At 63.4% G+C, this 230686-nt stretch carries 208 protein-coding genes, 2 tRNA genes and 6 pseudogenes (1 of these 216 cut by a window edge); 112 read left to right on the top strand and 104 right to left on the bottom strand.

Going from position 1 to position 230686, the window contains the following annotated elements; all coding sequences use genetic code 11:
• Positions 1-12 precede the first annotated feature (12 nt).
• Positions 13-843 (top strand): AraC family transcriptional regulator, encoded by an 831-nt coding sequence (locus tag EN808_RS02250; protein ID WP_127278506.1) that lies wholly within the window; start codon positions 13-15, stop codon positions 841-843.
• A 12-nt stretch (positions 844-855) separates the two neighbouring features.
• Here EN808_RS02250 and hisN read toward each other — a convergent pair whose 3' ends face one another.
• Complete coding sequence (hisN, locus tag EN808_RS02245) at positions 856-1629, bottom strand: histidinol-phosphatase (protein WP_127869909.1); 774 nt, start codon at positions 1627-1629, stop codon at positions 856-858.
• 369 nt (positions 1630-1998) lie between these two features.
• Positions 1999-2940: an N-formylglutamate amidohydrolase gene (locus tag EN808_RS02240; protein ID WP_127869910.1), complete on the bottom strand. Its 942-nt coding sequence runs from the start codon at positions 2938-2940 to the stop codon at positions 1999-2001.
• 161 nt (positions 2941-3101) lie between these two features.
• On the opposite strand from EN808_RS02240, the gene EN808_RS02235 reads away from it, so the two are divergent.
• Positions 3102-3464, top strand: a complete 363-nt coding sequence (locus tag EN808_RS02235) for a response regulator (RefSeq protein ID WP_010911372.1) — start codon at positions 3102-3104, stop codon at positions 3462-3464.
• A gap of 114 nt (positions 3465-3578) precedes the next feature.
• Positions 3579-3653 (top strand) — tRNA-Val (locus EN808_RS02230).
• A 199-nt stretch (positions 3654-3852) separates the two neighbouring features.
• Here EN808_RS02230 and EN808_RS02225 read toward each other — a convergent pair.
• Positions 3853-5007: a dihydrodipicolinate synthase family protein gene (locus EN808_RS02225; RefSeq protein WP_135915030.1), complete on the bottom strand. Its 1155-nt coding sequence runs from the start codon at positions 5005-5007 to the stop codon at positions 3853-3855.
• A gap of 241 nt (positions 5008-5248) precedes the next feature.
• Between EN808_RS02225 and EN808_RS02220 the strand changes: the two genes are divergently transcribed.
• The 14 genes from EN808_RS02220 (at position 5249) to EN808_RS02150 (ending at position 21508) form a co-directional block, all read left to right on the top strand.
• Positions 5249-6307: a LacI family DNA-binding transcriptional regulator gene (locus tag EN808_RS02220; protein ID WP_127869911.1), complete on the top strand. Its 1059-nt coding sequence runs from the start codon at positions 5249-5251 to the stop codon at positions 6305-6307.
• Complete coding sequence (locus tag EN808_RS02215) at positions 6304-7320, top strand: Gfo/Idh/MocA family oxidoreductase (protein ID WP_127279787.1); 1017 nt, start codon at positions 6304-6306, stop codon at positions 7318-7320. Before EN808_RS02220 ends, EN808_RS02215 begins: the two co-directional genes overlap by 4 nt.
• Complete coding sequence (locus EN808_RS02210; RefSeq protein WP_127279786.1) at positions 7317-8918, top strand: acyl CoA:acetate/3-ketoacid CoA transferase; 1602 nt, start codon at positions 7317-7319, stop codon at positions 8916-8918. The genes EN808_RS02215 and EN808_RS02210 overlap by 4 nt, the downstream gene beginning before the upstream one ends.
• A complete protein-coding gene (locus tag EN808_RS02205; RefSeq protein ID WP_127279785.1) occupies positions 8911-9687 on the top strand; it encodes an enoyl-CoA hydratase/isomerase family protein in 777 nt (258 codons plus the stop codon). Before EN808_RS02210 ends, EN808_RS02205 begins: the two co-directional genes overlap by 8 nt.
• A 17-nt stretch (positions 9688-9704) precedes the next feature.
• Complete coding sequence (locus EN808_RS02200; protein WP_135915029.1) at positions 9705-11216, top strand: aldehyde dehydrogenase family protein; 1512 nt, start codon at positions 9705-9707, stop codon at positions 11214-11216.
• A 58-nt stretch (positions 11217-11274) separates the two neighbouring features.
• The gene (locus EN808_RS02195; RefSeq protein WP_135915028.1) at positions 11275-12528 is read left to right on the top strand and encodes an ABC transporter substrate-binding protein; all 1254 of its coding nucleotides are present in this window, start codon (positions 11275-11277) and stop codon (positions 12526-12528) included.
• A 90-nt stretch (positions 12529-12618) separates the two neighbouring features.
• Positions 12619-13575, top strand: coding sequence for a sugar ABC transporter permease (locus EN808_RS02190; protein ID WP_135881339.1), 957 nt, complete (start codon positions 12619-12621; stop codon positions 13573-13575).
• Positions 13572-14516, top strand: a complete 945-nt coding sequence (locus EN808_RS02185) for a carbohydrate ABC transporter permease (RefSeq protein WP_135915027.1) — start codon at positions 13572-13574, stop codon at positions 14514-14516. Before EN808_RS02190 ends, EN808_RS02185 begins: the two co-directional genes overlap by 4 nt.
• 4 nt (positions 14517-14520) lie before the next feature.
• Positions 14521-15636 carry an ABC transporter ATP-binding protein gene (locus EN808_RS02180; protein ID WP_135915026.1) on the top strand — a complete coding sequence of 372 codons (1116 nt, stop codon included), beginning with the start codon at positions 14521-14523 and terminating at the stop codon, positions 15634-15636.
• Between the two features lie 106 nt (positions 15637-15742).
• Entirely contained in the window at positions 15743-17257 is a 1515-nt protein-coding gene (locus EN808_RS02175) for a GMC family oxidoreductase (RefSeq protein ID WP_127279213.1), read from the top strand.
• A 211-nt stretch (positions 17258-17468) separates the two neighbouring features.
• A complete protein-coding gene (locus tag EN808_RS02165) occupies positions 17469-18230 on the top strand; it encodes a 3-ketoacyl-ACP reductase (protein ID WP_127279214.1) in 762 nt (253 codons plus the stop codon).
• A 12-nt stretch (positions 18231-18242) separates the two neighbouring features.
• Positions 18243-19871 carry a GMC family oxidoreductase N-terminal domain-containing protein gene (locus EN808_RS02160; protein ID WP_127869917.1) on the top strand — a complete coding sequence of 543 codons (1629 nt, stop codon included), beginning with the start codon at positions 18243-18245 and terminating at the stop codon, positions 19869-19871.
• An 11-nt stretch (positions 19872-19882) separates the two neighbouring features.
• Positions 19883-20200: a Dabb family protein gene (locus EN808_RS02155; protein ID WP_127281047.1), complete on the top strand. Its 318-nt coding sequence runs from the start codon at positions 19883-19885 to the stop codon at positions 20198-20200.
• Between the two features lie 90 nt (positions 20201-20290).
• Entirely contained in the window at positions 20291-21508 is a 1218-nt protein-coding gene (locus EN808_RS02150) for an MFS transporter (RefSeq protein ID WP_189343705.1), read from the top strand.
• Between the two features lie 6 nt (positions 21509-21514).
• Here EN808_RS02150 and EN808_RS02145 read toward each other — a convergent pair whose 3' ends face one another.
• The 3 genes from EN808_RS02145 to EN808_RS02135 all read right to left on the bottom strand — a co-directional run bounded on the left by EN808_RS02145 (position 21515) and on the right by EN808_RS02135 (position 24943).
• A complete protein-coding gene (locus EN808_RS02145) occupies positions 21515-22360 on the bottom strand; it encodes an EamA family transporter (RefSeq protein ID WP_127869919.1) in 846 nt (281 codons plus the stop codon).
• Positions 22361-22367: 7 nt separating this feature from the next.
• The gene (locus tag EN808_RS02140; protein WP_127280172.1) at positions 22368-23276 is read right to left on the bottom strand and encodes an endonuclease/exonuclease/phosphatase family protein; all 909 of its coding nucleotides are present in this window, start codon (positions 23274-23276) and stop codon (positions 22368-22370) included.
• Positions 23277-23389: 113 nt separating this feature from the next.
• Positions 23390-24943, bottom strand: coding sequence for a sodium:proton antiporter (locus EN808_RS02135; RefSeq protein ID WP_127280171.1), 1554 nt, complete (start codon positions 24941-24943; stop codon positions 23390-23392).
• 403 nt (positions 24944-25346) lie between these two features.
• Here EN808_RS02135 and EN808_RS02130 point away from each other — a divergent pair, with 403 nt between their 5' ends.
• Positions 25347-26021: a TetR/AcrR family transcriptional regulator gene (locus EN808_RS02130; RefSeq protein WP_135915025.1), complete on the top strand. Its 675-nt coding sequence runs from the start codon at positions 25347-25349 to the stop codon at positions 26019-26021.
• On the opposite strand, the gene EN808_RS02125 is transcribed toward EN808_RS02130, so the two are convergent.
• From EN808_RS02125 to EN808_RS02070, 12 genes and pseudogenes are all read right to left on the bottom strand, one after another.
• Positions 26015-26866: an SDR family oxidoreductase gene (locus EN808_RS02125; protein ID WP_127280169.1), complete on the bottom strand. Its 852-nt coding sequence runs from the start codon at positions 26864-26866 to the stop codon at positions 26015-26017. The two genes, EN808_RS02130 and EN808_RS02125, sit on opposite strands and share 7 nt — an antisense overlap.
• A complete protein-coding gene (locus EN808_RS02120; RefSeq protein WP_127869921.1) occupies positions 26863-27696 on the bottom strand; it encodes an SGNH/GDSL hydrolase family protein in 834 nt (277 codons plus the stop codon). Before EN808_RS02120 ends, EN808_RS02125 begins: the two co-directional genes overlap by 4 nt.
• A 272-nt stretch (positions 27697-27968) precedes the next feature.
• Positions 27969-28147, bottom strand: a pseudogene (locus EN808_RS02115) (transposase); the annotation flags it as partial.
• A gap of 82 nt (positions 28148-28229) precedes the next feature.
• Positions 28230-29294, bottom strand: coding sequence for an ABC transporter ATP-binding protein (locus EN808_RS02110; protein WP_135915024.1), 1065 nt, complete (start codon positions 29292-29294; stop codon positions 28230-28232).
• A gap of 15 nt (positions 29295-29309) precedes the next feature.
• Positions 29310-30101: an ABC transporter permease gene (locus EN808_RS02105; protein WP_127280625.1), complete on the bottom strand. Its 792-nt coding sequence runs from the start codon at positions 30099-30101 to the stop codon at positions 29310-29312.
• On the bottom strand, positions 30098-31087 hold the full coding sequence (locus EN808_RS02100) for an ABC transporter permease subunit (protein ID WP_127280624.1): 990 nt from the start codon (positions 31085-31087) through the stop codon (positions 30098-30100). Before EN808_RS02100 ends, EN808_RS02105 begins: the two co-directional genes overlap by 4 nt.
• A 64-nt stretch (positions 31088-31151) precedes the next feature.
• The gene (locus EN808_RS02095) at positions 31152-32258 is read right to left on the bottom strand and encodes an ABC transporter substrate-binding protein (protein ID WP_135915023.1); all 1107 of its coding nucleotides are present in this window, start codon (positions 32256-32258) and stop codon (positions 31152-31154) included.
• 243 nt (positions 32259-32501) lie between these two features.
• Positions 32502-33674: an iron-containing alcohol dehydrogenase gene (locus EN808_RS02090; RefSeq protein WP_127279063.1), complete on the bottom strand. Its 1173-nt coding sequence runs from the start codon at positions 33672-33674 to the stop codon at positions 32502-32504.
• A 16-nt stretch (positions 33675-33690) separates the two neighbouring features.
• Positions 33691-35079 carry an aldehyde dehydrogenase family protein gene (locus tag EN808_RS02085; RefSeq protein WP_135915022.1) on the bottom strand — a complete coding sequence of 463 codons (1389 nt, stop codon included), beginning with the start codon at positions 35077-35079 and terminating at the stop codon, positions 33691-33693.
• 172 nt (positions 35080-35251) lie between these two features.
• Positions 35252-36622 (bottom strand): glutamine synthetase family protein, encoded by a 1371-nt coding sequence (locus tag EN808_RS02080; protein WP_127279065.1) that lies wholly within the window; start codon positions 36620-36622, stop codon positions 35252-35254.
• A gap of 94 nt (positions 36623-36716) precedes the next feature.
• Complete coding sequence (locus EN808_RS02075) at positions 36717-38258, bottom strand: amino acid permease (protein WP_127279066.1); 1542 nt, start codon at positions 38256-38258, stop codon at positions 36717-36719.
• 22 nt (positions 38259-38280) lie between these two features.
• Positions 38281-39099, bottom strand: a complete 819-nt coding sequence (locus EN808_RS02070; RefSeq protein WP_127869929.1) for an N-formylglutamate amidohydrolase — start codon at positions 39097-39099, stop codon at positions 38281-38283.
• A gap of 146 nt (positions 39100-39245) precedes the next feature.
• Here EN808_RS02070 and EN808_RS02065 point away from each other — a divergent pair, with 146 nt between their 5' ends.
• From EN808_RS02065 to EN808_RS02055, 3 genes are all read left to right on the top strand, one after another.
• Positions 39246-40070 carry a MurR/RpiR family transcriptional regulator gene (locus EN808_RS02065; RefSeq protein ID WP_135915021.1) on the top strand — a complete coding sequence of 275 codons (825 nt, stop codon included), beginning with the start codon at positions 39246-39248 and terminating at the stop codon, positions 40068-40070.
• 202 nt (positions 40071-40272) lie between these two features.
• A complete protein-coding gene (locus EN808_RS02060; protein WP_127869931.1) occupies positions 40273-41433 on the top strand; it encodes an efflux RND transporter periplasmic adaptor subunit in 1161 nt (386 codons plus the stop codon).
• Entirely contained in the window at positions 41430-44552 is a 3123-nt protein-coding gene (locus tag EN808_RS02055) for an efflux RND transporter permease subunit (protein WP_135915020.1), read from the top strand. Before EN808_RS02060 ends, EN808_RS02055 begins: the two co-directional genes overlap by 4 nt.
• 6 nt (positions 44553-44558) lie before the next feature.
• On the opposite strand, the gene EN808_RS02050 is transcribed toward EN808_RS02055, so the two are convergent.
• From EN808_RS02050 to EN808_RS02025, 6 genes are all read right to left on the bottom strand, one after another.
• Positions 44559-44969, bottom strand: coding sequence for a GtrA family protein (locus EN808_RS02050; RefSeq protein WP_127869933.1), 411 nt, complete (start codon positions 44967-44969; stop codon positions 44559-44561).
• A complete protein-coding gene (locus tag EN808_RS02045) occupies positions 44966-45784 on the bottom strand; it encodes a ChbG/HpnK family deacetylase (protein WP_135915019.1) in 819 nt (272 codons plus the stop codon). The genes EN808_RS02050 and EN808_RS02045 overlap by 4 nt, the downstream gene beginning before the upstream one ends.
• Positions 45781-46764, bottom strand: a complete 984-nt coding sequence (locus EN808_RS02040; RefSeq protein ID WP_127279544.1) for a glycosyltransferase family 2 protein — start codon at positions 46762-46764, stop codon at positions 45781-45783. The genes EN808_RS02045 and EN808_RS02040 overlap by 4 nt, the downstream gene beginning before the upstream one ends.
• Positions 46757-47923 (bottom strand): glycosyltransferase 87 family protein, encoded by a 1167-nt coding sequence (locus EN808_RS02035; RefSeq protein ID WP_127279543.1) that lies wholly within the window; start codon positions 47921-47923, stop codon positions 46757-46759. The genes EN808_RS02040 and EN808_RS02035 overlap by 8 nt, the downstream gene beginning before the upstream one ends.
• Positions 47924-48110: 187 nt before the next feature.
• Positions 48111-49148, bottom strand: a complete 1038-nt coding sequence (locus EN808_RS02030) for a zinc-binding dehydrogenase (protein ID WP_127279542.1) — start codon at positions 49146-49148, stop codon at positions 48111-48113.
• 57 nt (positions 49149-49205) lie between these two features.
• Positions 49206-50447: an acyl-CoA dehydrogenase family protein gene (locus EN808_RS02025; RefSeq protein ID WP_127279541.1), complete on the bottom strand. Its 1242-nt coding sequence runs from the start codon at positions 50445-50447 to the stop codon at positions 49206-49208.
• Between the two features lie 122 nt (positions 50448-50569).
• Between EN808_RS02025 and EN808_RS02020 the strand changes: the two genes are divergently transcribed.
• The 5 genes from EN808_RS02020 to EN808_RS02000 all read left to right on the top strand — a co-directional run bounded on the left by EN808_RS02020 (position 50570) and on the right by EN808_RS02000 (position 54201).
• Positions 50570-51385 carry an SDR family oxidoreductase gene (locus EN808_RS02020; RefSeq protein ID WP_135915018.1) on the top strand — a complete coding sequence of 272 codons (816 nt, stop codon included), beginning with the start codon at positions 50570-50572 and terminating at the stop codon, positions 51383-51385.
• 39 nt (positions 51386-51424) lie between these two features.
• On the top strand, positions 51425-51910 hold the full coding sequence (locus EN808_RS02015; RefSeq protein WP_019861112.1) for a MaoC family dehydratase: 486 nt from the start codon (positions 51425-51427) through the stop codon (positions 51908-51910).
• Complete coding sequence (locus EN808_RS02010) at positions 51907-52941, top strand: phosphotransferase (RefSeq protein ID WP_127869938.1); 1035 nt, start codon at positions 51907-51909, stop codon at positions 52939-52941. The genes EN808_RS02015 and EN808_RS02010 overlap by 4 nt, the downstream gene beginning before the upstream one ends.
• Positions 52942-53119: 178 nt before the next feature.
• On the top strand, positions 53120-53764 hold the full coding sequence (locus tag EN808_RS02005) for a TetR/AcrR family transcriptional regulator (protein WP_127869939.1): 645 nt from the start codon (positions 53120-53122) through the stop codon (positions 53762-53764).
• A 188-nt stretch (positions 53765-53952) separates the two neighbouring features.
• The gene (locus EN808_RS02000) at positions 53953-54201 is read left to right on the top strand and encodes a DUF680 domain-containing protein (RefSeq protein ID WP_127869940.1); all 249 of its coding nucleotides are present in this window, start codon (positions 53953-53955) and stop codon (positions 54199-54201) included.
• 63 nt (positions 54202-54264) lie between these two features.
• Here the strand turns inward: EN808_RS02000 and EN808_RS01995 are convergent, their stop codons facing one another.
• From EN808_RS01995 to EN808_RS01960, 8 genes are all read right to left on the bottom strand, one after another.
• Complete coding sequence (locus EN808_RS01995; RefSeq protein ID WP_135915017.1) at positions 54265-55314, bottom strand: Gfo/Idh/MocA family oxidoreductase; 1050 nt, start codon at positions 55312-55314, stop codon at positions 54265-54267.
• Positions 55314-56099, bottom strand: coding sequence for a ThuA domain-containing protein (locus tag EN808_RS01990; RefSeq protein WP_135881365.1), 786 nt, complete (start codon positions 56097-56099; stop codon positions 55314-55316). The genes EN808_RS01995 and EN808_RS01990 overlap by 1 nt, the downstream gene beginning before the upstream one ends.
• Positions 56100-56176: 77 nt before the next feature.
• Positions 56177-56401 carry a hypothetical protein gene (locus EN808_RS01985; RefSeq protein WP_127279071.1) on the bottom strand — a complete coding sequence of 75 codons (225 nt, stop codon included), beginning with the start codon at positions 56399-56401 and terminating at the stop codon, positions 56177-56179.
• A 59-nt stretch (positions 56402-56460) separates the two neighbouring features.
• Entirely contained in the window at positions 56461-57042 is a 582-nt protein-coding gene (locus tag EN808_RS01980; protein ID WP_135881366.1) for a sarcosine oxidase subunit gamma, read from the bottom strand.
• Positions 57035-60028: a sarcosine oxidase subunit alpha gene (locus EN808_RS01975; protein ID WP_135915016.1), complete on the bottom strand. Its 2994-nt coding sequence runs from the start codon at positions 60026-60028 to the stop codon at positions 57035-57037. Before EN808_RS01975 ends, EN808_RS01980 begins: the two co-directional genes overlap by 8 nt.
• A complete protein-coding gene (locus tag EN808_RS01970) occupies positions 60025-60321 on the bottom strand; it encodes a sarcosine oxidase subunit delta (RefSeq protein ID WP_015315781.1) in 297 nt (98 codons plus the stop codon). The genes EN808_RS01975 and EN808_RS01970 overlap by 4 nt, the downstream gene beginning before the upstream one ends.
• Positions 60322-60332: 11 nt before the next feature.
• Positions 60333-60755, bottom strand: a complete 423-nt coding sequence (locus EN808_RS01965; protein WP_127279075.1) for a hypothetical protein — start codon at positions 60753-60755, stop codon at positions 60333-60335.
• The gene (locus tag EN808_RS01960) at positions 60755-62008 is read right to left on the bottom strand and encodes a sarcosine oxidase subunit beta (RefSeq protein WP_127869944.1); all 1254 of its coding nucleotides are present in this window, start codon (positions 62006-62008) and stop codon (positions 60755-60757) included. The genes EN808_RS01965 and EN808_RS01960 overlap by 1 nt, the downstream gene beginning before the upstream one ends.
• A 198-nt stretch (positions 62009-62206) precedes the next feature.
• Between EN808_RS01960 and EN808_RS01955 the strand changes: the two genes are divergently transcribed.
• From EN808_RS01955 to EN808_RS01920, 8 genes are all read left to right on the top strand, one after another.
• Positions 62207-62581 (top strand): YrdB family protein, encoded by a 375-nt coding sequence (locus EN808_RS01955; RefSeq protein WP_245511690.1) that lies wholly within the window; start codon positions 62207-62209, stop codon positions 62579-62581.
• Between the two features lie 104 nt (positions 62582-62685).
• Positions 62686-63444 (top strand): SDR family oxidoreductase, encoded by a 759-nt coding sequence (locus EN808_RS01950; RefSeq protein ID WP_135865673.1) that lies wholly within the window; start codon positions 62686-62688, stop codon positions 63442-63444.
• 128 nt (positions 63445-63572) lie between these two features.
• Positions 63573-63959, top strand: coding sequence for an SET domain-containing protein-lysine N-methyltransferase (locus tag EN808_RS01945; protein WP_127275460.1), 387 nt, complete (start codon positions 63573-63575; stop codon positions 63957-63959).
• Between the two features lie 175 nt (positions 63960-64134).
• Entirely contained in the window at positions 64135-64401 is a 267-nt protein-coding gene (rpsU, locus tag EN808_RS01940; protein WP_010911429.1) for a 30S ribosomal protein S21, read from the top strand.
• Positions 64402-64541: 140 nt separating this feature from the next.
• Positions 64542-65384, top strand: coding sequence for a tetratricopeptide repeat protein (locus tag EN808_RS01935; RefSeq protein WP_127275461.1), 843 nt, complete (start codon positions 64542-64544; stop codon positions 65382-65384).
• Positions 65385-65594: 210 nt separating this feature from the next.
• Positions 65595-66071: a DUF992 domain-containing protein gene (locus EN808_RS01930; protein WP_135915015.1), complete on the top strand. Its 477-nt coding sequence runs from the start codon at positions 65595-65597 to the stop codon at positions 66069-66071.
• Between the two features lie 89 nt (positions 66072-66160).
• On the top strand, positions 66161-66643 hold the full coding sequence (locus EN808_RS01925) for a DUF992 domain-containing protein (RefSeq protein ID WP_135881370.1): 483 nt from the start codon (positions 66161-66163) through the stop codon (positions 66641-66643).
• 199 nt (positions 66644-66842) lie between these two features.
• Complete coding sequence (locus tag EN808_RS01920) at positions 66843-68279, top strand: MFS transporter (protein ID WP_135915014.1); 1437 nt, start codon at positions 66843-66845, stop codon at positions 68277-68279.
• 24 nt (positions 68280-68303) lie between these two features.
• On the opposite strand, the gene EN808_RS01915 is transcribed toward EN808_RS01920, so the two are convergent.
• The 7 genes from EN808_RS01915 to kdpF are packed head-to-tail and all read right to left on the bottom strand — an operon-like array spanning position 68304 to position 76489.
• Positions 68304-68993: a response regulator transcription factor gene (locus tag EN808_RS01915; protein ID WP_127869947.1), complete on the bottom strand. Its 690-nt coding sequence runs from the start codon at positions 68991-68993 to the stop codon at positions 68304-68306.
• Positions 68990-71725 carry a sensor histidine kinase KdpD gene (locus EN808_RS01910; protein WP_135865676.1) on the bottom strand — a complete coding sequence of 912 codons (2736 nt, stop codon included), beginning with the start codon at positions 71723-71725 and terminating at the stop codon, positions 68990-68992. The genes EN808_RS01915 and EN808_RS01910 overlap by 4 nt, the downstream gene beginning before the upstream one ends.
• A 57-nt stretch (positions 71726-71782) precedes the next feature.
• Positions 71783-72346, bottom strand: a complete 564-nt coding sequence (kdpC, locus tag EN808_RS01905; protein ID WP_127275467.1) for a potassium-transporting ATPase subunit KdpC — start codon at positions 72344-72346, stop codon at positions 71783-71785.
• Between the two features lie 11 nt (positions 72347-72357).
• Positions 72358-74451: a potassium-transporting ATPase subunit KdpB gene (gene kdpB / locus EN808_RS01900; protein ID WP_135865677.1), complete on the bottom strand. Its 2094-nt coding sequence runs from the start codon at positions 74449-74451 to the stop codon at positions 72358-72360.
• The gene (locus EN808_RS01895) at positions 74448-74687 is read right to left on the bottom strand and encodes a hypothetical protein (protein WP_245512084.1); all 240 of its coding nucleotides are present in this window, start codon (positions 74685-74687) and stop codon (positions 74448-74450) included. The genes kdpB and EN808_RS01895 overlap by 4 nt, the downstream gene beginning before the upstream one ends.
• Positions 74671-76374: a potassium-transporting ATPase subunit KdpA gene (gene kdpA, locus EN808_RS01890; RefSeq protein ID WP_135915013.1), complete on the bottom strand. Its 1704-nt coding sequence runs from the start codon at positions 76372-76374 to the stop codon at positions 74671-74673. Before kdpA ends, EN808_RS01895 begins: the two co-directional genes overlap by 17 nt.
• 25 nt (positions 76375-76399) lie before the next feature.
• Entirely contained in the window at positions 76400-76489 is a 90-nt protein-coding gene (kdpF, locus tag EN808_RS01885; protein ID WP_015315765.1) for a K(+)-transporting ATPase subunit F, read from the bottom strand.
• A 767-nt stretch (positions 76490-77256) separates the two neighbouring features.
• Between kdpF and EN808_RS01880 the strand changes: the two genes are divergently transcribed.
• The 3 genes from EN808_RS01880 (at position 77257) to EN808_RS01875 (ending at position 81000) form a co-directional block, all read left to right on the top strand.
• On the top strand, positions 77257-78288 hold the full coding sequence (locus EN808_RS01880) for an ABC transporter ATP-binding protein (protein WP_167531295.1): 1032 nt from the start codon (positions 77257-77259) through the stop codon (positions 78286-78288).
• Between the two features lie 119 nt (positions 78289-78407).
• Positions 78408-78584, top strand: a complete 177-nt coding sequence (locus EN808_RS36180) for a hypothetical protein (RefSeq protein ID WP_167531294.1) — start codon at positions 78408-78410, stop codon at positions 78582-78584.
• Between the two features lie 316 nt (positions 78585-78900).
• Positions 78901-81000 carry a mechanosensitive ion channel family protein gene (locus EN808_RS01875; RefSeq protein WP_135915012.1) on the top strand — a complete coding sequence of 700 codons (2100 nt, stop codon included), beginning with the start codon at positions 78901-78903 and terminating at the stop codon, positions 80998-81000.
• 710 nt (positions 81001-81710) lie between these two features.
• Here EN808_RS01875 and EN808_RS01865 read toward each other — a convergent pair.
• Together EN808_RS01865 and EN808_RS01860 are read right to left on the bottom strand one after the other, a co-directional pair.
• Complete coding sequence (locus EN808_RS01865) at positions 81711-82238, bottom strand: hypothetical protein (protein WP_127275473.1); 528 nt, start codon at positions 82236-82238, stop codon at positions 81711-81713.
• A gap of 788 nt (positions 82239-83026) precedes the next feature.
• Positions 83027-83305 carry a hypothetical protein gene (locus tag EN808_RS01860; protein ID WP_135915250.1) on the bottom strand — a complete coding sequence of 93 codons (279 nt, stop codon included), beginning with the start codon at positions 83303-83305 and terminating at the stop codon, positions 83027-83029.
• A 227-nt stretch (positions 83306-83532) separates the two neighbouring features.
• On the opposite strand from EN808_RS01860, the gene EN808_RS01855 reads away from it, so the two are divergent.
• The 6 genes from EN808_RS01855 (at position 83533) to EN808_RS01830 (ending at position 90653) form a co-directional block, all read left to right on the top strand.
• Complete coding sequence (locus EN808_RS01855) at positions 83533-85365, top strand: adenylate cyclase (protein WP_127275475.1); 1833 nt, start codon at positions 83533-83535, stop codon at positions 85363-85365.
• A 144-nt stretch (positions 85366-85509) separates the two neighbouring features.
• Positions 85510-86307, top strand: coding sequence for a DUF2092 domain-containing protein (locus tag EN808_RS01850; protein WP_135915011.1), 798 nt, complete (start codon positions 85510-85512; stop codon positions 86305-86307).
• Between the two features lie 2 nt (positions 86308-86309).
• Positions 86310-86516, top strand: coding sequence for a hypothetical protein (locus EN808_RS01845; protein WP_135915010.1), 207 nt, complete (start codon positions 86310-86312; stop codon positions 86514-86516).
• A 267-nt stretch (positions 86517-86783) separates the two neighbouring features.
• Positions 86784-88718 (top strand): DUF3604 domain-containing protein, encoded by a 1935-nt coding sequence (locus tag EN808_RS01840; RefSeq protein ID WP_135915009.1) that lies wholly within the window; start codon positions 86784-86786, stop codon positions 88716-88718.
• 88 nt (positions 88719-88806) lie between these two features.
• On the top strand, positions 88807-89661 hold the full coding sequence (locus EN808_RS01835) for a peptidylprolyl isomerase (protein ID WP_245511687.1): 855 nt from the start codon (positions 88807-88809) through the stop codon (positions 89659-89661).
• On the top strand, positions 89658-90653 hold the full coding sequence (locus EN808_RS01830; RefSeq protein WP_135915008.1) for a HupE/UreJ family protein: 996 nt from the start codon (positions 89658-89660) through the stop codon (positions 90651-90653). Before EN808_RS01835 ends, EN808_RS01830 begins: the two co-directional genes overlap by 4 nt.
• A gap of 561 nt (positions 90654-91214) precedes the next feature.
• Here the strand turns inward: EN808_RS01830 and EN808_RS01825 are convergent.
• Together EN808_RS01825 and EN808_RS01820 are read right to left on the bottom strand one after the other, a co-directional pair.
• Positions 91215-91802, bottom strand: a pseudogene (locus EN808_RS01825) (transporter); the annotation flags it as partial.
• Between the two features lie 46 nt (positions 91803-91848).
• Positions 91849-93291, bottom strand: coding sequence for a DUF1254 domain-containing protein (locus EN808_RS01820; protein ID WP_135865690.1), 1443 nt, complete (start codon positions 93289-93291; stop codon positions 91849-91851).
• A gap of 446 nt (positions 93292-93737) precedes the next feature.
• Here EN808_RS01820 and EN808_RS01815 point away from each other — a divergent pair.
• From EN808_RS01815 to EN808_RS01790, 6 genes and pseudogenes are all read left to right on the top strand, one after another.
• Positions 93738-94425 (top strand): annotated as a pseudogene (locus EN808_RS01815) (DUF3300 domain-containing protein).
• Positions 94426-94645: 220 nt separating this feature from the next.
• Entirely contained in the window at positions 94646-95395 is a 750-nt protein-coding gene (locus EN808_RS01810; protein ID WP_127278206.1) for a hypothetical protein, read from the top strand.
• 318 nt (positions 95396-95713) lie between these two features.
• Positions 95714-96101: pseudogene (locus EN808_RS01805) on the top strand (leucine zipper domain-containing protein); the annotation flags it as partial.
• A 297-nt stretch (positions 96102-96398) separates the two neighbouring features.
• Complete coding sequence (locus EN808_RS01800; RefSeq protein WP_245525032.1) at positions 96399-97652, top strand: alpha/beta hydrolase; 1254 nt, start codon at positions 96399-96401, stop codon at positions 97650-97652.
• A 104-nt stretch (positions 97653-97756) separates the two neighbouring features.
• Positions 97757-98776, top strand: coding sequence for a DUF4105 domain-containing protein (locus EN808_RS01795; RefSeq protein ID WP_135915006.1), 1020 nt, complete (start codon positions 97757-97759; stop codon positions 98774-98776).
• A gap of 145 nt (positions 98777-98921) precedes the next feature.
• Positions 98922-99045 (top strand): annotated as a pseudogene (locus EN808_RS01790) (IS3 family transposase); the annotation flags it as partial.
• Positions 99046-99204: 159 nt separating this feature from the next.
• Here EN808_RS01790 and EN808_RS01785 read toward each other — a convergent pair.
• Positions 99205-99294: transfer RNA gene (locus tag EN808_RS01785), tRNA-Ser, on the bottom strand.
• Positions 99295-99666: 372 nt separating this feature from the next.
• Here EN808_RS01785 and EN808_RS01780 point away from each other — a divergent pair.
• The 4 genes from EN808_RS01780 (at position 99667) to EN808_RS01765 (ending at position 102658) form a co-directional block, all read left to right on the top strand.
• On the top strand, positions 99667-100386 hold the full coding sequence (locus EN808_RS01780) for a DUF2569 domain-containing protein (protein WP_245525017.1): 720 nt from the start codon (positions 99667-99669) through the stop codon (positions 100384-100386).
• 130 nt (positions 100387-100516) lie between these two features.
• Entirely contained in the window at positions 100517-100840 is a 324-nt protein-coding gene (locus tag EN808_RS01775; RefSeq protein WP_127280665.1) for a hypothetical protein, read from the top strand.
• Between the two features lie 251 nt (positions 100841-101091).
• The gene (locus EN808_RS01770) at positions 101092-102081 is read left to right on the top strand and encodes a BMP family ABC transporter substrate-binding protein (protein WP_135915004.1); all 990 of its coding nucleotides are present in this window, start codon (positions 101092-101094) and stop codon (positions 102079-102081) included.
• Positions 102082-102181: 100 nt separating this feature from the next.
• Complete coding sequence (locus EN808_RS01765) at positions 102182-102658, top strand: GNAT family N-acetyltransferase (RefSeq protein ID WP_135915003.1); 477 nt, start codon at positions 102182-102184, stop codon at positions 102656-102658.
• Here EN808_RS01765 and EN808_RS01760 read toward each other — a convergent pair.
• Both EN808_RS01760 and EN808_RS01755 read right to left on the bottom strand, forming a co-directional pair.
• Positions 102637-103035, bottom strand: a complete 399-nt coding sequence (locus EN808_RS01760; RefSeq protein WP_135915002.1) for a hypothetical protein — start codon at positions 103033-103035, stop codon at positions 102637-102639. The genes EN808_RS01765 and EN808_RS01760 overlap by 22 nt on opposite strands.
• 22 nt (positions 103036-103057) lie before the next feature.
• Positions 103058-103264, bottom strand: coding sequence for a SlyX family protein (locus EN808_RS01755; RefSeq protein ID WP_123151274.1), 207 nt, complete (start codon positions 103262-103264; stop codon positions 103058-103060).
• Positions 103265-103480: 216 nt separating this feature from the next.
• Between EN808_RS01755 and EN808_RS01750 the strand changes: the two genes are divergently transcribed.
• Genes EN808_RS01750 through deoA form a run of 6 tightly spaced genes read left to right on the top strand, consistent with a single transcriptional unit; the run spans position 103481 to position 109744 of the window.
• Positions 103481-105013, top strand: coding sequence for an ABC transporter ATP-binding protein (locus EN808_RS01750; protein WP_135915001.1), 1533 nt, complete (start codon positions 103481-103483; stop codon positions 105011-105013).
• Positions 105010-106149, top strand: a complete 1140-nt coding sequence (locus EN808_RS01745; RefSeq protein ID WP_135915000.1) for an ABC transporter permease — start codon at positions 105010-105012, stop codon at positions 106147-106149. The genes EN808_RS01750 and EN808_RS01745 overlap by 4 nt, the downstream gene beginning before the upstream one ends.
• A gap of 1 nt (position 106150) precedes the next feature.
• Positions 106151-107122: an ABC transporter permease gene (locus EN808_RS01740; protein ID WP_127280034.1), complete on the top strand. Its 972-nt coding sequence runs from the start codon at positions 106151-106153 to the stop codon at positions 107120-107122.
• A gap of 53 nt (positions 107123-107175) precedes the next feature.
• Entirely contained in the window at positions 107176-107568 is a 393-nt protein-coding gene (gene cdd, locus EN808_RS01735) for a cytidine deaminase (RefSeq protein WP_127280033.1), read from the top strand.
• Between the two features lie 47 nt (positions 107569-107615).
• Complete coding sequence (locus EN808_RS01730; RefSeq protein WP_135914999.1) at positions 107616-108425, top strand: purine-nucleoside phosphorylase; 810 nt, start codon at positions 107616-107618, stop codon at positions 108423-108425.
• Entirely contained in the window at positions 108425-109744 is a 1320-nt protein-coding gene (gene deoA / locus EN808_RS01725; RefSeq protein WP_127280031.1) for a thymidine phosphorylase, read from the top strand. Before EN808_RS01730 ends, deoA begins: the two co-directional genes overlap by 1 nt.
• Positions 109745-109751: 7 nt before the next feature.
• Here the strand turns inward: deoA and EN808_RS01720 are convergent, their stop codons facing one another.
• The 3 genes from EN808_RS01720 to EN808_RS01710 all read right to left on the bottom strand — a co-directional run bounded on the left by EN808_RS01720 (position 109752) and on the right by EN808_RS01710 (position 112294).
• Complete coding sequence (locus EN808_RS01720; protein WP_135865702.1) at positions 109752-110315, bottom strand: TIGR02281 family clan AA aspartic protease; 564 nt, start codon at positions 110313-110315, stop codon at positions 109752-109754.
• Between the two features lie 225 nt (positions 110316-110540).
• Entirely contained in the window at positions 110541-111170 is a 630-nt protein-coding gene (gene upp / locus EN808_RS01715) for a uracil phosphoribosyltransferase (RefSeq protein ID WP_027143010.1), read from the bottom strand.
• A gap of 149 nt (positions 111171-111319) precedes the next feature.
• A complete protein-coding gene (locus tag EN808_RS01710; RefSeq protein ID WP_135865706.1) occupies positions 111320-112294 on the bottom strand; it encodes an adenosine deaminase in 975 nt (324 codons plus the stop codon).
• A gap of 134 nt (positions 112295-112428) precedes the next feature.
• Between EN808_RS01710 and ubiE the strand changes: the two genes are divergently transcribed.
• The 3 genes from ubiE to coaBC all read left to right on the top strand — a co-directional run bounded on the left by ubiE (position 112429) and on the right by coaBC (position 116401).
• Positions 112429-113205 carry a bifunctional demethylmenaquinone methyltransferase/2-methoxy-6-polyprenyl-1,4-benzoquinol methylase UbiE gene (gene ubiE, locus EN808_RS01705; RefSeq protein ID WP_127280961.1) on the top strand — a complete coding sequence of 259 codons (777 nt, stop codon included), beginning with the start codon at positions 112429-112431 and terminating at the stop codon, positions 113203-113205.
• A gap of 70 nt (positions 113206-113275) precedes the next feature.
• Positions 113276-114850, top strand: coding sequence for a 2-polyprenylphenol 6-hydroxylase (gene ubiB, locus EN808_RS01700; RefSeq protein WP_135914998.1), 1575 nt, complete (start codon positions 113276-113278; stop codon positions 114848-114850).
• A gap of 84 nt (positions 114851-114934) precedes the next feature.
• Positions 114935-116401: a bifunctional phosphopantothenoylcysteine decarboxylase/phosphopantothenate--cysteine ligase CoaBC gene (gene coaBC / locus EN808_RS01695; protein WP_210235444.1), complete on the top strand. Its 1467-nt coding sequence runs from the start codon at positions 114935-114937 to the stop codon at positions 116399-116401.
• Between the two features lie 61 nt (positions 116402-116462).
• Here coaBC and EN808_RS01690 read toward each other — a convergent pair whose 3' ends face one another.
• Positions 116463-117044, bottom strand: a complete 582-nt coding sequence (locus tag EN808_RS01690; RefSeq protein WP_127869972.1) for an invasion associated locus B family protein — start codon at positions 117042-117044, stop codon at positions 116463-116465.
• Between the two features lie 36 nt (positions 117045-117080).
• Positions 117081-125171, bottom strand: a complete 8091-nt coding sequence (locus EN808_RS37565) for an autotransporter outer membrane beta-barrel domain-containing protein (RefSeq protein ID WP_281041745.1) — start codon at positions 125169-125171, stop codon at positions 117081-117083.
• A 523-nt stretch (positions 125172-125694) separates the two neighbouring features.
• Here EN808_RS37565 and EN808_RS01675 point away from each other — a divergent pair.
• Both EN808_RS01675 and EN808_RS01670 read left to right on the top strand, forming a co-directional pair.
• Positions 125695-126027 (top strand): hypothetical protein, encoded by a 333-nt coding sequence (locus tag EN808_RS01675; RefSeq protein ID WP_135914996.1) that lies wholly within the window; start codon positions 125695-125697, stop codon positions 126025-126027.
• 126 nt (positions 126028-126153) lie between these two features.
• Positions 126154-126630, top strand: coding sequence for an NUDIX hydrolase (locus tag EN808_RS01670; protein WP_127869974.1), 477 nt, complete (start codon positions 126154-126156; stop codon positions 126628-126630).
• A gap of 3 nt (positions 126631-126633) precedes the next feature.
• On the opposite strand, the gene EN808_RS01665 is transcribed toward EN808_RS01670, so the two are convergent.
• The 5 genes from EN808_RS01665 to EN808_RS01645 all read right to left on the bottom strand — a co-directional run bounded on the left by EN808_RS01665 (position 126634) and on the right by EN808_RS01645 (position 131866).
• The gene (locus tag EN808_RS01665; RefSeq protein ID WP_135914995.1) at positions 126634-127485 is read right to left on the bottom strand and encodes a citryl-CoA lyase; all 852 of its coding nucleotides are present in this window, start codon (positions 127483-127485) and stop codon (positions 126634-126636) included.
• Complete coding sequence (locus tag EN808_RS01660; protein ID WP_135865712.1) at positions 127482-128666, bottom strand: CoA transferase; 1185 nt, start codon at positions 128664-128666, stop codon at positions 127482-127484. The genes EN808_RS01665 and EN808_RS01660 overlap by 4 nt, the downstream gene beginning before the upstream one ends.
• Positions 128667-128681: 15 nt before the next feature.
• Complete coding sequence (locus EN808_RS01655) at positions 128682-130205, bottom strand: tripartite tricarboxylate transporter permease (protein WP_127277132.1); 1524 nt, start codon at positions 130203-130205, stop codon at positions 128682-128684.
• Positions 130206-130209: 4 nt separating this feature from the next.
• A complete protein-coding gene (locus EN808_RS01650) occupies positions 130210-130746 on the bottom strand; it encodes a tripartite tricarboxylate transporter TctB family protein (protein ID WP_135865714.1) in 537 nt (178 codons plus the stop codon).
• 142 nt (positions 130747-130888) lie between these two features.
• Positions 130889-131866 carry a tripartite tricarboxylate transporter substrate-binding protein gene (locus EN808_RS01645; protein ID WP_127277127.1) on the bottom strand — a complete coding sequence of 326 codons (978 nt, stop codon included), beginning with the start codon at positions 131864-131866 and terminating at the stop codon, positions 130889-130891.
• A gap of 183 nt (positions 131867-132049) precedes the next feature.
• Between EN808_RS01645 and EN808_RS01640 the strand changes: the two genes are divergently transcribed.
• A complete protein-coding gene (locus EN808_RS01640; protein ID WP_135865716.1) occupies positions 132050-132820 on the top strand; it encodes an IclR family transcriptional regulator in 771 nt (256 codons plus the stop codon).
• A 243-nt stretch (positions 132821-133063) separates the two neighbouring features.
• Positions 133064-135562 (top strand): EAL domain-containing protein, encoded by a 2499-nt coding sequence (locus EN808_RS01635; RefSeq protein WP_135914994.1) that lies wholly within the window; start codon positions 133064-133066, stop codon positions 135560-135562.
• 4 nt (positions 135563-135566) lie between these two features.
• On the opposite strand, the gene EN808_RS01630 is transcribed toward EN808_RS01635, so the two are convergent.
• Positions 135567-136667 carry an OmpA family protein gene (locus tag EN808_RS01630; protein ID WP_245525015.1) on the bottom strand — a complete coding sequence of 367 codons (1101 nt, stop codon included), beginning with the start codon at positions 136665-136667 and terminating at the stop codon, positions 135567-135569.
• 64 nt (positions 136668-136731) lie between these two features.
• Complete coding sequence (locus EN808_RS01625; protein WP_127277115.1) at positions 136732-137271, bottom strand: GNAT family N-acetyltransferase; 540 nt, start codon at positions 137269-137271, stop codon at positions 136732-136734.
• 227 nt (positions 137272-137498) lie between these two features.
• On the opposite strand from EN808_RS01625, the gene EN808_RS01620 reads away from it, so the two are divergent.
• Positions 137499-137954 carry a DUF2214 family protein gene (locus tag EN808_RS01620; protein WP_127277113.1) on the top strand — a complete coding sequence of 152 codons (456 nt, stop codon included), beginning with the start codon at positions 137499-137501 and terminating at the stop codon, positions 137952-137954.
• Here EN808_RS01620 and nth read toward each other — a convergent pair.
• Positions 137948-138754 carry an endonuclease III gene (gene nth, locus EN808_RS01615; protein ID WP_135914993.1) on the bottom strand — a complete coding sequence of 269 codons (807 nt, stop codon included), beginning with the start codon at positions 138752-138754 and terminating at the stop codon, positions 137948-137950. The genes EN808_RS01620 and nth overlap by 7 nt on opposite strands.
• 22 nt (positions 138755-138776) lie before the next feature.
• On the opposite strand from nth, the gene EN808_RS01610 reads away from it, so the two are divergent.
• Positions 138777-139271, top strand: a complete 495-nt coding sequence (locus EN808_RS01610; protein ID WP_127277108.1) for a DUF2244 domain-containing protein — start codon at positions 138777-138779, stop codon at positions 139269-139271.
• Positions 139272-139330: 59 nt separating this feature from the next.
• On the opposite strand, the gene EN808_RS01605 is transcribed toward EN808_RS01610, so the two are convergent.
• Positions 139331-140146 (bottom strand): class I SAM-dependent methyltransferase, encoded by an 816-nt coding sequence (locus tag EN808_RS01605; protein WP_127869982.1) that lies wholly within the window; start codon positions 140144-140146, stop codon positions 139331-139333.
• Positions 140147-140261: 115 nt separating this feature from the next.
• Between EN808_RS01605 and EN808_RS01600 the strand changes: the two genes are divergently transcribed.
• The 9 genes from EN808_RS01600 to EN808_RS01560 all read left to right on the top strand — a co-directional run bounded on the left by EN808_RS01600 (position 140262) and on the right by EN808_RS01560 (position 146762).
• On the top strand, positions 140262-141140 hold the full coding sequence (locus EN808_RS01600) for a bifunctional helix-turn-helix domain-containing protein/methylated-DNA--[protein]-cysteine S-methyltransferase (RefSeq protein ID WP_127277104.1): 879 nt from the start codon (positions 140262-140264) through the stop codon (positions 141138-141140).
• Between the two features lie 221 nt (positions 141141-141361).
• Complete coding sequence (locus EN808_RS01595; RefSeq protein ID WP_127277102.1) at positions 141362-141832, top strand: hypothetical protein; 471 nt, start codon at positions 141362-141364, stop codon at positions 141830-141832.
• Positions 141833-141853: 21 nt separating this feature from the next.
• Positions 141854-142246, top strand: coding sequence for a hypothetical protein (locus EN808_RS01590; RefSeq protein ID WP_127277100.1), 393 nt, complete (start codon positions 141854-141856; stop codon positions 142244-142246).
• Positions 142213-142737, top strand: a complete 525-nt coding sequence (locus EN808_RS01585) for a hypothetical protein (RefSeq protein WP_127277098.1) — start codon at positions 142213-142215, stop codon at positions 142735-142737. The genes EN808_RS01590 and EN808_RS01585 overlap by 34 nt, the downstream gene beginning before the upstream one ends.
• Positions 142712-143194, top strand: a complete 483-nt coding sequence (locus EN808_RS01580) for a hypothetical protein (RefSeq protein WP_127277096.1) — start codon at positions 142712-142714, stop codon at positions 143192-143194. Before EN808_RS01585 ends, EN808_RS01580 begins: the two co-directional genes overlap by 26 nt.
• 89 nt (positions 143195-143283) lie before the next feature.
• Positions 143284-144189, top strand: a complete 906-nt coding sequence (locus EN808_RS01575; protein WP_135914992.1) for a ribokinase — start codon at positions 143284-143286, stop codon at positions 144187-144189.
• A 1-nt stretch (position 144190) separates the two neighbouring features.
• Positions 144191-145636, top strand: a complete 1446-nt coding sequence (locus EN808_RS01570; protein WP_127281086.1) for an amidase — start codon at positions 144191-144193, stop codon at positions 145634-145636.
• Between the two features lie 94 nt (positions 145637-145730).
• The gene (locus EN808_RS01565) at positions 145731-146345 is read left to right on the top strand and encodes a LysE family translocator (protein ID WP_127869987.1); all 615 of its coding nucleotides are present in this window, start codon (positions 145731-145733) and stop codon (positions 146343-146345) included.
• A 93-nt stretch (positions 146346-146438) separates the two neighbouring features.
• Positions 146439-146762 carry a hypothetical protein gene (locus EN808_RS01560; RefSeq protein WP_135914991.1) on the top strand — a complete coding sequence of 108 codons (324 nt, stop codon included), beginning with the start codon at positions 146439-146441 and terminating at the stop codon, positions 146760-146762.
• A gap of 55 nt (positions 146763-146817) precedes the next feature.
• Here the strand turns inward: EN808_RS01560 and EN808_RS01555 are convergent, their stop codons facing one another.
• Positions 146818-147759, bottom strand: coding sequence for a nucleoside hydrolase (locus EN808_RS01555; protein WP_127280991.1), 942 nt, complete (start codon positions 147757-147759; stop codon positions 146818-146820).
• Between the two features lie 302 nt (positions 147760-148061).
• Between EN808_RS01555 and EN808_RS01550 the strand changes: the two genes are divergently transcribed.
• Both EN808_RS01550 and EN808_RS01545 read left to right on the top strand, forming a co-directional pair.
• The gene (locus tag EN808_RS01550) at positions 148062-148487 is read left to right on the top strand and encodes an Hsp20 family protein (RefSeq protein WP_013893014.1); all 426 of its coding nucleotides are present in this window, start codon (positions 148062-148064) and stop codon (positions 148485-148487) included.
• A gap of 64 nt (positions 148488-148551) precedes the next feature.
• Complete coding sequence (locus tag EN808_RS01545; RefSeq protein ID WP_127869990.1) at positions 148552-148809, top strand: DUF1150 family protein; 258 nt, start codon at positions 148552-148554, stop codon at positions 148807-148809.
• A gap of 65 nt (positions 148810-148874) precedes the next feature.
• Here the strand turns inward: EN808_RS01545 and ptsN are convergent, their stop codons facing one another.
• From ptsN to lptC, 6 genes and pseudogenes are all read right to left on the bottom strand, one after another.
• Positions 148875-149339, bottom strand: a complete 465-nt coding sequence (gene ptsN / locus EN808_RS01540) for a PTS IIA-like nitrogen regulatory protein PtsN (RefSeq protein ID WP_010911486.1) — start codon at positions 149337-149339, stop codon at positions 148875-148877.
• 57 nt (positions 149340-149396) lie between these two features.
• On the bottom strand, positions 149397-149981 hold the full coding sequence (raiA, locus tag EN808_RS01535; protein WP_127279801.1) for a ribosome-associated translation inhibitor RaiA: 585 nt from the start codon (positions 149979-149981) through the stop codon (positions 149397-149399).
• Between the two features lie 383 nt (positions 149982-150364).
• A complete protein-coding gene (gene rpoN, locus EN808_RS01530) occupies positions 150365-151891 on the bottom strand; it encodes an RNA polymerase factor sigma-54 (RefSeq protein WP_127279800.1) in 1527 nt (508 codons plus the stop codon).
• A gap of 292 nt (positions 151892-152183) precedes the next feature.
• Entirely contained in the window at positions 152184-153002 is an 819-nt protein-coding gene (lptB, locus tag EN808_RS01525; protein WP_127279799.1) for an LPS export ABC transporter ATP-binding protein, read from the bottom strand.
• Positions 153002-153607 carry an LptA/OstA family protein gene (locus EN808_RS01520; protein ID WP_127279798.1) on the bottom strand — a complete coding sequence of 202 codons (606 nt, stop codon included), beginning with the start codon at positions 153605-153607 and terminating at the stop codon, positions 153002-153004. Before EN808_RS01520 ends, lptB begins: the two co-directional genes overlap by 1 nt.
• Positions 153608-153712: 105 nt before the next feature.
• Positions 153713-154306, bottom strand: a pseudogene (gene lptC, locus EN808_RS01515) (LPS export ABC transporter periplasmic protein LptC); the annotation flags it as partial.
• Positions 154307-154663: 357 nt separating this feature from the next.
• Between lptC and sppA the strand changes: the two are divergent.
• The 4 genes from sppA to EN808_RS01495 all read left to right on the top strand — a co-directional run bounded on the left by sppA (position 154664) and on the right by EN808_RS01495 (position 157407).
• Positions 154664-155620: a signal peptide peptidase SppA gene (gene sppA, locus EN808_RS01510; protein WP_127869992.1), complete on the top strand. Its 957-nt coding sequence runs from the start codon at positions 154664-154666 to the stop codon at positions 155618-155620.
• A gap of 79 nt (positions 155621-155699) precedes the next feature.
• A complete protein-coding gene (locus EN808_RS01505; protein ID WP_006200394.1) occupies positions 155700-155984 on the top strand; it encodes an integration host factor subunit beta in 285 nt (94 codons plus the stop codon).
• A gap of 39 nt (positions 155985-156023) precedes the next feature.
• The gene (locus tag EN808_RS01500) at positions 156024-156404 is read left to right on the top strand and encodes a LapA family protein (RefSeq protein WP_127279749.1); all 381 of its coding nucleotides are present in this window, start codon (positions 156024-156026) and stop codon (positions 156402-156404) included.
• A 37-nt stretch (positions 156405-156441) separates the two neighbouring features.
• The gene (locus tag EN808_RS01495; protein ID WP_127279748.1) at positions 156442-157407 is read left to right on the top strand and encodes an ornithine cyclodeaminase family protein; all 966 of its coding nucleotides are present in this window, start codon (positions 156442-156444) and stop codon (positions 157405-157407) included.
• On the opposite strand, the gene EN808_RS01490 is transcribed toward EN808_RS01495, so the two are convergent.
• Positions 157397-157834, bottom strand: a complete 438-nt coding sequence (locus EN808_RS01490; RefSeq protein WP_127279747.1) for an EVE domain-containing protein — start codon at positions 157832-157834, stop codon at positions 157397-157399. The two genes, EN808_RS01495 and EN808_RS01490, sit on opposite strands and share 11 nt — an antisense overlap.
• 211 nt (positions 157835-158045) lie before the next feature.
• On the opposite strand from EN808_RS01490, the gene EN808_RS01480 reads away from it, so the two are divergent.
• From EN808_RS01480 to EN808_RS01450, 7 genes are all read left to right on the top strand, one after another.
• Positions 158046-158531 (top strand): DUF1772 domain-containing protein, encoded by a 486-nt coding sequence (locus tag EN808_RS01480; protein ID WP_127279746.1) that lies wholly within the window; start codon positions 158046-158048, stop codon positions 158529-158531.
• Positions 158532-158621: 90 nt separating this feature from the next.
• Positions 158622-159710: a class I SAM-dependent rRNA methyltransferase gene (locus EN808_RS01475; protein WP_135914990.1), complete on the top strand. Its 1089-nt coding sequence runs from the start codon at positions 158622-158624 to the stop codon at positions 159708-159710.
• 1 nt (position 159711) lies between these two features.
• Complete coding sequence (locus EN808_RS01470) at positions 159712-160569, top strand: RNA methyltransferase (protein WP_135914989.1); 858 nt, start codon at positions 159712-159714, stop codon at positions 160567-160569.
• Between the two features lie 13 nt (positions 160570-160582).
• On the top strand, positions 160583-161080 hold the full coding sequence (gene lspA / locus EN808_RS01465) for a signal peptidase II (protein ID WP_135865748.1): 498 nt from the start codon (positions 160583-160585) through the stop codon (positions 161078-161080).
• A 55-nt stretch (positions 161081-161135) separates the two neighbouring features.
• A complete protein-coding gene (locus EN808_RS01460) occupies positions 161136-162125 on the top strand; it encodes an MDR family oxidoreductase (RefSeq protein WP_135914988.1) in 990 nt (329 codons plus the stop codon).
• Positions 162126-162265: 140 nt separating this feature from the next.
• Positions 162266-164551, top strand: a complete 2286-nt coding sequence (locus tag EN808_RS01455) for a PAS domain-containing hybrid sensor histidine kinase/response regulator (RefSeq protein WP_135914987.1) — start codon at positions 162266-162268, stop codon at positions 164549-164551.
• A 242-nt stretch (positions 164552-164793) separates the two neighbouring features.
• Positions 164794-165669, top strand: coding sequence for a GNAT family N-acetyltransferase (locus EN808_RS01450; RefSeq protein WP_167531310.1), 876 nt, complete (start codon positions 164794-164796; stop codon positions 165667-165669).
• Between the two features lie 100 nt (positions 165670-165769).
• Here EN808_RS01450 and EN808_RS01445 read toward each other — a convergent pair whose 3' ends face one another.
• Together EN808_RS01445 and grpE are read right to left on the bottom strand one after the other, a co-directional pair.
• Positions 165770-166402, bottom strand: coding sequence for a trimeric intracellular cation channel family protein (locus tag EN808_RS01445; RefSeq protein ID WP_135865756.1), 633 nt, complete (start codon positions 166400-166402; stop codon positions 165770-165772).
• Between the two features lie 113 nt (positions 166403-166515).
• A complete protein-coding gene (grpE, locus tag EN808_RS01440; protein ID WP_127280462.1) occupies positions 166516-167148 on the bottom strand; it encodes a nucleotide exchange factor GrpE in 633 nt (210 codons plus the stop codon).
• A gap of 227 nt (positions 167149-167375) precedes the next feature.
• Between grpE and EN808_RS01435 the strand changes: the two genes are divergently transcribed.
• Both EN808_RS01435 and EN808_RS01430 read left to right on the top strand, forming a co-directional pair.
• The gene (locus EN808_RS01435) at positions 167376-167573 is read left to right on the top strand and encodes a hypothetical protein (protein WP_127280461.1); all 198 of its coding nucleotides are present in this window, start codon (positions 167376-167378) and stop codon (positions 167571-167573) included.
• 91 nt (positions 167574-167664) lie between these two features.
• Entirely contained in the window at positions 167665-168687 is a 1023-nt protein-coding gene (locus tag EN808_RS01430; RefSeq protein ID WP_127870004.1) for a fatty acid desaturase, read from the top strand.
• Positions 168688-168853: 166 nt separating this feature from the next.
• Here the strand turns inward: EN808_RS01430 and EN808_RS01425 are convergent, their stop codons facing one another.
• The 7 genes from EN808_RS01425 to cysG form a co-directional block, all read right to left on the bottom strand.
• Positions 168854-169474 carry a DJ-1/PfpI family protein gene (locus tag EN808_RS01425; protein WP_127280673.1) on the bottom strand — a complete coding sequence of 207 codons (621 nt, stop codon included), beginning with the start codon at positions 169472-169474 and terminating at the stop codon, positions 168854-168856.
• A 192-nt stretch (positions 169475-169666) separates the two neighbouring features.
• Positions 169667-171274, bottom strand: coding sequence for a GMC family oxidoreductase N-terminal domain-containing protein (locus tag EN808_RS01420; RefSeq protein WP_135865758.1), 1608 nt, complete (start codon positions 171272-171274; stop codon positions 169667-169669).
• Positions 171275-171371: 97 nt separating this feature from the next.
• Positions 171372-171905 (bottom strand): DUF934 domain-containing protein, encoded by a 534-nt coding sequence (locus EN808_RS01415; RefSeq protein ID WP_135865762.1) that lies wholly within the window; start codon positions 171903-171905, stop codon positions 171372-171374.
• 170 nt (positions 171906-172075) lie between these two features.
• Positions 172076-172840: a phosphoadenylyl-sulfate reductase gene (locus EN808_RS01410; protein ID WP_135865764.1), complete on the bottom strand. Its 765-nt coding sequence runs from the start codon at positions 172838-172840 to the stop codon at positions 172076-172078.
• A complete protein-coding gene (locus EN808_RS01405) occupies positions 172815-174485 on the bottom strand; it encodes a nitrite/sulfite reductase (RefSeq protein WP_135914986.1) in 1671 nt (556 codons plus the stop codon). Before EN808_RS01405 ends, EN808_RS01410 begins: the two co-directional genes overlap by 26 nt.
• Before the next feature lie 47 nt (positions 174486-174532).
• Positions 174533-174826, bottom strand: a complete 294-nt coding sequence (locus EN808_RS01400; protein ID WP_127281321.1) for a DUF2849 domain-containing protein — start codon at positions 174824-174826, stop codon at positions 174533-174535.
• Positions 174823-176265: a siroheme synthase CysG gene (gene cysG, locus EN808_RS01395; protein WP_135914985.1), complete on the bottom strand. Its 1443-nt coding sequence runs from the start codon at positions 176263-176265 to the stop codon at positions 174823-174825. The genes EN808_RS01400 and cysG overlap by 4 nt, the downstream gene beginning before the upstream one ends.
• Before the next feature lie 379 nt (positions 176266-176644).
• Here cysG and EN808_RS01390 point away from each other — a divergent pair, with 379 nt between their 5' ends.
• Positions 176645-177094, top strand: coding sequence for a host attachment family protein (locus EN808_RS01390; protein WP_135914984.1), 450 nt, complete (start codon positions 176645-176647; stop codon positions 177092-177094).
• Positions 177095-177299: 205 nt separating this feature from the next.
• The gene (locus EN808_RS01385) at positions 177300-179084 is read left to right on the top strand and encodes a cation:proton antiporter (RefSeq protein ID WP_135914983.1); all 1785 of its coding nucleotides are present in this window, start codon (positions 177300-177302) and stop codon (positions 179082-179084) included.
• A 25-nt stretch (positions 179085-179109) separates the two neighbouring features.
• Here the strand turns inward: EN808_RS01385 and EN808_RS01380 are convergent, their stop codons facing one another.
• Positions 179110-179919 (bottom strand): helix-turn-helix transcriptional regulator, encoded by an 810-nt coding sequence (locus EN808_RS01380; protein WP_135914982.1) that lies wholly within the window; start codon positions 179917-179919, stop codon positions 179110-179112.
• A gap of 96 nt (positions 179920-180015) precedes the next feature.
• On the opposite strand from EN808_RS01380, the gene EN808_RS01375 reads away from it, so the two are divergent.
• Complete coding sequence (locus EN808_RS01375) at positions 180016-180936, top strand: zinc-binding dehydrogenase (protein WP_135914981.1); 921 nt, start codon at positions 180016-180018, stop codon at positions 180934-180936.
• Positions 180937-180957: 21 nt separating this feature from the next.
• Here the strand turns inward: EN808_RS01375 and EN808_RS01370 are convergent, their stop codons facing one another.
• The 3 genes from EN808_RS01370 to EN808_RS01360 all read right to left on the bottom strand — a co-directional run bounded on the left by EN808_RS01370 (position 180958) and on the right by EN808_RS01360 (position 184464).
• Positions 180958-181710 carry an SDR family oxidoreductase gene (locus EN808_RS01370; protein ID WP_127279360.1) on the bottom strand — a complete coding sequence of 251 codons (753 nt, stop codon included), beginning with the start codon at positions 181708-181710 and terminating at the stop codon, positions 180958-180960.
• A gap of 63 nt (positions 181711-181773) precedes the next feature.
• Positions 181774-184047, bottom strand: a complete 2274-nt coding sequence (locus EN808_RS01365; protein ID WP_135914980.1) for a transglycosylase domain-containing protein — start codon at positions 184045-184047, stop codon at positions 181774-181776.
• A gap of 207 nt (positions 184048-184254) precedes the next feature.
• Positions 184255-184464: a hypothetical protein gene (locus EN808_RS01360; RefSeq protein WP_127277475.1), complete on the bottom strand. Its 210-nt coding sequence runs from the start codon at positions 184462-184464 to the stop codon at positions 184255-184257.
• 91 nt (positions 184465-184555) lie between these two features.
• Here EN808_RS01360 and EN808_RS01355 point away from each other — a divergent pair, with 91 nt between their 5' ends.
• A complete protein-coding gene (locus EN808_RS01355) occupies positions 184556-185095 on the top strand; it encodes an inorganic diphosphatase (RefSeq protein ID WP_135914979.1) in 540 nt (179 codons plus the stop codon).
• Between the two features lie 42 nt (positions 185096-185137).
• On the opposite strand, the gene EN808_RS01350 is transcribed toward EN808_RS01355, so the two are convergent.
• The 6 genes from EN808_RS01350 to EN808_RS01325 form a co-directional block, all read right to left on the bottom strand.
• Positions 185138-186145, bottom strand: coding sequence for a hypothetical protein (locus tag EN808_RS01350; RefSeq protein WP_135914978.1), 1008 nt, complete (start codon positions 186143-186145; stop codon positions 185138-185140).
• A gap of 238 nt (positions 186146-186383) precedes the next feature.
• Entirely contained in the window at positions 186384-186530 is a 147-nt protein-coding gene (locus tag EN808_RS01345; protein WP_135914977.1) for a hypothetical protein, read from the bottom strand.
• A gap of 25 nt (positions 186531-186555) precedes the next feature.
• A complete protein-coding gene (locus EN808_RS01340; RefSeq protein WP_127277483.1) occupies positions 186556-186810 on the bottom strand; it encodes a GlsB/YeaQ/YmgE family stress response membrane protein in 255 nt (84 codons plus the stop codon).
• Positions 186811-186920: 110 nt separating this feature from the next.
• Complete coding sequence (locus tag EN808_RS01335) at positions 186921-187124, bottom strand: hypothetical protein (RefSeq protein ID WP_135881418.1); 204 nt, start codon at positions 187122-187124, stop codon at positions 186921-186923.
• A 12-nt stretch (positions 187125-187136) separates the two neighbouring features.
• Positions 187137-187757, bottom strand: coding sequence for a ribonuclease D (locus EN808_RS01330; protein WP_127277487.1), 621 nt, complete (start codon positions 187755-187757; stop codon positions 187137-187139).
• Positions 187758-187907: 150 nt separating this feature from the next.
• Complete coding sequence (locus EN808_RS01325) at positions 187908-189299, bottom strand: M20/M25/M40 family metallo-hydrolase (RefSeq protein WP_189522174.1); 1392 nt, start codon at positions 189297-189299, stop codon at positions 187908-187910.
• Positions 189300-189730: 431 nt separating this feature from the next.
• On the opposite strand from EN808_RS01325, the gene polA reads away from it, so the two are divergent.
• The gene (gene polA, locus EN808_RS01320) at positions 189731-192685 is read left to right on the top strand and encodes a DNA polymerase I (RefSeq protein ID WP_189524055.1); all 2955 of its coding nucleotides are present in this window, start codon (positions 189731-189733) and stop codon (positions 192683-192685) included.
• A gap of 7 nt (positions 192686-192692) precedes the next feature.
• Here the strand turns inward: polA and EN808_RS01315 are convergent, their stop codons facing one another.
• Complete coding sequence (locus tag EN808_RS01315; protein WP_127277494.1) at positions 192693-193097, bottom strand: Fur family transcriptional regulator; 405 nt, start codon at positions 193095-193097, stop codon at positions 192693-192695.
• 243 nt (positions 193098-193340) lie between these two features.
• On the opposite strand from EN808_RS01315, the gene EN808_RS01310 reads away from it, so the two are divergent.
• The 5 genes from EN808_RS01310 (at position 193341) to amrB (ending at position 201644) form a co-directional block, all read left to right on the top strand.
• Positions 193341-195542 carry a caspase family protein gene (locus tag EN808_RS01310; protein WP_135914976.1) on the top strand — a complete coding sequence of 734 codons (2202 nt, stop codon included), beginning with the start codon at positions 193341-193343 and terminating at the stop codon, positions 195540-195542.
• Positions 195543-195656: 114 nt separating this feature from the next.
• Complete coding sequence (locus EN808_RS01305) at positions 195657-196037, top strand: hypothetical protein (RefSeq protein WP_127872351.1); 381 nt, start codon at positions 195657-195659, stop codon at positions 196035-196037.
• The gene (locus tag EN808_RS01300; RefSeq protein WP_127281257.1) at positions 196034-196741 is read left to right on the top strand and encodes a hypothetical protein; all 708 of its coding nucleotides are present in this window, start codon (positions 196034-196036) and stop codon (positions 196739-196741) included. The genes EN808_RS01305 and EN808_RS01300 overlap by 4 nt, the downstream gene beginning before the upstream one ends.
• A gap of 11 nt (positions 196742-196752) precedes the next feature.
• Positions 196753-199770, top strand: a complete 3018-nt coding sequence (locus EN808_RS01295; RefSeq protein ID WP_245511770.1) for a caspase family protein — start codon at positions 196753-196755, stop codon at positions 199768-199770.
• Positions 199771-199925: 155 nt separating this feature from the next.
• The gene (gene amrB, locus EN808_RS01285; RefSeq protein WP_127872350.1) at positions 199926-201644 is read left to right on the top strand and encodes an AmmeMemoRadiSam system protein B; all 1719 of its coding nucleotides are present in this window, start codon (positions 199926-199928) and stop codon (positions 201642-201644) included.
• 65 nt (positions 201645-201709) lie between these two features.
• Here amrB and EN808_RS01280 read toward each other — a convergent pair whose 3' ends face one another.
• Both EN808_RS01280 and EN808_RS01275 read right to left on the bottom strand, forming a co-directional pair.
• Entirely contained in the window at positions 201710-203542 is a 1833-nt protein-coding gene (locus tag EN808_RS01280) for a hypothetical protein (RefSeq protein WP_245511771.1), read from the bottom strand.
• A gap of 199 nt (positions 203543-203741) precedes the next feature.
• Positions 203742-204830 carry a serine protease gene (locus EN808_RS01275; RefSeq protein WP_135914975.1) on the bottom strand — a complete coding sequence of 363 codons (1089 nt, stop codon included), beginning with the start codon at positions 204828-204830 and terminating at the stop codon, positions 203742-203744.
• Between the two features lie 398 nt (positions 204831-205228).
• Here EN808_RS01275 and EN808_RS01270 point away from each other — a divergent pair, with 398 nt between their 5' ends.
• On the top strand, positions 205229-206326 hold the full coding sequence (locus tag EN808_RS01270) for a trypsin-like serine protease (protein ID WP_135914974.1): 1098 nt from the start codon (positions 205229-205231) through the stop codon (positions 206324-206326).
• Positions 206327-206400: 74 nt separating this feature from the next.
• On the opposite strand, the gene mgrA is transcribed toward EN808_RS01270, so the two are convergent.
• The 7 genes from mgrA to EN808_RS01235 form a co-directional block, all read right to left on the bottom strand.
• Positions 206401-207447 carry an L-glyceraldehyde 3-phosphate reductase gene (gene mgrA / locus EN808_RS01265; protein ID WP_135914973.1) on the bottom strand — a complete coding sequence of 349 codons (1047 nt, stop codon included), beginning with the start codon at positions 207445-207447 and terminating at the stop codon, positions 206401-206403.
• A 134-nt stretch (positions 207448-207581) separates the two neighbouring features.
• Positions 207582-208724 (bottom strand): Gfo/Idh/MocA family oxidoreductase, encoded by a 1143-nt coding sequence (locus tag EN808_RS01260; RefSeq protein WP_135914972.1) that lies wholly within the window; start codon positions 208722-208724, stop codon positions 207582-207584.
• An 11-nt stretch (positions 208725-208735) separates the two neighbouring features.
• Positions 208736-209482 carry a sugar phosphate isomerase/epimerase gene (locus tag EN808_RS01255; RefSeq protein ID WP_135914971.1) on the bottom strand — a complete coding sequence of 249 codons (747 nt, stop codon included), beginning with the start codon at positions 209480-209482 and terminating at the stop codon, positions 208736-208738.
• 55 nt (positions 209483-209537) lie between these two features.
• Positions 209538-210641 (bottom strand): ABC transporter ATP-binding protein, encoded by a 1104-nt coding sequence (locus EN808_RS01250; protein WP_189524038.1) that lies wholly within the window; start codon positions 210639-210641, stop codon positions 209538-209540.
• Positions 210641-211576: a carbohydrate ABC transporter permease gene (locus tag EN808_RS01245; RefSeq protein WP_135914969.1), complete on the bottom strand. Its 936-nt coding sequence runs from the start codon at positions 211574-211576 to the stop codon at positions 210641-210643. Before EN808_RS01245 ends, EN808_RS01250 begins: the two co-directional genes overlap by 1 nt.
• Complete coding sequence (locus tag EN808_RS01240) at positions 211569-212462, bottom strand: sugar ABC transporter permease (RefSeq protein ID WP_135914968.1); 894 nt, start codon at positions 212460-212462, stop codon at positions 211569-211571. Before EN808_RS01240 ends, EN808_RS01245 begins: the two co-directional genes overlap by 8 nt.
• 85 nt (positions 212463-212547) lie before the next feature.
• Positions 212548-213786 (bottom strand): ABC transporter substrate-binding protein, encoded by a 1239-nt coding sequence (locus tag EN808_RS01235; protein WP_135914967.1) that lies wholly within the window; start codon positions 213784-213786, stop codon positions 212548-212550.
• 409 nt (positions 213787-214195) lie between these two features.
• On the opposite strand from EN808_RS01235, the gene EN808_RS01230 reads away from it, so the two are divergent.
• A complete protein-coding gene (locus EN808_RS01230) occupies positions 214196-215248 on the top strand; it encodes a LacI family transcriptional regulator (protein WP_135914966.1) in 1053 nt (350 codons plus the stop codon).
• On the opposite strand, the gene gndA is transcribed toward EN808_RS01230, so the two are convergent.
• The 6 genes from gndA to EN808_RS01200 all read right to left on the bottom strand — a co-directional run bounded on the left by gndA (position 215245) and on the right by EN808_RS01200 (position 221087).
• On the bottom strand, positions 215245-216672 hold the full coding sequence (gene gndA, locus EN808_RS01225) for an NADP-dependent phosphogluconate dehydrogenase (RefSeq protein ID WP_135914965.1): 1428 nt from the start codon (positions 216670-216672) through the stop codon (positions 215245-215247). The genes EN808_RS01230 and gndA overlap by 4 nt on opposite strands.
• 151 nt (positions 216673-216823) lie before the next feature.
• Positions 216824-218383: a copper resistance CopC/CopD family protein gene (locus EN808_RS01220; RefSeq protein ID WP_135915245.1), complete on the bottom strand. Its 1560-nt coding sequence runs from the start codon at positions 218381-218383 to the stop codon at positions 216824-216826.
• A 127-nt stretch (positions 218384-218510) separates the two neighbouring features.
• Complete coding sequence (locus tag EN808_RS01215; RefSeq protein ID WP_135914964.1) at positions 218511-219029, bottom strand: YcnI family protein; 519 nt, start codon at positions 219027-219029, stop codon at positions 218511-218513.
• 39 nt (positions 219030-219068) lie between these two features.
• On the bottom strand, positions 219069-219611 hold the full coding sequence (locus tag EN808_RS01210) for a copper chaperone PCu(A)C (RefSeq protein ID WP_135914963.1): 543 nt from the start codon (positions 219609-219611) through the stop codon (positions 219069-219071).
• 96 nt (positions 219612-219707) lie between these two features.
• Positions 219708-220064, bottom strand: coding sequence for a DUF2946 family protein (locus tag EN808_RS01205; protein WP_135915244.1), 357 nt, complete (start codon positions 220062-220064; stop codon positions 219708-219710).
• 120 nt (positions 220065-220184) lie between these two features.
• Positions 220185-221087, bottom strand: coding sequence for a GntR family transcriptional regulator (locus EN808_RS01200; RefSeq protein ID WP_135914962.1), 903 nt, complete (start codon positions 221085-221087; stop codon positions 220185-220187).
• Positions 221088-221324: 237 nt separating this feature from the next.
• On the opposite strand from EN808_RS01200, the gene EN808_RS01195 reads away from it, so the two are divergent.
• From EN808_RS01195 to EN808_RS01170, 6 genes are all read left to right on the top strand, one after another.
• Positions 221325-222830 (top strand): altronate dehydratase family protein, encoded by a 1506-nt coding sequence (locus EN808_RS01195; RefSeq protein WP_127872338.1) that lies wholly within the window; start codon positions 221325-221327, stop codon positions 222828-222830.
• 63 nt (positions 222831-222893) lie between these two features.
• Complete coding sequence (locus EN808_RS01190) at positions 222894-223892, top strand: aldo/keto reductase (protein WP_127277040.1); 999 nt, start codon at positions 222894-222896, stop codon at positions 223890-223892.
• A 337-nt stretch (positions 223893-224229) separates the two neighbouring features.
• On the top strand, positions 224230-225225 hold the full coding sequence (locus tag EN808_RS01185; RefSeq protein WP_127872337.1) for an ABC transporter substrate-binding protein: 996 nt from the start codon (positions 224230-224232) through the stop codon (positions 225223-225225).
• A 159-nt stretch (positions 225226-225384) separates the two neighbouring features.
• Positions 225385-226938: a sugar ABC transporter ATP-binding protein gene (locus EN808_RS01180; protein ID WP_127872336.1), complete on the top strand. Its 1554-nt coding sequence runs from the start codon at positions 225385-225387 to the stop codon at positions 226936-226938.
• Complete coding sequence (locus EN808_RS01175) at positions 226935-227903, top strand: ABC transporter permease (RefSeq protein WP_027144667.1); 969 nt, start codon at positions 226935-226937, stop codon at positions 227901-227903. Before EN808_RS01180 ends, EN808_RS01175 begins: the two co-directional genes overlap by 4 nt.
• A 77-nt stretch (positions 227904-227980) precedes the next feature.
• Positions 227981-228997 carry a zinc-binding alcohol dehydrogenase family protein gene (locus EN808_RS01170; protein WP_127279886.1) on the top strand — a complete coding sequence of 339 codons (1017 nt, stop codon included), beginning with the start codon at positions 227981-227983 and terminating at the stop codon, positions 228995-228997.
• Between the two features lie 8 nt (positions 228998-229005).
• On the opposite strand, the gene phnF is transcribed toward EN808_RS01170, so the two are convergent.
• The gene (phnF, locus tag EN808_RS01165; protein WP_127279887.1) at positions 229006-229755 is read right to left on the bottom strand and encodes a phosphonate metabolism transcriptional regulator PhnF; all 750 of its coding nucleotides are present in this window, start codon (positions 229753-229755) and stop codon (positions 229006-229008) included.
• A 110-nt stretch (positions 229756-229865) separates the two neighbouring features.
• On the opposite strand from phnF, the gene phnG reads away from it, so the two are divergent.
• Both phnG and phnH read left to right on the top strand, forming a co-directional pair.
• Entirely contained in the window at positions 229866-230327 is a 462-nt protein-coding gene (phnG, locus tag EN808_RS01160; protein ID WP_127279888.1) for a phosphonate C-P lyase system protein PhnG, read from the top strand.
• A protein-coding gene (phnH, locus tag EN808_RS01155) for a phosphonate C-P lyase system protein PhnH (protein WP_127279889.1) crosses the window boundary here: on the top strand, positions 230327-230686 show its 5' portion. It continues 252 nt past the right edge of the window; only the first 360 of its 612 coding nucleotides appear in the window; its start codon is at positions 230327-230329; its stop codon lies off the right edge, out of view. The genes phnG and phnH overlap by 1 nt, the downstream gene beginning before the upstream one ends.

Below are 230686 nucleotides of genomic sequence, written 5' to 3'. Positions count from 1 at the left end.
AGCGCAACGGACATGTCGCAATTCACGGTGCAGCCGCTTCTCGACACCGGCACCGTCAGGGTCAGGGACGTCGTCTGCGGCGGCGAGTGCCGGCACAGGAGCGATGAGGAATGCACCGCGGCCACGCATCTGGTGTTTCCCTATCGCGGTGTCTTCGTGCGCCATGTCGGCCGCAACGACGCGGTGGCGGAAGCCAATCAACTGCTGTTCTTCAATGAAGCCGAGCCTTATCAGGTCAGCCATCCCATCGAGGGCGGCGACGCCTGCCTCGACCTCGTCATCGAGGACGGTCAATTGCGGGAGCTGGCGCCGAAGGATCAGCTTCGCTCCGGCGGCACGCTGGCGTTTCGTCGTCAGCGCCGGCGCATCGACCCGCGCGCGCAGGCGCTGGTGGCGCTGCTGCGCCACAGCCTGAGCCGCAAGGTCGCCGAAACGCTGGAGGCCGAGACGCTCGCCCTGACACTGGTACGGCGCTCGCTTGGCGAGCGCACCTCGCATGTCGCGGGCGCCAGCCCTGGCCGGCAGAAACTGGTCGACCGCGCCAAGCTCGTGCTGTCGTCGGACCTGTCACGGCGCTGGACGCTGGCCGGGATTGCCGTCGAGGTCGGCGTTTCGCCGGTCTACCTGACGCAGGTGTTCCAGCAGGTCGAAGCCATGCCGCTCTACCGCTATCATCTGCGCCTGCGGCTGGCGCGTGCGCTTGACCTGCTTGGCCGTTACGACAATCTGACCACGCTGGGCATGGATCTCGGCTTCTCCAGCCACAGCCATTTCAGTGCCGCGTTCAAGCAGGTCTACGGGCGTACGCCGGCGGAATTCCAGCGTTCGATACGGTCGCGCTGACCGCAGGCGATGTCAGCCGCGCAGGGCAGCCATGGCGGCGGCATGAAGCTCCGGTGTCGCCGCCGCCAGCACATCGCCGCCATTCTCCGCCGGCCCGCCGTCGAAGGTGGTGACGACACCGCCGGCCTTCTCGATGATCGGGATGAGCGCGACGATGTCGTAAGGCTTCAGGCCGGGATCCGTGACGATGTCGACGCTGCCCGAGGCGATCATGGCGAAGGCATAGCAGTCGGCGCCGTAGCGGGCGAGTTGGACCTGTTTCTCGAACGCGTCATAGCGCGTGCGCGCTTCGCCCTTGAACAATGCCGGCGTGGTGGTGAACAGCGTCGCCTCATCGAGTTTTGTCGTCTTGCGGGTCGACAGTTTTCGCGGACCGCCCGGTCCCTCGTAATGCGAGCCGGATCCATTGGCGTAGAACAGCTCGCCGGTGAAGGGCTGCGCCATCATGCCGGCAACCGCGTCGCCGTCGACCGTCAACCCGACCAGCGTCCCCCACACCGGCAGGCCGGAGATGAAGGCGCGCGTGCCGTCGATCGGATCGATAACCCAGACATGCCGGCTGGAGATGTTCTCGCTGCCGTGCTCTTCGCCCAGGATACCGTGATCGGGATACTCGGCCGATATCAGCGCCCGGATGGCGCGCTCGGCCTCGCGGTCGGCCTCGGTGACCGGATCGAAACTGCCCTTTTCCTTGTTGGCGACCGCGCCTTGGGCGCGAAAGCGCGGCAAGGTCTCAGCCGCTGCCGCTTGCGCGATACGGCGCATGAAATCGACGCTGATGTCCAACTGATTCTCCCGCGTTGCAGCATGCCCAGACAGTCGTTTGCCGTCACTTTCGTGCCAAAACAAGGGTGTTCGAGAATTTTCCGGCAGCGACACCTGTTGCTGAAATGTCACGTTTCTGTCAACGAAACGCAATTTCCACATCACTCTGAATTAAAAAAGCCTGAACGTCGCTTGACATTTGTGCGCTGCACAATACCCTCATTCTCGGATAGGGTTTCCTGTCCATGCCCTCCTTGGGCGTTTCCTCCCTAGACTTCGACCGTATCGTGCAAACGATGCGGTCTTTTTTTCAGCCGCTCCCGAAGCGTACCGCCCAAAACCACACGAGGGATCTTCGGGCAGTCGCACGCATGGAACAAGGCGTGATCTTCACTCCGCGGCCAGCGGCAGGTCGATGAAATGGTGATCCGGCATCGCCATCAGGTCGGCCGAAAATCGCGTCAGATCGTCGGCCAGCGCGTCGAAGCCGGCGGCTTTCTCGAATGTCCGCTCATTCATGTAGAGCCCGCGATTGACCTCGATCTGCAGCGCATGCAGATGACGCGCCGGGCGGCCGTAATGTTCCGTGATGAAACCGCCGGCATAAGGCTTGTTGTGAGCAACGGTATAGCCCATCGCGGTCAATAGGCCGATCGCGGTTTCGGTCAGGGCCGCGGTGGCCGAGATGCCGAAACGGTCGCCGATGATGAAATCCGGCCGCAGCCCGTTGTCGCCGACACGGATGCTCGCCGGCATCGAATGGCAGTCGATCAGCACGGCAAAGCCGAAACGGGCGTGGGTCCGGGTCAAAAGCCGCTTCAGCGTTTCGTGATAAGGCTTGTAGACGGCTTCGATGCGGGCAACCGCCTCGGCGAGCGGCAAGCGGCCCGCATAGATGTCGAGCCCCTCGCCCACCAGCTTCGGCACGGTGCCGAGCCCGCCGGCCACGCGCGCGGAGCGGATGTTGCAGAAGGACGGCACCGGCTCGGCGAACATGCGCGGGTCGAGTTCCCATGGCTCGCGGTTGACATCGAGATAGGCACGCGGAAAATTTGCCGCCAACATCGGCGCACCCAGCGCCACGGCGCCGCCGAACAGCTCGTCGACATAGCAATCCTCCGAGCGGCGGATGGCGTTGCGATCGAGCCTTGCCATGGCAAGGAAGCGTTCAGGATAGTAGCGGCCGCTATGCGGTGAATTGAAGAGGAAGGGGACGCGCTGCTCGGCGCCCGACCGGATTTCGAAGGGTGGAAAGACCGAAAAATCCTCGGCTGCCGTCTTCAATTTGAACGAACCCGAAAACACCAGTGCATCATGGCATGAAACTGCCACCTTGCTGGCCGCATGTCCAGCATTTCAGCCGTCGTGCCGCTTGGCAAATGTGGGGCAAGCGCGTCGGTGTTCACTTGATGTTTACTCTCACCTCCTCATATACAGGATGGTTAACGGGCCTGCCCCTCGGCAGTCTCGGCGGGTGATTCGGACGGGACAACATGGCACGCATTCTTCTGGCGGAAGACGACGACGATATGCGTCGGTTCCTCGTCAAGGCGCTGGAGCGCGCCGGTTATCAGGTCAGCGATTTCGACAACGGCGCCAGCGCCTATGAGCGGCTGCGCGAAGAACCATTCTCGCTGCTTCTGACCGACATCGTCATGCCGGAGATGGACGGCATCGAATTGGCGCGCCGCGCCACCGAGATCGACCCCGACCTCAAGGTCATGTTCATCACCGGTTTCGCCGCCGTCGCGCTGAACCCGGATTCCAAGGCGCCGAAAGACGCCAAGGTGCTGTCCAAGCCCTTCCACCTGCGCGACCTCGTCAACGAGGTCGAGAAGATGCTGCACGCGGCCTGAGCCGCCTTCCGCAAGCCGCCGGGTCAGTCCACAGCCGCGGCGAGACGACGTGTTTTTCCTCTTTTCCTGCTATTGACGCGCCTGACCAAAAATGGTGTATGCGCGGCTTCGGATGGGCGTGTAGCTCAGCGGGAGAGCACTGCATTGACATTGCAGGGGTCACAGGTTCAATCCCTGTCACGCCCACCATCCAGATCCAAACCAGCTGAGTCGAAGAGATAGGGCGTAAGGCCTGGCCGCCGCTGCGTGCCCTGATTCCCCCACTGCCCTATTCCCTCATCGAATCATTGCGGTGTCGGGTCAGGCTATTCCCAGGCCTGTCAGCGAGTTTTGCGAAGGGGCAAGCCACAACACTCGAGTTGGCGGCCGCGGCCAACCTGTGTGCCACTCAGACGCCCGCGACGGCGCAGAGCCTCTTCATCCTGGCAACCGCCATCTCCGGGTCGGCCAGCAATCCAGCCTGATCGGCAAGGCGGAAGACTTCGGCATAATGGCGGATGCCGCGCGCCGACTGCATGCCACCGACCATCGCGAAATGGTCCTGGTGGCCGTTCAGCCAAGCCATGAAGACAATGCCGGCCTTGTAATATTCGGTCGGCGCCTCGAAGATTTTTCGCGACAGCGGCACGGTCGGCGCCATCAGCGCGTCGTAGCCGGCACGGTCGCCGTCAGCCAGCTTCGCCAGCGCCGCATTGGCAACCGGCGCGATCGCGTCGAAAATGCCGAGCAGCGCGTGCGAGTGGCGCTTGCCGTCTCCGGCGATCAGTTCGGGATAGTTGAAGTCGTCGCCGGTGAACATGACGACGCCGTCCGGCAGCCGGTTCCTAAGCGCCACCTCCTTGCCGGCGTCGAGCAGCGAAATTTTTATCCCTTCCACTTTTCCGGCGTGGCGTTCGATGATGGCGACGACGGTGTCGAGCGCGGCCTCGAAATTCCCGCTGCCCCAATAGCCTTTCAACGCCGGGTCGAACATGTCGCCCAGCCAGTGCAGGATGACCTTGCCGGAGGCCTGAGACAGGATGCGGTCGTAGACACGCGCATAGTCGTCCGGGCCCTTGGCGACGGCGGCCAGCGCGCGGCTGGCCATCATGATCGCCTTGCCGCCTTGCCCTTCGATGAAAGCGAACTGCTCCTCATAGGCGGCGATCACATCATCCAGTGTCCTGGCCGACGCCGGCGCCAGATGGTCGGTTCCGGCGCCCGAGGCGAGGTCGGCGTCAGCGACGGTCCTCGCCTCCGCGATTGATCGGCGGATCAATTCCCTCGCGCTCCGCCAATCGAAACCCATGCCGCGCTGCGACGTGTCCATCGCCTCGGCGATGCGGAAGCCGAGCCGCCAAAGATGATGGCGAAACGCCATCGTCCTATCCCAGTCGACAACCGGCCGCGACCATGGATCGGTCATTTCCAGGGGATCGGCGACGACATGCGCGGCGGCATAGGCGATGCGCGGGAACCGTGCGCCGATCACCGGCTGGACCGGCTGTCCGACAAGCGCGTAGCGTGTGCTGCGGCCACCCGCGCCGGGCAAGGCAATGTCCATCGATCTCTCCGTTTTCGGCATTTACTAAATGGAACGTTCCAATAAATCAAGAACCTTTAAGATTCGAAAGCGGCCGCCGACCAATGCTGCGTTGCAACACATGAAGCCTTGAATGGTATATCGTTGGACCACGTATGATCGCCTCGCTGGATCGAGAAAAAATCCCGATTGACTCATCCACGGAGCAGGGATTAGAACGTTCCAATAAATTCGATTGAGAAAACCGGGAGGAGACATCTGGATGGCCAGCCGCGCCAAGGCGACGATCTTCGACATCGCCCGCGAGGCAGGCGTGTCCAAATCGACGGTGTCGCTCGTGCTCCAGGGCAGCGGGCTGATCCGCCCCGAGACCGCGGTCAAGGTTCGCAAGGCGATCGAGGATGTCGGCTATGTCTACAATCGCGGCGCCGCCAATCTGCGCAAGGCCCATTCCAACGTCATCGGCATGGTCATCAACGATCTCACCAATCCGTTCTTCGCTGAACTGGCAGTGGGCATGGAGCGCGTCTTCCAGTCGGCCGGCATCGTGCCGTTCATCGCCAACACGGCGGAGAACCCGGTGCGCCAGGAAGAAGTGTTGAAATCGCTGATGGAGCAAGGCGTCGCCGGCCTCATCGTCTCGCCGGCGCGCGGCACCACGCCGGGTGCCTTCCGGCGGCTGGAGATGGCGGGCGTTCCGGTCGTCTTCGCCATGCGCCGCTTGCCGGAAAGCCGCATCCCGGTGATCACGCCCGATAATCATCGTGGCGCCTATCTCGCCACCGCTCATCTCGTCGGCAAGGGGCATCGCCGCCTGGCCTTCTTCGGCGGCTCGTCCGACCTCATCGTCTATCATGAGCGCTTGGGCGGCTTTCGCGAAGCCTGCGAAACGCTTGGCATAGACCCCCGCGACGCGCTCATCATCGAGGGCGAGACCAACCGCAAGGGCGGCATGGCCTGCCTGGAGACGTCGCTCGCAATGGCCGAGCCGCCAACGGCGGCGCTCTGCTTCAACGATGCCGTCGCCTTCGGTGTCATGCTGGCGCTGCGCAAACGCGGACTTGAGCCGGGCGCGGATTTCGCCGTCGTCGGCTTCGACGATGTGGTCGAGGCCGAACATTACATGCCGGCGCTAACCAGCGTCGCGGTGGACTCCGCCGGTCTCGGCGAACGCGCGGCCCACGTCATGATCAAGATGATCCAGTCGCGCACCACGCGCGCCGAGGACCATATCGGCGCCGTCAATCTCGTGGTCAGGGAAAGCTGCGGCCCAGATCGCCGCACGCGAAACAGGCCCGCGGCAACGGGAGCCGCAAGATGAGCATCAAATGGGGGCTGATCGGCGCCAGCACGATCGCCCGGCAATTCATGATCGACGCCGTTCGCGCGCAAGCCGATGGCGAGATCGCGGCTGTAATGAGCTCCAGCGAGGAACGCGCCGCGGCCTATGCAAGGGAAAATGGCATTCCGGCCGCCGTATCAAACCTCGATGCCTTGCTCGGATCCGACATCGACGCCGTCTACATCTCGACCACCAACGAACTGCACCTCGAACAGGCACTCGCCGCGATCGAGGCAGGAAAGCATGTGCTGTGCGAGAAGCCGCTGGCGCTGACCAGCGACGACGCGCGTAGAATGGTCGCCGCGGCCAAGGCCGCGGGCATTGTGCTCGGCACCAATCACCATCTGCGCAATGCCGGGGCTCACCGGGCGATGCGCGAGGCGATTGCCGCCGGCCGCATCGGCCAGCCCATTGCCGCGCGGGTCTTCCATTCCGTCTACCTGCCCGAGAACCTGCAGGGTTGGCGCATCGCCAGGCCCGAGGCCGGCGGCGGCGTGGTGCTCGACATCACCGTGCACGATGCCGACACGCTTCGCTTCGTGCTTGGCGACGATCCGGTCGAGGTTTCCGCGTTCACGCAATCGGCCGGCATGGCCGGCAGCGGGTTGGAAGACGGCGCCATGTGCATCTGGCGCTTCAAGTCGGGCCTCATCGCGCAATCGCATGAAGGCTTCACCACCAGATTTGCCGACACCGGTTTCGAGGTGCACGGCTCGCAGGGTTCGCTGATCGCCCGCAATGTCATGACGCAGAAACCGGTCGGCACGGTGACGCTGCGCACCGCGGGTGGCGAGGAAGAATTGAGCTTCGACCGCGACAACCTCTATGCCAGGTCGGTGGGCCGGTTCCATGCCGCGATCCGTGGCGAGGACCAGCCCTCCGCCACCGGCGAGGACGGCATCTGGTCGCTCACAGCGGCCGAGGCGGCATTGCAGTCGGCCAATTCCGGCAGAGCCGTCAAGATCGACCCGAAACTCGGGAGCATGAATTGAGCAAGGTCGTTTCATCGGCGCAGGCAGCCAGCCTGATCAAGGACGGCATGGTCGTCTCGGTGTCCTCGTCGAGCGGTCTTGGCTGTCCGGACGCCGTGCTCGCCGCCATCGGCGAACGCTTCGACAGCGAAGGCCATCCGAAGGACATCACCACCCTGCATCCCATCGCCGCCGGCGACATGTATGGCATCAAGGGCATCGATCATCTGGCCAAGCCCGGCCTGTTGAAGCGCACGCTGTGCGGCTCCTATCCGTCGGGGCCCTCCTCGGCCGAACCGCCGCAGATCTGGAAGATGATCGGCGACAATTCCGTCGCCGCCTATAACGTGCCGTCCGGCATCCTGTTCGACATGCACCGCGAGGCCGCCGCCAAGCGGCCGGGCGTGCTGACCAAGGTCGGCCTCGACACTTTCGCCGACCCGCGCCACCAGGGCTGCGCCATGAACGCCGCCGCCGGCGAACCGATCGTCTCGGTGCAGCAATTCGACGGCGAGGAATGGCTCTATTTCCGCGCCATCGTGCCGCAAGTCTCGATCATCCGCGCCACCACGGCGGACGAGCGCGGCAACCTGACCTACGAGCATGAGGGCGCCTATCTCGGTGGGCTGGAACAGGCGCTCGCCGCCCGCAACAATGGCGGCATCGTCATCGCGCAGGTCAAGCGCGTCGTCGAGAACGGCACGCTGAAGCCGCATGATGTGCGCGTGCCGGGCGTGCTGGTCGACCATATCGTCGTGGCGCCCGACCAGTTACAGACGACGCTGACGCCTTACGATCCGGCGATTTCGGGTGAGATCTTCCGGCCGCTGTCGACCTTCCGCAACGCGGAGATGAACGTCCAGAAGGTGATCGCGCGCCGCGTCGCCATGGAGCTGCGCGACGGCATGGCCGTCAACATAGGCTTCGGCATCTCGGCCAACGTGCCGCGCATCCTTCTGGAAGAAGGCCAGCACGGCAAGGTCACCTGGGTGATCGAACAGGGTGCCGTCGGTGGCGTGCCGCTGCTCGACTTCAAGTTCGGTTGCGCCTCCAATGCCGAGGCGATCATGCCCTCGCCGCACCAGTTCATCTATTTCCAGGCCGGCGGCTTCGACGCCTCGCTGCTCTCCTTCCTGCAGATCGACCGCCACGGCTCGGTCAATGTCTCGAAACTTTCGGCGCGGCCGCATGTCACCGCCGGCGCCGGCGGCTTCGTCGACATCACGTCACGGGCGAAGAAGATTGTTTTCTCTGGCTTCTTCAACGCCGGGGCAAAGCTCTCGCTGGCCGATGGCGGCATTCGCATCGATGCGGAGGGCAAGGTCAAGAAAGTCGTCAATGAGGTTGAGCATATCTCCTTCTCGGGCAAGCGTGCCGTCGCTCAAGGGCAGGACATCACCTATGTCACCGAGCGCTGCGTGATGAAGCTGACGCCCGATGGGCTGATGGTGACGGAACTGGCGCCCGGTATCGACCTCGAGCGCGATGTGCTGGCACAGGCCGAGATCCCGCTCAACGTGGCCAATGACCTCAAGGTGACGCCGGCCGCGCTCTACCAGGATCGGCCGATCGGCCTGTCACTCAATGGCGGCGCCTCGCTTGGAGGCGCGCATGGCTGAGCGCCTCGTCACCTTCGAGCGGGATGGCGCGATCGGCATCGTCACCTTGCGCCGGCCCGAAAAATTCAACGCGCTCGACATCCCGATGCTGCGCGCGCTGGAGGCGGCTCTCGATGAGGCGGAAAGCGCCGAAGATGTCCGCGCCGTCCTCATATGCGGCGAAGGCAAGGGATTTTGCGCCGGCGGCGATGTCGAGGCCTGGGGCGGCATGAGTGCCGCAGATTTCCAGGTGCAATGGGTGCGCTACGGCCACCGTGTCTTCGACCGGCTGGCACGGCTGCGGCAGCCGACCATCGCCGTTCTGTCCGGCCATGCTCTCGGCGGCGGGCTGGAACTGGCTGTCGCTTGCGATTTTCGCGTCGCCGAAACCCAGGTGAAGCTCGGCTTCCCCGAGACCTCGATCGGTGTCGTCCCCGGCTGGTCCGGCACGCAACGCGCGGTGCGCCGCTTCGGCGCCCAGACGGTGCGTCGCATGGCTGTCGGTGGCGAGATTTTTCTGGCGGCTGAAGCGCTCGTGCTTGCCATCGTCGACCGCGTCGTCGAAACCGGCAAGGCGTTAGACGAAGCCAAGGCCTGGGCTGGGAAAATCGCCGAACGCGGGCCGCTGGCGACCGAAGCCGCCAAGCTGATGATCGCCGTTGCCGAAGGCGAGGAAAGCGCTGCCGCGACCGAAGCCCTGGCCAGCGGTTTCATAGCGCTCACCGGCGATCTCAAGGCCGGCGTCGGCTCCTTCAAGACCAAGCAGAAGCCCGTGTTTTCGCGTTCCTAGGACAGAGTGGAAATCACATGAATGCACCTCTGAAGATTTCCATGCCCGCCGAGGCTTCCGCCGCGCCCAAGGCGTACAAGCTGCTGATCGACGGCAAGCATGTCGATGCCCGCGACGGCCGTATGCTGGAACGCAAGAGCCCCGGCCACGGCTTCACCGTTTCACACTATGCTCAGGCAGGGGCTGCCGAAGTGGAAGCCGCGATGCAGGCCGCGCACAGGGCGTTCGAGACCGGTCCTTGGCCGCGCATGAAGGCGGCCGAGCGCGCCGCGATCCTGCTCAAGGCGGCCGACCTGATCGAGGCCCGGCTGGAAGACATCGCCCGCCTCGATGCGCTGGAATCCGGCAAGCCGATTACCCAGGCGCGCGGCGAGATTGGCGGCGCCGTCGACATCTGGCGCTATGCCGCCTCGCTTGCCCGCACGCTGCATGGCGAGAGCTACGCCAATCTCGGCGACGCCATGCTGGGCGTCGTGCTGCGCGAGCCGATCGGTGTCGTCTCGATCATCACGCCGTGGAATTTCCCGTTCCTCATCGTCAGCCAGAAACTGCCTTTCGCGCTGGCCGCCGGCTGTACGGCCGTGGTCAAGCCGAGCGAGATGACGTCGGCCTCGACCTTCGTGCTCGGCGACATCCTGATGGAGGCTGGCCTGCCCGCCGGCGTCGTCAACATCCTCGCCGGTCTTGGCGCCGATGTCGGCGCGCCAATGGTCAGCCATCTCCTGGTCGAGATGGTGTCGTTCACCGGTTCCACCCGCGTCGGCAAGATGACCATGGCGGCGGCCGCGAATTCCCTGAAGAAGGTTTCGATGGAACTCGGCGGCAAGAACGGCCAGATCGTCTTCCCCGATGCCGATCTCGAGGCGGCCGCCGATGCAGCGGTGTTCGGCGGCTTCTTCAATGCCGGCGAATGCTGCAATGCCGGCAGCCGGTTGATCGTGCACGAAGCGATCGCCGACGATTTCCTGGCCGCCGTGAAGGCGTTGACCGCAAAGGTAGCCGTGGGCGATCCACTCGATATCAGGACCAAGGTCGGTGCGATGATTTCCTCCGACCATCTGGCCAAGGTCACCGATTACATCGCGGCCGCCGCGAGTGACGGGGTCCGCATCTACAGCGGCGGCGGGCAACTCCCTTCCAATGCCGGCCAATATCTCGATCCGACGATCTTACGCAACGTCACCGAAAACATGGCCGTCGCCCGCGAGGAAGTGTTCGGGCCGGTGCTCTCGGTGCTGACTTTTGAAACGATTGAAAAGGCGTTGCACATCGCCAACAACACGCCCTATGGTCTGTCGGCGGGTGTGTGGAGCGCCAGCATCGACACCTGCATGTCGGTGGCGCGGGGCGTGCGTTCGGGGACGGTCTGGGTGAACACGTTCATGGAAGGTTATCCAGAACTGCCGTTCGGCGGCTACAAGCAGTCGGGCCTGGGCCGCGAACTCGGCAAGCGCGCCGTCGAGGACTATACCGAGGAAAAGACAATCCAGTTTCATCGCGGCCAGCGCACCGGTTGGTGGGTCGGCTGAGTTGGGAGACCCCGGCGGCATCCGCCGGTCACGTGAGTTGCAACAAGGGAGGAAGTACATGTTGCGCAAACTGCTTATCGGAACGGCTCTCGCTTCGGGCCTGGCTTTCGCGGCCCATGCCGAGGACGTCAAGGAAGTGCAGATGCTGCATTGGTGGACGTCGGGCGGCGAAGCGGCTGCCCTCAACGTGCTCAAGCAGGATCTGGCCAAGGAAGGCTATGCCTGGAAGGACGTGCCGGTGGCCGGCGGCGGCGGCGATGCCGCCATGACCGCGCTGAAGGCGATGGTCGCGGCCGGCAACTATCCGACCGCCTCGCAGATGCTCGGCTATACCGTGCTCGACTATGCCGCGGCCGGCGTGATGGGCGACCTCACCGAGACGGCGAAGAAGGAAGGCTGGGACAAATCGGTTCCGGCCGCCCTGCAGAAATTCTCCGTCTATGACGGCAAGTGGGTCGCCGCTCCGGTCAACGTCCACTCGGTCAACTGGCTGTGGATCAACAAGGCGGTGATGGACAAGATCGGCGGCGCCGAGCCGAAGACCTTCGATGATTTCATCGCCCTGCTCGACAAGGCCAAGGCGGCCGGCGTCACGCCGCTCGCGCTTGGCGGCCAGAACTGGCAGGAAGCCACCATGTTCGATTCCGTCGTGCTGTCGACCGGCGGGCCGGAGTTCTACAAGAAGGCGATGAACGACCTCGACGACGCCTCGCTCAAGTCCGACACGATGAAGAAGTCGTTCGACAACCTCGCCAAGCTCGTCACCTATGTCGACCCGAACTTCTCGGGCCGCGACTGGAACCTCGCCACCGCCATGGTCATCAAGGGCGATGCGCTGGTGCAGGTCATGGGCGACTGGGCCAAGGGCGAGTTCCACGCCGCCAACAAGACCCCGGGCACCGACTTCCTCTGCTACCGCTTCCCGGGCACAGACGGCTCGGTGGTCTACAACTCCGACATGTTCGGCATGTTCAACGTCCCCGACGACCGCAAGGCGGCCCAGGTCGCTCTGGCCACAGCCACGTTGTCGAAGAGCTTCCAGTCGGCCTTCAACGTCGTCAAGGGTTCGGTTCCGGCCCGCACCGACGTGCCTGACACCGACTTCGACGCTTGCGGCAAGAAGGGTATCGCCGACCTGAAGAAAGCCAATGAAGGCGGCACGCTGTTCGGCTCGCTGGCCCAGGGCTATGGCGCCCCTCCGGCTGTCGCCAATGCCTACAAGGACGTCGTCTCCAAATTCGTCCACGGTCAGATCAAGACCTCGGACGAGGCCGTGACCGAACTGGTCAAGGCAATCGACGACGCCAAGTAAGCACTAGGCACCCAAACACCTTCCCCGCTCCGGCGGGGGAGGTTCCCGGTCCGTGAGGCCGGTCGGCCGAACGCCGACGGGAGGAACCCCATGAGCACAGTTGCGACAACCCAGATCAAGCTGACGCCGGAGCATGCCCGCCCGCGGGCCTCGGTGCGCTCGCGGCTGCAGGACGCCTTGCCCAAGATCGTGCTGGCGCCGAGCTTCGCCATCACGGTCGTCTTCGTCTACGGCTTCATCCTGTGGACGATCTACCTGTCCTTCACCAACTCCAAGACCTTTCCGTCCTACGCCATAACCGGCGCGCGCGCCTACCAGCGGCTGTGGAACTGGACCTTCGACACCGATCCGCCGTCGAGCTGGTACACATCGATCACCAATATGGGCATTTTCGGCTTTCTCTACATCTTGATCTGTCTGGCGCTCGGCCTGTTCCTGGCCATCCTGCTCGACCAGAAGATCCGCGGCGAAGGCGTCTTGCGTCCCATCTACCTCTACCCGATGGCGCTCTCCTTCATCGTCACCGGCGTCGCCTGGAAATGGTTCCTCGACCCTGGCCTCGGCCTCGAGCAGACGCTGCACCAATGGGGCTGGACGAGCTTCCATTTCGACTGGATCAAGAACAAGGATTTCGTCATCTACACGGTGGTCATCGCCGGCGTCTGGCAGGCCTCCGGCTTCATCATGGCGATGTTCCTGGCCGGCCTGCGCGGCATTGACGGCGAGATCATGAAGGCGGCGCAGATCGACGGCGCCACCACCTTCCAGCTCTATCGCCGCATCGTTATTCCGCTGCTGCGGCCGATCTTCCTGTCGGCCTTCATCGTGCTCGCGCACCTTGCCATCAAATCCTATGACTTGGTCGTCGCGCTGACCAGCGGTGGCCCCGGTGGCTCGGCATGGCTGCCTTCGAACTTCATGTATGAGTACACCTTCAAGCGCAACGAAATGGCCGTCGGTTCGGCAAGCGCCGTGATCATGCTGATGACCATCGTCGCCATCATCGTGCCCTATCTCTATTCGGAACTCAGGGAGAAGCCGCGATGAGCGCTATGACCACTCCCGCCCGCCAGGCCAGCGGCGGCATGAACGTCAAACTCGTCAACCGCATCGTCATCTACGGACTTCTGGCGCTGTTCGCCCTGTTCTATCTGATGCCGTTGTTCGTCATGCTGGTGACCTCGTTCAAGACCATGGACGAGATCCAGAACGGCAACATGCTTTCGCTGCCCAAGGCGCCGACCTTCGATCCCTGGCTGAAGGCCTGGGGCGAGACCTGCGTCGGCCTCACCTGCGCCGGCATCAAGGGCTATTTCTGGAACTCCATCAAGATGGTGGTTCCCGCCGTGCTGATCTCGACCATGCTCGGTGCGCTCAATGGCTACGTGCTGACCAAATGGCGTTTTCGCGGGGCGACGCTGGTGTTCGGGCTGATGCTGTTTGCCTGCTTCATTCCGTTCCAGTCCGTTCTGCTGCCGATGGCGACGATCCTGGGCAGCGTCGGCCGCTTCGGCGTGACGCTGCAAAACTCGATCGGCACCAGCTTCGGCCTCGGCAATTCGACGGTCAATCTGGTCTTCGTCCACGTCGTCTACGGCATCGGCTTCACCACGCTGTTCTTCCGCAACTATTACGAGGCGTTCCCGACCGAACTGGTCAAGGCCGCCCAGGTCGACGGCGCTTCGTTCTTCCAGATCTTCCGGCGCATCATGCTGCCGAACTCGATGCCGATCTTCGTCGTCACCGTCATCTACCAATTCACCAACATCTGGAACGACTTCCTGTTCGCCTCCGCCTATGCCGGCACCGGCGATGCGATGCCGATGACGGTGGCGCTCAACAACGTCGTCAACACCTCGACCGGCGTCGTCGAATACAACGTCAACATGGCGGCGGCGATGATCGCCGCACTCCCCACCCTTCTCGTCTATGTGCTCGCCGGCCGCTATTTCGTGCGTGGCCTGATGGCGGGCGCGGTCAAAGGATAACCCAATGGCTTTTCTGGAAATTGATGGTCTGAGGAAGCGTTTCGGCCAGGTCGAGATCCTGAAAGGGATTAACCTCGAGCTGGAAAAAGGCGGCTTCCTGGTGCTGGTCGGTCCTTCCGGCTGTGGCAAGTCAACCTTACTCAACACCATTGCCGGACTGGAGACGATCACCTCTGGCGATATCCGCGTCGACGGCCGCACCATCACCGATCTTCATCCGTCCAAGCGCGATATCGCCATGGTGTTCCAGAGCTATGCGCTCTACCCCAACATGACGGTCGCCGGGAACATCTCCTTCGGCATGGAAATGCGCGGCGTGCCGGCCGACGAGCGGCAGAAGGCGATCGACAAGGTGGCCAAGATCCTGCAGATCGGCCATCTGCTGCAGCGCAAGCCGAGCCAGCTCTCCGGCGGCCAGCGCCAGCGCGTCGCCATGGGCCGGGCGCTGGTGCGGGACCCCAAGCTGTTCCTGTTCGACGAGCCGCTGTCCAACCTCGACGCCAAGCTGCGCGTCGACATGCGCATTGAGATCAAGCGCCTGCATGGCACCACGGGTACAACGATCGTCTATGTCACTCACGACCAGATCGAGGCGATGACGCTGGCGACCAAGATCGCCGTCATGCGTGACGGCGAGGTGCAGCAATTCGGCACGCCGGCCGAAATCTACAACAACCCCAGCAATGTCTTCGTCGCCGACTTCATGGGGTCGCCGGCAATGAACCTGATCCCGGCCACCATCGGCGGCAATGGCGGCGATCTGGCCGTCGTGCTCGATCGCGAGGCACGCCAGCCGATCACCTTGCCGATGGCCAACGCGCCGGCCGGATTGTCGGCATTCAAGGGCAAGCCGATCATCTTCGGCGTCCGCCCGGAGGCGCTTACCGATCCCGAAGGCGCGGAACGCAACGCCTCGCAAATCGCCACCGCCGATTGCCATATCGAGGTGGTGGAACCGGCCGGTTCCGACACTTTCGCCGTCACCAATCTCGGCGGCAAGGGCGTGGTGGCACGGCTGCGCGCCGATGCCAACATCCAGCCGGGCACCAGCACGCCGCTGGCCTTCAACCTGACCAAGGCGGTGTTCTTCGATCCGGCGACCGAGAACCGTATTCGCTGATGCGTGTCGCCAAAAGTGGATCCGGTTTTGGGGCAACGACATGCATCAAAACAAAGGACCTGAAGCGCGTCGCATGTGTCAATTCAATCGCGGCGCGCTTTAGGTGATGGCAAACCCCGATATCGTCATCATCGGTTCCGGCATCGGCGGCGCCACGATCGCTGCCGGTCTGGCCGGCAGCGGCGCCTCCATCCTGATGCTGGAGCGCGGCGAACCCTTGCCGGCGACCCCGCATGCGCGCGACACGCGCTCGATCTTCGTCGACGGCCACTACCGGCCGAAGGAGATGTGGCGCGAGGCCGGCGGCGGCGCCTTCAACCCAGGCAATTACTACTATGTCGGCGGCAACTCGAAATTCTTCGGCGCGGTGCTGATCCGCTATCGCAAGCAAGACTTTTCCGACATGGAGCACTTTGGCGGCGTGTCGCCGGCCTGGCCGTTTTCCTATGACGAATTCGAGCCATGGTATTCGAAAGCAGAGCAGCTTTTCCGCGTGCGCGGCGCGCTGGGCGAGGATCCAACCGAGCCATTTCATTCGGTTCCCTATGCCTTCAAGCCGGTGCCCGACGAGGCGCCGATCGCGCGTGCCCGCGCCGAGCTCAAGGGACTGGGCCTGCATCCGGCCTCCCTGCCACTCGGCGTCGACATAGAGACATGGCTGAAGGAGGGCAGGACCGGCTGGGACGCCTTCCCAAACACGGGCCAGGGAAAGATGGACGCGCAGACCGCACCGCTGGCAGCGGCATTGACCGATCCGAACATCAAGCTCGAGACCGGCGCCTATGTCGAATATCTCGAGACTGCCCCGGACGGCAAATCCATATCCGCCATACATTATCGCCAGAACGGCGAGCTGAAAAAGCTGTCGCCGAAACTGGTCATCCTGTCGGCCGGCGCGGTCAATTCAGCGGTCATCCTGCTACGCTCGCCCTCACCCGGTAATGGCAAGGGGGGCGACAAGGGCCTGGCCAACCGCTCCGACCAGGTCGGGCGCAATTTCATGAACCACAATTCGAGCGCCATGCTGGCGATCGATCCGCGCCGCAGGAATGATGCCGTCTACCAGAAGACGCTGATGCTGAACGACTACTATTTGTCCGACGGCAAGGGCGGCAAACCGCTCGGCAATGTCCAGCTTCTCGGCAAGATCGACGGCAACATGCTAAGGGCCAATGTGAAGCGGGTGCCGAAATTCGCGCTCGATTACATGGCCAGCCATGCCGTCGACTGGTACCTGATGTGCGAGGACCTGCCCGATCCCGAAAGCCGCATCATGGTCGACGGGAAGGACATCGTCATGCAGTGGCGGCGCTCCAACATGCAGTCGCTCGATGGGCTGACCAAGGTGATGCGCGCGAATTTTCGCGCCTGCGGTTATCCCATCGTGCTGTCGCGCCCTTTCGACAAGCGTACGCCCTCGCACCAGTGCGGCACGGTGAAAATGGGCGACGACCCGGCGACATCGCCGCTCGACCCCTTTTGCCGCGCCTTCGATCACCAGAACCTGTTCGTCGTCGACGCCAGTTTTCTGCCGAACTCGGCGGCGGTCAATCCGGCGCTGTCGATCGCCGCCCAGGCGCTACGGGTGGCGGACCATATCCGCAAGAGCGAACTAGCATGACCGGTTTGCGCCGCCCCTCATCCGCCTGCCGGCACCTTCTCCCCGTGAAGGACGGGGAGAAGGGACCTGGCCGCAACGCCGGCGACCTTTTTGCAGCGCTGGCGATTGGCGAAAGCGGCGATGACAGCGTCCTTCTCCCCGTCACTATACGGGGAGAAGTGCCCGGCAGGGCGATGAGGGGCAGCGCTAGCATTCGCAAGGCTAGCGCCCCATGACGCGCCCTGCCGCCATAGTCACCGGCGGTGCACGCGGCATTGGATTGGCCTGTGCCGAGGCGCTCGCCGACGCAGGCTTCGATATTCTTGTCGCAGACCTAGCCGACCAAGCGCCGGCCAATCTCGCCGCCAATATCACCGCGCGGGCTGCAAAATTCGCCTATATCAGATGCGACATCGCCAATCTCGAAAGCCACGCCGACCTCGTCGATATCGCCATGCGTGCCTTCGGCCGCATCGACTGCCTGGTCAACAATGCCGGCATCGGCGCCGTCGTGCGTGGCGACCTGCTGGATCTCAAACCCGACAATTTCGACCGCGCGCTCGGCATCAACCTGCGAGGCACCGTCTTCCTCAGCCAAGCCGTCGCCAAGGCGATGCTCCGCCAGCCCGGCGATCATGCGAAATCGATCATCACCATCACATCGGTCAGCGCCGAGATGGCCTCTCCAGAACGCTCCGAATATTGCATGTCGAAGGCAGGGCTTTCCATGTGGGTGAAGAACCTCGCGCTCAGGCTCGCCTCGGAAAACATCGGCGTGTTCGAGCTGCGGCCGGGCATCATCCGCACCGACATGACGGCGGGCGTGACCGCCAAATATGACGCGCTGATCGAAGGTGGATTGGTGCCGGCGAAACGCTGGGGCGAAGCCTCCGACATCGGCGCCATGGTGGCGGCGCTCGCTGCCAGCAGACTGGGCTTTTCGACCGGCTCGATCATTAATGTCGACGGCGCGCTCTCGGTGCCGCGGCTGTGAACGGATGAGACAATGACCGACTATATCATCGTGGGCGCCGGTCCGGCCGGCTGCGTTCTGGCCAACCGGCTGAGCGAGGATCCCTCCAATTCCGTGCTGCTGCTCGAAGCCGGCGGCAAGGACTGGCACCCCTATATCCACATGCCGGCGGGTTTCGCCAAGATGACCAAGGGCATTGCCTCCTGGGGCTGGTCGACCGTGCCGCAGAAGCACATGAAGGATCGCGTCTTCTGGTACACGCAGGCCAAGGTGGTCGGCGGCGGCTCCTCCATCAATGCGCAGATCTACACGCGCGGCAATGCCCGCGATTACGACGCCTGGGAGAAGGAGGAAGGGCTGGCCGGCTGGGGCTACCGCGACGTGCTGCCCTATTTCAAGCGCGCCGAGAACAACCAGCGTTTCGCCAACGATTTCCACGGCGACCAGGGCCCGCTCGGCGTGTCGAACCCGATTTCGCCGCTGCCGATCTGCGAGGCCTATTTCCGCGCCGGCCAGGAGATGGGTATCCCTTTCAACCCGGATTTCAACGGCGCTGCCCAAGCAGGCGTCGGCTATTACCAGCTGACCCAGAAGGATGCCCGGCGCTCTTCCGCCTCGGTCGCTTACTTGAAGCCGATTCGCGCCCGCAAGAATCTCACCGTCAGGACCGACGTGTTGGTCACCCGCATCGTCGTCGAGAAAGCCCGCGCTGTTGGCGTCGAGGTTGTAGATAAGCCGGGGGGTGAGACAAAAATCCTGCGCGCCGACCGCGAGGTGATCGTCTCGTCCGGCGCCATCGGCTCGCCGAAGCTGTTGATGCAGTCGGGCATCGGCCCGGCCGACCATCTGAAATCGGTCGGCGTGACGCCGGTGCACGATCTGCCCGGCGTCGGCTCCAACATGCAGGACCATCTCGACCTGTTCGTCATCGCCGAATGCACCGGCGATCACACCTATGACAATTACGCCAAGCTGCACCGCACGGCCTGGGCCGGCCTGCAATATCTGCTGTTGAAGAAGGGTCCGGTGGCTTCCAGCCTGTTCGAGACCGGCGGCTTCTGGTACGCCGACCCGACCGCCGCCTCGCCCGACATCCAGTTCCACCTGGGTTTGGGATCCGGCATCGAGGCCGGCGTCGAGAAATTGAACAACCCGGGCGTCACCTTGAACTCGGCCTTCCTGCGCCCGCGCTCGCGCGGCACGGTGCGGCTGAAAAGCGCCAACCCCGCCGACCATCCGCTGATCGACCCCAACTACTGGTCCGATCCCTATGACCGCGCCATGTCGCTCAAGGGACTGCGGCTGGCCCGCGAAATCATGCGGCAGGAGGCGCTGGCCCCATACGTGCTGCGCGAGGTGCTGCCCGGCCCATCGCTCGCCGGCGACGATGAACTGATCGACTATGCCTGCCGCACGTCCAAGACCGACCACCATCCGGTCGGCACCTGCCGCATGGGCCATGACGAGATGGCGGTGGTGACGCCGGATCTCAGGCTGCGCGGCATCGACGGCTTGCGTGTCTGCGACGCATCGGTGATGCCGCGTGTGCCTTCTTCCAACACCAATGCGCCGACCATCATGGTTGGCGAAAAGGGTGCTGATCTGATCCTTGGCCGCGAGCCGCTGGCGCCGGCGGTGTTTTCCGGCAATCACGCTGCTTAGGGAGTGGTAAAATGATCAGACACTGTGTTTTCGCCAGATTTCGTAGCGATGTGTCCCCGACCGAGCGCACGGCCATCCACGCCGACCTCGAGGCCTTGCGACAGGTGATCGAAGGCATGGAGACGGTTCATTTCAGCGCCAATGCCAGTCCGGAGCCTTTCGCACGGGGTTTCACCCATGGCTTCACCATCGACTTCCGCGATGCCGCGGCGCGCGACGCCTATCTGGTGCATGAGGCTCATCAGCGTGCCGGCGCCCGGCTGGTCGCGGCCCTCGAAGGCGGCACGGACGGATTGATGGTCTTCGATCTCGACCTTACGAAAAAGTGACCGCCGACCTTTCGAAAGCCGGCTGATCGCTGTTCTCTTTTGCCGACAAGGCGACATATCGTTCCTTTGGGGGCACCAAAGGAGGATGCCTTGAATCTCACTGCCGAGCAGAAGAAAACCGTTCTGGCCTCGTTCCTGGGCTGGACGCTCGACGCTTTTGATTTCTTCCTTCTGACATTCCTGCTCACCGATATTGCGAGTGAATTCCAGACCGATGTCCCGGCAGTCTCGAAGGCACTGTTCCTGACCTTGGCGACGCGCTTCATCGGCGCGTTCTTCTTCGGCATGCTCGCGGACAGATACGGTCGCAAGCCGATCCTGATGCTCAACATCGTCAGCTACTCGGTGATCGGGGCGCTGGCCGCCTTCTCTCCCAATCTCGGCATTTTCCTGGCGTTGCGTGCCCTGTTCGGCATCGCCATGGGCGGCGAATGGGGGCTCGGCTCCTCGCTCGCCATGGAGTCCATTCCGCCGAGCGCGCGCGGCATGGTCTCGGGTATCCTGCAATGCGGCTATCCCGCCGGCTACCTGCTGGCGGCGGTAGTCTATGGCTTGCTCTACCAGCAGACGATCGGTGGCTATACGATCGGCTGGCGCTTCATGTTCCTGCTCTCCTTCATCCCGGCGCTGATCGTACTCTTCATCCGCTCGCACGTCCCGGAATCACCCGCCTTCGTCGAGGCGCAGAAATCCGTCAAGCCGGGGCTTCTGGAGACGCTGCAGAAGCACTGGGGCGTCGCGCTCTATGCCGTGGTGCTGATGATGTTCTTCAATTTCTTCAGCCATGGCACGCAGGATCTCTACCCGACCTTCCTGAAGAAGCAGCATGGCTTTGATCCGCATACGGTGAGTTGGATCACCATCGTCGCCAATATCGGCGCCATTGTCGGCGGCCTGGCGTTCGGCGCGCTGTCGGAGAAGATCGGCCGCATCAATGCCATTACTTTGGCCTGCATCATCGCCCTGCCGGCCATCCCGCTATGGGCCTACAGCTCAACGCCCTTCATGCTGGCCATCGGCGCCTTCATCATGCAGGTCGCGGTCCAGGGCGCCTGGGGCGTCATCCCGGTGCATCTCAACGAGCTTTCGCCCGGCGCGGTGCGCGCGACCTTGCCCGGCTTCATCTACCAGGCCGGCAATCTCGCCGCCTCTTATGGCGGTCCCTATCAGGCGGGGATCGCCGAGGCGCCCGGTGGCAGCTATGGCTACGCGCTGGCGCTGTTCGCCGGCGTGGTCGCCGTCTGCATCATCGTCGTCATCCGCTTCAGTCCGGAGCGGCGCGGCCAGGTGATGACCGTGCTGGGTTGAGGACGCTCACCCCAGCCGGAGCGCGATCACTCCGGCGACAATGCTGAGCGCGGCCGCACCGCGCCAGCCCGTCATCTTCTCGCCGAGCGCGTAGACCGAGATCATCATGGCGAACAGGATCGAGGTCTCGCGCAATGACGCCACCGAGGCGATCGGCGCCTTGGTCATGGCCCACATCACGATCCAGTAAGCCGCGCCGGAAAGCACGCCGGTGAACAGCCCGGTCTTCCAGTCGCGCGCCAACACCGGCAACGCCTTGGGCCCCCGGAAAACGAGGCACAGCACCAGCGCCCCAAGCGCATCGCAGATGAACAGCCAGGCGGCATAGCTTTGCGCGGTTGCCGCCAGCCGCGCGCCGCTGCCGTCGGACAGGGTGTAGCTGGCAATGAACACCGAGGTGCCGAAGGCGAAGCCGACCGCCCGCAGGTTCAGCTTCTCCAGATGCGCGCCGCCGCGAAACGACATCACCAGCGTGCCGGCCGACAACAGCAGGATGCCGACAATGGCGAGCGGCGCCGGCACCTCGGCGACGACGAACATGCCGCCGACCGCGGCCAGCAGAGGGGCCGTGCCGCGCGCCAGCGGATAGGTCTGGGCGAAATCGCCGGCCTGGTAGGCACCGATGAGGAAAGTGCGGTAGCCCATGTGGAAGATCACCGAGGCGATGATATAGGGCCAGACTTCCGCCTTCGGCACCTCGACAAAAGGCAGCACCACGAGGCCCGCGACCCCCATGCCGAGCGTCATCAGCGTGATCGACAGGAAGCGATCGAGATGCACCTTGACCAGCGCGTTCCAGATCGCATGCATGGCGGCGGCGGCAAGCACCGCGAAGAAGACGAAAAGCGTCATATGGGGCTCATCGACCTCCCGGGCCGAATGGCGTTTCGAGATCGATGTCGACCCGGACCGGGAAGTGATCGGACGCCACCTCGCCGATATCGGCGCCGATCGATTTCACCCGCCCGGCCAACATACCACCGACGAAGCAATGGTCCAGCCGGCGCTTTGCCAGCCTGCCGTCGATGATCTTCTCATGCGTGTGGAAATCACCAGCCGGTTCGACCGCCACGGCTGCGGCATCGACGAAGCCGCCAAGATAGGCAGCACCCCGATGGTAGGGCGTGCTGCCGACGATGCGGCGGTGTTCGGCGCTGCCCGGCTCCATGTTGAAATCGCCCAGCCAGATCGCCGCCGGTGGATTTTCCGGCTCTGATTCTCCATGCGTCCAGTTGCGCGAAGGCTCGTCATCGGTGCCGCTCCACGGACCGCCTTCCGATGGCGCCCGGCGGTGCTCGGCCAAGAGATAATCAATCTGCTCCAGCCGCTCTTCCGCCGCGATGTGCGCGAGATGCAGCGAAAGCACCCTGACCGGCCCTGCCGGCGTGCGGATCATGCATTCGAGCGCGGCGTTGCGCGTGTTGAGCGGACGCAACGTGCGGCGCATCGGCAGCGCGTGCAACCGCGACCAGACAATCGGCAGTTTCGACAGAACCATGGTGCCGAACTGCCGGCGCCGGTTGACCAAATGGCCGTCCCGCCATTCGCTGGCATCCATGTCGAAGGCCGGGCCATACACCCAGTGATAACCAGGCAAAAGGCGTGAAAGCATTTCCGCCTGGTCGTCGAAATTGCTGCGCTGCCAGTGCCGCTCGATCTCCTGCAAGGCGATGATGTCGGCGCCGGCGACAAGGCGCGCCGCGCGCGAAAGATCGTAGCGCGTGTCGCTGCCGAACCCGTACTGGATGTTGTAGCTGACCAGCTTCATTGCTTATCCGGCTCACTTCTCGGCGTTGGCAGTAACGGTTCGGTCGATTGCTTGCAATGTGCAGGAAGACGGACGGGGCTTGGGCCAGCAGGGCGGTTGAGACTCGGTATCTGCTAGTCGGTGGTCAGCGGCTGGAAGCGGCCGGCGGGCGACGCCGCCAATTCCGCCCAGTCGATCTCTTCCTCCAGCCGGTGATAGGCCTCGTCACCGATCGTGCCATTGCTGCGCAGTTCCTCCAGCGTGTCGCGCTGGCGGTTGATGGCATAAAGGCGCAGCCGGTCGTATTCGGTCGCGGCCTGCGCGTCGTCGGGGTTTTCAGCGATCACACGCTGAGCCTCATACTGCTCGCGCACGACGGCGGCCGCCGCCGAGGTCTTGCGGTTCAGCACGTCCAGCGCTGCCTGCATGATGGCGACGCGCGCCTTCGCCACCTCATTGTCGACGGTTCTGTCCTTGTCGAAGTTGATCCAGCGCAGCAGCGGCTTTAGCGTCATGCCCTGCAGCACCAGCGTGCCCAGAACCACCGCGAAGGCGGCGAGCACGATCGGATCGCGGCCGGGAAAATTGGCCGGCAGCGCAATGGCCACGACCAGCGTCACCAGCCCGCGCATGCCGCACCAGCCGACGAGAACGGCGCCTCCGAAAGTCGGCAACTCCCGCCTTGCCTCTTTGCCGCCGAAGCGGGCAATCCATCGGATGATCGCGACGTAACTCGCCACCCAGGCAAGACGTGCGACGATAACGACGACCAGCACCGTTGCGGCGAAAAGGAATGCTTCGCCTTGCCCGTCTCCGGCCAGCCTGCCGACGATCGTGCGTGCCTGCAGGCCCATCAGCACGAACGCCAGCACATTGAGCACGAACACCGCCGACTCCCAGACCGAATAGGTGCTGACGCGGCGTCTCGCCGACGAGTGGCGCGGTCCCCTGCGTGCAATGGTCATGGCATAGACGACAATGGTGATGATGGCGGAAAGACCGAGCTTGTCGGCGATGATCCAGACGGCAAAGGTTCCGGCAAACTGGACCACGGTGCTGCTCGCCGCATCCTCGATGCGGGTGAGCGCCAACAGCGACACGCGGCCAAACAGATAGCCCGCGACAAGACTGCCAATCGTCGCCAGCAGGATCACCGGAATGGCGTTGCTCAGCATGATCGATCCCAGCGCTGCCGAAACCGCCAGCCGATAGATCAGCAGCGCCGTGGCATCGTTGAGCAGGCTCTCGCCCTGCAGTATGGCGGTGATGCGGTGCGGCACCTTGAACTGCCCGAGCACCGCCGATGCCGCCACCGCATCCGGCGGCGCGACGATGGCGCCAAGCGCGACCGCCGCCGCGATCGGCAGTCCGGCCATCTTCCAGCCGACGAAGGCAACCACGACGGTGGTGAAGACCACAGCGCCGAGCGCCAGCAGCACCAGCGACAGCCGGTAGCGCTTCAGGTCGCGCAGCGACGTGTCAAAGGCGGCATCGAGCAGCACCGGCGCGATGAACAGGGCAAGCGCCAGTTCCGGGTCGATCTCGATCACTGGCGCGCCCGGCACGAAGGCAATCGCGACGCCGGCCAGGGCCAGCAGGGACGGATAGGGAATCTCCAGCCGTCGCGACAGCGCCGTCAGCGCGACGGCGGTCAAAAGCAGGACGAGGGTCAGTTCAAAAAGAGCCATGGGCGGTTACTTCTGGAGACCGGATTGCCGACGCGGATATTCCCGCAAGATGCGGTGGATTGGCCATCAAACTCAAGCCCTCTGGCCGCACGTCTCAAACCGCCTCCTGCCCCGCATGATCCTCGTCGGCTGCTCGGGATATCATGGACGCCGCGAAAGCCATCGTCGAAAAACATCGCCGGGCTGTAACACGCATGTAAACGGTGGCCCTCTGTGAGCGTGACGGGCCTCCATGAAAGGCCGCACGCCCATCAGAAAGCGTGGCACCCTGATCTGGATCGGTTCCGCTGGGGCGAAATGACGCCCTGAGAGAGGCGTTGGGACCCTTGCGGTGCGCTTGATGTTGTATCTGGGTACGAGCAGCGCACTCGTTGGCACGTTGTTTGGAGGGGTTGGAACTGTTATGATCCGTACCGAGGCTCGGCCCAGCGACCACACACAGCAAGGCAGCATGCAGACCGCCGGAAGGACCCTTACGCGGCGCACGCCGAAGCAGCAACGCTCGCGGCAGACCGTCGACGTCGTGCTAGAGGCGGTACAGCTTGTAGCCAAGCGCCACGGGACACTGGCGATTACCACCAATCGCATTGCCGAGGCCGCCGGCGTCAGTGTCGGATCGCTGTATCAGTACTTCCCCGACAAGCGCGCGATCTTCACAGCTCTTCACGACCGGCACGTCGATGAGGTGCGGCGGGTCATCAAGCAGACGATCACCGACTGCGCCTCGGCTTCGCTGGAGGAATTCGCGCGCGAACTCGTCCTGGGCCTGGTGAACGCGCACGCGGAAACTGCCGAACTGCACGACGTTGTCGCGTCCGCTGTTCCGCACAGCGCTCTCGGCTTCAAGAATGCGCTGCATCAGACCTTCGGACAAGTCCTGTCACGCGCCGAGGACCCGGAGCGGTACAGCCTCGACGAGACGGAGCGGATGCTTTTTGTCCTACCTCGCATGGTGGAAGCGCTCGTGCACGGAGGACAGCACGCGCCCCTCTCGCGCGATGGTGCAAGGAGCGAGGCAATCCGCACCGTACTGGTCTACGTGAATTCCTTTCAGGGCAGCGCTCCGAAAGACTACTGAAACGACGCGGTATTCTCGGTGGCCCACTGGTCGAACGGGATTGGTTCCCGTCCGGTTATCTCCTTTACGCCATCCGTCACTGTATCAAGCCGGCCCTCGCGCACCGCCCGCCAGATGTCCTCGAGCGCATCCGCATAGGCGCCTTTCCCGGCCCATTCGACCGTGCGTGCGTATGCCTGACCGTCCGTTATTTCCTCGAAGCGAACGGGCTTGCCGATGGCTCTACCGATCGTATCCGTCATCTCCCCATACGACAGCGCCTCAGGGCCGGTGATCACAAGTGCCTGGCCGTCGTAGTCGCGTGTGGTCAGGGAGGCTGTGGCGACGGCAGCGATGTCGTCTGGATGGATGAATGCGATCTTGCCCCCACCCGTGGATGAGCGCAGCACGCCCTCTCGGCGGATGGACTCCGACCAACCGAAGGCGTTGGACATGAATCCGGCTGCTTGAATGAATGTGAACGCCACCCCGCTCTCCCGAACGGCATTCTCGCCCCGTGCATGCCACGGACCGGTGCCGATTCCGGTTCGCACGTCTAGCGTGGAGAGCTTGACCACATGTCGGACGCCTGCGCGGTTGGCAGCGCAGGAGACCGCGCGATCTCGCTTCTCGAGATCCAATCCATCCGTGACGAGGAATATCCCGTCGACTCCAACCAGCGCCCTGCCCAACGAGGGACCTGGATTCTCGAGGTCTCCGACATGAATGTCGACCTGGTCGCAGAAAAGGGCTTTGGCCCTCTTCGTGGAGCGGACAAAAACGGACGGGCGTGCCCCCGCATTAATGAGGCGCTGAACTACCCGGGCGCCGATGTTTCCCGTAGCGCCGATGACCAGGTATTTCACTTGAGTTTGCTCCAGCCACGGATCACCTCGAACGCCATTTGCTTCTGGCCAGCCAGGGTGAAATGCAGACCGTCGCTTATGAGGAAGTCCGAAGGAGGCGGGCTCCCCAAAATAGAGAAGGCGTCGATGACGGGCCCGTCGCCGTCGCGAATAATCTTGGCGACTCGCTCAAGATCTTGGTTGCGGAACCGAACCCCGAACCTGGCAAGGCCCGGATGCGTCGCGACCTGCGCTTCGTTGACCGCTGGCGGGGTGATCCAAACGCAGCTCGCCTTGGTCTCTCGGGAAACGCGCTGGCGCAACTCCGCGATGTTGCGCGCGGTCTCCTCGTGATGGACGAGTGTCTTGGTGGGGTGCGGGCCCTGCGTGCGCGCATCATTGGTACCGAACAGGAAGAGGATCCAGTCGGGCCGGGCATCGGTAATCTCTCTGACACGCACAAGACCGTGCGTGGTCGTCTCGCCCGCCACCGCGCTGATGGTCAGCGAAATCTCCTCGGCACCTCGGCGCATCGTCAGCATTTCCCTCAGGATCACCGCCCAGGACTGGGGCTCGGATGTCAAGCTGTCGCCGAACACCACTACTTTGGCCCCTCTGCGAAGCGGAAGGCGATCGACCATCGATGCCACGGCCTGGTCCGCAAGCAGGGCGCTAGCCGCTTCCGAGGCCTCCTTTTGCATGCGGCCAAGTTCGGCCGCGTAAACCTCGACCGGAAGGCCAAGTAGCGCTGCATGAGCGTCCTGGCCGAAATTCGCACCTCCGGGGAGGGAGGCCAGACTCCGCTCGGGTTGGATGACCTTCAAAAGCCAGTTCACCTGTTCATTCGACATCGATTCACCTCGCACCTGAATTCATCCGCACAGGTGATAGATAGCCGCGTCCCAGGAACGCCGCTACTCGCGTTATCGGGTCGATAAGGATTTGAAAATACTGATAAATTTTGCAACATCCGGAGTCTTCATCAGGTTCCAGCTCCTGCGGACACCGCTCGCTTTCACCGCTGACAGCCGACAACCAGGGGGACTTCATCGACCCGTTGCACGACATCGCGTACTCACAAACGACATTCGCGCCCGCGAAGTAGAGACCTGGAAGTGTTGGCGAGCCAGGTGAACGGATCGACGCCGCTCATCTTGGCGGCCTGCAGGATCGTGGCGATCGTCGACCCTGTCTGCCACCGCCATCAGACCCGGCGAAGACCGCATTCTTGCGTTTGATTGTGTGGGGCCGAATGGCGCGATCCACCGTGTTCGAACCGATGTCGAGACAGCCGTCGGCGACGCTCATCCCGGGCTGGTTTCGCTGGCGGGCTCCTAGCGGGAGGCCGGCAATTGCAGGCCGGCTCACCTGAATATCCGCCGACCTAATGCAGCACCAGCATATCGCTCGACGAGAACGAAATCTCGGCCTTCTCCCCGACTGCGGGCGGCGGGGTGGCGGAGTTGTTGAACGTGTCGAGCGACACTATGTTGCCGCCGATGCCGACGCGGACCCGGATCACCGAGCCGAGAAAATGCACTTCGGAAATCTCCCCGGTCAGGCTGGCGTCGCGGCCAGGCTGGCGGCCGAGCGAAATTGCCTCGGGCCGCAGCGCCAGCGACAGCATGTCGCCGGACTTCGAGCCGTTGAGCTTGCCCTTCAGTTCGACTTCCTGGGTGTTGACCTGCACCTTGCCGGACGCGGCGTCGGTGACCTTGCCCTCGAGCACGTTGAGCGTGCCGACGAAATTGGCGACGAACTTGGTCGCCGGCCGGTTGTAGATCTCGAACGGCGTGCCGACCTGCTCGGCCTTGCCGCCATACATGACGGCGATGCGATCGGAGATCGACAAAGCCTCTTCCTGGTCATGGGTGACGAAGATAGTGGTGATGCCGAGCTTCTTCTGGATAGAGCGTATTTCCTCGCGCAGCGATACGCGCACCTTGGCATCCAGCGCCGACAGCGGCTCGTCGAGCAAAAGCAGCTTCGGCTTCGGCGCGATCGCGCGCCCCAGCGCGATGCGCTGCTGCTGGCCGCCTGAGAGCTGGTAGGGATAGCGGTCGGCCATCTGCGGCAGCTTGATCATGTCGAGCATTTCGGCGACACGGGCATCGATGTCCGCCCGGGGCATGCCGGCGACCTTCAGGCCGAAGCCGATGTTCTGCGCCACGGTCAGGTTCGGGAACAGCGCATAGGCCTGGAACACCATGCCGACATTGCGCTGGTTGGGCTTCAACCGGGTGATGTCCTTGCCGGCGACGACGATCTTGCCGGCGCTTGGCTCCTCGAAGCCAGCGACCATACGCAGGACGGTGGTCTTGCCACAGCCGGACGGCCCGAGGAACGAGACGAACTCACCCGGCTCGACGTCGAGATTGAAATCCTCCACGACCGTGGTGGCGCCGAAGGATTTTCGGACGTGCTGGATGGAGAGGAATGGCTCGGCCATGATTCTTTCTTTCGATCAATTCGGACGGTTAGCAGACTTCGGCGCAAACCGCGACAGAACCTGGATCAGCGACATGCAACCCCAGGTGATTGCGAAGGCGATAATGGACAGCGCTGCCGGTTCATAGGCCCTGTTGGCCACCAGGTTCTGCAAGTATGGACCGAAAGCGGGCCGATTGAGCAGACTGGCCATGGTGAACTCGCCAATGACGATCGCAAACGTCAGGAAGGCGCCGGAGAGCACCGCGATCAACACGTTGGGCAGGATCACGCGAGCGACGATCGTACCCCAGCCGGCGCCGAGGATCTGGGCCGCTTCCGTCAGTGTCCGCACGTCGATGGTACGAAGCCCGGTATCGACGGCTCTGTACATATAGGGCAGTGCCAGTGCCGCGTAGCCGATGACCAGCAGGGCGTTCGTGGCCGTATTGTTCGACAGGAACGGCAGGGGCGAATTCGAGCCATACATTCTGATGTAGCCGAAAACGATGACGATGGCCGGGATGACCAGCGGCAACAAGGTGATGAACTCGACCACTGGGCGAAGCTGTGGCAGACGCAGCCGGATCCAGTAAGCGGTGGGCACAACAATCAGCACACCGAGCAGGATGGTGAAGACCGCCACGATCACCGAGTACATGAAAGTTGTCTGGAACTGGCTGTCACCAAGCACGACCTTGTAGGCATCGAAGGAATAGACGCCGCGACGCATGCGCAGTGAAAACTCGATCGTCGCGATGAGCGGTATGAAGAAATAGGCCGCGCCGAGGATGAAGACGATCCAGGCCCAGAATCTGCCAGCCTTCATTTGAGCCACCTCTCGGAACGGGTGCGGAACCAGATATAGAAAATGTTGGCCAGCCCAGTGATGAAAATCATGCCGAAAGCGATGGCATAACCGAGATGGGCATTATGCAACACGTCGCCTCGGATCTGCGCATAGAGCACGATCGGAATGATGTTTAGAGAAGAACCCGTCAGCGCATAGGCAGTGGCGATTGCACCGAAGGCATTGGCAAACAGCAGGATAACGGTGCCGAGGAAGCTTGGCCACAAAACAGGGATGACAACCATGCGCCAGTACTGAGCTTGGGTGGCGCCGAGCGTCGATGCTGCTTCACCCCATTCCTTCTTCAATCCATCGATCGCCGGCACGATAATTACGACCATAAGCGGGATCTGGAAATAGACATAGGTGATGGTAAGGCCCCAGAACGATAACAGGTTGAAGCCGTGGGCGTAGAGGTTAAGGCCGACCAACACGTTGAGCAAGACCGTGACCAGGCCGACCCGGCCGAGCGTTGCAATGAAGGCGAAAGCCAGCGGCACACCGGCAAAGTTCGATGCCACGCCCGAAAAGGTGAGCGTCGCGGAACGGATCCAGTTTGGCAGGCCGCCACGCACGATGGCAATGGCGATTGCGAGCCCGGCGAAAGCACCGATCAATGAAGAGGCCAGACTGACTTTGATCGAGATCCAGTAGGCAGCGAGGATGGTGGGCAACTGACAATTTGAGTCAGTCCACGAGACCCAGGCCCCATACTGGCACTGCAGGTATTTCGACAGATTGGGCGGATCGAAAATGCCGACGATGTTTGCGAGCGTAAACTCGCCTGCTTCGTTCTGAAACGCGCCCATCATGAGGTAAAGCGTCGGCAGGATAAGAAACATGACGGCGAAGATGAAGAATGGCGTCACGCCAAGCCATTGTGTCGGCAGCCGCAAGGCGCGCACTTCCTCAGGGGGCGCGGCCTTTCCCGCAATGGCCTGATTGGAAAGCGAGAAATCGGTCATGCGCCGGCTACCGTCTTCGAGGGAAGATCGGGCGGCCATATGGCCGCCCGATCAAGTTCAAATGTTACTTGACGTTGGCACCGACGACGGCGTCCCAGTTCTTGGTGATGGCTTCCTTGGCCTTGCCCTGCTCGTCCAGCGTCGGGAACACGGCCGCCGCATATGATTCAGCCGGCGGCAGCTTGGCCAGCACGTCGGCCGGGATCTTGCCGTTCTTGGCGAGATCGTTGAAGCGGATCGGGTGGCAATAGCCGTTCAGCCAGCCGATCTGGCCTTCGTCGGAATAGAGATATTCCATCCACAGCTTGGCGGCGTTCGGATGCGGCGCATAGGCGCTGATCGCCTGCACGTACACACCGGCGACGACGCCGGTCTTCGGCACGATGACGTCGACGGGCGGATTGCCCTTCAGCGTGTCGCGGCCCGAAAGCGCGTTGTAGTCCCAGGTTACGAGGATCGGCGTCTGGCCTTGGGCGAGCGTCGCCGTCTTGCCGATGACCGGCACGAAATTGCCGGCGGCGTTGAGCTTCTTGAAGAAGTCCAGGCCAGCCGTGCCCGCGGCTTCACCAGCTGCCGCACCACCGGAAAGGCCGGCGGCGTAGACGGCCTGGATGGCCTGGTTCGAAGCGCGCGGATCACCGGCAAGCGCCACCGAGTTGGCGAATTCCGGCTTCAGCAGGTCGGCCCAGTCCGTCGGAGCTTCCTTGACCAGATCCTTGTTCACTTCGAAGGCGAGCACGCCGTAATAGTCGCCGTACCAGGCTCCATCGGCATCCTTGGCGCTGTCCGGGATCGAGTCCCAGGTCGACACCTTGTAAGGCATCAGCAGGCCGTCGGCCTTGGCGGTCGGGCCGAAGGACAGGCCGACGTCGATGACGTCGGGAGCCTGCGGGCCCTTATTGTCCTTGTTGGCCTTGATCGCCTCGACCTCGTCGCCGGAGCCGGCATCGGGGTTGAGTTCGTTGATGGTGATTTCCGGATACTTCGCTTTGAAGCCGGCGATAACGTCGCCGTAGCCGCACCAGTCATGCGGCAGCGCGATGGTGGTGAGCTGGCCTTCAGCCTTCGCGGCCTTGACGAGATCGTCCAGCGAAGCCGCGGACGAAATCACCGACGACACCATCAGGGTCGCGGCCGAAAGGGAAAGCACCTTCCCCGTGAATTTGAACATGTGTTCTCTCCGTTGAACTGGCGCCGTTGGACGCCTGCGATGCGGTATCGTTTTCGTGTGACAGCCAGATGAAAGCTTTGTGAAACCAGCCGTCAGCAGCGCCAAAAGTTAACTCTTTTTAACAGGCTGTAGCAATTAGCCATCACTTAATTTTCCGGCTAATCATTAATCCGCCCGTCTTTCGCCCCTTCCCCTTTCCTTTCCCCTCGTTTCCCGATCAACTTCCGCCCCCCGGAACCGGCCTCAGACCGTCCCGGCGATGGCGTTTTCGAGCAGTGTCAGCGCGGCCTTCTTGGTCAGCTTGACCGGGTTGCCGCCGGCCGTCGGATCGACCACCGCCATGTCGGCGATCAGTCCCTTGCGCTTCTTGTCCATGTCGAGCCCCTTGATCAGGCCCGGCAGTGCGTGCGGCACCTTCAATTCCTTGCGCAGCTTGATGACAGCCTTGGCGAAGCCGTCGAAACCGCCCTTGATGCCGCAATAGGCGGCGAGCCGGGCAATACGCTCCTCGATGGAGTCGCGGTTGAAGGCCAGCACATAGGGCATGAACACGGCGTTGGTCATGCCGTGATGGGTGTCGTAGAGCGCGCCGATCGGATGAGACAGTGAGTGGATGGCGCCCAGCCCCTTCTGGAAGGCCGCGGCGCCCATGGCCGCCGCGCTCATCATATGGGCGCGGGCGACAAGGTCCTTGCCATTGGCATAGGCCTTCGGCAGGTTTTCGAAGACTAGGCGCACACCTTCGACCGCGATGCCGTCAGCCATCGGATGATAGCCCGGCGCGCAATAGGCCTCGAGGCAATGGGCGAGTGCATCCATGCCGGTGCCGGCGGTGATGAAAGAAGGCATGCCGACCGACAGCTCCGGATCGGCGATCACGATCGCCGGCAATAACTTCGGATGGAAGATGACCTTCTTGGTATGCGTCTCCTCGTTGGTGATGACACCAGCGCGTCCGACCTCCGAGCCGGTGCCAGCCGTGGTCGGCACCGCGATGATCGGAGCGATGGCGTCGGAATTGGCGCGCGTCCACCAGTCGCCGACATCCTCGAAGTCCCAAACCGGCCTGACTTGACCGGCCTGAAAGGCGATCAGCTTGCCGAGGTCGAGCGCCGAGCCGCCGCCGAAAGCGATGACGCCGTCATGCTTGCCCTTCTTGAACACCGCAATGCCGGCGGTGAGGTTGGAGTCCACCGGGTTCGGCTTCACCTCGGAGAACACGCCATAGGGCACCTTGGCGTCGTCGAGAATCCTGAGCGTCGTGGCGACGACCGGCAGCTTGGCCAGCCCCGGATCGGTGACGAAGAGCGGCCGCTTGATGCCGGTGGCCGCCAGCACCTCCGGCAGTTCCTTGATGCGGCCAGCGCCGAAGCGGACTGTGGTGGGGTAGTTCCATTTGGAGATGAGCTTGGACATTTTTGTCTTTCGAAAATTAGATGGCTTCACGCAGATGAAATGATTTCGGCCTCGTCAGATTGTCGTAGCCGATGGCCGACAGCCCGGCGCCCTTGCCGGTGTCCTTGACGCCGGTCCAGACCAGCGCCGGATCGAGATAGTCGCAGCGGTTCATGAACACCGTGCCGGTCTCGACCCGGTCGCCGATCGCCACCGCGTGCTCGGTGTCGCGTGTCCAGATCGAGGCGGTCAGCCCATAGGCGCTGTCGTTCATCAGCGCGATCGCCTCCTCGTCGTTGCGCACTTTCATGATGCCGACGATCGGGCCAAAACTTTCCTCGCGCATGACGCTCATCTGGTGGTCGACTCCGGTCAGCACCTCGGGCGCCAGATAGGGCGAGCCGGGCTGGTCGTTGGCCACCTTCATGTTGATGTGCGCCACCGCACCCTTGCGCAGCGCCTCGGCCTTCTGCTCGCGGATCAGGTCGGCAAAACGCGCCTGCGCCATCGGCCCCATCGTCGTCGTCTGGTCGAGCGGATTGCCGACGACGTAGTTCTTCGTCTCGGCGATAAAGCCTTCGACGAATTCGTCATAGACCTTCTCGTGCACATATACGCGTTCGATGCCGCAGCAGCATTGGCCTGAGTTGTAGAAGGCGCCGTCGACCAGATTGGCCACGGCGTGGTCCATCTTGGCATCGGCCAGCACATAGGCCGGGTCCTTGCCGCCGAGCTCGAGGCCAAGCGTCATGAAGGTGCCTGCCGCCGCCGTTTCAATGGCGCGGCCGCCGGCGACCGATCCGGTGAAATTGACATGGTCGATCTTGCCCGAACCCAGCAGTTTTTCGGTCTGGGCGTGATTGAGAACGACGTTCTGGAACACGCCCTTGGGCAGCCCGGCCTTGTCGAAAGCCTGTTGGAAGCGCTCGCCGACCAGCAATGTCTGCGCCGCATGTTTCAGGATGACGGCATTGCCGGCCATCAGTGCCGGCACGATGGTGTTGACGGCTGTGAGATAGGGATAGTTCCATGGCGCGATCACCATGACCACGCCGAGCGGATCCTTCTTCACATAGCGGCGGAAGCCGTCCTTGGGATTGGAAGCCGGCACGGATTTCAGCGCCGCCTCGGCGATCTCGACCATATAGGTGGTGCGCTCCTTGACGCCGCCGAACTCGCCGCCATACCGAACCGGACGCCCCATCTGCCAGGCGATCTCCGGCACGATCTCGTCTGATTTCGCAACCAGCGCTTCGAGCATCGCCAGCATGTACTTGCCGCGCTCGACGATCGGCGTCTGCGCCCACTTCTCCTGCGCCGCCTTGGCACGCTCGACCGCGGCATTGATCGCCTGGTCCGTCGCGACCGGACGCTCGGCATAGATCGAGCCGTCGATGGGAGATTTCAGTTTGACCGTTTCGGTCATCGTTTAAGTCCTCGCACTTCTGTAACAATCGAAAAATCACATGGCTTGGCGCTGCCCCTTCTCCCCGTGTAGCGACGGGGAGAAGGGAAACGCTCCAGCGCTGGCATCCCTCTCTCACCGTTCTTCACGGGGAGAGGGTAAGGGTGAGGGACGGCTCTAACGTCGTGGCAATCTAGTACCGCTCGAACCCTCTGTGCAGCTCCCAATCCGTAATGCGGCGGTCGTATTCGAACTGCTCCCACTTGGCCGTGTGGACGTAGTGCTCCAGCACATCCTCGCCGAGCGCCTGTTTCAGCATTTTCGACTTGGCCAGCGTGTCGGTGGCGTCGCGCAGCGTCTTCGGGATCTCCGGCAGGCGCGAGGCCTGGTAGGCATCGCCGACGAACGGCTTCTGCAGCTCAAGCTTCTCGTCGATGCCGGCAAGGCCGGCGGCGATCAGTGCGGCGAAAGCCAGATAAGGATTGAGGTCGGCGCCGCCGATGCGGCATTCCATGCGGATGCCCTTGGTGCCCTCGCCGCACAGGCGGAAGCCGGCGGTGCGGTTGTCCTCGCTCCACATGATCTTGGTCGGTGCGAAGGTGCCGGCCTGGAAGCGCTTGTAGGAATTGATGTAGGGCGCCAGGAACCAGGTGAATTCCTTCGCATACTTCAACTGTCCGGCCGCCCATTGCTGGCCGAGTGTCGACAAGGTCCAGTCGGCTTGTCTGTCGAAGAACAGCGGCGTCTTGCCGTCGGCGCTCCACAGCGAATTGTGGATGTGGCTGGAATTGCCGGCGAGGCCGTAATTGTACTTCGACATGAAGGAGATCGCCTTGCCTTCGGACTCGGCGATCTCCTTGGCGCCGTTCTTCAGGATGACGTGGCGGTCGGCCATGTCGAGCGCTTCGGCATAACGCACGTTGATCTCTTCCTGGCCCGGACCCCACTCGCCCTTGGAATTCTCGATCGGAATGCCGGCGGCTTCCATCTCGTTGCGAAGCCGGCGCATGACGCCTTCTTCCTTGGTGGTGATGCCGATCTGGTAGTCGCCGATATAGGGCGACGCGGTGTCGAGACCTTGCCAGTGCTTCTTGCGGGCGGAATCGTAGGTCTCGTTGAACAGGTAGAATTCGAGCTCGGAAGCGAAATAGCCGATATAGCCACGCTCCGTCAGCCGCTTCACCTGCTTCTTCAATATGGCGCGCGGCGAGTGCGGAAGGTCGTCATGGGTATGGTGGTCGAGCACGTCGCAGATCACCAGCGCCGTCTTTTCCAGCCAGGGAATACGCCGCAGCGTCGCAAGGTCCGGCTTCATGACGAAATCGCCATAGCCCTTCGACCAGCTTGCCGCCTTGTAGCCCGGCACCGGCTCCATATCGATATCGGCCGCCAGCAGATAGTTGCAGCCATGCGTTTCGTCATGTGCGGAATCGACGAAGTACTGCGCCAGGAATCGTTTTCCCGCCAGTCGGCCCTGCATGTCGACGATGCATGCCAGCACCGTGTCGATCTCGCCATTGGAGACCGCTTTCTTCAACTGATCGAACGAGAAATTTCCGGCCATTCCTTTGGCACTCCAGCGCTTGGTCGTTTCGGGCTTGTCATATTGAACGGGAAAAAACCGTGGCGAGCGAACCCGCCACGGTTTGATTGGCTGTTTAGGCGGATTCGCCGACGGCCTTTTCAGCGGCTGCGATGGTCGCCCTGCGCTTGGCGAGTGCCGCCTCGCCAATGGGCGGCCCCTGGAAGCGGCGATTTTCAACGGCGAACCACAAGACGACGAGCAGAATGATCAACCCAATCGCATAATTGATCAGGATGTCGAAGGGCGGCTGGATGCCGGCATACATCAACACCAGGACACCAAGCACGGTGATGATGGCGAACGGCTTTGACCAGATGCCGAGCCGGAATGGTCCGAATTCGGTCCAGCTCTTTCCTTCCGCAAGAAGTCCGGCTGCGATCGGCATGGCATAGGAGACGTAGAGGAAGAGAGCGCAGCCGGCTGCAAGCGCCGCGAAAGCCGGCGAATAGAGCGTGGCGGCGATCGACAGCACGACGCCGAGCCAGATAGCCGGAACTGGCGTGCGCCAGGTCGGCGAAACCTGCTTCCACAAAGACGACCCCGGCAGACCCCCGTCACGCGAAAAGGCGAAGATCATACGCGATGTCGAAGTGAGGCCGGCCAGCGCGCACAGATAGTTCGACAGCACGATGGCGATGCCGAGCAGAGCCTTGAGCCAGGTTGGCGCCGGCAGATTGTTGAACAGGTTGAACCAGGCATTGCCGCCGTCCTTGGCGGTCGCCACGAGATCGGGGCTCGCAAGGACGAAGGAGACCGCCATGACGAAACCGAAGACGAGAGACCAGAGGACCGCGTGGATCATGCCCCTGGGCACCGCAACGCGGGCATTGTGTGTCTCCTCGGCAGTGTGCGCCGAGGCGTCGAAGCCGGTGATCGTGTAAAGCGGGTAGAGAAGGCCGATCAGGAAGGCCACCAGCGCCGTGCGGGCCGTCGGAACATAGCCGCCCCCGAGATCGCCGGTCGTGTTGACGAAGGTCGTCAGTCGCGAAAGGTCGAAACCATGCGCGCCCCAGATCAGGAAGGTCAGCGTCAGCACAACCGCAACGACGAGGATGAGGTAGCCGGAAAAATCGGTCAATCTCGTTGTCGTCTTGATGCCGAGATGATTGAACAGACCTTGGGTGACGGTAATGATCACGACAGCCACCGTCTGCTGCCAGAAGCCCCAGGTCGATGTGTCCCAGCCGAAGATCGGACCTGCGACGAGCCCTTGAAACAGCAGGTAGACGCCGACATTCACCGAGGCGACCACGAAGATCAGGCCGAGCAGGTTGATCCAGGCCGTGGCCCAGCCCCAGCCGCGACCGCCCAGGATCGACGACCAGTGATAGAGGCCGCCGGCGGTAGGATAGGCCGAGCCGATCTGGCCCAGCGAAGCAGCGACGACAAGGGCGAAGACGCCCCCGATGAGCCAGCCGATGGTCGCCTCGAAACCACTGCCGGTGGCCATCGCCAGCGGGAAAGACGTAATGCCGCCCGCCAGGATGCAGATAATCGAGAAGGAAATGGCGAAGTTGGAGAAGCCGCTCATGCGGCGAGCCAATTCCTGGGCGTAACCCATACTGTGAAGGATTTTTGTGTCCTCCGACTTGTCGGAGTGATCAGGTGTTGTCATGTCAGAATTCCCCTCTTGGTTCTTAGCTGGCCGATTGAACTGACTTTCCGACTGCGCTTCGTCGAGAGCCCTTGGCCTCCTCTGGCTCCAGATTCAAAAAAATGCCCGCAAGCAAATCCGCCCATTTCCGCTGCCCGGTTTCGCCGGAGATTTCATCGTTGCGGATTTCGATCATCGCGCAGGACAACCCGCGCGAGCGCGCATGCCGTTCGAGCGTGAAATAGACGCGGTCGGCAGGCGAATAGGGTTCGTTGACGCCGACGGTGACGCCGGCAAGCCGCTGCAGTGCGCCGATCAGCGGCGCCGCCAACCGGCGATCCTCGTCATGGATGATGCCGATATGCCACGGCCGGTTGCGGCCCTTGTAAACCGGCGTGAAGGAATGCACGGAGACTAGCCGGGTCTCCTGGCCGCGCGCCAGCCTGTCTTCGATAATTCCCGCAATCGTGTCGTGGAATGGCTGCCATGACAAGGCGACGCGCTGCGCACGCTGCTTGTCCGAAAGGCCTGCATTCCCCGGTATGGCTGTGGTTTCGCTGACCGGCGGCACCAGGTCCGGCGCATCGAGCGGCCGGTTGCAGTCGATGATCAACCGCGAAATGCGGGTTTCGACCAGCGTCGCGTCGAGCGCCTGCGCCATGCGCAGCGCAACCGGCAGCGCGCCGGGATCCCAGGCGATGTGGCGCGACAGGTCCTCGGTCGCGAGGCCGAGCGTGCCGAATTCGGCCGGCAGGAAATTGGAAGCGTGGTCGCAGGTCAGTACGAAGGGGCTCGATCCGCCGGGATTGGTCACCCCCACGGTATCAGACGATGCAAGGCTGGCGGGCCGTGCTTTCTCCATACTCTGCCGTCCCCGGGGAGCGCTGTATCGTATGTTACGTATTTTGCCTCATTGCGTCCCTACGGATGATTTCATACAGTTTGTCCGGCTTTGTCAAATGCGATCTGGGGAAAAGACCATCGGCCGGGCCAAGGGTGGGGAAAACCATGATTTCCAACATTGCCGAATTGATCGCCGACCGCATCGGCACCATGCCCGCCGGCGAACGACGAGCGGCCCAGACGCTGATCGCCAGCTACCCGATGATCGGGCTGAAGACTGTCGCCGAATTCTCGAACGCGGCCGGCGTCTCTTCGCCGACGATCCTGCGTTTCGTCGCCCGGCTCGGCTTCCAGAATTATCCGGAATTCCAGTCGAGCCTGCAGGATGAACTGGCGGCGCAATTGCAGTCGCCGGCAACCCGCACACTCAATCCGCCCTCGCCCGGCGGCACCGGATCGCCAATGCTGGAAGCGACGCTCGACAACATGCGCGAGACCTTCAGGCATCTGTCCGACAAGCAGCTTGCCGACATTGCCACCAGGCTTGCCGAGCGGCGCGGCAAGACATTTCTGATCGGCGGCCGCTTCACCGATCCCCTGGCGCGCTACATGGCCGCCCACCTCGCCGTCATCCAGCCCGATGTTTTTCACCTCGCCGGCCAGGAGAGCATGTGGCGCGACCGGCTGATCGACATGGGCAAGCGCGATGTGCTGGTGATCTTCGACATCAGGCGCTACCAGGACAGCCTCGTCCGCTTCGCCGAGAAGGCACACCAGCGCGGCGTTCAGATCGTGCTGTTCACCGACCAGTGGCTGTCGCCGATCGCCCGCTTTGCCCGACACGTCATCGCCGGACGAACGGCCGTGCCCTCCGCATGGGATTCCTCGGCGGCGCTTTTCGTCGTCGCCGAAACGCTGATCGGCGCCGTCACAAGACAACTCGAGGCCGACGGCGCCCGGCGCATCCGCGAGATGGAAGGCCTGCGTTAGGCGGATCCCGGCCAAATCGCATCCGTCCCGACGGGGTGTCCCGACTTCACGTTACCGAGATTTAATGTGCACGATCGCGTGATAATTGCCATAAACCGCTGATATGCGAGGTGCGGCGTGGCCGGATTTCGCCGCCCGCCCGTACCGTCGCTGTGCCGCTCCTTCGGGAAGGGGCTGACGATTCCTGGAAACCGGAGTGTCGATGCGCACCTCAAAGCAAATTGTCGTTGCGCTTGTGATCGTGGTCGTCGCTGCGGCTGCCTGGGCGCGCTTCTATCCCGGAGCTCCCGAAGTGCTGGCGCGTTGGGGGATAGACTGGGCCTATGCGGCGACGCCTCCGGCCGGAAACAGTGCGGCCGGCGCGAGACAGGCTGGCAATCGCAATAGCCCCCGGCAGGTCGACGTCGTCGCCTTGCCTGCCGGCACGGCCACCATCAACGACCGCCTGCAGGCGATCGGCACCGGCCGCGCCAATGCCTCGGTGACCGTCAATCCCTATAGTTCGGGCCGCCTTGCCGATCTGCTGGTCGAATCCGGCAGCCATGTCGACAAGGGGCAGATCATCGCCACGCTCGATTCCGAGACGGAGATCATTGCCCAGAACCGGGCCAAGCTCGCCCTGCAGGACGCACAAGCCAAGCTCGACCGCGTCAAGTCGCTGCGCGCCTCCAACGCCGCCACGCCGGTCGCGGTCGCCGATGCCGAAGTGGTGCTGGCCGGCGCCAAGCTGGCGCTTCAGGATGCCGAGCTTGCGCTGCAGCGTCGCTCGATCCTGGCGCCGATATCGGGCACCGTCGGCATCCTGCCGATCTCGGCCGGCAACTACGTGACCAACCAGTCGGCGATCGCCACGCTGGACGACCGGTCCTCCATCCTGGTCGATTTCCAGGTGCCCGAACGCTTCGCCGCCGCCGTCAAGGTCGGCGCGCAATTGACGGCGACGCCGATCGCCAATCAGAGCAACGCCTATACCGGCACGGTGTCGGCGATCGACAATCATATCGACGAAAAGAGCCGCACCCTCCTGGTCAAGGCCAAGATCGCCAACCCAGCCGACTCGCTGCGCGCCGGCATGTCGTTCTCCATCACCATGAAATTCCCCGGCGAGACCTATCCCGCCGTCAGCCCGCTGGCGATCCTGTGGGGATCGGACGGTGCTTATGTCTGGCAGGTCGAGGACGGCAAGGCCAGGCGGTTGCCGGTTCGCATCATCCAGCGCAACACCGAAACCGTGCTGATCGACGCGGAGATCAGCCGCGGCGACATGGTTGTCACTGAGGGCACCCAAAATGTCAGCGAAGGCGGCGAGGTTCGCATCGCCGGCCAGGAGCAGCGCGCCGCCACCGCCGCGGAAGGCTCATGACCGGACCCGTCAACGCCGGCAGCGATACCGGCTTCACCGCCCTGTTCATCCGCAGGCCGGTCATGGCCTTCGTGCTCAACGTCCTCATTGCGGTTGCCGGCCTTGCGGCCTTCTACGGCGTCGAGATCCGCGAACTGCCCGACGTCGATCGTGCCGTGGTCACGGTCTCCACCACCTTCGAGGGGGCGGCGGCCGAAACCGTCGACCGCGAATTGACCGACACGATCGAGGGCGCCGTCGCACGCGTCTCCGGCGTCAAGTCGATCTCGTCTTCCTCTTCCTTCGGATCGAGCCGCGTCACCATCGAGTTCAACGACGGTGTCGACCTCAACGTCGCAGCCTCGGATGTGCGCGATGCCGTCGGCCGCGTTGCAAACCAGATGCCGGACACGGCCGATCCACCGCGCATCGTCAAGGCCGACGCCAATTCCGACGCGGTGATGCGGCTGGCGGTGACTTCGGACACCCTGTCGATCCAGGACATGACGGTGGTGGTACAGGACCAGATCGAGGACGAATTGGCCGCCGTCCCGGGCGTCGCCGACGTCCAGGTCTATGGCGACCGCGACAAGATCTTCCGCATCGACGTCGACCAGAACAAGCTCGCCAGCCTTGGCTTCACGGTCGCCGACCTCAGGGCGGCGCTCGCCTCCGTCGCCTTCGATTCCCCGGCGGGGTCGATCACCACGACCAACCAGGACCTGATCGTCCGCACCACGGCCGACGTGACGACGCCTGCGGAATTCGAAAACATCATCATCGGCGGCACGACGCGCATCCGCGATGTCGCGACCGTCACGCTCGGCCCCGATGTCGGCCAGACCACGCTGCGTTCGGACGGCAAGACCGGCATCGGCATCGGCATCATCCGGCAGGCGGAATCGAACACGCTGGACATTTCGACCGGCGTCCAGGCCGCCGTCGCCAAGCTGCAGGCGAACCTGCCCAACGGCATGTCGATCAAGATCACCAGCGACGACGCCGTCTTCGTCAAGGGTGCCGTGCACGAGGTCGAGATCGCGCTCGGCCTGTCGGTCACCATGGTGCTGATCGTCATCTACGTCTTCCTGCTCGACTGGCGCGCCACGCTGATCCCGGGCCTGTCGATGCCGGTCGCCATGATCGGCACCGTAGCCGCCATCTATCTGGCCGGCTTCTCGATCAACATCCTGACGCTGCTCGCTTTGGTGCTGGCCACCGGCCTTGTCGTCGATGACGCCATCGTGGTGCTGGAAAACATCGTGCGACGGCGCAATGAGGGCATGGGGCCGCGCGCGGCCGCCGTGCTCGGCGCGCAGGAAGTGTTCTTCGCCGTCGTTGCCACCACGCTGACGCTGGTCGCGGTCTTCGTACCGATCTCGTTCCTGCCTGGACAGACCGGCGGCCTGTTCCGCGAATTCGGCTTCGTGCTTGCGATGTCGGTGCTTCTGTCCTGCGTGGTGGCGCTGACGCTTTGCCCGATGCTTGCCTCGCGCATGCTGACCAGCGCGTCGCTTCACCACGAAGGTGGCCACGGCATCGGCGCGCGCATCGGCGGCGTCCTCAATGCCGGCTACAAGCGTGCGCTCCATGCATGTCTCGACGCGCCGTGGATCGTGGTTCTGGTCGCGGTGCTGTTTGCCGGCATCGCCTTCACGCTGTTTGGCACGATCCGCCAGGAACTGACGCCCACCGAGGATCGCGCCGCCGTGCTGTTGCGCATCAACGCCCCGCAAGGCGTCAGCCTCGACTACACCACGCAGCAGATGCGGAAGATCGAGCGGCTGATCCAGCCGATGCGCGATTCCGGCGAGATTCGCTCGACCTTCGAGAACGCCGGCCAGAACGGTTCCTACAACTCGGGCTTCATGGTGATGACGCTGGCGCCGTGGGACGAGCGAAGCCGCAGCCAGCAGGAGATCATGGCCGAGATCAGCCAGCTGACCAAACAGGTGCCCAGCGTGCGCATCTTCCCGGTCCAGCCCAACAGTCTCGGCATCCGCGGCGCCGGCAACGGCCTGCAGTTCGCTCTGGTCGGCAACGATCGCAAGGCGCTCGGCGATGCGGCGGTCAAGATCATCGCCGAGATGCAGAAGGATCAGCGCTTCCAGACGCCACGCCTGTCGATCGACCCGACGCAGCCGCAGCTGGCCGTGGCCATCGACCGTGAGCGCGCTTCCGACCTCGGCATCGACATATCCGGGCTCGCCAACACCATGCAAGCCATGCTCGACGGCAACGACGTCGTCGATGTCTACATCGCCGACCGCAGCTACGGCGTGAAGCTGGTCTCGACCACCAATCCGATCAACGACCCGACCGATCTGGAAAATGTCTTCCTCAAGACGGCGGATGGCCGCTTCGTGCCGATGTCGACCATCGCCACGCTGACCGAACGCGCCGTGCCGCCGTCGCTGTCGCGCGAACAGCAGCAGCCTTCGGTGGCAATCACCTCCAACCTCTCAGGCAATTTCGCGCTTGGCGATGCGCTGACGCGTGCCGAGGAGATCGCCACGCCGCTCCTGCCGCCCGGCAGCCGCATCCTGCCGCTGGCCGAAGCCGCCACATTGGGCGAAACCAACAGCGCCATGGTCACCATCTTCGGCTTCGCCCTGATCATCATCCTTTTGGTGCTGGCCGCCCAGTTCGAGAGTTTCGTCAGTGCCGTCATCATCATGGCGACAGTGCCGCTCGGCCTTGCCTGCGCAATTTTCGCGCTGCTGCTGTCGGGCACCAGCCTCAATGCCTACAGCCAGATCGGCCTGGTGCTTCTGGTCGGCGTCATGGCCAAGAACGGCATCCTGATCGTCGAATTCGCCAATCAGCTGCGTGATCGGGGACTGGGCGTACGCGAAGCGATCGAGCAGGCCTCCACCATCCGCCTGCGGCCGGTGATGATGACGATGATCTGCACCATACTGGGCGGTGTGCCGCTTGTGCTGGCCGCCGGCGCGGGCGCGGAGGCGCGCGGCTGGGTGATCGTCGGCGGGCTTGGCCTGGCCACCATCTCGACGCTGTTCCTGACACCGGTCGCCTATCTCCTGCTTGGCCGCTTCGTCACGCCGAAGACCCATGAGGAAGCGCGGCTGAAGCGCGAACTCGAGGAAGCCGCCTACACCAATGTGGAACCGGCGGAATAGAGATAGCTATTTCAGCAGCCGGCCTTCGATCGACCAGCGCGCGGCAAGGAAGTTCAGCACAGCCGCCACGATGACCCCGCCGATCTTTGCCGGCCACACGCCGGTGATGCCGGCGAAGAGTGCGATCGACAGGCTGGAGACGCCGAGCGAAATCAGCGCCCCGGCCGTGACAAACCGCAGGAAGGCGTCATGCAGCCGGATGGCGTGATTGCGCTCGAACGACCAGAAGCCATTGGCCACGAAAGAGAAGATGACGGCGATCGACCACGAGAGGACGTTGGCGGCAAGCGGTGGGACGTGCAGCTTGAGCAGCAGGGAAAAGCCGGCAAGGTCGATGGCCGTGTTCACCAGTCCGACAAGCGCAAAACGGGCGATCTTGCTGCCGGTTGAACGCTGGGGTCGATCGGCTCCGCTCATCCCTTGCCGTCCATGATCTCGACACTGGCGCGGGCCAGGCTCGCGCCGAACGCATCCGAGGCCAGCACCCCGAATTCCACTTCGCGCACGCCTTGCATCGGGTCGCGCGCGCGCAGTGTTTCGTCGACATGGCCGGGGTGGCACATGAACAGCCCATGGTCCGGCAACGCTTCGACCGCGGCCTTCAGCAATGGCGCAAATCTTTCGGGTTGCCGCCAGTCGTAGATGCCGGCGAGCGGCTTCCAAACGGCAAAGCCGGCGCGCTGCATCGATTGATTGAAGCCGGCGGCCACGGCAGCGATTGCCGCGATCTTCGGTGCGACGGCGGCATCGCCAAGCGCCGGAGCGCCGCGCAGCACCGGCCTGCCGGCGGCGTCGGGAAAATACGCCCGCAGCCATCCGCGCACGACGGGCAGGAAATGCACGTGCTGATGACCATCGATGAAGTCGGGCTTGCGGCCGAGCGCCTCGACGAACCGACTGTACTGCGCGTCGAGTTCGGCATGGACATCGCGCTTGTCGATCCGGCCGCGCAAGACCGGCAGGGCGAGCGAACGAAGCGGCGGCAGCCGGCCCTCGGGCGCCAGGCTCGACTTGCCTGTGACGGCCGGCTGATCCGTAAGTGTCAGGTGCAGCCCGATCGCCGCATGGCCGCACAACGGCCTGATACGCGCCGCCGCCCCGGCCCATTCCGGAAAACTGGTCATGCAGCTGGTGCCGGTCAGCCGTCGCCGGTCGAGCAGGTCTAGAATTCCGGCGCAAACCCCTGGCGCCAGGCCGTAGTCGTCGGCGATCAGGCGAATGCGCCGCGTCATATGCCGGACGCGCCTGGCGGCCTGTCCGAGACGTCGCTGCGCACGACATCGCGCACGATGTAGACCGGCCGGTCCTTGCTCTCCGACAGCGTGACCCAGACATATTCGCCGATCAAACCAAGCAAGGTCAGGTTGAGGCCACCCAGCAGGACGACGGCGACCATCAGGCTGGGATAGCCAGGCACGGCGATGCCGTAGAACATCACTTCGAAGAACACCTTGGCGCCGTAAACGATGCCCGCCAGCGCCGCCAGCATGCCGCTCAGGCTGATGATGCGCAGCGGGATGACGGAAAACGACGTAAAGCCTTCCAGCGAAAAGGCGATCAGGTTGAGCCGGCTCCATTTCGACGTGCCGACAGCCCGGTTTTCCGGCGAATAGGGTATGGCTTTCTGGCGGAAGCCTGCCCAGGCGAACAGGCCCTTGTTGAAGCGCCGCTTGTCGCGCAGGCTGGTCAGCGCGCGCGCGACGGTACCGCGCATGACGCGAAAATCTCCCGCGTTCTCGGGGATATCGAAACGCTGGCTGCTGTTGATCAGGCTATAGAACAGCTTCGCCAGCTGGCTGCGCCGCCAGCTGGCCTCGCGCCGGTCGTTCTGGGCGTAGACGACGTCGATATCGGGATGCTTCACCAACTCGGCAATCATCTGCAGGCTGATGTCCATGGAATGCTGCAGGTCCGAATCCATGATCAGCACCATGTCGCCGCGCGACTGGTCGAGGCCGGCGAGCACCGCGACCTCCTTGCCGAAATTGCGGCTGAGGCGAACGATCTCCCAGGAGCCCGACAGCGCCAGCGAAAACCGTTCGGCGCCATCGTCGCGACTGCCGTCGTCGACCAGAATCTTGTGGACGGCCATGCCGAAACGGCTTGATACCGCTTCCTCGAGCCTGTCGAGCAGCGCGGCAAAGGCCGACGCCGATTGCGCCTCGTTGAAGAAGGGCGCCACGATATCGAGTTTCTGACGCAACTCAGCCATGTGCGACGGGTCCGACATTCGCCATCTTTTCGCTCGCCTTGGCCCAGAACCACCAGATCAGCGGACAGACGATGAAGGTGACCGCGAGCGGCCGGAACCAGGGGAAGAAGAAATCATGCATGTGGCGCTCGACGCCCGTCAAACCTGTGACGAACAATACCATCGACAGCACCGAAGCCAGGACGCCGCCACGCTCGTCCCGCCACAGTGTGGCGATAGCGAGGCCGGCAGGCACCGCGATCATGGCGTAGGTATTTGGCTCGACGCGCGGATTGAAGACGCACATGTAGAAGGCGGCCGTCAGGAAGATGGCCAGTCCCGCCATTCCAGGCTGGAGCTTGCGGTCGAACCAGAGAACGGTCGATAGCGTAAGCAATGCCACGACGACACGCACGATCGTGGCGGCGAATTCAGGCATGGGTAGGCCTGCCGACGTGAAAGGCGCCGTGAAGTCGGTGGGCACAAAATGGCCGGACTTGTCGACCGCCATGGAGGTCAGCATGCTGGCGAAATCACCGTACTGCTCGTTGAGGTAGCCGGCAGGTGCGAAAGCATATGGAATGGCGAGCACGAACAGCACCGCCAGCACGAGCACGGGTATCAGCCGCAGGCGCAGGGCTCCCACCAACAAAAGCATGATGATCGCGGTCGGTTTGGCAATGATGGCGACCGATGCCCAGAAGAAGGTCTCGGCGCGCCGCCCTTCGAGCGCCGACAGGGTCAGGAGCCAGCAGGCGCCGGTCAGGAGGATCGTCGCCTGGCCGTTGCGGATCGCACCCAGCGCCATCGGCAAGGCAAGGAAGAGCCCGAAGGAAAGCAGCCACGTCAATTCCCCGCCACCGAGCTTGCGCACCTGGCGCATCGCGGCGAAGGTGAGCACCGCAAACCCCAGTACGTGCCACACCAGTCCGCCCAGATGCGGACCGAGCTTCAGCACCGGAACATAGAGCGCGGCAAAGGCCGGCGCGTAGAGATAGCCCATCTCGGACTGGAGATTGTACAGTGGCTGGCCGCTGAGGAACGCCTCGCTGCCAAATCCGTAGGCCTGCATCACCGTGCGCGTGTAGGGCGACCATAGCACCATCCCGAGGACGACCAGGAATGCCCCGACCCACAGGCTCAGCCCCAAACGGTCGAAAACCGGCTTGGAAATCGTCATCAATACACCCCGCACGCCATTGGGGGGAGACGCCTTAGCCTGGCGTCGTCCCGGCATTCGATGGCGGCGGCATATCACGGACAAAGCGGCGCGGCATAGGGGGGTCGATGGCGCAAGCGGCGATCCGGCCGGTCCGATGGCAGCCGGACACGTGAATGTGTCGACCATCGAGAGCAAGGTCACCGTTTCAAGGCCGGATGAAAACCTTGCCGTTGGGCTTGGCCAGTTCCGCCGGCAAGCGCGCCATTGTCTCGGCCAGCGGAATGACCGCCGTCACGTCGGTCGACCAGCGTCCATCGGAAAACCGCTTCTGCGCCTCGAGAATCGCCGGACCACGGCGATCGCGGAACTGACGCATCCATTCGCTCAGCCAGAAGCCCTCGATGTGCTTGTGCTGGAAGATCAACTGGCCGGGCTCGCGGATGACCGTGGCCTCGGGATCGAGCCGGCCGTAGATGATCCAGCGCGCCCGTTTAGGCATCGCATTGAAGATCGCCGAAGCCAGCGGCCCGGTGACCGCATCGAGGAAGATGCGCGGCTGTTCGGCCTTCATCACCTCGCGCAGGGTGGTCTCGAAATCCGGCGCCTTTTCGTTGAGGACACGCGCCGCGCCAAGCTCTTTCAGCAGCGCGATCTGCTCGTCGCGGCGCACGGTGACAACAGGCCGGAACCCCTCCTCCCTGGCCAGGCCGATGATCAGCTTGCAGAGCTGGCTGGCGCCTGCGGTCATGATGAAGGCCTTCTCGCCTTCCTGTTTGACGATGTCGAACATGGCGATCGCGGTCAGCGGATTGACGATCATCGCGGCGCCATCCTCGTCGCGCACCGTATCGAGGAGCGGAATGCAGGCCGCCGCCTCGGCGACCGCATATTCAGCCCACGAGCCCCAATTGCTGAGACCGGTGGCGAAGGCGACCCGCTTGCCGATGAGGCTCCTGGGATAGGGCTCCTCCCCGCCCGCGACGACTGTGCCGACACCTTCGAAGCCCGCCGGCTGGCCCTTGGCGCGCGGCTGCCCGTACTGGCCCTTGATGAAGGCGACATCCGATGGATTGATCGAAGCCAGACTGACCTTGATCAGCGCCTGGCTCGGTCCGGGCGCCGGCACGGCGATGCTTCCCGGCTCGAGATACGGCTCCATCGCCTCGAGCGCACTGCCGCTCGGTGTCCTGGTATAACCGTCGCCCACCAGGAGCAGCGCCTTCATTTCGGAGGGGATTGTCATCAGTGACACTCCTTGGTTGCCGCGGGAAGAACCGTATGTGGCCAGCCTAACTGCCGCTCAGACCTTCTCCTGCGTGTATTTCTTCAGCTCCGTCCGCGCCACCTGGCGGCGATGGACTGCGTCAGGCCCGTCGGCGAGGCGCAGCGTCCTCAGATGCGTCCACGAGCGCGCGAGCGGCGTGTCCTGGCTGATGCCTTTTGCGCCGAACATCTGCACCGCCTCGTCGGTGACCTTGAGCGCCACGCGTGGCGCGATGACCTTGATCTGGCTGATCCAGGGGGCCGCGGCCCGCGCGTCGCCCTGGTCGATCATCCACGCCGCCTTGAGGCAGAGCAGCCGGGCCATTTCGATCTCCATCCGGCATTCGGCGATGATGTCGAAATTGGCGCCGAGTTTCGCCAGCTTCTGGCCGAAGGCCTCGCGGCGCACGGAACGCTGGCACAGCATTTCCAGCGCCATCTCGGCCTGGCCGATGGCGCGCATGCAATGATGGATCCGGCCCGGCCCGAGCCGGCCTTGCGCGATCTCGAAACCCCTGCCCTCGCCGAGGATCAGGTTCGACGCCGATACCCGCACATTGTCGAAGCGAAGATGCATGTGGCCGTGCGGCGCGTCATCGTCGCCATAGACCTGCATGGCGCGGACCTTGGTCACGCCTTTCGTGGCCGAGGGTACCAGGATCATCGAATGGCGGCGATGCTGCGGCTCTTCATCGCCGCCGGTCCGCACCATGACGATATAGATGGCGCAGCGCGGATCGCCGGCGCCCGACGCCCACCATTTCTCGCCGTTGAGCACATAGTCACCGCCCTGCCGCTCGCAGCGCATGGAAATGTTGGTGGCGTCGGAGGAGGCGACATCCGGCTCCGTCATCAGATAGGCCGAGCGGATTTTTCCGTCCAGCAGCGGCTCGAGCCATTCCCGCTTGTGCTCGGCCGAACCGTAGCGTTCCAGAACCTCCATATTGCCGGTGTCGGGCGCGGAGCAGTTGAAGGTTTCGGCGCCGAGATGTGCCTTGCCCATCTCCTCGGCCAGATAGGCGTATTCGACGGTGGACAGGCCGTAGCCGCGTTCCGAACCGGTCAGCCAGAAGTTCCACAGGCCGCGTTCCCGCGCGGTCTTCTTCAGCCCTTCGAGAATCTCGCTCTGGCGCTTGCTGTAGACCCAGCGGTCGCCGGCCTTGCCGACTTCGCCGAGGAATTCCTTGTCAAGCGGCATGATCTCGTCGCGCACCATGGCCGCGACGCGTGCGTGGATCGGCTTCAGCCGCTCGGTCATGCCGAGATTCATCTGCGTCATCGGTCGCTAACCCTTCATGCACGCCAGGCATTTTATCCGTGGCAAGGATGACCGTACTTCGGATAGCCTTGTCAACGCGAACTGTTTTGCCCGCGGGCGGGGCAACGGCGCGGAGAATTTGGATGAGCTACCTGGACGACCTGTTTTCGGTTGCCGGCAAGACCGCGCTGGTAACGGGAGCGGCGACCGGCATCGGCCGCATGGCGGCAACCGCGCTGGTCAAGGCCGGCGCCAGCGTGATGATCGCCTCGCGCAAGGGCGAGGACTGCATCAAGGTCGCCGGCGAATTGAACGGACTTGGCGCCCCGGGCCGGGCGGAAGGCTTTGCCGGGGACGTTTCCAGCGAGGCTGGCATTGCCGCCCTGGTCGGCGAGGTCAGGGCGCGGACCAAAGAACTGCATATCCTGATCAACAATGCCGGCGTGTCCTGGGGCGCGCCGCTGGAAAGCTTTCCCTACCACGCCTGGGCCAAGGTGTTCGGCGTCAATGTCACCGCCGTCTTCCATCTGACCCGCGAATTGCTGCCGCTGCTCGATGCTGCTGCCAGCGACGCCGATCCGGCCAGGGTGATCAATCTGGGCTCGGTGATGGGCACGCAGCCGCTGGCCGACGACGCCTATTCCTACACCGCCTCCAAGGCTGCGGTTCACCATTTGACGCGCACCCTGGCGCTCGAATTCGCCGGCCGCCGCATCACCGTCAACGCCTTCGCACCAGGCCCCTTCCAGAGCCGCATGACGGCCTTCGCCACCGGCACGGACGAACAGGCCAGGCATGTCGGCAGCCATGTCCCGATCGGCCGCATCGGCACACCGGATGACATTGCCGGCGCAACGCTCTATTTGTGCAGTCGTGCAGGCAGCTATGTCACTGGCGCCATTCTGCCGATCGACGGCGGGCAGTCGGTGCAGCATGGGTTGACCTTGTTCAAGGAATGACATTTTCCGGCCGCAGAAGCCGGAGGTGAACTGGAGGACATGAGCGTGGAACCGATCAGTCTCGATGTGCTTCTGGCCAGTGTCGGCAAGGAGGTCGGCGTTTCACCCTGGCGGGTGGTCACGCAGCGCATGATCGACCAGTTCGCCGACGCCACCGACGACCATCAGTTCATCCACTGCGATCCGGAACGGGCCAAGCGCGAAACGCCGTTCGGCGGCACCATCGCGCATGGCTTCCTGTCGCTGTCGCTGCTGTCGGCCATGACCTTCGAGACCATGCCGCCGCTGGAAAACGGCAAGATGGGCGTCAACCATGGCTTCGATTCGCTACGCTTCCTGGCGCCGGTGAAGACCGGCGCGCGCATCCGCACCCGTTTCGTGCTGGCCGACGTCAAGGTCAGGCCGTCGGGCTGGGTGCAGACGGCGCACGACGTGACCATCGAGATCGAAGGTTCGAAGAAACCGGCGCTGACCGCCCGCTGGCTGACGCTGACCTTGATTGAACGCCAGCCCGAGACGGCATGAACGAACCGAACGCGCTCGACCAGGCGGCCCTCGCGCCTTACCTCGAGGCGCACATCCCGGGCTTTTCCGGGCTCGCGGCAATCGAAAAATTCAAATCCGGCCAGTCCAACCCGACCTATCTCCTGACGGCTGAAAGCGGCCGTTACGTGCTGCGCGCCAAGCCGCCAGGCCAACTCTTGAAATCGGCGCACCAGGTCGACCGCGAATTCCGGGTGATGAAGGCGCTTTCGGACACCGCTGTGCCGGTGCCCGAAATGCTGCATCTGTCGGCCGAGGACTCGCCGATCGGCCGCATGTTCTACGTCATGGATTTCCTCGACGGCCGCATCTTCTGGGATCCGGCGCTGCCCGAGGCCCGCGGCAACGATGAGCGCGCCGCGATCTACGATGCCATGAACGCCACGCTTGCCGCCCTGCACGACGTCAACGCCGAGGCCGTGGGCCTCGGCGATTTCGGCCGCCCCGGCAATTACTTCGAGCGCCAACTGGCACGCTGGACCAGCCAGTACCGCGCCTCGGAAACCAGCGCGATCGGCGACATGGACCGGCTGATCGAATGGCTGGAAACCCATATGCCAGCCGATGATGCCAGGGCTGCGCTGGTGCATGGCGATTACCGGCTGGACAATCTGATCTTCGCGCCGGACCAGCCTAAGGTGCTGGCGGTACTCGACTGGGAACTGTCGACGTCAGGCCACCCCTTCGCCGACATCGCCTATCAATGCATGCAATGGCGCCTGCCGCATGCCTCGGGTTTTCGCGGCCTGGGCGGCATCGATCGCTCGGCACTCGGCCTGCCCTCCGAGAAGGACTATGTCGCCGCCTATTGCCGGCGGCGTGGGCTGACCGGCATCGGCAACTGGACGTTCTTCCTCGCCTTCTCTTTCTTCCGGCTGGCGGCAATCTGCCAGGGTGTCTACAAGCGCGCGCTCGACGGCAATGCTTCCAATCCGGAGAAGGCCAGAACCTACGGCGAGGCGGTGAAATTGCTCTCGCATCTCGCCGCCAAACTGATCGACAAGCAGGCGTAAGAGGGAGACGGGATGGGCCGCTTCGAAGGAGGAACGGTGCTGATCACGGGTGCCGCCGACCCGGCCACTCCCTCATGACCGGCATGACGCCTGCCGCTTGGGAACCCGTGGCGCCCTTGTTCGTTTCCGTACAGCGTATATAATTTACCCAGGCACCAACCAGACAAGGGCAACAGACTTGCCGCTGAGCGTCCAGAAGCGCCGCGAGAAACAAAAGGCCGAACTGCGCTCGGAGCTTGTCGAGGCGGCACACAAGCTCGTCCAGGAAGAAGGCTATGAAGGCTTGACCATCCGCAAGCTGGCCAAGCGGGTCGGCTATGCGCCGATGTCTGTCTATTCCTACTTCGCCGACAAGCAGGACATCCTCTTCGCGCTGGCCGAGGACGCGTTCGAAACGCTCGCCCGGCGCATCGAGGAGCACCCGTCCGACGATCCGATCGAGGCCTTGCAGGCGGTGATGACCGAATACGCTGCCTTCGGGCTCGGCAATCCCAATGAGTACCGCACCGTCTTCATGACCGAAAAGACCAAGCTGCCGGAAGGCAGGAGCTACGAGGACATGGAGGAAGGCAATCCGGCGATGAAGGTGCTGATCAGCAGGGTCGAGGCCTGTGTCGCCGCCGGCAAATTGCACGGCGATCCGCGCGCCATTGCCACCATGCTGTGGGCGGTAGGCCATGGCACGATCTCGCTGTTGATCACTTTCCCCTTCTATCCCTTCGGCGACGCGCAGGCTTTCGTGAAGCGGATGTGCGACTTCACCCTTGCCACGCTCAGCACGCAAGACGTGCCGCCGTTGACCGAAAAACCGGTCAACTGCTGAGCGCCCGCCCTTTCGGTTTCGCAGATTTCCACGCCGACCTGGCACCCAAATCGGCGTCGAATTTCTTGGTTAACAAAAAACTACCGTACGTGTACGATTCTCCCTTGAACTTCGCGATCGACGGACGTATTTGTACGAAGTAACGTACATGTACGAAACAATTCGCCCGTCGAACACGGAGACTGACCATGAAAAAGACACTCCTCACCCTCGCCGCCGTGCTGGCACTTTCGGGTTCGGCTTTCGCCGCCGGCACCAGCCAGCCGGTCAAGCACCCGACTGCGGCGACCTGCGTCGACACCAAGACCAATGTGAAGCTCGATTGCGCTTCGACCGGTTCGGTCGACAAGAAAGCTTCCACGGAAGCCACGACCAGCGGCAAGGGCCCGCGGCTCGGGATCACGGTGAACCCGTGGATCATGCCGAGCGCCTACTGAGATTTCGGCCTACCAAGATTTCGGAAAGTCGGTTCTGGCCGGCTCAGCCGGCCAGACGGTGATTCAGGCGATCGAGACCGGCAGCTTGGTCGCTGAACTTTCGAAGGCCGCATCGATCAGCTTCTGCATCTCGGCGGCGCGCCGGAAAGACGGATCACCGTTCCGTCCCGTATCCAGCGCATCGGCGAAGCGCTGGGCATTGTGCTTGACGTCAGGCGGCGTCAACGTCCGCCAACGGTGCAGATCGACGTCATCACCCAGGCAAGCGGACAGCCGCGAAACCTTGCCGTCGGTCTCGACCTTGATCGCGCCCTTGGTGCCGTGCAGGGCCAGCGACAAATCATTGCCATGGCCTGTCGTGTAGCGGCTGGCCATGATCGTGGCCAGCGCGCCTGAGCTGAGCCGCGCCGTTATCGCCAAGCTGTCATTGACGTCGAGCACATAGTCGCCGACGCGGTCGCCCTCGGCCTTCGGAAACGTCACCAGATCGGCATGCACGGAGACGATATCCTCGGCCGCCCCATAGGTCGCGAAGTCGAGGATATGGATGCCGACATCGCCCAGCACGCCTGTCGAACCGTGCCGGCTCGACAGGCGCCACAGCCATTTGTCGTCGACCCGCCAGTCGCCCCAGAACTTGCTGACCAGCCAGCTTTGCCTGTAGCTGGCCTCGACGTGGCGCAGCTCGCCGATCTCACCGGCCCGCACCATGCGCCGCGCCTCCTGGATCACCGGCGTGTTGCGATAGGTCAGGTTGACCATGTTGACGAGCCCGGCCGCCTCGGCGGCTTCGCTCATCGCAAGCGCATCGGCATGGTTCGGCGCCAGCGGTTTTTCGCAGAAGACATGTTTCCCGGCGGCCAGCAGGGCCAGTGTCGTCGCCTTGTGAACCTGGTCCGGCGTCGCGTTGATGGCGGCATCGAACTCGCCCCAGGCGATCGCCGCTTCGAGGCTCTCGAAGAAAGTGCCTATTTTGTTGGCGGCGGCGAACGCTGCCGCGCGGCCCGGCAGACGATCGACGCAAGCGACGATGGTGCAGCCCGGGACCTGACCGAACTCCTCGATATGGTGTGCGGCGATCCAGCCGGTGCCGAGCAGAAGCAGGCGGTGCATCAGCTCAACCCCTTGTCACCGTCGGCATGCAGGCGCAGGCCTTTCTGGACGATCTTCTCCTTGGCCTTGTCCGTCGGCACATTCGGCGCGTTGGTGATGCCGGCCCAAGCCGGGGCCGGATTGTGTGCCCAATGCACCGCGTTGCGCAGCACCTGCTGAACGCCTTCATTGTGATAGATCGGATAGGTCTCGTGGCCCGGCGAGAAGTAGAAGATCTTTCCGGCGCCGCGCTGATAGGTCAGGCCGGAGCGAAACACCTCGCCGCCCTCGTACCAGGAGATGAACACCGTCTCCAGCGGCTCGGGCACCGCGAACGGCTCGCCATACATTTCCGTCTCGCCGATCTCAAGGCATTCGCCGATGCCTTGCGCGATCGGATGGCCGCGATTGATCGCCCAGACCCGCTCGCGCTCGCCCGCCTCGCGCCATTTCAGCGAACAGGGCGTGCCCATCAGCCGCTTGAAAATCTTCGAGTAGTGGCCCGAATGAAGCACGATCAGCCCCATGCCTTCCCAGACCCGCTTCTGGACGCGCTCGACGATCTCGTCTCTGACCTCGCCATGCGCCGCATGCCCCCACCACAGCAGCACATCGGTGGCGGCCAGCCGCTGCTCGCTCAGGCCGTGCTCAGGCTCCTGCAAGGTCGCGGTGGTCGCCTCGATGCCCTTGTCCTGGTTGAGCGCCGCGGCGATCGTGCCGTGCATGCCCAGCGGATAGAGGTCGCGCACGGCGGCATTGCTCTGTTCATGGACGTTTTCGCCCCAGACTGTGGCTTTAACAGGCATTTTTTCCTCTCCAAAGCGCTTTGAATATCGCATCTTCGGAGGTGTTGGGAAGATGCCTTCAACCGGAATCTGCTAAATCAGGGCTTGCGGGTCTTGCGTCCGGCCACCGTCTTGGCCTTGCCGGGCTTGGCGGGTGCACCGGGGATCGCCGAACTGGTGATGGACACCGGATCGCTGGCAGGGAAGGTATCCTCGAGGCCTTCCTCGAGTTCCTCTTCGGTGTCGGCCTCTTGATGCCGCTCATGTTCGAGCGAACGGACCGCCGCGGTTTTCGGAGATTTCGGCGCGGACTTCGACGGCATCGGCATTTCTCCCTCGACTTGTCGCCGCACAACGGACGTGGGCGGCAAACGTTCCGAGGTCAGCCGGCGGCGTCGCGGGCTCCCTCGGACAGGAAAGTAAAGACATAGTCCGAGAAGGAACGCCAGCACTCGACCCTGAAGGCGTCCTCGGCCGTGCGCAACAGCACGATCTCGGCCTTGCCCAGGATGGTGCGCGAAGCGGCGCCCACCGGGAAGGCCTCGAGCGACAGATCCTGCGGGCAGCCCGAATTGATCGCGGCTTCCGCCGCCGGACCGGTGACGGATATCGCGATGTTGCGATGCGAGATACCGACCGACGAGTGCAAGGCGGAAACCTCCGCGCAATCGGCGAGCGGGTCCTTGCCGGCCTCGTCGATGACAAGCCACTCGTCCGGCCCAAGCCACAGCACCGTACGCCCGCCTTTCGACGCCGAGGTTTTCGGCTGCTTCGGCAAGGTCACGCCGAGCGCCTTCGACAGGGCGGCGACCGAAGCCTCCGGCGCACGCAGCGAAATGCGCTCGGCCGGTGGCAGCACTTCGACCTTGGCACCTGTCGCGGAGACGGTGCGCCCGGCCAATGCCGGACGCCGCTCTGCCGAGGGCGAAGCCGTCGCGGCCGTCCTTGCAGCAGCCTTAGCCATTGAGGCGCCCTCCCGTCTCGTCAAAGAACACCATCCCGGTAACCTCCACTTCGATCACCCCGTTCGGCATCGGCACGTAGAGCGTGTCGCCCATCCGGTCACGTCCGCCGGCGACCAGCGCCAGTGCGATGGAACGGCCGCAATTCTGCGACCAATAGCTCGAGGTGACGTGGCCGATCATCTTCATCGGAATCGCCTGCTTCGGGTCCTCGACGATCTGGGCACCCTCTTCCAGCACCACCTTGGGGTCCTTGGTCTTGAGGCCGACCAGTTGCTTGCGGCCCTTGGCCACCAGATCCGGCCGCGCCATGCCCCTGATGCCGACGAAGTCGGCCTTCTTCTTGCCGACCGCCCAGTCGAGACCGGCATCGTTTGGCGTGACCGTGCCGTCCGTATCCTGGCCGACGATGATGTAGCCCTTCTCGGCGCGCAGCACATGCATCGCCTCAGTGCCGTAAGCGGTGGCGTCATGCTTCTGGCCCTCGGCCCACAACGCTTCCCAGACCGCCTGGCCATAGTCGGCCGGCACGTTGACCTCGAAACCGCGCTCGCCGGTGAACGACATGCGGAACAGCCGTGTCGGCACGCCGCAGATCTTGCCTTCGCGCACCGACATATGCGGCAGCGCCTCGTCAGACATGTCGATGCCTTCGACCAAAGGCGCGATGATGTCGCGCGACTTCGGCCCTTGCACCGCAATCACCGCCCACTGTTCGGTGATCGAGGTCAGCCAGACATTGAGATGCGGGAACTCGGTCTGGAGGTAATCTTCCATGTGGTTCATGACACGCGGCGCGCCGCCGGTCGTCGTCGTCACATGGAAGCGGTCCGGCGCCAGCCGGCCGACGACACCGTCATCATAGATGAAGCCGTCCTCGCGCAGCATGATGCCATAGCGGCAGCGGCCTGGCTCCAGCTTCTCCCACGGGTTGGTGTAGAGCAGTTCCATGAACTTGGCCGCATCCGGGCCGACCACTTCGATCTTGCCGAGCGTCGATGCATCGAACAGCCCGGCCTGGTTGCGGACGGCGACGCATTCGCGGTCGACCGCCGCATGCATGTCCTCGCCGGCTTTCGGGAAGTACCAGGCGCGCTTCCACTGGCCGACATCCTCGAACACCGCGCCTTGCGCCTCGGCCCAGGGATGGATCGCGGTCTTGCGGGTCGGGTCGAACAGCGGGCCGCGCGCATGGCTGACGATCGCGCCGAAGGTGACAGGCGTGTAGGGCGCGCGGAACGTGGTCAGGCCAACCTCGGGGATTGGCTTGCCCAGCGTCTCGGCGGCGATCGCCAGGCCGTGCATGTTGGAAGTCTTGCCCTGGTCGGTCGCCATGCCGTTGGTGGTGAAGCGCTTGACGTGCTCGATCGAGCGCATGCCCTCATGCACCGCCTGGCGGATGTCCTTGGCGGTGACGTCGTTCTGGAAATCGACGAAGGCCTTGACCGTCGTGTCCGGCCCGGCGCCGGGTGCCGCACCCAGCATGCCGCGCGACCAGCTCTCCGAGGCATCCACCTTCGGCTTGGTGCCCTTGGCTGTCTTGGCGCCGGCATCCTTGGCCGCCTTGGCGCCAGCCGCATAGGCCTCGTCGACCGTTGCCGACAGCCCGTCGGTGCCGTTGCAGGCACCGACCGAAATGCAGTCCTGCGCGTAAGTGCCCGGCACGAAGCGCTTGGTCTCGTCATTGAAGGCGACCTTGCCGCGCGACTGCGAGAACAGATGCACAGACGGCGTCCAGCCCGCCGACATCAGGATCGCATCGACGGGAACAGTGCGTTCGCCGCCGCCATTCTTCGGCTGCACCGTCATCGACGACACGCGCAACTTGCCGCCGGCGCGGATCACCGCGCGACCGAAATTAATCTCGATGCCGAGCGCCCTCGCCTCGTCGATCACCGGGCCGGTCGGGTTGTCGCGCAAATCGACGATCGCCGCCACGTTGACGCCGGCCTTCTTCAGGTCGATCGCGGCCGCATAGGCCGAATCATTGGCGGTGTAGACGCCGACATTCCGTCCTACCGCGACACCGTAGTGGTTTAGGAAGGTGCGCGCCGCGCCCGCCAGCATGATGCCGGGCCGGTCGTTGTTGGCAAACACCATGTGGCGCTCGATGGCGCCGGAGGCCAGCACCACGCGCTTGGCGCGGACCTGCCAGAGCCGCTCGCGCGGCAGGTCGTGGCCGGGGGCCTTCAAATGATCGCTGACGCGCTCGACCAGGCCGACGAAATTCTGCGCGTAATAGCCGAACGCCGTCGTGCGCGGCAGCACGCGGACATTGTCCATCGCCCTCAGCCTGGCGATCGCCGCTTGCGCCCAGGCAAAGCCGTCCTGGCCGTCGATCTTGGCGCCGCTCTCGAAGCGCAGGCTGCCGCCGAATTCGGCCTGTTCGTCGGCGAGGATGACGCGCGCGCCGGTCTCTGCCGCGGCAAGTGCCGCCGCGATACCGGCCGCACCGCCGCCCAGCACCAGCACGTCACAATGCGCGTAGCGCGAGGAATAATGGTCGGGATCGGGCTTGTCGGGCGAAACGCCAAGGCCGGCGGCTTCGCGGATCTTCGGCTCGTAAAGGCTCTTCCAGGCGGCCTTCGGCCACATGAAGGTCTTGTAGTAGAAGCCGGCCGAAAACAGCGGCGACGCCAGGTCGTTGACGGCGCTGACGTCGAAGGACAGCGACGGCCAGCGGTTTTGCGAATTGGCGGCGAGCCCGTCATAGAGCTCCTGCACCGTGGCGCGCACGTTCGGCGTCTTGCGCGCGTCATCACGCACGATCTGCACCAGCGCGTTGGGCTCTTCCGCGCCGGCCGACAGGATGCCGCGCGGGCGGTGATACTTGAACGAACGGCCGACCAGATGCACGCCGTTGGCCAGCAACGCCGAGGCCAGCGTGTCGCCCTCGATGCCGGTGTAGGACTGGCCGTCGAAGCTGAAGCGGGCGGTCTTGGCCTGGCTGAGGCGCCCGGCGCCGGAAATGCGCAACGCGCCGCTCATTTCGCAACTCCCGGCAGCTTGGAAGGCTTGGGCTCGCCGGCCTTGTAGGTCATGACGAACTTGTCGGTGACGGTGTCACGCACCGCGTTGAAGAAGCGCGCGCAGCCGTGCATGTGCCGCCAGCGCTCATAGATGATGCCCTTTGGGTTCGACCGGATGAAGAAGAACTTCTCGAAGTCGTCATCACTCTCGCCTGATATGTTGGCCGAGCGCGCTATATGCGCCTCGCCGGCGTTGCGGAATTCGAGCTCCGGGCGCTCTTCCTCGCAATAGGGGCAGCGGATGAGAAGCATCGTGTTTGATCCTACAATTCGCCGTGGCCGACGCGCGCGCCGGCGGGTTGATCGCAAAGCTTTTGGCCCATGGCCATGAACGGGGCGACGAGCCGCAGCCGCTCCTCGACGCTTGCCGCGGCACGAAACAGATCGCGGTTGGCCATGTTGCCGAGCGTCAATTGCAGCGGGTCGGTGGTGACGATCACGCCACGCGGCGTGAAGTCCTCGTCCTCATCCAGCTCGGGCGGCCGGCCTTCGAAGAACATCACCACTTTCTGGCCGCCACTCCAGACGCAGGTGAGCGTCCCCTCATCGACCGAAAACGGCCATCCGGCTTCGTTGCCGGCGCGCGCAATCGGCTGCAGCCGCACCTCCGCCACTGTCGGAAAATGGAACATGCCTTGTTCCCCCGCCAGCATCAGCGGCATAGCGACAGCCATCTGCGCCATCATCAGTGCGCCACCGCCGCCGCCGCCGCCTCGTCGATGAGGCGGCCGGTGCGGAAGCGTTCGATGGTGAAGGGCGCATTGATCGGATGCGGATCGTCCTTGGCGATGGTGTGGGCAAAGACATGGCCCGAGCCCGGCGTCGCCTTGAAGCCGCCCGTGCCCCAGCCGCAATTGACATAGAGGCCCGGCACCGGCGTCTTGGCCAGGATCGGCGAGCGGTCGGGCGTGACGTCGACGATGCCGCCCCACGAGCGCAGCATCTTCATGCGCGTGAAGATCGGGAACATCTCGCAGATGGCGTCGAGCGTGTGCTGGAGAATGTGAAGCCCGCCGGTCTGCGAATAGGAGACATACTGGTCGGTGCCGGCGCCGATCACCAGTTCGCCCTTGTCGGACTGCGAGATATAGGCGTGCACCGTGTTCGACATCACCACGCAAGGCACGACCGGCTTGATCGGCTCCGATACCAGCGCCTGCAGCGGATAGCTTTCCAGCGGCATGCGCACGCCAGCCATGTTCATGATGACGGAGGAATGGCCGGCGGCGACCACGCCGACTTTCTTGGCGCCGATGAAGCCGCGCGTCGTATCGACGCCCATGACCGCGCCATTGGCGGCCCGCTTGACGCCGGTGACCTCGCAGTTCTGGATGATATGGACGCCGCGAGCCGAAGCGCCGCGCGCATAGCCCCAGGCGACCGCGTCGTGGCGCGCCGTGCCGCCGCGGCGCTGCAAGGCGGCCCCGACGACCGGATAGCGCGCGTCCTTCGAGGTGTTGAGCGGCGGGCAGAATTCCTTGGCCTGCTCCGGCGTCAGCCATTCATTGTCGATGCCGTTCAGCCGGTTGGCGTGGACATGGCGCTTCAGCACCTGAATGTCGTGCACATTGTGCGCCAGCATCATGACGCCGCGCGCCGAATACATGACGTTGTAGTTGAGCTCCTGGGAGAGCCCGTCCCACAGCTTCAGCGCATGGTCGTAAATGCCGGCGCTCTCGTCATAGAGATAGTTGGAACGGATGATGGTGGTGTTGCGCCCGGTGTTGCCGCCGCCCAGCCAACCCTTTTCCAGCACCGCGACATTGGTGATGCCATGCACCGTGGCGAGATAATAGGCGGTGGCCAGGCCATGGCCGCCCGCGCCGACGATGATGACGTCGTATTCCTTTTTAGGCTCAGGCGAGGACCATTGCTCCTCCCATCCCTTGTGGCCGCGCATGGCCTCTCGGGCGATGGCGAATACAGAGTATTTCTTCACGGTCCAGCCTCGCAAATGGCAGCCGGGCGTTCATCATCAAGCCCCGGCGCGCGAGGTGTATCACTAGCGAAACGGCGCTGCTATCCTTGCGCTGTTTGCGACGGCGCTTGCCGTTTTGCGCCGCGCTGAAAAAGAGGTATCCCGCCTGGCTCCGATGATTGCCTTCAGTAACACTTCTCCCTGCCGGGGATTCGGAGAATGATGATGGGCAGCGCCTGGTGGAATCTGACATTGCGTTTCCTGCTGGAGATGGCCGCCCTGCTCGGCCTTGGCATGGCGGGCTGGCATTTCTCGGACGGAGCGTGGCGTTGGGTCCTGCCCATTGCCTTGCCGCTCGCCGCAGCCGCGGCATGGGGTACCTTCGCGGTCCTCAATGATCCGAGCCGTTCAGGCCGGGCACCGGTGCCTGTGCCGGGCGCTGTCAGGCTGGCGCTGGAATTCGTCGTCCTGTTCGGCGGCGCGGCGGGTTTCCATCTGGCAGGCCATGCCGCCACGGGCATCATCATGGCCGTGCTGATCGTCATCAGCTACGCGTTCTCGCTAGACCGTCTGGCATGGCTGCTTCGGCAATAGTTGGTGCGAACCTCTGCACGTATCGGGTGGCTGCTGTACCGCCAACCTGCGATCAAGCATCCGATCGCCGGCAAGGCTGGCGCGAAGGACAGGGATGCCCAGACATGCTCGCACTTTCAAACAAGATCGCCATCGTCACCGGTGCCAGTTCCGGCATCGGCCGCGCCACCGCCAAACTGTTCGCCGAGGAGGGCGCCAGGCTCGTCATTTCCGCCCGCCGCCAAACCGAGCTTGATGTGATCGCCGCCGAAATCGAGGACGCCGGCGGCACGGCCGTCGCTCTCGCCGGGGATGTCACGGACGAGACCTACGCGAAAGCCCTCGTCGAGTTGGCGGTCGGCAGCTTCGGCGGACTCGACATCGCGTTGAACAATGCCGGCTCTGTCGGACTGATGGGACCAGTCCCCGACATGTCGGCACAGACATGGCACGGGACGATGGACACCAATCTGACCAGCGCCTTTCTCGGCGCGAAGTATCAGATACCGGCCATGCTGGAGCGCGGCGGCGGCTCACTGATCTTCACGTCGAGCTTTGTCGGTTACACCGCCGGCATGCCGGGCATGGCCGCCTACGCCGCCGCCAAGGCAGGCCTGATCGGATTGACGCAGGTGTTGGCCGCCGAATACGGACCGCAAGGACTGCGCGTCAACGCGCTGCTGCCGGGCGGCACCGACACACCAGGCGCGACGACGACCACGCCCGAGGCACGCGCCTTCGTCGAGGGCCTCCATGCCCTGAAGCGCATGGCGCAACCGCAAGAGATCGCCCGCTCCGCGCTTTACCTGGCCTCCGACGCCTCGAGTTTCACCACGGGAACCGCGCTTTTTGCCGATGGCGGCGTGTCGATCAACCGGACGTGAAGGATTTTTACGGGGAACAGGCCTGTTCGTCGTTGTGACGCAGGCCGCCGGTCTTGCTTTTTCGGCGCGATTTGGCGATTCCGTTTCCTGTCGAAACGGGTCTTCTTGCCAAGACGGGTCCTGGAACCATGATGCTGATCCGAACCTATGTCGCGCAGAGCGCAATCGAAGGCGTCGGCATGTTCGCCGCCGAGCCGATCCGCAAGGGCGCCTCGATCTGGCGCCTCGATCCGGATTTCGATCGGCTGATCCCGATGGAAAAATACGAGGCGGCCTCGCCGCCCCTGAAGGAACTGCTCGACCGTTACGCCTATCCGAGCCCGGACAAGCCCGGCTTCATGGTCTATGAGGTCGACAATGGCCGCTTCATGAACCATTCGGCGACCCCGAACACCGATTTTTCGCGCTATGGCGGCGCCACCGCGACTCGGGATATCGCCGTCGGCGAGGAGATCACCTGTGATTACGGTGAGTTCTTCGAGGATTTCGAGCGGTTGCACCTGGCCACGGCGTAACGGCGCCCTATCTCCAGGCGACCGTGGCAATTTGGCTGCCGTCCGTCATTTCGACTGTGGACAGCGAGGCTTGATTCTGCTATCAGCCGCCACAATTCGTGGTGTCGAGCGCCGCGGAGGCTTGTGGCTATGGCTGCTTGCCTGTTGATATCAAACCCGAAAGACAGGATTGCCCGTGCAGGTACTCGTCCGCGACAATAACGTTGATCAGGCGCTTCGCGCGCTGAAGAAGAAGATGCAGCGCGAAGGCATTTTCCGCGAAATGAAGATGCGCGGCCACTACGAGAAGCCTTCCGAGAAGCGCGCCCGTGAAAAGGCCGAAGCCGTTCGCCGCGCCCGCAAGCTGGCCCGCAAGCGCGCACAGCGCGAAGGCCTGCTGCCGATGACCCCGCGTCCGGTTGCTGCTGGCGGTGCCGCCGGCGCAGCGCGTCCGCCGCGCTGATTATCGCCAATATTTCGTCCTTTTCGAAGGATACCAGGGTGGCGCGATGCGGAATCGCCGCCACCCTTTTATTTTGATTGTGACCCGGCCCGGAGGGGGAACCGGACCTGAACGACGGCGCAAGTGAGGACAGGGCAGACATGAACGCAACAAGCGTGGAGCGCGGAACCGCATTGCGTGGTTTCGCCCTGACAGCGGCCCTGCTTTCCGGACTGGTACTTGCCGGCTGCCAGACATCGGGCCCGGCCGGCGAATTCAACAACATCGACAAGGCGCAAGGGTCGAGCGAGAACATCTCCTCGCTGTCCGCTGTCATCCAGCGCAATCCCCAGGATCCCGAAGGCTACAATGTTCGTGGTTCGGCCTATGGCCGCGGCGGCCAGTACCAGGCGGCGCTCAAGGACTTCAACCAGGCCATCCAGCTCAATCCGAATTTCTATCAGGCCTATTCGAACCGCGCGCTGATCCAGCGCTTCCTCGGCAACCAGGAAGCGGCGCTGGCGGACTACAACCGCTCGATCCAGATCAACGGCAATTACGACGCCGCCTATATCGGCCGCGGCAATCTCTACCGCAAGGCGGGCCGCACCCAGGATGCCTTCAACGACTTCCAGAAAGCGATCCAGCTCGACACGACGGACGCCCGTGCCTACCACAATCGCGGCCTGATCTATCAGAGCCAGGGCCAGCACAAATTCGCCATCGAGGATTTCTCGACCGCCATCTCGCTGGCGCCGGATGCCGCCGAGCCCTACAACGGCCGTGGCCTTTCCTATCTGGCGACCGGCGACGAGGACAATGCCTTCTCCGACTTCAACATGGCCATCAAGCTCGATGGCCAGAACGCCGAGGCCTGGGCCAACCAGGCGCTGATCTACGAACGGCGCGGCGACAAGGCCAAGGCGGCGAAGGCCTATCGCGAGGCCGTGCGCCTCAACCCCAGCTACCAGCCGGCCAAGGACGGCCTCGCCCGCGTCAGCTGACACTGGCTCCGCAGGCCCGCGCCAAGCGCCCCACTGCATCATGTGCGTGTCCGAAAGGACACGCGGCGCGTCGGATCGCCATCAAACCGGCAACCCTGTGTTAACCGCGGTGGCAAGCCGTTAACCCTTGCCTTGTTCGCGCCAAGTTTTCAGCGGAACGGTCGCCGGACCCGAGACGTTATTGAAGACTGACTGCGAAAGGACCCTCCCATGATCAAGAAACTCGTCTGCGCCGCCGCCCTTGCAACGACCGTATTCGCCGCCGCCCCGGCCAGCGCCGGCAGGCTGCAACTCGGCACGCTCGACTGCACCATCGATGGCGGCACCGGCTATATCGTCGCTTCCAACAAGGGCGTGTCCTGCGTCTTCCGGCCCCATCATCACGGGCCGTCGGAAATTTATACCGGCGTCATCTCCAAGATCGGTGTCGATCTCGGCAAGACGCACCAGGGCCAGCTCGTCTGGGCGGTTTTTGCCGCGACGCGCGACCGTGACGCGGGCGACCTTGCCGGTAGCTACTACGGCGTCAACGCCGAGGCGAGCGTCGTGACCGGCGGCGGCGCCAACCTGCTGGTCGGCGGCTTCGACAGCGCCTTCATGCTGGAGCCGCTCAGCGTCCAGGCGCAGACCGGCGTCAACCTCGCCGTGGCGGTGACTTCGCTGGAACTGATCCACTCGCTCAAATAAGCGGTTTGGAGCCTTGGCTCCAGGCCCTTCACTCGGCGGCGCGGAACCGGATAGGATGGTTCCGCGCCGTTTGATCTTTGGGGGACGCCATGCCGAGGACAGCCATCGCCGCTGCCATGATCGCAACCGTGCTTGCCGGCACGGCACAAGCGCAAGACCAGGGCGTGGAGCTCGGCACGCTTGAATGCGCCATATCAGGCGGCACTGGCTTCATCTTCGGCTCGAGCAAGGACCTGAGCTGCACCTTCACCCCGGCCGACAAGAGCTTCGCGCCGGAAGCCTATTTCGGCGCCGTCAACAAATACGGCCTCGACATCGGCACGACCAAGCAGGCGGTGATGCGCTGGCTGGTGCTGACGCCGCTGAAGAACATCTACGCGCCGGGCGCATTGGCGGGTGACTATGTCGGCGCCAGCGCCGAAGTGACCGCCGCCGTCGGCGCCGGCGCCAATCTGCTGGTCGGCGGCTCCTCGCAGGCCTTCACCCTGCAGCCGCTCAGCCTGCAGACGCAGACCGGCATCAATCTCGCCATCGGCGTCAGCCAGTTCCAGCTACGCAGCACCGAGAACTGATCGCCAAGCGATCCATCCAGGACGACACTGGCCCAAACATACCTCGAAAAAATCGCTTGAGCTCAACCGAGGTTGAGGTTCTACAAGCCCGTCCCGAGCAAGGCCGCGTCTCGACGCGGCGCGCATGGTCCTGCCGGAAGCCTCGCGCTGGCCTCTGGTGCCATGTGGCTGCAGCAAGATATGCAAAGCAGGGATGGACATGACTGAAATCAGCACAAGGAAGGTCGATTGGCGCGCATTGTGGGCGAGCGGCGACCTGGCGCGCTTCTGCTTCATCAGCCTCGGCATCCTGCTGCACGCCACCAATGAGACGATGGTGGCGACGGTCATGCCGGCCATGGTCGGTGAACTGGCCGGCGTGCAACTCGTCGGCTGGTCGCTGGCGATCTACGAACTCGGCGCCATCGTCGCCGGTGCCGCGGCCGGACGGCTGGTGAGCTATGTGGCGCTGCGCACCAACATGGTGGTCGCGGCGCTTCTTTATGCTGCCGGGGCGCTGATCTGCGCCGCCTCGCCTTCGATGCAATTGTTCCTGGCCGGCCGTCTGATCGAGGGGCTGGGCGGCGGCGCGCTGGTGTCGCTGGCCTTCGTCTCGGTCGAGCGGCTGTTTTCGCGTGCCATCTGGCCGCAGCTTTTCGGCATCATGTCGGCGATCTGGGGCGTCGCTGCCTTCAGCGGTCCCCTGCTCGGCGCTGTTATGACCGAATTGCTGTCGTGGCGCTGGGCCTTCGGCGTCTTCACTCTCGGCGGCACCGCCATGGCGCTGGCAAGCTTCCTCGTGCTCGACACACCGGAAGCGACAAGGCCCAGCACCGGAGCCGGCAAGGCGCCGCCCTTCCCGTTCATGGCGCTTGGCTGCCTTGCCATCGCCGTGGTGCTGATTGCCTCGGCCGGCGTCGACATCGCCCTGTTGCGTTCCTCGCTGCTGATCGTGCTGGGCCTCGCCGGGCTGGCGTTGTTCTTCTACATCGACGCGCTGAAGCCGCGCTCCCGGCTTTTCCCGGCGCGGCTGTTCTCGTGGCGCACGCCAGTGGGCGCCGGCATGACCATGGTCGCCGCCTTTTCCATCGCGACCTGCTCCTTCGGCGTCTACGGACCGCTGCTGCTGACCAGCCTGCACGACATTCCGCTGCTGACCACCGGCTACATCATCGCCGCCGAATCGATCGCCTGGTCGATCCTGTCGATCCTCGTCGCCAACGCGCCGCCGCGGCGCGAAAGGCTGATCATCGTCTGCGGCGCACTGATGATCGCGGCGGGCATCGCCGGCTTCGCCTACACGATACCGCTGGGCTCGATCCCGCTGATCCTGGTCTGCGCCCTGTTGCAGGGCGGCGGCTTCGGCATTTCCTGGCCGTTCCTGACCCGCGTCATCGTCGCCTCCGCCCCGGACGACGAGCAGACCATTGCCTCGGCCGCGGTGCCAACCATGCAGCGCATCGGCTATGCCGTGGGTGCCGCCCTTGCCGGCATCGTCGCCAATGCCAGCGGTTTTTCGCAGGGCCTCACCCATGACGCGGCCGCTGATGTCGCGAGCTGGCTGTTCCTTGCCTTCGTGCCGCTCGGCATTCTTGGCTGTCTCGCCGCCTTGCGGACATCAGCGGCGGCAAATCGGCCGCTCGCGGTCATCGGCTGACGCCGGTTCCGGCGGACGGGTTGTTCACTCGACGCGCAGCCGATAGCCGACACCGGTTTCGGTGGTGATGTAGCGCGGCTGGTCGGGGGTTTTTTCGATCTTCTGCCTAAGCTGGCGCACATAGACCCTGAGATACTGCACGTCGGTCGAATCGTCCCAGATCTGCTTCAGGATGAAGTGGTGGGTGAGCACCTTGCCGGCGTGCTGCACCAGGATGCGCAGTATGTCGTACTCCTTCGGCGAGAGCTTCACCTCCCGGTCCTCGACCCTGACGATGCGCTTGACCAGATCGACGCTGAGGTCTCCACTCTGGAAAACGGGCTTCTCGCCCTGTTGCTGGAACTTGTGCCGCAGCGCCACGCGGATGCGGGCCACCAGTTCGTTCATGCCGAACGGCTTGGTGACATAATCGTCGGCGCCGAGTTCGAGCGCGCTGACGATGCCGGCCTCGTCGGTGCGGCTGGAGAGGATGACGACAGGAATGTCGATGCCCCCGTCACGCCATTGGCGCAGGAGGTCATGCCCCCCCATGCCGGGCAGGCCGAGATCGAGCAACACCAGGTCGGGCTTTTCCTGTTCGATCAGCTCGATCGCCACCTTGGCGTTCGGCGCCTCGCTGACCGCGTAACCCTGGCTGGCGAGGCCGACCCGCAGCAGCTTGCGGATCGGCGGCTCGTCATCGACAACCAGTATCCTGACATTGGAATTGGTCATCGAGGCTGATCCTCGCCGGGCTCGTCGCCGCCATTGCCGACATCGGGCAATTCCGCCGGCACCGGCATCCGGATGGTGAAGGCGCCACCGGAGCGGTCGGTCCGGTTGGCGGCCGTGATCGTGCCGCCCATCGCCTCGACGAAGCCACGGCAGATCGACAGGCCGAGCCCGGTGCCGGCGCGCACCTGATCACCCTTGCGCACCCGGTAGAAAGTGTCGAACACGCGTTCCAGGTCCTGCGCCGGAATGCCCGGCCCCTCATCCATGATCTGCACGACGACGGAGCCATTGTCGGTCCATCCCTGGACGCGGATCGTCGAGCCGGGCGGCGAATATTTCGAGGCATTGTCGAGAAGGTTGAACAGGACCTGCTCGAACAGCACGGGATCAAGCCTAACCATCGGCAAGTCGGGCGGAATATCGACCTCGATCTTGTGTTCGCTGGTGATCTTGCGGGCGCGGTCGAGCGCCGTGCCGACGATATCGCCGAGATAGTGGAGGGCGTAGTTCGGCTCCATCGCACCGGACTCGATCTTGGTCATGTCGAGCAGGTTGGCGATGAAGCGGTTCAGCCGTTCCGATTCGTCGATCACCGCCGACAGAAGCTCCACCCTGTCCTGCTCGGGCAGATCAGGCGCGAACTCCTTGAGTGTGCCGGCCGCTCCCATGATGGCCGCGAGCGGCGTCTTCAGGTCATGCGAAATCGAGGTCAGCAGGGCCGAACGCAACCGGTCGGCTTCGGCGGCGAGCTTGGCGCGGTCGACATCGGCGACGAGCTGGACACGTTCGATCGCCACCGCCGCCTGATCGGCCAGCGCGTCGAGCAGCCGCTGCTGTTCGGGCGTCAAAAGCGGACCTTGCTTGTCATTGTCGAGGCCGACGACACCGATTGCCGTGCGCCCCGTGCGCAAGGGGAGATAGAGGCGCTTGGCGCCGGGCAGCGTGTCGGCGCCGCGTCCCGCGGCACGGTTGTGCTCCCAGGCCCAGCGGGCGGCGGCGATGTCGGCCTCGGCCAGCGTGTCGTCGGGCGGATAGCCTGCCTTGACCGTGATCGTGCCGTCTTCCGGCAGCAGCAGCACCACGCGCAGCTTCAGCATCGAGGCGATCTGGAAGGCGGTGGCCCAGAGCACGTCGTCGAGCGTGCCGGCGCCGGCGAGCTTCTTGGAGAAGAGATAGATGTCCTCGGTTGCCCGCGCTCGCGAGCGGGCGGCGGCGGCCTGACGCTGCACGCGCGCGGTGAGATTGCTGGCGATCACCGCGACGGCAAGGAAGACGGCGAGCGCGACGATGCTCTCCGGATCCCGGATCGTCAGCGTGTAGCGCGGCTCGAGGAAGAAATAGTTGAAGGCCAGCGCGCTCAGGAAGCAGGCATAGAGCGCCGGCCACAGGCCGCCCGCCACCGCCGACGTCAGCACTCCGAGCAGGAAGACGATCGCCAGGTTGCGGACATCGAGAAACTGGTCGAGCGCCGTGGTGACCGCCAATGAACCGGCGACATAGGCGGTGGCGAGCAGATAGGGCCAGACCTGGAACTGCCTCTGCTCGGCCGCCGCCTTGACCCGCCTTGCCGACGCCTCGGTTTCGCGCTCGGTGCCCGAGATGACATGGACGCTGATGTCGCCGGCGTTGCGGATCAGATCATAGGTGAGCGACCCCTCGATAAGTTCCCGCCAGCGCGACCGGGTCGGCCTGCCGACCACGATGTGGGTGAAATTGTTCGCCGTCGCATGGCGCACGATGTCCTGCGCGACGCTCTGGCCCGGAATGGTCGTCACCTCGGCGCCGAGCTGCTCGGCGAGGCGCAGGAGCGTGGCGAGCCTGTCCTTGTCGTCCTCGGACATGCCGGCCGAGCGCGGCGTATCGACATGAAGCGCCGTCCATGGCGCACGAAGCCTGTCGGCCAGCCTGCGTGCATAGCGAATGCGGGCTGCCCCGCCTGGACGCGCATCGACGCAGACGAGCACCCTTTCGCCCGCCGCCCACGGACCCTGGATGGCGTGGGACTGCATGTGGTTGAGCAACTGTTCGTCGACGCGCTGGGCGGTACGGCGCAGCGCCAGTTCCCGCAACGCCGTCAGATTGCCTGGCGAAAAATAGTTCTCGACGGCACGCTGCGCCGTGTTGGGGAAATAAACCTTCCCCTCCTCGAGCCGCTTGATCAGGTCGTCGGGCGTCAGATCGATGATTTCGACATCGTCGGCCCGGTCGATGATGGAATCGGGAACGGTCTCGCGCACCCGGACCCGGGTGATCTGGGCGACGACGTCGTTCAGGCTTTCGACATGCTGGATGTTGAGCGTCGTATAGACGTCTATGCCCCGCGCCAGGATTTCCTGGACGTCGAGGTAGCGCTTGGGGTGGCGGCTGCCGGGCGCATTGGTGTGGGCGAGTTCGTCGACCAGGACCAGCGCCGGGCGCCGGGCAAGGATGGCGTCGATGTCCATCTCGTCGAGGACACGCCCCTTGTAGTCGACCTTGCGGCGGGCAATGACTTCATATCCCTCGACCAGGGTCTGGGTTTCCTTGCGGCCATGCGTCTCGACCACGCCGATCACCACGTCGACGCCGTCGGCCAGCCTGGCACGGCCCGACATCAGCATCTCGTAAGTCTTGCCGACACCCGGTGCCGCGCCCAGGAATATGCGCAGACGGCCGCGCCCTTCCCGCTCGGCATGCTCGAGCAGCGCGTCGGGGGATGGTCTGTTTTCGACGTTGCTTCTGTCGTCCGGCATCGGGTCCGATCATGAATGGCGCCGGGGACCGTGTCGATCCCCGGCGCCTGCCATCAACTATTTCGCTGCATCCAGCGCCAGGTTGAGAGCCAGCACATTGACCGCCGGCTCGCCGAGCACGCCCAATTCCCGGTCCTCGACCTGGCCGTCGACGAGCGCCTTGACCTTGGCCTCGTCGATGCCCCTGGCCTTGGCCACGCGCGGAACCTGGAAATAAGCGGCCTGCGGGCTGATCTGCGGATCAAGGCCGCTGCCGGATGCGGTCACCAGGTCCATCGGCACCGGCGCGTTCGGATTTTCCGCCTTCAGCTTCTCGGCTTCGCCCTTGATGCGCTCGATGAGCTTCGGGTTGGTCGGGCCGAGATTGGAACCGCCTGAGGCGCCGGCATCATAGCCATTGCCCGCGGCCGAAGGCCGTCCGTGGAAATATTTGTCGCTGGCGAAGGCCTGGCCGATCAGGTCGGAGCCGATTACCTTGCCGTCCTTCTCGACCAGGCTGCCATTGGCCTGGCGCGGGAACAGCGCCTGGGCGATACCGGTCATGCCGATGGGATAGACGAGCCCGGTCAGCACGGTGAAGAAAACGATCATGATGATCGCGGGTCTGATTTGCTTGAGCATCGGAACGATCCTTATGCAAGGCCAAGGGCGGTGACCGCCATGTCGATTATCTTGATGCCGGCGAACGGCACGACGATGCCGCCGAGGCCGTAGACGAGAAGATTGCGGCTGAGCAGCGCACCGGCGCCGATCGCCCGGTACTTCACACCGCGCAGCGACAACGGGATCAGCGCGATGATGATCAGCGCGTTGAAGATGATGGCCGACAGGATGGCGCTCTGCGGCGTCGCCAGGTGCATGATGTTGAGCGCCTGCAGCGGGCCGGTCGTCTGGCCGGGCGCGACGTAGAAGACGGCGAACATGGCCGGAATGATGGCGAAGTACTTGGCGACGTCATTGGCGATGGAGAAGGTCGTCAGCGAACCGCGCGTCATCAACAGCGCCTTGCCGATTTCGACGATCTCGATCAGCTTGGTCGGATCGCTGTCCAGATCGACCATGTTGCCGGCCTCGCGGGCGGCGACCGTGCCGGTGTTCATGGCCACGCCGACATCGGCCTGCGCGAGTGCTGGCGCGTCGTTGGTGCCGTCACCGCACATGGCGACCAGCTTGCCCTTGGCCTGCTCGTCACGGATCAGCTTCAGCTTGTCCTCGGGCGTCGCCTGGGCGAGGAAGTCGTCGACGCCGGCTTCCGCCGCGATGGCTGCCGCCGTCATCGGATTGTCGCCGGTGATCATCACCGTGCGGATGCCCATGCTGCGCAGTTCGGCGAAGCGCTCGCGGATACCGCCCTTGACGATATCCTTCAGGTGGACGACGCCGAGCAGGCGCCCGTCCCGCTCGACCGCCAGCGGCGTACCGCCCGATTTGGCGACCTCGTCGGCGATCGCCTGCAGGTTGCGCACGGTATCGCCTCCGGGCCGTATGCCGTGCGTGGCCGATGTCGGCTGGCTGACATAGGTCAGGATCGAATCGACCGCGCCCTTGCGCACCGAGGAGCCGTCTATGTCGACGCCACTCATGCGGGTCTGTGCCGTGAAGGGCACGAACGTGGCATGCAACGTCGCCATGTCGCGGGCCCTGATGGCATATTTCTCCTTGGCCAGCACCACGATCGAGCGGCCTTCCGGCGTCTCGTCGGCGAGCGAGGCAAGCTGTGCCGCGTCGGCCAGTTCCTGCTCGCTGACGCCCTTGACCGGGCGGAATTCCGTCGCCTGGCGATTGCCGAGCGTGATCGTGCCGGTCTTGTCGAGCAGCAGCGTATCGACATCACCGGCGGCTTCCACGGCGCGGCCCGACATGGCCAGCACATTGAAGCGCACCAGGCGGTCCATGCCGGCAATGCCGATGGCCGACAGCAGCGCGCCGATCGTGGTCGGGATCAGCGTCACGAACAGGGCGACGAGCACGGTCACCGAAATGTAGCCACCCGAGTAGGAGGCAAAGCTCGGGATCGTCGCGGTGGCCAGCACGAAGATCAGCGTCATACCGACGAGCAGGATGTTGAGCGCGATCTCGTTCGGCGTCTTCTGGCGCTCGGCGCCTTCGACCAGCGAGATCATGCGATCGAGGAAAGTATGGCCGGCGGCGGCGGTGATGCGCACGCGGATCCAGTCGGACAGCACCTGCGTGCCGCCGGTGACCGCCGAGCGGTCGCCGCCGGATTCGCGGATCACCGGCGCGGACTCGCCTGTGATCGCCGCCTCGTTGACCGACGCGACGCCTTCCACCACCTCGCCGTCGGACGGGATGATGTCGCCGGCCTCGACCAGCACGATGTCGCCGACCTTCAGGCTGGTGCCGGGCACCAGCTTGAACTTTGTCCGGTCCTCGCCGGCCAGGAGCTTTGCCTGGGTTTCCGTGCGCGCCTTGCGCAGCGAATCCGCCTGCGCCTTGCCGCGCCCTTCGGCGACGGCTTCGGCGAAATTGGCGAACAGCACCGTGAACCACAGCCAGATGATGATCTGTAGCGTGAAGCGCAGATCGCCGCCGCCGGTGACGAGGTCCTTGACGAACAGCACCGATGTCAGCGCCGACACCACGGCGACGACGAACATCACCGGATTGCGGGCCAGCGTGCGCGGATCGAGTTTGCGGAAGGCGCCGCCGATGGCGGGCCACAGGATGCCGGCATCCATGATGCTGGCCGATTTTGACTGGCTCATTTTGAAGCTCCGGCTTCAGTGTTGGTGTGCGGCGCCGATTGGTCGGATGCCGAAAAAAGATGGGGAAGCCCGTAGGCCAGCAGCCAAAGCGCGATCATGGCGCCGGCAAGTCCGAGAAAGGTCGACATGGTCGGGAAAGGAGGCGGCAGCCCCTCCTTCCCCGGATCGGGCCGATGCCTGACATGACGGCGCTTGTTGCTGAACCAGGACATGGCCACCTCAGAATGTCTGTCCATGGATCATCGCCAGGTGCTCGACAACAGGTCCGACGGCAAGCGCCGGGAAGAAAGTCAGCCCGCCGACGATGACGATGACGCCGACCAGCAGCCCGACGAACAGCGGACTGTCGGTCGGGAAAGTGCCGGCCGAGGCGGGCACGGTCTTTTTCGCCGCCAACGCGCCGGCGATGGCGAGCGCCGGGATGATGACCAGGAAACGGCCCATCAGCATGCCGATGCCGATGGTGATGTTGTACCAGGGCGTGTTGCCGGTGAGGCCGCCGAAGGCCGAGCCGTTGTTCGCCGCCGCCGAGGTGTAGGCGTAGAGGATTTCGGAGAAGCCGTGCGGCCCGCCATTGGCGATCGAGGCGACCGCGCTCGGCAGCACCACCGCGATGGCCGTGAAGACCAGCATCGCCAGCGGCAGGCACAGGATGGCCAGCATCGCCATCTTGACCTCCTTGGCCTCGATCTTCTTGCCGAGATATTCGGGCGTGCGGCCGACCATCAGGCCGGCGACGAAGACGGCGATCAGAATGAACATCAGCATGCCGTAGAAACCGGCACCGACACCGCCGACGATGACCTCGCCGAGTTGCATGTTGATGAGCGGGATCATGCCGCCGAGCGCGGTGAACGAGTCATGCATGGCGTTGACCGCGCCGCAGGAAGCCGCCGTGGTGATGACCGCGAACAAAGCCGACAGCGCGATGCCGAAACGGGTCTCCTTGCCTTCCATGTTGCCGCCGTCGATGCCGAGCGCATGCACCAGCGGATTGCCCGCGGCTTCCGCCCAGTAGCAGACGGCGACGCCGGCGATGAACAGCACGCCCATCGAGGCAAGGATCGCCCAGCCCTGGCGCTGGTTGCCGACCATGCGGCCGAAGACGTTGGTCAAGGCAGCGCCGACGACGAAGATCGACAGCATCTGGATCAGGTTGGAGATGGCGTCGGGGTTCTCGAAGGGATGTGCCGCATTGGCATTGAAGAACCCGCCGCCATTGGTGCCGAGCATCTTGATGGCGACCTGCGAGGCGACCGGGCCGAGCGCGATCGTCTGCCTGACGCCTTCGAGCGTGGTGGCGTCGACATAAGGCCCGAGCGTCTGCGGCATGCCGAGCCAGACATAGACAAGGGTGAGCACGATGCAGAGCGGCAAAAGCACGTAGAGCGTGGCGCGCGTCATATCGACCCAGAAATTGCCGATCGATTTTCCCGAAGCGCGGGCAAATCCACGGATCAGCGCGATGGCGATGGCGATGCCGGTGGCCGCCGAAACGAAATTCTGGACCGTCAGGCCGGCCATCTGCACGAGGTAGGACATCGTGCTTTCGCCGCCGTAGTTCTGCCAGTTGGTGTTGGTCATGAAGCTGGCGGCGGTGTTGAAGGCGAGCGCCGGGTCGACCGCGCTCATGCCGGCCGGATTGTAGGGCAGGCTGCCTTGCATGCGCTGCAGGAAGTAGAGCACCAGGAAGCCCGCCAGGTTGAACAGCAGCAGGGACACCGCATATGTGGTCCAGTGCTGTTCCTCACGATCGCTGGTTCCGCAAATGCGGTAGAGTCCGCGCTCGAGCGGGCCGAGGACCGACGAAAGCGGCGTGCGATCGCCGTTGAAGACGCGGTGCATGTAGCCGCCGAGCGGCTTCACCAGCAAAACGAGGATCCCGCAGAAGATGAGGATCTGTATCCATCCGTTCATGGTCATGATGTAGCTTCCGTGCACCGGTGGACTAGAAACGCTCTGGGCGAATGAGGGCGTAGGTCAGGTAAGCGAGCAGGAACAAGGTGACGCCGCCACCGAGGATGTAGTCGACAAGCATGGTTCGATCCTTCCGCTTAAATTCTGTCGCAGGCTCTGACGTAGGCGAGGGACACGGCGAAGAACAAAACTCCGATCCCGAGCATGATAATGTCCATTTTGCCTGTTCCTTGTGCTTTGTACTTCGTGCCTTCCTGGAAAGACTCGCAATACCATGACAACCCCCGCCGCATGTTCATTGACGTGGCACCAAATCTTGGTCGTGCGAATATGGACCCGATCGCCATAAAGGTTCGAGACGGCGCGGGGCGCAAAGAAATAGGAATTTTATAAAGGTTTCCCGCGCGGGCTCGATTGCCCGGCCGGGGTCTGTCGGCAGTGGGCGGCCTCAGCGAGAGCAGGCGCCCCGCGACCACGGCGCGCCCGGAAAGCTTGCCCTTGTTTGTTGGAACTCCTGACCGGCCCACATCAGGTTCCCGGTCCACCAGTCATGGCCGCCGGTCAGTGCTTTTGCCAACAACACCGTGGCTTCCTGTTTCAGCTCGGATCGTAAATTCTCCCAGCCTTGATGCCGATCAAGGGGGCTCGCGGCCTTCTCCGCTATCAGACCGTGATGATCGAGAACTCAACCTCTCCAACGTGGCGTGGCCGGGGCCAGCCCTACTGGTCGCGACCGGCTATCGAGGCGCTGCAGAAATGCCGCTCTCGGCCTGCCGGGCTGACTTCGACCGAGCCGCGCAACGAGGATGCCCGCTCGGTTGCTCACCGACAGGGTGCGTCGGCCCTATCGGCTGGGCCGGAGATGGAGGCGACGGAGGCGCACCGAAGGTGAGCGGCATTTTCACGACAATTGCGCGGCGCTTCACCCCGTTTAAGCCGATGGCCGACGCGATACGCGCTGGCGAGAAGTTTCCCAATTTTGTCCGGCGCGCCAGCGGCATGCATCAGGTCTATGTCAGCGTGATCGCAATCTCGGTTGCCTTGGCTAACTTTATCCCCATCGACCTGCAGAGACGGGTCGTCGATGGGGCGATTGCCGACAAGAACGTACGGGCGCTGCTGATGCTCGGCGGCCTGTATCTAGCGGCTATACTCCTGCATGCGGGGTTGAAATACGCACTGATCGTCTATCAGGGCTGGCTCGGAGAGAGCGTGGTGAAGACGGCGCGCGATCAACTCGCTCTCGTCGCCACGCAAAGGTCAGCGCGCGAGCACGCAAGGAGCGGTCAGACCGCCAGCATCATCGGCAACGAGATCGACTATGTTGGCGGATTTGTCGGCACCAGCATCTCTGAATGCGTGGTCAACGTCACGATGATGATCTCCGTCGTATCTTACATGATCTACATGCAGCCGGTGATTGCTCTGGTCAGCGGCGTATCACTCCTGCCGCAGATCCTGCTTGCGCTTTACATGCAGAAGGACCTGAACACACTCGTGGAACGGCAGGTCGTGCTGGTCCGAAGGCTTGGCAACCAGGCAGTCAATTCCTTCGCCAGCCACTCGACGAAGCGCCGGGCAGCCTTTCGCACCATACGCACCATCTTCAGCAACCGCCTTGAATTCTATTTGTTGAGATTCGGGCTGAAGACGTTGCTGAACATAGCCAACGCGGCTGGGTCCCTGATGGTCCTGATCGTTGGCGGCTATCTTGTCATCCGCGGGCAGACGACGATCGGCACCGTCGTCGCCTTCATTTCGGGCTTCCAACGCTTGTCGGAACCCACGGGGGAACTTCTCGACTTCTATCGCGCGTATTGGCAAGCGAAAGTGCAATTCCGGATGATCGTCCAGTGGGTCGACGGCAATCATCCCTCGCAAACCGGACATTCCAGCGCACAGCCGGAATTGAATCGATGATCTAGTTAGCCTGGCCAGCGGCTGGTGCTCCGCAGCACAAGCCGAACGCATAGTGAACTTATTGGCGAAGCACCATATGAAGCACGTCTGAGCGCGCCGTGTAGGAGAGCCCATTCGGCATGTCGCAGGTGAAGCCGCCCTCCGCATCCGGGCGGCTACATCTTGACGGACGACCCAAATTTCAAGCGAAATACACCACGACGGTTTTCCCACAGACCAAAGGGGAATTTGTGGTCGACCTGGAAGGGACCTTCAAGGCGATGGCTGTGGGCCGCAAGGGCCTGTCCCGCAACTGACCTACAGCCGCCGGTGCAGCCGACCGGATAAGTCGCATCGACGGCAAGGTCTAAGCGTTCCTTGAAAGCCCCATCGAGGGCGACGCGATCGAACGCCGATTGATCTCGCGCAATTTGCGCTTAAGCCATACCTAATACAATCGTCCTGCTATCGACTTTGCGCAAAGGACGCATCTTTGACCGCCAGGCCTTCATCGCCTTCGTACAGAAAGGGGCAACTTGGCCCTGACGACCTTCCCAGCGCCGCCTGTCGTCTGCCGGCGCAAGCGGACAGGCTCGCTCCCGGCTGGCTTCCCACGGGCAGCCGGAGCGTCCGATGAGCAAAGCACTGCGCACTCGAATTTGTATTCTGCTGTCGGCCGGCATTGCGATTTTCTTTTGGGCACTGCTTGGAACCTCCTTGGCACAGCAGTCTCCGGCCGGCTTGCCGCCTGAAAAGGCACGGCAGTTCCTCAACCTGCTGTCCGACCCTGAGGTGAAGCAATGGCTCGAAGGAAAGATACCGGCAGCCGCCGAGGAACCGCCTGCCGCATCGCTAGAAGGCACGATCGCGAGTTGGGAGGGAGCCGTTCGCACACGTCTCGCCGCGCTCGCGGATGCCATTCCCCGCATCCCGCAGGAGTTGGCCAACGCCGCCGGCGTCGTCTCGCGCGACGTGAATTCAGGCAGGCCCGGCCTGGTGGTCCTGATCCTGGCAGTTCTGATTGTCGTCGGCTTCGGCGCCGAGTGGCTGGTCCGCCGGGCTTTGGCGTCGGGCACTTCCGAGGCAACGATTGACCCCGGAAAGGCGGTTCTGTCCGAGGTCGCTGCCTTGCTGACATTTGCCCTAGCCAGCATCGGCTCGTTCCTCGCGTTCGAATGGCCGCCGCTTCTGCGCAAGATCGTGCTGACGCTGCTGCTCGCCTTCATCATCTTTCGCGCTATCCGCGCGATAACCAAGTCTCTGCTGGCGTTGGGGTCTCCCATTGAGAGTGACCCTAGCGATCAGCGGGGCGGCAGCCGCGAGGCGGGTCAACGCTTCTGGCAGCAACGCGTGAGCGCGGTCGCCGGGTTTTTTTTCTTCGGCTGGGCGATTGTCAGCATCATGCCGGCCCTTGGCTTCTCGCCCGACATGCAGCGGCTCGTCGCGCTCTCGTTCGGGCTTGGCCTGCTGGCCGTCGGCTGCGACACCGTTTGGCGGCGGCCTAGCAAGCCAGCCTCACCGATCAAGAATTGTCTGCTTACGCTCTATCTGGTTGTACTTTGGCTAGTCTGGGTCGCGGGGGTGCTCGCATTGCTGTGGATCGGTTTGTACGCGCTGCTCCTGCCTAGCGTGGTGCGCGGCGTCGGTAATTGCTCGCAAGCGGTCGCCGGCACCGCCAAGCGCAGTGGCGCCGTCGGCGTGGCGCTCAACGTATTTATCGTCAGAGGCGCTAGGGCGGGGGTCATTGCAGCGGCGATCGTTTGGCTCGCCTACGTCTGGCGTCTTAGAGCAGCGGCCTTTGCTCACGACGAGATGGGCGCTCGCATCATATCCGGATCGCTTAACGCCATTGTCATATTGATGGTCGCGGATCTGTTCTGGCAGCTCGCCAAGGCCCTAATCGCCTATAGAATTGAGGCATCGAGTCTGGCCAGTACGGATCCCCATCATGCGGCACCCCAGGCGGATCCGCACGATGCAGCACGTGCAGCCCGCCTGCGAACTCTCTTGCCGATCTTTCGCAACGCGCTCGCCGTCCTCATCGGCGTCGTGGCAGTACTAAGCATCCTGGCCGGGTTAGGCGTGCAGATCATGCCTCTGATCGCTGGCGCAGGTGTGTTCGGCGTGGCCATCGGCTTCGGCTCGCAGACGCTTGTGAAGGACATGTTGAGCGGAGTGTTCTACCTGATGGACGATGCGTTCCGGGTGGGGGAGTACATCCAGAGCGGGTCATACAAGGGGACGGTCGAGTCCTTCAGCCTGCGCTCGGTCAGGCTGCGCCACCACCGCGGCCCCGTCTATACCGTTCCGTTCGGCCAGCTCGGCGCGATCCAGAACATGAGTCGCGACTGGGTGATCGACAAGATAACGATCGGCGTGACCTACGATTCCGACGTCGAACTCGCGCGCAAGCTGGTTAAGAAGATCGGACAAGAGCTGGCGCAGGACCCCGAATTCGCGGCCGACACGATCGAGCCGCTGAAAATGCAGGGCATCGACGCGTTCGGCGATTTCGCCGTCCAGCTCAGTATGAAGATGACGACCAAACCGGGAACGCAGTTCCCGATCAAGCGCCGGGCCTTCATGATGATTAAGAAGGCCTTCGAGGACAACAACATCAAGATCGCGTTCCCGACGGTGCACGTCGAGGGCGGCGATGCCGCCACCGCTGCCGCCGCACAGCAGCAGATCGCCAAAATGAGCCAGGCTGAAGCAGCGGCCTGTCAGGCCTAGACCATGCACGGCATTGACTGTCGATCCTGAGGGTTAAGTCTGATCCCGAAACGAGGCCGGTTCATCTTTGCCCGGGCTCCAGGCAAGCCAGTGAGTAGGACGAATCTCGACGCGAGCTCCGGTCACCACATTCCTCCACCCCTTCTCACACGGAATCACAAGCGGATGCACGCCGTCCTTGTCCCTGTTTAACCTGCCTGGGCTTCTTCGCATCAAGATCACGACGGATCGCCGCAATCAGCTCGTCCAGTGTGAGGCGCACTTCATTTTTTGAAAGCGTTGCTGCGTTTCTGCAGTATATCAAGTCGGTGGATAGTCGGTTGTTCGAGGATTGATCCGGCGCCAGATGACGCTTGCAATCAAGGTGAGTATACCGGAAGCCGCATTAATCTTGCCAATATATTACAACATCGTCAATTGCCGTTATCCACGCCGGCGACGTCAAAATGGTGGACGCGTCGCGCTATCTGAAAAGACGTCAGGTCTCTTTTTCTACGTCATTGTTGGGAATGCTCTAATTTAGTATCTTCGCTGTTGGTCATCAGCCCCGCGGTCGTTGAAAAGCCCGAACTTCTGATACGATCTTGGCTTGGTGGGTGCCGACTGGCATTGGCCGCTCCGGCGGCGGCGATGTCACACGCTGGCGCTCTGCGTTAAAACTCTGTGGCTGCAGCCAATGGCCGAGATGGGGAATATTGCCCAGCGGGCGGTCACTGGGCGAGGCATTTGCGGCCCATTGCCATTGCCTTGTAAGTCCCCTTCAGATCGACAACGAAGGTCCCCTTGGTTTCCGGAAACACGATCATTTCATATTGCTTCGCTACGTCGCGCTTGAAATTCGGGTCGTCTGTCAAGATGTAGCCACCAGAATATCCGCCCTTGAGTTCGCCGCTCGTGGTGATGGCCACACCACTATAAAGATGGCCAGCGATGGAGACGAAGATTTCCGACTGGGCCCCGTTCTGAAGGCCGATATCCGCCTTCGTGAACACGCCGAGATACCCGACCTCCTGATTTGCGGTAACGCCCATTTGCACCGAACTTGGCCCATCCTGGCGCACGATCAAGCAATCTCCGCGGGTTTGATTTGCATAGACCGTCCAGCCCTCCACGTCGTCCCCGTATCGGACAAGCACATCGCTGGCCTTGGGAAGGGGATTTTGTGTTTGTGCGTAGGCTGCCATCGCAGACAAAAGTGCTACTGAAGTTGCCGTGATAAGTGTCATTAAATTTCGCATGGAAGTGCCTTTCCTTTATCTGCCGTTCTCTGCTCATGAACGTCCGCGCTGGCGTCTCAGCATGGGGCTTTTCCCTTCGCGGACTGCAATTCGGCGGGTGTCTCAAAGGGCTTGTATATCGCGTGAGCCCAGAGGCAGTCGGTAAGTTACGTGGGCAAGCATGTAGATTAGCGGGCCACTAGTTGGACAGGCCCGTTAGCTCGTTGGCTTAGATCGTGGTCCATTTTTGGTCCTGCGCTGAGCAACCCCGGTTGAGCATGATCGCCTGTCCTCGACTATCGAAGCGTAGACCTTCTCCTAGTCATCGATCATGCGGGACGCGCTGAAGGCACATTGTTGTCGCTCCTCTGCACTGATTGACGCGAAGGTTAGCGGACGTGGCGCGTGCACGCGCGTAGCATCTGGTAACCTACTCCCGGAACAGCCACACCATGCACCATGGTGCCTTGAGACTTGCCGGTGATCAGACGAGTTCCATCGACATACTGCAAGACTTGTCTGCCGGGCCGAATAACAGTCTTTGCGAGTGCTGGCGTCAGGCGACGACAGCGTTTGATGAAAACGGTATCAAACTCGCGAAATCCGTACTGGCTCAGAGCTCTGCCGGACCGCAACAGGAAGCAGTGGTCAGTGCGGCTGCGGCGCAACAGACCCGTCACCGCGCAACGGAAGGAGGCGGCGGCGTGATACTTTGGATCGCCGCGCGATGTAGCATCTGGTATATTCGGTGCGGCCAAGGGCTGCTCCGCTTGCGAGGCCCCAGCCAGCCATTGAGCAGCTTTCGTTCACTACTGACTTTTCGGCCGCCGGGCCGGGAGCGGGATACTGGCGGCTGTATCCAATATTGCTTCGATCTCCTTGGCCAGGTCGTTGACCAGCACTAGGTATTCGGCGCGACGCTCATCACGCTTTGGTGTGTCGGAATTCTCCCAACGCAGGGCCGCTCTTTCGGCGTCAGCAAAATCGATACACAGCGAGCGGAAATCCTCATCGCGGACGGCGAGGTCCTCGATCGCGCGCTTTCGCAAGGGAAAGCGCCGTTGGGCCGCCTCGATTTTTTGATCCATATCAATGACGCCCATTCCGCCGTCGGTGCAATGGAGTATAGGCGTGCCGCAGCAGTTGCGGGCGTAGGTTACTGTAGCCGACGCCGGACCATATGGAATCGTACATAGTCTTGGACGGAATGGAATGCGGGGAGTACTCTACTTAAGCAGTTTCTAATTTACCTCCAAAGCCGATGCCCTACGGCAGGTCGGGACGGCCCTCAAGGTGGGGCAAGAGGGGTTCTGGAATGAACGTCTTTAATCCTGGGGTTGCAGCGCTAGCCCTGACTTCGGCACTCCGACTGCCACCCTCTCCGGAGGAGGTCCGCGCCGAGCTTGAGCGCATTCTCTCAAGTCCTGAGTTTTCGGTGCCGGCGCGCGCTTGTGCTTTCCTACGCTACGTCGTGGAAGAAACGCTCTCTGGGCGCGCTACGCGGCTCAAAGGTTATTCGATCGCCATCGAGGTTTTCGACCGGGACGAAAACTTCTCGCAGGACGATCCGGTGGTGCGGATCGAGGCGGGTCGATTGCGCCGCGCGCTTGAGCGGTATTACCTTCTGTCCGGATGCACCGATCCGATCCGCATCGAAATCCCCAAGGGCGGGTACGTTCCCGTTTTCAGCTGGAACGTCTCGAACGCAGTCGAACTCACGCCCGTCGGGCCTGCAGCGGCTCCCGAGATTTCGAAAGCGGCTTCGTTTTCATGGGAACGCGTGCATTGGCTCGCCACGGCAACGCTCGCAGTCGTCGTCTGCCTCACCTTTGCATATTGGGCCTCCAGCCCGCTGGTGTCGCAGACCTCCCTGCCCTCGACGCGGGCGGCCGATCCCGAGGGACCAACGCTGGTGGTCGCGCCATTCGCCGATCTCGGCGGAGGACCGGAAGCCAAGCTATATGCGATGGGGCTTACCGAGGAATTGCTGAGCATCCTGCCGCACTTCAAAGAACTGACGGTGTATGGCCGCGAGACCTCAGAGGCTTTGCCACCGCAAGTCGCCCCCTCGCACATCCAGCAACTCGGAGCCAGTTACCTTCTGACCGGCGGGGTGCAAATCTCCGGCGCGCGAATCCGCGTCACAGCCCGTCTGATCGAAACCGAAAACGGCGCGATCCTGTGGTCTCAAACCTACGACGACGATTTTCGTTCCCGCGATATCTTCGCCATTCAATCCGATGTCGCCGCCCAGGTTGCAACAGTAGTAGCTCAGCCCTACGGCGTCATCTATCAGGCCGACATCGCGAACGGCCCGCCCGATGATCTCGATGCCTACCGTTGCACGCTTCAATTTTACGCCTATCGCACCGAGTTGAGTGTCGAACGGCATGCGGCCGTCCGCGACTGCCTTGAGAGCGCCGTCGCGCGCTTTCCATCCTACGCTACCGCCTGGGCGATGCTGTCGATTGCTTACGTCGACGAGGACCGGTTTGGCTTCAATGCACGAAAGGGCGCGCCCACATCGGCTGAACGTGCACTCGCTGCAGCGCGTCGGGCGGTCGAGCTGAACTCGGACAATATGCGCGCACTTCAGGCGTTGATGACGGCGTTGTTCTTCAATCAGCAATGGGCTGAGTCGATGGAGATCGGGGAACGGGCACTGGCACTCAATCCCAACGATACCGAGTTCCTCGGCGAATTCGGCACACGACTGGCACTTGGAGGGCAATGGCAGCGTGGGGCGGAGCTTGTGCAGCTAGCTCTTGACCGCAATCCGGGGGCCGGCGGGTACTACCACACGGTGCTCGCGCTCACAGCCTATATGCAGCATGACGACCAAAAAGCCGTGGCCGAGATCCGGCAGGCCGATCTCCAGAAACTCCCAATCTTCCATGTGGTAGCGACCGCCATCTATGCACAGGCGGGGATGATGGCGGAAGCAACCCGGGAGGGAGAAATATTTATGAAGATGAGCCCAGCGTTCATCCCCAACATCGAGGCCGAACTCATGAAGCGCAACATCCAGGCAGCGGATCGGGCGCGCATGATCGCGAGCCTTCGCAAGGCAGGCTTGCCCGTGCCGTCGGACGCGCCGTCAGGCTCCTCAGTGCCTGCCACAACATCTGATATGCCCTCGAGCGAGTAAGTGCGGGCTGAGCGTCGATCTGCGTTCTCGCGCTGGTAGGCCGCCGCGGCACAAAAGTAGCGACCATAACAGAACCTACCCGATGTTACGGGTGCTCCTCCGCTTCCTCAACTAATACTGAGGCACCTGGAAGGAGGCACTCACATGAAAAGAATACCACGAAAATCAAGGCGACTTGCCGCCGCATCTACAGCGGCGATGATCTTGGCGATTGGGTGGGGAGCGCCCGCGACAGCGGACGACGCAGAGGCCAAGAGCTTGCTCAAGGCGATGTCCGATTACATGGCGGGCATGAGTTCCATTTCCTTTGGATACGACACCAACTTCGAGGTCGTCACCAAGGACCACCAGAAGCTTCTGTTCGCGAGTTCGGGGATGGTCGACCTCAGCCGGCCCGACAGGATCCGCGCCACCCGCAGTGGCGGTTTCGCCAATGTCGAGATGATCTTCGACGGCAAGACGCTGACGCTGCTGGGCAAGAACGCCAACCTTTACACGCAGGCCGAGGTGCCTGGTACCCTGGATCATCTGGTCGATGAGTTGCGGGACAAGTTCCACCGGCCTGTTCCCGGCGCAGACCTGCTTATGTCGAACGTCTACGAGGAGCTGATGCGCGACGTGACCGACGTCAAGGACCTCGGCAGCGGCGTGATCGGCGGCACCGAATGCGATCATCTGGCGTTTCGGACCAAGGAAGTAGACTGGCAGATCTGGATCGCCCAGGGCGAGCATCCCTATCCCTGCCGATATGTCATTACCAGCAAGAAAGTCGATCAGGGGCCGCAATACAGTGTTCAGATCAGAGACTGGAAGACCGGCAGCGATGTCGCGGCCGATGACTTCGGCTTCAAGAACGGGACCAACGCCAAGAAGGTCGATGCGAAGGAACTGACCGACACCGATGAACTGCCCACACAGTTTTCACCAGAAGGGACCAAATAATCATGACAGCGAAACTGAAAAACATCCTGCTCGCTGCCACCTTCGGGCTGATCGGGCTCGGAGCCTCGGAACGGATGACAGTCACCGGTTCCCACACCCTTATGTCGACGGCCGAAGCCATCGTCGGGCGTCCGCTCACGCCGGTCAGTGTTGCCGGGGTTGCGAGGCGTACGGTGCGGCGCTGCGCGGTTGGTGTGTATTACTGTTAAGTCGCGCCTGCTGCGCAACCTGAGGGACAGATTTCCAAGCTGGTCTCATAAGGGCGAGTCCGCGCACAAGGGCGGAACAGGTTTATGACGTCCTCCGGTGCCAGACCATCACTTCATCAGAGTTCGAGATGAAGGACGAGGCACCAACCCTCGCGTGCCGCAGGTCGCTTGGGCATGCTTTCCTCACAGAACATACCCGATGCTACGGGTGTGTTTCCACTTACAGACTACGATGTGGTGACGAGCTTTAACCGGAGGAACCACAATATGCGCAGTTCTGCTTTCAGGTCCATTCTTCTGAGTGCGACCATCCTCGGCCTGGCGGCACCGGCATTTGCTGATGATGACATTGGTGCGCTATCACCGGAGAAGGCAGCGAAGGTCTTTGCCGCGAAGCCGATCTATTCGCCCTATGCTGGCCGAAATTTCCCTACCCGGCCGTTCTTCGGCGACACGCACCTTCACACCGGAGCATCTTTCGATGCGGGTGCGTTCGGCGCGCGGCTGACACCGCGTGATGCCTATCGCTTTGCGCGGGGCGAGGAAATTACGGCGTCGAGCGGTCAGCCGGCCAAGCTGTCGCGACCGCTGGACTTCCTGGTCGTTACCGACCACTCCGACAACATGGGCATGTTCCCGGACCTGTTTGCCGGTAAGCCGGACGTTATTGCCGACCCGCAGGCCAAGACATGGTACGATATGATCAAGTCCGGACAAGGCGGCGACGCTGCGATCCAGATCATCCAGGCCTTCAGCGCGGGAACACTTCCGAAGAGCATGATCTATGGACCTGAAACCCGCCCCTACAAAAATGCGTGGCAGGATACGATAAAAGCGGCGGAGGAATACAACGATCCGGGCCGTTTCACTGCTGTCATCGGCTATGAATGGACGTCCAACACGGCGGGCAACAATCTGCACCGCAACGTGATCTTCCGGGATAACGGCGACAAGGCCGACCAGATCGTGCCCTACACGACTTTGAAGCCCCTCGGCAGCGACAATCCGCGCGATCTGTGGAAATGGATGCAGGCCTATGAGGACAAGACGGGCGGCAGCGTGCTGGCCATCGCCCACAACGGCAACCTTTCCAATGGCCGTATGTTCCCGCTGATCGAGTCCTTCACCAACAAGCCGGTGGACAAGGAATATGTGGAGCAGCGCGCAAAGTGGGAGCGGCTCTATGAGGCAACCCAGACCAAGGGCGACGGCGAAACCCACCCGACGCTTTCCCCAAATGACGAATTTGCCAATTTCGAACGGTGGGACTTTGGCAACCTTGATGGCAGCGCGGCGAAGACACCCGATATGCTGGAGTTCGAATATGCGCGCTCAGCACTGCGGAATGGTCTCAAGCTCGAGGCCGAGCTTGGCACCAACCCCTACAAGTTCGGCATGGTCGGCAGTTCCGATGCTCACACCGGCCTCTCCGCGCTGGAAGAGGAAAACTTCTTCGGCAAGACCACGCCACAGGAGCCGAGCCCGGAGCGCATGTTGAGTACATTCTTCACTAATCCAAAAACGAAGATAAAGGTCATGGACTGGCAGGTCAGCGCCTCGGGTTATGCCGCGGTCTGGGCGACGGAAAATACCCGTGAAGCTCTTTGGGACGCCATGCAGCGCAAGGAAACCTATGGCACCACGGGACCGCGCATGGCTGTGCGCTTCTTCGGCGGCTGGGATTTCGAGCAGGCAGATGCAGAGACCCGCAATCCGGGCGCTATCGGCTATGCCAAAGGCGTGCCCATGGGCGGCGACTTGACGGCAGCGCCAGAGGGCAAGGTGCCGACGTTCCTCGTCGCTGCACTTAAGGATCCGATCGGCGCCAATCTCGATCGTTACCAGATCGTCAAGGGATGGCTCGATGACAAGGATCAAACTCATGAGCAGGTCTATGACGTAGCTTGGGGTGGCGACCGCAAGTTAGGCGCAGATGGCAAGCTCCCATCGGTTGGCAGCACGGTGGATGTCGAAAACGCTACGTGGAAGAACACCATAGGCGCCTCGGAACTGATTGCGGTCTGGAAGGACCCTGCATTTGATCCAAAGCAGAAGGCTTTCTACTACGGTCGCGTCATCGAGATCCCGACGCCGCGCTGGACCGCCTACGACGCCAAGCGCTTTGGCACGAAGCCACTGGAGGGGACACAGATGACTGTGACGGAGCGCGCCTACACGTCGCCGATCTGGTACACGCCTTGAATGTCACTCTGGAGTTGACCTGAAAGTTCGGTGCGGCCGCCTACCACCGCACCACCTTGCTTGTCCTTTGCCAGCGGAGCCAATCATCTTGCTGAAACGTCTGCTGAGAGAGCCATTAGCGCACTTCATCATTTTGGCTCTGGCCATCTTCTCGGTGTATGGCCTGCTCAACCGCGGGGGAGCGCAAGCGCCGGATCGCATCATCGTCACGGCGCCCAAGATCGAACAACTGACTGCAATCTTCGGCAAGACCTGGCAGCGACCTCCGACGGCCGAGGAATTTAAGGGACTGGTCGACGACTACGTCAAGGAAGAGATCTACGTCCGCGAGGCATTAGCCTTGGGGCTCGACAAGGATGACGCTGTCATTCGCCGCCGCCTAAGCCTGAAGATGGGGTTTATGAACGACTCCATCGTCGATGCACAAACGCCGACTAGTGGTGAGCTTGATGCCTATCTGAAGGCTCACCCCACCGTATTCGAGATCGAACCGATGCTGGCCTTCCAACAGGTTTTCCTCAACCCGGACCAGCACGGCGACAAGACCGGGCAGGACGCGGCCTCCATATTGAAGACATTGGCGACAAATCCCGCGACCGATCCGACGATGTTGGGTGACGTGTCGTTGCTTCCCGTGGAGCTGCCCCTGACAGGCAAATCATCGATAGGCCAGACTTTTGGGACGGATTTCGCCGAAGCGCTCGACAAGGCAACGCTAGGCCAGTGGACGGGTCCCGTCACATCAAGTTTCGGACTTCATTTGATCAAGCTGTCAGAGCGTAGACCGGGCCGCTTGCCCGCGCTCAACGAGGTGCGTGATGACGTGGTGCGCGAGTGGGCGAATGACAAGCGCAAGGAATTCGAAGAGCGCCGACTTGAGGAATTGCTGAAGCGATATGCGGTAGTGATCGAGTACCCCGCAAAAACGAGCGCCATCCGATGATTCGCTTCGCAGCGCTATTGACGGTTCTTCTGCAGCTGTTCCAATCCGCACCCGCAGCAGCACACGAGATGCGCCCCGCTTATCTCGAGATGCGGGAGACGGAACCCGATGTATTTGTGGCGGTATGGAAAGTGCCGGCCCTGGGCGACAGGCGGCTCAGCCTCTACGCGCGTTTGCCGGAAACATGCAGGGCGAAGAACGAGCCGACGAGATCCATCGATGGCGGTGCCTACATTGAGCGATGGACCGCCGCATGCGACGGGGGTCTGAAGGGCCATGAGATCACCATCGACGGCTTGCGCTCAACCCTGACCGACGCGCTGATCCATATTACCTACCGCGATGGGACGACGGAGATTGCCCGCCTCAAACCAGATATGCCGAGCACTGTCATCAAGGGCGCTCAGGCCAGCTTTGAGGTGGCGGAAACCTATTTCCGGTTGGGTGTTGATCACATCCTGTCCGGCATCGACCACCTTCTATTCGTGCTGGCTCTCATGCTGCTGATCCACAATCGATGGACGCTCGTGAAGACAATTACTGCCTTTACGATTGCCCACAGTATCACCCTTGCAGGGGCGGCTTTGGGTTACTTCAGCCTACCGCAGAAACCCGTAGAAGCCACCATTGCGCTTAGCATTGCCTTCGTGGCCAGCGAACTCACCAAGATCAAGCCAGCAGAAAGGCGGCTGTCCGAGACCTATCCCTGGATGGTTGCCTTCGCTTTCGGTCTTCTTCATGGCTTTGGCTTTGCTGGTGCGCTCAAGGAGATCGGACTTCCACAAGTGGATGTGCCGCTTGCTCTTCTCACCTTCAATCTAGGCGTCGAAGCAGGGCAAATGCTTTTTGTAGCTGCGGTACTAATCGCCTTCAGAATTGTTACCACCCTGATCACCATTCCGATTGTAGCTGCGCGGAGCACTGCCGCCTATCTGATCGGCACAATGGCTGCAGGCTGGCTCATCACACGACTTGCCGGCTTTGTGGTCTAGATCGGATGACTGAAACTGGTTCCGAACTCGCGTTAAGCGTCGCGTTGATTGGCGAAAAACGTCGCGAGCCCTCGGGGATCGGAGCGATCTTGGTCATGGCGATGTCGCGTCTCGGTCGTCCTGTGGATTTCCCGGATCAGAATGAGATGGCGGCCACTCCATGTCGGCACCGCTGAGAACCCCAGTCGAGAATTCCAAACGGAACGCAGCAGTGGAGAACAGAATGAAACAGAAACAAGTTGAATGGGCTTCATGCGGACGTTGCTCTATGTGGCTGCCCAAACGCAGATGACTCCGCCCCGAGGTGGGAAATGGACGTCTATGCAGGTCAGGCGAACGCTGGACCGTTGCGGGCGACCAAATCGGATGGCGTTTGGGGTCAAAACCCAATCACCTGAACTACCGAGTTCGACCCTAAACGGAAGCTCGTTCGCGCTCGGCCAGGAGCGAGAGGCCATCCGCTGAAGGCAGCCGGGGCAGAGCCTCAGCCTGATCGCTACTACCCTCACACGACACGCGGACGCAGGACCGGCCTGCGCCCCGGCCGAAGCACTGCCCGGCCTATTTATTTGGAAACAGTAGTGTAATACCCGTGCGGAAGCCGAAACCATCTGGCCCATTGTCGGGGCTTTCCGCCCAGTAGCGCACACCGGCGAACAGGCTGATCGGCTGCTTGTCCATCACCACCAGCTTCGAGACTTGGAAGTTGATCGGGACCGACCATTGCTGCGCCTCCCAATTGTAGGTGCTCTCGGTGTTCAAGCTGAACGTCCAAGCGTCCTTCGTCGTGTAGGAGACGAAAGGCTGCAAGTAGGTGGCGTTGATGTCGCTGCGGTCGCCGTCGCCGGCAAACGACCAGATGTGGTTCGCCAACATACCCACCGTCCATCCGTCCTTTTGTTTCAACACGACGGCTGTCGGACCAGCTCCCCATTTTTGTCCACCAAGCAATTCGTCGGTCGCCGTCGGAAAGAGGAACACCGGGCCGACACCCCAGATGATCCCATTTGCGGTCAGTTTCTTGGGCGAGAAGAACAGGTTCTGGCTGATGTCGCCGAGCCCGAACTGATTGCCGGAAGGCCCGGCAATATCGTGCTGGTAGGCGACGGGCAGGATGGTGCGGGAGATGACGTTCCAATCGTCGTTGAGAGGCCTCGGGGGCACAGTCTACCCCCCCTCAGCCTCGCCACGTCACTCAGCTCACCTTCTTGACAGGCGGGATGGTCCACGAACCGTCAATGATCGAAGGGTCGCTCTCGTTTGGCCAGTAGGTCCGCATCATCAGGACGAACTTGCCCTTGGGCGCAGGCAGCCAGTTGGCCTCCTTGTCTGCTCCAGGGCTCTCGTTCTGGATCAGGATGTCAATGGAACCATCGTCATTGGCTTTCAGCGGCTGGCGGGCGCTGATAGAATAACGGTTGAGCGGGTTGTCGACGAAGAAGTAATCCGCGTCGTACATAGTCACTGACCAGAAGCCTGTTACCGGAGGGGTTAGACCCTTCTTGAAGGTCAGGACGTATTTGTCCGAACCCGAATAGGCCCTGTTGATCAAGTCGCCATGCGACGTCATGGAGGTCGGATAGATCGCGTCCTGCGGACGATTGGCGCCAAGGCCAATGGCGGTCACGAGCGCGCGCTGGATATAGTTCGTGCCGTAGATACCGGTCTTGGTTGTGAAGCCCCAGCCATTGATTTGCTTCACGTCGCCGTCACTGAACTTGAAGTGCAGCATGATGCGGTCGAAGGCGATCTGCGGGACGCGCGTGGCGAAGGCAGGATTGAACTTCGTCTTGTCGAAATCCTGCCCCGGCACGATGCCGATTTGTGCCATTTTTTCCACCATCGGTGCGTCAGCCTCCGTCGGCGGATTGGTCTTCATCAGTTCGGCGAGCAGCGTGAAATACTCGACCGCATCCATCTTGTTGACTTGATCGCGGACCGCCGTTTTCATGTCGATCGACTGGTCGACCTTGCCGGGAGGCGGCGTCCATTCCTTGCCGTGGGCGCTCAGCGGATAGAGCTTTACCTCGTCCTGCACCTTGTGAACTGCCGCATAGTCCTCGGGCGTGCCTGTGCAATAGATGCGGCCGAGCAGCCAGACGATGCTGGTCGGCGATTTGTACTGCTTGACCCCGTCCGGCAGCGTGCCTTCCCAGCCAGGGCCGGTAACGGCAAAGGTCTGCGCGCCTGTTCCGGTGGTCCGCTTTCCCGGCACGTCGAAGACCGTCGTCCAGCCGTCGAGCATGGGGAACAAGGCGTAGCGGTCCTGCAAGTCCGGCAGGCTGACGACCCAAGGCTCCTTGCCGACGTCCAAGAAGGCCGTGGTGTACAGCGTGTCGGCGTTGGGAGCTGTCACATCCCGGAACTGTGCATTAGGATATTCGCGCACCTTGATAAGATTCCCCATCGGAGCCTTGGTTCCCTTGGGTTTGGCAACATTTGTTATAACCCGGCGAGTCATCTCCATCGTGACCAGCGGATAGCCGTAAGTGTAAGCCTCGACCGCGAGGCCGAAATCATCCGATCCTTCCATCAGATCTCCAACCAGACCTTCTGCGTGGCCACTCGTGGGCCTCTGCGAAGTTGCAGCAAGCAGACCTAAGCCGCCAAGCGAGACGGCGCGACGCGATATGTTCATAGCTGGCACTCCGAGTTTTGACGTGTGTTTGACGCTACGGCACCATGCATCGAGAAACTAGGTACTGCATGTATCTTACGGGATCATACAGGCGTCGATTGTCGTGAAAGCAAACAAGGTCGCGCACCAGCACGTTAAGTGTCAAAAGCCGCGCAGGGAGAGTTCCCCGCCTGGCGCCGAAGCTCCTTGATGAGGCTGGCACAAGACCGTTGAATGCCGCTGGGGTCGCGCAGCTTACGCCTCGCGTACCAAGCGGTTGCTGAGGAAAGCCGGCTTCACGTCGACTGATCCACTGGCACGAGCTGCCCAGTCTGCACGTAGCATACAGTTAACTACCTTCCCCATAAGAGGGGAATGCTCCAGCATCGTGCCAAGGCAGAAGGTATTTGCCGGGACTGGCAGCACGACTCGCCGGCAGCCATCCTGAAATCGCTTGGAGGACGATAATGGAACGCAAGTTTCCGCGCTGGCGCGCCGGCGCCGGCATTGTGGCCGCTATTGCGCTTCTCGTCTGCTCCAGTCCCGCCTCCTTCGCGGCCGCCCAGAATAAGACAGTCGCCGCGGATAGCGGCACGGGCGCCCAATCTCCCGAACCGCTTGACGAGGATGAACTTGAAATCCTGGTAGCGCGCATCGCACTCTACCCCGATGAACTTGTCGCACTTATTTGTGAGGCGTCGCTGTACCGGCTGCAGATTGTAGAGGCGAGCCGGTTCCTGGATCAGGTGGCCAAGAAATCGGACCTGAAACCCAAAGAAAGCTGGGACGGCAGTGTAATCTCGCTGCTCAACTATCCCGAGATCATTAAAATGATGAGTGACGATCTGGATTGGACCCAGACGGTTGGCGACGCGTTAACGTATCAGCAAAAAGACGTACTGGTCGCGATTCAGCAGTTGCGCGACAAGGCGGAGGCCAAGGGCCGACGACAAGGTCACGGTTGTCGAAGAGAACAACAATGTCGTTATCCGGTCCGCGAGTACGGACACGATCTATATCCCGCGGTATGAACCGGCCATGCCGTACGCTACCGCTTATCCCCTTGCGCCGATTGCCTACTGGGCTAAAAGTCCCGACAGCGGACCCGACGGCTTCGGCTTCCGCACGGGAATTACCCTGCTGTTCCCGAAGTAGGCTCAACACTGTCCGTGTGACAGCCACGAGCAATGGACCGCTACGAAATGAAGAACGACCGGAAGCCGATATCCATTAGCTGAGCCGCGCGAATACGTATATGTTGTCACTGCGGCGCAAGACGTTCGCATTGGACAAGAAGTAAAAGACGGATTTTAGAGGGGACTTCGATATGGGAATCATCCGAGCTCTCGTGCCGGCTTTGGCGGGGATAGCGGCAGTGCTGGTTGCGGCGCCGGCGATCGCGGCAGACCTTGCACCTCCCGAACCCACGCCTGCACCCGCGCCGGTCTGGACCTTCACGGCAGAGCCCTATTTCTGGATGGCAGGCATGAACGGCAGGGTCGGCGTCAGGGGCCTGTCGCCGGCGGATGTCAATGTCGATTTCAGCCAGATTTTCAACCACATCGATTGGTCTCCCCCGCCGGTCATGCTTGCCGGTGAGGCGCGCAATGGCCGCTACGCTCTATTCACCGACTTCATATACCTGGGACTCGAGGCCGATGGCACATCGCCCGGCCCGTTGGCTGCTCTTTCGGCCGAAGCGAAGATGAACATGGTGCTGTGGACCTTCGGCGGCTCCTATCGGGTCGTCGACAATGGCACCGCGACCTTGGACGTTCTGGCCGGCGGACGGCTCTGGTACCTGGATACGGATTTGACCGTTACCGGCCCTCTCGCCACGAGGGAGGCCAGCGGTAGCAAGACTTGGGTCGACCCTCTGATTGGTGTGGCCGGCAATGTTGCTCTCGGCAACGGATTCGGCCTCCATGGCGAGGCGGATGTCGGTGGCTTCGGTGTCGGCGCCGACATCGATTGGCAGGTGCTGGGCACGCTTCAATACCGGTATAGCGATTCGGTCACGCTGGAAGCGGGCTATCGCTACCTTGCCGTAGACTACGACAACGACGGATTTGTATTTGACGTGGCAATGCAGGGACCAATCATCGGCGCCAAATTTCGGTTCTGATCGGATCGGTGATGGCAGGTCAAATAGATCGCGATCGCGTATTTGAGGTAAGGAAGCAAGAGCATCGCGAAGTTCGCTATGGCGGTTCCGTGCTGATCGTTTTCGCTCCCGGTAGCAGGGGCGGCCTTCTCGACCCGAGAACGCAATGTTCTGGTCGGTGGGAAGGAAGCTCCTCGTCTATGCGGGGCGCAAGATCACCACAACCTCCCTCGCGATGAAGTTTCATTTTAGCTAGGTGTGAGCTTTCAGGAGGTTGCTCATTCGGCCCCGACCGAGAAAGCGGAGATTGTCGAAGCTTCAGTGATTCTCGAAGGACGAATGAACATCCACAAGAATGCCCGTCTGACGCCGCTGCGTCGAGAGGAGATGGCCGCGACGTTGTTGAATGCCGTCTTTCCAAAGCCGATGCGGCGCAGACATACGGGGTGACGGCGAAGGTGGTGGCGCGCTGGGTGGAGCGCTTCCAGATCGGGGGAAGCGCCGGCATGTTCGACCATTCCTCGCGGCCCAAGACAAGTCCGAGGCGAGCCGTAGCCGCGGTGGCAGATGCGATTGTGCGCTGCGCGGGCAGCGCCTGACCGGCAAGCACATTGCTATGCAAACCGGCGTGTCCGAAGCGACGGTGGGGCGAGTGCTGGCACACGCCGGACTGTTACGGCTGAAAGACCTGGTACCGGCCGAGCCGGCGCGTCGCTATGAGCGCGAGCGTCAAGCCAATCAGCCTGTGCCCGGGAGTGGTGCTCTATTGGGCTGAGCGCTCGGGAGCGAGCCCTGACAGATTCAGTTTCCGCACCGTCGTTACACTCCTACTCGCAAAGAAATAAGTCCGAAGCCAACCAGCAGAGAATACCAGATGCTACGAGCGCCATGCATTTGCATCAAGTATCAAAGCGGGGCTGCTTTCGAGCCGTGCATTCGCTTGGGGACAACTTCGAAACGGGAGGGGAGTTTGGGAAATTGTTTTGTGAGCCTATCCAAAGTCAGGCATGTCAGCAGCGTTTTGTTGGCGTCGGCTTTGGCTGCCCTGTTGTGGGGGTGCGCGTCCCGTCCGACGAATGTGCTGTTGCCAGTGGCCGAAACGTCCCCTTCGGCGAGCAAGGTGGAGATGTTGGTGGCGACGACCCGCAGTCGTTCCTCCAATCCGGCTGAGATGTTTACTGGGGAGCGCGGATTGGCCCCCTCGTTCGCGGAAATTACAGTGTCGATTCCTCCGGCATCGGTTCGCAAGGTCGGCGAGGTCGCGTGGCCCAAGAAACTTCCATCAAACCCGGCAACCGATTTCGCGGTCGTTCAGACCGACGATTTGACCGTCCAGACAGCGAAGGGATGGCTCCACGCATCTGTCAGGAAAAGCCGGGACCATAGTGTTTTGGTCTTTATCCATGGTTTCAATAACCGATTCGAAGATTCGGTTTATCGTTTTGCGCAGATCTCCCACGATACAGGCACCGACAGCGTGCCCATCCTGGTCACATGGCCTTCTCGTGGGAGCGCACTTGCCTATGGATATGACCGCGAAAGCACCAACTACACCCGCGACGGCCTCGAACTGTTGTTCCAGTTTCTCGCGCGCGATCCAGAAGTAAAGGAAGTCTCGATCCTCGCTCATTCAATGGGCAACTGGCTTGCGTTGGAATCTTTGCGCCAGATGGCTATCCGCAACGGCGGCCTGCCGGCGAAATTCAAGAACGTCATGCTGGCTGCCCCTGACGTCGATGTCGACGTGTTTCGCACGCAAATTGCCGACATGGGCAAACAGCACCCCCAGTTCACCCTTTTTGTTTCGCAGGATGACCGCGCGCTGGCGATTTCAAAACGGGTCTGGGGCGATATCCCGCGGCTCGGTTCAATCAACCCGGACCAGAGCCCATACAAAGAGGAATTCGCGAAAAACAATGTAGTGGTCATCGACCTGACCAAAGTCAAATCCGGAGACAAGTTGAACCATGGCAAGTTCGCCGAGTCACCCCAGACCGTCCAACTGATTGGGGCTCGAATTGCCGGCGGCCAGAATCTCACCGACAGTAGGGTTGGCCTGGGCGACACGATCATTCAGGCAACGACCGGAGCGGCAGCAGCGGCGGGCAGCGCGGCGGGGCTGGTGATCGCGGCACCCGTGGCAGTGATCGATCAGAACACCAGGGAGAACTACGGCCGTCAGGTCAACGCTCTCGCAGGTTCCCAGAACAGCCAGAAAGCGAAGGCTGGCAAGAATTGCGTTGTCTCCTCTCCGACTATCCAAGATTGCAGGAAATAGCCATTCGGCGAAGCCAAGTGGCAGTACTGAAGCCGATGAAGGACAGACCATACGCATCTGCAGGAACGGCGCTGCGTTCCGTCCGGCTGAAAAGGGGGGAATGAATGCGTGGCGTCGCGCGAATCTCAATTGCGATCATCCTTTCACTAGTCGTTACAATCTTGACCGCCTGGTCCGGCCTTGCGATGTGGTACCGCCTGCCTTTCGCGGAGCCCGGACGGGCAGTGGCCTGCATCCTGTTCATCTTGTTCGGCTTCACCATCATCATCGCGCTCTTCAGCCGGATCCGCTTCCGGGCGCTCGCAGTGTTTGTGGCTGCGTTTGCTGCGGTTCTGGTTTGGTGGAGCACCATCAAGCCTTTGGCCGACGCCGACTGGGCGCCCGATGTCGCCCGTCAGGTAACCGGCACCTACGACGGAAATCGGTTGACGTTAAAAGACGTGCGCGCCTTCGAATGGCGCAGCGACACCGATTTCACCGAACGCTGGACAACGCGGACGTACGATCTCTCCAGCATCCAGACCGTCGACCTCTTCATGTCTTATTGGTCTGGGACCAAAATTGCCCATGTCATCATGAGCTTCGGCTTTGCAGGAGGTGACTATCTTGCTTGGTCCATCGAGGTACGGCGGCGTCGCGGTGGCGAGTTTTCGCCCATAGCAGACCTGTTCAAGAGCAATCCCCTGGTCATTATCGCGGCCGACGAGCGTGACGTGGTCGGCGTCAGGTCGAATGTACGGGGAGAGGACGTCCAAATCTATCGACTAAAGGCGTCGCCTGACGCAGCCCGGACGCTCCTTCTGGAATATCTCTCTGACGCAAATGCGCTTTCCGCGGCTCCAAAATTCTACAATTCCATCACGACGAACTGTACGACGACGATCGTCAAGATGATGCGAGCGGTCGGTGACGTGGTCCCTCTCGACTGGCGCCTAATCGTCAACGGCTATCTGCCCGATTATGCCTATGCACGGGGTGCACTCGACACCCGCATGCCATTGTCAGACTTGAGAGCACTAGCCCACATCGACGACCGTGCGCGGAAGTCAGGCCTTTCGCCAGACTTTTCAAGACTAATCCGTATTGGCGTGCCGTCTCCGTCTCGAAGCGGGTACGCCCCTTGAAGTTCTATATCTCGATTGTCGAAACTGAATCAGTAGGCCAGATGTCGGCCTAAAGAAGCTGCTGAAGCGATGCGGAATCGCGTCCCCGCCGCAGGATACTGGAACAAAGTTCGTGTCGGAAAGAAGGTGCCCGCATTACCCAAGGCGCCACCGCGGCGGCCGCAAACGGGGGATCGGGACTAGAGCGCCGATGCTGGTGCCGCTGAGGGCCGACGAGCGCTGACTTCGTATCGGACCAGCCCACCGACGGGCGCCGCTTCCTCATCATGATCTCGATGAGTCCAAGATATCGTTTTATGATGGGAATGGCGCCCCGGCCGGATGTCTCATGCCGTCGCAGCTGCCTAAATCAATAGCATTCTGCATGATGGGCTCTTTGGCGGGTAAATTCTGAATTTCACTATAAGCTGTTGTTTTTGTTGATGGTATGGCGGAGAGAGCGGGATTCGAACCCGCGTTACGGTCTCCCGTAAACACACTTTCCAGGCGTGCGCCTTCAACCACTCGGCCACCTCTCCGTCCTTGCATTTTTCGCGACGGCCGGTTTCGCCGCGCGGGTTGGGGACAATGCAGTCCCTTCAGGGAGCCGGTACGCGATATCAGCGCCGTGGGTGCCGCCAACCAGCAAGCACCTTCCCCTCGCACCTGAGCCGTCAAAGCAACAGGCGCGGGGCTCATCTAGTCGATCCCGCGCCGAATGCCAAGCCATAACGGCAGTCTATTCGCTTTGCCGGCCACACAGTGCTTCGCGAGGCCGCCGCGGCATCCGTTTCGAGGTGCCGACGCCCCGAATGATGTGCACAGGCAAGGCCGCAAGACCGGCCGCGCTTGACTTCGCCGCCGGCCACCTGTCGAGTGACGCTGAGGCTTTGCGGGGGCATCGTCCGGACATGACATCAAGCAGTGAACAACCGGGTAGCGGGCAGGCGCCAGTCGGGCGGCCAGGCAACGACCTGTCTTATGTCCCGGTGGGTTGGCTCATCTTCGTCATGGCGTGGTCGGTCTACGGCCTGGCCTCGGCCTGGTGGCTGACCGGCGACTCCGGCCTGCCGGACAGGATCTTCTATTTCCTCCTTGGCGGGCTTGCCGTCGACATCATCACCATCCTGTGGGGGCTTTACCTGCTCGGCCTTGCCTTTGGCCGCTCGGCGCGCTTCCCGCGTCAGTTCATCATCTGGCAGGTGGCAACCATCGTCTGGGTGCTGGCGAGGCAGGCCTATGTGCTTGCCGTGCCCGATTTCGTCTTCTCCGCCAGGAGCCAGTTCATCGGCGGCGCCGAAATCGCCATCGGCCTGCTCTGCATCTATCTGCTGCGCCGCGGCTCCGGCGCCGAAGGCGTCTATGCCAGGCCGCCGACCGATGCGCCGTCGGTCTTCGTTTCCATCGTCGCTGCCTTGCTCGGCATCATCCTGGGCGCGGTCATCGGTGCGGTTGGCGGCTTCCTGGCTGGCTCGGTGATTGCCGATGTCGCCGAGGTCAGTTGCTTCGAGGGCGGCTGCGGCTACTTCGCCGCCTTCATCGGCTTGGCCGGGCTGGTGGTCGGCGCCATTGCCGGCGGCATCCTTGCCGCCTGGCTCGTTCACCGCCGCGGGCGCAGGCCAGTCGCATAGGGTTCAGAAAGCGCGAACCTTCAAATTCGCGTATCGCGATTGCGGACAAACCGCACGCATTCTATTTCTGGTTCGGGACATGTGCCGGAGGCTCCTGGTCAGCTCCAGGATGAACCGGGGGAGAGCCTTGATGTTTCGCTTCGTCTTTCGTCTTGCGGCCATGGTCGCGCTGTCGGTTTCCGTCATCATGGCGGTGCTCGACACGACGCGCACGGTGGCGGCTTCGGCCCTCGTGCTGACCCCGCTCAACGCCAGCTGGCTGGCTGTCTCGCCGGACACGCGGGCGGCCTTCGAAACCTATGTCCGCGCCAAGGCCAGTCCGCTGCTGTGGGATGGCGCCGTCGCCTGGGTGCTCAACCAGCCGGGCTTTGCCGTCTTCGCGGTGCTGGCCTTCCTGCTTTACGCCATCGGCTACCGGCGGCAACGGCGCACGGGACAGTTCGCCGCGAACTGACCCATCGGCATCGCCCGCGCCATTCCGGCCACCTCCTGACGGCTTCCGCGCAAGGATCGGATCGCGGCGCGGCGTGCCCATGGCATGCTTTTCCAAAAGGTCAAAATTCCGCGTGAATTTTGTTTCGGGCCGTGCCAGATTGCCCGGGAGCGGGAGGGGAATACACTCCTGGCTAACGTCGTTTGCCTGCCGGAGAACCGGGCAGACAGGCGGTGCGTAACGGAAAAAATAACCGACAGGGTGTGGATCACATGAAACGTATCGTTCTCGGCCTCCTGGCCGTAACCGCAATGGTTCTTCCGGCTTTCGCCGCGGATGTCCAGCCGGCCATCCTCTATGATCTGGGCGGCAAGTTCGACAAATCCTTCAACGAGGCGGCCTACCACGGCGCCGAGAAATTCAAGACCGAGACCGGCGTTGCATATGTGGAGTTCGAAGTGTCGAACGCCTCGCAGCGCGAGCAGGCGCTGCGCCGCTTCGCCGAGGACGGCCGTAACCCGATCGTCATGGCCGGCTTTGCCTGGGAGGACGCCCTCAAAGCGGTCGCAAAAGATTATCCCGACCTGAACTTCGCCATCATCGACGATGCCGTCGACCTGCCCAACGTCCGTTCGCTGGTGTTCAAGGAGAATGAAGGCTCCTATCTCGTCGGCATCCTGGCGGGGATGGCCTCGAAATCCAAGAAGGTCTCCTTCATCGGCGGCATGGACATCCCGCTGATCCGCAAATTCGAATGCGGCTATGTCGGCGGCGCCAAGGCGGCAGGCGCGACCGATGTCATCCAGAACATGACCGGCGACACGCCGGCTGCCTGGAACGACCCGGCCAAGGGCGGCGAGATCGCCAAGACGCAGATCGACCAGGGCTCCGACGTGGTCTACGCCGCGGCCGGCGGCACCGGCGTCGGCGTGCTGCAGGCGGCGGCTGATGCCGGCAAGCTCGGCATCGGCGTCGATTCCAACCAGAACGGCCTGCAGCCCGGCAAGGTGCTGACCTCGATGATGAAGCGTGTGGACGTCGCCGTCTACAATGCCTTCATGGACGGCAAGAACGGCACCTTCAAAGGTGGCGTGCAAAATCTCGGCCTCAAGGAAGGCGGTGTCGACTACGCCATGGACGACAACAACAAGGCGCTGGTGACCGACGAAATGAAGGCGGCGGTCGAAAAGGCCAAGGCCGACATCATCGCCGGCAAGATCCAGGTGCACGACTACACAGCCGACAACGCCTGCCCCTATTGATCGGCGGCACCATACGGCAATGACTGGAACCGCCGGGCAACGCCCGGCGGTTTGCTTTTGCCGGACCAGACGAAGCTTGCAAATGGCATTGGAGAGAGGGATGCAGCCAACGATCGAACCCATGCGCGAGCATGACATCGACGCCGTGGCGAGACTGCGGATTGCCGCCTTCTTCGAGGGCACGGAAAGGACGCTGGAAGAGGATGCGGCAGGGCTCCGCAATCTGCTGATCAGCGACGGCTTTGAAACGGCTCTGGTTGCCCGTATCAACGATGTGCCGGTCGGCACTTGCTTGCTGGTGCGCCATGAACTGGAACCGGCGCATGATGTGACACCATGGCTGGCCGGGCTCGTCGTCGATGCCGGTCATCGAGGCAAGGGAACCGGCGCCGCGCTGGTCAAGGCAATCGAAGCGCATGCTGCGTCAGTCGGCGTCGAGATGCTCTACCTCTACACATGGCAAGCGCGCGAGTTCTATGCGGGACTCGGCTGGAACGCCGTGAAGGTGTGCGGGCAGGACGGCGAAACGATGATGCTGATGTCGCGCCGACTGGATCACAGTTTCCCCAGGAGATAACCGAGCGCGAAGGCCGCAATCAGCCCGACCATGACGACAAATCCACGCCGGCCGCCCAGCGCGTGCACGCCAACGCCGTACGGCTGTCGGGACAGGCTTCGGATCACTGTCGGCGGTTTGGCATCGTTGCCGCCCAGGCCAACGCTGCGCATTTGCGGCAATTCGGCGAGGCGTTGCGTGACCAGCGCCCAATGATTGGCGCCGGCTGGTTTTTCGGCACGGTCGAAAACATGCATGCGTTCGGCGAGTTGCACCACCGCGTCGCGGAAGGCAGGGTCGATCTCGAGGTCGCGCTCGGCCCGCTCGCGCTCGGCATCGTTCATCAGGCCGAGCACATAATCGCCGGCCCTTGCGATGCGGTCGCTTTCACCGGCCATGGCCAGGACCCTCCCCTTCTCCTCACCAGTGCGGCGGTTTGGTCACCGGCACATCCGGTGCCGCCTGCTCTTCAAGGGCCAGGAAGCGGTCGGTCAACGCATCGAGCTTGCGCTGCATGCGTTCGATCACCTTCCACTGCTCGGCAATCTGGCCCGACAGTTCCTCGATGGTCTTCTCCTGCTCGGCGGCGCGGATTTCCAGCGTCGTCAGCCGGTCGGCGGGCATGATCATGCAAAGTCCCCAGTTCGTACCGCGACACCTTACGCCGCAACGTCAAATCGACCTCGCCATATTAGCGAATGCGAGAGCTTCGGCCACGTTCGAAATTGACAAGCGCGCGCGGATTTGTCGAGAGTGGACGCTGCTCCGGACAATTGGCATGGGCGGAGCGTCATGCTAGGCATTTTGACCAAGCGATAAAAAAATAAGAGTGGGACAGGCTGCATGGCGCAAGCCGCAATCGAACTGACAGGCATCAACAAGAGTTTTGGCGCGGTGCGCGCCAACCGCGACATCAATCTGGAGATCGCGCGCGGCACTATTCACGGCATCGTCGGCGAGAACGGCGCCGGCAAGTCGACGCTGATGTCGATCCTCTACGGTTTCTACCAGGCCGACAGCGGCGAGATCCGTGTCGGCGGCAAGCCGGCGTCGATCAAGACCCCCAACGACGCGATCGCGCTCGGCATCGGCATGGTGCACCAGCATTTCATGCTGGTCGACAATTTCACGGTGCTGGAGAACATCATCCTCGGCGCCGAAACCGATGCGCTTCTGAAGAGCAGCATCGCCAAGGCGCGCTCCGAGCTTGACCGGCTGGAACGCGAATACGGGCTGGAAGTCGATCCCGATGCGATCATCGAGGAACTGCCGGTCGGCCTGCAGCAGCGCGTCGAAATCCTGAAGGCGCTTTATCGCGGCGCCGAAATCCTGATCCTCGACGAGCCGACGGGCGTCTTGACCCCGGCCGAGGCCGACCACCTGTTCCGCATCCTCAGACAGTTGAAGGAACAGGGAAAGACGGTGGTATTGATCACCCACAAGCTGCGCGAGATCATGGCCATCACCGACACCGTGTCGGTCATGCGTCAGGGCACGATGGTGGCGACCCGGGAGACCAGGAAAACCACCGTCGAGGAGCTGGCCGAGCTGATGGTCGGGCGGCGCGTCTTGCTCCGGGTCGAAAAGGGCGACGCCGAGGCCGGTGCCGTCAAGCTCGCGGTCAAGAACCTGACGGTCAGGGATTCCCGCGGCGTCACCATGGTCGACGACGTCTCCTTCGACTTGCGCGCCGGCGAGATCGTCGGCATCGCCGGCGTCGCCGGCAACGGCCAATCCGAATTGCTCGAGGCGATTTCCGGCATCAGGCACGCCGTTTCCGGTTCCGTGATGCTCGAGGGCAAGCCGATCGATCTCACCGGCAAGGCCGATCCCGGCGAATTGCGCGACCGCGGCCTCGCCCACGTGCCGGAGGACCGCCACCATGTCGGTCTGGTGCTGGCCTTCGAGGAAAACGAGAATTCCATCCTCGGCTACCACGACGATCCCCGTTACCTCAGGGGACCGTTCCTCAACATCGACGCCATCATGGCCGATGCCAAGGACAAGATCGAGAAATACGACATTCGTCCCGGCAATCCGCGCCTGAAGACGGCCAATTTTTCCGGCGGCAACCAGCAGAAGATCGTGCTCGCGCGCGAAATCGAACAGGACCCCGGCGTGCTGATCGTCGGCCAGCCGACGCGCGGCGTCGATGTCGGCGCCATCGAATTCATCCACAAGCGCCTGATCGCCATGCGCGACCAGGGCAAGGCGGTGCTGGTGGTCTCGGTCGAACTCGACGAGATCCGTTCCCTCTCCGATCGCATCCTGGTGATGTTTGCCGGCCGCATCGTCGGCGAGCGCGGCCCCGAGACGACCGAAGGCGAGCTTGGCCTGCTGATGGCCGGTGTCGAGCATCAGGAGGCCGCGCAATGAGCACGCCTTACGCCAAATTGCCGGCCTGGGCCGACTACGGGCTGATCCCGCTGATCAACCTGTCGGTCGCCTTCATCGTCGCCGGCTTCGTCGTCATGCTGGTCGGCGAAAACCCGTTCCGCGCCGCCGTCATCCTGGTCGAAGGCGCCTTCGGCAAGGGAACTGGCATCGCCTTCACCCTCTTCTATGCCACGACCTTCATATTCACCGGGCTTTCGGTGGCGGTGGCGGCGCATTGCGGCCTGTTCAACATCGGCACCGAGGGACAGGCCTACATCGCCGGCCTCGGCATCGCCATCGTCTGTCTTTCCTTCGACAGCACACTGCCCTGGTGGCTGACATTTCCGCTGGCCATCGTGGCCTCGGCGCTCGTGGGCGCGTTGTGGGCGTTGATCCCCGCCTACCTGCAGGCCAGGCGCGGCTCGCACATCGTCATCACGACGATCATGTTCAACTTCATCGCCGCCTCGATCATGGTCTACCTGCTGGTCGGTCCGCTGAAGCCGGCAGGGTCTCAGGCGCCGCAGACGCGCAACTTCCTCGCCGGCGCCGAACTGCCGAAGCTCAACTGGATCATCGAACTGTTCGGCGCCAAGATCCGCTCGGCCCCGCTCAACATCTGCTTCCTGCTGGCGCTGGCGATGGCCTTCCTGGTCTGGCTGCTGATCTGGCGCACGAGGCTCGGCTACGAGATGCGCACCTATGGCCACAGCCCGAAGGCGGCCCGCTATGCCGGCATTTCGGAAACGCGCATCATCATCACCGCCATGATGATCTCGGGCGCGCTGGCCGGCATGATGGCGCTCAACCCGGTGATGGGCGACCAGCACAATGTCGCGATCGACTTCGTCTCGGGCGCCGGCTTCGTCGGCATCGCGGTGGCGCTGATGGGCCGCCTGCATCCGGTCGGCATCGTGCTGGCGGCGATCCTGTTCGGCATGCTCTACCAGGGCGGCGCCGAACTCGCCTTCGAGATGCCGGCGATCAGCCGCGACATGATCGTCATCATTCAAGGCCTGGTCATCCTTTTCGCCGGCGCGCTGGAGCACATGTTCAGGCCCTATATCCAGGCTCTGTTCGCCTCGTTCAGCCCGAAATCGGTGGGCATGCAGGCTGTCAACGGGAAGGGCGCCTGAGATGGACATCTTCAACGCAATCATCCAGGTGCTGGACTCGACCATCCGCCTGTCGGTGCCGCTGCTGCTTGCCTGCCTCGCCGGCCTCTATTCGGAGCGGGCCGGCATTTTCGACATCGGCCTCGAAGGCAAGATGCTGGTCGGCGCCTTCGCGGGGGCTGCTGCGGCTTCCGTGTTCCACTCGGCGCTTATCGGTCTCGGCATGGCGGTCCTGATCTCTGTCGCTTTCGCGCTGGTGCACGGCTTTGCCTCGATCACCCATCGCGGCAACCAGATCGTTTCGGGCGTGGCGATCAACTTCGTCGCCGCCGGATCGACCATCATCCTCGGCCAGGCCTGGTTCCAGCAGGGTGGCCGCACGCCGGCGCTGCAACCCGGCGAGCGGTTCGAGGCGATCATCTGGCCTGGCGCCGACGCGGCCAGGGACGTGCCGATCATCGGTCCGATCTACGCCGAACTGATCTCCGGCCATTCGATCCTCGTCTATTTCGCCTTTGCGATGGTGCCGTTCACCTGGTGGGTGCTGTTTCGCACGCGCTTCGGCCTCAGGCTGCGCGCGGTCGGCGAAAATCCGGCCGCGGTCGACACGGCTGGCATCTCGGTCGCCTGGCTGCGCTATCGGGCGCTGATCTGCACCGGCATCCTGACCGGGTTCGCCGGCGCCTATCTTTCGATGGTGCAGAATGGCGGCTTCGTGAAGGACATGACGGCGGGCAAGGGCTACATCGCGCTGGCCGCGCTGATCTTCGCCAAATGGAAGCCGGTCAACGCCATGTTCGCCTGCCTGCTGTTCGGCTTCCTCGACGCGGCGTCGATCCGCCTGCAGGGGACACCGCTGCCCATTGTTGGCAAGGTGTCGGTGCAGTTCATGCAGGCGCTGCCTTATGTGCTGACCGTCATCCTGCTCGCCGGCTTCATCGGCAAGGCCATCCCGCCGCGCGCTGGCGGCGTGCCTTACGTCAAGGAACGCTAGGACAAGACTCCCCACGCCGGGTTTTGGACACGATCATCGGAGAGAACACCTGAATGTCGCATGATCTGTTCGAAGCGGCCAAGGCCGCCATGGCCAAGGCCTATGCGCCCTATTCGAAATTCCCGGTGGGTGCCGCCTTGCGCACCGAGGACGGGCGCGTCTTCACCGGCGCCAACATCGAGGTCGCCTCTTATCCCGAGGGCTGGTGCGCCGAGACCACCGCGCTTGGCCACTACATCATGGGCGGCGGCGGCAAGATCGTGGAAATCGCCGTCCTTGCCGAACGCATGGCCAAATGCTCGCCGTGTGGCGGCTGCCGTCAGCGGCTGGCCGAATTCTGCCGCCCGGAAACGAAACTCTACCTCTGCGACAACACCGGCGTGGCCGAGACCGTGACCATGGGCGACATGCTGCCCTATGGCTTTCGCGGCGATATCCTCAAATGACGCGTTGGCTCACATGCAAAGCTGGCTCAAATGAAGCGTAGGCCGAGATGACGGAAAAAGCGCTGGACCATCTTATCGAAAGGCTGGACGGCCTGGCGCCGTCGACCGCGCTGGTGCTGGGTTCGGGGCTGGGCGGCCTTGTCGACCGGATCGAGAATCCCATCCGCGTCTCCTATGCCGACCTGCCTGGCTTTCCCAGGAGCGGTGTCAGCGGCCATGCCGGCGAAGTGGTCGCCGGGCTGTTTGCCGGCGTTCCGGTGCTGATGTTGTCCGGCCGCGCCCACTACTATGAGCATGGCAACGCCGCGGCGATGCGTCCGGTGCTGGAAGTGCTTGCCGGCATCGGCATCACGAAACTGATCCTCACCAACTCAGCCGGCTCGGTCGATCCGGACATGCCGCCGGGCTCGGTGATGCTGCTCACCGATCACATCAACTTCTCCGGCACCAATCCGCTGATCGGCGAGCCGAGCGACCGCCGCTTCGTCGGCCTGACCGAAGCCTACGATGCCGGCATCCGTGACGCGATCGAACGCGCGGCCAAGGCGACGGGCACAGCGCTGCACAAGGGCGTCTATATGTGGTTCTCAGGCCCCTGCTTCGAGACGCCGGCCGAAATCCGCATGGCGCGCATCATGGGCGCCAACGCCGTCGGCATGTCGACCGTGCCGGAAGTCATTCTCGCCCGGTTCCTCGGTCTGCGCGTCGCCGCCTGCTCGGTCATCACCAATTTGGCCGCCGGCATGACCGGAGCCGAGCTTTCGCACCAGGAAACCAAGGACATGGCGCCGGTTGGCGGATCGAGGCTGGCAACGGTGCTGCAGCGCGTGTTCCGTGACGGGCTGCTGGAGAGCTGATGCTTCCACAGGAAATCATCCGTCACAAACGCGACGGCCACAGGCTGGCGCCTCACGAGATCGCCGCCTTCATCGACGGCGTGACGTCGGGCACCGTAACCGACGGCCAGGTCGCGGCCTTCGCCATGGCGGTGTTCTTCAACGGCATGAACCGCGACGAGGCCGTGGCGATGACGCTTGCCATGCGCGATTCCGGCGACGTGCTCGACTGGTCGGATTTGCCAGGCCCCGTCACCGACAAGCATTCGACGGGCGGCGTCGGCGACAATGTCTCGCTGATGCTGGCGCCGATCGTCGCCGCCTGCGGCGCCTATGTGCCGATGATCTCGGGCCGAGGCCTCGGCCATACCGGCGGCACGCTGGACAAGATGGATGCCATTCCCGGCTACACCAGCCAGCCCGACATCGCGCTGTTCCGCAAGGCGGTGCTGGAAACGGGCTGCGCCATCATCGGCCAGACCGCTGATCTGGCACCCGCCGATCGCCGGCTCTACGCCATCCGCGACGTGACCGGAACCGTGGAATCGGTGCCGCTGATCACGGCATCGATCCTGTCGAAGAAGCTCGCGGCGGGCCTGCAATCGCTGGTGCTCGACGTCAAGGTCGGCAACGGCGCCTTCATGGAGAAATCCCGTGATGCGACCGCGCTCGCCAACAGCCTGGTCGAGGTCGCCGGCGGGGCTGGGCTGAAGGTCTCGGCGCTGATCACCGGCATGAACGAACCGCTGGCCTCGGCCGCCGGCAATGCGGTCGAGGTGCGCAATGCCGTCGATTTTCTGACCGGCCGCTTGCGTGACCGGCGGCTGGAGGATGTGACGCTGGCGCTTGCCGCTGAAATGCTGCAGTCGGCGGGGCTGGTATCGTCCAACCAGGACGGCATGCGTCGCGCCACCGAGACGCTGGCCAGCGGCCGTGCCGCCGCCACCTTCGCGCGCATGGTGACCGTGCTTGGCGGTCCGGCCGATTTCATCGAGAAGCCGGAAAAATACCTGCCCGAGGCGGCAACGGAATTCGCCGTCAAGGCGACGACAGAGGGTTTCGTCACGAATATAGCCACCCGCGACATCGGCCTCGCCGTGGTCGGGCTGGGCGGCGGGCGCACCCGGCCCGACGACAAGATAGATCCCGCCGTCGGCATCACCAGGCTGCTGCCCATAGGCGCGGAAGTAAAAGCCGGAGACGCGCTAGCGCTGATCCATGCCCGCTCACCGTCCGATGCCGAAGCGGCAGCCGCGGCGGTGCTTTCAGCCTATGCGATCGGTGCTTCGAAGCCGTCCGCCGACAAGTCGGTCATCCGGCGGATTCTGCCGCGCGGCTGACTGCACCCTACTGAACCAACAGCAGCGTGCCGTTCTCGGCCTGGTATTTGCCGAGCCGATTGAGAAAACTCATACCGATCAGGTTGGTGCCCAGTGCCTTGTCGTCGAGCACGATCGCCTGCACTCCGTCGACGCTGATGCTGCCGATCTGCAGGCGGTCGATCATCACCACGGCTGCCTTGATGGTGCCGTTGGCGGTGTTGACCTCGTGGCTGAAATCGGAGGGATTGAGCGACAGCCCGATCCGGCGTGCCGTCGACATATTGACCGCCACCAGCGTCGCACCGGTGTCGATCATGCCGTCGACCTGACGGCCGTTGAGCCTGAAGGTGGACGAAAAGTGTCCGCGCCCGTCCGCCGCAACCACGACCTTGCGGCCGGTTGGCAGCGGCGCCACCGGCTTGTCGGGAACGGACGCCAGGCTGACCTCGGGTTGCGTCTCCGCCCCGGGCTTGGCCGTCACAGCCGATTTCAGCAGGTTTTCGAATATTCGCGGATTCGACTGGTAGACAACCGGGATTGATGCCGACGCACCGGCAAAGACGCTGAGAATAAGAAGCTTGCGCAGCATGGATCGGCCTCGCCGCATGACCCCGAAAATCGAGATCGATTTTCGGAAAGGCTCATGCGCAAAAAACAAAGTGCTACATCGTCCTTTTGTGCGTCCGAATGGAGACACGGCGCTGTAGTGAGAGCCGATTCATTAGCGCTGGATGGTGTTTGCCGCTTTAACGCGTGCCGAAACCGCGTCTTTGCGTAAACATTTGGTAAATCATACCAAGCACTTTGCTTGGTATTACTTCGTCCCGTACATGCGATCGCCGGCGTCGCCGAGACCAGGCATGATGTAGCCCTTCTCGTTGAGCTGGCGATCGATGGACGCGGTGAAGACCGGGACATCCGGATGTGCCTTGGTAAAGCGCTCGATGCCTTCGGGCGCCGCCAGCAGGCACAGGAAGCGGATGTTGGTGGCGCCGCGCTCTTTCAACTTGTCGATCGCCGCGATCGCCGAATTGGCGGTCGCCAGCATCGGGTCGACGACGATGACCAGCCGGTCGCCGAGGTCGCTTGGCGCCTTGAAGAAATACTCGACAGCCTCCAGCGTTTCGTGATCGCGGTAGAGGCCGACATGGGCGACACGTGCCGCCGGCACCAGGTCGAGCAGGCCTTCGAGCAAGCCGTTGCCGGCGCGCAGCACCGAGGCGAACACCAGCTTCTTGCCCTCCAGCGTCGGAGCTTCCATCGTCTCCATGGGCGTTTCGATCGTTGTCGTCGTCAGTTCGAGATTGCGGGTGACCTCATAGCCAAGCAGCAGCGATATCTCGCGCAGCAGCCGCCGGAAGCCGGCCGTCGAGGTCTCCTTCTTGCGCATGATGGTCAGCTTGTGCTGGACAAGCGGATGGTCGACGACGGTGACGCCCTTCATGATGTTCTCCTGATGCGGTGTCGCCCGAAACCGCGCGCATGGACCCTTTCGGACCTGTCGCGCTTCAAGCTGCTTGGGCGAACCCTAGCGGTATTGGACCGGCCAAGGAACCGCTTGGCCCGCATCGACCACAGCTTTGTCGGAAGAAATCAGCGAGCGGCGCTGTTCAGCCGGCCAAGAAGCGCTGCTTTGGTCTTGCGGTCGACGAAAGCCGCCTCGATAGCCGTCCTGGTGACCGCGGCGAGCGCTTTCTCATTCATCGCGAAATGCTCCGCCGCGATGTCGTATTCGCGCTTCAGCGAGGTCCAGAAATAGGGCGGGTCGTCGGAGTTGAGCGTCACCTTGCAGCCCGCCGCCTGCAGGGCCGGAAACGGATGATCGGCGAAACTGTCGAACACCTTGAGCGCGATGTTGGAACCGGGGCAGCACTCCAGCACGACGCCCTCGTCGGCGATGCGCCGGACAAGGTCGGGGTTTTCGATGGCGCGCACGCCATGGCCGACGCGCGATGGGCGGATATGGTCGAGTGCCGCCTGGACGGTCTCCCAGCCCGTCAGTTCGCCGGCATGGATGGTGATGCCGAGCCCCGCCTCGCGGGCGATCTCGAACGCCCTGACATAGTCTTCCATGTCGCCCATGCGCTCGTCGCCGGCGACGCCGAAGCCGGTGACCAGCGGATGGCCGCAGCGCGCCGCGAAGCGTGCCGCCCGCTCTATCGATTCAACGCCGACATGGCGCACGCCGGTGACGATCATGCGGCCCTCTATGCCGGTCTTGGCCTTGGCGCGCAGCATGCCTTCGCCGAGCGCGTCGGTGTAGGCCTTGGGTGACAGCCCGGCTTTCGTCGCGTGGTCCGGCGAGGTGAACACCTCGGAGTAGATTGCCCCGTCGCGGGCCAGGCTGGTCAGATAATGGTCGGCCAGCCGCGCATAATCCTCCTCGGTCCGGAACAGGTCGGCGGAAAAGTCGTAGGCCGCCAGAAAGGAGGTGAAATCGTGCCAGACGAAGGAACCGTTCTGGATATAAGGCGAGGTATCCTTGCCGTATTTCTGCGCCTGCCGGATGACGAGCTCGGGCGCCGCTGCCCCTTCAATGTGGCAGTGCAGTTCCGCTTTCAAAGGCATTCAAACATCCCGTCGGTCAGTCCAGGTCTTGAAAACCCACCACCTGGAAGCGCGGCTGAACACCGCGCCTTAAACAATAGCGCCCGCATCATCGATCGGCTATGGTCCCGCCGGTTTTATGACGGATCAAAAAAATGTCAGTTGAGAGAACCACGGCCGCCGGCGGCATGGAAACCTCCTATGGTTTCAAGCGTGTAGGGGAAGGCGAGAAGCAGTCCCTGGTCAACGATGTTTTCCACAAGGTCGCCAACCGCTACGACCTTATGAACGACCTGATGTCAGGCGGCCTGCACCGGCTGTGGAAGGACGCCATGGTCGCCTGGCTCAATCCGCCCAAGCGCGCCGGCTGGCGCGTGCTCGATGTTGCCGGCGGCACCGGAGACATCGCCTTCCGCATCGTCGATGCCAGCCATGGCCATGCGCATGCCACCGTGCTCGACATCAACGGCTCGATGCTCGCCGTCGGCCGCGACAGGGCTGAAAAGAAGAGATTGTCCGGCAACACCGACTTCGTCGAGGCCAACGCCGAGGAACTGCCGTTCCCTGACGCCAGTTTCGACGCCTACACCATCGCGTTCGGCATTCGCAACGTCCCGCATATCGACGTGGCCCTGGGTGAGGCGTTCCGTGTGCTGAAGCCCGGCGGCCGCCTCCTGTGCCTGGAGTTTTCCGAGGTCGAGATGCCGCTGCTCGACAAGGTCTACGAAGCCTGGTCGTTCAATGCCATTCCCAAGATCGGCAAGATGGTCACCGGCGACGGCGAGCCCTATTCCTATCTGGTCGAATCGATCGCGAAATTCCCCAATCAGCAAAACTTCGCGGCGATGATTTCCCGCGCCGGCTTCGAGCGCGTCTCCTTCCGCAACTATTCCGGCGGCATAGCGGCCCTGCATTCGGGCTGGAAGCTTTGAAGCCGTCGCCCATCTCCTGCACGCGACGCGCCTTGCTCCAGTTCGATGAACCGGTGGGGCGGACGCGGCCATGAGCACCGTCAGCGCGGGATTCCGGCTCATACGGGCCGGTTGGGTGCTGGTGCGCGAGGGCGTCGTCGCTGCTCTGCCCGGCGAGGAACTGTCCGGCCTGCCCAAATTCGGCTGGCGGCTGGCGCGGCTGTTCACCCGCCGCCGCGCGCTCGCCTATGAGCGCAGCGATCGGCTGGCGAAGGCGGTGGTCCGGCTCGGCCCTTCCTACGTCAAACTTGGCCAGTTCCTGGCGACGCGGCCCGATGTCGTCGGCAACGACATGGCGCTCGATCTCGCCATGCTGCAGGACAAAATGCACACCTTCCCGAAGGCCGAAGCGATCGCGGCCATCGAGGCCTCGCTCGGGCGCAAGGTGGGCGATCTCTATGCGCGGTTCGGCGATCCCGTTGCGGCCGCATCCATCGCCCAGGTGCATACCGCCGACACCATGCATGACGGCGTGGCCACCCAGGTGGCGGTGAAGGTGATCCGGCCGGGCGTTCGCCGCCGCTTCTTCCACGATCTCGAAAGCTATTTTCTCGCTGCTCGCCTGCAGGAAAAATACATCCCTTCCTCGCGCCGGCTGCGGCCGGTCGAAGTGACCGAGACGCTGGCCCAGACCACCAGGATCGAGATGGACCTGCGCCTCGAGGCGGCGGCACTCTCCGAACTCGGCGAGAACACCAGGGATGACCCCGGCTTCCGTGTCCCAACCGTCGACTGGGAGCGCACCGGCCGCGACGTGCTGACCATGGAATGGGTCGACGGCATCAAGATGAACAACATCGCCGGCCTCGAAGCCGCCGGCCATGACCTGAAGGCGATCGCCGCCAACCTCATCCAGTCCTTCTTGCGCCATACGCTGCGCGACGGCTTCTTCCATGCCGACATGCATCCGGGCAACTTATTCGTCGAGGCAAACGGCACCATCGTCGCCGTCGATCTCGGCATTGCCGGGCGCCTCGGCAAGAAGGAGCGCCGCTTCCTCGCCGAAATCCTCTACGGCTTCATCACACGCGATTATCTGCGCGTCGCCGAGGTGCATTTCGAGGCCGGCTATGTGCCGCGCCAGCACAATGTCTCTGCCTTCGCGCAGGCGATCCGTGCGATCGGCGAGCCGATCCACGGCCAGCCCGCCGAAACGATTTCGATGGCCAAGCTTTTGACGCTGCTGTTCGAGGTGACCGAACTCTTCGACATGGCGACGCGGCCTGAATTGATCCTGCTACAGAAGACCATGGTGGTGGTCGAGGGCGTGGCGCGCACGCTCGACCCGGCCTTCAACATGTGGAAGACCGCCGAACCGGTTGTCGGCGGCTGGATCGCCGGTAACCTCGGGCCGCGCGGTCTTATGGTGGATGCCCGCGACGGAACCAAGGCGCTGCTGGCGCTGGTGCGCCAGGCACCGGAGCTTGCGGCGCGCACTGACCGGCTGTCACGCGAAATCGACCTGATGGCGGAGCACGGGCTGCGCTTCGACGAGACCACCGCCCGCGCCATCGGCAAGGCCGAGGCGCGCTACAGCCGATCCGGCCGCGTGGCGCTGTGGGTGATCACGCTGACGCTGGTTTATATTGCCTGGAAGCTGCTTTAGGCCTCCGAGGGGGGCCGGCGGCTTGCGGCAGTTTGATTGCATTGCTATCATCGCTATCAGGCAAGATGAGTAGAGTGCAATCATATGGCCAGCATCACCATCCGCAACCTTGACGATGAGGTCAAGGAGCTGCTGCGCCGGCTGGCGGCGGAAAACGATCGCTCCATGGAAGAACAGGCGCGGGTGATGATCCGGGCCGCTGTCGACGGCCGGATCGGCCCGGTAGGCCGTCTCGACCAGATCGAGAAAGCCCTCCACGAACTGGCCAATTCGCAAGGCACCCCGGCGTCAGCCTTGGCAGGCAAGAGCTTGCCGCGAGGCACGCTTTCCAACAAACGCATCCTGCTGATCATCGGCGGCGGCATCGCCGCCTACAAGGCGCTCGACCTGATCCGCAGGCTGCGCGAGCGTGGTGCGGCGGTGCGGGTGGTCATGACGTCGGCGGCGCAGGAATTCGTGACGACGCTGTCGGTCGGTGCGCTCTCCGCCGACCATGTCTTCACCGACCTGTTCGACCGCAACGATGAACACGATGTCGGCCACATCAGGCTGTCGCGCGAAGCGGACCTCCTGGTGGTGGCGCCCGCCACCGCCGACCTGATGGCCAAGCTCGCCAATGGCCACGCCAACGATCTGGCCTCGACCGTGCTCATCGCCACCGACAAGCCGGTGCTGATGGCCCCGGCGATGAACCCGAAGATGTGGTCGCATCCTGCCACCCGCCGCAACCGCGCGACATTGGGCAAGGACGGCATCGCCTTCGTCGGCCCCGCCAAGGGTGAGATGGCCGAGAGCAACGAGGCCGGCGAAGGTCGCATGGCCGAACCGCTGGAGATCGTCGCAGCGGTCGAGGCGCTGCTCGATGCCGGCCCCAAGCCGCTAGCGGGGCGCAAGATCATCGTCACGTCAGGCCCGACACACGAGCCGATCGATCCCGTGCGCTATATCGCCAACCGGTCGTCCGGCAAGCAGGGCCACGCCATCGCCGCGGCATTGGCAAGGCTCGGCGCCGACGTGCGCCTCGTCACCGGCCCCGTCGCCATTGCCGATCCGGCCGGGGTGAAGACCGTCCATGTCGAACGGGCGCAGGAGATGCGCGACGCGGTGGAACAGCTTCTGCCCGCCGACGCCGCGGTGTTCGTCGCCGCCGTTGCCGACTGGCGCACCGAGAATTCGGCCGGCGAGAAGATCAAGAAGGTCGCGGGCGAAGGCCCGCCGATGCTGCGCATGGTCGAGAACCCCGACATCCTGGCGGGCGTCGGCCACCACAAGCAGCGACCAGGCCTGGTCGTCGGCTTTGCGGCCGAGACACAGGATCTCTTGCGCAATGCCGAGGCCAAGCTCAGGAAGAAAGGGGCCGATCTCATCGTCGCCAACGATGTGTCGCATACCAGCGGTATCGGTCCTTCAGGTGTGATGGGCGGCGATCGCAACCGGGTGCGGATCGTGTCGAAGGCCGGCGTCGAGGAATGGCCTGAAATGACCAAGGACGAAGTGGCGGCGCGGCTCGCCGCGCTCATCGCCGAGCGGTTGAAAACGATCATCGTCTGACAAGTGTCGGCGCAAGCATTTACCGCCAACACCCTGTCGCTTGCGGTGACGGTCTAAGCCGTCAGTTGGCCAAAAGCTCCGCGGTGCGGGCAAGCGCCCCACCGAAGCCGTTGAGCGGAATGGAAAAGCTTACGACTTGCCCCGTATCCGCCGCGAACGCATCGATCTTGAGCGTGGTGCCGTTCTTGAGCAGCGGCGTGACATTGGCATCGAACGCCACCGGCACCAGGCAGCCGACCACCTGGCAGGTGTTGAACGGCAGGCTGCCGTCGAGCTTCTGGTCGTCTATGGTCAGCGTGACGCCCTTGGCAAGCGCCAGGCCGAACGGCAGGGCAAGGGTTCCGGTCGCATCCTCGCCGGTCTTGCTCGACAGCTCGATCGCCAGCAGCCGCTGGTTGCTTTGCTTGTTGAACTGCTGGTGCGACAGGCTACAGACCTTGTTGGTGCCCGATATCTGGCAATTGACCGTCCAGTCGCCATGGGTTTCGGACAAGGCCGAAGCACCACCGGGCAGCTGCGGCGCGTCAGCCGCGGCGGGCGGCGTTGCCGTCACCTTGTCGCTCTTGGTTTGCGCCGCCATGGCCGGCAGGCCTGCGATACAGGCAGCACCCAGCACGGCTGCGAAATACGCGTATTTTCTCATCAAGATCTCTCCCGCCGGGCTCCGCCTCGAGCCAGCCTAGAAACTGACCTTGAGAGACGCGCTGACTGCATTCTGTTTGACCGTTTCCCCGAAGGCGCCACTATACCTGACGGACATGCCGACGCCATTGACGCCATTCAACTCGAGGCCGGCGCCGACCCGATAGAGCGGCGAATCGATCGCCTCCGTCAAGTGCAATGCCGGGTTGCCGGGCAGATTCTCCGCAGCCGCGAAGCGTCCTTCGATCTCCCACTCCTTGGTTGAAAACTCCACCCCAGCCTTTCCATAGAGGCGAAGGCTGGCAATGTCGCTGAGTGCGATGTCGGTTCCGATTTCGAGCGCCGGCGTCGCCGCATAGAAGGTGTCCGCCGATCCGTCGAAGTTGAAACCGGCAGCCGACCCCTCTTCCTTTCCCGAAACACGCAGCCAGCGCGCGTCGAACTGCAAGGTCGGCTGCAGGTAGAACGCGCCCATCTGTTGCGTGAAGCCAAGCCGTGCCGAGCCACCGAACTGAGCGGTCTTCTGCGTGTAGGTGACGCTGTTGCCGATCCCGGGCAGCATTTCCTCGTCCAGATAATCGCCGATCAGCGTTTCGCCGGGAATGAAGAACGCCGGATCGATATGGGTATCGCGCTCGCCCTTGAAGGAACCGGTGCCGCCGCCGAGCGCGAAGTCGATGAAGTAATTCTTGTCGGCGTACTTCGCCAGCGCATAGGCCTGCCAGGCCTCACCGGTGGTTTGTGACAGCATTTCGCCGTTGGCGTCGATCTTGGAGTCGAATTCCGTACGGCCGATGGTGGCGCCCAGCGACCAGTTCTGGCCGACCTCGCCGATACCGCCAAGCGACATGGTCTTCAGGACATCGTCGCGGCTGGTGGTCCCGGCGCCTGAATCCCGGCTGTATTCGGCCTGCGGACTGATCGTCGCCCAGATGCAGCGGCCGTCGGGGTTCTTGTAGGCGGGCACGCCGGTGCACTCGCGCGCCGCTTCCAGCATCATGTCGGCTTCGCGGTTGATCATGTCGAACGTATGCACCGCATAGTGCGGCGTCAGTCGCGTCAGCGCGGCACCCAGTTCCTGCTCGTTGGGCAGGAAGCGCAGCATGTTGATCAACCGCGCCATCGGGTTGTCCGGGGTCGAGGCCGCCTCGACGTCGTCGAGATACTGCGCCAACTGGAACACGCCCGGATCGGTGGTTCCGGAACCGGGATCCTGCGCCAGTTCGAGGAAGGTCGGATTGTCGGCGTAGAGAACGAGATCGGTGCCGTTATCCACCTTGAACTGGAAGTTGAAGCCCACCGCCGGATGCAGGGTTTTCGCCTCGATGCCGGAATCGGTCATCGCCGAGCCTTTGGCCACCACATATTCGGTGAACAGCTTGTCGATCGTGAGGAAGTTCAACGGAGCCTCGCCGTTGAAGTCGCCCGCGCCTGTCAGCGCCAGCGCATCGGTGATCTGGTTGTTGAGGTCCACGTCGGTGACGAAGTCGCCGGAGAGAACCTGCTTGAAGCCGCCGCCGACATCCACTTTCGCAACCACGCCGATGCCTTGGTTGGTATAGAGCCCATCATTGGTGAACAGCCCGCCGCCGAGATCGATGGTCTTGAGGCCGACCATCGAGGAATCGGCGAAATTGTGGAAGCTGTTGTTGCCGCCGCCGAGGTCGATGTTGCCGATGACGCGTCCCAACGTGTCGGCCGCCTTGGAATTGTCGACATGGTCATCACCCGATGTGCCGGTAATGGCGAGCGGACTGAAATCGTCCAGCAGCGATTCCAGGATCGCGTTTGTCGGCACCACCGGGCCGGGCGCCAGCAGGAAAGCCTGAAACGCCTGGAACTGCGCTGCCTGGATCTCGAAAGTCGGCGTCGCCCCCATCGCGTAGAGCAGGCTGTGGTTGGTCAGCGTGTTGTCGGCGCCGCCGACGAGCATCGCCGCGACACCGGTTCCGGCCCCACCGATCGTATATTGGCCATTGAGGTTGATGGTGATGTTGCCCTTGGCGCCCTTGGCCGTGCTCTCGCCATAGACAGCCACCGAATCCGCGCCTTGTGCGAACAGGCTGTCACCCGCCGTCAGGTCGACCGCATGGGCGTCGCCATTGCCTGTCGCGCTCTGCCCGAACATGGCATAGGCACTCGCGCCCTTCACCCAGACCCGGCTGTCGGTGCTGGCGGATGCCGCCGCGGCGTCGCCGACACCACCTTGCGAGCCCGCGGCCGACTGGCCCATGCCGAGCGAATCGGTGCCGCCGGCGCCACCGCCGCCACCAACCGCCTGGGCGACGATGCCGTGGCCACGGTCGCCATCGGTCTCGATCGCGCCCGACTGGATGATGGTCACCTTGCCGCCGGTGCCCTTGGTGCCGCCGGGCGTGTTGAAGCCGATGGCATTTGGCCCGCCGCCATCGTCGTCGGCGCCAAAGCGGCCGAAGCCAGCACCACCGATGCCGCCGCCGCCGCCCACTGATTGTGCGATGATGCCGATCGAATCCTTGCCGGTGGTGGTGATCGTGCCGGTGCGGATGACGGTGACGTCGCCGCCATCGCCGCCTTTGCCGCCGACACCACCAATGGCCAACGCGTTCGAACTCTTGCCCTTGGCGTCACCGCCATAGCCGCCACCGCCGCCGACCGATTGCGCGACCACGCCATGCGCGCGTTCGCCATGGGTGATGATGGTGCCGGAAACGGTGACATCCACTTGCCCGCCATTGCCGCCATTGCCGCCGAAGCCGCCAAGCTGCAGGGCGACCGATTCATCGCCTGCCGTGTCTGCTGACACCACGCCGCCATAACCGCCGCCGCCGCCGATGGACTGGGCGAAGATGCCGAGCGCGCCATCCTTCCAGGTCTCGATGGCGCCGTCATTGTTGACGATGACATGGCCGCCATTGGAGCCGTCGCCGCTTGGCAACGAGGCCGCGCCGCCGATCGTCATGTCGGCCTTCGAGGTGTTGGCCGCGGCACCCGATGCGCCGCCACCACCACCGACCGACTGCGCAAAAATACCGTGCGAGAGGTAGCCCAGGGTGGTGATCTTGCCGTGGTTGTCGACCGTCACGTCACCCCCACGGCTGCCTACTCCACCCAGGCCGCCGATTGCCAGGGACACAGACGTCTCGGCGCTGCCCGTCTCGGTCGAACCGGCACCGGCGGCACCGCCGCCGCCGCCAATCGACTGCGCGAAGATGCCATAGGAATTGTCGCCCTTGGTCAGAATCTCGCCCGTGTCGAAGTTCGTGACATGAACGAAATCGCTCTTGCCGCCGTCGCCACCGGCTCCGCCGAGGCTGAGCGTAATGGCCACATTGGAGTCCTTGGCCGAAGTGCCGGAAGCGCCGCCGACGCCGCCGCTGCCGCCAATCGACTGCGCCATGATGCCGTGCGAATAGGCCGCCTCGGTGTGGATGTAGCCGCTGTTCTCGACGACGATCTTGCCGCCGTCGCCGCCGACCTTGCCCGATCCGCCGAGCGAGAGGTTGACGCTGACTTCCGAGTCATCGGTCTTTCCGGTGCTCTCGCCGGCACCGCCGGCGCCACCGCCGCCACCCACGGACTGCGCGAAGATGCCGATCGAGCGCTCCTGCTTGGTCCAGATTTCGGCCGTCCCAAGATTGAAAACGTCGACCTCGAAGCCACTGCCGCCGCCGCCGCCGGCCCCGCCGAGCGCGCCGCCGATGGCATATTTGCCGAGAACGCCCGATGTCGCCGAACCGCCGACGCCACCACCGCCGCCGATGGAGTTGGCCGAGATGCCGTAGGAATCGGCGCCATCGGTGACGATCAGGCTCCGGTTGGTGACCGACACGGTGCCGCCATTGCCGGCGCCGCCGGCAGCAAGGCCGATGGCCGCGCCGATGCCCACGGATGTCTCGCCCTCGCTGCCGCCGCCGACGATCTCCTCGTCGGTCGAGGCCGCTCCGCCGCCGCCGCCGCCGCCGCCGACCGACATAGCTAGTATGCCTATCGAATTGAAACCCTGGGTCCGGATCACGCCGGAATTGTCGACATGCACGCCGGCGCCGATGACATTGCCGCCGCCATCAAGGCGGAACATCGCCGCATCGTTTCCGGACCCGCCTTTGCCGCCGATGCCGACATTGACGGTGACGCTCGTCTCGCTGGTGCCGCCCAGATGGAACGCCTTGGCGTTGCTCGCGCCGCCCATGCCGCCGCCGCCGCCCAGCGACTCCGCGACGATGCCCGAGGAGAAATCGCCCGTGGTCGTCAGGTTGCCGCTGTTGATCACGTCGACCGCGCCGGAAGTATTGCCTGTGCCGCCGCCGCCGCCGACACCGACATTGACCGCGACGTTGACCCCCTCGCCGCCGCCGAGATCGGCGGTCGCGCCATTGGTCGAGCCGCCATTGCCGCCGCCGCCGCCGATCGACTGAGCCATGATGGCCGCGCTCATGTCGCCGGCGGTTTGCACCGTCAAGGCGTTGTGAACGAGCACGTCATCGCTGACATTGCCGTCGCCGCCACCGCCGCCGATGCTGACCGTCGCATTGATGGCGACATCGTTGCCGTAACCGCCGGCCGCCCCCCAGGAATCGCCGCCATTGCCGCCGCTGCCGGCGACCGACTGGGCAAGAATGCCGACCGCCTGATAGCCACTGGTGACGATGCTGCCGCCACCGTTCAGGCCGGTGTCGACCGTCACCAGGTCGCTTATGCCGCCATCGCCGCCCCAGCCGCCAACCGTAACACCCAGGCTGACACTGGCGTCGGTGCTGACAGCACCGGTGATTGTGGTCGCCCGCCCGCCATTGCCGCCGCCGCCGCCGATCGACTGCGCGACGATGCCGCCCGATCCGACCGCATCGGTATCGGCAATGATGTTGCCGTCCGCCTTGACCGTAACCTTGCCGCCAGGGCCGCCGTCGCCGCCAGTGCCGCCAATCGACACACCCACGGCGGCGGAGAAATAAAGACCGCCGCTGAAGGCGCCGGAATAGGCATTGCCGCCATTGCCGCCGCTACCGCCGACTGACTGAGCAAGAATGCCCTTGGAGCCGGCTCCCGCCACGTGAATGTCGCCCTTGTGGGTGACCGTGACCTCCTTGCTTAGATTCGCGTCGCCGCCACCGCCGCCAAGCGCCACGCCGGCCGCGCCGAACGCGCCAACGGCAACGGCCCCGGTGCTGCCGCCATTGCCGCCGCCGCCGCCGACCGACTGCGCCAGTATGCCATTCGAGAGCGCGCCCTTGGTTGTGATGTTGGCGTTGTTGATAACCTCGACGACGCCACCCGCGCCGCCACCGCCGCCCGCGCCGCCGATGCCGACGGCGGCGAACAGCCCGCCGGCCACGGCAAAGCCGCCGTCGCCGCCGGACCCACCGACCGACTGCGCGAAGATGCCGTTGGACAGGTCGCCACCCGTATCGATCTTGCCGGAGTTGTTGACAAACACCTTTTCGCTCGTGCCCGCCGAGGCGCCGGTACCGCCCAGCGAGAAGGACGGGCCGCCCAAGGTGACGCTGAAGCCGCCAGACCCCCCACCGCCGCCGATCGATTGTGCCAGGATACCGTGCGACTGGTAGCCCCCGGTGCTGAGCGCGGCCGCGTTGATGACGTCGACCGTGCTGGAAACGCCGCCGCCTGCGCCCTTTCCGCCGATGCCGATGTTGACGCCGGCACCGAGCGCGACGACGCCGCCACCATTGCCGCCGCCACCACCGATCGACTGTGCCACCATGGCCGAAGACCGCTCGCGTGTCGTGGTGACGGAGCCGCCATTGTCGGTGATCTTGACCGCACTGGCGTCGCCCGCAACGCCGCCGCTGCCGCCGATGCCGACAGACGCGGCCAAGCCGAGGCCACCGACGAAGCTGCCATTGCCGCCACCGCCGCCAATCGACTGGACAAGGATACCGATCGAATCGGCACCCGCGGTTTTGACGACGGAATTGTCCGTAAAGAAGCTGGCGGCCATGCCTTTGCCGCCGCCCGCGCCGCTGCCGCCCACGCCGACATTCACGCCCAGGCTGCCGCTGATCACCGCGCCGGCATTGCCGCCGCCGCCGCCAATGGACTGCACGATGATGCCGGCCGACCGATCGTTGGACGTTGTCACGCTGCCATTGGAACGCGCATCGACAACGCCGCCATCGCCGGCGGCGCCGCCACTGCCGCCAACGCCCACGGAAACGATGGCCGAGACGGCGATCGAAAAGCCGCCATTGCCGCCGCCGCCGCCAACCGACTGCACGATGATGCCGGCCGAATCCGCGCCATGCGTCGTCACATCGGACTGGGTGCCGTTGAAGGTGACCGCATCGCCGGTGCCGCCGCCGGCGCCTTTCCTGCCGATGCCGACACTGACGCCGGCGCTGCCTGCGACGCTGCCGCCGCCATTGCCGCCACCGCCGCCGATCGACTGCGCGATGATGCCGGCGGAGCGATCCTGGAATGTTTCGACGCTGCCGCCGGTCGTCATGTTGACCGTGCCGCCCTTGCCGCCCGGGCCGCCTTCGCCTCCGACGCCGACCGAGATAAGCGCGGAGATCGACAACGCAAACCCGCCATTGCCGCCGCCGCCACCCACCGACTGGGTCAGGATGCCGGTCGAGTCGGTGCCATGCGTCGTCACATGCGAGGTGCCGACATTGTAGATGACGTTACCGCCGGCGCCGCCCGCGCCACCCTTGCCGCCAATCGAGGCCGAAACCGCTCCGCTGACCGTATAGCTGCCGCCCCCATTGCCGCCGCCGCCGCCCACCGATTGCGTCAGTATGCCGATGGCAGAGATTCCGCTCGTCTCGACCGTTGGACCGCCGGCGGTCTGCTGGACGTTGACGTCGCCGCCATTGCTGGCCGCACCGCCGGAACCGCCGACGCCGACCGCGACCACCGGGCCGCCGGCGACGGCGAAACCGCCATTGCCGCCACCACCGCCGATCGACTGGATGACGATGCCGATCGCGCCGTCGCCGCTGCCGTCGGCGCCGGTCTTGATCGAGCCCCCGAGATTGCCGAAGACACTGCCGCCCTTGCCGCCGCCGCCGCCGGATCCGCCGAGTGCGATCGATCCGATCGCGCCGCCGCCGTCGCCGCCACCACCGCCGACCGATTCAACCAGCATGCCGATGGCGCCGACGCCGTTGGTGGTGATGGAGCCCGTGTTGGTGCCGGTCGCTGTGCCGCCATTGTTTCCGTCTTGGCCCGAGCCGCCGCCGCCGAAGAAGCCGAAGGCTCCGCCGCCATCTCCGCCACCGCCGCCGACGGACTGGATGACCATACCGCTGGCGAAGTCGCCCATCGTGGTGATGTTTCCGGAATTCTTGCCATCCGCCGAGCCGCCGATGGTCGGTACGCCGCCATTGCCACCGCCACCGTTGATAATTCCGGTTCCCTGCGCTCCGTCGCCGCCGGAGCCACCGGCCGAACGAACCAGGATTCCCTTGGCAAAGGCACCTTGCGTGTGAATGTCGCCTGCATTGTCCGCCGACGCCGAGCCACCATTGCCGCCGGAACCGCCATCTCCACCTTTGCCGGATCCGATGCCGCCGACGGCGGTGCCGCCATTGCCGCCATTGCCGCCACTGGCGTTGACGGTGATGCCGTTCGCCAGGTCTGCTGTCGTTGTGATGTTGCTGGTCGATGTGGTCGTCACGGTCGCGGTGCCACCGTCGCCGCCTCTGCCACCGGTACCACCGTTGATCAGCAGCAGATGGAAGGCAAATCCACCATCGCCGCCATCGCCGCCACTTGCATTTGCACTGATGCCGCTCGCGGAGGCGCCACTGGTCTGCAACTGGGCCGTATTCGTGATATCGACGACGCCACCCTTGGCCCCATTACCGCCATTGCCGCCATCGACCTCGAAGAAGGGAGGGACAATGGTTGGCTCGACGGTCGAGCCGCCATTGCCGCCTCTGCCGCCAACGGCGCTGCCGACAAAGGCGCTGCCGACGCTCGATTGCGGATCATTATTTGTGTAGTTGACCGGTCCGGTGGGAGGATGGCCGTCATCCGCATCGGCATCGCCGATCACATTTGCGCCGTTGTCTCCGGGCGCACCGTCGTGATTGATCACGACCTGCGCATGGACTGGGCTTGTGTGCAGAAGGGCAAAACCGCTCAGAGCCGTGGCACCAAGCAACAGGGTCAGCCGCGCTGCCATGACTGCCAGACGAGGGTTTCCGGCCACCGGAGATTCTGCAACCAGGGGAAGTCGGCTTCCCGCCAGGATCGGCATAAAGGAACGGCGTCCGACCGCTTCGCCGTCAAAATCCGCGCACTCAAAGTCCGCGCACTCAAAAGAGCGCCTTGAGAACAACGCCATGCACTTAGCCCCCTTAGAGCAGGCGCTCCCAATCCCTCCTTGAGTTAGGCGCCCCCGCCACGGTCAGTCCACGCAATAAAATGCCGGCACTTTGCAATAAGGTTCAATGCATTGAGGCCAGCAGTCCGCAGTCCCGCTTGTGAAGTACTGGCTCAATTAGAATACATAAACTTGCGCCAGAAGGAACCGAAAACTTACGTAAGGGACACTGACCAAAGCCATCTGCTTTTCATAGTCGTCATATGACGGCAATCTGCGTCCCGGGACTAGCCGGCAGTCAGTACTCGGGTGCGGTTGGTGTGAGGGCGATCACCATTCTCGCCATGGCATCGCCGGACAAACACCCTATATATCCGGCGTGATGAGATTTTTTGCAGGAATGGGCGGGTGTGCGTCGCGTTCATCGATGATTTTCGTATTGGCGGTGCTGGCTGGGGCGGCTTCCGCTGGCTTTGCATCGCCCGCTTCCGCGCAGGTGATCAATCCAGCGGCCAGAAACAATGTGATCATCCAGCAGAATGATCTGCAGGCCTTGCAGAACCAGGTTCAGCGGCAGCAATTTCAGCAGCAGCAACAGCAGTATCGTGCCCAGGATCGCGTCATCGTCCAGCAGCCGCCGCCTGTCGTTCCGCAGGTCAGGCCGAGCTGCCAGACGCAGATAATCGGCAACACCGCCGTCAGCACCTGCCGCTGACAGACGGCACCTTCTTTTATTTAGCCGACTTACATGATAGGGCACTTTGGGTGCCCCCGCGGTCGTTTGGATTTTGCAAAGGCATCGCATCACGCTAAGGGGCATTGCAGCGACTGGATTGTTAAGATGGCAGCCACCAAGAAAAAGGCCGTACGCCAGGCCAAGAAAGGCGAAAGGATCCGCCAGGTGGCGGCGATTCCCTTTCGGCTGAACGCGCGCGGAGACATCGAGGTGATGCTGGTCACGTCGAGAACGACGAGACGCTTCATCGTGCCCAAGGGGTGGCCGATGAAAGGCAAGAGCGGGCGCAAGGCAGCCACTATCGAGGCGCTGGAGGAAGCCGGCGTGCGTGGCAAGACGCTGAAGCGGCCGGCGGGCACCTATTCCTACTGGAAACGCCTGGCCAACCGCTTTGTCCGCGTCGACGTCATCGTGTTTCTGCTGGAAGTGACGGAAGAGCTCGCCGACTGGCAGGAAGCCAAACGGCGGCAGCGGGCATGGCTGGCGCCGGCCGACGCCGCGATGCTCATCGACGAGCCCGATCTCTCGACGCTGGTGAGCACCTTGACGCTGCCCGAGCCCACGACGCTCGTGCGGCCATAAGCCTCAATTCTCGATGCCCTCGTCCCCAGGAACCGGCCGCGCCGGCGGGCCACTATAGGCCCACAGCCATTCGCGCGGCAGCGGCCCCTTGTTCCGCTCGGCCTGCTGCGATTGCTCCCAGGCATGCGCCAGGATGCCGACAGACCGCGACAGCACGAAGAGGCCACGCGTCAGCGGCGGCGGAAAGCCGAGTTCGCCGTAGATGACGGCGGTGGCGCCATCGATGTTGAGCGGGATTTTTTTGCCCTTGCGCCGCGCGACATCGGCCTCGACCGCCTCGGCGATGTCGGCGTACCGTCCATTGACGACGCCATGCGCGGCAAAATCTCTGACCAGTTCCAGCAGGCGCGGCGCGCGTGGATCGACAGGATGGAAGCGATGGCCAAGCCCCGGCACGTAGCCCTCTTCCTCCGCGAAGAACCGGTCGAGGCGTGTCGAGACCGCTTCGTCGAGGGCAATCCCGCCCTCGAGCGCCACGGCAATATTGCCATAGAGGGAAAGCGCCTGCTCGCCGGCTCCACCATGCACGTCGCCAAGCACATTGATGGCAGAGGCCATGGCGCTGTTGATGCCGACGCCGCAGGTTGCCGCCATGCGGGCGATGGCGATCGACGGCGCCTGCGGCCCATGGTCGACGGCCGCCCCCAAAGCGATGCCGAGCAGTGCCGCCTGGTCCTCGCTGGGCAGTTCGCCACGCAGCATCAGCCAGATCATCGCGGGGAAGCTGACACGGCCGATCAGGTCCTGGATCTCGTAGCCGCGCAGCCGGATCATGCCGGGGCTCATCTCGATGATGCCGGTCCGCCACCATTCCTCGCCGCGCTCGCGGCCTGTTTTCTTCTCCACGCCGCTCATGCCCTGGCCTTTGCCTTGGCGCGCGGTGGCAGGCCGGCGAACACCTCGTCCATGTGCTCGCCCAGCACCGGCGGCGGCCGTGTCGGCAACGGTGCCGTGCCGTCGACCATGAACCCGCCGCGCAGGACGGTGAGTGGCCCGTCCATGCCGGCCACATCCTCGAAACGAGCCGTCACCTGGCGCTCGAGCACTTGTGGTTCGGTTAGCACTTGCGGGATCGTCAGGACCCTGCCCGCCGGCACGCCGGCTCGATTGAGCGCCTCTTCCCAAACCGCCGCCGGAGCGCTTGCCAGAGCGTCCTCGATCTCGACCTTGAGCGCCGCGCGGTTCTTCTTGCGCGTCTCGCGCTCGGCAAAGCGTGGGTCCGATGCCAGTTCCGGCCGTCCGATCAGCCGGCACAGCGTCACGAACTGCTCCTGCTTGTTGGCGGCGATGTTGATGAGCCCGTCGCCGGTGCGGAAGGCGCCGGAGGGAGCCGCGGTCATATTCTCATTGCCCATCGGCTTGGGATCGACCCCTGCCGTCAGATAGTTGGAGACAGGCCAGCCAAGTGCCGAAAGCGTACATTCGAGCATCGACACGTCGAGGAACGCGCCCTCGCCCGATGTCTTCTGCCGGACCAGTGCGGCGGCGATGGAGAACGCCCCGACCAACCCTCCCAGCGTGTCGGCAACGGGATAACCGACGCGCAGCGGCGCGGTTTCCGGCGTGCCGGTTATGCTCATGATCCCGGAAAGGCCCTGGACGATCTGGTCATAGGCGGGGTTGTCGCGCATCGGCCCGCTCTGTCCGAAACCCGATATCGCGCAATAGACGAGGCCGGGCCGCACAGCCTTCAACACATCGTAGCCGAGGCCGAGGCGCTTCATCACGCCGGGGCGAAAATTCTCGACCAGCGCGTCGGCGCTGGCGACCAGGTCGAGGAAGCGCTCGCGATCCGCCTCTTGCTTGAGGTCGAGCATGACGGACCGTTTGCCGGCGTTCTGCGCCAGGAACGACGCGCCCATGCCGGCGCCGTTGAGCTTTGGCGAACCGCCGAGCTGGCGCGCCAGGTCGCCGCCTTGCGGCCCTTCGACCTTGATCACGTCGGCTCCCAGCAAGGCCAGCTGATAGGCGCAGTAAGGCCCGGCGAGCACATTGGTGAGGTCGAGGACGCGGATACCGGAAAGCAGGTCTGTCATATCTTTTCAAATCGCTCAGGCATCGCCCGGCACATGTTCGGGCCCGCGCCGGCGCCGGTGCTCGATGAAGGCCCAGACATGCGGCCCGACAAGGCCGATGAAGGCGAGCGTCAGCAAGGTCAGCGACAGCGGATGCTTGTAGAACACCGACCAGTCGCCGTTCGATATGGTCATCGCGCGGCGGAACTGGGTTTCGGCGAGCGGCCCCAGGATCATGCCGATGATGACGGGCGCGGTCGGGAAATCGAAGCGCCGCATCAGGAAGCCCGCGGCCCCCAGGAGATAGAGGATGACGAGATCGATCGGCGACTGCGAGATGCCATAGGTGCCGACAGTGGCGAACACCAGAATCCCCGCATAAAGCTGCGGTGCCGGGATTTTCAGCAGCCGCACCCACAGCCCGATCAGCGGCAAATTGAGGATGACCAGGATGACGTTGGCGATGAACAGGCTGGCGATCAGGCCCCAGACAAGGTCGGCCTGTGTCGTCAGGAGCAACGGCCCGGGATTGATGCCGTAGCTCTGGAAGGCCGACAGCATGATCGCCGCCGTCGCCGAGGTCGGCAGACCGAGCGTCAGCATCGGCACCAGCACGCCTGCCGCGGACGCGTTGTTGGCGGCCTCGGGCCCGGCAACGCCTTCGATGGCGCCGACCGTTCCGAATTCCTCCTTGTGCTTCGACAGTTTCTTTTCGATCGCATAGGACAGGAAGGTCGGGATCTCTGCGCCGCCAGCCGGCATGGCGCCGATCGGAAAGCCGATCGCGGCGCCGCGCAGCCAGGCTTTCCACGAACGCCCCCATTCGGCCGCCGTCATGTAGAGCGAGCCTTTCAGCGGCACGATCTCGTCCTTGCCGGCATAGCGGCGCGAGGCCATGTAAAGTGTCTCGCCAACCGCGAACAGGCCGACGGCGGCGATGATGACGTCGACGCCGTCGAGCAGTTCGGTCATGCCGAAGGTGAAGCGCGGCTGGCCCGTCTGCAGATCGACGCCGATCATGCCGATTACGAAGCCGGCAAACAGGCTGGTCAAACCCCGCACCGACGATGAACCAAGCACCGCCGAAACGGTGATGAAGGCCAGCACCATCAGCGAGAAATATTCGGCCGGGCCGAAGGCCAGCGCGAACTTGACCACGACAGGCGCCAGGAAGGCGACGCCCAGCGTGCCGAGCGTGCCGGCGACGAAGGAGCCGATCGCCGAGGTGGCGAGCGCGGCGCCCCCGCGGCCGGAGCGGGCCATCTTGTTGCCTTCCAGCGCGGTGACGATGGTTGCGCTCTCGCCTGGCGTGTTGAGCAGGATCGACGTCGTCGAGCCGCCATACATGGCGCCGTAATAGATGCCGGCGAACAGGATGAAGGACGCCTCCGGCGCCACCTGGTAGGTGATCGGCAAGAGGAGCGCGATGGTCAGTGCCGGCCCGAGGCCAGGCAACACGCCGATGGCCGTGCCGAGCGTGGTGCCGAGCAGGCACCACAAAAGATTGGTCGGCGAGAATGCGACCGCAAAACCGTGTGCGAGATGGCCGAGCGTTTCCACGGTCTCAGCCTCCCAGCGTGCTGGTGAAGGCGTCGATCACCGTATTCAACTGGTTCTCGATGAAGCCGGCGCCGATGTTGACGCCGAGCGCCTTGGCGAAGCCGAAATAAGCCGCCAGCGCCAGCACCAGCCCGGTAAGTACATCGCGCAGCGTGTGCCTGCTGCCGAAGCCGTAACAGACCAGAACGAACATGATGACCGATGCGGCGGTGAAGCCAAGCGGCTGGATGAGCACCAGATTGGCCAGAAGACCGATGACGACGAAGCCCATCGCCTTCCAGTCGGTCGAAGTTTCCTTTTCCTCCTCCGGCTGCCAGCCGCCGCGAAGTGCGGCGAGGATGAGCAGCAGGGAGAGCACCACGAGGCCGACCATGGTGAGATAGGGAAAGACAGTCGGACCGACCTTGGAATAGAGCGGCGACACCGGGATCGCCAGCGTCTGCCAGGCGACAGCCCCGGCGCAGGCCAGAAGGCCGATGCCGATCGACAATTCCGGTACGGCAAGGCGTGGGGGCGCCGCCGGCTGGTTGATGGTGCTCATGAACGTCCTCCCCGTTATGGCCGAGACCGGCGGCAGCCCGCAGCCAGCCTGCACCGTACCTTCACCTTTAGACCGATCGCCTCCCTACGGTCGGCTGCGATTGAAAAATGAGGGGCGGAGCGAGCCGCCCCTTGGGGAAAAATCAGGCGAGACCGAGATCCTTGAGGATGGCCTCGATGCGAGCCGAATCCTCGGCGACGAATTTCGCATAATCGTCGCCGGTGAGCAGGATGGACGTCCAGTTGCGGTTCTTGCATTCGCTCGCCCATGCATCGCTCTTGGCCATGGTCTCGACCAGCGTGATCATCGCCGCCTTGTCGGCATCGGAAACGCCGGGTGGCGCGAAGACGCCGCGCCAGTTGAACAGTTCCACATCAATGCCGGCTTCCTTCAGCGTCGGCGCGTCGATGCCGTCCTGGCGCTTGTCGGCCGAAATGGCGAGCAGCCTGAGCGCGCCGGCCTTGACCTGCTCGGAGAACTCGCCGAAGCCGGAAATGCCGGCCGCGACCTGGTTACCGAGCAACGCCGACAAGGCCTCGCCGCCGCCCGCGAACGGCACGTAGGAAAGGCTGGGGGCCGGAACGCCGACCGTCTTGGCGATCAGGCCGAACAGGATGTGGTCTGAGCCTCCGGCGGAACCGCCCGCGACTGGAACCTTCGTCGGATCGGCCTTGAGAGCCGCGACGAAATCGGCGGCCGTCTTGAACGGCGAGTCCGCCGGCACCACCAGCGCCTCGAACTCACCGGTGAGACGGGCGATGGGGGTAACTTGGGTCAGGTTGTTGGCTGCCTTGTTGGCGATGATGGCACCCACCATGACCATGCCCGCGACCATCAGCGAATTGCCCTTGCCGCCCCACTGATTGATGAACTGCGGCAGCCCGACCGTGCCGCCGGCGCCCCCGACATTGGTGATCTGCGAGCCCGAGATGAGCTTCTCGCTGCGCAGCACCTGGTCCATCGTGCGCGCCGTCTGGTCCCAGCCGCCGCCGGGTGCCGCCGGCACGAAGACCTGGATTTGCGGTGCACCTTCTGCGAAGGCGGGTGAGAAATGCGATGCCACCAGCCCGGCCGCGCCTGCCGCCGCCGTACTCATCAAAAATCTGCGTCTGTTCAGCATGGGATTCCTCCAGATCACGACACCTCCTCCGGTGCCTGCCAAAACGCGCTTGTTCACAGACCCGTGATCGAGTTCAAGCAGATTTTACCTCGTTCCGTCAACAGGAACGATATTCTGCTGGACAGAACGCTCCAGCGGCGCGACAGAGTGGTTCCGCTCGGGCTTCTCCGATTTGGAACCGCAATGGACTTACCAGCCAACTCAGCCGATGTGGAAATCCGCCGAGCGTCCGCCGACGGTGTTGCCGCACTCGATCGGGCGATCGCCATCCTCGATGCTTTCACCACGGTCGACCGCTCGCTTAGCCTGGCTGAAATCGCGGGGCGCACCGGCCTCTACAAAAGCACGATCCTGCGGCTCGCCAATTCGCTGTTGCGCGGCCACCTGCTCGAGCGCCTCGACGATGGGCGCTACCGTGTCGGGCCCGCCGCCTTTCGGCTGGGCGCGCTTTACCAGCGCTCGGTCGTGGCGGTCGACATACTGTTGCCGATCATGCGCGAGCTCTCAGAACGAAGCTGGGAGAGCGTTGCCTTCTACGTCCGCTCGGGAGACGTGCGCACCTGTCTCTATCGGGTCGAATCCAAGCATCCGATCCGCTACACGATACGCGAAGGCGACGTATTGCCTCTGCTGGCCGGCTCCGGCGGCCGCGTGCTGGCAGCGTTTTCCGGCCAGCAGGGCGAACCCTACGAAACCATCCGCAAAACCTACAACTGTCTCGCCGTGGGCGATCGCGACCCCGAGACTGCTGGCGTGTCGGCGCCGGTTTTCGGGCCGGGACATGTGCTGCTTGGCGCGTTGACGCTGGCTGGTCCAAGCACGCGCGTCGACGCAGCCTTCCTGCAGCGCATGAAACGTCCGCTGCTCGAGGCGGCGGCTCGTGCCACCCGTGCCTTCGGTGAGGATGCCTCCATGCTGGAGCAGGCGAGCCTAGCGGCGGACGCTCTGCCGTAGCCGCGCGGCTACGGCCGGAAGAGGGCCGCCAGGTTTCGAATACAAACTGATTCAACTTGAAGCTGTTACTTGACGCAGCGTAATATTCGGTCATTCCCGGCAGCCGGAAACTATTTATTTGCTGTTAAGCCCCTCATGATACCCGGATTGGTGTCGCCATCTGAGCGACATGAGGGAGCAACATCGTCTCAACCGGCGGATGAAACAGCCGGACGGACGCGCTGACAGGATCATGGCACGTCCATGAATTCGATGAAGCTGTCATCGATCGACGCAAGCCCCCGCCTTCTCGGGCTTGTGTGGCCGTTCGTCGCCGTCGTTCTCATTCAGGCGCTGGTCGCCAGCCTGAGCCTCTATACGCTTTCGGCGGTTCGCGCCTATGTCGGCGGCGAAAGCCAGTGGTCCAAGGGGCAAAAGCACGCCATCTATTTCCTCAGCCTCTACGCCGATACCGGCAATGAGGAATTCTTCAGCGAGTATCGTGCCGCGATCGCCGTTCCACTGGCCGATCGCTCGGCCCGTCTGGCCCTCGAGCAGTCCGAGCCCGACACCCAGGCTGCACGCGCGGGCTTTCTGCACGGCAGGAACCACCCGGACGACGTTGCGGGGATGATCTGGCTGTTCCAGAATTTCCGTAGCTTCAGCTATCTCGACGCCGCCGTGCGGCACTGGACGGCGGCCGATGTCATGATCCTCGCCATCCGGCAGCTCGGCGACGAGATGCACGACAAACTGAGCAAGGCCCCGGCATCCCTGGCCCAGATCAGCGCCTGGAAGACGCAAATCCATCAACTCGATCGAGAGATCAGCCCGCTCTCCAAGGCCTTCTCGGACAGCCTCGGCGAAGGATCGCGCTTCATCAAGATGCTGCTCACCTTTGCCAATCTCGTCACCGCCGCCTTGCTGATACTGCTCGCCGTCTGGCGCACCCGCAAACTTCTGGCGCAGCGCCAGGCCTTCCAGCTGGCGCTCAACGCCGAGCGCGAGCGCGCCCAGGTCACGCTGGCTTCGATCGGCCAGGCCGTCATCAGCACCGGCCCCGATGGGCGGCTGGACTACATGAACGCGGTTGCCGAGAAATTGCTGGCATGCCCGTTCGGCTCCGCCAGAGGCAAGCCGTTGGCGTCGCTGTTTCGGCTGGTGGACAAGGACACCAGCGTCGAAGAGCCTCAATTGATCGAACGCCTGCTGGCCGGCGAGCCACGCCGCTCCAGCGCCCGTCCGCAATTGCTGCAGCGGCCGGACGGCTCCGTTGTTCCGGTCGCGCTGACCGGCGCGCCGCTGCTCGTTTCCGGTGGGATCGTCGGCGCCGTGCTGGCCTTCCACGACATGACCCGGGAAGAGGATTATATCGAGCGGCTTTCCTGGCAGGCTTCGCATGACGCGCTGACCGGGCTCGCCAACCGGCGTGATTTCGAAAGCCGGCTGGAACGGACGATCGTCGAATTGCAGGACGGGGCCCGCCAGCATGCGCTGATGTATCTCGATCTCGACCAGTTCAAGCTGGTCAACGATACGTGCGGCCATGCCGCTGGCGACCAGTTGCTGCGCCAGATCTCCTCGCTGCTGATCAACGAGCTGGGGCCGGGCGACGTGCTGGCCCGGTTGGGCGGGGATGAATTCGGCGTGCTGCTGATCGATTGCGAGGCGGACAATGCGGCCGACATCGCCGAACGGCTGCGCGCCGCCGTGCAGGAGCTGCATTTCGCCTGGGATGGCCGGCCTTTCAACACCAGCGTCAGTGTCGGCATGGTGCAGATCGCCAATACGCATGTGACGATCGAGGAGGCACTGCGTGCCGCCGACGTCGCCTGTTACATGGCCAAGGAGAAAGGCCGCAACCGCGTCCAGATCCATAGCGACGGCGACGTCGCCTTGCGCGAGCGCTTCGGCGAGATGGCCTGGGTGCAGCGCCTGCACGCCGCGCTCGAAGAAGATCGCTTCAGGCTTCATGCCCAGGAAATCTGGCCGCTCAACGACGACGTCGCCGAGGCTGGAGCGCATATCGAGATTCTCTTGCGGCTGACCGATGAAGACGGCGGCTTCGTTACCCCGCAGAGCTTCATTCCCGCCGCCGAGCGCTACGGCCTGATGCCGTCGATCGACCGTTGGGTGGTGCGCAATACATTCCGCATCCTGGCGGCGCGGCAAGCCGATCAGCGCATGCCGCCGATTGCCACATGCGCCATCAATCTTTCCGGAGCGACGTTCGGCGACGAGACGTTTCTCGGCTTCCTGCGCGAGCAGTTCCTCGTCCATGGCATTTCGCCGGCCATGATCTGCCTGGAGATCACCGAAACCAGCGCCATCGCCAATCTTACCAGTGCCATGCGCTTCATGGCCGACCTGCGCGGGTTGGGCTGCCGTTTCGCGCTCGACGATTTCGGCTCCGGCATGTCGTCCTTCGCCTATCTGAAGCACCTGCCGGTCGACTACCTCAAGATCGACGGCAGCTTCGTCAAGGACATGCTGGATGACCGCATCGACCGCGCCATGGTCGAGATGATCCACCATATCGGCAAGGTCATGGGCAAGCGCACCATCGCCGAATTCGTCGAAAGCGACGACATCGCCGCCGCTCTGAAGACCATCGGCGTCGACTATGCCCAGGGCTACGGGATCGCCAGGCCGACGCCGTTCGATGCCTCGACGGTGCTGCTGGGCCGGAGCGTCACGCCGGCCGCGCCGAGCGCCGATCCATGGGCCGACCTTGCTCGGAAACTGGGTCGCAAGGCCGGCTAAACGATCAGTTCAGTTTCACCAGAACCACCCGGCGGTTCTTGGCACGGCCCGCCTCGTCATCATTGCTGGCGACGGGCGCCATCATGCCGGCGCCGGCGGCGGTCAGCCGCTTGCCGTCGATGCCATATTTCGACACCAGCACCTTCTTGACCGCTTGCGCACGCCGCGACGACAGATCGATATTATAGTCGAAGGCGCCCTGATTGTCGGTGTGACCGACGACGATGACCGCCATATCGGGTTCGTTTGCCAGCAGCGTCGAAATCTCCTTAAGCGTTGGTTCCGATTCCGGCTTGATGACCGCCTTGCCGGTGTCGAAGACGATGCCGTAGAGTGAAATGCTGCCGGTGGCGGAAATCGAATCCGCCATCTTGGCCGCCTCGACGACCACCATTTTCTTGTCGCGCGCCTTGGGTTCCAGCACCTGCACAACGGCAACGGTGCGGCCGTTGAGTTCCTTGCAGTAGAGATCGTCGGTCAACGAATAGGTCTGTACCGTGATATAGGCGTCGCCGCCGTCCTGTGGCACCTTGGCCGAGAAATAGCGCTGGTCGTTGATGCCGGAAGCCAACGCGCAAGCGCCATTGGAGAATGCCGCGTCCTTGAGATCGCTTTCGTGGAAGGAATACATCGTCAGGCTCATGTCGCCGCCGCCGCCGCTCGACGAGCGGTCGGCAGCGCCGCCACATTCCTCCTTCTTGCATTCGAACAGGACTTCGCCGCCTGCTGCCTTGATCACATCCTGATAATTGCGCAGCACCTCGAGCGGCGAGCGCTCGGCCGGCAGCACATAGGCGATACGGGTCAGGGCACCCTCCACCTCGGCCTTCTTGTCCGGCGCGAAAACGCGATTGTTCATGGCGTCGCGCGCGTCCGGATCTGCGCTTGGCTTCAGGGGCGACAGCGGTACGCTGAAGTCGGTAAAGGCAAGCTTTGCGTAGGACACGATGAAAGAGCCTTCGTAGCGCTTGGCCAGTTGATTGTCGGCGGCGCCCCCGATATCGGCGGTCGGCACCGTCGCGTCGGCTGCCGCGAGCCGCAGTGTCAGCGCGAGAACAAGCCCCGCCCAGAAAAACCTCATGATTGTCGACTTTAATGCATGCATCGATCGATCCCCTCGCTTGATGATCGATGCTAGCAGAGCGGGTATGTCCAGTCGATGACGCCACTCAGGGCAGCCGCTCCAGCAGGATGGTCGGCGCATCGTGATAGAGGGTCTGCGTCAGCTCGGTATAGCCGCACTTCCTGGCGACGTTCAACGAGGCCGTATTTTCGGGATCGATGATGCAGACGGTTCTGGCACGTCCGAACGTCTGGTCGCCCCAGCCATGCACACGGCTGACGATCTCCGTGGCAAGGCCAGCGCCATGCGCGGCCGGAGCGAGCGCCCACCCCGCCTCGGGGATGCCTTCGATCGACGGCTCCATGTCGCGCTTCAGATCGTGGAACCCGGCCTCCCCGACGAAGCGGCCAGTCGCTTTCTCCTCGATGGCCCAGAACCCATAGCCCAACAGCGACCACAGGCCGGCGTGACGCAGGAAGCGCATCCAGCTTTCCTCACGCGTACGCGGCTTGCCGCCGATGAAACGGGTGACGACCGGATCGGCCCACATCGTGGCATAGGCATCGAAGTCGCCGAGCTGGTGTGGCCGCAGGATGGTTCGTGGCGTCTCGATGACGGGGGCGACAGTCGCTTGCGTCGGATTCATTGGATTTGCCTCGCGTTACGGCCTGCGGGTTAGCAAATCGACGGCGCCGTGCAAGAGCCAGGGAACCCAGGGACCGTCATCCAGGACGAAAGCGCGACGTCCGGCTGCCTTCACGACATCCGGGCAGCGCTTTGGGATTTTTGCGCGGCGGTGTTATTTTCGACGCGGGCTGATTCAGCAGCCCAAATTTTGAGGCGCCCAGTGCCGCCGATCCGAGGGAAACGAGCATGGACACCACCGACCTCGTGCTCGCCATCATCCACCATCTGCTGGTGTTCTCGCTGGCGGGGATCATCGGCGCCGAATTCGTGCTGATCCGTGGCGACCTGCCCGCCGCGACGCTCAAGCGGCTCGCCGGCATCGACCGCCACTACGGCATCATCGCCGCGCTCATCATCATCGTCGGCATCGGCCGTGTCGTCTGGGGGCTCAAGGGCTGGGAGTTCTACGTCCACAATTGGGTGTTCTGGGCCAAGATGGCGGCGTTCGGCATCGTCGGCCTGCTGTCGATCGTCCCGACCGTGCGTTTCATTTCCTGGAGCCGGCAGGCGAGTACCAATCCTTCCTTCGCCGTGCCTGTCGGCGAACTGGCCTCGGTGAAGACCTATATCCGCGCCGAGGCGTTCGTCTTCCTGCTGATCCCGGTCTTCGCGGCGGCGATGGCGCGTGGCTACGGCTACTGATCGTCGGCGGAAACCGTTTCAAGTGGAGCGATCGGCACCAGGGGTGCCGGAATGCTGGTCGTCTTCACCTCCGCCTTGCAGATATCGGCGATGACGCAGGCCGGACAATCCGGCTTGCGCGCCTTGCAGACATAGCGGCCATGCAGGATCAGCCAGTGATGGGCGTGGCGCATATATTCGTCCGGGATGATCCTCAACAATCCCTGCTCGACCTGTTCCGGGGTCTTGCCGGGCGCCAGGCCAAGCCGGTTGCCGATGCGCAGGATGTGCGTGTCGACCGCCATCGTATGTTGGCCGAAGGCCATGTTGAGCACGACATTGGCGGTCTTGCGCCCGACACCGGGCAGCTTGACCAGCTCATCGCGGTCGTCAGGCACCTCGCCGCCATGGTCGCGGATCAGCGCCTCCGACAGGGCGATGACGTTCTTGGCCTTGTTGCGCCAGAGACCGATGGTCCTGATAAAGTCGCCGACCCTGGCTTCACCGAGCGCCAGCATCTTTTGTGGCGTATCGGCAACCTTGAACAGGGCGCGCGTCGCCCTGTTGACGCCCGTATCGGTCGCTTGCGCCGAAAGCACCACGGCCACCAGCAGCGTGAAGGCGTTGACATGTTCGAGCTCGCCCTTGGGCTCCGGTCGCTGCACCGAAAAGCGCCTGAATATCTCGTGCACTTCCGTCGGGCTGTAGATCGATCTGGACCGCGCGGGCCTGGGGCGCGGTTTGGCGTTCGCGCCGACGCGCCGTCCGGGCAACAGTTCACTTTTGGGCAGGGACGAATCTTTGGACTTGGGGCGCGCCATTTCCCTCCTATAATAGTCTGTCATGAGCGACACAAACGCCTCGTTTCAGGCTGATGAGCCCTTTTTTCATGCATTGCTGACCCCACACCGGTCGCTGGGCAGGACGGGCTTCCTGATCCTGATGGGCGCGCTGACGTTCGGCTGGCTGGTGACGGGCGCGTTCTTCCTGTCCCGCGGCGCCTGGCCGGTGTTCGGCTTCTTCGGCCTCGACGTGATCGCCGTTTACATCGCCTTCCGCGTCAACTATCGGGCCGCCCGCGCCCGCGAGGAAGTGTCGGTCTCGCGAACCAGCCTCGATATCCGCAAGACGGCCCCCTCGGGAAAGTCGGAAGCGCACCGCTTCAATCCGTTTTGGGCTCGGTTTTCGATCGCCCGGCACGCCGAGATCGGCATCACCAGAATGACCGTGGAAGCACAGGGCCAGAACGTGCCGATCGGCGGCTTCCTCGATCCCGATTCCCGCGAGAGCTTCGCCACCGCCTTCGCGCGCGCTCTGGCGACCGCCAAGGCGCGCTAAGCAATTCCCAGAAAAGTGTGAAGCGGTTTTCCGTCCGCAATTGCGGCAAACAATGTGCTTCAGAAGCGATACCGCAGCAGCCTGCCGACCTTGCGCAGCGCCGGAATGTGTTTCCAAAGGCGGACGAACAGCTTGGCGGACCAGCCCATGCGGGCAGCGTGCTCGGGCTTGTAGGCCGAAATATCCTCGATGAACCGCAGCTTCGGAACCGCTAGTTCCAGCTCGTGCGGGTCGTCGATCGCCCAGTGGACCTCGGCGCCCGTCGCCTTGATCGTCGGATTGAGGCGAAGCAGCGTCAGGCCGAAACGGCTGTAGGCGTCGAAGATCAGTTCGCCGCCGGCAAGATGCGAGACAAGCCGTGAAAGCAGGCGCAGCCCTTCGTCGGCGGGGAGATAGGGCGTCAATCCCTCCGCCACCACGATGGCCAGGCGGTTGCGAGGCACGTCGGCCAACCAGCCGGGCTCGGTCACCGACGAAGCGATGAGGTGGTAATGGTCGCGGGACGGGTAGAGCTTGCGCCTGAGTTCGATCACTTCGGGATAGTCGATATCGAACCAGTCCACCCACGGTGGAGGATCGACCCGGAAGATGCGGGTATCAAGCCCGCAACCCAGATGCAGCACGATGGCGCCAGGATTTCTGGCCAGAAAATCCTCGACGCGGACGTCCAATGTCTTGGCTCGGATCGCCAGGCCGATGCCGAGATTCTCGTCGACCTTGAGCCTGGCGAAATCATAGTCGATCTTGCGCAGCGCCGCGTCGGCGAAATGGTCCCCGAGCAGCGACTGGGGCATCCTGCTCTCCAGCGCCTTGCCGTACAGGGTCATGAGCAAGGTCTCTTTTGCTCCCGTCAAATGTACTTTTTCGCCAACCATGAGCGGCTCCCGGGCTCGAATCCCCAGTCTATCTGGGCAGGTGCTGCAAGAAGGCAAGTTTCGGGTGGCGATCGGCGCCCCAAGGGGCGATATTCCCGCCCAAGGAGACAGGTCCATGAGCACACACACGGCAGTCCTCAAGAGGGACATCACGCCCAAGGGCAGCGACTACGAAATCGTGCGCCGCGCCATCGAGAAGATCAGCCTCGACTATCGCGACCAGCCATCGCTGGAAGAACTGGCCGAAGAGGTCGGCGAGACGCCGACCGGCTTGCAAAAACTCTTCACCCGCTGGGCCGGTCTGTCGCCCAAGGCCTTCCTGCAGGCGGTGACGCTGGACCATGCGCGCAAGCTGCTCGATTCCGGCATGCCGCTGCTCGAAACCTCTTTTGAACTGGGCATGTCCGGTCCCGGCCGGCTGCACGACCTGTTCGTCACCCATGAGGCGATGTCGCCTGGCGACTACAAGACGCGCGGCGCCGGCCTCACCATCCGCTACGGCTATCACCCCTCCCCATTCGGCACCGCCTTGATCATGGCCACGGACCGCGGGCTTGCCGGCCTCGCGTTCTCCGACGCCGGCGAGGAGCGCACCGCCTTCGCCGACATGTCGGGGCGCTGGCCCAACGCCCTCTATGTCGAGGACCGGGAAGCGACAGGCCCTTATGCCGCGCGCATCTTCGAGCCGACGTTGTGGCGCGCCGACCAGCCGCTGCACGTCGTCATGATCGGCACCGACTTCCAGGTCCGCGTCTGGGAAGCCTTGCTGCGGATCCCGATGGGCAAGGCCCGCACCTATTCCTCGATCGCCGCCAGCATCGGCGCGCCGAGCGCCAGCCGCGCGGTCGGCGCCGCCAACGGCGCCAACCCGCTCTCTTTCGTGGTGCCTTGCCACCGCGCCATCGGCAAATCAGGCGATCTTACCGGCTATCACTGGGGCCTGACCCGCAAGCGCGCCATCCTGGGCTGGGAGGCGGGGCAGATTTCGTCCTGAAATGTCGATTTTTAATTCCGGTTCCAAGGAATATATGAATATTCGGATTTTAAAGTATTAGTGCGAATCTTTTCGGAATCGCTGGATACAACCGGTGACAACCATCGGTTTCTTCATGACTGTTGTTTCGACACTTTATTTGAGTTTACGCTAAATTAACCATGCTAAAGCGATGATGACCCATATTAATTCGGGCGGTCCGACTTAATAGGAGGGTCTCTATGACGTTGTTTCGCACCACTGTCGGTGCAGCCTTGCTTTTCGCGTGCCTGGACCACGCCGCGATGGCCACAACGCAGAATGTCATTTTCAACGGCACGGTAACCGCGACCTGCACGCTCGTTGTCGGCTCCAACGGCACGATGACGGTGAGCCCCGACCTCCAGTCGCTGAGCTCGCACAACAGCGGCGGTTCGGCTGGAACAGTCACGCTCACCACCACCGGAGGTGTTTCGCTGAGCGTCGATCCGGTGACCCTCACCACCGTGCCGGCCGCCGACAGCACGGCCACCACCTGGACACCGACCTATTTGTCCAGCGGCGCCCACACGATCGCGGAAACGGGTTCCTCCACCGCCCTGACCGCCCCCGGCGCCGACCTTGTCTCGGTCCATCTCGCCGGCACCAAGGGTGGCAGCAACCGCTTCGCGAACGGCAACTATCAGGCAACCGTAACACTGCGCTGCGAATAGGCCGTCGCGAAGGAGGGATCCTTGAAACATGCTCTGAACCTGGCGGCGGCATTGGCCGCCGGATTGATGCCCATTGCCGCGGGCGCCCAGTCGATGTCGCCGATGCGGGGTGAGGTCAACAGTTTCACCGACGCCTTCGCGGTCCGCGTGTTCCCCGCCAATCCCTACGACCGGAAGATCAAGGTCGAAATCCACGTCTACGATCAGGATTTTCAGCCGGTGGACGCCAAGATCTCTCCAAGTGTCTTCCAATTGGGCTCGCAGGCTTCCCGCCCTGTCCTTGTGGTCGTGCCCTTCGGCGGCGCTGCCGAGCGTAAAGTGCGTATCTGTACCGAGAGCATCCCCTTTCCCAATCAACAGACGCAGATAAGGGCACAGATATGCGGAAAGTTTTTTGGGCACCGCAAGTCCTGACGCTGGCGCTCGCGGTTGCTGTGACCAGCACCGCTCCAACCCAGGCCCAGGAACAGATTTACAATCTCAACCAGAACGAGAACGGCTTCAACTTGCCCGGTGTCACTCTACCCCAGGGCCAGGACGAGGTTCACGCCGCGGATGGCACCACTTGCCGTTCCGCCGTTTCCGGTTCCGGTGCCTATGTCGATCTCGGCGTTATCAGAGGCAACAGCCAGACGAACAATGGCGTCGCCACCTATGGCCGGGTGGTGATCCCGATCGGCCGGACGCCGAAGCGTCTCGACTGCAGCCGGCTCTATGAACTCGAGGTGCAGCGCCTTCAGATGGAGCTAAAGCTGTTGAAGATGGGCGTCAATGTCGACGGCGGCACGACCGCGAGCGTGGCCGCAAGCGCTCCCGCCACCGCTGCCGCATCACCTGGATGGGCCAACGAAGGCTGGAGCATCAGGACCGGAAACAGCGATGGCAAGAAAAAGAAGAAGAAATAACCGGGCGCTGCTTGCGATGGCCGCACTCGCCGGTTTCTGCCTTCCGGCGCAGGCGGCGATCATCGGCACCTGCACCATCATGGTCGGGGCATCGGGCACGATGACCGCAAATCCGGCCATCGGCATACTGGGCTCCAAGCAGGCAGGCGGATCGAGCGCCAATGCCACCGTGGTGGCTAGCTCCCTGCTGTGCTCGATACTTAACCTGCTTGACTGTTATTCTGTTTCAGCGCCCGCGCCTGCCGCGTTCTCGTCGGCGCCGAGCGGCGGCGGCACCAACGTGACCTTCGCCTCGGTCTACCGCCTCGATGGCTCGGGGGTCGACAACAATGGGGGCGTGCCGCAAAGGGTCGTCAACGGCACCCACGCCATGCAGATCGACCTCACCGCCACCAAATCGAGCGGTATCTTCCCCGCCGGCAACTATCAGGGCATCGTCACCGTGCGATGCGAGTGAGGCAGCAAATCGCGCTGGACCATTCGCGTGGTCTGGCATCGAACGGCCTGGCAGGGTAGCTTCCCGTGCGTTCAGCAGGAGGCACTTTCTTGATAGTCGTTGTCGGCTCGATCAACCTCGACCTTATCGCCAACGTCGACCGCTTGCCGAGCCCCGGTGAGACGGTAAGCGGTTCCAGTTTCTCGACGGCGCCTGGCGGCAAAGGGGCCAACCAGGCATTGGCCGCCGCGCGTGCCGGCGCTCAGGTGCGCATGGTCGGCGCCGTTGGCAAGGACAATTTCGCACCCGAAGCACTGGCGTTGCTGCGCGAGGCCAAGGTCGACCTGTCTGGCGTGGGAGAGACCTTTGCCTCGACCGGCACGGCGCTGATCATGGTCGGCGACGACGGCGAGAACATCATCGCCGTGGTGCCCGGCGCCAATGCTTCCGTGGTGCCCGGCGACCTCTCCAAGGCTTTTCTGAAGAAGGGCGACGTCGTGCTGCTGCAGCATGAGATTCCGCTCGCGACGATCGATGCGGCACTCGACCAGGCAAGGACGGCCGGCGCGGTCACTGTCCTCAACACCGCCCCTTTTCATGGCGAGGCAGCCGCCTTCCTCGGCAAGGCCGACTACGCGGTCGCCAATGAGACCGAGTTCGACCTCTATGGTGAAGCGCTGGCCTTGAAGGGTCGCGATCGTGCGGCCCGCATGCGCGATTTTGCCGGGAAAACCGGACGCACCATCGTCGTCACCCTCGGCGGCGATGGCGTGATGGCGGCGACACCGAGCGATTTCCTGACTGTTCCCGCGCTGAAGATCACGCCGGTCGACACGGTTGGGGCCGGCGACACGTTCTGCGGCTATTTCGCCGCCGGCCTGTCGTCGGGCCTCACGCTCGAACAGGCACTTGCGCGTGCCGGCGCTGCCGGCTCGCTCGCTTGCCTCAAGCCCGGCGCCCAGCCGGCGATCCCGCTGGCGAAAGACGTCGACCAGGCCTTGCAAGAGGCCCGTTGAAATGATGCGCCCCCGCACGAAGCATGCCGTACCCGCGGCCAGCGACATCTGTCGCCTGTCGGCTGTCAAACTCGTCGACGCGATCCGCCGAAAGAAACTCTCCGTGCGCGAGGTGGTGACGGCTTTCCTGGACCGCATCGATGCGGTCAACCCGCAGGTCAACGCCATCGTCTCGCTGCGAGACCGCGCCGATATCCTGCGCGAGGCCGACGCCGCCGATATCAGGCGGACGGATGGAACCGGCGCGCTCTTTGGCCTTCCCATCGCCATCAAGGACCTTGCCTCCACAACGGGCCTCAGAACCTCGTTCGGCTCGCCGATCTTCGCCGATTTCGTGCCGCAAGAAGACGATTTCTTCGTCGAACGCATCCGCGACGCTGGCGCCATCATCATCGGCAAGACCAATGTTCCCGAATTCGGGCTCGGCTCCAACACCTACAACAACGTCTTCGGGCCAACGCTGAACGCCTTCGATCCGGCGCTGACCGCCGGCGGCTCGAGCGGCGGCGCGGCGGTGGCGCTGGCGCTGGACATGGTGCCGGTCGCCGATGGCAGCGATTTCGGCGGTTCGCTGCGCAACCCGGCTGCCTGGAACAATGTCTACGGCTTTCGGCCATCGCAGGGGCTCGTGCCCGGCGGTCCCGACTTCGAGGTTTTTCACGCGCAGATGGGCGTCGAGGGGCCGATGGGCCGCAACGTCGCCGACATGGCGCTGTTGCTCGACGTGCAGGCCGGTTACCATCCGCAAGCGCCTCTCTCCTATGAAAAGCCGGGATCCTTCCTCGAAGGGCTCGCGCCACCGGCGACCGGCGGCCGCGTCGCCTGGCTCGGCGATCTCGGCGGCCATCTGCCGGTCGAGCCCGGCATCCTCGACCTGTGCGAGGCAGCGCTGGCACGGTTCACGGATGCATCCTTCCGGACCGAGCCCTTGCGTCCGGATTTCGATTTCGAGGCACTCTGGCAGGCCTTCGTGACGCTGCGCCAGGCCAGCAGCGGCTGCGCGCTGAAAGTGCACTATGACGATCCCGCTAGGCGCAGGCTGCTGAAGCCGGAAGCCGTCTGGGAGGTGGAAAACGCCATGCGGCTGACGGCGCCGCAGATTCGCGCGGCCTCGGTCATGCGCACGTCCTGGCACCGGATGCTACTATCGATCTTCGAACGCTTCGACCTCATCGCGCTGCCGACCGCGCAGGTCTTTCCCTTCGATGTCGGCACCCATTGGCCGCGCGAGGTCGCCGGGCGGGCAATGGACAGCTACCATCGCTGGATGCAGGTTTCGGCCTTCGCCACCTTGGGCGGTTGCCCGGCGGTCAATGTCCCGGTCGGCTTCGACGACAGGGCCCGGCCCATGGGCATGCAGTTGATCGGCCGGCCACGCGGCGACCTCGCCGTGCTGAAGGCCGCGGTCGCCTATGAGACGACCCTGCCCTGGCCGGCCGGCGCCTGAGCCACGTACGACGCGCGCCAGCTTGCTTCGCCCTCGCCGTCATGCATTGATTGTCGCCTAACAGGCCGCGACAGCGGCATTGCGAGGAAAAATCATGTCGCTGGAACTCTACGCCGCCTATGTTCTTGCTTGCATCGTCATCATCCTGGTGCCTGGGCCGACGGTCACGCTGATCATCGCCAACAGCATCCGCCACGGAACCCGTGCCGGCCTCGCCAACGTCGCCGGCACGCAGGCTGGCCTTGCCGTCATGATCGCCATCGTCGGCATTGGGCTCAACACGCTGATCGCGGGCATGGGCCACTGGTTCGAATGGGTCAGGCTGATCGGTGCGGCCTATCTGATCTGGATGGGCGTGCAGATGTTCCGCTCAAAGGGCACGCTGAACGCCGACGGAACCGCTCGGAAACCCCGCGGTGGCTTCTTCCTGCAGGGCTTGGCTGTGGCGCTCAGCAATCCAAAGACGCTGGTCTTCTTCGGCGCCTTCTTTCCGCAGTTCATCTCTCCCGCCGGCAACTACCCGCTGCAGATCGTCATCATGGGCCTCACCGCCATGATCTTCGCCGCCATGTCGGATTCGACCTATGCGCTGGCCGCCGGCCGCGCCGGGCGCATGCTCTCGGCCAGCCGCATCAAGCTCCTGTCGAGGATCAGCGGCAGCTTCATGGTCGGCGGCGGCCTGTGGCTGGCGTTTTCAAGGTCGAAGTAACGGCAGCCGAGGCCGGCGCCGCGTTAAAGCTGCGTCGGCGGCTGATTGAAAGTCTACTTTCCAGCTACCACATGAATCGACATTGAGGGATTCATGTTTTCACCGTCGACTTATGAGAGTTTGAAGAGGAACGCGCCAAGCGTGGTCTTCTTCTCCGGTTTTTTTGCGATAATGTTCATATTGGCCCAGAATAAGTGGGAGAATGACGCAACGCCGATTCGATCAGTTGACCCGATCAACGCGACGATCGAAGGCGTTTACTGGCACTGGACCAGCACGTCTCAATATGGATTGTTCCTGGAGAACAACGCTCTGGTTTTCGTTGACGACGATCGACCCCGCCTGATTGGCTCCCGTGTCAAAATTGAGCGCGTTACCCGCGACAATGGCTCCGTCTTCTACCGGTTTGCCGATTGAGGGGCTGTTCGTCGTGTGCCGACACGCCATGAACTATCAGGTCAGACTGCTCAATCTAAAGCCGCCCCAACCTCTCCACCAGCAGCGCGAAAAACCCATCATGGTCGATGTCGCGCATGACCATGGCGTTCTTTTCCCGCTTGGTGACACCCCACCAGTCGACCACGGTCATGCCCATGGTCAGTTCTGAGGCGGTCTCCACGCTGACGTTGCAGTGGCGGCCCTTGAACAGCTCCGGCTTCAAGAGATAGGCGATGACGCAGGGGTCGTGCAGCGGCCCGCCGTCAGTGCCGTATTTGCCCTCGTCGTAGCGTTCGAAGAACTCCAGCATCTCGGCGGTCGCGGTGCCGACCTTGGTGCCCAGTGCGCGAAAAGCCTGTATGCGCTTGGTGGTGGTCAGCGCCTTGTGGGTGACGTCGAGCGGCATCATCACGATCGGGATGCCGGACTTGAACACCAGGTCGGCGGCCTGCGGATCGACATAGATGTTGAATTCGGCCGCGGGCGTAACGTTGCCGCCCTCGAAGAAGCCGCCGCCCATAAGCACGATTTCCTTGATGCGCGGTGCGATGCGCGGTTCGCGGATCAATGCCAGCGCTATGTTGGTGAGCGGCCCGAGCGGGCAGAGCGTGATGGTGCCGCTCTCTTCCCGCATCAGCGTCTCGACGATGAAATCGACGGCATACTGCGCCTGCAGTTGCATCGTCGGTTCGGGCAGCTGCGGCCCGTTGAGGCCGGTCTTGCCATGCACTTCCTCGGCGGTGACCAATTCGCGCGCCAACGGACGGATGGCGCCGGCATAGACCTTGACGTCCGGCCGACCGGCCAGTTCGCAGATCTTGCGGGCGTTCTTTTCGGTCAGTTTCAGCGGGACGTTGCCGGCAACGGCGGTGACGCCGACGATGTCCAGTTCGCTACTGCCGAGCGCCAGCAGAATGGCGACGGCATCATCCTGGCCGGGATCGGTGTCGATGATGATCTTGCGTGGTTGGGGCATTTGAATTCCTTGTTTAGCGGGCCATCAGCTCACCGGGCCGATCGTGCGCCCGAAAGACGCCAACCGGCTGCAAGCTGCCGAGCCGCTTGACGGGGAACGGTCCCGGCCTGCGCGCTTCTCGTTGCATCCGCGCGTCGTTTCAAGCGCCATGGCGATTATTCCTGTGAGTCCACGACCTGGTCTTTTTGGGCGGGTCTTTTGGTGGCTTGAACTTGGCCGCGGGGCGGACCATATCAAGACCATCGGGAAAAATGCCATCCGGGTTTTTCCAGTTTATGTCGCTCTTGAGAGGACAGTGTAACATGAGCCGAATGACGCCTTTCTCCAGCCCGCTTCTCCTGGGTTTCGACGCCATGGAAAAGACGCTGGAGCGCCTGGCGAAGTCCGGCGACAGCTACCCTCCCTACAATATCGAGCGCCTCAGCGGTGCCGACGGCAAGGCCGAAAGGCTGCGCATTACACTCGCCGTCGCCGGTTTCGCCGAAAGCGATCTCGATGTGACAACGGAGGAAAACCAGCTGGTCGTGCGCGGCCGTCAAACCGACGACACCGAGCGCGAATTCCTTCATCGCGGCATTGCCGCGCGCCAGTTCCAGCGCTGTTTCGTGCTGGCCGACGGCATGCGGGTGATCGCGGCGGAACTGAAGAACGGCCTTTTGTCGATCGACCTCGATCGGCCGGAGTCCGAACGGCTGGTACGGAAAATAAATATATCGGTGAAAGACTGATCTTCACTGATGGCTCTCATGCGGGATGGCCTTGAGCGGCGTCCTCGCGCCAAGGAGGCTTGAAATGACCAGAACTGACGAAATCATCACCATGACCAGCGGCGAGTTCGCCCATCTCGGCGAAGGCTCGGTCGCCTATCTGCGCAAGGTCTCGAGCGACGAACTGCTCGGCCGCTTCCCCAACATCGGTGAAATCGCACCCGGCATGGAGCTGTGGGCCCTGTTTGGCGCCAACGGCCAGCCGATCCTGCTTTCCGATGCGCGTGACCGTGCTCTGGCCGGCGCCATGGAAAACGATTTGACCACCGTCGCCATTCATTAAGGCGGGACGGAAACGAAAGGGCCGCTCACGGCGGCCCTTGGGGTGATATCTTAAAGAAGATGACTTCAGGCCGCGTGCGAGGCCTGCGTGTCCGACAAAAGCGCATGGATCGCCGTGGCGTCACGCGTTCCCCTGATCTTGGCCACCGTGTCGGCATCGCGCAGCACGCGCGCGATGCGCGACAGCGCCTTGAGGTGATCGGCACCCGCCCCTTCAGGCGCCAGCAGCAGAAACACCAGATCGACCGGTTGGTCATCCAGCGATTCGAAATCGACGGGCGTTTCCAGCCGGGCGAAAACGCCGGCGATGCGCTTCACGCCGGCAAGCTTGCCGTGCGGGATGGCGATGCCGTTGCCGACGCCGGTCGAACCCAGGCGCTCACGCTGCAGGATGGTGTCGAACACCTCCCGTTCCGGAATGCCCGAAATCGCCGCCGCCCGCTCGGACAGCAATTGCAGAAGCTGCTTCTTGGAGTTCGCCTTCAACGCCGGCAAAATCGCCGGAACGCTGATAAGATCGCTCAGATCCATACTTGAAAATCCTTGTTCGCCTGCCGCGCCAGTCCCCACCCCTCGTGCGGCTGGCTTTTATCCCTGTGCGACTTTGGTCGTGGACGGATCGATCCAGCCGATGTTTCCGTCGGGCCGGCGATAGACGATGTTGAGATGGTCGGTTCCGGCATTGCGGAAAACAACCACCGGACTGTCCTTGGTATCGAGCTCGATGACGGCCGAGGCCACCGACATGGTCTTCAGCGTCATGGTTGATTCGGCGACGATGGCCGGTGCGAAATCCTCCGGGATTTCCTCATCGTCATCGGCAAGCGGTGCCATCACGGTATAGGCAATGTCGGTCAATTCGCCGTTGCCATTGCCCGAATTGTGCGATTTCAGACGGCGCTTGTATCGCCGAAGCCGGGTCTCCAGCCGATCGGCTGCGGCCTCGAAGGCCAGCGTCGGATCCTGGGCATCGCCGGTGGCTTGCAGCGAGGCGCCTGAATCCAGCCGGATCATGCAATCCGCCGAATAGCGCGAACCCGATTTGATGACGGTGACGTGTCCCGCGAAGCCGCGATCGAAATATTTGCCGATCGCTTCACCGACCCGATCGTTGATGCGTGTGCGGAACGCATCGCCGATATCCATGTGCTTTCCCGATATGCGCAGATTCATCTGAAAACTGACCTTCCTTGCTCAGGCTTCAAACTGGCCCGAGTTTATACTCGTGATCCGTGCGCACAAGCTTTGCGGCGTCACTCGCGCCGATTTAAATCCGAACTTTCCGGTTGATCACAAGCCGCCTTCTTGACCGTCCCGGGGTCATGTCGTGACGGACCATCCGCTAGCGGGCATCAGGCCCGTCTCATGCGGGCGGGCTTCTAGCCACTTCACCGTGGCTTGTCAATGAAACTCGAAAACTGTGGAAATCGTGAGCGCATGGAGCTGTCCATCATTTCACGGAAACGCCGCTCCATCTCTTTGCCTTGGCGCAATTGCCAAGGGAAGCGCTATGCGCTTTTCCCGGGAAACCGCTTTACAATTTTCCTGGACTTGCTCTAGCGGCCGGCGCTGGCGAGCGCCCGTTTCTCGCGCCGGCGCTGCACCGACGAGGGAATATTCATGCCTTCCCGGTATTTGGCGACCGTGCGCCGGGCGATATCGACGCCGCTTTCCCTGAGCATGTCGACGATAGCATCGTCCGACAGCACATCGACGGGCTTCTCCTCGTCGATCATTTGCTTGATGCGATCACGCACCGCTTCGGAGGAATGCGCTTCGCCACCGCCCGATGCCGCGATCGAGGCGGTGAAGAAATAGCGCAGCTCGAACACGCCGCGCGGGGTCAGCATGTATTTGTTCGCTGTGACCCGGCTGACCGTCGATTCGTGCATGCCGATGGCGTCGGCCACCGTGCGCAGGTTGAGCGGCTTCAGATGGCGTACGCCATGGACGAGGAAGGCGTCCTGCTGGCGCACGATTTCCGAGGCCACTTTGAGGATCGTCTTTGCCCGCTGGTCGAGGCTGCGCGTCAGCCAATTGGCGTTCTGCAGGCACTCGGCCAGGAAGTCCTTCTCCGCCTGGTTCTTCGCGTGCGGCGACACCTGGGCGAAATAAATATGGTCGACCAGCACGCGCGGCAGCGTTTCGGCATTGAGTTCGACGGTCCAGCTGCCGTCATTGGCCGCCCGCACCTCGACATCGGCGACGATGGCGTCGCTGGCGCCGCCCGAAAAAGCCATGCCGGGCCGCGGGTCGAGCGCCCGGATTTCGGCCAGCATGTCGAGCAAATCCTCCTCGTCGACGCCGCAGACCCGCTTCAGCGTCTGGAAATCGCGCCGTGCCAGCAGTTCGAGATTGGCGACCAGGGCCTTCATCGCCGGATCGAGCCGGTCACGCACGGCAAGCTGCAGGGAAAGGCATTCCGCGAGATCGCGGGCGAACAGGCCGGCCGGCTCGAAGGTCTGGCATACGGCCAGCACCTTGCCCACCGCCAGGCTGTCGATGCCGAGCCGCGCGGCGATCTCCGCCAGATCGGCCCTGACATAGCCGGTCTCGTCGAGCCCATCGGAAAGTTCTCCGGCGATCAGCCGCGCTACGGGATCGGTGAAGGCAAGTGCGATCTGCTCGCCGACATGGTCGCGCAGCGTGATCGCGCTCGCCGCCATGTCGCCGGCATCGAGCCCCTCGGACGAGGAGCCGCCGCCGCTGCCCGAAGCCGATTTCCATTGCGCCGTCAGGTCGGGCCCGAGCCGTTCGCTGGTGCCGGGATCATCGGGAAACAGGTTTTCCAGGGACGTATCGAGCTTTTCCGAGATCGCCTCGGCGCTCCATGCCGTTTCGTTCTCGAACCAGTCGCCGTCGGGGGCGGCTTGCGGCTCGGCCTCGAGCTTCTGCGCCTGATCGCTCGCGGCATCGTCCTGCGGCTCGGCGCGCTCCAGGAGCGGATTGCGCTCGATCTCCTCGTCGATGAAATGCTCAAGCTCGGCATGGGTGAACTGCAGCAGCCGAATCGACTGCATCAGCTGCGGCGTCATCACCAGCGACTGCGACTGTCGGAGCTGTAGTTTCGCCGCCAACGCCATGGCTCGGTTTCAAACGCCTCCTGAACGCGTCCGGACTTCCGGAATGAATTTCACGGCGGGCATAGAAACTGGCCCGGCTTTTGCTTGTCAAGGCAAAGCCTAGCGAAACCCGATTACCGGAGCGTTATCCCGCGGCAAAACCGCGAAAAAACAGGCCGCACCGCCCGAAAAATCGTGTCAGGAAACAAATTTCACGCTCAGAGCAATTCCAAGAGCCGGGGAAAAAACAGCTTCCTGGCCGGAACTTCGTAAAAACAGACGCAGCGAAGCGGCGTGTAGGACAAGGAATTGCTCAGAGGGTAAAACCCTCGCCGAGATAAAGCCGCCGCACGTCGGGATTTGCCACCACTTCGTCGGCGCGGCCATGGGTCAGCACCTGGCCGGCGTGGATGATATAGGCACGGTCGATCAGGCCGAGCGTCTCACGCACATTGTGGTCGGTGATGAGGACACCGATGCCGCGCGCCGTCAGGTGGCGCACCAATTGCTGGATGTCGGCGACCGCGATCGGATCGATGCCGGCGAAGGGTTCGTCGAGCAACATGTAGGCCGGACGCGTCGCCAGCGCGCGCGCGATTTCCAGGCGCCGCCTTTCGCCGCCCGAGAGCGACATGGACGGCGCCTTGCGCAGATGGCTGATGTGGAATTCCTCGAGCAGTTCGTCGAGGTTGCGCTCGCGGACCTTGCGGTCTTTTTCCACCACTTCGAGCACGGCGCGGATGTTCTGTTCGACATTGAGGCCGCGGAAGATCGAGGCCTCCTGGGGCAGATAGCCGATGCCGAGGCGCGCGCGGCGATACATCGGCATCGAGGTGACGTCGAAGCCGTCGATCTCGATCGTGCCTTCATCCACCGGCACCAGGCCGGTAACCATGTAGAAGCAGGTCGTCTTGCCGGCGCCGTTGGGGCCGAGCAGCCCGACGGCCTCGCCGGCGCGTACGCCCAGCGTGACGCCGCTGACGACCTTGCGGCCCTTGTAGCTCTTGGTCAGGCCCTTGGCGATCAAGGTTCCCTTGAACTTCGCCTTGTCGGCGGTGACCGTGGCCGGAGCCGAAAGCTTGCCTGCGGCCCGTCCCGGAAGACGCGCCGTCAGCGACGACAGGCTGGCCATCAGGGGTTCGTCGCTCCCGATTTCGACGCATCCGATTTCGGCGGCGGCGTGATCGACATCTGCACGCGCTGCCCAGCGCATGGATCGACCTGGGCCAGTCCGCTTTTCATCTGCACGGTAAGCTTGCAGCCGACCAGCACATTGTCGTTTTGCGACAGGACGACCTTTTTGCCCGAAAGCACCAGCACCTGGCTCTTCATGTCGAAACTGCCCTGATCGCCGGTAGCGACCTGCTGATCCGACTTGATGTACACCTTGTCGGAGATTTCGAGATGGTCGATGTTGGCCGAGCCGGTCATCGCAGCGCCCGCGGCTTCCGTGCCCTTGGCCGCGGCATTGGCATCCTTGATGTAATAGACCATCATCTTGCCGGCCTTCATCAGCGTCGGCCCCTGGACGACGGTGACATTGCCCGTGAAGATGGCGACATTCTCGGCTTGACGCACTTCCAGCTTGTCGCTTTCGATCTGGATCGGCTTGTCACCGGCCAGTTTGAGGCCTGACACCTGACTGGCGGCAGACGACTGCGCCAGCGACGGCGCCAGGCTGAGCAGGAGCAGCGCCGAAGTTGCGGCCGCAAGCCGTGTCGAACTATTGAGCCACATTCGCTTCTTCGCCCTTTGCCTCAGCGCCTTCAGACTGGCGGCATCAATGTTGACGCGCACCCTATTCTCGAACACCAGGATCTTGCCATTGTCCTGGACCGACAGGGAATTCGCTGTGATCTGCGACCCGCCACGGCTGACATCGACGGGATCATCCGTCTTCATAGTGCCTTTGCCCATGTCGAGGAAGACCGATTTGAACTTGGCCTGCATGCCGTCGGTCGTGGTGATGGTGACGTCGCTGTCCAGTTTCATCGTATTGCCGTCGCGATCATAGGTGCCACGCGAGGCTTTTACCGCCGCGACATTGTCGGGAGCGATCGGCACCTTGGCGTCGATGCCCTCGAGCTCGATGATGCCTTGCGTGCTCACATCCTGTATCGCCCGCAGCGCCGTCATCGAGTAGGGCTGCTTCTGCTTGGTGAAGCCATTGAGTTTGGGATTGGCCATCACCAGCTTGCCGTTGGAGAAGGCGGTGCCTTCCGCCTGCACCGCGACGGAAACGGGGGCGGCGAGATACGAATAGATCGGGAAGGCGACGGCGATCAGCGCCGCGGCCAAGGGCACGGCGAATTTGAGCACGCGCACGCGGCGCGAGTGACGCTGAGCGCGGTCGAAGGCCTCGTCCCGCGTCCAGCCATCCTCCGGGGGAGCCAACTCCGTCTCCGGGCTGGCCGGTTCATTCGGTCGCGCTAACATGACTGCTTTCTTCTAAAACCCGCCCCCGGGGAGCACCGCCTATAGGTGGGACGCCAGCGTCCTCACGCAAGCACAAGCCGACGAAAACCGCAAAAATGTGACAGCTGCCATTGCACAAACGAAACCCGGGTCAGCGCAATAGCCAGTGCTTCATAGCAGAAATAGTCGCCCTTGCGTCTTTTTTCATCACCGAAGTTCTTCCCACTTACCTTGCGTCCCCCGCACAGACCAGTCACAAAACAGACAGCATAAGGACCGTCGCGCGCGGATTGCCGCGCCATGTGCGGGATGGAACTGCTTCCCGATGGAGACATCATGGTCTAAAAGCGTCTCTTCCCGCTGACTGTGAGGCTGACGATGGCATTGAGAGCCGACGACCTGATCGACCGCCGCCGCTTGCGGCGCAAGCTGACTTTCTGGCGTGTCGCGGCCTTTGGCATCGTGGCGCTCGGGGTGATTGCGCTGTCGGCCTGGTTCTATGGCGACGATTTCGGCGGCTCCACCGTCGACCACATCGCCAAGGTCAGGATCGAAGGCACCATCACCGAGGACGACGAACTGATCAAGCGGCTGGAGACCATCCGCCAGTCGTCGAAAGTAAAAGGCGTGATCCTAGTGATCGATTCTCCCGGCGGCACCACCGTCGGCGGGGAATCGATCTACGAGGAGGTGCGCAAGCTCGCCGCCGACAAGCCGGTCGTGGCCGAGGTCGGCACGCTCGCCGCGTCGGCGGGCTACATGATCGCAAGCGCCGCCGACCATATTGTCGCCCGCAAGACCTCGATCGTCGGCTCCATCGGCGTGCTGATCCAGTATCCTGACGTCAGCGGCCTGATGGACAAGCTCGGCGTCAAGCTGGAGGAGGTGAAATCCTCGCCTCTGAAAGCCTCGCCCTCGCCCTTCAAGCCGACCAATGACGACGAACGCGCCATGGTCCGCAAGCTCATCCTCGACAGCTACGACTGGTTCGTCGGCATCGTCGCGGAACGCCGCAAGATGACGCACGAACAAGCACTGGCGCTCGCCGACGGTTCGATCTTCACCGGCCGCCAGGGTGTTGCCAACGGGTTGATCGACGCCGTCGGCGGCGAGTCCGTGGCCATCGACTGGCTGGCGACCAAGGGTGTCGATGCCAAGCTCAAGGTGGTCGAATGGAAGGACACGGAACGGCGCGGCGGCTTCCTGTTCTCGAAGGCGATGGCACGCACGATCGCCGGCGCGCTCGGCTTGCCGGATTCCGGCGGCGACGTCATCCATGAACTTGGCGCCAACCGCTTGTTTCTTGACGGTCTCGTTTCCGTCTGGCACCCTTGAGACGCGTTGGGACAGCTGAAAAAGCAAATAAAATCATCCTGATAATTTTGGCCGAACTGCTTTCACGGGGACCCGTCTGATGATCAAGTCCGAGCTTGTGCAGATTATTGCCACGCGCAATCCGCATCTTTTCCTGCGCGACGTCGAAAACATCGTCGGCGCGATCTTCGATGAAATCACCGACGCGCTTGCCGAGGGCAACCGGGTCGAATTGCGCGGCTTCGGCGCTTTTTCGGTGAAGAATCGACCCGCCCGCACCGGCCGCAACCCGCGCACCGGCGAGTCCGTCGAGGTCGAGGAGAAATGGGTGCCGTTCTTCAAGACCGGCAAGGAACTGCGTGAAAGGCTGAACGGCGGCAAGTAGCCGGACTGCCTTGTCCGGCCGCTTGCAACGGAAAACATTATGCTCAATCGCTTCATGCTCATCGTGGTCTTCGTGCCCCTGGCGATCATCCTGATCGCCTTGGCCGTTGCAAACCGCGAACTCGTCGCCTTCACGCTGGATCCATTCAATCCCGGCAATCCCAAGCTGACGCTGACCTTGCCGCTGTTCATCTTCCTGTTCCTGGCGCTCGCCATCGGCATGATCGTCGGCAGCCTGGCGACCTGGGTAAAGCAAGGCCGCTACCGCAAGCTGGCGCGCCAGCGCGGCGCCGAGGCGGAAAACCTGCGCCAGGCGGTCAGCCGCGCGCCCTCAGTGCCCCAGGGGCCAGTCCAAGGGTCGGTCCAAGGGTCGGCCCAAGGACCGGCCCAAGGACCGGCATTGCCGAAGCCGACCACTTGAACCGCAGGCCGGCGCATTTCTTTTCACGGAGCTTTTCATGCTGACCATTTCGGCCGCGGAGGTCGATCGTGCGCTGACCTTTCCTGGACTGGTCGAGACGCTGCGCACTGCTTTTCGCGAGGGCGCGGTGCAGCCGGTCAGGCATCATCACGCGGTGGAAAGGCCTGATGGCGCGGCGTCGACCCTGCTTCTGATGCCGGCCTGGACCGATTTTCACGCCGCCGGCGGTTCGGCCGGCGGCCATATCGGCGTCAAGATCGTCACCGTCTCGCCCGACAACAACGCCATCGGCAAGCCAGCCGTGATGGGGCTCTATCTCCTGCTCGATGGCGGCACCGGCGAACCGGAAGCCCTGATCGACGGCCAGCGGCTGACGCAGTGGCGAACGGCCTGCGCCTCGGCGCTCGCGGCGTCCTATCTCGCCCGCGACGACGCCTCGCGGCTGCTGGTGGTCGGCGCCGGCGCGCTCTCACCCTTCCTCGCCAAGGCGCACAGCGCCGTGCGGCCAATCAAGACAATCCGCATCTGGAACCGTACCCCGGCCAACGCCGAGAAAGTCGCGGCCGATCTGTGCGCCGAGGGCTTCGCGGCCAGCGCCGCGACCGATCTCGATGCCGAGCTTGGCCAGGCCGACATCGTCTCCTCGGCGACAATCACCACCAAGCCGCTGGTCAAGGGTACGCTGCTGCGGCCGGGAACCCATGTCGATCTGGTTGGCGGCTTCACCCCGACGATGCGCGAAAGCGATGACGACGCGATCATGCGCGCCCGCGTCTATGTCGACACCCGCGCCGGCGCCACCAAGGAGGCCGGCGACATCGTCCAGCCACTGGCCTCCGGCGTGCTGAAGCCGGAAGCCATCGTCGCCGACCTGCACGAACTGGCGCGCGGCCAGAAGCAAGGCCGCGGCAGCCCCGACGAGATTACGCTTTTCAAATCGGTTGGCGCAGCACTCGAGGATCTTGCCGCCGGCATTGCCGTCTACAAGGCACTCAGGGGCTAGTCGAAGCCAGTTTGGCGCCCATTGCCCGTGCGATCAGGGCGAAATCGGCCGCGCTGATCGGAAACAGGCCAAAGCGCAGCTGGTAACCCCAGTTCGATTTGCCTGCGGTGAATTCCAGCCTCTCAAGCAATGGCTTGATCGGCGTTTCCCCGGCCTGCGCCCAGCCGACATCACGGCGGAACGGCGTGAAGCCGCCGCCCATCTCGCCTTGATAAGGTTCTCCTTCCCGCACCGTGCCGATCGCCGTGAACGCCTGCAGACCGTCTTTCTCCCCCGAAACGGTGGTTGGCGAGTAATAGACGATGCCGTCGCCGGGCCTGACGCGGCGCAGAGGTGCAGCCTTGCCGTGGTTAACCTGCATGAAGCCGCCCTGCCGGCCGCGCCGGACATGCTGCGCCGACGCCACCGCGATCCAATACGCGCTCATTTCTGTTCCCCATTGGCCTGTTCTCCATCGGCCAATGCTTGCCCTCTGACCGGCCGGTGGAGCCGGCGCAGCAACTGGATGAGGTCGAGCAGGCATTCGGAGCGGGACATGGATGATTATCCGGGAGTGGTAGACGATAGGGTCAAGGCTGCGGCAACGGCAAGTGGCGCGCCTGTTCGGAACGGCTTCGGTTCGGAACCGTTGTTGCGTCATGCGAATATACGGCCTCCTGCTATTCTGGTCTGTCTTGACCGCCACGATCGCTGCGCTCAGCCTCGGACCGTCCTTCGCTCATGTCCTGGAATCGGTGCCCCGGCTCATCCGATGGTCCCCGGCGCTTTGGCGCGAGGCCACCGTTTTCAACGGCCAGTTCCTGCTCTTCGCAATCATTGGCGCGCCGCTGGATGTCGCCGCGGTCGCCTGCCCGGGACTGCTGGCATGGCTGTTGCGCGAGGATCGGCCGGCGTTCTGGTTCGCACTCGCCGCCACCTTGCTCTATGCGCTATCCCTGGTGCTTTGGTTCGTTCTCGTCAAACCGGCCAACAATGTTCTCGCCACCTGGATGCCAGGCCCGATTCCGGACGATTTCGAAGCCATGCGGCTGCGCTGGGAGACCGGCCACATGGCTGTCACGGCCGCCAAGGCTGCCGGCTTCGTTTCGTTGGTTGTCGCCCTGCTTTCGATCGGGCGCGGCTGAGCCATCGGCAATCGCAATGTCGCGCGGGTTTGTTGCGCCGGAGGGCATAGCTGTGGCAGAAGCGGGCCGAACCGCCGGAGAAGCTGCCTCTTGAAGTCTTTTCGCGACAAACGCCGCGACGGCCGCCCACACCCAGCGAAGAGCGGGGCCGGACAGCCGCGCCCGCCCGAGAATCGTTCCGCGGTCAAGCCAGATGCCAGGCCGCGCGAACAGCACAATGTGAAAGCGGACAGCCAGCCCGCGCCGAAATCCGCGCCGCGCAACCTCGCCCGTCGCGAAGGCGCCCTGCCCGCAGAACATTTGCCGTTGGTTCTCGAAGTGGCGCCGAATGCCGATTATGCGTTGCTCGACAGCGGCGCGGGACAAAAACTCGAACAATACGGTCCCTACCGCATCGTCCGGCCCGAGGGCCAGGCGATCTGGCAGAAGGCCCTGCCGGCAAGGGACTGGGAGCGCGCCGACGCCATCTTCACCGGCGACACCGACGAGGAAGGCATCGGCCGCTGGCGCTTCCCCAAGACGCCGCTCGGCGAAACCTGGCCGATGAAGCATGACGGCATCGACTATCTCGGCCGTTTCACCTCGTTTCGCCATGTCGGCGTCTTTCCCGAGCAGGCTTCGCACTGGGATCATATGGCAGGGCTGATCGCTGCGGCCAGGCGCCCCGTCAAGGTGCTCAACCTGTTCGGTTATACCGGCCTTGCCTCGCTGGTGGCGGCGCGCGCGGGCGCCGAGGTCACCCATGTCGACGCCTCGAAGAAGGCGATCGGCTGGGCGCGCGAAAACCAGGAGATGGCCGGCCTTGGCGGCAAGCCGATCCGCTGGATCGTCGATGACGCGGTGAAGTTCGCCGAGCGCGAGGAGCGTCGCGGCAGCCGCTACGACATCATCCTGTTCGATCCGCCGGCCTATGGCCGCGGCCCCAAGGGCGAGGTCTGGCAATTGTTCGAGGACCTGCCTGATTTGACGGACCTCTGTCGCTCGATCCTGACCCCAAAACCGCTCGCCGTGGTGCTGACCGCCTATTCGATCCGTGCCTCCTTCTTCGCGATCCACGCCCTGATGCGCGACACCTTCGCCGGCATGGGCGGCAAGGTTGAATCGGGCGAGTTGATCATCCGTGAAAAGTCCGCCGGCCGGGCGCTTTCGACTTCACTGTTTTCGCGCTGGGTGGCCTGACATGAACGAACGGCACGCCGGCGCACCCGGCCAGGTGAAGGAAGTCACCAGTCTTGCCAATCCGCTGGTCAAGGACATCAAGGCACTCGCCTTGAAGAAATTCCGCGACCAGCAGAACGCCTTCATGGCCGAAGGGCTGAAGCTGATCATCGATGCGCTCGATCTGGGCTGGCAGATCAGGACGCTTGTTTTCGCCAAGGCCGGACGCGGCAACGCGGCCGTGGAAAAGGTCGCGGCGCGCACGGTTGCCGCCGGCGGCACCGTGCTCGAAGTATCGGAAAAAGTGCTTGTCGCCATCACCCGCCGTGACAATCCGCAAATGGTGGTCGGCGTCTTCTCGCAGAAATTCCTGGCCCTGAAGGACATCAGTGCCGACAATGGCGATGTCTGGGTCGCGCTCGACCGGGTGCGCGATCCCGGCAATCTCGGCACCGTCATCCGCACCGTCGATGCCGTCGGCGCCAAGGGCGTCATTCTGGTCGGCGACACAACCGATCCGTTTTCGGTGGAAACGGTGCGCGCCACCATGGGTTCCATTTTCGCCGTGCCAGTGGCGAAGGCAACGACCGAGGCATTCCTTGCCTGGCGCGGCGGCTTTTCAGGTCTCGTCGCGGGCACCCATCTGAAAGGCGCGGTCGACTACCGCTCGGTCGATTTTTCCCGCGGGCCGGTGTTGCTGATGATGGGCAACGAGCAGCAGGGCCTGCCCGAAAGCCTGGCGGCGAGCTGCGACAGGCTGCTCAGGATTCCGCAGGCAGGCCGTGCCGATTCGCTCAATCTCGCGGTCGCCACCGGCATCATGCTGTTCGAGATCAGGCGCGGCGCGCTGAAACTCGAACCAATCCCGGACCAGCAATGAAGGTTGTCCAATCGTGAAATCATGGTCTGCCTACGCGCTGCTCGTCATCGTGGCCATCGCGCTCGACCAATGGATAAAGACACTGGTCGAGGCCGGCCTGCCCTTCCAGGAAAAGCTCGACCTGCTGCCCTTCCTGGCGTTGTTTCGCACCTACAACACCGGCATCGCCTTCTCGATGTTCTCCTCCTTCGGCGACACCGGCCTCGTGGTCATCGCCGTGCTGGTCGTCGCTTTCGTGCTTTACCTCGCCACGCGCACGCCATCGGGCCATGTCATCGCCCGTACCGGCTTTGCCCTGATCATCGGCGGCGCGCTGGGCAATCTGATCGACCGTGCCGTCTACGGCCACGTCATCGATTACATCCTGTTCCACACGCCGGTCTGGTCCTTCGCCGTCTTCAACCTTGCGGACGCCTTCATTTCCGTGGGTGCGGCACTGGTCGTGTTCGACGAACTCATCGGCTGGCGGCGTGAACCCAAACCTTCGAACGCCAAGCCTTCCAAAGATTGACCCCGCGCGGCCATCGCCGCACAGTCAGACGCCAAGCAAGTTCGCGGAGAGAAAGATGACCGAAACGTTCAAAGCCATCCTCGTTTCGCGCGACGCCGAGAAAAAACAGTCGGTCGCCGTGACTGATCTCACCGACGCCGATCTGATGGAGGGCGACGTCACCATCGCGGTCGAGGCGACGACGGTGAACTACAAGGATGGACTGGCCATATCGGGCAAGGCGCCGGTGATCCGCCGATGGCCGCTGGTGCCGGGCATCGACCTTGCCGGCACTGTCATCTCCTCTTCCAATCCCGACTGGCGCAAGGGTGACAAGGTCATCCTGAACGGCTGGGGCGTTGGCGAAACCCATTTCGGCGCCTATGCCGGGCGCGCCCGCGTGAAGGGTGACTGGCTGGTGCCGTTGCCGGAGGGCATGAGCGCGCATGATGCCATGGCTGTCGGCACCGCCGGCTACACGGCCATGCTCTGCGTCATGGCATTGGAACGGCACGGCATCCTGCCTGATCGCGGCCCTGTCGTGGTGACGGGCGCTGCCGGCGGCGTCGGTTCGGTCGCGGTCTCCATCCTGTCCAGCCTCGGCTACCATGTCGTCGCCTCGACCGGCCGCAATGCCGAAAGCCCTTATCTGATCAATCTTGGCGCGGCCGAAGTGATATCGCGCGACGAGCTCAACCAGCCCGCCAAGCCGCTGGCCAAGGAGCGCTGGGCCGGTGGTATCGATTCGGTCGGCAGCCACACATTGGCCAACGTGCTGTCAATGACCTCCTATGGCGGGGCGGTCGCGGCCTGCGGCCTCGCCGGTGGCATGGATCTGCCATCGAGCGTGGCGCCCTTCATCCTGCGCGGCGTCTCCCTGCTCGGCATCGATTCAGTGATGGCGCCGAAGGCCGTGCGCCTCGAAGCCTGGCGGCGCATCGGCTCCGATCTCGATGTGGACAAGCTCGCCAGCCTGTCCACGACCATCGGCTTCGACGGCATCATCGGTGCGGCACACGACATCGTCGATGGCAAGATCCGCGGTCGCGTCGTCGTCGACATGTGACCGGACTGAGGGATCGCAGGCCGGACGGAATTGCCACATCGGGCGGCAAATCGGTCTTCGCCGGGGCAAAAACCCCGATCCGCTAAAATTCGAACGATCCCCCGCAATTTTCCATAATGTCTGTGTGGCAAGGATTTCGCATGATCGCGGAATCCGACAGCCAACGGGCCGACCCTGGCGACGACATCGTTGCGGCGCAAGCGCCGGCAATGGCGCGGCGGTTTATCGCCGCGCCGCCGCTGGTGCCCGATCAGCAACCGGCCAAGCGCGAAGGCCTGCCGATCCTGACCTTCGTTGTCATGGTGCTGGCCGGCCTCTCCTACCTGACCGGAGCGCCGGTCTTCATCAGCCTTGCGTTGCTGGCAACAGGCCTTGCCGGCCTGGCCATGCACCTGCACGCCAGGCGCAGCGTACGCCGCAGTACGGTCCTGCTCGACGAAACCACCGCCCGCAACCGCGCCGAGATCGAGACGCTGGCCGACCGCATGTGGGAGATGCAGGAAAGCGAGGAGCGCTTTCGCGGTCTCATCGACGCGCTCGGCGATCTCGTCATCCATCGCGACCGCGACGGTTACATCGTCTATGCCAACAAGGTGTTCGCCGACCTTGTCGAAACCGATCAGCGCGACCTTGCCGGCAAGACGCTGGCCGAACTCGGCATCGAGGTCGGCATCGTTCCCGATGCCGCTTTCTCCGACCATGAATGCCTGAGTTCCACCGACGTCGCCATCCGCACGCCATCCGGGCCGCGCTGGTTCTCCTGGATCGAGCTGTCCGTGCGCGACAAGGACAGCGATGCCGTCTCGCATCGCGCCATCGCGCGCGACATCACCGCCCGCAAGCGCGCCGAATCGTCCATGATCACGGCGCGCGAGCGGGCCGAGTTCGCAAGCCAGGCCAAGTCGCGTTTCCTCGCCACTGTCAGCCATGAGATCCGCACGCCGATGAACGGCATCATGGGCATGGCCAAGCTGCTCGCCGACACCAGCCTGTCGCCGGAACAGCAGACCTATGTCGGCGCCATCTCGACCTCGGCCAGCGCCTTGCTTGCCCTGATCGAGGATCTGCTCGACTATTCCAAGATCGAGGCCGGACGCTTCGATCCCGAACCGCAGCCCATGTCCGTGCGCGAGATCGCCGACAACATCATCGAATTGATGGCCGCGCGCGCCTTCGCCAAGAATATCGGCCTCGGCTGCCATGTCGAACCGGATGTGCCGCAATTGATCACCGCCGATCCGGGCCGGGTCAGGCAGGTGCTGCTCAACCTCATCGGCAACGCCATCAAGTTCACCGACAGCGGCGGCGTGCTGGTCAGCGTCGCGCGCGCCCGCACCGAGACCAGCGACCGCATCTGCTTCACCATCGCCGATACCGGCCCCGGCCTGCGCGACGAGGACATGGAGCGCATCTTCGAGGAATTCGAGCAGGCCGACGGCACCTCGACGCGCACGCATGGCGGTGCCGGACTGGGGCTTGCCATCTCCAAGCGTCTGGTCACCGCCATGGGCGGCACGATTTCGGTATCCAGCCGGCTCGGCCAGGGATCGGAATTCGTCTTCGAGATTCCGGCCATATCGGCTACCGAGCCGCCGCAGGGCCGGCTGAACGCGCTTGCCGGCCGACGCGCCGTGATCCTGTCCAAGAACACCGTCGAGGCCGACGCCATCGCCCGCACCATCCGCGCCAATGGCGGCGCGGCCGGCATCGCCACCACCGTGGCCCAGGCCGCATCCTTTGCCGACGGCTGTGACGTGCTTCTGGTCGACGCGGCCCTGGAAGAGAGTGACGGGAAGCTGCTCAAGCGGCTTCGCCAGCATGGGTTCACCGATTGCGAAGCCGTCACGCTGATCGCACCCACCGACCGCGGCATGCTTGGCGAGTTTCGTGCCAGCGGCTACGCGACATTCCTTGCCCGGCCGGTGCGCGGAGGAACACTTTTGCGTGTCCTTTTGAGCAGCCAGACGCCGGTCCTCGCCCCGCCGCGGCCGGAAAATCGCCGCGCACCGGCGCTTCGTGCCTCAGGCGAACGCCAACAGGGCCTGTCCGTGCTGATCGCCGAGGACAACGACATCAATGCCATGCTGGCCCGCGCAACGCTGTTGAAGGCCGGGCATCGCGTCAAGGTGGTCGGCAACGGCAAGGCTGCCGTCGAGGCGGTCACCGGCGCCGGGCACAAGCACCGCTTCGACGTGGTGCTGATGGATCTGCATATGCCGGTCATGGACGGATTGGACGCCATTGCCGCGATCCGCCGCCACGAGGAGGAAGCCTCCGTACCGCCGGTGCCGATCATGGTGCTGTCGGCCGACAGCCAGGAAAAGACCCGCCATGCGGTGCTCGCCCACGGCGCCAGCGGCTTCGTCACCAAGCCGCTCGACCCCGACGCGCTGGTCAGCGCCGTCGAGGGCCAGGTAGCCGCTTGAGCCGCCTTTTCACGGTGCATGGCAGACGAAGCCCGCCAAAAAAAGCAGCCCGGTTTCGGGCGCCCGCGAAGCCAACGCGCGTAGGCTCTTGTGCCGCAACATAGCCGGTTGACCGTTTTCGCCAGCCGACGAAGTATTGCCCGCGACGCTGTATCACGGTACTGTCACAATCCTGTTGCACCTACACCGTATCCCCGTGCCAAGAGGGATGGCTCGAAGGAGAATCACTCGTGCATACAGTTATGCCGGAATGTGACACTCGGCCGAACGCCAGCAGCGCCTTGCTCGCCGGACGTAATGTCGATTCCGTCATAAAAGGCGCAGCGCTCGGCCGTATCGGCAATCTCGAAGTGCGGCTCGCCCGCAACGAGGCCGAGATCGCGGCCGCGCAGGAAGTGCGCTACCGTGTATTTTATGACGAGCTTGGCGCCAGGAAGGATCTGTTCCAGGCGCAGGACCGCCGCGACGCCGATCGCTTCGACCCGCTCTGCGACCATCTCCTCGTCCTCGATACCTCGCTTTCCGGCCCTGAGCACCGCCGCATCGTCGGCACCTATCGCTTGCTGCGGCAAGAAATCGCGGCAACCGCCGGAGGCTTCTATTCCGAAGGCGAATTCGAGCTGACCAAGCTCATCGCCCGTCATCCCGGCCAGCGTTTCCTGGAACTCGGCCGCTCCTGTGTGTTGCCGGAATACCGTTCGAAGCGCACCATCGAGGCGCTGTGGCAAGGCATCTGGGCTTACATCAATCACTACGAGATCGGCGTGATGACCGGCTGTGCCTCCTTCCACGGCACCGTGCCGGCCGCGCACGCCGAGGCGCTCACCTATCTCGCCCATCACTGCCGCACCAACTCGGCCTGGGACGTGCGCGCTGTGTCCGGACGCTATTGCTCCATGGACCTGATGCCGATCGAGGCGGTCAACACCAAGGCGGCGATCGCGGCGATGCCACCACTGGTCAAGGGCTATCTGCGGGTCGGCGCCCGCATCGGCGATGGTTGCGTCATCGACCGCGAATTCTCGACCGTCGACATTTTCGTGGTGATGCCGGTCAAGGAGATCGGGGCCCGCTACGTCAACTATTATGGCGGCGAAGCGCAGCGCTTCGCGGCGTGAGCGAGTAGGCAGTAGGCAGTAGGCAGTAGGCAGTGGTGAAGACGCCACGATTCACGCTTCGGCGACTACTGACAATTTCCCTACTCCCTACTCCCTCTCTTCAGGGAATGTCTTCAGGCCGCCGGCCGGGCCGGCTTTTGTAGGCTTGAAACGTCCAGCCGAAACGGAGCGCACCGCCGCGCACCGCGAACGCCGCGGCGAAGCCGGCCAGTTCTGAAACGATCGGCGGCAATCCTGTGACGTCGCCAGCCGTGAAGATTGCAGCACCTGCGAGAGCGGCCGTAACGTAGATTTCCGGCCTCAGCAGCACCGAGGGCTCGCCGGCCAGCAGATCACGCAGGATGCCGCCTGACGTGGCGGTGAGCACGCCGGTGATGACGGAGACGACCGGCGAACCGGTAATGGCCAGCCCCTTGGCCGCCCCCATCACCGAAAAAGCGGCCAACCCGATGGCGTCGAGCCAGAGCAGCCATTTCCAGCGGGATTCGACACGGTGCGCACCAAAGAACACCAGCACCGCAACCGCCGCGCAGATCAGCACATAGCTGGAGTTGGCGACCCAGAAAACCGGCAGATTGAGGATAACGTCGCGAAGCGTGCCGCCGCCGATACCGGTGACGCTGGCCAGGAACAGAAAGCCGATAATGTCGAGCTGCTTGCGCGACGCCGCCAACGCCCCCGTCGCCGCGAAGACGGCAACGCCGGCATAGTCGAGGAGGGCGATGGGGTTCATGAATTATGCGGTTAGGGGAGCAGGGGAGTAGGGGAGTAGGGGAGCATGTTTAGCACGAAGCCGCATGATTCATACGGCTTCCTGTTTTCCTGCCCTACTCCCCTATTCCCTAATCACGCATCCTTTTCGGCCTGCTCATTGACCGGCCCTGGCTCGACCGGCGCGTCGGCGGCAATTTTCGGGCCGCCCTTGGCGACGCCGACCATGGCCGGGCGCAGCACCCGCTCGCCGATCGAATAGCCCGGCTGCACGACCTGGACCACGGTGTTGGCCGGCACATCGGGATTGGGCACTTCGAACATTGCCTGGTGGAAATTGGGATCGAACTTTTCGCCTTCCGGCGCGAGTTTCTTGACCCCGTGCCGTTCCAGCGCCGACAGCATGGCGCGCTCGGTCAGGTCGACGCCTTCGATCAGTGCCTTGAAGCCGGCGTCCCCCGACGCCTTGGCCTCGGCGGGAATGGCATCCAGCGCGCGGCGCAGATTGTCCGACACCGACAGCATGTCGCGGGCGAAATTCGCCACCGCATAGGTTCGCGCGTCATGCACGTCGCGCGCGGTGCGGCGGCGCAGGTTCTCCATCTCGGCCGCGACGCGCAGCGCGCGGTCCTTCAGTTCTTCGTTTTCCTTCAGCAGTCGTACAAGCGCTTCATAGTCGCCATCGATGCTGCCTTCCGTGCGCTCGGCATTGGCCTCGGCCGCCTCGGCTTCACTGGGCGCGCGTTCGTCTTTTGCCTGGTCGCTCATCGCCGTTTCCCGTCATCTTGAATGGTGTGGATTTTGTGCCCGATATCGAGGTTCGCAGGCCAAAAATCAAGGGGAAAGCAACCGCAAGGCCCTTTGAAGACGCCGGGACGATGCTGCGATTTTAATTCAAATTTTACCGTACTTGCCGGCTTTGCTTGCCTCAGGGGCGTGATGGGGGAACCATTCCCTTGCTGGAGGAGTTTCGGAGCCGACGCAGGATTTTTGAGATGATGACCCGCAAAAAGCTTGAAAAGGGCGAGAGGCTCGCCGCGGAGGTCCGGCGCCAGCTCGGTGCCGAGACGATGGCGCGCTTTCTGCGCACCTTGCCAGCCTTCCACACGGAGACCGACATCCCCGATCGTTTCAGGCAATTGCTCGACCGCCTTGACCGGGTCGAGAATGGCGACGCCTGGCGGCGGCAGTAGGCGCCTCGTCCGGCCTTACGCGACAATTACGCACAGTAACTTTACGTGAAGGCCGGCTTGCGGCGGCGGCGCACCCTGCCTATGCTTCCTGATGAACATGATTTCCCCCGAAATGGCGGCCAGTAGCAAGCGCGCCTGGCTCAAGATTCTGGCACGCTACAAGAAGCCCGACAGGCGGCGCAGCGCACTCGAACTCGCCATTACCCTCATTCCTTTCGCCTCGCTGTGGGCTCTGTCTTCCGCCGCCTATGCCTACGGCCATTGGTGGGGGCTGATCCTCATCCTGCCCGCGGCCGGGTTCCTGGTGCGGATCTTCATGATCCAGCACGATTGCGGCCATGGCTCGTTCTTCGCCAATCGCATTGCCGACGACTGGATCGGCCGAGCGCTCGGTGTCCTGACGCTGACGCCCTACGATTGCTGGCGGCGTGCCCACGCCGTGCATCATGCCAGCGCCGGCAATCTCGATGAGCGCGGCATGGGTGACATCAGGACGTTGACCGTCGCCGAGTACCGGCGCCTGTCCTGGCGCGGGCGCCTGGCCTATCGCCTCTATCGCCATCCGCTGGTGATGTTCGGGCTCGGGCCGATCTGGTTGTTCATCTTCTCGCAAAGGCTGCCCATCGGCATGATGCGCGGCGGCTTTACGCCCTGGGTGTCGTCGATGACCACCAATCTCGCCATTGCGCTTGCGGCGGCATTGCTTATCTGGGCCGTCGGTCCCGGCGCGTTCCTGATTGTCCATCTGCCGATCGTCATCCTCGCCGGTTCGGCCGGCATCTGGCTGTTCTACGTCCAGCATCAGTTCGAGGAGACCGAATGGGCGAAGGACGAGGAATGGCAGTTCCAGCATGCCGCCCTGCACGGCTCGTCCTACTACGACCTGCCGCCGGTTCTGAACTGGTTCACCGGCAATATCGGCGTCCACCACGTCCACCACCTCTCCGCCAAGGTGCCCGGCTACCGGTTGCAGGAAGTGCTGCGAGACTATCCGGAACTGCGCGGTATCGGCCGCGTCACGCTGCTCGACAGCCTGCGCTGCGTCAAACTGGCCTTGTGGGACGAAAGCCGCAGCAAGCTGATATCGTTCCGAGAGGCACACGCGGCGCTGTAGCGCTTGTCTTGCTTCCCATCAACGGAGAGGTGAAGTGCGGTCCGCGCAGCGGACGAAAAGCCAATTGCCTGGCTTTTCGAACAATGCCCAAGGGCCGCATGAGGAAGCAGCGCAAAGCTTTCCAACCTGAGTTGAAAGCGTAGAAGAGCAGCCGGTTCTCAGAGCCTCAGGCCGCCTGCCGCTCGTCGCGCATCAGGATCTCGCCATGGCGGATCTCCGTGCCCAGCACCTTCAGGCATTCGCGAATGAAATTGGACAGGCCCGGCCAGCCCTTGGCAGATACGAGATTGCCGTCGACATGGGCTCCGTTCGGCGCGACGTCGATATAGATACCGCCGGCCAGCGTCACTTCCGGCTCGCAATAGTGAAGCGCCGCCACTTCCCTGCCCCGCACCACGCCGTCGACCGCGATCAGGATCTGCACGCCGTGGCAGATGGTGAAGATCGGCTTGCCGGTCTCATGGAAGTGCCGCACCAGCGCCTGCACGCGCTTGTCGATGCGGATGTATTCGGGACCGCGCCCGCCCGCCGCGTAGACGGCATCGTACTGGCCCGGATCCACCTCGGAAAACGTCTTGTTGAGGATGTAATCGTGGCCGAGCTTTTCGGTGTAGGTCTGGTGGCCCTCGAAATCGTGCAGCGATGTCTTCAGCACATCGCCCGCCTTCTTGTCCGGGCACACGACATGCACGGTGTGGCCGACGGCATGCATGGCCTGCTCAAAGACGAAAATCTCATATTCCTCGCTGAACTCGCCAACGAGCATCAATATTTTCTTACCAGCCATTCCCGGTTCCTCCCTTTGTGGCCATTTATTTCGGATGACGAAATAATCGACTTATCGTAAGGGCAGGACGGTGAAAGGGGAAGCGGAAATCGCCCTATTGGTAAGACCAGTTTTCGGAGACGGGCACGATCACCAGCAAATTCGAGTCGTTAAAAAGGCCAAAATGGAATCATTGGTTCGACCAGACTACGGTCAGGCAACCGCCTTGATCATGCCCGCGGCCTTCTCGGCGATCATGATGGTCGGCGCATTGGTGTTGCCGCCGATCAGCCTCGGCATCACCGAGGCGTCGACGACGCGCAAGGCTTGCATGCCGTGGACACGCAGTTCCGGATCAACCACCGCCATATCGTCGATGCCCATCTTGCAGGTGCCGGCCGGGTGATAAATCGTGTCGGCGCGGGCACGGATATGGGACATAAGCTCCGCGTCGCTCGACACGCCGGCAGTGTAGATTTCCTTGTGGCGGTATTTGGCCAGTGCCGGCGCCTCCAGGACACCGCGCATCATTCGAACACCCCTCAGCAGAAGCTCGCCGTCACGTTCGTCCGATAGAAAGCGCGGGTCGATGCGCGGTGCCGCCAGCGGATCCGCGCTCGACAGCCCGACCTCGCCCCGCGAATATGGCCGCAGCACGCAGACGTGGCAGGAAAAACCGTAACCCATATGCAGCTTGCGGCCGTGATCGTCGACGATGGCGATGCAGAAATGCAGTTGCAGGTCGGGCCGGTCGATCGCTGGGTCGGATTTGAGGAAGGCGCCGCCTTCCGCGTAGGGCGTAGCGATCATGCCGCCGCCATCCCTGCGCCAGCGCAGCATATGCCGCAGCAGGCCAGGCAGACCGCGCACACCGATGCCCATCATGTCGGCGTCCTTCGACGTCCAGCCCAGGATGAAATCGAGATGATCCTGCAGGTTCTTGCCCACTCCGGGCAGTTCGTGAGCAACCGGAATACCGTGCACGGCAAGTTCGGCGGCGGGGCCAATGCCCGATAGCAACAGCAGTTGCGGCGAACCGAAAGCGCCGCCGCAGACAATGACCTCGCGCCCGGCTTGTGCAATCGCTTCGCTGTTGCCCTTGCGATAGCGAACGCCGGTCGACCGCTTGCCGTCAAGCACGATGCCCGTGGCTTGTGCTCCGGTGATGACGGTAAGGTTGGGCCGGCTCATGACCGGATGCAGATATGCGGCAGCCGCCGAGCATCGTTCGCCATTGCGGCGCTCGTCCCAGAATTGCGTCACCTGATAGAGCCCCGCCCCTTCCTGCTCCGGTCCGTTGAAATCGTCGTTGCGGCGTATCTGGTTTTCGCCGCAGGCCTCGACAAAGGCCCTTGAGAGCGCACGCGGCTCCTGCTGTTCGCCGACCCGCAGCGGTCCTTCGCTGCCATGTAGTGCGTCTGCACCGCGCTGATTGCCTTCGGCGCGCCGGAAATAGGGCAGCACGTCGTCCCACGACCAGCCCTGGCAGCCGAGATCGGCCCATTCGTCATAGTCGCCACGGTGCCCGCGCGTGTAAAGCATGGCGTTGATGGCACTGGAGCCGCCGAGCGTCTTGCCGCGCGGCTGGTAACCCTTGCGGCCGCCAAGCCCAGGCTGCGGCACCGTCTCGAACGCCCAGTTGTTGATCTTCGGCCGGCCCGGCAGCAGCGCGATGACGCCGGCGGGTGCGCGGATCAGCAGATCCTTGCCGGCTCCTCCCGCCTCGATCAGGCAAACTGTTTTCGAGGTATCTTCGGAGAGCCGCGCGGCAAGCGTGCAGCCGGCGGACCCGCCACCGGCGATGACATAGTCGTAGCGCATGAGACCCCTCCCAGATCGTCAGGCGGATATTTCTATCCGGACGATCAGAGAAGGCCCGATCGCGGGCGATGTAAAGACGCGTGGACCTACCGCCGCGTCAGTTGCCGCGGGCCCGCCGCCAGGAATATCTCGGACCCTTGGGCTCCGATATGGCGGCCGGCTGGTAGTAAAGCCCCAACCCGCCGGTACGGCCCTCCTCCAGGCGTTTCAAGAGCACTGGATTCGAGATCTCGAACTCGTCGAAGCCAAGCCGCAGCATGTGCGGCAACGGGTCGACCAGGATCTGCCCGGTGGCACGCAGCGCGCCCGTGAAATGATAGCGGTTGCGCAGCAGTTCGCCCTTGGTGAAAGACCGGCCGTCGCCGAAAGCCGGGAAGGCCAGCGCCACCAGCGACAGCTGGTCGAGCAGGTCGGCGATCTTCTCGAGCTGATCGCCGGGCTGCAGCACGACGCCGAGCCGCTCCTTCGCCGAGCGGCGCACCTCCGGGTCAAGATCGAGGAATGCCTGCAACGGCAGGATGAAGCGGCCGTTGCCTGCCAGCGCGTCGGCGCTTTCGGCATGGGTCCACTCGTCCTCGCGAAACCCTTCAGGGGTCCAGAGCCGGGTCTCCGGTGTCGTCGGTTCAGTCATCAAAATTCCTAAAAATTCAAAGAGCTCAAGGGTGTGCTGAAATTCAGGTCAGGCCGCTTCGAAAACGGCTGCTTCCGAGAACCGGAGCGGAGCGTACTTGAAGTACGTGAGCCCCGGAAGCGCAGGAAGCTGCCGTTTGCAGGCCGGCCTCACCTGAATTGCAACATACCCTATAGTGATGCGTCGGTCAGCGACACTTCCAGTCCCGACAGGTGAATGCCGCACTCGGTCTTGGCGTGACCGGCCCAGCGGCCGCTGCGCGCGTCCTCGCCCGGCTGCACCGGCTGCGTGCACGGAAAGCAGCCGATCGACAGATAGCCATAGGCGACCAGTGGATTTTCGCGCAGCGCATGCGAACGCATGTAGTCGGCCTGATCCGACGTCGTCCAGTGCGCCAGCGGATTGATGCGGATGCGCGGGCCGACCGCCTCGAACACCGGAAGTGCGGCCCGTGTCGAGGCCTGGAAGCGCTTGCGACCTGTGAACCAGGCACGGAAGGGGGCGACGCCACGTGCCAGCGGCTCGACCTTGCGCACGTCGCAGCAGGCATCGGTGTTGTTCTGATGCAGATTGCCGGTCGGGTCGATCCGTTCGAGCGCCGCCTCGTCGGGCTTGATCACCCGGATGTTGGTCAGCCCGAAATCGGCGACCAGCGCGTCGCGATAGCCGAGCGTCTCCTCGAAATGCTTGCCGGTATCGAGGAAGATGACCGGTAGCGTGCGGTCGATCTCCGCGATCATGTGCAGCAGCACCGCCGAATCCGCGCCGAACGAAGACACGGCGGCGATCTCGTCGTGGAACAGGTCCCTGGCCGCACGTTCGATGATCTCAAGCGGCTTCAAATGGCCATAGAGCGCATCGAGGCCCGCCGCCTTGGCGGCGGCGCCGTCCTCGACGTCGGCAACACGGTCAAGCGGCCTTGGCTTCGCCAGCATAGAGCGCCTCCTTGAACGGCGCGGGACCGACACGGCGGTAGGCGTCGATGAATATTTCCTGTGGGTTGAGCCGAAGGCCGAGATAGGTATCGACGATCGTCTCGATGGCGTCGGTGATCTCTTCCGACGAGAAGCCGCGGCCGATGATCTCGCCGACGGAGGTGTTTTCGTCGGCCGAACCGCCGAGCGTCACCTGGTAGAGCTCGGAGCCTTTCTTCTCGACACCGAGGATGCCGATATGGCCGACATGGTGGTGGCCGCAGGCATTGATGCAGCCGGAGATCTTGAGCTTCAATTCGCCGATCTCGCGCTGCCGCTCCAGCGAGGCGAAGCGTTGCGAGATTTCCTGCGCGATCGGGATCGAGCGCGCCGTCGCAAGCGCGCAATAATCGAGGCCCGGGCACGAGATGATGTCCGAGATCAGGTTGGAATTGGCCGTCGCCAGCCCGATGTCGACCAGCGCGTCATAGACCGCCTTGAGGTCGGCGCGCGCCACATGTGGCAGGATCAGGTTCTGCTCATGGCTGACGCGCAACTCGTCGAAGGCGTATCTTTCGGCGATATCGGCGACGGCTTCCATCTGGCTGTCCGATGCGTCGCCCGGTACCTCGCCGATGCCCTTGAGCGAAATCGTCACCGCGGCATAATCGGGATGGCGATGCGTCACCACGTTCTGGTCGAGCCAGTCCGAGAAGCCCTTGGAATCCAACCGCGCCACCTTGACGGCCGCGTCGCCTTCCGGACGCCCGGCCAGCGCCGGCGGCGCGAAATAGGCCTCGATGGCGCGGATGTCCGCCTCAGGCAGCTTCAGTTCCGCATCCTTCAACTCCTGCCACTCGGCCTCGACCTGGCGGGTGATTTCCTCGGCGCCGGTCTCGTGCACCAGGATCTTGATGCGCGCCTTGTACTTGTTGTCGCGGCGCCCATAGAGATTGTAAACGCGCAGGATCGCCGTGCAGTAGGACAGAAGGTCGGCCTCCGGCAGAAAGTCGCGAATCTTCCTCGCCACCATCGGCGTGCGGCCCTGGCCACCGCCGACATAGACGGCGAAGCCGAGTTCGCCGGCGGCGTTCTTCTTCAGGTGCAGGCCGATGTCATGCGTCTGGATGGCGGCGCGGTCACGCTCGGCTCCCGTCACCGCGATCTTGAACTTACGCGGCAGGAACGAGAATTCCGGATGCACCGACGACCACTGCCGCAGGATTTCCGCATAGGGGCGCGGATCGGCGACCTCGTCGGCGGCAGCGCCGGCAAAATGGTCCGCGGTGACATTGCGGATGCAGTTGCCGCTGGTCTGGATGGCGTGCATCTCGACGCTGGCCAGGTCCGCCAGGATCGCCGGAATGTCCGACAGCGCCGGCCAGTTGAACTGGATGTTCTGGCGCGTGGTGAAATGGCCGTAGCCCTTGTCGTATTTGCGGGCGATGTGGCCGAGCATGCGCAACTGCTTGCCGTTCAACGTGCCGTAGGGCACGGCGATGCGAAGCATATAGGCGTGCAGCTGCAGGTAAACGCCGTTCATCAGCCTGAGCGGCCGGAACTGGTCCTCGGTGATCTCGCCGGACAGCCGGCGCTGGACCTGGTCGCTGAACTCGGCGACGCGGGCCTGGACAAAATCGTGGTCGAACTCATCGTAACGGTACATGCTTCGTCTTTCAGGGCGCGTCCGCCCACTTTCACTTTCAGTCTGGCTTACGCCGCCCGTATAGCCTGCTTGCCGAGATCGCCACGAATAGTGGGACCGGCGGCGCGGATCTTCTCGCGCAACCGCACCGGCTCGACGACGCCGTCGACGACTTCCGCGTCGATCAGATTGACGTCGACCACTTCATTGTCGGCATAGGCCTTGGCGCCGATCGCCTCCAGCCGATCCTCGGCCGCCTTGTCATGGGCAAGGTCTGCATGGTCCACCGTCTCGGCCCAGCCGCCATCGGCGTACCAGACGGCGATGCCGTCGCCGAGGCGATTGGCGGTCAGTATCTTCATGGCTGAACTCCCTCGGTGGCCGCTACGGGCGCATGCCTGTGAGCCGCGAGCGGCTCGGACCGCTCGAAATTGGCCCCGGCGACAGCGTCGCCGATGATGGTCATGACCGGTCCCGACAGATCGGCGCGCGCTTCCAGCGACGGCAGGTCGGCGAGTGTGCCGTGGAAGCGTCGGCGATTGGTCAGGCTGGCATTCTCGACCACGGCGACTGCCGTGTCCGGCGATAGGCCGGCCTCGATCAGCCGGCCGGCAACTTCGGCCGCGACCGAGCGGCCCATATAGACGGCGACGGTAGCACCGGAAATGGCGAGCTTGGCCCAGTCTGGCAATGAATTGCCCTTGAGATCGTGGCCGGTGGTGAACACCATCGAGGAGGAAACGCCGCGCAGCGTTAGCGGCAGCTCGAAATCGGCGGCAGCGGCGAAGGCCGCGGTGACACCCGGAACCACCTCATAGGCGATGCCGGCATCGCGCAGCGCCGCCATCTCCTCGCCGGCGCGCCCGAACACCAGCGGATCACCCGACTTCAGCCGCACGACGCGCTTGCCCGCACGGCCGAGCTCCCCCAGCAATGCATTGATTTCGGCCTGGCTCTTGGTGTGGCAGCCCTTGCGCTTTCCCACCGGCAGACGCTCGGCATCGCGGCGCCCCATGGCGACGACCGCCTCCGGCACCAGCGCGTCATGGACGATGACGTCGGCTTCCATCAGGAGACGATGCGCCCGCAGGGTCAGGAGATCCTCGGCGCCGGGACCGGCGCCCACCAGGGCGATGTGGCCGCGAACGGGCGCGTCGGACATCAGCAGATCGGCGGCGGCTTCGCGCGCCCGCGAAAATTCGCCAGCCTCGACCGCGCGCGCCGGCGCTCCGCCGAAGAAGTCGCTCCAGAAACGGCGACGTATATTGCCCCTGGGCAATCTCTCGGCGGCATTGCGGAACGAGGCGGCAAGCGCCGCCAGCGCGCCAAGCGACGGCGACAGCATGCGGTCGATGCGGCCGCGCAGCATCTGCGCCAGCACCGGGCCCGCGCCTTCGGTGCCGATGGCAATGGCGACCGGTGCGCGGTTGACCAGCGCAGGCGTGAAGAAATCGCAGAGGTCCGGCCGGTCGACCGCATTGACCGGAATGCCCAGCCGGCGCGCGTCGGCGGCCACGCGACGATCGAGCGTCTCGTCGCCGCTGGCGGCAAACACCATCACGGCGCCTTCGAGCCGCGAGGCGTCATACCCGGCGGCCACATGGTTCGCGCCGGTCTCGGCGATGAAGGCCAACAGCTCCGGTTCGGCATTTGCGGCGATGATGTACAGAACCGCGCTCGACTGGGCGATCAGCCGCGCCTTGGCCAGCGCCTGCTCGCCACCGCCGACAATGGCCACGGCTTCGCCCTCGACCCGCACGAAGACGGGAAAGGCATTGAGCTTGGTGGTGGCTTGCGGCATCAGAAAAGCAATCCGGGAACAGTTTCGCAGTTTTACGCCTAGGCATAAAAAAGCAGAAGCAAAGCACTCGCTCATCCGGTGATGGCAGGCAATCGCTTTTTCGCAACCGCGAAGAGCAGGAGAAAAATATTCCACGCCCATGCCCTGAGCACACCGGGGCCGTCGAAACAGGCCTTGATTTCAGGCACTTTTAGCTGCCGGCGACTTATCTCGCAAAATAGTTTTTTCTAAATTCTACCAATTCAGTAGATTAAAGTCGTGCTGAGGCGATTTCATGTTCGCCGCCCGTCTTCGCGACCGCTCGGTCCGCCGTTTCAGTGGAACGTGACCGGCCAGAGAGCGTTCCCGGAATAGCCAGCACTCAACAAGGAGCGTTTTCATGAACACGATCATTTTGAAGCATGGCATTTGGGTTCTGGTGGCCGACGGTGAAAAGGCGCTCCTGCTCAAGAATGCCGGCGACACCAAATTTCCCAACCTTGAAGTGGTGCAGGTGATGGAACAGGAAAACCCGCCCACCCGCGAACAGGGAAGCGACAGCCCGGGCCGATACAATGATGGCCCATCCGTACACCGCAGCGCGGTCGAGGAGACCGACTGGCACCGTATCGGCAAGGAACGCTTCGCCCAAGAGATTGCCGCCCGGCTCTACAAGCTTGCCCATGACGGCGAGTTCGACAGCATCGTGCTTGTCGCCCCACCGGTGGTGCTCGGTGCCATGCGCAAGAAGCTGCATAAGGAGGTTGGTGACAAGGTGACGGCCGAGATCCCGAAGACCATGACCAACCACGACATTTCCGAGATCGAGGCCTTGCTGCAGACAGCCTGATCGCCGGCAACAGGGCGAATACCGTCGCGGGCTCGAACAGATCGGCGGCATCCGTTCGCCGGTCCGGCATTTTGTCGCCGCGCCGTCGCTTTTCGCACCCTTGCGGGTTGCATCATCGTTACCGCTTCCACCATATTGCAAGCCAGGCGACGGCTTCGGGCGGCGCATATCCGACATCGCTAGCTTGAAAGGCGCTCCATAGACAATGCCGCATGACACGCCCCTTATCGCCACCATCGTCGCCGGTCTGGGGCTGGCTTTCGTCTTCGGCGCTCTCGCCAATCGTTTCCGCATTCCGCCACTGGTCGGCTATCTCGTAGCCGGCGTGCTGGTCGGGCCGAACACGCCCGGTTTCGTCGCCGACGCCGGGCTTGCCAACGAATTGGCCGAAATCGGCGTCATCCTCCTGATGTTCGGCGTTGGCCTGCATTTTTCGCTCAAGGACCTTCTGTCGGTCCGCGCCATCGCCGTGCCTGGCGCCATCGTCCAGATCGGCTTTGCCACCGCACTCGGCGCCGGGCTGTCCTGGATGCTCGGCTGGTCGATGGGCGCGGGCCTGGTGTTCGGCCTGGCGTTGTCGGTCGCATCGACCGTGGTGCTGCTGCGCGCACTTCAGGAACGCCGCCTGATCGAGACCGAGCGCGGCCGCATCGCCGTCGGCTGGCTGATCGTCGAGGACCTGGCCATGGTGCTGGCGCTGGTGCTGCTGCCGGCGCTTGCCGGTGTGCTCGGCGGCCAGGAACAGGCCGATGCCCATTCGAGCGGCCTGCTGTCGCTGCCGGCCAGTTACGGCATCTGGGGCGTGGTCGGCATCACGCTGGCCAAGGTCGCCGCCTTCGTCGTCGTCATGCTGGTGGTCGGCCGCCGGGTCATTCCGTGGATCCTGCACTACGTCGCCCATACCGGGTCGCGCGAGCTGTTCCGTCTCTCGGTGCTCGCCATTGCCCTCGGCGTCGCCTTCGGCGCGGCAAAATTGTTCGGCGTCTCGCTGGCGCTGGGCGCCTTCTTCGCCGGCATGATCATGAGCGAATCCGAGCTCAGCCACCGAGCGGCGGAAGAATCGCTGCCGCTGCGCGATGCCTTCTCGGTGCTGTTCTTCGTCTCCGTCGGCATGCTGTTCGACCCGTTCAGCCTGATCAGCAACGGCCTGCCGATCCTGGCGACGCTGGCCATCATCGTCATCGGCAAGTCGCTGGCGGCGTTCGTCATCGTCGTCGCCTTCGGCTATCCCTTGGCCACGGCCTTGATGATTTCGGCCAGCCTTGCCCAGATCGGCGAATTCTCCTTCATCCTGGCCGAACTCGGCGTCGGGCTGAAACTCCTGCCCGAACAGGGCCGCGACCTGATCCTGGCCGGGGCCATCCTGTCGATCGTGCTCAACCCGCTGATGTTCCTGGTCATCGACTGGATGAAGCCGTGGCTGGAGGCCCGCGCCGCCAGGACGGCACCACCGGTGGACGCCAAGCCGCTCGGTCCGGCGACGGAACCGGGCCAGGTGGCCTCCGTCGCCGCAACGTCCAGCAAGGAAGACGGGCCGCCGCCGAGGACGACGCTTGCCGGTCATGCCATCCTGATCGGCTATGGCCGGGTCGGCGGCCTCGTCGGTGCCGCGCTGAAGGAAGCGGCACTGCCTTTCCTCGTCATCGAGGACGCCGACAAGACGCTGGCGAAGCTGAAAGCAGACGGCATCGAAACCATCGCCGGCAATGCCGCCAATGCCGAAGTGTTCGCCGCCGCCAATCCGGAGGGCGCAAATCGGCTGATCCTCGCCATTCCCAATGCCTTCGAGGCCGGCCAGATCGTGCTGCGGGCGCGCGCCGCCAATCCCAACATCAACGTCGTCGCCCGCGCCCATTCCGACGCCGAGGTCGAGCATCTGAAGGGGCTCGGCGCCGATACGGTGATCATGGGCGAACGCGAGATCGCGCGCGGCATTGTCGAAGAGGTGCTTGGCCACAAGCCGCGGGCCGCTGAACCGTCCGCTGCCTGAACCGACGTGCCCACAGGCGCTTTGATCATGCCACGAACGCCGAGCCGCCGTTTTGCGCGACACTGCCGAGGTATTTTGCCGGAGGCTTGCCAAGCGCCTTCTTGAACATGGTGATGAAGGCGGTGACCGAGCTATAGCCGAGATCGCCCGAGACCTGTTGCACGCTGGCGCCCGACGCCAGCTCGCGAATGGCGACGATCAGGTGCAATTGCTGGCGCCAGCGCCCGAAGCTTAGGCCTGTCTCCTTGACTATGAGACGCGCCAGACTGCTTTCGCTGAGCGCAACGCGGCTGGCCCATTGTGCCAGTGTACTGCGATCGGCGGGGTCCTGCGCCAACGCCTCGGCGATCCGCCTCAATCGCGGCTCGGCTGAAATCGGCAGATGCAGTTGCTGGACAGGCATGCGCGCCAGTTCGGCAAGCAGGGTCCTGGTCAGGAGGTCATCCCTTGCCTTGTCGTCCTGCACGCTGTCGGACAGCTCGACGATTAGTTCGCGCAGCAGAGGCGAAATTGAAAGCGTGCAGCACCGGTCTGGCAATTCGGCGGCTCCCGGCTCGATATAGACGAAGAAGATCCGGGCATTGGCCGTGGCGATGTTGCTGTGCTCCATGGAACCGGGGATCCATACCCCGCAATGCGGCGGCACCATCCACAGGCCGCTCGGAACGCGGCATGTGACGCCGCCTCCGAGCGTAAAGACGAGCTGGCCCTTGCGGTGCCAATGCGCGGGCACTTCCGCTCTGGTTTCGGTGACGTCGACACGAACGGCGATGGCTGGCGCCAGCACATCATCGACATCGAAATTGAGCCATGGGTAGCGAAGAGGCTGTCTCATGATCGACTGCTTTTAGCGATTAAATGCCATGATAGCTAAATTCTTCAACCTGCGAAGCCGGTAAGGTCCGGCGTCCAGCAAGAAGGGTACGTAGCCATGCTCGCCTTAGTCATATCTTCCGACAGCGCCACGCGCCTCCGGCTCGTCGAGGTGGAAGAACCTCGGCCCCTCGCGGACGAAGCGCTCGTCTCCGTCCACGCAACCTCGTTGAACCGGGGTGAACTGCGCCTGCTCACCATCCGTCCGAACGGCTGGAGACCCGGCCAGGACATCGTTGGAATTGTCGAACGCGCGGCCGCCGATGGCTCCGGGCCGGTCGTGGGCACCCGGGTCGCGGCCTTGGTCGACCAGGCCGGCTGGGCCGAACGGGTCGCCGTTTCAACCGACCGTCTCGCCGTCCTGCCGGATGAGGTCGGCTTCGTCTCGGCAGCCACGCTCCCCGTGGCGGGCACGACGGCGCTCAGGACTTTGCGCCATGGCGGTGACCTGGCCGGCCAAAAGGTCTTGATCACCGGTGCAAGCGGTGCCGTCGGTCGCTTCCAGATCCAGATCGCCCGCGAGCAGCGTGCTTCGGTGACCGCCATCGCCGCCGGCCGGCACCACGAGGATCTGCGTGGGCTGGGAGCCGAGCAGATCGTCGAGTCGATCGAGCAGGCCGAGGGGCCGTTTTCGCTGATCACCGAGTCGGTCGGCGGCAAAAGCCTCGCACATGCGATCGAACGCGTCGCGCCCGGTGGGACAATCGTCATCTTCGGTTCGAGCAGCGGCGAACTCACGCCGGTTGGATTCCGCCAGTTCGTTCCGGGTCACGAAGGGGCGAGGCTTCAGACGTTCGCCTACTACACGTCCGGTTCAGCTATCGGCGCTGACATCGCCGCGCTGCTCGCCGTGGTCGCCGCCGGACGGCTGGAAACCCGCGTGGCTATGACCGTGCCGTGGACGGAGATCGGACAAGCCCTGGACGCACTGCGCCAGCGCAGCTTCAGCGGCAAGGCCGTTCTCACCGTGACCGGATGAGCAGCCCTAGGCCCGACCAGTTCACACGTGCTGGCCGCCATTGATGTGGATTTCCGAGCCGGACACATAGGAGGACTGGGCCGAGCACAGGAAGAAGATGATGTCGGCGACCTCCGCCGTGGTGCCCAGGCGCCGCAGTGGAATGGTCTCGACGATCTTTTCCGTGCCCGGCGACAGGATCGCCGTGTCGATCTCGCCCGGTGCGATGGCGTTGACGCGGATGCCGTGCGGGCCGAAATCATGCGCCATCTCGCGCGTCAGCGAGCCAAGTGCGGCCTTCGACGTCGCGTAGGCGGTGCCGGCGAAGGGATGCACGCGGGTGCCGGCGATCGAGGTGACGTTGACGATCGAGCCTTTCGCGGCCGCCAGTTCCTTGAACAGGCCGCGCGCCAGCATGATCGGCGCGAAGAAATTGACCTGGAACACGTCGCGCCAGACATGCATCGGCGTGTCGATCGAGTTCATGCGGCTGTTGCCATCCCTGAGCTTGGGCGAAATCCCGGCATTGTTGACCAGCGCATTGAGCTGGCCGCCATGCGCTTCGAGCCGATGACGGATCTCCGACACGGCAATACCGACATCTTCCTGATCGGCGAGATCGACCTTGATGTGGTCCTCGGGACCGGCAGGCCACGGGCAATCCTCGGCGAAGGCCTGGCGCGAGCAGGTGATGACGCGCCAGCCCTCGCGCGAAAAGCGCTTGACCGTGGCATGGCCGATGCCCCGGCTGGCGCCGGTCAGCACGATGGTTTTTCTGGTGTCGAGTTCAGCCATGTCGCGGTCTCCGGCCGGAGGTGTAGCCGAACACCGTGGCGCTGGCGAGAGGCGGATTGACGCTCAGCCGCCACCGAGAATGTCGAGGATCGAGGTCCGCTTCTTCTTCAACGGACCGCCAACGCTGCCCGGAGGGACCGGATGCTCGACCGAGGCGGTCGTGCCATTGTCAGCCGGCATGTCAAAACCATCGGCATCGACGGTCTGGGCAGGCCGCGCCGCGCGGACCGGTGCTGGCCTCGCCGGTGCCGTCGCCTGCGCGATCGGCGCTTGCTGTCCGACCGAAGCCGACGGAACCGGTGCCGGCTGGTTGTTGTCGGCCGAGGGAATGTCGTCGGGCACAATGGTATCCGGCGGCGTCGACTTCCAGGTGCCGGGCAGCGGCCGCACCGGCACGCCCTCATGCGCGGCGACCATGAATTCGTGCCAGGCCTGCGCCGGCAGCGCGCCGCCGGTGACCTTCTTCATCGCCGTGCCGTCATCATTGCCGAACCACACGCCGGTGGTGAGATTGGCGGTGTAGCCGACGAACCAGGCGTCGCGCGAATTCTGGCTGGTGCCGGTCTTGCCGGCCGACGGCCAGGCGAAGGCCGCCTTCTTGGCGGTGCCAACCTCGACCGTCCCGGTCATCATCGAGTTCATCATGCCGACGATCTCGGGCTTGATCACGCGCGGTGCGCTGCCGCCGGCGCTGTCATAGAGCACCTTGCCGTCGGCTGTCGTCACGCGGCGGATGAAGTGGATGTCGGGCTTGTAGCCGCCATTGGCGAAGGGCACATAGGCCGAGGTCAGCTCCAGCGGCGTCACTTCCGAGGTGCCGAGCGCGATCGAGGTGTTGGCCAGCAGATCGGACTGGATGCCCATGCGGTGCGCGGCTTCCACCACCGCGTTCGGCCCGACCTCCATGGTCAACTGCGCGGCAACGGAGTTCAGCGACTTGGCCAGCGCCGTCGCCAAGGTGACTTTGCCAAAGTACTTGCCGCCGTAATTGTCGGGCGTCCAGTTGCCGATCTTGATCGGCGCGTCGTTGCGCACGCTGTCGGGCGTACGGCCGGCCTCGAGCGCCGCCATGTAGACGAACGGCTTGAACGCCGAGCCAGGCTGCCGGCGCGCCTCGGAGGCGCGGTCGAACTGGCTGGTCGAATAGTCATAGCCGCCGACCATGGCGCGCACCGCGCCGGAATCGTCGATCGATACCAGCGCGCCCTGGGTGACGTTGAGCTTCTTGCCGCTGTCGTCGATCAGCCGGCGGATCGACTGTTCGGCAAGCTTCTGCAGGTTCAGGTCGACGGTGGAGTCGATGACGATATCGCCGCGCACGTCGCCGATCAGGTCGGGCAGTTCTTCCATGATGGTGTCGGCGACATAGTTTTCCGAGCCGGTCCAGTAGGACGGCGAGCGCGTCGCCGGCGCGCTCAGCGCCGTCTTCAGCTCCTTCTCGCTGATCTTGCCCTCCTCGCGCATGGCGGCGAGCACCAGTTGCGAGCGCTCCTCGGCGGCCTTGGGATCGCGCGCCGGCGACAGCCGAGAGGGCGCCTTCAGCAGGCCGGCCAGGAGTGCGGCTTCCGACAGGGTGACGTCGCGCGCGCTCTTGCCGAAATAACGCCGCGAGGCCGCCTCGACACCAAAGGCACCGGAGCCGAAATAGACCCGGTTGAGGTACATTTCGAGGATTTGGTCCTTGGTGTGCTTGTGCTCCAGCCACAGCGCCAGCAGCACTTCCTGCACCTTGCGTTCCAGCGTGCGGTCGGGCTTCAGGAACAGGTTCTTGGCCAATTGCTGCGTCAGCGTCGAACCACCTTGCGAGAAGTGCCCGCCGGCGAGATTGGTGACCATGGCGCGCGACAGGCCGATCGGATCGACGCCGAAATGCGAATAGAAACGCCGGTCCTCGATGGCGATCACCGCCTCGGGAATATAGGGCGACATTTCGTGCAGGCCGACCGCTTCGCCGCCACTCATGCCGCGATTGGCCAGCAATTGCCCGTCGGCAGAGACGATCTTGATGTTGGGCGCGCGGTCCGGGATCGACCAGGTCGTGGCCGCGGGCATCTTGGCGCCGTAGTAGACAACGACGCCCGCGACCGCGATGCCGCCCCATATGGCGAGCACGAAGCACCAGTAGACCAGCCGGCCGAGCACGCCGAACAGGCCACGCCCGCTTCCACCGCGCCTCCCCCGGGCCGATTTCCCCTTCGATGATTTGCGTTTGGCGGAGGCTTTGCGGTTGCTCGGCACGACGCGGTCCTCCTCGCTCACCGAAAGACCCGTCTGGGATTTCGCCCGTGGCGGTCCCTCGAAGCTGGGCTCGATGCGGCTGTCTCTGCGGTTCGCCATGCGCTGCGCTGATGTCCCCGGTGCCAATGGCGCTCGGGTTGAAGAGTAGATGCGGCGATTTAAGGGCGGGTTAAGCAGGCCTTCGGCCAAGCCTTTGAATTTCGTTAGGAATTTGTTAATCCTGTTGCCGCCGGTCTTGGTGGCCGGATGACAGCCGGCTTATGCGATGCGAAGCCTCTGCTGGACCTCTTGGCCGCAACGCGCGCCTTATTTGCCTTCCCTACGTTTTTCGATCTCATAGGTCAGCCATCGGCAGAACATGCCGGCAATCGAAGCCGCCGCGCCGACAAGCAGACATGTGGTCAGCAGCGGGCTTTTGGAAGCGCTCGACCAACTGACGATGGCCAGCAGCACAACGCTCAGGGTTGAGATCAGATAGCCCACGCCCTTGAGCAAGTGCAAAGAAGCTTTTGTCATGCCCTGAAATCTCCTCGGCCTGCTCTTGGGAACATTCATTGCGCCTTGGAGTTCCATCCCGGATCAACCCGGAACGCGACAGAGGCGCCTCATGCCCGACTACCTCAAGCTGCCGACGACGACGAAGGGCCTAGTCAGGGTCGTCATCGAAACCCCGCGCGGTGCCGCGGCCAAGGTAGCCTATGAGCCGGCTATCCAGGTATTCGGCTATGTCCGCCCTTTACCAGTCGGAATGACCTATCCCTACGATTGGGGTTTCATTCCCTCCACATTGGGGGACGATGGCGATCCCCTGGATGGGCTAGTCATCCATCAGGCCGCCACGGGTCCCGGCACCGTCATCAAATGCAACCTCTTGGGTGCGCTGCGGGTCAAGCAGAAGGATCACGGCGGCGAGGCCCTGCGCAACGACCGTTACGTCTTCTGTCCTCACAAGGAGGACGCTGAGGACGAGCCCGTGGCCGCCGACCGCGTGCCCGAGCATCTCAGGCGCGAGATCGAACAGTTCTTTCTGTCATCGGTGCTTGGCACCGGCAAAACCATCAAGTTCAAAGGCTGGCAAGATGCCGGTGAAGCGCGCAGGGCAATCAAGAAGGGCATGAAGGCCTTTGCCGCCAAGCTGCGCAAGTAAGCATGGCCATTTTCTGGTGCGTTGTTCCGATCGATCAGGCGCTTAACGGCGCGCCACGCCCGGCTCGATCCCCGACCTCGTCTTCCCGATAATCGACGCCAGCGGATAGAAGGTCAGCGCCTGCTCCTCGCAAGTGACCGCAATGACACTGTTCGAGCGGTCGATGTCGAGACCCTTGGGGCCGCCTTCCTCGACACTGGCCCTGCCACGCAGAAAGGTCTCCTCGTCGAGCACGGTCACCGAGGCCGCGGGTGCCCGCTGGCCCCTCCAATCGCCGTCGCCGCCATAGACATGCACCATACGGCTGCCCGCGTCGGCGACGAGGATGTGCCGATCATCCGCTGTAAAGCGCACGCCGTGCGGATAGCCGGCGTGCTGCAGGACGCCGGCGGGTTCGCTGTCAGGCCCAAGCGAGGAGGACATGCGGTAGAGTTTTACATCCTGGGTGCCGTGGCTGCTGACGGCGATCCAGTCTCCGTCATGGCTGAGCGCAATGCCGTCGGGTATGTCGAGACCACGTTCGAGCAGCCGCTGGTTGCTCGTCGTGCGATAGCCGAGCCACCGGTTGACCACATGCTGGGTGACCAGATGCGTATAGTTGTTGCAGACCAGCAGGCTGACGCGGCCGCGCGACTCCGGCCTGACGGCAATCGAGCCCGGCGAATTCAGTTTGCAAGGCCGCCGGCCCTTTACCCGCCGAATGGCCGATATCTCGCGACTCTGGCCGGCTGGCTGCTCTCGAGGCAGGTTGAATATGGCGACCAGTCCATCGCGGTTGCCAATCGCCAGGGTGCGGTCATCGATGAAATCCAGGCCATGGATTTCGCCCATGTCGCCTGATGTCAGCTCCATGAAACCATGGATCGTGACATCGGGACCATCCGATCCGGCCTCGACGTCGATGCGCAGCACCAGCAGGCGCTTGCGCGCATAGCCGGCGATTGCCAGCAATCGATTGTCCGGTGAAAAGCGCAGGTCCTCCGTACGTCCGATCGCCGAAAGCGCCGCCCTCACCGCCGCGCTGGCCTTGAAAGCGATCCCCGGGATCATTTGCGACCCGCCCAGCGGATCGAACGCTGGAAGGGATCGAGAACCGTCCAACTGCTCGCTGTCCATTGACGACTGTCTGCCCCGCTTTGATGTCGCCGACTAAGCCCGATCGCGCGCTCGACGGTCAAGCGCAATGCAGGGGTTCCAGGCCATATCGGTTGGATATCCGCCGCCTTTGCGCTGACGCTGGTGCCCGATCCGCCATATGGTTGATGTCGCCGCCCAATCGGCGGCAGGCTCAGTTCTGCTGGATCGAAATGCCCTTGTCGTCGATCTTGAGTTCGACGCCTTTCGGCCTGGTCTGCTCGCGGTAGACGTAGACGCCCAGCGCGATGACCACGACGATGAGCGCGCCAATGATGAGATAAAGTGTGTTCTGCTTCATGGCGCGCCCTTTGTCGTGCCGAGCCTCAGGCTCGTTTCAGGACCTTGACCAGAACCAACAGGATGATGGCGCCGATCGTGGCGTGGATGATGGAGGCGATGATGCCGCCGCCGATCGAGAAGCCGATCCGTGGGAATAGCCAGCCGGCGATGAACGCGCCGACGATGCCAATGATGATGTTGCCGATCAGGCCGAAGCCGAAACCCGAAACGATGAGACCGGCGAGCCAGCCGGCGATGGCACCAATGATGATGAAGACGAGAAGGCTTTCGACACCCATAGCGGTTTCCTCCGAGCAAGAGGGCGAGCGCGGAGCGGAAGGCTCCGAATCGGCCCCGATATCAACGGCTTCAGGCTATGCGAAAGCACCCCGCCTAGCCAGCGACGCGCTCACTGGTCGTCGTCGTCGCCGGCAGTGGGCCGCCAGCTGGTCGGCTCGACCTTCTTCTGGGTGTGGCTGTCGGTGTAGACCCACCAGCCGCCGTCGCGGTATTGCGCTATGGATTCATTGAGGACGCCGTCGCTGTCCTTCCAGGTGACGGTGACCTTGGAGCCGTCGGTCGGCGCGGTCGATATCGGCTTTCTGTCAGCCATCTCATCCCTTTTTCAGCTGTGGGCGAAGATATCCTCTTCGGCCCAGCCCATCAGGTCAAGCTTGGACCGGGTCGGCAGAAAGCGGAAACAGGCGTCCGCCTCCTTCGTGCGCCCCTCGCGCGCCAGCCGCCCGGCCAGCACGTCGCGCAACCGATGCAGATAGAGGACGTCCGAGGCGGCGTATTCGAGTTGCTCGGGCGACAGCGTTTCGGCCGCCCAATCCGACGATTGCTGCGCCTTGGACAAGCCTACGCCGAGAAGCTCGAAGCAGATGTCCTTCAGCCCGTGCCGGTCGGTGTAGGTGCGCGTCAGCCGCGAGGCGATCTTGGTGCAGAACACCGGCTCGGGCATTACGCCAAACGCATTGTAGAGCACGGCGAGATCGAAGCGACCGTAGTGGAACAGCTTGGTGATGGTTCGGTTTCTCAACAGGCTGACAAGGTTCGGCGCCTTCTTCTGGCCCGGCGCGATCTGGATGACATCGGCGCTGCCGTCGCCAGGCGAAATCTGCACCACGCAGAGCCGATCGCGGTGCGGGTTGAGGCCGAGCGTTTCCGTATCGATGGCCACCGCCGCGACATTGTAGTGTGAGAGGTCAGGCAGATCGTTTTTATGGAAGCGGATATCGCTCATCGTCTTCTCCGGGTCGCGGCCTTCGGCGTCGCGCCTCCATCGAAGAAGCGCACACGCGCTCCAACACATTGCGCTGTCGACCCGTCCTCGCCGTGATCGGCGGAAAAATCAACAGAAAGTTGATTTTTCCGCTGTCCAGGGTTGTCCGCCTTACCGTGTCAGAGCATCCAGAATGCGCGCCCATGAGCGCTGCCCCTTGTGGAAGGAGCTGAGCTCGTATTTCTCGTTGGGCGAATGGATGCGGTCGTCATCGAGGCCGAAGCCGACCAGCAGCGATTCCATGCCGAGATAGGTCTGGAAGTCGCCCACCACCGGAATGGAGCCGCCGCTGCCGGTCGTCACCGCGGGCTTTGGCCATTCGTCCGAGAGCGCGATCTTGGCCTTGGCCAGGAAAGGCGAGTCATAGGAAAGCTGGATTGCCGGTGAACCGCCATGGGCGTGGAATTCGACCGAACAATCGGCCGGGATACGCTCCTCGACGAATTTCTGGAAAGCCGCGCGGATCTTCTTTGGATCCTGCTTGTGAACGAGGCGGAACGAAACCTTGGCCGAGGCTTCCGCCGCGATGACAGTCTTGAACCCCTTGCCGGTGTAGCCGCCGATGATGCCGTTGAACTCGGCGGTCGGCCGTGCCCAGGTCAGTTCCAGCACCGAGCGGCCTTTTTCGCCCGACGGGATCGACAGGCCGACAGGTCCGAGGAATGTCTCGGCCGTCTCGCCCAGTGTCTCCCATGATTTCAGCACCTGCGAGGGCGTTTCCTCGACACCGTCATAAAAACCCGGAATGGTGATATGACCGTCCTTGTCGTGGATGTCGGCCAACACCTTGGCCAGGATGCGGATCGGGTTGGCTGCAGCCCCGCCATAGAGGCCCGAATGCAGGTCGCGGTCGGCGGCCTTCACCGTGATCTCCTCGCCGACCAGACCGCGCAGCCCGACGCAGATCGACGGCGTGTCTCGGTCCCACATGCTGGTATCGCAGACCAGCGCGAAGTCGGCCTTGAGTTCCTCGGCATTGGCCTCGAGGAACGGCTTCAGCGAGGGCGACCCGGATTCCTCCTCGCCTTCGAACAGGATGGTGACGCGGCACGGCAGACTGCCGTGCACCTGTTTCCACGCACGGCAGGCTTCGACGAAGGTCATCAGCTGGCCCTTGTCGTCGGCCGAGCCGCGCCCGGTGATGACCTTGTGACCAGGTCCGATCTCCTTGATCGCGGGGGCGAAGGGGTCGTTTTCCCACAGTTCGATCGGGTCGACCGGCTGCACGTCGTAATGGCCGTAGAACAGCACATGCGGCGCGCCCGCCGGCCCGTCATGATGCGCAACCACCATCGGGTGTCCAGGCGTGTCGCGCACGCTGGCGTCGAAGCCGATCAGCTTGAGTTCCGCCACCAGCCATTCCGCCGCCTTGCGGCAGTCGGCGGCATAGGCTGGATCGGTGGAGATCGACTTGATCCCGAGCAGGCCGAAGAGCCGTTCCAGGCTTTGATCGAGATTCTTGTCGAGGCGGTCGAGGACAGGGGAAACTGCGGACATGTGCATAGCCTTTCGATTCAGTGCCGGAACCGTAAAGGCAGAGCGGCGAAACGAAAAGCCCGGGACAATTGGACCACGGCCCGCGACGGCGGCCGCGGGCAAAAAAAACCGCCGTGGTGGAGGGGGAACCACGGCGGTCTTGTACTCGAAACGATGCGGCAGCCCGGAGAGGGGGGATAGGCTGCCGCAGTTGTCCGGTATAGGCGGGGGACGGGCCTTGCTCCGGACTTCGGCGAAAACTGCCGATAACGTGTATTTGGGTCTCTGAACATGGCGATTCAAGGGCGTTAACGTTACACTTTTGTAACGTACCCGTGAGCGGGCCTGTATAACCCCGATCTGTCAGGGTTCCCGATCTGTCAGGGTGTTGACGGAACCTATGTCTGGCGATGTCTTTGGCATGGACCAAGCCATCGCGCCGCGCTATCCCTGCCGGCATGAAAAAAGGCGATCATCTCTTCCTCATTGACGGCTCTGGCTACATCTTCCGGGCCTATCACGCACTGCCGCCGCTGACCCGCAAGTCCGACGGCCTGCCGGTCGGTGCCGTTTCCGGCTTCTGCAACATGCTGTGGAAGCTGATGCAGGATGCCCGCAACACCGATGTGGGCATTGTGCCGACGCATTTCGCAGTCATCTTCGATTATTCCTCGAAAACCTTCCGCAACGACCTCTATCCCGAATACAAGGCCAACCGTTCGGCGCCGCCCGAGGATCTGATCCCGCAATTCGGCCTGATCCGCCAGGCAACCAGGGCTTTCAACCTGCCTTGCGTCGAGATGGAAGGCTTCGAGGCCGACGATCTCATCGCCACTTACTGTCGGCTGGCCTGCGAGGCCGGCGGCGACACCACCATCATCTCCTCCGACAAGGACCTGATGCAGCTGGTGGGCGACACTGTCGGCATGTACGACCCGATGAAGGACCGCCAGATCGGCATCCCTGAAGTCATCGAGAAATGGGGCGTGCCGCCCGAAAAGATGATCGACATGCAGGCGCTGACCGGCGACTCCGTCGACAATGTGCCAGGTGTGCCCGGCATCGGACCAAAGACTGCGGCGCAACTGCTCGAGCAGTTCGGCGATCTCGACGGATTGCTCGCCCGCGCCGGCGAGATCAAGCAGGAGAAAAGGCGGGAATCGATCATCGCCAACGCCGACAAGGCGCGCATTTCGCGCCAACTGGTGACGCTGAAGAACGACGTGCCGGTGGCCGAGGGGCTGGACGATTTCGTGCTGCATGCTCCCGACGGGCCGAAGCTGATCGGCTTCCTCAAGACCATGGAATTCACCTCGCTGACCCGCCGCGTGGCGGAAGCGACCGGCACGGAGGCCGGCGACGTCCAGGCCGTCGCGGTAACCGTCGAACGCGCGGACAACGCACATGGCCCCGACGTCGGTGCCGGAATGCCGCCTGTCGCCCGAAACGGGGCGGGCACCGAGCCTGGCCAGGCCGCTGAAGCCGAGACGGAGACGCCAAAACAAGGTGACACCCCTTCCCTTCTGGCCGCATTGCGGCTGGAGGGCGCGGCGACCGCCAAGATCGATACCTCGGTCTATCAGTGCATCCGCGATATCGCGACGCTGAAAGCCTGGGTGGCCGAGGCGCGGGAGGCCGGTATCGCTGCCTTCGACGTCAGGGCCACCTCGACCGATCCGATGCAGGCCGAACTGATCGGCATGGCAATGGCCACGGCGCCCGGCCGCGCCGCCTACATCCCCTTCGCCCACAAGAGCGGCAATGGCGACCTGCTCGGCGGCGGCATGCTCGAAAACCAGATCCCGCTTCGCGAGGCGCTGGCGGTGCTCAAACCACTGCTTGAGGACAGATCGGTCCTCAAGGTCGCGCAGAACCTGAAATATGACCTGGTCATCATGAGCCGCTACGGCGTCGATGTCGCGCCCTTCGACGACACCATGCTGATCTCCTACGTGCTCGACGCCGGCACCCCCCATGGCCACGGCATGGATGCCCTTGCCGACAAATGGCTTGGCCATGCCCCCCTTCAGCTCAAGGACGTGACCGGTTCCGGCAAGAGCTCTGTCGGTTTCGACCAGGTCGACGTCGACAGGGCGACCGCTCACGCCGCCGAGGATGCCGATGTGACGTTGCGGCTGTGGCTGGTGCTGAAGCCGCGGCTTGCCGCCAAGGGCCTGGTCTCGGTCTATGAACGCCTGGAGCGGCCGCTGGTGCCGGTGCTGGCGCGCATGGAACAGCGCGGTATCTCGGTCGACCGGCAGATCCTGTCCCGGCTGTCGGGCGAGCTGGCGCAAGGTGCGGCCCGGCTCGAAGAGGAAATCTACCAGCTCATCGGCGAGCGCATCAACATCGGCTCGCCCAAGCAGCTCGGCGACATCCTGTTCGGCCGCATGGGGCTGCCCGGCGGCTCCAAGACCAAGACCGGCCAGTGGTCGACCTCGGCGCAACTGCTCGAAGACCTTGCCGCGGAAGGTCACGAACTGCCGCGCAAGATCGTCGACTGGCGCCAGCTGACCAAGCTGAAATCGACCTACACCGATGCTCTGCCCGGCTTCGTCAATCCCGACACCAAGCGGGTCCACACCTCCTACGCGCTGGCCGCGACGACGACCGGCCGTCTGTCGTCCTCCGACCCCAACCTGCAGAACATTCCGGTGCGCACGGCTGAAGGGCGCAAGATCAGGACAGCCTTCATCACCGACAAGAGCCACCGTCTGGTGTCAGCCGACTACAGCCAGATCGAACTGCGCGTGCTCGCCCACGTCGCCGAAATCCCGCAATTGCGGCAGGCCTTTGCGGATGGCGCGGACATCCACGCCATCACCGCGTCTGAAATGTTCAACGTGCCCGTGGAGGGCATGCCGTCGGAAGTGCGCCGCCGCGCCAAGGCGATCAATTTCGGCATTATCTACGGCATCTCGGCCTTTGGCCTCGCCAACCAGCTGTCGATCCCGCGCGAGGAGGCAAGCGCTTACATCAAGAAATATTTCGAGCGCTTTCCCGGCATCCGCGACTATATCGAGGAGACCAAGGCCTATGCCCGCGAGCACGGCTTTGTCGAAACGATCTTCGGCCGCCGCATCCACTATCCCGACATCAGGTCGTCGAACCCGTCGCTGCGCGCGTTCAACGAGCGCGCCTCGATCAACGCCCGCCTGCAAGGCACCGCCGCCGACATCATCCGCCGCGCCATGATCCGCATGGAGGAAGCCTTGGACAAGGCCAAGCTGTCCGCCCGCATGCTCTTGCAGGTGCATGACGAACTGATCTTCGAGACGGTCGAGGCGGAAGTCGAGGCGACGATCCCGGTCGTACGCCACGTCATGGAAAACGCAGCGATGCCCGCGGTCTCGATGTCGGTGCCGCTGCATGTCGATGCGCGGGCCGCCAACAACTGGGACGAGGCGCATTGAGGCTGCGTTAGGCGGCCTCAGCGCGGCATTTCGCGCAGGTCCCGCGAAATTCGATCACCGCCTTCCTGGCGGCGAAGCCGGTCGAGTTGACCCATTCGTTCAGCCGGTGGTCGACGTCGTGATCGGACATTTCGGTCACTTGCCCGCAGCTGTCGCAAATGGCGAAGGCGGTCATCGAGTGGCTGTGGTCGTGCGGCTCGGCGCAAGCGACGAAGGAGTTGATGCTCTCCAGCCGATGCACGAAGCCTGATTTCACCAGCGTGTCGAGCGCCCGATAGACTTGTAGCGGCGCCCGAAAACCGCGCTCGCGCAGCTGATCGAGCAAGGTGTAGGCGCTGAGCGGCCCGCTGGCGGTCTCGAGTTTCTCGAGCACGCACAACTGGTTTTTCGTCAGCACATCCCTTGCCGCCATGGTTCTGTTCCAGCCTGCCCTGCGCCATCCCACGGCTGTTTGCTCACGCAAACGGCCTGATCCCATTCAGATAGCGACGAACCGCCTTCTTTGCTACTCTTCTGTTGCTGTCCCGAGCCGATCGATGACATGCCGGCACATTGGTGATGGCAGGCTTGATGACGGAGCGACATTCAAAATACTGCCAAAATCCTCGACGAGGATGGTTTCGCTTGGGAATTCGATCGGGCTTGGGGAAGCAATATGATCAAATTGACACGCCGAACGCTGCTTGTCGGCACGTCCGCGCTGATGGCTGCCGGCACGATTTCGTTCCGGGCGTTGGCCGCGTCGCGCACCTACCATGCGCTGCTCGTCGCCTGCACCGAATATCCGGCCTTGCCGCAGAGAAACTGGCTTATCGGGCCGAAGAACGATGCCGCCCTGGTGCACGAATACCTGCTGAAGAACGTGCCCGATCCGGTGCGATTCGCGCCGGAAAACGTCACGCTGCTGGCCAAGGACGTGCCCGGCGCCAAGGGCTTGCCGACCCATGCCGCGATCATGACGGCACTGGCCGACCTCGGCGCCAAGGTTCAGCGCGACGACTTTGTCTACCTGCATCTGTCCGGCCACGGCGCCCAGCAGCCCGAGAGGGTCAAGGGCGACGAGACCGACGGACTCGACGAAATTTTCCTGCCCGTCGACATCGAGAAGTGGATCAACAGGGATGCCGGCGTGCCGAATGCGCTGGTCGACAATGAGATCGGCGACGCGCTCGATGCCATCCGCGACAAGGGCGCCTTCGTCTGGGCGGTGTTCGACTGCTGCCATTCCGGCACCGCCACCCGCGCCGTCGATGTCGATGACGAGCTGGATCGCAAGGTCGAATTCGCCGACCTGGTCGGTGGCGACGAGGCGGCCAGGGCGGCAGCCATCAAGGCGTATGAGAACACCGTCGCAAGCGCATCGCGCGGCCTCGACGAGAATGGCCAGCGCAAGCCGGCCTTCAACCTGTCGCCGACTGGCGGCGAGCCAATCACCAAGGGCAAACTGGTCGCCTTCTATGCCGCGCAGACAGTCGAGACGACACCGGAGATGCCGCTGCCCAAGGGCACGGCCGACGCGCCACGCTTCGGCCTCTTCACGTTCACCATCCTGTCGAAGCTCGCCGAAAATCCCAATGTCACCTATCGCCAGCTTGGCCAGGCCGTGCTGCAGCAATATTCGGCCGACAGCCGTACCCGGCCGACGCCGCTGTTCGAAGGCGAACTCGACGCGCGCGTCTTCGGCACCGACAAGACGGATGCGGTCATGCAATGGCCCATTATCGTCAAGGACGGCGAGGCGACGATCGGCGCCGGCCTGCTGCATCGCCTCACGCCGGGCAGCAAGCTCGCCATCCTGCCGTCGGCGCTGTCGTCGCTATCCGACGCCGTCGGCTATCTCGAAGTGGAATCGGCCAAGAACCTGGAGAGCCGGGTCAAGCCGGTCGATTTCGACAAGAAGCCCGCACTCAAGGTTGCCGATATCCCCGCCAATGCGTATGCCCGGGTGGCGGAGATCGCCGTCGACTACATGCTCGCCGTTGCACGGCCGGCCGCGACCAAGGGATTGGAGACGGAAACGGCACTCGTCAATTCGGTTCTCGACGAACTTGCAGCGGCCAAGGAGACCGGCTTCAACATCGAACTGGTCGATCCGGGCAAGAGCGCCGAACTTCGCTTCGCGGTGATGCGCGAGAATGCCATTGCCGGCGCCGACGGGAACGCGACCGACAAGCCGGCCCTGTGGTTCCTGCCGGCTTCGGGCGACGTGACCTTGAAGGATGGCGGTAGGCCGCCGCTGATCATCATCCACCCCGACGACCGCCAGAAGCTTGTCGATGCGACGGTAAGGAATTTGCGCACCATCTTCCGGGCCACCGGTCTTTCCAGGCTGGCGGCCGCCTCCGACTACAAGCCAGAGGACGTCGACGTGCAATTCCAGGTCAAGCGTCGTGACAAGGACGGGCTGGAGCCGTTGCAGGCCTCGGTGGTGCCACGCGTCTCGCCCGGCGACGAGGTGCATGTGCTGGCGAAGAACAGGTCGGACCAGCTGGTCGACATCAATGTGCTCTATGTCGGCAGCGATTATTCGATCACTCACATCGTTGCCGAGCGCCTCGCCCCGCAGGCTACCGTCGAGGAAGGGTTGCTCGCCTTCACCGACACCAGCTTCGGCATGGAGCGGATGATCGCGGTGCTGACCGAGGCGCCGCCGGAAAGCGAAAAGGAGGATCTGAGCTTTCTGGCGCAGGACGGTGTCGCGTCGATGACGCGCGGGATAGGCTCCGCCAGCTTCTCCGACATGCTTGCCGATATCGGCGTGGCGCCGTCGACCCGATCGGTGATGCGGCTTGCCGACAAGAGCGGCCCGAGGGGAGCGGTGATGATCTTCCCGATGGAGACGGTGCCGCGCGCCTGAGAATCCAGGCGGGGGTGTTCATGGCCAGGCCTTGCACTGCCGGCACGATGGGGTGAAAACTTTTAGCCGCAGCGTCGGGAGATGACACGGCCGGCGCAATGGATGGGGTGGTTCGTGAGCTATAGCCTATTTTCCTGGAGTGCCACGGTTGGCGGCATCGCCGCCGGCCTGCTGCTGGTTGCCGACGCGTCGGCACAGGACGCCTGCGGCCTCTGCGCCAAGCAGGTGGTCATCAATTCGGAACTGGCGACCTGCTTTCTCGACCAGTACGACCAGATCGCCAAGGCCAGCAGCGACGCGATCGTCGTCGATCTCTCGGGCTGCGCCTCGCGCGGCATCGTCGAGGCCTTGCCGTCGCCGAACAAGGCCCCGGCGGAACCGGACGTGCAGTTCATTGTCTCGCGCCCGCAACTGGCGTGCCTGAAGAAGCAGCTCGAAGCGCCGGGCGTCGTGCTCGATCCCTCCGCCACCATCGAACTGGATAGCTGCAAATGAAGAAGCCGGGGGGCACGACGAAGCAGGCAGCAGCAGTGACACCGGCAAAGGACGCGGCTGCGAAGCAGGCGCTGCCGGAAACCACCGAAGGCTTCCCGTGGCCGAGCAGCCATGAGATCAAGAAGGAAAGCAACCCCTTCACCGACCGCGACTGGCGCATGCTGGTCTATGCCTGGTCGGGCATGCTGGTGCGCTTCGCCATCATCTTCACCTTGGCATTCTCGGTCTATCAGTTCCTGGCCAATCAGGAGCAGAAGCGCGTGGAGCAGACCATGTCCCTGGTCGAGCTTTGGGAGACAAAGGATTATCAGCAGGCGCAACGAGCGCTCAAGGATCGCCTCGCGGCCCTCAATTCCAAATACGACAATCTGCTCAGCGCCAACCCTTCGCCGACCGAGGAGCAGGTATTCCGGCAACGTATCGGCATCGAGGCGATGAGCGCTTCCGGTGGCGACATGCCGCTCGCCGACTTCGGCGAGAATTTCGACCGCATCGTCTATTTCCTCAACCGGCTGTCCTTCTGCGTCGATGGCGACCTGTGTTCGCGCAAGGTGACCGACGCCTATTTCCGCGACTATGCCGTCTCCTTCTGGAGTTACTTTGCCGGCTATGTCGACAAACAGCGCAAGGCCGGCTCCCCCACTTTCGCCACGGCGATCGAAGCCTATGTGCGCAGCGGGCGACCGTCGGCTGAAGCCAAATAACGATGACAAGGATGAGCCTCCGCCTCATGCGTGCCTTCCGCTGGCTCGCCATGGCTGGAGCCTTGGTCGCCGCGTCGGTCGCCCGTGCCGAGGACGCCCCGGATTTCCACCTCGATCTCGACACTGGCGGCCACAGCGCGCGGGTCACCGATCTCGCCTTCACGCCCGATGGCGAGAACCTCGTCTCGGCCTCCGACGACAAGACCATCCGTATCTGGGACTGGCAAAACGGCGTCAGCCTGCGCACCATCCGTGGCTATCTCGGCAACGGCAACGACGGCAAGATCTTCGCGGTCGCGGTCTCGCCGGACGGCAAGACGATCGCCGCCGGCGGCTATTTCGGCGCTGGTCTCGGCGACAGGCCGCCCTATGGCGACATCAGGCTGTTCGACTTCGCCACCGGCAAGATGAAGGCCGTACTCAAGGCAGCCGACTACGCGACCTATGACCTTGCCTTCTCTCCCGATGGAAAGATGCTGGCCGGCGGTGGCGCCGATGGCGTCGTCTATCTCTGGAGGCTGGACGACAAATCCACGGCCGGATGGACGCTGGACAAAAAGCTCGACGCCGATTCCTGGCATATCGACAAACTGGCTTTCGCCGCGGTGGGAACCCGACTGGCGGCGACAACGACGGACAATGGCATCCGGCTCTGGGACATCACGAAGGGCGAGCAGATCGCCTTACCGGCCGAAGCGGAGCAGCTGCGGGACGTCAGCGTCATGGCGCTGGCCGTTTCGCAGGACGGCAGCCAGTTTGGCACCGGCAGCAAGGACGGGCAGGTCCAAATCTGGCGTGCGGCTGACGGCACTCTGGTGCGCGCCATGCCGAAGCAGGATTTCCTCATCGGTTCGCTGACCTTCGCCAAGGGGTCACGTCTGATCGCTTCCTGCGGCTACCGCTGCGCCAACAAGCACCGCTCCATCGTCTGGAACACCGACACTGGAGACAAGCTGCTCGACTATGCCGGCCATGACGGCACAGTCTACGCCAGCGCCGCCAATGCCGACGGGTCGCTGGTGGCGACGGCCGGCGGTACCCGCAACGCCATCCAGGTCTGGGACCCGGCGACGGGTGAACGCAAGGCCCTGCTGCAAGGATCGGGGGAGCCGGTGACCGCGGTCGGCATCGACGCGGCGAACGGCATCATCGGCTGGGGCGATGCCAACCCCTGCCCCGAGCGCGTCGCCTGCCCGGAACAAATGGGCGCGCTGGAAAAGAAGCTGGAACTGCCGACCGCCGAGCGGTTCTTCGACGACCCCCAGCTGCTGACGGAGCAAAACTCGTTTGCCCGCGCCACACTGACCAGCGGCCAGTGGTCGCTGCACGCCACGGTCGGCGGCAAGGACGCGCTGGAAAACGCAGTGCTGGAAATCGCCAATGGCGGTAAGGTCGTGCGCACGATCGAGAACGACGCCACCAACGGCTTTGCCCATTCCGCCTTCACGCTGATCGACAACGGGCTTGGCCTGATCACCGGCGGCAATGACGGCACGCTGCTGGAGTACAAATCCGCGACCGCCAGGGTATCAGGTGAATTCACCGGCCACACCGGCGAGGTCAACGCTATGGTCGCCTCCGAAAAGGCCAGCCTGCTGGTCACCGGCAGTGCCGACCAGACGCTCCGGCTCTGGAACCTGAAGACGCACGAACTGATCGTGTCGATGTTTTTTGCCGGGTCGCAATGGATCGCCTGGATGCCGCAGGGCTATTACTATTCCTCCGACGAGGGCGACAAGCTGATCGGCTGGCACGTCAACCAGGGTCGCGACCATGAAGGCCGCTTCATCCGCGCCGGCCAGCTGAAGAAATACCTCTGGAGCCCGGAAATGGTGCGCCGCGCCATCATCCTGCGCAGCGCCAGGCAGGCGGTCAAGGAGATGCGGCCCGGCGTCGACGACGAGTTGCAGAAGCTTCTCCAGCGCAAGCCGCCGGAGTTCGGCATCCGCCTCGCCGGCGATCAGAGCAAGGTGCGAGACGGCTACGTCGCGGTCGAAATCACGGGCGCCAGGGAGGCTGGCGCTGATGCCGCCGGCTTCTCGATCCTTTCGAACAGCCGCAATGTCGGCGACGTCACCGCCCGCTCGGTGGACGGCAACAACACCATCGTCGAGGTTCCGGTCGAGGATGGCCAAAACACCATTCGCATCACCGGCACCAATGAATACGGCTATCTGACCGAGCGCAGCGTGACGACGCTGGCAAGGAAGGCCGAGAAGGCCCAAGCCAAGGGCAAGCTCTATGTCGCGGTCATCGGTGTCGACAAATACCCGTTCCTGACCGATGCCTGTTCCGGCCACGCCTGCGACCTGCGCTACCCCGTCGACGATGCCACCGAGTTTCTCAAGGTGGTTGCGCAGAAGTCGGCGCCGCTGTTCTCGTCGATGGAATCGCTGGTGCTGGTCAACCGCCAAGCGCTCGACGAGAGCCCCGACAAGGCGCAGCAGACCTACACCGTCGCCAGTGCCGGCAGCATCATGGAACCGGACTCGCACACGATCGATGACCAGCTCGCCGATTTCCTCGACCGGCCTGGCGAGCACGACACCACCATCATCTTCGTAGCCGGCCACGGCATCAACATCGACGAGGATTACTATTTCATCCCGACCGATGGCCGCAAACAGGACGCCGAGCGCTGGAAGCGCTCTTCGCTGGTGGATTGGTCCGACATCCAGAAATCGGTCGAGCGGGCCAAAGGCATGCGCTTCATGCTGCTCGACACCTGCCACGCCGCCAACGCCTTCAATCCGCGGCTGGAAAAGGATGCGCAGGACGCGCGCATCGTCGTCTTCTCGGCCACCGCCGCCAACAACACCGCCGCCGAATTGCCCGAACTCGGCCACGGCGTCTTCACCTATTCGATCCTCGAGGGCCTGCGCGGCAAGGCGAGAACCCCGGATGGCGGCGTCACGCTGTTCGGGCTGGCCGATTTCATTTCGCACGAGGTGGTGCGGCTGACCGCTTCGAAGCAGAAGCCGTTCTATTATGTCGGCGGCGTGGAAAACATCGTGCTGGCCGAGCCGTGACCATCAAACGTCGGCGCCAAGGGACCCCCCTCTGTCCTGCCGGACACCTCCCCCTCAAGGGTGGAGATCAGCTGTTTCCTGGCTTTCGCCAATCCCTGACGTTGAGAAAGAGAGCGCCGCCAATGAAGCTGCCAATCTCCCCCCTTGAGGGGGAGATGTCCGGCAGGACAGAGGGGGGCCGACTGGGCGCCGACATTTTGCAGATCTTGGCAGCCCTCCTGTTCACCCTCCTCCCCCTGCCCGCCTTCACCGCACCCGTCATCTGCCCGTCCGGCAGCTCAAACTTCCCGCCCTTCTACGACGACGCCAAGCTGTTCGAGAATGCCATCGCCAGCGCGGCCGAGGTCCAGCCATCCAATCAGCGACTGACCGGCATCACCGTGCCGCATCATCTCCTGGCCGCCGACCTGGTGGCGCTGGGTTTTCATGCCGCCTCGGGCTTCCGCTACAAACGCATCGTCATCCTGTCGCCGGACCATTTCCACAAGACGCACAAGCTCTACGCCACCACGGCGCGCGGCTTCGATACCGTGCTTGGTCCGGTCAAGGCCGACACCGATGCCGTGCGGCTTCTGGAGAAGAACAGCGACATGGTCGAGGAGTCCTGCCTGTTCGACAAGGAGCATGGCGTACGTGCCATGCTGCCTTTCCTGCACCACTATTTCCCCGAGGCGAAAATCGTGCCGGTGGCGATGTCGGTGAAGGCGCGGCGCCGCGACTGGGACAGGCTTGCCGAGGCACTTAAGACAATTGTCGACCACGACACGCTGATCGTCGAATCCACCGACTTCTCGCACTATCTGCCGCAGCATGAGGCACGCCGTTTCGACCAGCAGTCGCTCAACATGCTGGCCGCCAGCTCGCTCGACGGCATCGCGGCACTGCGCCAGCCCGATCATGCCGATTCGGTCGGCGCGCTCTACATCCAGACCAGGCTGCAGCGCGAATTGTTCGGCGCCCTGCCGCTGGTCGTCGCCAATGAGAACTCGCAGGAACACACATCGGATTATGTCGAGCGCACCACCAGCTATGTGGTGGCGCTGTTCGGCGCTTTCGGCCCCGACTTCAACAACCCCACACGGCCCAAGGACAAAATCTATTATCTCGCCGGCGACGTGAATTTCGGCCGCGCCATGAAGAAGATTTTGGTCCGCGACGGTGTTGCCGACCGCATCGTCGACAGCATCCTGTCGCTGACCAACTCGCGGCCGCTGATCGTCAATCTCGAAGGCGTCATCCTGCCCAACGTGCCGGAGGCGATCGACGATATGACGCTGGCGATGCCGGAGGGCCTCGCTGTCGACATGCTGAAGCGGCTGCATGTCGCCGGCGTGAGCCTCGCCAACAACCATGCCTACGATCTCGGCCCGTCCGGCTATGCCGAGACGCTGCAGGCGCTGGACGAAGCCGGCATCCCCCATGTCGCCCAGGGCGAGACGCTGGCGCTCGCCGATCTCGACCTGGTCGGCCTGACCGACATCGACACCAACGGCTCGAAGAACACCGACCTGCTCACCCCTGCCTTGCTCGACCGCCTGCTGCACGAAAATGCCGAACGCCCGGTGGTCGCCTTCGTCCATTGGGGCCGCGAATACAAGACCGAGCCGTCGGCGCGCGAAGAGATGCTCGCCGACCAGATGCGGCTGCGCGGTGTGTCGGCCATCGTCGGCGGCCATCCGCATGTGTCGAGCGAGGCAATCGTGCCGCTCGGCGGCGGCGATGTGGCTGAAGTCTATTCGCTCGGCAATTTCCTATTTGACCAGAAGGCGGAACGCTCGTCCGGATCGATGCTGGAACTGCGCGTCTTTCCCCAGGGCACGATCTTCGCCCGGCTCATTCCCCTGCCCAACTATTTCGAGATGGGCCGCAAATAGCCGTTCCTGGATCAGGATGCGCCAGGCTTAAGATCGGGCCGGCATCACCTGAATATCGATACGTCCTAACCGCTGCAGCCGACCATGTCGCGTGGCAGATAACACGCCGCCGGCTCGGTCTTGGTCTCGAACAGCGACCGCTTTGGCTTGAAATAGAAGAAGGTCACCGGCTTGCTCTCGCGAACGCTGCCATCGGCGAAATGCGCGGCGATGCTGAAGTTGTGGATGGACGACATCGACGACCACATCTTCAGCCGCGCCGTATAGGCGCTGATGTTCTTGTTGCCGCGCACCGGCATGGCGATCGTGTAGTCGTGCTTGCCGATTGGAAACTCGATGTTCTGGTAGCGCATCGCTTCCGGTGTGCCGCCACCGCCATCGCCGCATTCGGCCATCGATTCCGGGGTCTCGAAAACCGCCACGGTCACCGAGGTGCGAAACGGCTCGCTGTTCTGATTGATATGACCTTCGTCATCTGTCCAGGAATAATCGAGCTTGCCGATCGCATTCAGTGTCATCGCCTGCTGCATATTGCCGAGATAGTCGGCGACCTCGCCGAACTTGATCTTGTTGGCCAACTGACTGCGGCAGACATTGAGACTGTCCACCGACGGACAGGGAAACCGCCCCGTCTCCAGGCTGGCGGTGTCGACGCCGGCTTCAGTGAGCACGCTCTTGATCGACACGTCGACGCCCTCGCCGAAACTGCCAATGTCCTTGCTGAACATACGGCTTGGCTGGCCGCTGGGATTGCCATCCTCGTCCACGGTCGTGAACTGGATGGACATTTTCATGTCCTTGGCGTCGCCCCAGCCATTGTTGATGATCGAGAAATCCGGCCGGAAGCCGACACAGCCGAAATGCTCCGATATCGACAGCATCGGCTTGCGGTAGGCATCGCTCGAGGCGACCTTCATTTCCAGGCGGTCGAGCCTGACTTTGGATTGGTCCGTCGTTTTGAGGTCGACCTCGGCGAAGGCCGGCGCTTCGTCCCAGTCCTTGCGGCCAAAGACATTGCTGGTCGTAACCTGCCCGGTGCCGTTCCAGCTGTCATTGTCCTCATCCGCCTGCGGATAGATCGCGATGTCCTCGTCGCGCACCAGGTGCTGGTACTGCATGTCGGATTGCTGCGTCATACGTTGATCCACCACGACCCCGATCTCGACCTTGTCGGCGTCGCCGCCGCCGGTCTGCGCCTTCAAAAGGCCGCCGACCCGGGCATCGGCCAGCACGTCTGGACGCGAGCTGCCGACCTCCTTGCCCATCACCCATTGCGATTGATAGACCGTGCCGCCGGCGAGCCGGGTCCGACCCTTGCCGTTCTTCAATCCGTCGACAAAGGAGCCGGCGAATATTTCGCCGGTCTTCGACATGAGCCGGCCTTCGCCATTCGCGACGCCAGCGACGAACTGGCCTTCATAGCGGTTGCCCTCGGCATCGATATGGATGCCCTTTCCGTTGAATTCTCCCTCAAGCCACAGCCCGTCGAAGACCTCGCCCGAACGAAGCTCGAGCCGCCCTTGCCCATCCAGCCGGCCGTTCCTGACGGAGCCAAAATAACTGGAATAGACGGTCTTCGGGTCATAGTTCGCAGAGCCGCGCACGCGCCAGACCAGGCGGCCCTTGCCGTTGACGGTGCCGTCTTCGGCGATCGTCCGATCGGGAGACTGGCCAGCGGCCGGCTCCCAGGTGAAGTCGAGATTTTTTTCCGGTTGGAAATCCCACACCCGCACCATCCTGCGCAGCACCGAACGCGTCCGGCTCTGATAGAGGACCTGCACGCGCTCCGCCCAGGCGCCGGCTGGCTGCGAACTGCCTCCGTTGGCGAAGGCCTGTCCGGTAAGAGATGCCGACAACATCAACGCCGCCAGCAGGGGAGCGGCAGCCATTGCCCTCATTGCGAAGATTCCTGGCCTTGCCATATCCCACCCCTCAACGCCCAACCCCTTGGATGACCAAGCGTAATCGTGGCGGTGGGCTGGCGCAAGTGACGGCTCCGACCGTGCACGCCATCGCATAGAAAACCGGCGGCGGGAACGTCCCGCCGCCGGTTCTTTGTTTCTCTGTCGCGGCACGCGCCGCGACCGTCGGCAGCCGTCATTTGTAGAGGCTGTTGATCCACTGGATGTTGGCGGCGTTCAGGCGTACGGCAGTGTTCGCGTCGGGACTTTCCGCCACGTTGACGCCGGTGATGATGCGCTGCTTGGAGTTGTTGTCATAGGCATAGACCGAGCTGCCGCTCGACCCCGGAAACGTATCGCAGTCATACTGGAAATATTCCGGAGCGATGTTTTCGGCATGCACTTCGCAGCTTGCCTTCCACATCGTCCCCATCGGCTTGTCGCCGGGATAGCCGACGAGGTTGGCGGTGAAGTCGCCGAGATCGTCATAGTTGGCGTAGCCCAGCCAGCCGAGATTGGTGCCGACATCCTGCTTCAGCGTGATGATGCCGAGATCCCACGGGATCACGGAGCCATAATAGCCCTGGTAGTTGTCGATGAAGCCCTGCAGCACATAGGCGCTTTCATAGCTGAAGGCGCCGAACGGAGCGTCATCGGCGGTGCTGCCATTGAGGCCCGGCACGAACAGGTAGTCGGAGAGCCAGTCCTTGTCCTCGTGGCTGTAGAGACAGTGTGCGGCGGTAAGCACGGTGCGCGGGCCGATCAGCGTTGCCGAACAGCTGCCGTAGCCGGTCTTCGACTTGGCTTCGAGATAGCCGATTGCCGAGAACGGATAGGTCTTGGTGTTCTTGACCTGCTCACGATCGTCGGTGCCGAAAACCTGACGTCCGGCTTCGCCTTCGCCAAGGTCAGGATCCTCGGTCTTGCGCGGGCCGCCCTCGGCGCCATTTGCCGGCGCATTCAGTTCCTTGATGATGATCTCTCGCAGCGCTTCGCTCGGTTCGATCTTGATCTCCTTGCCATCGGCGGAACGTCCGATGATGCCATAGGATTTGACAGCCGCTTTCTCGTCGGTGATCGGCGCGGCGCGGTTGTCTTCGTCAGTCAGCGTCGGCGGCGCGATCGGCTTGGCCCGCCCGGGCTTGTAGTCGCCTGACGTCACGTCCCGCATACTTTCGCCATTGCCGGCACTGGCGGAGCCAGGATCGGCGGCGAAAGCAGGGACTGCCGACATTGCGGTGGAAAGCAATGCGGACGCCATCATAAGCTTTGTCAGTTTTGTCATGGTGAGACTCTCCCAAAAGTCAGCAAGGACTGGATCAAAATACAGAAATATTGTCGAGATCGTGGTGGTGCTGAAAAATCGGCAAAGGCTATCGGCGAACGTACCGGATCGTTGTTTGCCTCGGTCAATCTAAAGCCCCCGCCTAAGACCCTGCCACGACATACTGCCTAAAATAATCCAAGATTGGCAATGATAAATCGCTTCCACGTAGCCCGTGGGGGGCTATAGAGTTTTGTGCGGGTTCTGCTCGCGGGCACGGTTAGCAAAAGTGGAATTCGGTTTTGTGACCGATCGCGCGCCGTTCGATACGGTGCGTATCCGATCGCCGAACCGGCGGCCCCTGGTGCACAATGCCCGGCGTCGATCCGCGCGGGAGAATTGTCTCAGGAGGGGTTCAGGTGCACATCACAAATCGGTTCGGGCAGGTCGTTGCCGCATCGCTGCTTGGCATCGCCACTGCCGCTGCATTCATCAACGCCGGCCAGGCGGACGAGGCCGCCGTCAGGCCGGAAGCGGCCGTTTCGCCGATGCAGCGGGTGACCGATGCCAGGGCCAAGGCAGCGGCGGAGAACCCCGATGGCACCGATCGCGTCTATGGCGGCAATCAGGCTGAAAAGGGCGCCTATCCCTTCCAGGTGGCACTCCTCACCACCGCCAGGCTGGACGAGAATCCGGCCTCTCAGGCCAACGCGCAGTTTTGCGGCGGCAGCCTGATCGCGCCGCGATGGGTGCTGACGGCGGCGCACTGCCTCAACGACAAGGGCCGCCCGATCTCGCCCGATTCCGTCACCGTGCTGACCGGTGCCACGGATCTCAGCGAAGGCAAGCGGCACAAGGTTGTCGAAGTCATCGTCAACGAGGGCTACAGCGAGCAGACGCTCGACAACGATCTCGGCCTGCTCCGGCTCGCCGACCCGGCCGATGCACCGACCATCAAGCTTACCCATGACGCGACACCCGACACCGGCAAGACCACCGTCACCGGCTGGGGCAAGATGCAGGACGGCACCTTCCCGACCACGCTGATGGTCGCCGATCTCGATCTTCAGCCGAACAGTGCCTGCAACAGCGGCATCAAGGCCATCTATGCGCATGACCTGAAAGCGGCTCTCGGAGACCTGTCGCACCGCATGCGCTATTCGGAAAAGGGCATCGATGCCGCGGCCAATGCGATTGCCGCCGACATGACCGACCCGCTGACCAGCAACATGATCTGCGCCGGCACCACCAGCGGCGTGCGTGACGCCTGCAATGGCGACAGCGGCGGACCGCTGTTCATGACCGGCGCCGGCGGCCCGGTCCAGGTCGGCGTCGTCAGTTGGGGCGAAGGCCCCGCTGATGGCAGCGCTGCCTGCGGCCACAAGGACGCCTATGGCATCTACACGCGGCTGGCCAACTACACCGGCTGGATCGAGGCCAAGATGAAGACATCCGCCCCGGCGCCCGAAAAGCCCAAGGCCGGACTCGGCACCGCCCAGAAGCCAAAGTCGCCCTGAAGCGGCCGCTTCGGATTGCCGTGGAAAACGGCGGGAACATCCCGCCGTTTTGTTTGCCGGCTTGCCGAGAGAGCCTATTTCCTTGGCGGACCTTTGCGCTCGGCGGAGGCCGCCCACAGATTGATGTCGGACTCGCGCGCGTAAGTATCGATCTCGGCCAATTCGGCGTCGCTGAAATCGAGCACCTTGAGCGCGCCGACGCAATCTTCCACCTGCTCGGGCCGGCTGGCGCCGATCAGCGCCGACGTTACCTTGCCCTTGCGCAGCACCCAGGCCAACGCCATCTGCGCCAGCGTCTGGCCGCGTTTGCCGGCGATCGCGTTGAGCGACTTGATGTTGGCAATGGTGCGATCGTTGATGAAAGCCGTCTTCAGCGACTTGCCCTGGGAGGCCCGGCTGCCATCGGGAATGCCGCCGAGATATTTATCGGTCAGCATGCCTTGCGCCAGCGGCGAAAACACGATGGAGCCGACGCCGAGCCCTTCGAGCGTGTCGAGCAGCCCGTCCTCCTCGACCCAGCGGTTCAACATCGAATAGCTCGGCTGGTGGATGACACAGGGCGTGCCCAATTGCCTCAATATGTCAGCGGCCTCGCGGGTGCGCTGCGAATTGTAGGACGAGATGCCGGCATAGAGTGCCTTGCCCGAACGCACCGCATGGTCGAGCGCGCCCATGGTTTCTTCGAGCGGCGTGTCGGGATCGAAACGGTGCGAATAGAAGATGTCGACATAGTCGAGCCCCATCCGCTTCAAGCTCTGGTCGAGGCTGGCCAGCACATATTTGCGCCCGCCCCATTCGCCGTAGGGGCCGGCCCACATCTCGTAGCCGGCCTTGGTCGAGATGATCAGTTCGTCGCGATAGGCGGAAAAATCGGTGCGCAGGATCTCGCCGAAAGCGGTCTCCGCCGAGCCGGGCGGCGGCCCATAATTGTTGGCGAGGTCGAAATGGGTGATGCCGAGGTCGAACGCCTTGCGGACGATGGCCTGCTTGGTCCGATGCGGCGTGTCGTCGCCGAAATTGTGCCACAGCCCGAGCGAGATCGCCGGCAGCTTGAGGCCGGACCGCCCGCAGCGGTTGTAGATCATGTTCTCGTAGCGGTTTTCAGCGGCGATATAGGGCATGGGAAATCCTCGGATATGAACGGACAGGGCACTGTCATCGCAGAGGCGACGAACATGCCCGTACGCCATCCTTTACCCCCTCTCCGTCGGAACGGGGAGAGGGGTAAGCAAAATTATCGATAATCTCCCGCGATCTATTTTTTCTTGGCCAGGAGATCCTTGGCTTGCTTGACGCCAAGCGCGGCCGGGCGCTCGCAAGTGGTCTGCATGGCGACGAACTTGCCGGTTTCGCCGGAGCACAGAAGGCCGGTCATGACATCGACGGCATGCAACGCGAGTTCCATCGAGCAGCGGTGCGGCCGGCCCTCGGTGATCGCCAGCGCCATGTCGGCCAGGCCCGCCGTGCGGTAATTGGCCATCATGCCTTGGCCGTGCATCTCATTGGGGATGCCCAGCGGATGCTTCCATTTCGGCTGCTTCTTGACCGGTTTGCCCTCTTCGGTGAAGCGCACATCGCCGCCGAAGAAGTTCGGATCCGGCACGAACACCGTTCCGGCCTCGCCATAAAGCTCCATCGGCGCGTGGCCGTGAGCCCAGACGTCCCAGCTTGTGTTCAGCGTCACCACGGCGCCGTTCTCGAATTCGAGCAGGCCGTGAATGGTGGTCGGCGTGTTGACCGGGATCTTTTCACCCGCTCGCGGCTTGGAACTGATGGTCCGCTCCTTGGCGGGGGTCGTCGCGAAAGCCGCCACCTGCTTCACCGGCCCGATCAGCTGGATCAGATTGGTGATGTAGTACGGTCCGATGTCGAGCACCGGCCCGGCGCCCGGCTGGAAGAAGAAATCCGGATTCGGGTGCCAGTGTTCCATGCCATGGCCCATGACATGGCAGGTGCCGCTGGTGATCCTGCCGAGCTTTCCCTCGTCGATCAGTTCGCGCACCAGCTGGTGCGCGCCGCCGAGAAACGTGTCCGGCGCCGAGCCGATGCGCAGCCCCTTCTTCTCGGCCCGCGTCTTGAGGTCCTGGCCCTCCTTGAGCGACAGCACGAACGGCTTTTCCGAATAGACGTGCTTGCCGGCATCGAGCACCTGCTTCGACACCTCGTAATGCACGGCCGGAATGGTCAGGTTGACGATGATGTCGATATCGTCGGCCTTGAGCAGATCCTCGACGGTCTCGGCACGGAGCTTGAATTCTTTCGCCCGTGCCCTGGCCGCGTCCATGTTGATGTCGGCGCAGGCGCGCATCTCGATGCCGCGAAACAGCGGCGCCAGCGAGAAATACGCCTTCGAGATGTTGCCGCAGCCGATGACGCCAATACCCAGTTTCTTTGCCATGGTGGTTGTTCCTAGTAGCTCTTGACGGTTGCGATCGAGCGGCGGGCGAAGCGCTCGATGTCGTTGGGATTGTCCTGTTCCATGACAAAGTATTTCGCCGCGCTCTTGGCCTGCAACACCTTGATCAGGTCCGCCCAGTCGATCGTGCCGTGGCCGACATCCGACCAGCCATCCTCATCCAGCCCCTCACCCGGCTTCGCTATGTCCTTGACATGCACGGCGACGATGCGCTTGCCGTGCTTTTCGATCCAGGGCAGCGGATCGGCGCCGCCGCGCACCACCCAGGCAACGTCCATTTCCCAGCCAATGTCGGGGGCGGACGACAGGATATGATCCTGCGGCAGCGAGCCGTCGGCGAGCGCCTTGAACTCGAAATCATGGTTGTGCCAGGCAAAGCCATAGCCGGCCTTCGAGGCCACCTCGCCGACCTTGGCCAGACGCTCGCCGAAGCCGCGCCAGCCGGCGGTATCGGATGGCCTGTCCTCCGCCATCAGATAGGGGCAGATCAAGAGCTTGACGCCGAGCGTTTCGGCGATCCGGCGCACGCCGTCGAAATCCTTCTCCAGCGCATCGATGGAAAAATGCCCGGTCGGCATGGCAAGGCCGTTCTTGTCGAGTTCGGCGCGGAAGGCCTTGGGATCGTCATAGACGCCGCCGAAGCCTTCGACCTCGGCGTAACCGAGCTTGCCGAGCATTTCGAGCACATCGATCCAAGGCAAGAAATTGCGGGCGCTGTAAAGTTGGAATGACCAGTTCATCGTCTCTGTCCGTTCTGCTTGGGGATTGTCTTTGGGAGGATGGTCTTCTTGGGAGCTACATGCGGTTGCCGGATGGGGTATCGAACAGCGAGGCGCGGGCAGGGTCAAAGCCGATCCGGATCGGATCGCCATTGCGCAGCGTCTTTTCCGCCTCGACGCGGAAGGAGAAATTGCGGTCGCCGAGCTTCGTCCACACCAGTGTGTCGGAGCCCATCGGCTCGACGATTTCCACGGCGGCGTCGGTGGCAAAGGGCATGGAGTTCGCGGCCTCGCCAAAGGCAACGTGCTCCGGCCGGATCCCGAACACGCAAGGCCCGCTCTTGTTGCCGGCGCCGTCGAAGCCGTAGTGATCGAGCGGTATGGTCAAATCCCCGGTCTTGAACACCGCCGTCGTGCCGGCTTCCAGTTGTCCCTCGACGAAATTCATCGCCGGCGAGCCGAGGAACCCTGCAACGAACCGGTTGACCGGACGATTATAGATGGTCTGCGGCGCGTCGAGCTGCTGGATGACACCGCCCTTCATCACCGCGATGCGGTCGGCCAGCGTCATCGCCTCGATCTGGTCATGGGTGACGTAGATCATCGTGTTCTGCAGCTTGCGGTGCAGAAGCTTGATCTCGACGCGCAGCTCCGAACGCAGCTTGGCATCGAGATTGGACAGCGGTTCGTCGAACAGGAAGACATCGACATCGCGCACCAGCGCCCGCCCGATCGCCACGCGCTGGCGCTGGCCGCCCGAGAGTGCGGCCGGCTTGCGCTGCAAAAGCGGCTCGATCTGCAGGATCTCGGCGGCGCGTGCAATGCGCTTGGCGATTTCGTCCTTGGCGATGCCGGCGACACGCAGCCCGAAGGACAGGTTCTTCTCCACCGTCATCTGCGGATAGAGCGCATAGGACTGGAAAACCATGCCGATGCCGCGGTCCTTGGGCTCTTCCCAGGTGACGTTCTTGCCCTTGATGAAGATGCGGCCTTCCGAAATATCGAGCAGGCCGGCGATGCAGTTGAGCAAGGTCGACTTGCCGCAGCCGGAAGGTCCGAGCAGCACGATGAACTCGCCTTCGGCGACATCGAGGTTGAGCGTCTGCAGCACCGAGACCGCGCCGAAGTTCAGCGACAGGTCCTGGATCGAAACGCTGGTGCCGTTCGCCGCCATCGACATCACCCTTTCACCGCGCCGGCGGCAATGCCGCGCACGAACAATTTGCCGGAAATGAAATAGACGATCAGCGGCACCAGGCCGGTCAGGATGGTGGCGGCCATGTTGACGTTGTATTCCTTCACGCCCTGCACCGAGTTGACGATGTTGTTGAGCTGCACTGTCATCGGATAAGTGTCGGGACGGGTGTAGACGACGCCGAACAGGAAGTCGTTCCAGATGCCGGTCACCTGTAGAATGACGGCGACGACGAAGATCGGCAACGACATCGGCAGCATGATGCGCAGATAGATACCCCAGAAGCCGGCGCCATCGACACGCGCCGCCCGGAACAGCTCCTCCGGCATCGAGGTGAAATAATTGCGGAACAGAAGCGTCAGGATCGGCATGCCGAAAATGGAATGCACGATCACCAGGCCGGTAAGGCTGCCATAGAGGCCGACCTCGCGCAGGATGATGACGATCGGATAGATCATCACCTGATAGGGAATGAAGGCACCGACGATCAGGATGACAAAGAATGTGTCGGCGCCCTTGAAGCGCCAATTGGCGAGCGCGTAGCCGTTCACCGAGGCGATGGCGATCGACAGGATCACCGAGGGAACGGTGATGCGCACCGAGTTCCAGAAACCGCGCGAAAGCCCGTCGCAATTGAGGCCGGTGCATGCCTGCGACCACGCCTTGACCCAAGGCTCGAAGGTGATCTCGAGCGGCGGCGAGAAGATGTTGCCGAGGCGGATTTCCGGCATGCCCTTGAGCGAGGTGACGACCATCACATAGAGCGGCAGGAGGTAGTAGAGCGCCACCACGATGAGCGTACCGTAGAGGAAAATGTTGCGGCGCGAGAACATATGTCGCGGCTTCGGTCCGCTCGGTCCGGAGACGCCAGCTTGCGGGTTTGACGACGCGGCGGACAAGGAGACGACGTGGTCAGACACGCTTGCGGCCTCCGAATTCGAGATAGGCCCATGGCACGATGACGATCATCACCGACAGCAGCATCATGGTCGAAGCGGCAAAACCCTGGCCGAGATTCTGGGCGAAGAACATGTAGTCGTAGACATATTTTGCCGGCACTTCGGAGGCGATGCCGGGACCGCCGCTGGTCTGCGCAACGACGAGGTCGTAGACCTTGACGATGCCGGACGCGATGATCACCAGCGTGGTGATGAACACCGGCCGCATCATCGGGATGATGATGAAGAGATAGGTCTTCCACATGGGTATCCCGTCCACCCGTGCGGCCTTCCAGATATCCTCGTCGATGCCGCGCAGGCCCGCCAGCATCAGGCACATGATCAGTCCCGTGCCTTGCCAAAGCGCGGCGATCGATATGCCGTAGATGACGATGCTGGAATTGTAGAGCGGATTGAAGTCGAAGCTGGTCCAGCCGAGGCTTCGCACCACGCCCTGGACGCCGAAATCCGGATTGAGCAGCCACTGCCAGACAAGGCCGGTGACGATGAAGGAGAGTGCGAAGGGGTAGAGGAAGATGGTGCGGAACGTGTCCTCGAAACGGATCTTCTGGTCGAGCAGGGCTGCCAGCAGAAACCCGATCACCAACGAGAACACCAGTGAGATCACGCCGTAGATCAAGAGATTCTCGATCGAGATCAGCCAGCGCGGCGTCGCCCACAGCCGATAATACTGGTCTAGCCCGACGAAATTCAACCGCGGCAGGAGCTTCGAATTGGTGAAGGAATAAAGCACCGTCCACGCCGTGCCGCCGACGAACACCACCACGGCGGTGAGCACCATCGGGATCGAGGCGATTTTCGCGTTGAGATTGCGGAAAAGCTGGTTGGGGCGTTCGCTGTTGCTCATCTCGGCAGCCTCGCTGGGACAATGAGAGCCTCACGCTCCCGACCCTCGATTGACAAGGGCCGGGAGCTGGCGGGGGCGCCCGAGATCAATCGGCGGAAGCGATGATGTCGGCGAAACGCTTCTGCGCCTCTTCGAGGGTCATGTCGGGCTTGGCGAAGAACTCCGAGAACAGGTCCTCCTTCTGCTTCTGGCTGTCCTGCGAGAGAAGCTGGTCCGTCCACGGGATGACCGCGCCCTTGGCCAGGATGGCGAGGCCCTTCTTCATGCAGTCATTGGCCGCGTCGAGGTCGACGTCGCCGCGCACCGGCAGCGAGCCCTTCTTGAGGTTGAAGGCGACCTGGGTCTTGGGATCGAGCAGGGTTTCGGCCAGTACTTCCTGCGCCTTGGCCTTGTCGGCATCCTTGAGCAGCGGGAAGTAGAAGGCGTCGCCGCCCGTGGCGATGACCTCGTTCAGGCCAAGGCCGGGAAGACAGGTATAGTCCTTGCCGGCGGTCTTGCCGGCGACCTGGAATTCGCCTTGCGCCCAGTCGCCCATGATCTGGCCGCCAGCCTTGCCGGTGATGACCATGTTGGTGGCCTGGTTCCAGTCCTGCACATTGGTGTTTTTGGCCATCTTGCGCGCATCGTCGGCTGCCTTGAAGACCTTGGCGACTTCGGGACCGGCTGCGAACTTGGCGTCCTTGTCCTTGTAGACCTTGAGGAAGGTGTCGGTTCCGCCGACCGCGGCAAGCAGCACGTCGAAGGCGCCCGATGCCTGCCAGGCCTGCCCACCGACCGCGAGCGGCACGATGCCTGCCTTCTCCAGCGCCGGGGCCGCGGCCACATATTCATTCCAGTTCTTCGGCACCGGCACGCCGGCCTTTTCGAAGGCCGCGTTCGACAGCCAGAGCCATTGCCAGGAATGGATGTTGACCGGAACGCAATAGATCTTGCCGCCGATCGTGCAACTGTCGAGGAGGCTCTTGGGCCGCACCACTTCCGTCCATTTGCCCTTGGTGGCGACATCGGTGAGGTCGCGCATCAGGCCGGCCTGCACCAGTTCTTCCGCCTGCCGGCCATGATTGAATTGGGTGGCTCCCATCGGATCGCCGCCCGTGATGCGGCTGATCATGATCGGCCGCGCCGTGCCGCCGGATCCGGCGATGGCACCGTCGACCCAGTGATTGCCTGTGGCGTCGAATGCCTTGGCGAGTTCGGCGACCGCCGCCGCCTCGCCACCGGAGGTCCACCAATGGGTGACTTCCAGATCGGTCGCGGCCGCTGGCCCGGCGGCGTTGAGCGCAACTGTCGCGGCAAAGGCAGCGGTCATGAATTTGTATCGCATTTCGGCTTCCTCCCAGAAATCTGAAACGTTACAGATTTTCGATACGGCAATTGCGCCGATGGTGCAACCCCGGCCGTGCGGATGACCTTACATTTTTTCGAAGCGCGAATAAATTCTTGGAGCCCGCCGCGTGTGCTGCATCGCAACACGCCGCGATTGCAGTGCAAAACGGTCAATTTTCCTGTAAAACTCGGCAAAGTCGCCGCGAAGGCGGCATTTCGCCTTGGATTCCCAAGAGAATTTGCCCACCAGATATCCGCAACCATACTGGCGCACGACAAGCCGAGATTGGCAATCTGTAACGTTTCAGTATATTGCAGCCACACAAGGCCTGAAATCACGCCGGATTGCGGATTGCGGCGATTGCCGACCCGGCCTGCGGCTGCTATGCGCCTGACGGGCGGGAAGAATGGACAAACAGCGGACGGAAAAAAACGAAGAGGCGTCGACGCGAGAGCGGCCGACGCTGAAGACGCTTGCCTTCATGACCGGGCTCGGCGTGACCACCGTATCGCGCGCCCTGAAGGATGCCCCGGAGATCGGCGCCGAGACCAGGCGCCGCGTCCAGCTCGTCGCCAAGCAGATCGGCTACCGGCCCAACCGCGCCGGCGTGCGCCTCAGGACCGGCAAGACCAATGTCATCAGCCTCGTGCTCAACACCGAGCAGGAGATCATGAGCTTCGTCTCCGACATCATCTACGGTGTCACCGAAGTCATCGCCGACACGCCCTACCACTTGATCGTCACACCCTATTCGCGCTCGCAGGATCCGCTGGATCCGGTGCGCTATCTCGTGGAGACCGGTTCGGCCGACGGCGTCATCATCTCGCGCACGCAGCCGAACGATCCGCGCGCCCGCTACATGCTGGAGCGCGGCATACCCTTCGCCACGCATGGCCGCACCGATATGGGGCTGGTTCATCCCTACCATGATTTCGACAACTACGCCTTCGCGGCCGAGGCCGTGCGCCATCTCGCCGGCATGGGCCGCCGCCGGCTCGCTTTGGTGACGCCGCCGGTCGGTTTGAGCTACTACCGCCATACGGTCGACGGCTTTGCCGACGCGCTGAGCGAAGTCGGCGCCAGCGAGGTGCCGTTCAACACCATCTCGATCGACCATTCGATCGAACAGATCAGGATGAGGACCGCGCAACTGATGCGGCGCGACATCAGGCCGGACGGCATTATCAGCAGCGCCGCCGCCGCGACGCTCGCCATCGTCGCCGGTATCGAGGATGCCGGCTTCAAGCTCGGCCGCGACGTCGACGTGGTGTCGAAACAGTCGTCGGATCTGCTGCATCTGTTCCGGCATGAATTGCTGGTCGTCAACGAAGATTTCCGGCTGGCCGGCTCCGAGCTTGCACGCTCGGTGCTCGGCTGGATCGGCGGCACCGCGCCCGGCTCGCTGCAGAGCCTGAGCGAGCCGAAGGGCGTCGTGGCCTATCGGCGCTCAGGCGACTAACCCGCGGCGCCGCTGCCCCACGGGCCGTGGAACGCACCCTGCTCGCCGATGCGCTCGAAACCATGCGCGCCGAAGAAGTCGCGCTGCGCCTGGATCAGGTTCGAGGTGCCGCGGCCCTGGCGATAGCTGTCGAAATAGGCAAGCGCCGAAGACAGAGCCGGCACCGGCGTCCCGGCTTCGGAAGCCCTCGCCACGATGCGCCGCAGCGACGGATGCGCCTCCTGCATCAAGCTGATGAAAGCCGGCGCCATCAGCAGGTTGGTCGAAGCGCCGCCACTGCTGAAGGCCTCGGCCATTGTGTCGAGCATTTGCGAGCGGATGATGCAGCCGGCGCGCCAGATCTTGGCGATGGTCGGCATCGGCAGGTTCCAGTTGAACTCCTTCGAGGCGCCGGCCATCACGGCAAAGCCCTGCGCGTAAGCAGCGATCTTGCCGGCGAATAGCGCCAGTTCGAGGTCTTTCAGCAGCGTGTCCTTGTCGCCCGAAATTTTCGTCACGCCGATATTGCCATAGGCCTTTTCGGCTGCCTGCCTTTCGTCCTTGATCGACGACAGCACGCGCGCCGCCACCGCCGCCTCGATCGCGGTCGCCGGAATGCCGAGCTGCTGCGCCTCGATGACGGACCACTTGCCGGTGCCCTTCTGGCCGGCGCGATCGAGGATGATGTCGACCACCGGCTTGCCGGTCTTCGGATCGTCGGCGGCGAGCACCTTGGCGGTGATCTCGATCAGGTAGGAATTGAGCCGGCCCTTGTTCCAGTTGGAAAATACCGTGCCGATATCCTTCGGCCCCATGCCCAGGCCATCGCGCAGGATGCCGTAGATCTCGGCAATCATCTGCATGTCGGCATATTCGATGCCGTTGTGGATGGTCTTGACGAAATGCCCGGCGCCGTCGGTGCCGAGCCAGGCGGCACAGGGCTCGTCCTTGAACTTGGCGGAGATGGCGGTCAGTACCTTCTCGACGCGCTTCCACGAGTCCTCGGTGCCGCCGACCATGATCGACGGTCCATGGCGCGCGCCCTCCTCGCCGCCCGAGACACCCATGCCGATAAAGGTCAAACCCGAGCCGGACAGTTCCGAGAAGCGCCGCATCGTGTCGCGGAAGTTGGCATTGCCGGCGTCGATGACGATGTCGTTGGCCGACAGCACGCCGCGCAGCGCCTCGATCTGCTCGTCCACCGGCTTGCCGGCCAGCACCATGATGATGATCGGGCGCGGTGGCCGGATCGCCGCGGCAAGCTCTTCCAGGTTGTAACAGGGGACGACCATGTTCCTGAGCGCACCGGCATTCTCCACGAAGGCGTCGGTGCGTGCCTTGGTGCGGTTGAAGACGGCGATGCGGTGCCCGTGTTCGGCGATGTTCAGCGCCAGGTTGGAACCCATCGTGCCAAGGCCGATCAGGCCGATTTCGGCTTTTTCCATCGTTTCTTCCCTGCTTTCGGATCGCTTTGTTGAGGCCGTGTTTTGCGGGCGATGATTGACGAGCGTTTCGGGCCGCGTCAACCGCCTCGCCGAATTGTGTTATAGCCGCACGCAGACGTTTCCCGTTCGACAATGGTATCACATCCGTGAGTTACGGCCTGATGTCGATCGGCGCCTCGATCTTCACCACGTCGAAGTCCGAGACCAGGATGTCGATGCGCGCCGTCCAGCGGCCGGGCACTGGAATGACGAGATTGTCGACACGCCAGCTGCCGTCGCCGGGCTTGGTTGCCGCGCGCTTCAGCGGCTCGATGCCGGAGTCGGGCTTCGACAGCACCAGCGTCACTTCCTTGGCATCGAGCGGTCCGAAATCTCCGGTCATGATGATCATCGAGGCGGAAACCCGGCCGGCGTGGCCAGGCGCGATGCTGAGATCGGCCATCGCCTGCAGCGCGTGGATGTGGACCGAAACCGGTTGCGCCGCCGCGATCGCCAGCGCCCGCGGCGGCGGTGTAAAGCGCCAGCCCGCGGCGACACCGAAGATCGCCAGCACGATCAGCACTTCGACGCCGACCGAGCGGGTGAGCCTGCGTTGCACCTCGGTCGCGCCCGCCTCGGCCGAAGCGGTGAGCTTCCAGCGATTGACGGCGGCAAGCGTGAACAGGAAGACCAACAGCGCGAGCTTGACCAGCAGCAGCCGGCCATAGGCGGTGTCGATCAGCGCCAAGGGCGTCCGCACCTGGATCACGGCCAACACGACGCCCGCCGCGGCAAGCAAGGCGACCACAGGCAGGATGGCCCATGAGAAGCGGCGCAGGAATTCGACGGCACCGGCCGCTTGACGCTTCAGCGCGAGACCGAGCGGCACCAGAGCGCCGGCCCAAAAAGCGATACCGGCGCCATGCACGAAGACCAGCGGCCGTGTCAGCCATTGCGGCTCAGCGGCACTGGCGTGGCCGCTTGCGGCAAGTGCCGCGCCCACACCCGCCAGCCCGGCAAGGGCAAGCGGCCTGGCAGCCGCGCGCGGTCCGGCCAGCGAAAGCAGGCCGAGACCCAGCGCGATCAGAGCGATCAGCACCGTCCAGCCGAAGCTGGTGCCGAGACCGGTGCGCCAGACAACCGGCTGCGCCAGATGGGAGAGCGGCGCTCCAAGCGCATCGAGGCCTTGCAAGCCCAGCGATAGCGGCGCCGCCACCAGTCCGCACAGAATCGTCCCGGCAACAAAGCGCTGACCGGCGCGGCCATCGCCAGCCAGCCAGGCAAGGGCGAAAGCGCCGCCAATGCCGAGGAAAAGCCCTGCATAGAGAAGGACCTTGCCGATCCAGATCGCCGACCGCAGCGGCCAGTCGATCGCTTCGGAGACGGCCGGCGGCTCGCTTGGCGCGCCGATGGAAAACAAGAGCGAGCCGCCGACCGGATGGCCGTCGGCGGAAATGACACGCCAGCTCAGCACATGCGTGCCCGATTTGAGCGCCTGCGCATTGTCGATGTCGACCGTCTGGTCGCTGAGGCGGAAGGATGTCAGCGCAACTGGCGTGCCGTCGGGCCTCACCAGTGTCAGCACCAGCGGCGCAACCGGCTCGCTGAAGGTCAGCGAGAACCGCGCCGGCGCCTGTGCCAGCACGGCGCCGTCGGCCGGGTCGGTCTTGATCAGCGCCGCATGGGCAAAGGCCTGGCTTGTCGAGGCCATGACGATGAACGCGATGACCATCGCGAAAAGACCGGGCCAGCCGAATCGCTTGCTGGTCGTTGCGGGCCTTTGAAGTGGGGATCTCGCGTTCATGCTGTCGCCATGGAATTGACGGCGCACCTTGCCGACAGGGCGCGCCGCCAGAAAATCATTTCTTCGGCGTGAGCTTGATGCCGGGCGCCGGGTTCTCAAGCGCGTCCTCATCCTGTCCGGCCGCCGGAATCTCGATCCAGCGGGCGGCGGCATCGCCGCATTCCTGCACCACCGGGAAGTAGAGTTTCTGGCCGGCGGGCAAATCCGCCGTCAGCGTCGCCCGGAAGGCGAACTCGTCGTAAAATTCATCCGGCAGATTGCCGCCGCTCCAGTCGACTTCCTTCACCCCGTCGGCCACCGCCTCGCCGAAGAGCAGGTACGACTTCTCGAACTTGCCCTTCTTGGTCTGCAGTGTCCAGCCAGGCTTGGGCATCGGCTTGACCGCAATCACCCCTTCCGGGATCTGCACGCGTACGGCGGTCGTCGCCTTGCCGTCGCAACCATGCGGCACGCGCAGCACTGCCTTGTAGGTCGAGCCGACCGCCGCCTCCTGGGTCTCGAGCGTGATGTGCGCGAAGGCGGCATTTGTCCCCAGCACGAGAAACGCGCCGGCCGCCAAAAGATATCTGATCATGAGGGTCCCTCTGATGTCAAAATAGGTGGATCGGCACGATCAATTGGCGTGGTCGTCCATGCCACCCATTTCGCCCATGCCCTCGACGGCGAACTCGACGCTGACCGTACCGGCCTTCTCGAAGGTCAGCGTGGCGGCGAACTTTTCGCCCTGCTTGGGTTGCCGCTTCAGGCCGATGAACATTAGGTGATAGCCTCCAGGCGCGAGCGCGACCTTGCCGCCTGCCGGGATTTCCAAGCCACCGTCCACTGGCCGCATGGTCATGACGCCGTCCGTGACCCCCATTTGATGCAGTTCGGCCTTTTCGGAGACGTCGGAGGAGATCGACAGCAGCCGGTCCGGTGTACTGCCCTTGTTGACGATGGTGAAATAGCCGCCGGCCACCTTGGCGCCAGCCGGCGTGGCGCGCGACCAGGGGTGTACGATTTCGAGATCGCCGACCTTGAATTCATGCGCCGGTACGGCCTGGGCGCCAACGAACAACAGGGAAAAGGCCAATGTGATGATGCCAAGATCGGCTTTGAAGCGAGACAGGGTGCGGCCGAACGCGATGCCCGCCGACATACGGAAAGAATGGGACATGGTTGCTCCATGACGTGATGATCGCGCCGTCGCCGGTCGCGAATGGTTTTGATCTTGGATGAGTACGCTCGCGAAAGGTTCCGCAAGCAAGCAGGCTTAACCCGCCAGCGGCGGCGCGCGCGGGTTCGACGGGGAGCGTTCGCGGGCGAAGTCGAGATGCGTGGTCGCCGGGAAGACGAAGGCGACGGCCTCGAAGGAAAGGGACGCAAGTGCAAGCCCGGCATCGGGCGGCGGCGCATAGGCCGGCGAAAACATGCCGCAGCCAAGTGTGCAGCAGGCCGGCAGGTGGGACGGATGCTGGTCGCCGCCGGGAAGCTGGGAGGCGCCGTCGTGGGTACAGATGACGTTGCCGAAGGCATCGAGCTGCGCGGCACTCGGCGCGGTGCTGAGGGCGAACGCACCAAGTGTCGACTGGAGCAACAGCAAATAGGCCGCGACAAGCACGACCGGAATGCTCCACCGTCTCCCCGGGCCGATCAAGCCATCTGCCTCTTCAAACAATCGATGACGATACCTAGCACGGCCGAGACAGGTCGAAAATCGCCAATTCGATGCTGCGGCAACGCGGCAGGATCAGCTCTTTTGGGATGGCCGGCTTTCCGGGATCGAGGTCAGCAATGTCTGGCGTGCCGACTTCAGATGCTTGCGGCAGGCTGCATCGACCTTGCCGAGGTCGCGCGACTTGAGTGCCTCGATATAGGATAGATGCTCGCCGATCGCGACTTCGTTGCGCTCGCGTTCCTGTGCCTTGTTCCACTGGTAATGGTAATGGAAGATCATGGCGATGACGTCGTAGAAATCAACGATGAAGCGGTTGTGCGAGGCGCGATGGATAAGCCGGTGGAAGCGCTCGTCCAGCTCCGAAAACTCATTGAAGCGCGTTGCAATCTCGCGCGCCAGAGCGCGGTGTTCCTCCTCCAGCCGGTCGAGATCCCCCCAGACCGGACTATCCCGCGGCAGCGCGGTGAACGCGGCGGCCGAGCGCAATTCGAATATCTCGCGGATCTCGGTCAGTTCCAGCGCGAAGGCGCGTGTAAAACCTTTCAGCACCCAATGGCTGTTGCGGCGTTTCTCGATCAGGCCGAAACGGGAGAAGCGGATCAGGAACTCGCGCACGCTGGTGGTGCCGACACCGATCTCACGCGCCAGTTCGAGCTCGTTGATCTGCATGCCGGCCTCGGCGCCGCCGGCAAGCAGCCTCCGCATGAACGACCGCTCGATGATCTCGGCCAGTGTGTCGGTCTCTTCCTCGGGGAAGAAATCGTCGGGATGCGGGTCGCGCAGCACCGTCTTGGCGCGCTTGTTCCAGGCGATCAGCCCGGTTTCCTCCATACGCGCCAGGATGCTGCGCACGGTCGTGCGGCTGACGCCGAGCAGCGCGCCCAGCTCGGGTTCCGACGGCAGGCTGCGCGTCTCGTCGAGCAGCCTGAGGCACCGGTTGTAGGCATCCTTGTAGACGTTGTTGCTCTTCGACATCCCTGACCCATTCATCCCCGCGCTTGCGGCGGCCGGCTTGAAGCGCAATATGATCTTCCCAGGACCCTGAAAGCAGGAATCGCTTTCACTGGGCCAGGCTCATTGTTTCCAGCGCCACCAAGGGCCGACCCGAGCGAAAAAACAATTGACGCAAAACTGTTTTTTCACGATAAAAGACATTATCTCTTAACAGGCGCGTGTCAATCCGCGCATCCCAGGATCACCCAGGAAACGCCCGTGAACGCCTCGAACACCATTCTTCTATCTCCCGCCGACAATGTCGCCGTTGCCAATGGCCGTATCGAGATCGGCACCACGCTGCCGGGCGGCGCGCTCGCTGCCGCCGTCATCGAGCCTGGCCACAAGGTGGCGATCAAGCCGATCGCCGCGGGTGAAGCCGTGGTCAAATACGCCCAGGCGATCGGCCGCGCCACACAGGACATCGCGCCGGGCGAGCACGTCCATTCGCACAATCTGGTTTTCGAGGCCGGCCGGCTGCCGGTGGTGCCGCCGAGCGAAGCCGAGCACGCAACCGAAGCTGACCGCGCCCGCACTTTCATGGGCTATCGCCGAGCCGATGGCCGCGCCGGCACGCGCAACTTCATCGGCATCATCGCCAGCGTCAATTGTTCGGCCACCGTCTGCCATTCGATCGCCGACACGGCCAACAGGACCTTGCTGCCGAAATATCCCGGCATCGATGGCTTCGTGCCGATCGTCCATGGCCAGGGTTGTGGCATGAGCGGTACCGGCGACGGCATGATGGTGCTGCACCGGACCTTGGCCGGCTATGCCCGCCATCCGAATTTCGGCGGCGTGCTGATGGTCGGCCTCGGCTGCGAGGTCAACCAGCTCACCCTCTACGGCCAGAAGGGTGCCGCCGCCGGCAAGCGCCACTTCAACATCCAGGATGCCGGCGGGTCGCGCAAATCGGTGGAAAAGGCGATGGGCGTGCTGGCCGAGATATCAGAGGAAGTCGGCCAGTTGAAGCGCGAGCCGATTCCGGTCAGCGAGATCGTCGTCGGCCTGCAATGCGGCGGCTCCGACGGCATGTCTGGCATCACGGCCAATCCGGCGCTGGGCGCGGCGGTCGACATTCTCGCTGGCGTCGGCGGCATCGGCATCCTCTCCGAGACGACGGAGATTTATGGCGCCGAGCATCTGCTCGCCTATCGTGCGGCGACGCCCGAGGTCGCCAAGAAGCTCGATGGCTATGTGAAATGGTGGGAAGATCACGTCGCCAAGCATGGCGCCTCGATCGACAACAACCCCTCGCCCGGCAACAAGCGCGGCGGCCTCACCACCATCCTGGAAAAGTCGCTCGGTGCCGTCGCCAAGGGCGGCCAGACGCCGCTCAACGGCGTGTTCGGCTACGCCGAGAAGGTCACCGGCAACGGGCTGGTGTTCATGGACACGCCCGGGTACGACCCGGTCTCGGCCACGGGACAGGTCGCGGGCGGCGCCAATGTCATCGTCTTTACCACCGGCCGCGGCTCCTGCTTCGGCTGCCGGCCGACACCCTCGATCAAGGTCGCCACCAACTCGACCATGTATCACCAGATGGAAGAGGACATGGACGTCAATTGCGGCGTCATCGCCTCCGGCGAAAAGACCATCGCCGGCATGGGCCGCGAGATCTTCGAACTCATCGTCGAGACGGCTTCGGGCCGCAAGACCAAGAGCGAGGATTTCGGCTATGGCGACAACGAGTTCGTGCCCTGGCATCTCGGCGCGACACTCTGAAATTCAAGCAATATCTGATAAACTTGCCGGGCTGGACAACGGCCGGGAACGGGGAGGTTGTGCATGGAAAGACGCCGCATCGGCCAGACAGCGCTGGAGGTCACAGAGATCAGCTTTGGCGGCGCCGCGATCGGCGGCCTCTACCGCGCCTGTTCGCGCGAGGCGGCGATGGAAACGCTGCAAGGCGCCTGGGAGGCGGGCTTGCGCTATTTCGACACCGCGCCCTTCTACGGCTTCGGCCTGTCGGAGCGTCGCTTCGGCGACTTCCTGCGCTACAAGCCACGCGATTCCTACGTGCTTTCGACCAAGGTCGGCCGCCTGTTCCGCCCGGTGCCGGAAGACCAGGTTCCCGACCACTCCTATGTCGATCCGCTGCCCTTCGCGCTGGATTACGACTATTCCTATGACGGCATCATGCGGTCGGTAGACTTCAGCTATGCGCGCCTCGGGCTAAACAGGATAGACATCCTGTATGTGCACGACATCGGCGTCTACACGCATGGTGTGGAGAAGACCAAGCTGCATTTCCGCCAGCTGATGGATGGCGGGCTCAAGGCGCTTGAGGAGTTGAAGCGGGCCGGTACGATTTCCGCCTATGGGCTCGGCGTCAACGAAGTCCCAATCTGCCTTGACGTGATGCGCCGGGCGCCGCTCGACTGCATCCTGCTCGCCAGCCGTTATTCCTTGCTCGACCGCAGCGCGGAAGCCGAACTGCTGCCGCTGTGCCGTGCGCAACAGACGTCGCTGGTGATCGGTGGCGTTTTCAACTCGGGCATATTGGCGACCGGGCCGGTGCAAGGCGCCCATTTCGACTACCAGCCCGCCAGCCACGATGTGCTCGACCGTGTCGACGCCATGGAGAAGATCGCCGGTGAAGGCGGTTATCCGCTGCCGGCGGCCGCGTTTCAGTTTCCCTTGCACGAGCCAGCCGTCGCCACCGTGCTGACCGGCACGGCAAAATTGGCGAACCTGACGCGCAACCTCGAACTGCTCGATATCGACGTGCCGGAGACGGAATATGCCAAGTATCGTCCCTACACGGTGGTGCAGGAACTGGCTTGAGGCCCCGTACTTCGCGATGTCCATAGGGTCAGGGGCCGACTTCACAATGTCGCGATCCAGAAAAGAACGAACATTCCATATTGACTGGCATATGGAATTAATATTCCATACGTTCTCGGAACGGAAACGGGAGCGCCTGACTACGACAAGGGAGGAGCCGCGCTGGTAGGCGAGGCATTGTCAGGCCTTTGGAGGACTGACTGGAAACACCGCTTGCATCGGCTGGATCGATGCACTATCAAAACAGTGCAACTGTTTTTTATTGATAAAGTTCCGTTTGGGCCACGCCTATCCGAACGGAGCTAAACCTTCACCAGGCGACTTAGGGAGGAACCTAATGAAATTCGTGACCAGCCTTCTCAACCGCCGCGCTTTCGTGGCCCTGGCAGCAGCGTCGATGCTTGCCGGCGCGATGCATTCCGCGCCCGCCTCGGCGGCCGACGTGACCATTCCGATCATCGTCAAGGATACGACCTCTTTCTACTGGCAGATCGTTCTGGCCGGCGCCCGCAAGGCCGGCAAGGATCTCGGCGTCAATGTGCCGGAGCTCGGCGCCCAGGCTGAAACCGACGTCAACGGCCAGATCTCGATCCTCGAAAACGCCGTCGCCAGCAACCCGGCCGCCGTCGTCATCTCGCCGACCGAGTTCAAGGCGCTCGGCAAGCCGATCGACGAGGCGGCCTCCAAGGTCAAGGTCATCGGCATCGACTCTGGCGCCGACTCCAAGGCCTTCACCTCCTTCCTGACCACCGACAACGTGCAGGGCGGCCGCGTCGCCGCTGACGGTCTCGCCGCCGCCATCGGTGCCGCCAATGGGGGCAAGGTCGAAGGCAAGGTCGCGCTGATCACGGCGCTTCCCGGCGCTGGTTCGCTCGAGCAGCGCAAGCAAGGCTTCATCGAACAGATCAAGGCCAAGTATCCGGGCCTCGAGCTTATCGCCGACAAATACGCCGACGGTCAGGCCACCACCGGCCTCAACATCGCCACCGACCTGATCACCGCTAATCCCGACCTCAAGGGCATCTTTGCCTCCAATCTGATCATGGCGCAGGGCGTCGGCCAGGCGATCGCCGAGAACAACCTTGCCGGCAAGGTCGGGCTGATCGGCTTCGACAGCGACGAGAAGCTGATCAAGTTCTTGAATGATGGCGTCATCTCCGGCCTCGTCGTCCAGGACCCGTACCGGATGGGCTATGACGGCATCAAGACCGCACTCGCCGCGTCGAAGGGCGAGAAGGTCGAGGCGAATGTCGACACCGGCGCGAACCTCGTTACCAAGGCCAATATGAAGGATCCCAAGATCGACGCGCTGCTCAACCCGAAGCTCAAATAAGCAGCGTCGCGACAATCGTTTCCGGGGCGGCGTCGCCCCGGAAACATCCATCGGACGATTTGGAAATTCGCCTGCGTGCTTTAGGCTCCGCCTTCAAGATGCGTGTTCAAGACGCATCGCTGCGTACCCAACGATTGAGACCAATCTGGGAGGATTGTTATGACGTCGACGGCGCAGGAACTGCACCCGGCACCTACGCTGCAGCCGGGCAGGACGATCCTCGAACTCAACGGCCTCGAAAAGCGCTACCCCGGCACCCATGCGCTGAAGCCGGTGCACCTTGCCTTCAAAGCGGGCGAGATCCACGCCATTGTCGGCGAGAACGGCGCCGGCAAATCGACCCTCATAAAACTTCTGACCGGCGTCATGCCGCGTACCTCCGGCGAGGTCATCTGGGAGGGCAAGCCGGCGGCTTTGGCCACCCCGCACGAGGCGATGGCGCTGGGCATTAACGCCGTCCACCAGGAGGTGGTGCTGTGCCGCCATCTCACCGTCGCCGCCAACATGTTCTTAGGCGAGGAGGAGTCCCGCTTCGGCCTCCTGCAACAGCGCGCCATGGTCAAAGACGCGCAGAGGATCATCAACGGCCTCGGCTTCGACCTACCGGCGCATGTCATGCTCGGTGACCTCACCATCGGCCAGCAGCAGCTGATCGCGGCCGCCCGCGCCACCGTGCGCGGCACCAAGTTCCTGATCTTCGACGAGCCGACCGCCTACCTGACCCGCAAGGAGGCCGACCAGCTCTTCACCTTGATCCGCCGGCTGAAGTCGGAGGGCGTGACGATCATCTATATCAGCCATCGCATGGAGGAAGTGTTCGAGCTCGCCGATCGTGTTTCGGTGCTGCGCGACGGCACGCTGGTCGGCACCAGGAACATCAGCGAGACCAATGACGCCGAACTCGTCAAGCTGATGATCAACCGCTCGATCGAACAAATCTACCACAAGGATCATTTCACTCCGGGTGCCGCGATCGTCGAGGCCAGGAACCTCTCGGGCAAGGGCTTCGAAAACGTGTCGATGACAGTCCGTGCCGGCGAGATCGTCGGGCTCTACGGCCTGATCGGCGCCGGACGCAGCGAATTCGTCACCACGCTCTACGGCCGGCACAAGAAGTCGGCCGGCCAGGTCCTGTGGGAAGGCAAGGATGTCCAGATCAACTCCGAGCATGACGCGATCAAGCTCGGCATGGCGCTGGCGCCGGAAAGCCGCCGCGACCAGGGCCTTTGTCTCAACCTGCCGGTTGGCCTCAACCTCAATTTGCCGATCTACAAGCGCATCTCCCGCAACCTGTTGATCTCGAGCGCGAAAGAGAAGGCCGAGGCCGACCGCCAAATCGCCGGCCTCAGGATCAAGACCCCGACGCGCCATGCGTTGGCTTCCAGCCTTTCGGGCGGCAATCAGCAGAAGATCGTCATCGGCAAATGGCTGGCCCATGGCGCCAAGCTGTTCATCTTCGACGAGCCGACGGTTGGCGTCGATGTCGGCACCAAGGCCGAAATCTACCGCCTGTTCAGCGCGCTCTTGTCAAAGGGCGCCGGCATCATCCTGATCTCATCCTATTTGCCGGAAGTCTATGAACTGGCCGACACGCTGCACGTGTTCCGCCGCGGCAAGCTGGTGGCCACGCACGGCTTCCACACCGCCGATCACGAGGACATCCTCACACAGGCGCTCGCCGAGAAACAAGAAAAGTTGGGAGGAAAGACATGAGCACCGAGGCGATCCCTGCCGAAAAACCGAAGCGCAATTACAACGCCCTGTTCGGACTGACGCTGCTGGCGCTGCTGGTGCTGCTGTGGGTCATCCTGTCGTTATCCACATCGAGCTTCGCGTCGGCCAACAACATCTCGAATCTGCTGCGCCAGGGTTCGATGATCGCCATTTTGGCTGTCGGCCAGACCTTCGTCATCATCACCGGCGGCATCGATCTGTCCGTGGGCGCGGTGGTTGGCTTCGCAACCGTCATCGCCGCGATGTTGATCAACGCCGGCGTCCCGGTCTTCCTCGCCATCCTGCTCACCTTGCTGGTCGGCGTCGCCATCGGCCTCTTCCATGGTTTTGGCATCGTCAAGATGGGCCTGCCGCCTTTCATCATCACGCTGGCGACCCTGACGTCGCTGCGCGGCATTGGCCTCTTGATGACCAACGGCAATTCGATTTCGATCAACAATGATGCTTTCCAGGAATTCTCGCGCAACTCCTTCCTCGGCGTCCCTAATCTGTTCTGGATGGTCCTGCTGGTCGGCATACCCGCCTATGTCTTCCTGCATCACAGCCGCTGGGGCCGGTATCTGTTCTCGGTTGGGTCGAACGCCGAGGCCTCGCGCCTGTCCGGCGTTAACGTCCAGCGCACCATCTTCATGGCCTACACGCTGTCGGGTCTGTGCGCGGCGTTCGTCGGCGTGCTCTTGGCTTCGCGCATCGGCATCGGCAACCCGACCCAGGCCGAAGGGTGGGAACTGCAGGCGATCGCCTCGTCGGTGATCGGCGGCACCTCACTGTTCGGCGCGGTCGGCTCGGTGCACGGGCCACTGCTCGGCGCCTTCATCCTGGCGACCATCAACAACGGCGCCAACCTGCTCAACGTCAACGCCTTCTGGCAGCGTGTCATCACCGGCGTGCTGATCATCGTCATCGTCTATTTCGATGGCCTGCGCCGCCGCGGCGGCAAGTAGTCAACGAACCGAAAATCGAACTCCGGCCCAGTATCAAAACGGGCCGGAGTTTTCGTAAACCCAAATTGGACCGAACCATGAAAGCCGTCGTCTGCCGCTCGCCCGGCGAACTCATTCTGGAAGACCGTCCCGCTCCCGGCTCGCCGCCTCCCGGCTGGGCACTGGTGGCGGTCAGCCATGTCGGCATCTGCGGCACCGACTATCACATCTTCGAGGGCAAGCACCCGTTCCTCGCCTACCCCCGCATCATGGGCCACGAAGTGTCTGGCACCGTCGTCGAAGTCGGCGAAGGAGCCGGTCTTGCGGTCGGCGAACCGGTGATCATCAACCCCTATCTCTCCTGCGGCAAATGCATCGCCTGCCGCCACGGCAAGCCCAATTGCTGTGTGCGCATCGAAGTGCTCGGCGTGCATCGCGATGGCGCCATGTGCGAACAGATCCTGGTGCCGACGCAGAACCTCTATCCCACCAACGGCCTGTCGCTCGCCGACGCCGCCGCCGTCGAATTCCTGGCCATCGGCGCCCATGCCGTGCGCCGCGCGCGTTCCGAGCCCGGTGCACGCACGCTGGTCATCGGCGCCGGTCCGATCGGCCTCGGCACCGCCATCTTCGCCCGCATCGCCAGGCTCGACGTCAGCTTGCTCGACATGAGCAGCGAAAGGCTGGGCTTCGCGTCAAGCGAGCTCGGCTTCTCAGTCCTTGACGGCTCACAAGCGCCGGTTGCCGATCTGGTGCGCGACGCGACTGGTGGCGAAGGCTTCGACGTGGTCTTCGACGCCACCGGCAACACCTCCTCGGTGCAATCGGCCTTCGCCCATGTCGCGCATGGCGGCACGCTTGTGCTGGTCAGCGTCGTCAAGGACGACATCGTCTTTTCCGATCCCGAGTTCCACAAGCGCGAGATGACGCTGGTCGGCAGCCGCAATGCGCTGCGCGCCGATTTCGATCATGTCGCCGCCTCGATCCGCAATGGCGCCGTGCCGCTGGCCAAGCTCGTCACCCACCGGACCACGCTGACCGATACGCCAGGGGATCTCGCACGCTGGGTCCATGAAAAGTCGGGCCTGATCAAGGCCGTGATCGAGATCGGATAGCCGGGGCGTTACAGCGCCGACAGCTTCAGCTCCACCCGCTCGGCCGGAAAACGTGACTCCGAAAACTGGATCGGCTGGCCGTCGGGCGTGACGTTGACCGCCACCGTGACCAGCACGATGGCGCCCGGCTGCAGATCGAGATCGGCAAGATCCGCGGCGTCGGCATGGCGCGCCGAGAGCACGGTCGATTGCCTGAGATAATCGTCGATGCCGAAACGCGCGAGCGACGCGGTGATCGAACCGGTCTGCGCCATCGCCTCGTCGATGCCGGCAAAGCGTCTGGCATCGAACCAGCTGGCAGCACGCGACACGGACCGTCCGTCGGCCTCGCCGCGTGTTTCCAGCCGCATCACGTCAGCGCCCCTGGCAAGGCCAAGACCCTCGGCGACACGCTGGCTGGCCGGCTCGATCGATGAAGAGAGCAGCACGATGTGTCGTTCCGACGTCTGTCCCTGCAGGCCCGCCGAGAAACGCGTACGCGCGCCGATCGGATAGGACAGCCGCTTGCGCGACAAGACGAACGTGCCGCGCCCTTGCTCGGCCCGCAGCACGCCCTCCTGCACGAGGGCCGATATGGCGCTGCGTACTGTGTGACGGTTGACGCCGTAGCGCTCGGCCAGCGCGACTTCGGGCGGCAGCGCGGCATTTTCGGCGAAATCGCCAATGGCAATCGCTTGCAGGATCCTGTCGGCGATCTGGCGCCATAGTGAAACACCGCTGCGCCGCTCGATGCTGTCGGCCGCTTGCTGCCCGATCATGTTTTGCCCCCGCCTGTCACGCACCCGTCATGGACTCGCGTTAGGGAATATGTATAATTTGTATAGTTGTCTATATCAATAGACAAATCTGGCGAAGAGGAAAGCTGCCGATGCGAGGACAGGAAGCCCGCGACCAGGCCGAGCGCAAAGCCGCCATGGCGACGCTGGCGCAATCCAGCGGCGACGACATCGTCCGGCTCTGGAACGAGGCCGGCCTGCCTTCGCAAGCCGAGCTGCTGCGCGGTCCCGAGACCGGCCTGGTCACGCTGCGTGGCCGCATCGGCGGCGGCGGCGCGCCCTTCAATGTCGGCGAAGCGACCGTTACCCGCGCCACGGTCCGGCTGCCGTCCGGACAGGTCGGTCATTGCTACGCGCTTGGCCGCGACAAGCAGAAGGCGAAGCTGGCGGCCATCGCCGACGCGCTCTGGCAGGACCCTGCCCGCCGCGCCGAGGTCGAGACCAGGCTCATTGCGCCCTTACGCTCGGCTCTGACCGTTGCCCACGAAAAACGCCGTGCCGAGACGGCGGCGACGAAAGTGGATTTCTTCACCATGGTTCGCGGAGAAGATTGATGGATATCGCGGCACAATCGATCGAGGGCGGTTTCGCCGATCCGGTCTTCAACGCACAGACCGTGTTTCGGGCAGTCATGGACGCCATGGCGCGGCCGGGCAGCGTCCAGCCCTTGCCGGGCCTGGCCCGCCCGCCGGCGCCGCTTTCGGCAACATCAGGCGCCATTGCACTGGCGCTCTGCGACAACGACACGCCGCTCTGGCTCGACCCGGCCCTGCACGCCTCCGCGGCGATCGGCTCCTGGCTTGGTTTCCACACCGGTGCGCCGCTTGCCAACACCCCGGCCGACGCGCATTTCGCGTTTGTTGCCACACCGGCCGAGATGATGGCGCTCGACGGTTTCTCACAAGGCACGCAG

Origin of the sequence: Mesorhizobium sp. M8A.F.Ca.ET.165.01.1.1, assembly GCF_004792065.1 — a bacterium.
Lineage (GTDB): Bacteria > Pseudomonadota > Alphaproteobacteria > Rhizobiales > Rhizobiaceae > Mesorhizobium.
Note: the sequence above shows the minus strand (reverse complement) of the source record. Positions and strands in the feature narration are given on the sequence as shown.

Coding starts and splice junctions, on each gene's coding strand:
- EN808_RS01355 (WP_135914979.1), top strand. CDS start 184,556: ATGCCCGACTACCTCAAGCTGCCGACGACGACGAAGGGCCTAGTCAGG.
- EN808_RS01385 (WP_135914983.1), top strand. CDS start 177,300: ATGCCGCATGACACGCCCCTTATCGCCACCATCGTCGCCGGTCTGGGG.
- EN808_RS01840 (WP_135915009.1), top strand. CDS start 86,784: ATGCGCAGTTCTGCTTTCAGGTCCATTCTTCTGAGTGCGACCATCCTC.
- EN808_RS01910 (WP_135865676.1), bottom strand. CDS start 71,725: ATGCCGGACGACAGAAGCAACGTCGAAAACAGACCATCCCCCGACGCG.
- EN808_RS01480 (WP_127279746.1), top strand. CDS start 158,046: ATGCGAATATACGGCCTCCTGCTATTCTGGTCTGTCTTGACCGCCACG.
- EN808_RS01710 (WP_135865706.1), bottom strand. CDS start 112,294: ATGCCTTTGAAAGCGGAACTGCACTGCCACATTGAAGGGGCAGCGGCG.
- EN808_RS01180 (WP_127872336.1), top strand. CDS start 225,385: ATGACGTCGACGGCGCAGGAACTGCACCCGGCACCTACGCTGCAGCCG.
- EN808_RS02040 (WP_127279544.1), bottom strand. CDS start 46,764: ATGGCTGAGTTGCGTCAGAAACTCGATATCGTGGCGCCCTTCTTCAAC.
- EN808_RS01980 (WP_135881366.1), bottom strand. CDS start 57,042: ATGGCTAAGGCTGCTGCAAGGACGGCCGCGACGGCTTCGCCCTCGGCA.
- EN808_RS02120 (WP_127869921.1), bottom strand. CDS start 27,696: ATGTCGAATGAACAGGTGAACTGGCTTTTGAAGGTCATCCAACCCGAG.
- EN808_RS01315 (WP_127277494.1), bottom strand. CDS start 193,097: ATGGCGGCAAGGGATGTGCTGACGAAAAACCAGTTGTGCGTGCTCGAG.
- EN808_RS01830 (WP_135915008.1), top strand. CDS start 89,658: ATGATTCGCTTCGCAGCGCTATTGACGGTTCTTCTGCAGCTGTTCCAA.
- EN808_RS01430 (WP_127870004.1), top strand. CDS start 167,665: ATGAACATGATTTCCCCCGAAATGGCGGCCAGTAGCAAGCGCGCCTGG.
- EN808_RS01435 (WP_127280461.1), top strand. CDS start 167,376: ATGATGACCCGCAAAAAGCTTGAAAAGGGCGAGAGGCTCGCCGCGGAG.
- ptsN (WP_010911486.1), bottom strand. CDS start 149,339: ATGGATCTGAGCGATCTTATCAGCGTTCCGGCGATTTTGCCGGCGTTG.
- EN808_RS02155 (WP_127281047.1), top strand. CDS start 19,883: ATGATCAGACACTGTGTTTTCGCCAGATTTCGTAGCGATGTGTCCCCG.
- EN808_RS02100 (WP_127280624.1), bottom strand. CDS start 31,087: ATGACCGATTTCTCGCTTTCCAATCAGGCCATTGCGGGAAAGGCCGCG.
- EN808_RS01255 (WP_135914971.1), bottom strand. CDS start 209,482: ATGAACTGGTCATTCCAACTTTACAGCGCCCGCAATTTCTTGCCTTGG.
- EN808_RS02200 (WP_135915029.1), top strand. CDS start 9,705: ATGAATGCACCTCTGAAGATTTCCATGCCCGCCGAGGCTTCCGCCGCG.
- EN808_RS02035 (WP_127279543.1), bottom strand. CDS start 47,923: ATGACGATTTCCAAGCCGGTTTTCGACCGTTTGGGGCTGAGCCTGTGG.
- phnG (WP_127279888.1), top strand. CDS start 229,866: ATGCGAGGACAGGAAGCCCGCGACCAGGCCGAGCGCAAAGCCGCCATG.
- cdd (WP_127280033.1), top strand. CDS start 107,176: ATGTCGCATGATCTGTTCGAAGCGGCCAAGGCCGCCATGGCCAAGGCC.
- EN808_RS01925 (WP_135881370.1), top strand. CDS start 66,161: ATGCCGAGGACAGCCATCGCCGCTGCCATGATCGCAACCGTGCTTGCC.
- EN808_RS01450 (WP_167531310.1), top strand. CDS start 164,794: ATGCCGGAATGTGACACTCGGCCGAACGCCAGCAGCGCCTTGCTCGCC.
- EN808_RS01210 (WP_135914963.1), bottom strand. CDS start 219,611: ATGTCCCATTCTTTCCGTATGTCGGCGGGCATCGCGTTCGGCCGCACC.
- EN808_RS01300 (WP_127281257.1), top strand. CDS start 196,034: ATGAAGAAGCCGGGGGGCACGACGAAGCAGGCAGCAGCAGTGACACCG.
- EN808_RS02090 (WP_127279063.1), bottom strand. CDS start 33,674: ATGTCCAAGCTCATCTCCAAATGGAACTACCCCACCACAGTCCGCTTC.
- EN808_RS01690 (WP_127869972.1), bottom strand. CDS start 117,044: ATGAGAAAATACGCGTATTTCGCAGCCGTGCTGGGTGCTGCCTGTATC.
- EN808_RS02030 (WP_127279542.1), bottom strand. CDS start 49,148: ATGACAATCCCCTCCGAAATGAAGGCGCTGCTCCTGGTGGGCGACGGT.
- EN808_RS01580 (WP_127277096.1), top strand. CDS start 142,712: ATGGCAAGAAAAAGAAGAAGAAATAACCGGGCGCTGCTTGCGATGGCC.
- EN808_RS02130 (WP_135915025.1), top strand. CDS start 25,347: ATGATCCGTACCGAGGCTCGGCCCAGCGACCACACACAGCAAGGCAGC.
- EN808_RS01670 (WP_127869974.1), top strand. CDS start 126,154: ATGGCAGCCACCAAGAAAAAGGCCGTACGCCAGGCCAAGAAAGGCGAA.
- EN808_RS01520 (WP_127279798.1), bottom strand. CDS start 153,607: ATGTGGCTCAATAGTTCGACACGGCTTGCGGCCGCAACTTCGGCGCTG.
- EN808_RS01970 (WP_015315781.1), bottom strand. CDS start 60,321: ATGCTTCTCATCCGCTGCCCCTATTGCGAGGAAGAGCGCCCGGAGCTC.
- sppA (WP_127869992.1), top strand. CDS start 154,664: ATGGCATTGAGAGCCGACGACCTGATCGACCGCCGCCGCTTGCGGCGC.
- EN808_RS02250 (WP_127278506.1), top strand. CDS start 13: ATGTCGCAATTCACGGTGCAGCCGCTTCTCGACACCGGCACCGTCAGG.
- EN808_RS01875 (WP_135915012.1), top strand. CDS start 78,901: ATGAGCAAAGCACTGCGCACTCGAATTTGTATTCTGCTGTCGGCCGGC.
- EN808_RS01950 (WP_135865673.1), top strand. CDS start 62,686: ATGCTCGCACTTTCAAACAAGATCGCCATCGTCACCGGTGCCAGTTCC.
- EN808_RS01280 (WP_245511771.1), bottom strand. CDS start 203,542: ATGAGGGCAATGGCTGCCGCTCCCCTGCTGGCGGCGTTGATGTTGTCG.
- EN808_RS01375 (WP_135914981.1), top strand. CDS start 180,016: ATGCTCGCCTTAGTCATATCTTCCGACAGCGCCACGCGCCTCCGGCTC.
- EN808_RS01200 (WP_135914962.1), bottom strand. CDS start 221,087: ATGTCGAAGAGCAACAACGTCTACAAGGATGCCTACAACCGGTGCCTC.
- EN808_RS02060 (WP_127869931.1), top strand. CDS start 40,273: ATGCGCACCTCAAAGCAAATTGTCGTTGCGCTTGTGATCGTGGTCGTC.
- EN808_RS01425 (WP_127280673.1), bottom strand. CDS start 169,474: ATGGCTGGTAAGAAAATATTGATGCTCGTTGGCGAGTTCAGCGAGGAA.
- EN808_RS02215 (WP_127279787.1), top strand. CDS start 6,304: ATGAGCATCAAATGGGGGCTGATCGGCGCCAGCACGATCGCCCGGCAA.
- EN808_RS01410 (WP_135865764.1), bottom strand. CDS start 172,840: ATGCTGGCGAAGCCAAGGCCGCTTGACCGTGTTGCCGACGTCGAGGAC.
- EN808_RS01595 (WP_127277102.1), top strand. CDS start 141,362: ATGACGTTGTTTCGCACCACTGTCGGTGCAGCCTTGCTTTTCGCGTGC.
- EN808_RS02000 (WP_127869940.1), top strand. CDS start 53,953: ATGAAAAAGACACTCCTCACCCTCGCCGCCGTGCTGGCACTTTCGGGT.
- ubiB (WP_135914998.1), top strand. CDS start 113,276: ATGAGCACCGTCAGCGCGGGATTCCGGCTCATACGGGCCGGTTGGGTG.
- EN808_RS01605 (WP_127869982.1), bottom strand. CDS start 140,146: ATGGTTGGCGAAAAAGTACATTTGACGGGAGCAAAAGAGACCTTGCTC.
- EN808_RS02050 (WP_127869933.1), bottom strand. CDS start 44,969: ATGAGCGGAGCCGATCGACCCCAGCGTTCAACCGGCAGCAAGATCGCC.
- EN808_RS01850 (WP_135915011.1), top strand. CDS start 85,510: ATGAAAAGAATACCACGAAAATCAAGGCGACTTGCCGCCGCATCTACA.
- nth (WP_135914993.1), bottom strand. CDS start 138,754: ATGGCGCGCCCCAAGTCCAAAGATTCGTCCCTGCCCAAAAGTGAACTG.
- deoA (WP_127280031.1), top strand. CDS start 108,425: ATGCTTCCACAGGAAATCATCCGTCACAAACGCGACGGCCACAGGCTG.
- EN808_RS01175 (WP_027144667.1), top strand. CDS start 226,935: ATGAGCACCGAGGCGATCCCTGCCGAAAAACCGAAGCGCAATTACAAC.
- EN808_RS01220 (WP_135915245.1), bottom strand. CDS start 218,383: ATGGTCATCGCGTTCATCGTCATGGCCTCGACAAGCCAGGCCTTTGCC.
- EN808_RS02140 (WP_127280172.1), bottom strand. CDS start 23,276: ATGAAGCTGGTCAGCTACAACATCCAGTACGGGTTCGGCAGCGACACG.
- EN808_RS01610 (WP_127277108.1), top strand. CDS start 138,777: ATGAGCGACACAAACGCCTCGTTTCAGGCTGATGAGCCCTTTTTTCAT.
- EN808_RS01730 (WP_135914999.1), top strand. CDS start 107,616: ATGACGGAAAAAGCGCTGGACCATCTTATCGAAAGGCTGGACGGCCTG.
- EN808_RS01250 (WP_189524038.1), bottom strand. CDS start 210,641: ATGTCGATGGCGGCGAACGGCACCAGCGTTTCGATCCAGGACCTGTCG.
- upp (WP_027143010.1), bottom strand. CDS start 111,170: ATGAAGGGCGTCACCGTCGTCGACCATCCGCTTGTCCAGCACAAGCTG.
- EN808_RS02190 (WP_135881339.1), top strand. CDS start 12,619: ATGAGCACAGTTGCGACAACCCAGATCAAGCTGACGCCGGAGCATGCC.
- EN808_RS02235 (WP_010911372.1), top strand. CDS start 3,102: ATGGCACGCATTCTTCTGGCGGAAGACGACGACGATATGCGTCGGTTC.
- EN808_RS01325 (WP_189522174.1), bottom strand. CDS start 189,299: ATGCACATGTCCGCAGTTTCCCCTGTCCTCGACCGCCTCGACAAGAAT.
- EN808_RS01545 (WP_127869990.1), top strand. CDS start 148,552: ATGACCAGAACTGACGAAATCATCACCATGACCAGCGGCGAGTTCGCC.
- EN808_RS01380 (WP_135914982.1), bottom strand. CDS start 179,919: ATGAGACAGCCTCTTCGCTACCCATGGCTCAATTTCGATGTCGATGAT.
- EN808_RS01235 (WP_135914967.1), bottom strand. CDS start 213,786: ATGCGATACAAATTCATGACCGCTGCCTTTGCCGCGACAGTTGCGCTC.
- kdpC (WP_127275467.1), bottom strand. CDS start 72,346: ATGCTCAAGCAAATCAGACCCGCGATCATCATGATCGTTTTCTTCACC.
- EN808_RS01470 (WP_135914989.1), top strand. CDS start 159,712: ATGAACGAACGGCACGCCGGCGCACCCGGCCAGGTGAAGGAAGTCACC.
- rpoN (WP_127279800.1), bottom strand. CDS start 151,891: ATGGCGTTGGCGGCGAAACTACAGCTCCGACAGTCGCAGTCGCTGGTG.
- coaBC (WP_210235444.1), top strand. CDS start 114,935: ATGGCCAGCATCACCATCCGCAACCTTGACGATGAGGTCAAGGAGCTG.
- EN808_RS02085 (WP_135915022.1), bottom strand. CDS start 35,079: ATGACCGAAACGGTCAAACTGAAATCTCCCATCGACGGCTCGATCTAT.
- EN808_RS01820 (WP_135865690.1), bottom strand. CDS start 93,291: ATGAACATATCGCGTCGCGCCGTCTCGCTTGGCGGCTTAGGTCTGCTT.
- EN808_RS02015 (WP_019861112.1), top strand. CDS start 51,425: ATGAGCGTGGAACCGATCAGTCTCGATGTGCTTCTGGCCAGTGTCGGC.
- kdpB (WP_135865677.1), bottom strand. CDS start 74,451: ATGAGCCAGTCAAAATCGGCCAGCATCATGGATGCCGGCATCCTGTGG.
- EN808_RS01215 (WP_135914964.1), bottom strand. CDS start 219,029: ATGATCAGATATCTTTTGGCGGCCGGCGCGTTTCTCGTGCTGGGGACA.
- EN808_RS02080 (WP_127279065.1), bottom strand. CDS start 36,622: ATGGCCGGAAATTTCTCGTTCGATCAGTTGAAGAAAGCGGTCTCCAAT.
- EN808_RS01370 (WP_127279360.1), bottom strand. CDS start 181,710: ATGGCTGAACTCGACACCAGAAAAACCATCGTGCTGACCGGCGCCAGC.
- EN808_RS01455 (WP_135914987.1), top strand. CDS start 162,266: ATGATCGCGGAATCCGACAGCCAACGGGCCGACCCTGGCGACGACATC.
- EN808_RS02220 (WP_127869911.1), top strand. CDS start 5,249: ATGGCCAGCCGCGCCAAGGCGACGATCTTCGACATCGCCCGCGAGGCA.
- cysG (WP_135914985.1), bottom strand. CDS start 176,265: ATGCCGCAAGCCACCACCAAGCTCAATGCCTTTCCCGTCTTCGTGCGG.
- EN808_RS01400 (WP_127281321.1), bottom strand. CDS start 174,826: ATGAAGATACTGACCGCCAATCGCCTCGGCGACGGCATCGCCGTCTGG.
- EN808_RS36180 (WP_167531294.1), top strand. CDS start 78,408: ATGTCGCAGGTGAAGCCGCCCTCCGCATCCGGGCGGCTACATCTTGAC.
- EN808_RS01405 (WP_135914986.1), bottom strand. CDS start 174,485: ATGTACCGTTACGATGAGTTCGACCACGATTTTGTCCAGGCCCGCGTC.
- EN808_RS01585 (WP_127277098.1), top strand. CDS start 142,213: ATGCGGAAAGTTTTTTGGGCACCGCAAGTCCTGACGCTGGCGCTCGCG.
- EN808_RS02065 (WP_135915021.1), top strand. CDS start 39,246: ATGATTTCCAACATTGCCGAATTGATCGCCGACCGCATCGGCACCATG.
- EN808_RS02020 (WP_135915018.1), top strand. CDS start 50,570: ATGAGCTACCTGGACGACCTGTTTTCGGTTGCCGGCAAGACCGCGCTG.
- EN808_RS01415 (WP_135865762.1), bottom strand. CDS start 171,905: ATGACTGAACCGACGACACCGGAGACCCGGCTCTGGACCCCTGAAGGG.
- EN808_RS01675 (WP_135914996.1), top strand. CDS start 125,695: ATGAGATTTTTTGCAGGAATGGGCGGGTGTGCGTCGCGTTCATCGATG.
- EN808_RS01310 (WP_135914976.1), top strand. CDS start 193,341: ATGATCAAATTGACACGCCGAACGCTGCTTGTCGGCACGTCCGCGCTG.
- EN808_RS01390 (WP_135914984.1), top strand. CDS start 176,645: ATGAACACGATCATTTTGAAGCATGGCATTTGGGTTCTGGTGGCCGAC.
- EN808_RS01760 (WP_135915002.1), bottom strand. CDS start 103,035: ATGGCCGGTGAAAGCGACCGCATCGCAAGGGCCGGCGATTATGTGCTC.
- EN808_RS01720 (WP_135865702.1), bottom strand. CDS start 110,315: ATGCTGCGCAAGCTTCTTATTCTCAGCGTCTTTGCCGGTGCGTCGGCA.
- EN808_RS01240 (WP_135914968.1), bottom strand. CDS start 212,462: ATGAGCAACAGCGAACGCCCCAACCAGCTTTTCCGCAATCTCAACGCG.
- EN808_RS01350 (WP_135914978.1), bottom strand. CDS start 186,145: ATGATCCCGGGGATCGCTTTCAAGGCCAGCGCGGCGGTGAGGGCGGCG.
- EN808_RS01770 (WP_135915004.1), top strand. CDS start 101,092: ATGAAACGTATCGTTCTCGGCCTCCTGGCCGTAACCGCAATGGTTCTT.
- EN808_RS01895 (WP_245512084.1), bottom strand. CDS start 74,687: ATGGACAGACATTCTGAGGTGGCCATGTCCTGGTTCAGCAACAAGCGC.
- EN808_RS02185 (WP_135915027.1), top strand. CDS start 13,572: ATGAGCGCTATGACCACTCCCGCCCGCCAGGCCAGCGGCGGCATGAAC.
- EN808_RS01330 (WP_127277487.1), bottom strand. CDS start 187,757: ATGAGCGATATCCGCTTCCATAAAAACGATCTGCCTGACCTCTCACAC.
- EN808_RS01620 (WP_127277113.1), top strand. CDS start 137,499: ATGGACACCACCGACCTCGTGCTCGCCATCATCCACCATCTGCTGGTG.
- EN808_RS01550 (WP_013893014.1), top strand. CDS start 148,062: ATGAGCCGAATGACGCCTTTCTCCAGCCCGCTTCTCCTGGGTTTCGAC.
- EN808_RS01490 (WP_127279747.1), bottom strand. CDS start 157,834: ATGAGCGCGTATTGGATCGCGGTGGCGTCGGCGCAGCATGTCCGGCGC.
- gndA (WP_135914965.1), bottom strand. CDS start 216,672: ATGGAAAAAGCCGAAATCGGCCTGATCGGCCTTGGCACGATGGGTTCC.
- EN808_RS02225 (WP_135915030.1), bottom strand. CDS start 5,007: ATGGACATTGCCTTGCCCGGCGCGGGTGGCCGCAGCACACGCTACGCG.
- EN808_RS01930 (WP_135915015.1), top strand. CDS start 65,595: ATGATCAAGAAACTCGTCTGCGCCGCCGCCCTTGCAACGACCGTATTC.
- EN808_RS01275 (WP_135914975.1), bottom strand. CDS start 204,830: ATGACAAAACTGACAAAGCTTATGATGGCGTCCGCATTGCTTTCCACC.
- EN808_RS01360 (WP_127277475.1), bottom strand. CDS start 184,464: ATGACAAAAGCTTCTTTGCACTTGCTCAAGGGCGTGGGCTATCTGATC.
- kdpF (WP_015315765.1), bottom strand. CDS start 76,489: ATGCTTGTCGACTACATCCTCGGTGGCGGCGTCACCTTGTTCCTGCTC.
- EN808_RS01365 (WP_135914980.1), bottom strand. CDS start 184,047: ATGGCGAACCGCAGAGACAGCCGCATCGAGCCCAGCTTCGAGGGACCG.
- EN808_RS01340 (WP_127277483.1), bottom strand. CDS start 186,810: ATGGGTGTCGAAAGCCTTCTCGTCTTCATCATCATTGGTGCCATCGCC.
- EN808_RS01860 (WP_135915250.1), bottom strand. CDS start 83,305: ATGGATCAAAAAATCGAGGCGGCCCAACGGCGCTTTCCCTTGCGAAAG.
- EN808_RS01260 (WP_135914972.1), bottom strand. CDS start 208,724: ATGGCAAAGAAACTGGGTATTGGCGTCATCGGCTGCGGCAACATCTCG.
- EN808_RS01955 (WP_245511690.1), top strand. CDS start 62,207: ATGATGATGGGCAGCGCCTGGTGGAATCTGACATTGCGTTTCCTGCTG.
- EN808_RS01230 (WP_135914966.1), top strand. CDS start 214,196: ATGGACAAACAGCGGACGGAAAAAAACGAAGAGGCGTCGACGCGAGAG.
- EN808_RS01740 (WP_127280034.1), top strand. CDS start 106,151: ATGGACATCTTCAACGCAATCATCCAGGTGCTGGACTCGACCATCCGC.
- EN808_RS01990 (WP_135881365.1), bottom strand. CDS start 56,099: ATGCCTGTTAAAGCCACAGTCTGGGGCGAAAACGTCCATGAACAGAGC.
- phnF (WP_127279887.1), bottom strand. CDS start 229,755: ATGATCGGGCAGCAAGCGGCCGACAGCATCGAGCGGCGCAGCGGTGTT.
- EN808_RS01975 (WP_135915016.1), bottom strand. CDS start 60,028: ATGAGCGGCGCGTTGCGCATTTCCGGCGCCGGGCGCCTCAGCCAGGCC.
- EN808_RS02045 (WP_135915019.1), bottom strand. CDS start 45,784: ATGACGCGGCGCATTCGCCTGATCGCCGACGACTACGGCCTGGCGCCA.
- EN808_RS01505 (WP_006200394.1), top strand. CDS start 155,700: ATGATCAAGTCCGAGCTTGTGCAGATTATTGCCACGCGCAATCCGCAT.
- EN808_RS01185 (WP_127872337.1), top strand. CDS start 224,230: ATGAAATTCGTGACCAGCCTTCTCAACCGCCGCGCTTTCGTGGCCCTG.
- EN808_RS02110 (WP_135915024.1), bottom strand. CDS start 29,294: ATGGCCGAGCCATTCCTCTCCATCCAGCACGTCCGAAAATCCTTCGGC.
- EN808_RS01845 (WP_135915010.1), top strand. CDS start 86,310: ATGACAGCGAAACTGAAAAACATCCTGCTCGCTGCCACCTTCGGGCTG.
- EN808_RS01190 (WP_127277040.1), top strand. CDS start 222,894: ATGGAAAGACGCCGCATCGGCCAGACAGCGCTGGAGGTCACAGAGATC.
- lptB (WP_127279799.1), bottom strand. CDS start 153,002: ATGGCCAGCCTGTCGTCGCTGACGGCGCGTCTTCCGGGACGGGCCGCA.
- EN808_RS02165 (WP_127279214.1), top strand. CDS start 17,469: ATGACGCGCCCTGCCGCCATAGTCACCGGCGGTGCACGCGGCATTGGA.
- EN808_RS01775 (WP_127280665.1), top strand. CDS start 100,517: ATGTTTCGCTTCGTCTTTCGTCTTGCGGCCATGGTCGCGCTGTCGGTT.
- ubiE (WP_127280961.1), top strand. CDS start 112,429: ATGTCAGTTGAGAGAACCACGGCCGCCGGCGGCATGGAAACCTCCTAT.
- EN808_RS02105 (WP_127280625.1), bottom strand. CDS start 30,101: ATGAAGGCTGGCAGATTCTGGGCCTGGATCGTCTTCATCCTCGGCGCG.
- grpE (WP_127280462.1), bottom strand. CDS start 167,148: ATGAGCGACCAGGCAAAAGACGAACGCGCGCCCAGTGAAGCCGAGGCG.
- EN808_RS01570 (WP_127281086.1), top strand. CDS start 144,191: ATGATGCGCCCCCGCACGAAGCATGCCGTACCCGCGGCCAGCGACATC.
- EN808_RS02075 (WP_127279066.1), bottom strand. CDS start 38,258: ATGACAACACCTGATCACTCCGACAAGTCGGAGGACACAAAAATCCTT.
- EN808_RS01650 (WP_135865714.1), bottom strand. CDS start 130,746: ATGAGCACCATCAACCAGCCGGCGGCGCCCCCACGCCTTGCCGTACCG.
- EN808_RS01295 (WP_245511770.1), top strand. CDS start 196,753: ATGAGCCTCCGCCTCATGCGTGCCTTCCGCTGGCTCGCCATGGCTGGA.
- EN808_RS01630 (WP_245525015.1), bottom strand. CDS start 136,667: ATGCATGCATTAAAGTCGACAATCATGAGGTTTTTCTGGGCGGGGCTT.
- EN808_RS02175 (WP_127279213.1), top strand. CDS start 15,743: ATGGCAAACCCCGATATCGTCATCATCGGTTCCGGCATCGGCGGCGCC.
- EN808_RS01935 (WP_127275461.1), top strand. CDS start 64,542: ATGAACGCAACAAGCGTGGAGCGCGGAACCGCATTGCGTGGTTTCGCC.
- EN808_RS01565 (WP_127869987.1), top strand. CDS start 145,731: ATGTCGCTGGAACTCTACGCCGCCTATGTTCTTGCTTGCATCGTCATC.
- EN808_RS02055 (WP_135915020.1), top strand. CDS start 41,430: ATGACCGGACCCGTCAACGCCGGCAGCGATACCGGCTTCACCGCCCTG.
- EN808_RS02145 (WP_127869919.1), bottom strand. CDS start 22,360: ATGACGCTTTTCGTCTTCTTCGCGGTGCTTGCCGCCGCCGCCATGCAT.
- EN808_RS01665 (WP_135914995.1), bottom strand. CDS start 127,485: ATGAGCGGCGTGGAGAAGAAAACAGGCCGCGAGCGCGGCGAGGAATGG.
- EN808_RS02160 (WP_127869917.1), top strand. CDS start 18,243: ATGACCGACTATATCATCGTGGGCGCCGGTCCGGCCGGCTGCGTTCTG.
- EN808_RS01345 (WP_135914977.1), bottom strand. CDS start 186,530: ATGAAGCAGAACACACTTTATCTCATCATTGGCGCGCTCATCGTCGTG.
- mgrA (WP_135914973.1), bottom strand. CDS start 207,447: ATGCCCTATATCGCCGCTGAAAACCGCTACGAGAACATGATCTACAAC.
- EN808_RS01600 (WP_127277104.1), top strand. CDS start 140,262: ATGAGCACACACACGGCAGTCCTCAAGAGGGACATCACGCCCAAGGGC.
- EN808_RS01855 (WP_127275475.1), top strand. CDS start 83,533: ATGAACGTCTTTAATCCTGGGGTTGCAGCGCTAGCCCTGACTTCGGCA.
- EN808_RS01335 (WP_135881418.1), bottom strand. CDS start 187,124: ATGGCTGACAGAAAGCCGATATCGACCGCGCCGACCGACGGCTCCAAG.
- EN808_RS01995 (WP_135915017.1), bottom strand. CDS start 55,314: ATGCACCGCCTGCTTCTGCTCGGCACCGGCTGGATCGCCGCACACCAT.
- EN808_RS01625 (WP_127277115.1), bottom strand. CDS start 137,271: ATGAATCCGACGCAAGCGACTGTCGCCCCCGTCATCGAGACGCCACGA.
- polA (WP_189524055.1), top strand. CDS start 189,731: ATGAAAAAAGGCGATCATCTCTTCCTCATTGACGGCTCTGGCTACATC.
- EN808_RS01560 (WP_135914991.1), top strand. CDS start 146,439: ATGTTTTCACCGTCGACTTATGAGAGTTTGAAGAGGAACGCGCCAAGC.
- EN808_RS01945 (WP_127275460.1), top strand. CDS start 63,573: ATGATGCTGATCCGAACCTATGTCGCGCAGAGCGCAATCGAAGGCGTC.
- EN808_RS01795 (WP_135915006.1), top strand. CDS start 97,757: ATGCGTGGCGTCGCGCGAATCTCAATTGCGATCATCCTTTCACTAGTC.
- EN808_RS02010 (WP_127869938.1), top strand. CDS start 51,907: ATGAACGAACCGAACGCGCTCGACCAGGCGGCCCTCGCGCCTTACCTC.
- EN808_RS01750 (WP_135915001.1), top strand. CDS start 103,481: ATGGCGCAAGCCGCAATCGAACTGACAGGCATCAACAAGAGTTTTGGC.
- EN808_RS02070 (WP_127869929.1), bottom strand. CDS start 39,099: ATGGAGAAAGCACGGCCCGCCAGCCTTGCATCGTCTGATACCGTGGGG.
- EN808_RS01645 (WP_127277127.1), bottom strand. CDS start 131,866: ATGCTGAACAGACGCAGATTTTTGATGAGTACGGCGGCGGCAGGCGCG.
- EN808_RS01865 (WP_127275473.1), bottom strand. CDS start 82,238: ATGCGAAATTTAATGACACTTATCACGGCAACTTCAGTAGCACTTTTG.
- EN808_RS01170 (WP_127279886.1), top strand. CDS start 227,981: ATGAAAGCCGTCGTCTGCCGCTCGCCCGGCGAACTCATTCTGGAAGAC.
- EN808_RS01460 (WP_135914988.1), top strand. CDS start 161,136: ATGACCGAAACGTTCAAAGCCATCCTCGTTTCGCGCGACGCCGAGAAA.
- EN808_RS01555 (WP_127280991.1), bottom strand. CDS start 147,759: ATGCCCCAACCACGCAAGATCATCATCGACACCGATCCCGGCCAGGAT.
- EN808_RS02180 (WP_135915026.1), top strand. CDS start 14,521: ATGGCTTTTCTGGAAATTGATGGTCTGAGGAAGCGTTTCGGCCAGGTC.
- EN808_RS01445 (WP_135865756.1), bottom strand. CDS start 166,402: ATGAACCCCATCGCCCTCCTCGACTATGCCGGCGTTGCCGTCTTCGCG.
- EN808_RS01780 (WP_245525017.1), top strand. CDS start 99,667: ATGACATCAAGCAGTGAACAACCGGGTAGCGGGCAGGCGCCAGTCGGG.
- EN808_RS01985 (WP_127279071.1), bottom strand. CDS start 56,401: ATGCCGTCGAAGTCCGCGCCGAAATCTCCGAAAACCGCGGCGGTCCGT.
- EN808_RS02135 (WP_127280171.1), bottom strand. CDS start 24,943: ATGGCTCTTTTTGAACTGACCCTCGTCCTGCTTTTGACCGCCGTCGCG.
- EN808_RS01920 (WP_135915014.1), top strand. CDS start 66,843: ATGACTGAAATCAGCACAAGGAAGGTCGATTGGCGCGCATTGTGGGCG.
- EN808_RS01765 (WP_135915003.1), top strand. CDS start 102,182: ATGCAGCCAACGATCGAACCCATGCGCGAGCATGACATCGACGCCGTG.
- EN808_RS01500 (WP_127279749.1), top strand. CDS start 156,024: ATGCTCAATCGCTTCATGCTCATCGTGGTCTTCGTGCCCCTGGCGATC.
- EN808_RS01495 (WP_127279748.1), top strand. CDS start 156,442: ATGCTGACCATTTCGGCCGCGGAGGTCGATCGTGCGCTGACCTTTCCT.
- amrB (WP_127872350.1), top strand. CDS start 199,926: ATGTCCGGCAGGACAGAGGGGGGCCGACTGGGCGCCGACATTTTGCAG.
- EN808_RS02025 (WP_127279541.1), bottom strand. CDS start 50,447: ATGACGCAGATGAATCTCGGCATGACCGAGCGGCTGAAGCCGATCCAC.
- EN808_RS02195 (WP_135915028.1), top strand. CDS start 11,275: ATGTTGCGCAAACTGCTTATCGGAACGGCTCTCGCTTCGGGCCTGGCT.
- raiA (WP_127279801.1), bottom strand. CDS start 149,981: ATGAATCTGCGCATATCGGGAAAGCACATGGATATCGGCGATGCGTTC.
- EN808_RS01660 (WP_135865712.1), bottom strand. CDS start 128,666: ATGACAGACCTGCTTTCCGGTATCCGCGTCCTCGACCTCACCAATGTG.
- EN808_RS02095 (WP_135915023.1), bottom strand. CDS start 32,258: ATGTTCAAATTCACGGGGAAGGTGCTTTCCCTTTCGGCCGCGACCCTG.
- EN808_RS01965 (WP_127279075.1), bottom strand. CDS start 60,755: ATGATGGCGCAGATGGCTGTCGCTATGCCGCTGATGCTGGCGGGGGAA.
- EN808_RS01915 (WP_127869947.1), bottom strand. CDS start 68,993: ATGACCAATTCCAATGTCAGGATACTGGTTGTCGATGACGAGCCGCCG.
- EN808_RS01640 (WP_135865716.1), top strand. CDS start 132,050: ATGGACTTACCAGCCAACTCAGCCGATGTGGAAATCCGCCGAGCGTCC.
- EN808_RS01745 (WP_135915000.1), top strand. CDS start 105,010: ATGAGCACGCCTTACGCCAAATTGCCGGCCTGGGCCGACTACGGGCTG.
- EN808_RS02205 (WP_127279785.1), top strand. CDS start 8,911: ATGGCTGAGCGCCTCGTCACCTTCGAGCGGGATGGCGCGATCGGCATC.
- EN808_RS37565 (WP_281041745.1), bottom strand. CDS start 125,171: ATGGCAGCGCGGCTGACCCTGTTGCTTGGTGCCACGGCTCTGAGCGGT.
- EN808_RS01635 (WP_135914994.1), top strand. CDS start 133,064: ATGAATTCGATGAAGCTGTCATCGATCGACGCAAGCCCCCGCCTTCTC.
- EN808_RS01420 (WP_135865758.1), bottom strand. CDS start 171,274: ATGCGCTACGACTATGTCATCGCCGGTGGCGGGTCCGCCGGCTGCACG.
- kdpA (WP_135915013.1), bottom strand. CDS start 76,374: ATGACCATGAACGGATGGATACAGATCCTCATCTTCTGCGGGATCCTC.